Source organism: Arthrobacter sp. JZ12 (assembly GCF_035189165.1).
GTDB lineage: Bacteria > Actinomycetota > Actinomycetes > Actinomycetales > Micrococcaceae > Arthrobacter_D.
Genome location: NZ_CP045246.1, coordinates 454,328 through 683,690, shown reverse-complemented (window position 1 = coordinate 683,690; position 229,363 = coordinate 454,328). Strand labels below are relative to the sequence as shown.

Sequence of the window (229,363 nt, the reverse complement as noted above, 5' to 3'; positions counted from 1 at the left end):
GAGTATACCTATGTACGGTTGAGTCATGGATTCGTGGCAGATTGCGATTATCACGACAGCAACAGGTGGGGCGTTCGCAATTATTGGTAGCTGGCTAGGCAGCAAGTGGGGGAAGAAGACAGAGCACGACCAATGGCTTCGGAACGAGAAAAAGCAAGTTTATGTATCCTCGCTCAGAGCGCTCGACGAGCTTCGCTTGTTCCTTCTAGATGTGAGGGCAGGCCTCGCTAGTAAGTCATCCCTTGAGCAAAGCGACTACATCCCGACATTCTCGCTTCTGGCACCCAAGAACGTGGCCGAGCGATATGAGGCGTATGAAGTCGCCCTCACGGTCATGCTGAACTCCGCCACTCCCGCATCTTCAGGAGAAGAGGTCACGGACGAGGAATGGAAACAGATCGATCAAGAGGTACTTGAAGCCCGCCACTACTTCGTACAGACGGTTCGAGGGAACCTGCGGTCTAAATAATCGTCGATAGCCGTCCGTGAGCATTTGAGATTTGAACAAGTCTCACAAACGTCCAAGCGTTTGCGGCTGTCCTGTGGCGGAGCTACATCCACGAGGAACTGAGTATCGCTTGTCGGCATCGAATAGCACGCTTAGCGCTCCGCCGGCACCAACGCCTCGATCAGATCCACCAGCGCATCCACCCCACGCGACGCCTTGATCGCCTCCCCGATTCGTTCCGCCGCCTCCCGGTAGGAACTGTCGGCGAGAACCGTACGCACCGCCTTCGCGACGTCATCGGGCTTGGGACGATTGGTGCGCAGATTGATTCCTGTGCTCGACCCCGCAACACGGGCACAGACCTCCGTCTTCTCCTCGGTCTGGCCGGCGACCACCAGCGGCACGCCGTGGCGCAACGCGAACTGCACTCCCCCGTATCCGCCGTTGGCAACGAGCACGTCGGTCTTGGGCAGCAACTGGTCGTAGGGGAGGTAGGAGGAGACGCGCACGTTGGCGGGCAGCGGTCCGGTGAGCGTAGACTCCGGTCGGCCGCCGGTTGACACGACCACGAGCACATCCTCATTCGCGAGCCCGTCGATAGTGGGGCGGACGAGGTCGTCGAAGTCCTGGTTGGCGACGGTGACTTGGGTGACGTGGACGACGGGGCGGCCGGCGTCGAGCTCGCCCCACCACTCGGGCAGCGCAACCTCGGTGGACTCCCTGCCGCCGCCCTGCGAAACCGGACCGACGAAGTGCACGGTATCTGGAAGGTCGGAGCGCGGGTACTCGAACTCGGGCGTGAACTGGGCAAGGAGGTCAGCCCGGCGTGGCCAGTCCATGAAGAAGCCGGGGTGGTCCTTGTGTTAACGCCAACCGAAAATAGGGCCAGGTTGCCGACTGAAAATGGGGCCACGCGTTGTTCTATTGTGCCTGAAGCTATGTTCGTGTCTTGTTCCGGAGGCGATAGCTGCTGCCGGTGAGGTTCAGGACTTCTGCGTGGTGAACGATCCGGTCAATCATCGCCGAGGCAATTGTCGCGTCGCTGAAAACTTCTCCCCATCTGCTGAAGGCGAGGTTGCTGGTAAGCACCAGGGAGGCGTGTTCATAGCGGGATGAGACTAGCTGGAAGAACAGGTTGGCTGAGTCCTGATCGAAGGGGATGTAGCCGACCTCGTCAACGATGAGCAGCTTGCATCGGCGTAGCTTGGCCAGCTCCTGGGGCAGGCGGCCGCGGTCGTGGGCTTCGGCCAGTCTCGATACCCACCCGGTTGCGGTGTCGAACAGGACCCGATGCCCGGCGCGCGCGGCGCGTATCCCGATCCCGACCGCCAGGTGGGTTTTCCCGGTGCCGGGTGGGCCGAGCAGGACCACGTTCTTGGCTTCTTCCAGGAAAACTCCGGTGCCCAGGTGCGCGACGAGGTTCCTGTCCGCGGCAGGCTGATGGTCGAAGTTGAACTCTTCGAGCAGCTTGTGTCCGGGGAACTTCGCGGCCCTGATCCGTAGTGCGGCTCCGGAAGCTTCGCGTTCGGCGACCTCGCGGGAAAGCACAGCAGCGAGGTATTCCTCATGTGACCAGCCTGCCTCCCGAGCCTGGTCACCAAGGGATCGGTAGCCATCAGCGATCCGCGGTGCGCGCAGTGCGCGGGCGTAGTACTCGATGTCTTTCAGAACGACGTTCACCGTCCTGCCCCGGAGAGCTCGCGGGCGTCGTCGGGGATGGCGACGCCGAACAGCTCGTCATAGATGGACAGGTCCCGTTCCTCTACCACCGTGGACCGTCCGGCCTTGACTCTGCGATGGATCCGGCGGAGGGAGGCGGCTTCGTCTACGTGACCGGGGTCGGTGAATATCTGGTGTCTGGCCCACCGCCGCTCGTGTCTGGACAGCAACCGGCCGTCTGCGCTCACGGTCACCGTCTCCAGGTCTGCTTCGATGTTCACGATCCGCCCGATCGCTCCCGGGTCCACGGAATAATCGTTGGAGAAGACCCGCACGTAGTAGTCCCGTGGCAGCCGGACGCTGCTGCGGAAGGCTAACTCTGGCGCCACCGGAGTCAACGGCCGCATCGCATCCCGGTCTCGGACGAAGAGCTCGGCCGGGCGTCCGTGCCGGGTCCGGGAGTACCGGGCGTTCGCCCGCGGCAGCCAGTCAGCGAGCTGGTCATTGAAATCCGGCGGGGACGCGAAAGTCCGACCGGGCATGAAGCCCTGCCGGAAGTAATGGTTCATCCGCTCCACGATGCCCTTGGATTCCGGATCCCGTGGCGGCAACTGCCGGATCGCAGCCCAGCACGCCGGCGAACGCCGCCGCCGGCTCCGTCAACCTGCCCTGGCCGATCCCCGACTCGTTGTCCCAGACCAGCTACATAGGCACTGCACCGGCCTCCTGCAGGAATGACCACATCCCGCCCAACAGATCAAAAGTCGTGCGGGTCGGCAGCATCCTGGCCTGGATATAACCGGAGAACGCGCTCGTCATCACCAACACCGGAGGCTTGTCATCCTGCCCGTGCCCCAGCGGCAGCGGCTCATGGGGAAACCATAAATCGCACTGCATCGCCTGACCCGGTTCATGGACCAACCAGTCCACCGGATCCGCAGGCATATATTCCGGCCGAAGGCCACGAACTTTGTCCCGGAACAAGGATGCAGAGCCCGTCCAGCCGACGCGTTCAGCCAACACCGAGGCCGGCATCGTCGGCGTTCGAACCAACAAGGCCCGCACCTGCGCCGCGTAAGCATCAAAGCTCTACCTGCAGGCTTCCGCTCATACTTCAGCGGCCGCTCCGCCTCCAACGCCCGGTCCACCGTCCCCCGGGAAACACCGAGCTGTTTAGCCAACTCCCTCTTGGAGATCTTCTCCGTCGCGTATTGGTGGCGTATCTGCGCCCAAACATCCAATGTGATCACCTTCCATAATGGTCAGTGGCCTCATTTTCAGTTGGCGTTATTGGCCCTATTTTCGGTTGGCGTCAACACTCCCTCGGGACCACAGGGCAGCAGCTGGTGACAGCTGCACCCAAAAGCCTGCGGATCTTCACGACGGCCACGGGCAAGCGGCGGGCACAGTCTGAGGCATTCCGCACCGTGCAGCGGTTAGCGCGCGTGGCCGACATTGAGGGAGAAATCAGCCCGCACAGTCTCCGGCACACGTTCGCAACCATGGCCCTGGATGCGGGAGCCGCTTCGCATGATCCGCACGACAGTATGGGCCACGCTGACCCGCGCACAACGCGCCGATACGACCGAGCACGAAACGAGCTGGCGAGATTCGCCGGGTGCGATGTTACTCATGCACTTGGCTAATGAGACAGGACGTCTACTAGCTATCAAGCCGCTGCATGATGCGCGCCCACATAGCGAGATGAGAGCTCGCCTCCTCTAGCCGCCGCTTCACTTTCACTGGTGCCTGAAGCGCTTCCGAAGCCTCACCGAATGCCATGTAATCGCTCGATAGCTGATCGATTACGTTGCTGGTGGGCAGGTTCACCCAAGAAGTGATTTCGTCGGCACGCGCGCGAACGGAGTGTCGCATTAGCCCGTGGTAATCCAAAGCTGACGGAGAATTACCGGCGCATTCTTCACACTCACATCTCACAAGATCGGGAAATTGACGCCACACGATCTCTGCGAGATCAACCGCCACATATCGATGCAACCGGGGAACGTAATATCTGGCCGGTGGCGCACCAGACGAAGGCAGCTCGATCCACTCGCGATGCTCACCGAAGCCGATCCCGTGTGAAGCGCCAGTGAGACCGTGACGGGACAGTAGGACCGCTAAGAACCCGCCGTACAATGCAAATACTCTCTGCCCACGAGACGATGCCTGCTGGAGTGCAACACCATATTCAAGAAGGTCCTGTTCAGATGTTGACCGGAATTCCTCTAAGCCACTGACCCAGGCTACGAGCTCTTCATCCTGTACCCCTGCCGCGAGCTGCCCCCAAAGCAAAGGACTATCCGCTGCGAGAACCCTACGGAGCTTATTTTCGATCCCCTTCACGCGGCCATAAACCTGAGAATGCTTCCATATCGCTTCCGAAACCTCGGACCAACCGTCGTTCAGGCTTCCAACCATCGCGTATGGAGGGAGTACGTAGGCGGGGTCCTGGCGGTCATCCGGAAACACGACCTCGTTCAACCGGGCGGCATATTTGTTGAACGTCTTGGTTTGAACGTCCTCAAAGCCCACGTTGAAGTCGATCCAGCGCTCCGCGATCAGTCTGAGGGCGGCGTCGTCTAAATCGCCTGCGGTCAGCTGAGTATCTCGATCTACAAGTGCCGGAACGCCCAATACCTCAGCGAGCATCACATGCGACTTCTTAGGTCGGGCTAGTCGATTCTGAAAGAGCGGGAAACGGGAGTCGATGACATACGGGTCCTTGGACCGCGCGGACAGCGAAAGTACGAAGCCCTTGGTACCTTCAGCTTGAAACGCAGCTATCGTTCCTGGTACGACGAGCCCGTCGAAGGAGTCGGAGAGATCACGCACAGTAGTTTGGTCTGTGGATCCATAGCTCAAGTAGTGCTGGTACCTTCTAAACAATCGGGTCCCCAACTTCCCTTAGACGTTTCTGGGCACGAGCCCGCGACCGAGTGTCAAAATCTGGAGTACCAGGACGCCTGAGCACAGTAGGCGAGTCTTGCGCGACCACTATTATGCCGATACCAAATCGTACTGCTTCGTCCACGTTGGACTGCCTAGGTTGCCCGCCGAGAACAACCCAGGAGCGATCGAAAGTTCTTTTGTTGTAGAGCGCCTGTTCTAAAGCTCGCGAAAAGCCCCCAAGTTTCAGCTCGTAGGATGAGAGGACGCCGGAGCGGGTAAGGGTCGCAAGATCAACTCTTCGCCCGTTCAGCGGAAACTCACGCATCACAATGCTGTCAGGGCGAACCCATCGAAGAGCACGCAACCACTCGACCAACGGTGGCATCATTTTCGACTCGCCACTAGTAATGAAAGTCTCATCTTGAGGAGCGAAAGCGATCATGAGGTGTTTCCCTCCGTGAAGTCCTCGACCGGGTTGGCGTCCTCTATCCCTGCTTGTATTCGAGTTTCCAAGTGGGCGTAGGCAAGATAGGCAAAGAGAGTTACCGCCGCACAGACCGCTGTCAGCACTAACGAGAATCTCCAAAACATCGCGTGCTGAAATGCAAGATAATAGGCCGCAGTGGTTGTCGCAATCAGTAGCGTCATAATGCTGGTCGAGTATTTCAATAAGCTGCAAATGTTCAGCAGGTGGCGATACTGTTTGCGGATGTGGTGGCGCTCTCGGAGGAGTCGGACGCTAGTAGCTGCCGGCTGCTCGACCCGCGACGGATCCATGATCAACGCTAGGGGATCAAACGTCACGTCGTCATGAGGGAGAATTTCGACGATCGCATCCCTCAGCACCCTCAAAGACTGAAAAACTCGTTCTGTTAGACCTTCAAAAGCTAGATCAACGTCATCTCTGAGTCTTTTAACAGTACTGCCCCGCAGGTGTACGGCTTTGATTGCGCCGCCTAAGCATGCAAGGAAAAGAACGAGCGCGACTCCACTGAGGATACTTATATCTGGCTGCGGATCCGTCTGAGCGGCCTGAGCAAAGGTGTGGCCATCGATCACCCGTTTGTCCCCATTATATCGTCGCGGATGACAGACTTCGTTGTGTACTTTTCGTACTTGGAATAAACATAACGAATCAGTTGCCGCAAAGGTAAAAAAGCAAAGCGTTCTTTCAAAGCAGCGATCTCAGATAGCGAATCTTGATCGAGCTCTTGTCTAAGCGCATTGTAGTAGCGCCAACCGCGCTCAGTCAGTTTGAAATCCCGCGTAGCGTAAGGATCTCCTCTAAGACCAATGGTCTCTCTTTGCTCCCAGGTGTCGGAGGTATCTTCAGCAAGGCGTGACGAATCCTCAATAAGCTGAGCGGCAGCCAACGTATCGACCGCCTGATATATCTTCTGTGAGAACGGCCCAAAGTTGTATGCCTCAAAGTCCGCGCTCTCATCGAGCCACTCCTTGCTCGAAGTTTCCCTTTCGAGTAGGAAAATTAGCTTCTCAAGCCGAGTGATGCCCTGGATCTGTCCACTAGCGCCGTGCTTCGCAGGGGTTCCGAGCAGGAGCACGATGGCGTCGTCTATCTCGATGAGGTTGCCCACGATGGTTCTTCCTTACTTCAATCCGCTACCTGCGCGATGCGTTCGTCTCTGACGCTCCAGCACTCTTTAGATTGTATGTAGTGCGGTTCCGGCTGCCCGTCATCTGTGCGGCGCGCTGCGCACGTTAAGACTACTCCTGACGTCCGTTCTCTGCTCTGGACCGGACTTCTGCACGCATAGAGCGCATCACTTTCCGATACGGCCCTCGTGAGCATGAAGGTCGTTGAGTAGAGGGGCTTTCCGCTCGATGTTCGTCTTCAGATGGAGCGGGCTTGCCAGGGGAACGCGCTTCTCAAACTGTTTGTAGGACTTCTGGTTGCAATCACCTCCCCAAATCGGCTCCGGCGGCTCGGTCATGCTCGCGTTGACGCAGGGTTTTAGGGCAGTTTTGTTCTCACCGAGGGTGCTGTAAGCAAGTAACGGCTGCGCTAAGTCTCTACGTTGGTGCTCGATCTCAACTCACACTCGACTCAGATAGGACGGTAGATGATGAGGGATTTTGAGGGGCAACGAGCGCGATACTTGGTGCGCCCAAGAAAGTTTCAGGCCGTTGGATCAGTTGAATCTAGCTCACCCAACGGCCTTGCCCGGTGCCCTCGATAGAATTCGAACTTACGACCCTCTGCTCCGGAGATAGAAGACAGATCGAGTCACAGCTGGGTTGGACCTCGAAAAATCACGAGTAGTTGCATTGTCACGTACACACGCTTCTTCAACGGCAGCGCGCTCGGATGTAGCCAGAGCCGCCAACGACAGCTTCGGTTGCTTCGGTTCCCAGCAGACGCTCGCGCCGCCTACTCCATGATGCGAGTCACGATTCTCCGGACTAGTTTTCACGTCCTGACTCTGAGCGGCTGGCTGTCCATGCCTCTCAGAGCCCTCACCCATTCTCTCGATGGGTCTCGCTGGCCCAGCTTGGGTTGCGCCAAGAGCGCTCTTCTCCATCAGTTCAAACTACGCCGCTCGAGTTGCGGATGACCCCTCGTCCCTTCTCGAAAGCGATCGATTCGGCCGGGTTGATCACCGCGCGACCGCCGATGCCGTGGCGAAGACGTCAGCCGGCATCGCGCGGTGCAGCTTCCAGGTAATCGCGATGGGCTTCTCCCCAGAATGCTGAACGTAGTCGATCAAACCTAAACATGTGTAGGGCACTGTCAGGCCGCTCTCGTCCTTCGCAGTGTCTCGGATGAAGAGCAACACCTGAGAGCCCCGCGACTTGTGCTTCAAATAGCGCTGCCCCGTGGGGCTAGTTGTAGCCGTGGCATTTTGCGACTCCCAGTGAAAGAGGTCAGGACCGATGGCGTAGTCCTTGTACATGGTGGTCGCTGAGTGATTCTGCTCATCCTTGTTGAGCGTGACGAAGAAGACGTCGGTTGACGTTGTGGGACACCAGGCAACGCCCTCACGGTGCTGCACGTTCTTACCCGTTTCCAGGGAGCCATATTCCAGCGCTGCCAGGACTTCCTCACGCCGGTAGGTCGCATGGGATAGCAGAGGAACGTGCCGCAGTCCGGCGCCGAGCCCCTTCGCCGCGTGCTTCGAGTCAGTGACGCCCAGTTCGACGAGTTGCCGGATTTCGTCGCACACAAAGCGGAACCGACGGAGGTGGTCCAGTCCGTCGTCGTATGTTTGGAAGCCGCCGCCATCGCTCCAGAGCGTATAGAACAGCATCCGGGCGAAGGTCTTCTCGCGTGATCCAAGCTCTTCATACCGCGGAGCGCTTTCGCTGACGAGCATCGTGTACGCGTCGGCTCGTTCTGGGTCGTCGACGTGAAGCAGCCGCACCATGCGCAGCAGGAGTTGTTTCTCCTGCGCGAGATCCGCCAGACCTCCGGCGATGGCGGCCTCCCCAGGAGAGAGCCCCTCGATCATGCCAGCCTGGCGTAGGTACCCGGTCCAGGAATCCCGCGTCGAGCGGTAAATGGTCTTCAGGTCGTTGCCAGATCGCTCGAGGTACTCGGCCAGTACCGTTTCGCCATAGGAGGCGATGTCACGCACGAGTTCGGCACGGTTGAACCGCAACTGAGCCCGGATGTTATCCAGCACGACTCGCTGCGCCACCCGGTCGAGAACGATCTGGGAACCGGACGGCAGGAACGGGAACTCGTCGTCGACCGCTTTCTCCAGCTGCTTCCGACCGAATCCTGTGAGCGCTCGATACCGCAGGTCGAAGCGGAACTCGCGGCGCTGCTGCCCGATGAAGTCCAGCGCTGTGAGGACCGATTTCTCCTCAGCGCGTCGCAGCCCGCGGCCAAGCTGCTGAAGGAAAATCGTTGCGCTCTGAGTTGGGCGGAGCATGAGAATCGTGTCTACTTCGGGCAGGTCGAGACCTTCGTTGAAGAGGTCGACGGTAAAGATGCAGTTGATCTTGCGGTCTCGTAGCTGTGTGAGCGCAAGCGCGCGTTCGTCGTCGTCCGTTCCACCGTGCAGGGCTATCGACGCGATACCTGCACGGTTGAAAACCTCGGCCATGTAGTGGGCGTGCTGGACGGAGACGCAGAAGCCGAGGGCACGCATCTGGTCGGTTCCGGTGATTTTGTCCCTGAGCTCGCGGATGACCTTAGCGGCGCGGGCGTCGTTGCCGGTGTAAAGGCGGTCGAGCTGGGCGAGATCGTAGTTGCCTCGCTTCCACTCCACCTGGCTGAGGTCGACGTCGTCGGACACACCGAAGTAGTGGAAGGGCACCAGGAGGTCAGCGTCGAGGGCATCCCAGAGTCGGAGTTCGCTCGCCGTACGACCGTCGAAGAACTGGTCGGCTACGTTGACGCCGTCGCCTCGCTCAGGTGTCGCCGTGAGGCCGAGTAATTGTTGAGGCTTCAGATGCTCAATGAGGCTGCGGTAGGTGGGCGCCATAGCGTGGTGAAACTCGTCAATGACGACGATGTCGAACATGTGGGGTTCGAGCTGCTGAATGCCTCTGGCACTGAGTGCCTGGACCGACGCGAAGACCTGCTTCCACTGTGTCGGCTTGTTGTCGCCGACGTAGAGCTCGCCGAAAGCGCCGTCTTGCATCACGTTGCGGTAGGTGCGCATGGATTGGCGCAGGATTTCTTGGCGGTGCGCAACGAAGAGCAGGGTGATGTTTCGGCCTGCGGCTTCGCTGAGACGTTTGTAGTCAAGGGCGGCGATGACCGTCTTGCCAGTTCCGGTGGCGGCGACGAGTAGGTTGCGAGTGTGGCCTTTGAGCCGTTCGGCCTCGAGCGCTTCGAGCATTTCCTCCTGGTGGAGGTACGGCTGGACCTCCAGTCCGGTGACGCCATCCGGAGCTATGGTGCGTTTGCCACCGTTTCGTTCGAGGGCTGCGTCAAGTTTGTCGCCGTCGCGCTCGGGATCATAGCTCTGGAACGCTCGCTGCTCCCAGTAACTGTCGAAGGTGACCTCGAACTTCTTCAGCAGTGTGGGCGTGGCGATATTGGAGAGCCTGACGTTCCACTCGAGCCCGTCGAGGAGCGCGGCTTTGCTGAGATTTGAGCTTCCGACGTAGGCGGTGTCGAAGCCTGTGTCCCTTCTGAATAGCCACGCTTTGGCGTGGAGGCGGGTGGCCTGAGTTTCGTAGCTAATCTTTACCTCTGCCCCGTAGCGGGTGACGAGTTCGTCAATGGCACGGCGTTCAGTGGCGCCCATGTAGGTGGTGGTGATGACTCGGAGCCTTGCCCCGCGTTCGTGAAGCCTTTCAAGGGCGGGGTGCAGCATGCGCAGTCCGGTCCAGCGGACGAAGGCGCAGAGCAGATCGACTGTGTTGGCCGAGTCCATCTCTGTCCTGATTTCTGCTGCGAGGTTGGGTTCATCCTTGCTGTTGGTAAGGAGTGCCGACTCACTGAGGCGCGTGGTGGGTCGTTTGACGCTGCGGCGTCGTAGGTTCTCAGGCCGGTGAAGTCCGAGGAGTTCTTGTGGCCCGACGGAAATAGCGGCCGGGCGGCTGAGGTGTCTCAAGATGCTGTTAGCAATCTGGACGCGCGCCTCGGGGGCGGCTTCCGCCAGGGCATGTCTCACGGCTTCGGCTATGTGGCGCGAGAGGATGTCAGGCGCGTTCCTCTCATCGACCTGCTCGAACGAAGCGTGCAGTTCGGGGGTCGCCGCCAACTGCCTGGCGATTGCGTCAGTTTTCAAGAGCTCATACAGCCCCTCGGGCAGCTGCGGCGCTGCCCCTTCCCCATTGGTTTGGCTCACCTGACCAGGGTAAAGGTTGCGACACCGATTCGCGGTGTCAATTCCAGGGCATAGACCATATTCTGACGGCATGACTATCCGTATCGATTTACTTCACAATGACGACGTTGAGTCTGCTGGGAGTCTGATGCGATGGCCTTCCCACAACTACTACTCGACAGGCGGTAAGTTTGACTCATGTCGACAGACTGCTATAAGTCTCCAACTGACCGTAACGCTGGCCACTTCACCGACAAAACGAAGCTTGAGTTAGCTTCACGTTCCGCGGGATTTTGCAATAATCCCAGTTGCAACCGCCTACTTCGTGCCTACCGAGTAGAGGGAGACGTCGGAGATCTGAAATTGGGCCAGGCTGCCCATATCGAGGGAAACTCACATGGGTCCGAGCGTCATATTTGTGGAATGCCTGCTGACAAACGAAAACATATCGACAACGGTATCTTTCTGTGTGGTAGTTGCCATGACATGATCGACAAGCGTGGAAGCTACGCCGATGAGAGTGGTGTCAGTGTTGAGACACTCCGCGAGTGGCGCTCGAATCATTATCGAATCGTCGACGACGCGCTGAACGGGGCCTATGACCTTTTCAGCTTAGCCCGGCGTCAGACAAAACAGTCCGTTGATGCTCGCATGCTCATCGAGGAAATGAATAAGCATGCAGCGTTCTTCGCCCCTGTGTATGACGAAGACTGGACTCATGTAATCAGCTCGTTCAAGCGCTTCAGGTCGACAATAGGAACGCTCCTAGTCACGACCCTTCCGGATGATCCTATCTACTCAGCCTGTTGCGAGATCGACGCGGCTCTGCGCTTATTCATGAATAGAATAAAGACGAAGAACGGACAGGCCGTAGATGAGCTGGACGCTCAAACATGCCTTCTCGGTGTCCGAATAGCCATCAAGCCCCATATAAGGCAACTTTCTCGGATTGCTGGCAGGAGTGTGCCCGCCAATCTGGCATAGCGGAGTTGAATGATTCAGACGGTTCCGAAACTAACGGCACTTTTGGGCTCTCGCCTTGTGTTTCAGCACCTTTGCGCGAGCACTGGTGTGAAGTTGCTCAGCAGACAGTCCGTCCCGGTTGAGCGGTACCCTAGATTGCAATAGCAGCGAGTATTCCACTCCTGACAGGTCCTCGGCCCTCCTTGTAACCGGGGAGGACATCGATAAGTTGTTTGTCATCCAAGATGTCAGCGTTGCCTCGTCTGCTGCTATCAAACCATGGTTGGTTGCACTACCGAACCATTCAGCCTGCATGCCCATCAGTCCAGCCAACGAGCGTCTGAACGTAGAGCCTTGTGTCTTAAGTTTGTGATGCTTTGCTCGAGTACGCAGGTTTGTTCCCTTGCCGACATACACGAAATTCACCAGCCCTGATCGGTTTCAACGGCACTGGCCAGTTGAATGTGTCTGGCAGGACGCCCGTCAGATACCACTTGTAGACCCCAGGCATGTTGCGAGTGGCCCCCCAAGCCTTCTCGCAAGGATGTACGTCGCTCCACCGCAACTCGTTCATACGAGAACAATACGATCAGGCTTCGACATCAGATCAAGGTAAACGCAACATGTGCTGAACCTTTCAACCTGGGTACCTCCGAACCGGTCAATCAATATCTGCATTCGGCTTGAATAAAATGACAACAAGAAACGTGACGCTACTAGTAGCACCTTGAATGCTTTCCCAAAACCGTTTCGCGACGGCGCCCTGCCACGCGCTCACCAATGCCACCTCTCGCAGAACCCCACGATTCCAGCACCGCCCGAACATCCGCCCGCCGCTCAGAAGCCACAGCGATCCGGTACGCGTCCTCCATCACGTCGTCGATCAGCACCCGCTGTCCCGTAGACGCCGACCGCACCGCCGCCTCCACCATGGCCAGGCTCAACACGTTCGAGTGCACTTCCCCCGACGGCACCTCCCCGGACCGCAACGCGGACACAAATTCGCCCAGCGCCCCGGCAATCTCCTCCTCATGCGACACCGGCGGAACAACAGCGGCCCCGGACAGCAGCTCGGCAACCGGCTCCCCCGCCCCGTCCCACGCTGCCGTCCCGCCGGCACCGTTCACCCGCCAGGACCCGTTCCAGGACGTCTCCAACCCGTCCGCACACCAACTCCCCGTATACACGTACCGGATGCCGCCACTCATCTGGAACACCGCGGTAGCGGCAGCAGCACCGTCGTACCAGCTCCACGACGGATTGAACTCTTCGCAGTACACCGACACCGGATCCTGATCCAGCAGGAACCGCACCGCATCGAACTGGTGGATTGCCATGTCCACCAGCAGCACATGCGCCATCTCTTCCCGGAACCCGCCGAAGTGCGGTGCCTTGAAGAACTCGGTGGTTACCACGCCGATGTCGCCCAGCTGACCGGTCAGCGCCTTCAGCTGCGTCAGGCCCTGGAAGTACCGGCGGGACTGGCTGATCATCAGCAGCTGCCCGCTCACCTCCGCCGCAGCCGCCAGCGACAGACCCTCCGCCACGGTCGGTGCCACCGGCTTCTCACAGAGCACCGGCAGGCCGGCGAACATGGCCTCCACATTCACCGGATGATGCGCCGCCGGCACCGTCACATTCACCACGGCGTGCGCACCGGTCGCCGCCGCAACCTCGGACACCGAGGTGCCCAACGCGACGTCCCGCAACCCGAACTCCTCGACCGCGGCCTGCGCGGCACCCAGGTTGAGGTCCACCAGGCCCACCACTTCGACGTCGTCGTTCGCTTGCAGGGTACGGATCCAGGCCTTGCCCATGCCACCGGCACCCACCTGCACCACGCGCAGCGGGGTGGCTTCAACGGTCTTGAAGGTGATCAATTGTGCATCGCTCCCTGGTAGCCGTGACCGGTGTAGAAGTCCTCGGTTTCGTAGCGCAGCAGCACCGGGTCGGTGCGCTCGGGCCGCAGCGTTCGGGCCCACTCCACACCGTTGGCGATCACGCGGCGCACGTCCTTGTGGTGGTAGACCGGGTAGTCCTGATCGCCCGGGCTGAAGAAGAAGATCTTCCCGAAGCCGCGTTTGAACGTGCAGCCGCTGCGGAACACCTCTCCGCCGCTGAAGGTGCTGAGGAAGATCAGCTCATCCGGTGCAGGAATGTCGAAGAACTCCCCGTACATCTCCTGCTCCGGAATGATGAACGGGTGCGGGATGCCCTGCGCGATCGGGTGCGCCGGGTTCACGGTCCACACGATCTCGCGGTCACGCTCGGACCGCCATCGCAGCGTGCACGAGGTGCCCATCAGCTTCCCGAAGATCTTCGACCAGTGGCCCGAGTGCAGCACCAACAGCCCCATCCCCGCCAGCACGTGCCGGTGCACGCGTTCGACGACGTCGTCCGCCACCTCGCCATGTGCGGCGTGGCCCCACCACACCAGCACGTCGGTGTTGTCCAGGACGTCCTCGGTGAGGCCGTGCTCGGGATCGTCGAGGGTGGCGGTGCTGACCACGGCCCGGGCGCCGAGGTTCTCCTCGATGCCCTCGCGGATGGTGTTGTGCATGCCGTCGGGGTAAATGTCGCGGACCTTCTGCTGAACCTGCTCGTGGCGGTTTTCGCCCCAGACCAGGACGCGCAGGGGTTCGGTGTAAGTCATGGGAGTGTTCCTAACGTTGGGATGGCTTTTACTTGACGGCCCCGCCGGTGGCACCGGCCGCAATGTATTTCTGGGCCAGGATCAGCAGCGCGATCGCCGGCAGTGAGGACAGGACGGCGGTGGCCATGACGGCGCTCCAGTTGGACACCTGCGTGCCCAGGTACTGGTAGATGCCCAGGGTCACCGGCCGCACCTCCTCGGTGGTGGTGAGGGTCAGCGCGAACAGGAAGTCGCTCCAGGAGAACAGGAACGCGAACAGCCCCGCGGTGATCAGCGAGTTCCGGCTGATCGGTAGCACAATCGACACGAACGCCCGAACCAGGCCCGCGCCGTCGACCCTTGCAGCCTCCACAATGGAGGCGGGAATGCCGATCATGAACGCCCGCATGATGAGGATGACAAACGGGATGGCGTGCGTGGCATCGGCGAGGATCAGGCCTGGGATGCTGTTGAGCAGCCCGAGGTCGTTGTACGCCGCGTACAGCGCATTCGCGATCACGATTCCCGGGATCATTTGCGAGATCAGGATCGCCAGCAGCGCGATGTTCACCCAGCGGAAACGGAACTGCGCCAGCGCATAGGCCGCCGGCGCCGCGACGGCGAGGCTAAACACCACGGTGCCCAGCGAGACGATCAGGCTGGTCACGAGGTTGGGCCCCTGCTCCGAGATGGCACGGGCGTACCCGTCGAAGCTCGGGTTCACCGGGAAGAAGCTCGCGGTCAGCGTGTTGCCCGAGGGCTGCAGCGACGCGTTCACCATCCAGTAGACGGGGAACAGCATCACGGCCAGGAACAGCACACCCAGCGCCGTGTAGACGGCGGCCTGGCTGCGTTGCCTGCCCACGTTGCGTTGGGTTGGAACGCGTACGACGGCGGTATCCACAGTAGTCACGGCTCTCCCCTTACTCGTCGACTGCGCGCCGGTTGGCGCGGAGGTAGATGACGGCGAACACGAGCGAGATCAGGATCAGGATGTTGCTGAACGCTGCACCCACCCCGAACTCGAAGTTAATGAACGACTCCTGGTAGGACCGGATGGACAGCGTCTGCGTGGCATTCGCCGGCCCGCCGTTGGTCAGGCCCAGGATGATGTCCAGCACCTTGATGGTGTAGACGACGCCCAGCACTAGCACCACGCTGATCACCGGCTTCAGGTTGGGCAGCGTGATGTTCCAGAACGCCTTCCAGCCGGTGGCGCCGTCGAGAGCTCCCGCTTCATACAGTTCGTCCGGGATGTCCTGCAGACCTCCGTAGAGGATGGTCACGTTGAACGGGATGCCCACCCAGATGTTCACCAGTACGACGGCGAGCAGAGCCACCGACGGGCTGGTCAGCCACGGCACGGCGTCGATGCCGAACGTGCCGAGGAACCGGTTCAGAATGCCCGAGTCCTGGTCGAGGATGGACCGCCAGGTGGCGCTCGAGACGATCAGCGGAAGCAGCCACGGCAGCAGGAGCATCGAGCGCAGGAAGTTGCTGAGCGGGAAACGCCGCTTGAAGAAACACGCCAGCGCCAGCCCGATCACGAACTGCCCGACGATTGACCCGACCGTGAACAGCGCCGTGTTGGTCATCGCCGGCCAGAACAGGCTGCTGTTGAACACCGTCCGGTAGTTCTCCAGGCCCACCCACGGAGCCTCGCCCGTGAAGAAGGTCTTGGTGGTGTACTCCTGCAGGCTCATCGTGACGTTCTTGACCACCGGGTAGCCGAAGAACAACAGGATGTAGAGCGCTGCCGGGGCCACGAAGAGCAGCCGCACTATTCCCTCGCGGGAGAGCCGCCGCCGGGCCCGGGCGGGAGGCGGGGCCTCCGCGGAGGAGGCCGCCGCCGTCGTCGTCGTTGGTGCTGTGTCTATCTGCGACATGGCAACTATCCCGCCGAGGCCTGCTCGAAGGCTTCCTCGGCCGAGGCCTTGCCGGTCAGGGCGAGCTGGATGGCGTTGTAGATGACGGTGGCGGCTTCGGGCCATTCCTCGCCGAGCTGGCCTGTGCGCGAGCGGGCGTTGGCCACCTGCTCGGTGAAGGACTCCATCTCGGGGACCGCGGCGACGTACTCTTCGGCGAGCGCGGTCTTGGTGGGAACGGTGTAGCGCGCTTCGGCGAGGGCAAGCTGGTTCTCGTCATTGCTCATGCAGGTCACGAACTCGGCGGCCTTGGCCTGCTTCGCGTCGTCGCCGGTGACCGGGACGGTCCAGACTTCGCCGCCGAGCGGTGCGATGGAGGTCTGGCCCTCCTCGTTGACGGGGATCTGCACGGAGTCCCACTTGATGTTGGCGTCTTCCTGCAGGGCCGGGATCTGCCACGGGCCGTTGACCATCATGGCTGCCTTGCCGGCCATGAACTGGTCCTTTACGTCCGCCTGCGACCAGTTGATCACCGAGCTCGACGCCGACCCGCTGTCCACGAGGTCCTTCCAGAGCGCCAGGCCCTCGGCGACCTCGGGGCTGGTCAAGTCGGTCTCGTCGCCGCCGTTGGACCACATGAACGGCAGGAACTGCCAGCTGCCCTCGTAGGTGGCGATGGCGGAGAACGCGATGCCGTACTGGTCGCCGGAGGTGAGCTGCTCGGCGGCGGCCTTGAGCTCATCCCAGGTCTGCGGTGGCTCGATGCCGGCTTCCTCGAGCAGGGTGGTGTTGTAGAAGATGCCGAGCGTATTGGCGGTCGGGGCCAGGCCGTAGACCTCGCCCTCATAGGTGGCGGCTTCCAGCATGCCCTTCGCGAAGCCGGAGGTGTCGACGTCGTACTGGCTCAGCGGCGAGAGGCCTCCGGTGGCAGCGATCTCCTGCACGTCCGGGTTGTCGAGCATGAGCACATCCGGCAGCGTCTGCGACGACGCGCGCTGCAGCACCTTCTGGATGAGGTCCTTGCCGGGGATGGTCTCGCGTTCGATGGTGACGTCGAGTTCCGTGGCGCAGCGGTCGATGGCCTCCTGGACCAGCGTCTTGTCCGGCTCGTTGTTGTAGTAGTCGACGACGGTGAGGGACTCGACGTCGCCGCCTGCCTCTGCCGCGCCGCCGCCTCCTCCCCCGCCGCACGCGGTGAGGGTGAGCGGTGCGATGGCGGCCAGGGCGGCGATGGTGCTGAGCTTGCGGTTCATAGGGGCTCCTTTGCCTGTGTTGATCTCGGCTGGGTCTTGCTGTGCTGCAGGGGTTCGATTCCCCTAGGCTCCAGTTGCGGTCTAGCGGACTGTTTCGAACGACGGGATGGACTGCCACTGCGCCTGCTGGGCGGCGCTGGCTTCGACGGCGGCCAGGACTTGTTGGATCTGGAGACCGTCAGCGAACGACGGCGCGGGTGCGGTTCCGTTCGCGATGCCGGTGACGAAGTCGGCGATCTGATGGACGAAGGTGGACTCGTAGCCCAGTCCGTGGCCGGGCGGCCACCAGGCGCCGGCGTAGGGGTGGTCGGATTCGGTGACGAGGATACGGCGGAAGCCCTCACTCGTAGCGGGCTGGGTGTTGTCGTAGAACTCGAGCTCGTTGAGCCGCTCGAAGTCGAAGGCGAAGGCGCCCTTCGACCCGTTGACCTCCAGCCGCAGTGCGTTCTTCCGGCCGGTGGCGAAGCGGGTGGCTTCGAAGGTGGCGAGCGCGCCCTGATCGGTGCGGGCGAGGATGACTGCCGCGTCATCGACGGTGACGTCCCCGCGGGCCGGAGTGCCGCCGTCGTCCTGGGTTGTGGTGGCGCTGAGGCCGGCGGACGACGTCGGCAGCGGCCGGGTGGGAACGAAGGTTTCGGTGAGGGCGCTGACACCGGTGATCGTGTGGCCGGTGATGTGCTGGGCGAGGTCGAGGATGTGGGCGCCGATGTCGCCGAGCGCGCCAGAGCCGGCTTCTTCGCGGTCGAGGCGCCAGACCAGCGGGAAGTTTTCGTCCGTGATCCAGTCCTGCAGGTAGACGGCGCGGATGTGGCGGATGGTGCCGATGCGGCCGTCGTCGACCAGTTGCTTCGCGTAGGCGAGGGCGGGTGTGCGGCGGTAGCTGAAGCCGACCATCGCGTGGGTGCCGTTGGCTGCTGCGCGTTCGGCGGCGTCGGTCATGGCCTGCGCATCCTCAACCGTGCTGGCGAGCGGCTTCTCGCAGAGGACGTGCTTGCCGGCGTTGAGCGCCGCGATGGCGATCGGGGCGTGCAGCTTGCCGGGGGTGCAGATGTCGACGACGTCGATGTCCGGGTCCTCTACGACGGCGCGCCAGTCGGTTTCGACGCGGCCGATGCCGAACTTCTGCGCGAACTCCTGGGCGGCGTCTTCGTTGCGACCGCAGACGACGGCGAGTTCGGGCTTGATGCCGAGGTCGAAGAACCGCGGCGCCGTGGTCCAGGCCTGTGCATGGATGGAGCCCATGAACGAGTAGCCGATGAGGGCGACCTTGAGGGTTTGCGGCACGGGGCAGCTCCTTCCTCGTTGAATGTGCTGGGGGTGTTTGATGCTGTGCTTTCGGCGGTTGAGTAAAACGTTTTACTATTTGGCCTGTAGATGAGTGTGGTGCGTCACATGGGCGCTTGTCAAGGAAAAATTTAAACGCTTTACTGGATGAACGGTGCGGACCCTCCGGATGCGTCCGCCGAACGATTCCCCGGTCTCGAAGGACGGTTTTCATGGCCACCATGCAGGACGTTGCGCGGCTCGCCAACGTGTCCATCGCGACGGTGTCCTTCACCATCAACAACACCAAGCCGGTAGCTCCGGCAACGCGTGCCCGGGTGGAGGCTGCGATGCAGGAGCTGGGGTTCCGGCGGAACATTGTCGGGCGTGCGTTGGCCGGGAAGAAAACCCGGATCATCGCGCTGCTGTTCCCTGCGCTGCAGCACTCCTTCAGCGGCACCGTGGTGGAGTTCTTCACCAGCGGCGCGGCGGCGGCCCGGGAGCAGGGCTACAACCTGGTGCTCTGGCCGATCAGCAACGACGCCGGCCACACCACTGAGCTGACGTCCAGCGGACTGGTGGACGGCGTGATCCTCATGGAGGTCCCGCTCGACGATCCCCGTGTGGAGGAGCTGTTGGTATCCGGGACGCCGTTCACACTGATCGGCCGCACACGGGATCCGCGAGCGCTGACCTACGTGGACATCAACTTCGAGGAGACCCTGGTGGCGGCCGTGCGGCACCTGACGGCACTGGGACATCAGCGGATCACGCTGCTGGATGACGCCGTCGGAAGCCGCGGATTGGACGCCTTCGGTCCGGTCCGACGGTCGCGCGCGAGCTATGAGGCCGAGATGCGCCGGCAGGGTCTTGAGCCGTCAGCCTTCACGTGTGGTGCGGTGCCGGCCGCAGGGAAAGAAGCGGCGGGGGTTTTATTGCGGGACTTTCCGGACACCACCGCCGTCATCATCCAGAACGAACTCGCGGCGACGGGCTTCGTGAACGGGCTGCGGCACGCCGGCGTCGAGATTCCGGGTGATCTGTCGGTGCTGTCGGTTGGGTCGTCGGCGGAGATGGCTGCGATGGCCGACCCGGAGCTGACCGTGCTCTCCTCCCCCTCGACCGAGTTGGGCCGGATGGGCGTGGAGGCACTGATCGACCAACTGGAGGGCCGGGCGTCCGAGCTGCGGCAGGAACTGGTGATGTGCCGACTGGAAGGCGGCCAGTCGACGGGGCCGGCGCCGAGGTAGCACTTCTCCGCGTCGGTTTGGCCGCTGCCGTGGAAGACTGCTGGCATGGAGGCCCCACCCCGCGACCACGACCTCGTCCTCTTCGGTGCGACCGGCTTCGTCGGTGAATTGATCGCCGGATATATTGCAGACCACGCTCCTCCGGACCTGCGCGTGGGGCTCGCCGGAAGATCGAAAGTGAAGCTCGAGGCCGTACGGTCTAGGCTGCCCGCCTCCGCACACGACTGGGCACTCATCGAGGCCGACTCGGACCACCCTGACTCGCTCGCTGCACTGGCCGCAGGCACCAGGGTTCTTTTCACCACGGTGGGCCCCTATGCGAAGTACGGACTGCCCGTCGTCGAGGCCTGTGCCCGCGCCGGCACCCACTACGGGGATCTGACGGGCGAGGTGTCCTTCGTCCGTGAAGCCATCGACCGTTGCGACACGCTGGCAAGAACCACCGGTGCACGGATCGTCCATGCGTGCGGCTACGACTCCCTCCCGTCGGACCTCGCAGTGCTCCTCCTACACCGCGCTGTGGAGGCCGACGGCGCGGGCGGACTGACCGATGTGCAGCTCGTCGCCAGGGCGAAGGGCGGCTTCAGCGGCGGCACCATCGAGTCGATGCGCGGGCAGCTCGATGGCATTCGATCGAACCCTGTGCTGCGATCGCTCGCGTGCGATCCCTACTCCCTCAGTCCGGACAGGACAGCGGAGCCCTCGACCCGGCAGCCGAAGGACCTGGGGTGGGTCGGACGCGCAGATGGCGGCCTGTGGACCGCGCCCTTCATCATGGCGTCAGCGAACACACGGATCGTTCGTCGCAGCAATGCCCTGCAGGGTTGGGCCTATGGCCGGTCTCTGCGGTACGGCGAGGTGATGGGTATTAGGCGCGGGTTCGCCGGCGGAGTCCTCGCCGGAGCGACGGCACTCGGACTAAGGGCATTCGGAGCCACGCTGGCCCTACCACTTACGAGGAAACTGCTGGACCGCGTCCTTCCGTCGCCCGGTACGGGCCCGAGCGAGGCCGCGCGGCGCTCAGGCTGGTTCCGGTCCGAGTTAACTGCTTCCACAGAGAGCGGCCGGCGGTACCGGGCCGTCGTAGCCGGGCCAGGCGACCCGGGATACGCCGCCACCGCCGTAATGGCCGGGGAGGCAGCGCTCTCACTTGCCCTCGACGGCGACCGCCTGCCGTCCGCTGCCGGATCACTGACCCCGGCGACCGCCCTCGGCGAGGTCCAGATCGAGAGGCTGCGCGCGGCAGGCCATACCTACGAAATCACTTCCCTCACCTGACGGACACCGAATAGGACCACAATCCGCCCTGGTGGTTCTCGAAAACTAAAGCTTGTAGAAACGGGCGGCGGGGCGTTCGCCCCACCGCCCGTCTCTGCGGTTACTTGTCTACTTCGTCATTGTCAGTGCTGTTCGGGCTTGCCGTTGCCTGGTCGCACGGTGATCTCGGCCGTAGCGGTTGTTTCGATACCGGCGTGGTTGATCGCGGTGACGTTAAGTTCGAAGCTGCCCTTGAGTCCTTCGGTGGGAAGCTCGTAGCGGCCGTTCACTCCGGTGACCTCTTGTCCATTGAAGGTGACGGTGAGTGAGCGGACACCCGACTCAGCATCTTCTGCTCGAACGTCGACTGCGAGCCCGCGCTTGGCACCTACCTTGGTGTCCTTGAGCTCGGTCACGACTGGTGCTGTCTCGTCGGGTGCCGGGGCGTTCACGTAGGCGATGCTCGGAGCGGGAGGCGTGGTCATTCCCTCGCCGAGGAAGAAGCTCGAGTGAGGGGGCTGGTTGTAGGAGGTGTTCTGCCACGCTACGCCGAGCCGATACACCGGATCGTGCATCAGGGTGCGGATGCGGTGCTCGGTGACATCGGTGGTGGTGAAGATTTTCAGCGACGAGTGGTCGGCGCTGCGGTAGACGAGTTCCTCGCGCCAGTCGCCGAGCAGGTCGGCCTGGAGTGCCGGGTTGCCCTTGGTGCCGTTACCTGTGAGGGTGCCGTCGAGTGTGAGCAGCCGGTCTTCTGTCTTCGACTCCCAGTTCCACTTCGATATGGTCGGCGTCGCGCCAGTGGCGAGTTCGGTCGGGTCGGTGTAGTCGTGATCGGTGATCTCACGCAGCAGGTCCCCGTCCCACCAGGTGAGGAAGTTCGCCGCAGGGATGCTCGTACCAAGGTCCGTGCCATCTGCTGCGCGGAGCGATCCGACCTTTGAGTAGAACTTGTACGTGCCTCCGATTGCCCACGCCTCGTTGCCCTCGTGTGTCGGGTCTATATCGCCCGCCGCGCCGCGGCCGGTGTCACGGGTACCGGGTATCGACCAGAGGATCTCACCGGTAGCCGCGTCGCGCATGGTCGCCGCCCGCTGACCGCTGCTGGACATACTCTCGTGAACTGCGAACACCTCAAGTCCAGCACGCGAGGGGACGTGGTCGGTGAGATGCATCGCGTCACCGTGACCGAGGCCTGTGTTGTAGAGCGGCGTACCGTCATCATCGATTGTCATCGACCCGAAGACGATCTCGTCGGCGCCGTCCGCGTCGACATCCGCGATCGAGAGGTTGTGGTTGCCTTGCCCCGAGAACTGGTTGCCGGCTTTGGTCGAGTCGAACAACCAGCGTTCTTCGATCTTGCCGTCAACGAAGTCGAATGCGGCGATGTAGGTCTTTGTGTAGTACCCACGACTGAAGATCATGGTGGGGTTTTCGCCGTCGAGGTAGGCGGTGCCGGCAAGAAACCGGTCCATTCGGTTGCCGTAAGTGTCGCCCCACGATGACAGCGCTCCACGCGCCGGTACGTAATCGACACTGTCGAGCGCCGCGCCGGTCGCGCCCTCGAAGACGGTCAGGTACTCGGGTCCGGTCAGGATGTAGCCGCTTGTGTTGCGATGATCCGCTGCTGCGTCGCCGATGACCTTGCCGGCACCGTCGACCGTGGCGTCTGCGGTCTTCATTGCAACCTCAGCTCGGCCGTCGCCGTCGTAGTCGAACACCTGGAACTGGGTGTAGTGAGCTCCCGCGCGGATGTTGCGGCCCAGGTCGATCTGCCACAGCCGGGTGCCGTCAAGCTTGTAGGCGTCGAGGTACACGTTGCCTGTATAGCCCGAACGGGAGTTGTCCTTCGCGTTCGTCGGATTCCATTTGAGAACTATCTCGTACTCTCCGTCACCGTCGAGATCGCCGACCGATGCATCGTTGGCTTCGTACTCGTAGGCCTCCCCTGTCGGAGTCGTGCCGCCTGCCGGTCTTTGGAGCGGGATGTCCAAGGACTGATCCCCCCATGGCGTGAACTCGTCAGTGACCGTCACTTCGCGTTGGTCGATCAATGCGGTCACGCGGTAGACCGAAGTTCCGGTCCCTTCCGCATCGAGCAGATTGGTACTGCCTGTGATCGGAGCTTCAGTGATGCGGACACCGTCACGGTAGACGTGGAAACCGGTCGAATCGGCGTCGAGGCCGAGCATGCGCCAACCAACGTAGACTCCACCCTCGGTCGTCACAGCGACCGGGGCTCGGTCGAGGTACTCCACCTGCCGAATCGGCGTGTCTTCGGGCGCCGCAACTGCCGGCATACTCCCAAGCGTTGCCGCAGCGACAGCTGCCGCTGCGGCCGCTCCTAGTGCTCGTCGTGACCTTCGTGGATTGACGAACGAAACCATAACCATCTCCCTTGATGTCCTGATGCATTGGCTAGTCAATAGCTCACATAGCGAGAAAACGCTTTCTTGAACGTTTCATCGTGCTTTGGTCGCAACCGGTTGTCAAGGGCAACAGACAATTTCTGAAGGCCTGCCCGCTTCTCCAAAAGGCAGTACGCTCCGAGGCCTTCTCGGGCATATCAGCCCTGAAATGGCACGATCCAAGCGATCACCGGGACCGAATGGCGCGCAGACTACGCCGCGACACTCGACGCTGTGCCGGACAAATGGGAAGGGGTCGTCAATATCGTTCGCCTGCCGGAGTCGGTAGTTGGTGTCCCAAGGAACCGATGAGGGCTCTACCCTCTTCCCGTATCGTCGCCAAGTCATCGGCGCGCCCGCACAGCACTACAGCAGCATCGGCTACTTCAAGGGGTGAGCCGGGATGAATCTGGCCATCGATACGAAGACTGATCAGAGACTCGACCAGCCGAAACGCCAGCTCCCCGTGATGTTGGAGCCCGCCTGAGGATATCGGGCTGCGGACAGCCGCTGAACCGAAAACCCGGTAGAGCTGCTGCAGTTCCTCGCGATCGGCAAGGAAGCGACTGAAACGCTCACTCCGGACTTCCGGCAGGTGATAGAGGATTCCAACGTTCCATCTGCCGCTGCACAGGTGGGATCCGTCGAACAGAGCTACCGCGTGTAGCCGTGCAGCAGGAGAAACAGCGCCCTGCCCTCGTTCCGGTGACTCACCTACTGCACGCGCGAAGGACAACCCTGCGGCGACCGTGCGGGACAGCAGATCCTCAAGGATGTCGTCCTTCGTCGCGAAGTGGTGGTAGAGCGACGACTGGCGGATCCCGACGGCATCGGCAATGGCACGGGTGGATGTCGTGGCGTAGCCCTGGGTGGTGAAGAGCTCGGCGGCCGCGTCGAGGATCTCTTCGCGGGCGGTTGCTCCGGGTCGGGTCGCCTGGCGCGCACGGGGGCGGCCGGGTCCAGCGAGGGTCATGACCCCATTCTTACAGTCGGGAATCCGCCCGGTTTGGCCGGATTCCCACCCCGCCGAGGCGCGAAACATGCCGGAAACAAGCTCCTCATGTGCCTTTTACGTCTGGGAAACCGCCGCGCGATGTGGCGTTGGAAAACTATCACTTGACCGGTATTGCGCAGGACCTTCGCTCCCTCTCCTGCTCACCACCATCCCATCAGTCCAGCCCCGGAGACCCCCATGACGATTTCCTCCCCGATCCATCAGGACGACGCCGACCTTACGTCCCTCGGCTACCAACCGTCCCTGCACCGCAAGCTCGGCCGGTACGCGTCCTTCGCGGCGGGGTTCTCCTTCGTCTCCATCCTCACCACCATCTTCCAGCTCTTCGCCTTCGGCTATTCGTTCGCCGGGCCGGCGTTCTTCTGGACCTGGCCCATCGTCCTGGTAGGACAACTCCTTGTTGCGCTGAACTTCGCGGAACTGGCTGCCCGTTATCCGCTTTCGGGTGCGGTGTACCAGTGGGCACGGCGCGTGGGTGGGGAAACCGTGGGCTGGTTCGCGGGCTGGTTCATGTCCCTGGCGCAGGTGGTCACCGCCGCTGCAGCAGCCATCGCCCTCCAGGTAGTGCTGCCGCAACTGTGGAGCGGATTCCAACTTGTCGGCGGTGATCCTGCGCTCAACACCGTCACGGGCGCGGCGAACGCCGTCGTTCTCGGTGCCATCCTCCTGGTCGCCACCACCATCATCAATGCCCTCGGCGTCCGCCTGATGGCGCATGTGAATTCGATCGGGGTGACCTGCGAGATCGTCGGAGTGATCGCCGTTGTCCTCGCCCTCCTCACCGCGGCGCAGCGCGGGCCCGACGTCGTCGCCGACACCACTGTGCTGCAGGGGTCGGATCTCGGCGCGGTCGGCGCCTTCCTGGTCTCGGGCCTCATGGCCGCGTACGTGATGGTGGGCTTCAATTCCGCCGGCGAGCTCTCCGAAGAAACCAAGGACCCCCGCCGCACTGCACCGCGCACCATCATCTCGGCCCTCGCGATCTCCGGAATCGGTGGAGCGGCCATGATCATCACCGCACTGATGGCCGCGCCGAGCCTCGACGACGGCCGCCTCGCCACCGAGGGACTCCCCTACGTCCTGACGGCCGTCCTCGGCACCTTCTGGGGCAAGGTCCTGCTCGTTGACGTCGCCATCGCGATCTTCGTCTGCACCCTGGCCATCCAGACCGCCGGCTCGCGCCTGGTCTTCTCGATGGCGCGTGACGGCAAGCTGCCCGCCTCCCGCCTGCTCTCGACAGTTCACCCCCGCCGCGGCACCCCCATCTGGCCGTCGATCGCCATCGGCGCGCTCGCCGTCGGAGTCCTGGCCATCAACGTGGGCAACGCCGCCCTCTTCACCACGCTGACCAGCGTCTGCATCGTCATGGTGTACATCGCGTACCTGATGGTCACCGTGCCGCAGCTGCTCAACCGGCTGCGCGGCGACTGGGACCGAGTAGGGCAGACCATGCCGTCCGGCCTCTTCTCGCTGGGCCGTTGGGGGCTGCCTGTGAACGTGCTCGCCGTCCTCTACGGGGCCGCCATGGTGGTGAACCTCGCCTGGCCCCGCCCGGAGGTCTACGAGCCCACCGGTGAGAACGGAATCCTTCTCTACTCCGCTCCCCTACTGGTCGCCGTCGTATTCCTCGTGGGCCTCTCCGTCCGCAGGCGCACAATGCGGACGCCCTAGCGCCCTTCCCTTCCCCACTGCCCTCACCCGCCGCTCTTACCCACTGCCGCACCACACGACAGGATCGACATGACATCCACCACCGACGCCCCCGCAGGAACGGCCACCACCGCCGGTGCCCGCGCCCACGCCCGCGAACAGCACAGCCGCACCGCAGAGACCATGCGCCACATCCCCGTGTCCACCGCTCCCTCCCGCCTCACAGCAGCCTTGCCCGACGGCGCCGCCGACCGCCTGATCTGGTCCGAAACGCTGGCCTTCGGCCGATACACCACCCTGCCGCTGGCCCGCGGCACCAGCCTTCGGCTCACCGACACCGGCGACGCCTGCGTGCACACCCTCCTGTACCGGGCCGGCGCGCTCCACGAACGCTTCAATGCCGCCGACACCGTCAAGGTGCCCTGGCAGGCCTACCCCGGAACCGGGCACCCGCTCCTGTCCGACGCCGGCCGTGTCCTCGCCACGATCGTCGAGGACACCTCAGGACACCACGACGCCTTGACCGGCGCCACCACCCTGGCCGGGAACACCGCCCGCTACGGAGCCGGAACCGCCCACAGCGCGTCACCGGCCGCCCGCGAACTGCTCACCCTCGGTGCGCTGAAGAACGGCCTCGGCCCACGCGACGTCGCCCCCTCACTCACCCTCTTCAAGGGCATACACGTCGACGACGACGGGAGCATCCGGTTCACGGGAAGCGCCGGCGCGGGCACCCACGTGGACCTGCTGCTGCAGGTGGACGCCGTCGTCGTGCTCGCCAACACCGCCCACCCACTGGACCCGCGCACGGACTTCACCGGCTCCGCCGTCGAGATCACCGCGTGGCGGGCTCGGGAAGAACTCGCCGCACTTGCCGACGGCAGCCTGGTGGGACCGCTGGTCCCCGAACACCTGCAAGCCCTGAACAACACCGAGCACGACCACGCCGCAAGGAGCACCCGATGACCACGACCCTCCCGCAGTCCGTGAGCGATGCCGCCCTCGCTCCCGGCACCGTCATCCTCGACGAGTACGTGGAAGCGCGCGGCCCGTGGTCGGCCGTCGTCGCAGCCGGCGACGTGCTCACCATCGTGGACCTCGACGGCAACCAGGCGGTCGACTGCCTCCTCTACGCCGCCGACGACACCACCGTCCGGTACTCCGCGCCCGTGACCATCGCGCAGCAGCGCTCCATCGTCCTGACCACCGGCTCGGTGCTGCGCGCTGACACCGGCCTCGCGCTCATGACCGTCGTCGCGGACGAAGTAGGCGTCCACGACACCATCGGCGGTGCGTGCTCGCAGGAATCCAACACCCTCCGCTACGGCCAACACACGCGTGAGCAGCACGCCTGCGTGGAGAACTTCCTCATCGAGGGCTCCCGGTGGGGCCTCGGCAAACGGGATCTCGTGTCCAACATCAACTGGTTCATGAACGTGCCGGTCGATCCCGACGGCGCCCTCGGTATCGTCGACGGGCTTTCCGCTCCCGGCAAGCGCGTCGCCCTCCGCGCCGAGGTAGACACCCTCGTCCTCGTCTCCAACTGCCCGCAGGTGAACAATCCCTGCAACGGCTTCAACCCCACTCCCGTCCGCATGATCGTCACACGTCCGGAGGACGCAGCATGAGCCGCTTCGACACCCTGCTGATCGCCAACCGCGGCGAAATCGCCTGCCGCATCATCGAATCCGCACGGAAACTCGGCCTGCGTACCGTCGCCGTGTTCTCCGAGGCTGACCGCGGCGCCCGCCACGTCCGGCTCGCCGACGAGGCTGTGCTTCTGGGTCCCGCCCCGGCGAAGGAGTCTTACCTGCGCGTCGACGCCCTGCTCGCCGCCGCCGCCTCCACCGGAGCCGGAGCCATCCACCCCGGCTACGGCTTCCTGTCCGAGGACGCCGACTTCGCGGAGGCCGTGGAAGCGGCCGGGCTGGTGTTCGTCGGGCCCACCCCTGAACAGCTGCGCATCTTCGGCACCAAGCACACCGCCCGCGACGCCGCCTCCGCCGCCGGCGTTCCCATGATCGCCGGCTCGGGCCTGCTCGACAACGTTGAGGACGCCCTTGCCGCCGCGGGATCCATCGGCTTCCCGCTCATGCTCAAGGCCACCGGCGGTGGCGGCGGCATCGGAATGACCGTGTGCCGCTCGGAGGAGGAACTCGCCGAGGGCTTCCCACGCGTTGCCCGCCTCGCCGCGGCGAGCTTCGGAACCGCCGGCGTCTTCGCTGAGCGTTACGTGGAGAACGCCCGCCACGTGGAAGTCCAGGTTTTCGGCGACGGCGAGGGCCGGGTAGTCAGCCTCGGTGACCGTGACTGCTCCCTGCAGCGCCGGCACCAGAAGGTCCTCGAGGAGGCTCCCGCCCCCGATCTGCCCGATGCACTCCGCGAAGAACTGCACCGCAGCTCACGCGCCCTATGCGCCTCACTGGGCTACCGCTCTGCCGGAACCGTCGAATTCGTCTACGACTCCGCGCGCCAGGAAGCGTCTTTCCTCGAGGTGAACGCGCGCCTGCAGGTTGAGCACCCCGTCACCGAGTCGGTCACCGGCGTCGACCTCGTCGAGTGGATGCTCCGCCTCGCACAGGGCGGGGCGGATGCAGCTGCCGTGCTGGCCGACGTCCCGGACAGCGTGCCTGTCGCCGGCCACGCCGTTGAGGCGCGTGTATACGCCGAGGACCCCGCACGGGATTTCCAGCCCAGCGCAGGTACGATCACCAACGCCGTCTATCCCAAGGCGGATCACGTCCGTGTGGACACCTGGGCCGAAACCGGCAGTGAGGTTTCCACCAACTACGACCCGCTGCTCGCGAAGGTGATTACCTCCGGTGAGAGCCGCGACGAGGCATTCGACCGCCTCGCCGGCGCGCTGACCGGCACGCGCATCGACGGCATCGAGACCAACCTCGGCATGCTCCGCGCCGTCAGCACCCTCGACGTGGTCCGCGAAGCAGCCCACTCCACGAACACCCTGGACAGCATCGGCGATCCGGAACCGCGCATCACGGTCGAACGTCCGGGCCTGCAGACTAGCGTGCAGGACTGGCCGGGCCGCACCGGACTGTGGAAGGTCGGAGTGCCGCCGAGCGGGCCGATGGACGACCTCTCGTTCCGGCTCGGCAACCGCGCCCTCGGCAACGCGGAAGGCGCCCCGGGCCTCGAGTTCACGATGACCGGACCCAGCCTCACGTTCTCGCACGCCACCCGCCTCTGCGTCACCGGCGCCGACGTCCGCGTCACGGTCGACGGTGACGAGGTCCCGCTGTGGGAACCGGTCACCGTTCCGGCAGGCGGAACGCTCGACGTCGGCACGGCGGAGGGCGCGGGCATGCGCGGCTACATCCTGTTCGCCGGCGGCCTCGACCTTCCGCTATACCTCGGCAGTGCCTCCACCTTCACCCTCGGCCAATTCGGTGGACACGCCGGTCGCGTCCTGCGTTCCGGTGACGTGCTCCGCACCGTATCGACGGACAACCAGGCGAACCTGCCCACAGCTGACTCACCGGTACCGGTCGACGCCCGTCCGGCGCTGACCTCCCGGTGGGAACTCACCGTCGTCGAGGGTCCACATGGCGCCCCTGAGTTCTTCCAGCGGGAGGACATCGACGAACTCCTCGCCACCGACTACGAGGTGCACTTCAACTCGGCTCGCACCGGCGTCCGGCTGATCGGGCCCAAGCCCCGGTGGGCACGGAAGGACGGCGGCGAAGCAGGCCTGCACCCCTCCAACATCCACGACACTCCGTACTCCGTGGGCGCACTGGACTTCACCGGTGACACACCGATCCTCCTGGGACCTGACGGCCCCAGCCTGGGCGGCTTCGTGTGCCCGGTTACCGTCGTGACGGCGGACCGCTGGAAGCTCGGGCAGCTCCGCCCGGGCGACTCGGTGCGCTTTGTGCCGGTCGAGGCAGTCCAGGCACCGTCCCTGCGCGACCTTGGCCCCGGCCGCCAACTCATCCTTCCCCGCGCGGCAGAACCTGCGGGCGCCGCGACCAGCCGGCGGGAGAGCGGTCTGCTTCGCCGCGGCGACGGCGATGACGGCGTCCTGGCACGCTCCGCAGAGGAACCCGGCCGCCCCGCCGTCACCTACCGGCGCTCCGGCGACGACAACCTCCTGGTCGAATACGGTGACATGGTCCTGGACCTCGGCCTACGGGCCCGGGTGCATGCCCTGCACCAGGCCGTCGAGCAACTGCGCCTTCCCGGCGTCGTCGACCTCACGCCGGGAATCCGCAGCCTCCAGATCAAGGTGGACCCATCCGTCCTGTCGACCCGCCGTCTGCTGGACGCGGTCCGGGAGATAGAGGCTGCCCTTCCGGCGAGCTCCGAACTGGTGGTTCCCAGCCGGTCCGTCCGGCTGCCGCTGTCCTGGGACGACCCCGCGACACGCGAGGCCATCCAGCGATACATGGCCGGCGTGCGCGACGACGCTCCCTGGTGCCCGTGGAACATCGAGTTCATCCGCCGCATCAACGGGCTGGATTCCGTGAACGACGTCTTCGACACCGTCTTCAACGCCGAATACCTGGTCCTCGGGCTGGGTGACGTCTATCTGGGTGCGCCCGTCGCAACACCGCTCGACCCGCGGCACCGCCTCGTCACGACCAAATACAACCCGGCGCGGACCTGGACGCCGGAGAACGCCGTCGGCATCGGCGGCGCGTACATGTGCATCTACGGCATGGAGGGACCCGGCGGTTACCAGTTCGTGGGACGCACCACCCAGGTATGGTCGCGCTACGCGGACTCGGCTCCTTTCGAGCCCGGCTCCCCCTGGCTGCTGCGGTTCTTCGACCGTATCTCCTGGTACCCGGTCAGCCCCGAAGAGCTCCTGGACCTCCGCGCCGATATGGCCGCGGGCCGGGGACGCGGTGTCGAAATTGAGGAGGGTACGTTCTCGCTCGCCGAGCACGAGCGGTTCCTCGCCGACAACAGCGAGTCCATCGACGAGTTCCGCCTGCAGCAATCGGCCGCCTTCGCCGTCGAGCGTCAGGCCTGGGCAGACGCCGGTGAGTTCGACCGCGCGGAGGCGGCTGCCGCCGTCGTTCCCGCATCCGACGATCTGGTGGTACCCGACGGCGCTTCGCTGGTTTCGGCGCCCTTCGCCGCCAGCGTGTGGAAGGTGGACGTGGAAGTGGGTGATGAGGTGCTCAAGGGCCAGCCCCTCGTCTCGCTGGAGGCCATGAAGATGGAAACCGTAATCACCGCCCCGCACGACGGGCAGGTGCTGCAGGTGCTCCCCCTCGCCGGATCGCAGGTGGTGTCCGGTGAAGCCCTGGTGGTCCTGGGAACGCTGGAGGTCGAAGTGGAACCCGAAGCACGCCAGAAGGAAGAGGTAGCGGTATGAGCAAAGTGGCGACCGATCGCGTACGCGCCGCACTTGCCGGCATCAATGCAGTGGACCGGCCCGAGATCTGGGTTACCCTGCGGACGCCGGAGGAACTCCTCGCCGAAGCCGCGGACGTCGACGCCCGGGTCCGTGACGGGGAGGACCTCCCCCTGGCGGGCTTGCTTCTCGCCGTGAAAAACAACGTCGACGTAGCGGGCATACACACGACGGCTGCCTGCCCCGGATACTCGTATGTTCCGGAACGGGACGCTGAATCAGTGCGGCGACTCCGCGCTGCGGGCGCCGTAGCGCTGGGATCGACCAACCTCGACCAGTTCGCCACCGGACTGGTGGGCACCCGCAGCCCATACGGCGCCGTCCGCGATGCACGCCGCCCGGAGCATATTTCGGGCGGTTCGAGTTCCGGATCGGCCGTCGCTGTGGCGCTTGGCCTGGCTGACATCGCGATCGGGACCGACACCGCCGGCTCCGGACGGATTCCGGCTGGGCTGCAGGGCATCGTGGGCATCAAGCCGACACTGCATGTAGTGTCCACCGACGGCGTCGTTCCCGCCTGCCGCTCCTGGGACACGGTGACCATCCTGGCCCGCGACCTTCCGACGGCGGAACTCGCCATGGGGGTGATGGCAGGCGGTGCACGGGAATGGCCCTCGGATGTGCGCCTCGCGGCGCCGAGCCGGCCGCGCGTCGCCTTTCCAGCCGAACTGCCGGAGCTTTCCCCGGCCTGGGCTGCTGAGTTCGGCCGCCAGGTCGCGCGGCTCGCGGACGCCGGCGTCGACGTCGCGCCGATTCCGATCGACCTGTTCCTCCGAGCCGCCCGGCTACTTTACGACGGGGCCCTTGTCGCGGAGCGGTATGCCGCGGTGGGTGCCTTCGTCGATGCGCAGGCAGCCGAGCGCAACCCCTCGGGCCTGGATCCGACCGTGTCCGGCATCATCAGTCGCGCAGGAGCTCTGTCGGCGCACGAGTACGTCGCCGACACCGAGCGGCTCGCCGAACTGAAGCAGGCGGCGCTCGCGCAGCTCGAGGGATTCGACGCCCTGCTGGTTCCGACCGCTCCGCTGCATCCCCTCATTGCTGAAGTTGCCGTGGACCCTGTCGGCGTCAACTCCCGCATGGGCACCTACACGAACTTCTGCAACCTCTTCGACATGTGCGCTGTCGCAGTGCCCGCAGGCGAGGTGGACGGGGCCCAATTCGGTGTCACAGTGGTGGGACGCACCTTCGACGACGCGGTTGTGGCCGACATCGCTCGCCGGATTGCCTTCACTCCCGCTCCGCCTGCCCTGTTCGCATCGGGCAGTGCCCCGTCACCGGACAGCACCGGTAAGCCCTGGCCGCTGGCCGCCGGGGCTCAGGGAACTCCATTGGTTGTCATGGGTGCACACCGTCGTGGGCAGGTTCTTGCTCCTGACGTGGAAAAACTCGGAGGCTACTGGGACGGTACCGTCCGCACAGCCCCCCGATACAGGATGGTGGCGCTGGACACTCAACCACCCAAACCGGGCGTGTACCGCTGCGACGAGGGTAGGGAGCTCGTCGGTGAACGATGGATCCTGTCCGAAGCAGCTCTGGGCCAGTTCCTGGCCACGCTGCCTGAACCGATGCTGCTCGGGTCGATGCGGCTCAACGATGGAACATCCGCTGTGGGTTTCGCGTGTGATGCAGTGGCCGCATCCAGCAGTCAGGACATCACGCATTACGAGGACTGGCTGGCTGCGCTGTCTGATTCATTGGCAGAACCTGATCAGAAGGACTCGGATCGCGAATACGGCCCGATCCGGAACCTGCTCCTGACCGGGCTTTCCCGCGGCTTCTACTCCGATGCCAAACGCGGTTGAGGCATAGAGATGACAGAGGGGAAGGCGCGCTGGTGGCAGCGACTGTCGAGCGTTTCAATAGTCCGGCAGGAGCCAGACCGCTGCACCGGCGGAAGCACGAACGACGATTGGCAACACTCTTGGTTGCTTCCAGGAGATGCAGTGCTTCCAATGCCGAAACGAGACTGAGGCGCGATAGCGAACGACGCTACTGCACGGCGTCGTGCTTCAGCACCGCATGGACGCCCCAGGTCTCGTTCGCGATCTGGGTGATCCGCAGGTCCACCACCGTACTCGCCAGTGCCAGGGCCCGAGTGCGATCCATACCCAACAGGCTTTGCATCCACGTCAGCATGGCGCTCAGAGCCTCAGCCGTGGCCAGGTTGAGATCCGCGTTGAAACCGAACGTGATCCTCGACGTCGGCGTCACGGCGTGAATCGAGGTCAGCGGCGGCTCGGTGACCAGGTCGAGCACCAGTTCCGAGGTCATTCCGCACTCGATCGCCGTCCCGCCCACCTCGCCGTCGCCCTGCGCAGCGTGCCCGTCACCTACACATAGCAGCGCGCCGGGAACCGTGACCGGCAGGAACAGGGTGGAGCCAGCGGTGAGCTCGCGGCAGTCGATGTTTCCGCCGCCGTCGGCACGGGGCGGAATGGTGGACGCCTGGCCATCCTCGGCCGGCGGAACACCGACGACGCCGAGGAACGGGCTAAGCCGCACCTTCTGTCCCAGGTCGTTGATGGCAATACCGCGCTCGGCATCCACCTCCCACAGCAGCCACTGCGGAACGCCGCCGTCGACGGCGAGCAGCCGGGTGAAGGCATCGTCCTTGCGTCCGGCTACGGTGAAGCCCCAGCTGTCCGGGGTCAGCGAAGCGAAGGTCACCGCCAGCATGTCGCCAGGCTGTGCCCCGGCGACGGCAATCGGTCCGGTGAGGCAGTGCCCCTTCCGGTCGGCGAACATCTGCGGCTGCTCCTCGCCAGGGTAGGTCTGACGCTGCAGGTGACCCACAGCGTCGAGAGACCGGACGCGGACGGTGTCGCCCGGGTTGACCGTGAGCGCTGGTGGAATGTCCTGCGAGAACACCTGGACCGTCGTTTCGGGGCCTGGCTCCAGATGGTAAATTGTCACGGGCACCCCTCGATAGTCGCAAATGCCAGCCTATCCGGGCGACGGGTCCCACAGCGGCAGCCAGTTCCCCCGGCCTTCCTCCCCCGTTCAACCGCGCGTTCCCATCCTGCTGTTTGTTGTTCGGAGCAAGTACCTACCTTCAAGAGGTCACCCACCTTGAAGAAAGGCATCCCCCATGCTCGGGTCTCAACCCCGCCGCCGTGCGCTGTCCAGCGCACTGGCGCTCGCCGTCGTCGTTCCTTTGGCAATCGGCACCACCTCCATCGCAACCGCCGCACCGGAGGCGGAACTTCACAAGGCCAAGCCGGTCAACACGCAGCCGACCGACAACGTCCTCTACCGCCAGAGCTTCAACGACCTGGCTGCGCAGTTGCAGGCGCGGTCAAGCGATCCCGACATCGTGGACGGGACCGTCGGCTTCACCTCCACCGCGCCGAAGGGCTGGAGCGTCGAAAACAGCGAGTCAATGACCGGCGTCGGCGTCGACGAGTGGCGCGGCTGGAACTTCACCACCCGCGAGTTCTGGGTGGACGCCGAGGACCAGATGCGCAACCGGTTCGCCCGGGCGGACAACGTCATCGCGGTCGCTGACTCGGACGAGTTCGCCGACCGCAACAACGCCCCTCACGACTTCAAGACCACCCTGGTTTCCGAGGGCATCAAGGTTGCCGGGCAGTCCGTGGTTCAGCTGAGCTTTGACTCGCACTACCGCGGGTGGGCCGGCCAGTCCGCCACGGTCACCGTCGAGTTCGACGGCTCCGGCGAGCAGACCGAGATCCTCCGGTACGACAGCACCACGGTGACGGACAACTACGACGGGTCGGTACTGAACGCGAACGAGACCGTCGACATCGAGGTGCCCGAGGGTGCCAAGACCGCGACCTTCCGCTGGAACTTCGAAGCGGAGGCGAACAGCTGGTACTGGGCGATCGACTCGGTGTCTGTGCGCGAGGTGTTGCCTGCCGCCGCCATGGACGCTTCAGATGCCACCAGCACGTGGGTGGTCAGCGACATCCAGGGACAGCCCGGCGACCTCGCCCACGCGTTCAAGGACCTGAACGCGGTCCGTCCGGATGCGTCCGGCCTGCTGATGGTCGGCGACATCGTGGCGCACGGCACCGAGGCCCAGTGGAATGACGTTAATAAGGTCATGGACGACGCCGCGCCCATCCTTCCGGGGACGGTCGCCGCTGCCATCGGCAACCACGAGAGCTACACGAGCGAGCCGTTCGAGGTGCTTCGTGACCGCTTCCTGGACTTCGCGGACCGCGACCGGGTGTGGGACGAGTACGTTCTCGAGGGCAACGGCGGCGAGGTGCCGGCCCTGGTGCTCGGGCAGGAGGAGTCGCGGCCACCGGAGGTTCCGATGTCCGCCGAGCAGCTCGAGTGGTTCAAGGAGCGCCTGGCCTACTGGACCAAGCAGGACAAGCAGATCCTGGTGATCTCGCACTTCCCGCTGGGCGATACGGCGTCGGCGTCGTGGATCCCCTGGTACTCCACCCACTACGAGCACAACGATCTGCTCACCGGCATCCTCGGCGACTACCCCAACGCCGTCATGCTCAACGGGCACACCCACTACCCATTCGAGCTCGGCGACTGGGCCGTCCAGCGCCGCACCGACGGCGGACACCCGGACGGCTTCTGGGCCGTGAACACCGGCGCCATCCAGGTCGAGTGGGATGCGCGCGGTGAGAACACCGAGGGCATCAGCGAGATCGTCACCCGCGACATCAACCGCGGCCTGACTATCGACGTCTACGAGGACCGCATGGTCATCGATGCGCGGGACTTCGGCGTTGCCGGTGCCGATGGCACCAACGAAGTGAACGACGTCGTCCGTTCAGTCACGATTCCGAACCCGCTGAAGAAGTAACTTCGCACTGAGGAGGGGTGGCGCCGCTTGGTGCCGCCCGTTCCTTGCGTTTGTGGTGCTTAGTTCATGTGTGACAACGCCCTCTAGCGGTGTATCACGAGAGCTTCATTCGTGCCTCCCATAATGGATCGGTGACACAAACTTGCAGAGTCAAGTGATTCTTCAACTTTGTTGATATAACTGACTCCGGCATAAGCCGAGTCCGAGAAACCAGCAGCCGGGCCTGGGGAAAAACACTGCAGTTACCCCATGCCCCGCGCAGGTTCCCAACACCACCAACGTACGAAAAATGGGGCACCAATGAAGAAGAGCATTACGCTGCTGACCGTCGTAGCAGCAGTTGGACTTTCCGCACTGACCGCAAGCCCGGCAAACGCGCTGAGCTTCAAGAACTGCACTGAGGCCAACGCTGCGGGCTACTACAACATCCCCGCTGGCGCGCCGGGCTACAGCCTGGATCTCGATCGCGGCGGTGACGGCGTCGCTTGCGAGGATTCCAGCAAGCCCATCGGCACGGCACCGGCTCCCGCACCGAAGCCCGCGCCTGCACCGAAGCCGGCTACTGAGGTTGCACCCGCTCCCGTAGTTGTTGGCCCGGCCGCGTTCCCGAACTGCGCAGCTGCAGCAGCTGCCGGCCAGTTCAACATCCCCGCTGGCGCGCCCGGCTACGGCGAGCACCTCGACCGTGACAAGGATGGGGTGGCATGCGAGCGCAACGGCGAGGACGGTGCAACAGGCACCGAATCCACGAACAACAACAACGTCAACCAGATCCCGGTCATGCCGGTGGGTGGCGCAGACACAGGTGTTGCGCAGGACACTGACAACGGTGCCGAACTGCTGGCCCTCGGTGGCCTGGTTGCTGCTGCTGCAGCCGGAACGTTCGTCGTTCGTCGCCGCCAGGCATAGTCGGATCGGGAATCCCGCTTCACATGACTAGCTCTACCTTTGACCGCCGCAGGGGCTTCTACGCCTCTGCGGCGGTCGCCGTGCTCCTTCTTACTGGCTGCGGCGGTGGCGGCCAGTCGGCGGAGAATGCGGCTGCACTGCCGACAGCCGCACAGGTCCAGACAAGCTCACCCGAGCCTGCACCGAGCGAGACACCGTCCGTCACGACGGAGGTAATGGCGGCCTCTGAGCCGATATCCGTTCACATACCATCGACCGGCACGGAGTCCGAGCTGCTCAGCTTGGGCCTGCGTGAGAACGGGACCCTCGAAGTACCGCCGGACGGGCCGGGGGCGCCCGCGTCCTGGTTCAACGGGTCTCCCACTCCGGGGGAGCTTGGCCCGGCCGTGCTCCTTGGGCACGTGAACGCAACCGACGGCGGACCGGGAGTCTTCGCCGATCTCCGCGCCCTCGGGCCGGGGGACCTGATCGAGGTCGCCCGCGCAGACGGCACGACAGCGGTGTTCGTCTTCGACCGCGGCGAGCAGTACTCGAAGGATGCCTTCCCGACCGAGAAGGTCTATGGGAACACGGAAGAGTCCGAACTCAGACTCATCACCTGCGACGGCTACGACCCTGCAACCGGCAACTTCGACGACAACTACGTGGTCTACGCGAAGCTCGTCTCTTAGTGCGACTTATGTGATCCCGAAGGAGCAAGACTTTGCTTGCAGGCAAAGTCATGCTCCTTTCGGCGTCGCGCCGGAACTGTCAGAGCCCGCTGTTATGTTGAAATTGACAGAAATCAGGGGGCGTCATGACCGTACACACAGCTGTCCATACAGCGGCCTCAACGGGCGAAGCGCTGTGTGAACTCACCGCTCGCATTACGGCGGCTCAGACGGCGAATCCGCTTGCGCCGATCACCATCATCGTGCCCTCCCACGCCTCCGGCCTGGACGTCACCCGCTACCTCGGACGCACGCTGAACAACGGAGCCGGCAGCGTCGGCGTCCGCGCCTACACACTCAAGGACCTCGCGACCGAACTCGTCGCGTCCGACATCTCACTCGCTCACCGCTCGCCGCTTCCACCCCCCGTCCGACAGGCAGCGATCAGCAAGGTCCTTGCAGAAGCCCCCGGCGACTTCGAGCAGGTTGCCACCCAACCGGCAACCGCCCGCGCCATCACCCGCACCGCACCGCTGCTGGAATCGATCCATCCCAAGCACGACGCCGCCCTTCCGGACCTCGTGCGCGAAGTCCTCCGAATCCACCGCACCGCCATGGAGACTCTCGGTGACCGCTGGTACACCGACCACCACCTGTTCAAGCGAGCCGGCCGAATCGTTCAGACTCCAGCCACACGACGACGGCTGGGTACACTCATCGGCTTCATGCTCGGCACCCAGAACCAGCCCGCCGTCGCCGCCTTCCGCCGCCAGCTCGAAACAGCAGGCCTCACCCACGTCCAGGCCGCCGGCACCTTCGACGAGCACACCGAGGTTCTTACTGCCTCCGACGCCGACGACGAGGTCCGCACCATCGTGCGCCTCGTCATCGACCAGCTGCGCTCCGGAGTTCCCGGTCACCGCATCGGCGTCTTCCACTCCACCGCACACCCCTACCGCGCCCTGCTCACCCAGCGACTCGCCCAAGCCGGCATCACGTTCGTAGGACCCTCAGCCGAGCGCCTCAGCGACGCGCCGCTGGCACGCGGCCTCCTCCAACTGCTCACGCTGGACCCGGCCGAACCGGATGTCCGCACCATCCTCAACGTCCTCGCCGAAGGCACCCTTGTCTGGCGCGACCACGACCTGCCGAACAGCGCCGTCTGCGAGCGCCTGCACGTCAACCCTCCTTCCAACCATCCAGCTGATCACGACGGCGACACCCATGCCAGCGAGCGGCACACCCAACGCCTGGAACAGCTCGCCCTGTTCGAGGACTTCGTCAGTACCCTCGCCGCCGCCGTCGGCCGCGTTCTCGCAGCGGCATCTTGGCAGGTTGCTGAGGCGGCGCTTAGCGAACTCCTCACCGAGTTCATGGGCCGCCGCGGCGATACCGAACCGCCCGCCAAAGCAATTACGCGCGCTGCGCTCCAAGAGATCGTCACTCGATTGGGCTCGCTCGACGGGATCGGCCCGAATCCCAACCCGCTCCTGATCCGCAGCACCGTCGAGGACAGTATCCAGGCGAAGGCGGGATGGACCGGCAAGAGCGGCACCGGCGTCGTCGTCGGCAATTATGCCGACGCCGTCGGACGCGACCTTGACCAGGTGTTCCTCATCGGCGCCGCAGAAGGGCTGGCGCCCGCCCGCATCCGGGAGAATCCCCTGCTCCCCGACACCGTCGCCGAGGTAGTCGGCGGGGACCTCCTGACCGTCGAGCAGCGGGCCGAAGCCGCGCACCAGCAGTTCCTGTCCGCTCTCGCTGCAGGTACCGCACGAACCATCATCAGTCCGCGCGGTGACCTGCGCGGCTCCGGTGACCAACTGCTGTCCCGCTGGATCACCACGAAACCGCAGATCGAACTGCGGTCGTTCGCGCACGGCATCGAGCATGGTGCTCCTACGAAACGAGACGGCGAGAAGCCGGTGGCGGCCACCGAACAGGAGTGGCGGCTGCGCTTCCTGCTGACCGCTGAGGACAGGACCGCGGCGCTCGCTCACGACACCGTCCTGCAGCGCGCCGTTGCCGCAACCCGCGACCGGCGTACCGGTGCCTTCACCCGTTTCAATGGAAACATCGGCGCCCACGCGGGGCGCATCATCGAGGAGTCGAAGGCGCTCTCCCCCACCCGTCTGGAGGACTGGGTGCTGAGCCCCTTCAGCTTCTTCCTCAGGCACGTGCTGAAGGTCGACATCTTCGAGGACGTCGAGCTCGAGGTCCAGATCAATCCCATGCAGCGCGGCAACCTGATGCATAAGGTGCTCGAGGACTACGTCCGGGAGATCACCGAGCAGGACCAGTCGCGGAATGTGGACCGGCTCATCGAACTGGCCGACGCCGCATTCGAGGAGTTCGCCAATCCGCTCTGGCTGAAGCACGTCTGGGACCAGAACCAGGCACGCATGCGGCAAGACTTTCACCGTCTCTTCCGTGACGACGAGGATGCAGCCTCGGAGGGCTGGCAGTACGCCGCCGCCGAGGCACCGTTCGGCATGGACGAGGAGACCGCCGCCGTCGAACTTGAACTCGAGGACGGCACAGTCCTGCGGTTCCGCGGCAAGGTGGACCGTATTGACCGGCACTCGGATGGCCGGGTGCGAGTAGTGGACTACAAGACCGGCAAGACCGACAAGTTCAAGGACCTGAACAAACACCCCACCGCCTACGGCACGAAGTTCCAGCTGCCCGTCTACGGCCTCTTCGCCCGCTCCCTTGCCGAGAACGCCGACGACGACGTCAGCGCCGCCTACTGGTTCACCTCCCGAGCGGGTGGTTTCGAGAAGATCGGCTACAAGGTCACCGACGAGGTGATCGAACAGTTGCGGCAGGATGCCGGGCTCATCATCTCCGCGATTCGAAACGGAGTCTTCCCGCCCAAGCCGGAGCCGACCAAACACATCACCCGCGACCGAACTGCGGTCACGTTCACCTCGCTCGCCGGCCAACTGGGAATGGACCAGCACTGGGTGGAACTCCAGAAGCAACCCGAACTCAAGCCCTACGCCAAGCTGCTGAAGGTGGAGAAATGACGCAGGAAACCCTTCAACTTCACGATCAGGCCGACCGTGCGCTGATCGAAGCGGACCTCGAAACCAACGTTTTCGTCGAGGCGGGCGCCGGCAGCGGCAAGACCCACGAACTGGTCGAACGCATCTGCACGATGGTCCTGACCGGCGGCCTCGAGCTGAAGAACATTGCCGCGATCACGTTCACCGAGAAGGCCGCCGGCGAGCTGCGCGACCGGGTGCGCCGAAAGCTCAAGGACAGCGACCCGTCCGAGGCTCGGGACCGCGCCCTAGGCCAACTCGACACCGCCCCCATCGGCACCATCCATTCCTTCGCCGCCCGGATCATCAGCGAGCATCCCATCGAAGCCGGTGTCCCACCGCTCATCACCGTCGTCGACGAACTGCGCTCCCAGATCGCCTTCACCCGCCGGTGGGAAGCCATCCGCCACGAATTGTTTCAGGACGAAACACTCGATCAAGCGCTCCGCGTGCTCCTCGCCGTCGGCGGTTCCCTGAACCATCTCGAGACGGTTGCCTCCGCACTCGACGCCAACTGGGACCGATTGGAAAGCCATCCGCCCCAGCGCCGACCCATCCCGGCGATCGACCTCGGTCCGCTCCTTCGCCAGACAGCAGACGTCCTGGAACACACTCGGCACTGCACCAACGCGGATGACATATTGCTAGTTGCCATCGAGAAGATGCGTTCCTGGCATGGGCGCCTCGAAAACGCGAGCACCGGCGAACTCGCGCTCGTGCTGGAGATCCTCGACGACATCCCGCCCACGCCGAAGCAGGGCAAAAAGGGAAACTGGGCGATCGATATCGCCGAGGTACGCGACGCCTGTGCAAAGCTCGGCGAAACCGCAGCAGAACTGCGCAAGAGCTTCGTCGCCCCGGCTGTGGACACCATCGCTGCCGCCATGGCCGAGCGACTTGTCGACGCCGCCCGCGAACGCCAGCGCAGCGGCGAACTGGAATACAACGACCTGCTCATCCACGCGCGCGACCTGCTGGTCGGCACGGACGAACGCACCGCCGTCGTACACCGCGCCCTGCACAAGCGGTACCGGTGCATCATGCTCGACGAATTCCAGGACACCGATCCCGTCCAGGCGGAAATCGCCACCCGCATCGCTGCGGAGGACGTCTGCGGCATTGACGGGTGGGAGGACCTGGAGATCCCCGCCGGAAGGCTGTTCACGGTGGGCGACCCGAAGCAGTCCATCTATCGGTTCCGCCGCGCCGACATCGCCACTTACCTGGCGACCGAACGCCGGTTCCGGGACTCCTCGCATTCCCGCATAGCGTCGCTGCGCACCAATTTCCGCTCCACAGCGCCGCTGCTCGACTGGATCAACACCACCTTCGGTCAGCTCATCCAGGAGGACGGCAATCTTCAACCGTCCTACCAGCCACTGACTCCAGACCCCAAGCGGCCGATCTGGGACGAGTCGCACGGTCCGGCGGTGTCGATTATCGGTCGCGACGGCGCGGTGCCCGATGAGTCGGGCAAGGTGTCCGCCGAGGCAATGCGGAAACAGGAAGCCCAGGACGTCGCCGCCGCCATCCTGCTGGCGTCGGGTCGGGCCGGGACCCCCGCGTGGCAGAAGCAGGCCAAGCGCTCGGACGACCCGACCAAGAGCTTCGAAAACACAGACCTGCGGCTCAGGGACATCACCATCCTGCTGCCCACCCGCACCGCGCTGGCCGCGCTTGAGGACGCGCTCGACGACGCCGGCATCGAGTACCGCGCGGAAGCCTCCTCGCTGGTCTACTCAACGCAGGAAGTGAACGACCTGCTGCTGGCGCTCAAGGCGATCGCCAACACTGCTGACGAGGCCGCACTGGTGCTTTGCCTGCGCTCGGCGCCCTTCGCGTGCGGTGATGACGAGCTCTTCGAGTGGAAGTCTTCAGGCGGGTCGTGGAATCTCTTCGCGCCGCCGCCGGAAGGGCTTGAGAATTCCCCCGTCGCGCACGGTATGACCTATCTGTCGGAGCTGTGCCGGCAGATCAGCGTCCATACCCCGGCGGAGCTGATGGACCGGCTGGTCACCGAGCGCCGAATGATGGAAACGGCCATCGCCTCACCGCGCTACCGCGACGTGTGGCGGCGGCTCCGCTTCGTCATCGACCAGGCCCGCGCCTGGTCGGAAGCAACGCACGGAAGCCTCCGTGACTACCTCGTATGGGCCGGAACTCAGCAGGAAGAAAACACCCGCGTGCGGGAGTCGGTGGTGCCGGAAACCGACGTCGACGCCGTCCGCATCATGACTATCCACGCCTCCAAGGGCCTGGAGTTCCCGATGGTCATCGTGGCGGGGACCGGGTCCAGCCCGCGGACATCGAGCGACGCCGCCCTCTGGGATGACGATGGAACCCTGCAGGTCTCGCTCAAGGAAGGCATCACCTCGGCGGGCTATGGTGCCGCCAAGCCAGTCGAGAAGCTTTTCGATGACGCGGAGAAGCGCCGCCTGCTCTACGTCGCCTGCACACGAGCCGAAAGCCACCTCGTCGTCTCGCACTACGTGAATCGGCAGAACAGCCTGGGACAGCTGCTCAAAGACACGGACGACCCGGCGATCCCATCGCTCGTACTTCCCTCGAACGTTGCGCCCGGCGAAAAGCGGCAGACCACCGTTGAGCGCGTCGAGTCCTGGGAGGACTGGGACCGGCAGCGAGTTCGTTGGCAGGAACAGTCGGCGATCGCCTCGACGGCGTCGGTCACCTCCATCGCGAAGGGAGCTGGGTCCGCAGCGGACGGGGACTCCGGGGAAGAGCAGTTGCGCTTCATAGCGCTCGACGACGAAACCCTCCCCTCGCCTGCCCCCGTTGATGCCGAGCGTGGAGCCGAATTCGGCACCGCACTGCACCGCGTGATGGAGCTCAGCGACCTGCAGGAGTCGGCGGACGTGGAAGCCATCGCGGACAGCGTCGCCCGCCTCGCCCACGGCGTCACCCCAAAGGCACTGGCCGCGCGGGCAAGGGCGGCCCTGGCCAGCGAACCCGTGCGCCGTGCAGCGGAGCGTGAGCATTGGCTTGAGCTTCCCGTCGTCGCGCCGTCCGATGGAGTGACTGTCGAGGGCGTCATCGACCTGATGTACCGGGAGGACGACGGGTCGCTGATCATCGCCGACTTCAAGACGGACAGCGAACCGACCGAGGAGACCGTTGCCGCATACTGGCGGCAGCTGTCCACCTACGCGGACATGATTCAGCGCATCACCGGACAGACCGTCAGCAAGCTGGCTCTGATCTTCTGCCGTGATGCGGGCGCTGAAGTGATGTACCGGGTCGCGCGGTAATGCGCTGCATCCCGGAACAGCCCGACTTCACCGATGCCCAGTCCGCCGAGCGAGCCGTCTGGCTGAAGCTGCGCGCCGCCCTGCCTGACGACGTCGTGCTTGCCCACTCGGTTCAGGTGCGCCATGGCAGGGCCGAGCACGAGATCGACATCCTGGTGCTATGGCCCGGCATCGGGCTGGCGGTGATAGAGGTGAAGGGCGGCCTGGTAGGCGTCGACCGCGGACAGTGGTGGCAATCCGGCGGCAAGGAAGGGCGGCATCCGATCCAGAGTCCCATCGCCCAGTCGCAAAGCTCGATGCACGCGTTCCGCGCCTGGATCGAGGACCAGATCGGCAGCCGCCTGACCAGCCGCTTCGCCTACCTTGCGTGCTTCCCCTACACCGATGTGGACCGGGACTGGGCAATGGCCGGCTGCCCACGCGAACTCATTCTCGACAGGCAGGATCTCCTGTCGCCGGCAGCGGCGATCCGCCACGCCATCGAAACGGAAAGCTCAGGCGCTACGTCGCTCGCGCCGTCGTACCTTGAACGCATCGCCCGGCGACTGGAGGCCACCTATGAACCAGCCGCGGGCATGCCTGGCGCCGAGATCGAGGACGAGCAGGACCTCCTGACCGAACGCCAGGAAACGCTGCTGAAGGCCACCCGGGATATTCCGCGCATCCGGTTCACCGGTGGTGCCGGCAGCGGCAAGACCTGGCTCGCCCTCGCGAAGGCACGGCAGCTCTGCCGACAAGGCAAGCGGGTGGGCCTCTTCTGCTACAACAAGGGGCTCGGGCAGTACCTGCAGAATGAAGTCAAGAACTGGCGTTCGGCTCGGCCCGTGTTCACCGGCGAGTTCCACGAGTACGTCCGCTCGCTCGGGATCCCGGACGGTGCAGGTCAGGAGTACTTCGACGAGGACATGCCCCGCATGCTTAAGGAACTCGCGTCCGACCTGCCGCCGGACGAGAAGTTTGACGCAGTCATAATTGACGAAGCACAGGACTTTGCGCCGCTGTGGTGGGAAGCGCTCCTCGCCTGCACCAGGGATCCCGAGCGTTCCGAGGTCTACGCCTTCATGGACGACGGCCAGGACGTGTACCGGCGCTGGGGAGGAACGACGGCGGATGTCGCCAACGGCCCGGCCGCCGCTTTGGTGCCCATCCACGTGGACGAAAACCTGCGCAACACCCGGCGCATCGCCGACACCTTCAAGGGCTTCGCCGGGGAACACTTCACGCCGAGGGCAGGTACCGGGCTGCCCGTGCGCCACGTCGAGTGTGCAACGGAGGACGCGCTCGACGTCGCCGGTGACTGTATCGACGCCCTCATCGTGGAGGGCTGGGCGAACAACCAGATCGCACTGCTCACCACCTGCCACCGCCACCCCGTGCACCAGGACTATTTCGACGACGACAACATCGAGCAGTACTGGCAGGACTTCCACGCCAACGAGGGCGAGTTCTACGGCCACGTCCTCGGCTTCAAAGGGCTCGAGCGCTCGGTGGTGATCCTCTGCGTCGACGGCTTCAAGGAAATGGACCGCGCCCAGGAGCACCTCTACGTGGGCCTATCGCGGGCGCGGAGCCTGCTCGTCGTCGTCGGCGATCCGGACCTTCTCGCCGAAGCCGGCGGCAGAGAACTCGAGCGGGCACTTGCACGCGCCGAGAAGTGGCAGCCCCATGGCCAGTGAAGCTGACGTCCGACGGATGTGTCTCGCACTGCCTGGCGTCGTCGAGCGTCCGAGTTGGGGCCAACCCGCCTGGTTCGCCAAGACACTGATGGCCCGCATCTGGGAACCGGGCGTACTGACGGTCAAGACCACAGAACGCGAGGCCCTGGCCGGCACCGATCCGGAGACGTACTTCTGGACCCCACACCACGAACGGTCACCACAACTGCTCCTCGTGCGGATGGAACGCATCGACGAGCAGGATCTCAGTGAGCTGCTCGAGGATTCCTTCTTCCTGGTAGGTGGGCGGCCGGCCAACACGTAGTCGCGCTAGGTCAGCGCTTCGCTCATCCTCGATACCGGCAAGCACGTCATTGCCCCATAAGCTGAAGCCATGGAATTCCTGCGCAACCTGCTCCTTGTCCTGCACTTCGTTGGCCTCGCCGCCATCCTCGGCGGCGTCATCGCCCAGATCCGCAGCATGCGAACCAGCCGCGCAGTCGTCACCCCCGGCATCATGCACGGCAGCTGGCTGCAGCTCATCACCGGACTCGGCCTGGTCGGCGTCATCGAAGCAGCCGACCTCGGCGAAGTGGACAACATCAAGATCGGCGTCAAGCTCATCGTGATGATCGCCGTCGTGGTCCTCGCCTTCATCAACCGCAAGAAGGACGCCGTCCCCTCAGCCATCCTCGGCACCATCGGCGGGCTGACCCTGCTCAACATCATCATCGCCGTCTTCTGGCGGTAAACCTACCCACAAAGGTTCAACCACAGGCCCGCCTGAGGCCGAAGAAAAACGCCCTACCCAAACCCTCGAGCCACGCGTAAGGTAGTCCGGAAAGCGCTATCCATAGGAAAGGTTTCCCGTGCACCAGGCGCAGCCCTCACCGGCGCTCGCAACACCTCATAACCCGCCGGCAGGACAACGCCACCGAGTGCTCCTCATCGTCGCGGCCCTGGCCATGCTCCAGGTCATCTGGCCGCTCACCATGGACCTTTACCTGCCCGCCTTCCCGGCGATCCGAACCGAGTTCGGCGTCCCTGAGTCAGCCGTCCAGCTCACGCTGACCGCCGCCTTCATCGGCATGGGTTTCGGCCAACTGGCCTCGGGACCGGTGTCCGACGCCGTCGGACGCGCCCGCCCACTCGCGGCGATGATCGTGGTCTACTGCGTAGCAACGACGTCGTGCGCCCTCGCCCCGTCGATGGAATGGCTCATCGCCAGCCGGGCATTCCAGGGAATGGGCTCGGCGGCGTGTGCGGTCATCGCCCTCGCGATCGTCCGCGACCTCTACACGGGCGAGAAGCTATTGGTCTTCCTCGCACGTCTGGCCATCGCGTCGGGCGTCTTCGTGGTCATCTCCCCCGCCCTTGGCGCCCAACTGCTGGAGCTCGTAGGATGGCGCGGACTCTTCTGGGTCCTGCTGGCCTACGGTCTGGTGCTGCTGTGCGTTGCAGGCGTCATCCTGCTCCGCAACGAAACCAATACCCCAGAGCGCCGACTCCAGCGAAAGGGCGTCCGGCTGCGCGACGACTACCGGGGCCTCGCTGCCGACCGTCAATTCCGGTCCGTAGCGCTGGCCGGCGGGCTGCTGTTCTCCGCGATGATGTCCTTCATGGCCGGCAGCGCCTTTCTGCTACAGGAAGTCTTCGGCCTCAGCCCCACCGGCTACGCGCTGCTGTTCGGAGCGCAGGGTGCGCTGATGGTCATCGGATCTCAGATGGGTGCTTTCCTTGCCCGACGTGCATCTCCTGTCCTCGTGGTCCGAGTCGGGGCGATCGCCCTCACAGCGGCCGCGACCCTGCTGCTGCTGAGCGTCGGTCTCGCCCCGCAACTCGGCGTCTGGGGACTGATGGGACCAATCATGGGCTTCACGACGTCGTTCGGCCTCCTCACTCCCGCGCTGCAGGCCACCGCCCTCGAACACCACGGCCTCCGTGCCGGCACCGCCGCCTCCGTCATGGGCGCATCCAACATGACCGGCGCAGCGGTCATCGCTCCACTCACCGGAGCGTTCGGTCTCGCTTCCCCGGTGCCCACCGCCGTCGTCATGTTGATGTGTGCCGCCGGAGCGGCCGTACTGCTGCTGACCGGCGTGCCCAACAGGAGCGCGACGAAGGCCTGCTAACACGCGACGAACGAAAAGCGGCGGCACCCAAGGGTGCCGCCGCCGTCGTAATCCCGCCGACAATCCCGCCGCAGTTACTCAGCGATGTAGAACAGGCGCTTGTTCACGAATTCGTCCATGCCCAGCGGTCCGAGCTCGCGGCCGAAGCCGGAACGCTTCACACCGCCGAAGGGCAGGTCCGCACCTTCGCCGACGCCGTTGACGTTGGCCATGCCGACGTTCAGCCGCAGCGCCAAAGCCCGGGCGCGCTCCTCATCGGTGCTGAAGACCGCGCCGCCGAGGCCGTAGGGGGTGTCATTGGCGAGCTCCAGGGCTTCCTCGTCGGAGGAGACCTTGTAAACCACGGCCACCGGACCGAAGAGCTCCTCATGCCAGGCACGCATCTCCGGGGTGACACCGGTGAGGACCGCAGGGGCGAGGTACGCAGTGTCGCCCTCGGAAAGCTCGCCGCCGGCGTGCAGGGTGGCACCCTTGTTGACGGCGTCGCGCAGTTGTTCGTACAGGGACTCCGCCGCCCCGCGGGAGGAGAGCGGAGCGAACGTGCCCGGCGCCTCCTCGGCGGGGTTCCCGGGCTTGAGGTCCCGGGCCTGCTCGGCAAGCGCAGCAACGAACTCGTCGTAGATGTCCTCCATGACGATCATGCGCTTGTTGGAGTTGCAGGCCTGGCCGGTGTTCTCGATGCGGGTTGCCCACGCGTCGGCTGCGGAAGCCTTCACATCGGCGCTGTCCAGCACCACATAGGGATCCGAACCGCCGAGTTCCAGCACCGCCTTCTTCAGGTTCTTGCCCGCGATGGCGCCAACGGCCGCACCGGCCCGCTCGGAACCGGTGAGGGACACGCCCTGGATGCGCGGATCAGCGATGATGTCGGCGATCTGGTCGTGCGTCGCGAACACGTTGACGTACGCACCCTCGGGCAGGCCGGCGTCCTTCATGATCTGCTCGATGGCGAGCGCCGAACGCGGGCAACTCTCTGCGTGCTTGAGGATGATGGTGTTACCCAGCACCAGGTTGGGAGCCGCGAACCGGGCCACCTGGTAGTAGGGGTAGTTCCACGGCATGATGCCCAGCAGCGCACCCACGGGACGCTTCTGGATGACGGCCTTGCCGCCGCCGATGGGTTTGATCGGCTGGTCAGCCGCAAGCTGCGGACCCTCGCTGGCGAAGTAGTTGAAGATGTCGGTGCAGAACTCGGCCTCACCCTTGGCCTCGGACAGCGGCTTGCCCATTTCGGTAGTGATGATGGCGGCAAGTTCGTCGGCGCGCTCGGTGAACAGTTCGCCGATCCGGGTCACGACCTGTGCTCGCTCCTCGATCGGCACCTCCTGCCAGGCCTGGAATGCTCCGTGGGCTGCGGCCAGTGCGGCCTCGATCTGCTCGTCCGTTGCGGTGGGGAACTCCTCCTCCACCTGGCCGGTCGCGGGGTTCACTACCCGGTACGACGGCGGGTTACCGGAACCAGCGGTAGCTTGCGTCTGAGCTTCAGCAGTCATTGCTCACAGTCCTCTGCATCGATTGGAATGGTCTTGTGCAGGCCAGATTATCCTCGCCATACCAGCGTCAGGTATGGACGACTGCACTGGCTGAGACCATAGTTTCATGCATCTGAATACCTTCGGGTCGAGTAGGGGCCGCCCTGTACTGCTGCTGCACGGCGGCGGAGTTGCCGGTTGGATGTGGAACGCGCTGGCCAAAGCGCTCCAGGCCGAGCATCTGGTCCTGGTGCCGGACCTTCCCGGTCACGGCGAAAGCGCCGGTGAGCCCTATCGGTCCCACGAGCACACGGTCACGGAACTCGCCCGGATGGTGACGGAGGCAGCTGTGGGGCCGGCCGCCGTCGTCGGCTTCTCACTCGGTGCGCAACTGACGGTCAAGCTTGCGTCCGAGCATCCGGAACTGGTGGACCGTGTTGTGGTGGTCAGCGCCCAGGCCAGACCGATGCCGTTCACCGACCTCACACTCCGGTCACTCGCGGTCGCTTCACCGCTGGCCCGCAGGCGGTGGTTTGCGCGGCTGCAGGCGCGGGAGCTGTTTGTCCCGCAGGAACTCATGAAGCACTACATTGCCACGAGCGTGGGCATTTCCCGGGAGACAATGGTTTCCTCTGTGGGTGACAACCTGCGCTTCGGGATCCCCGCCGGCTGGTCCGAGTTCCCGGGGCGGGCACTGATCCTCGCGGGCCAACGCGAACGCAAACTGATGCGGCAATCGGCCGCCACACTGCACGCTGCCCTACCCGGGAGCGAGCTCGAGATAGTCCCGGAGTGCGGACACGGCATTCCCTTTCAGAGGCCGGAGTGGTTTCACACCCGGGTAACCGCCTTGCTGGACGCCTGAACCCTACTCGCCAGTACACCGGCACCGATTGACTGCGCACTGTGACGCGTGCCATATTTGATCGTGCCGTTCGCAACTTGAACGACACGATATCTTCCCGCTCGACGCCGCCCAGAAGGTCCTGCGTACCGAGCTGTGGCCGCCTTAGGCCACTCCTTGCTCGTCAGAAAGAGAACAACGTTGTCTCTGCCCCTGGAACTGCCGGATTCGAGGCAGACCGCGCAACCGCGACTTCCTAACCCCGCACCCCGGCGCAAAAGCGGCCTCAGGCTCGGCGTAGCGCTCCCCGCCTTCGGGATTATGGGCCTCCTGCTGTTCTTCGCCTTCGTTTTTCCCGACGCATCAGCTGACGCTCTCGCGGCCGCACGAGTAGGGGTGATTGATTCGCTCGGCTGGTACTACGTGCTGGCTGTAGCGCTCTTCGCAATCTTTGCCCTGTGGGTCGGCTTCAGCCGCTTCGGCACCATCCGGCTGGGCCGGGACGGTGAAGCACCGCAGTTCTCGACGGGCTCATGGATCTCACTGCTCTTCGCTTCGGGCATGGGTATCGGCCTGGTGTTTTGGGGAGTCGCGGAGCCGCTGAACCACTACGCCTCCCCGCGCCCGGGTACCGCTGATGTCCCTGCGGCAATGGCGCAGGACGCTCTCACCCGCACCTTCCTCCACTGGGGAATCCACGCCTGGAGCGTGTACGCCGTCGTCGGACTGGCTGTTGCCTACGCGATCCACCGCAAGGGCCGCCCCATCTCCCTGCGCTGGACGCTGGAACCACTGCTGGGCCGGCGGGTCAAGGGCAAGTGGGGCGACGCGATCGACGTCATCGCACTGGTGGGAACGGTCTTCGGTATCGCCACCTCGCTGGGTTTCGGGGTTCTGCAGATCTCGTCGGGACTGGACTCAGCCAACATCGCCCAGGCCACCGAGTCGACCCAGATCGGGCTTGTCTTCTGTCTGATGACCGTTGCGCTCGTCTCGGTCCTGTCCGGCGTCGAGCGCGGCATGAAGTGGCTCTCCAACGGCAATCTGATCCTCGCCGGTGTGATCCTGCTCTTTGTGCTCTTCACCGGTCCCACACTCTTTGTCCTGCGGACTTTCGTTCACACGACAGGAAACTATTTCCAGAACATCATCAGCATGAGCACGCAAACCCTGGCGTTCGACGGCGCTGCCGGGGCCGACTGGCAGGCCACCTGGACCACGTTCTACTGGGGATGGTGGATCGCGTGGGCACCCTTTGTAGGTGTCTTCATCGCCCAGATATCCCGCGGCAGGACTGTGCGCGAATTCGCCCTCGGCGTGCTGCTGGTGCCTGCTGGCATCGCCCTGCTGTGGTTCTCCGTCATGGGCGGAACAGCACTCCACCGGGAGATGTTCGGTGAAGGCGGACTCATCGAGGAGAACGGCAGCGTCAACTCGGCGAATGCACTCTTCGGCATGCTCGACGCGCTGCCCGGCGGGCCCGCCCTCACGGTCGGCGCCATCGTGCTGATCTCGGCCTTCTTCATCACCTCGGCCAACTCCGCAGCCGTGGTGATGAGCGTCATCAGCACCGGCGGCGGGCAGGAATCTCCACGCTGGGTCCGCGCATTCTGGGTGGCCCTGATCGCGGTGATCGGCACCGCCCTGCTGCTGGTCGGAACCGACGGGCTGCGCACCATCCAGACGGCCGCCATCCTGATCTCGGTGCCCTTCAGCCTGATCATGCTGCTGATGTGCGCCTCGACGTGGAAAGCTTTCCGCGACGAGTTCCGACCGCAGATCAACCCGCCGGAGCCGGTCGCGGTTGAACTGGCGGCATCAGCCGAGCAGCCGGCCGATCAGGACCCGAACTAGATAAAAACCGAGCTAGACCGTCATCCCGCTGGGGAACGCGCTGGACATCGCCGCAGCGAAGAACATCACCCACGCGACGATCACCAGGATGCCGAGGATCCCAAGAATGATCGAGACCCAACCCAACATCCGTCCGCCCGCTGCCGGCTCCCCCATGCGCTCGGCCTTGTTCGCGTTGCTGATCGCCAGCGGACCGAAGACGAACCAGAGGAAGAACATCCCGATCACGCCGTAGGCGATCGACATCTGCGCCGCCCGCTTGCCCTCGTAATCAGATCCGGTCGCACCGCGGGACGAACCGGGAGACGACGAGCGCGCGAAGGGCTGCTCGCTCGGGTACGGGGCACGATACTGGCTGGAGTAACTCGACATGGTGTTCCTTCTGAGAAAAGGTGGATAGTCCGGGATCCTGTTGGTGAGTTACCGCCGATGCACCCGTAATGCTGCACATCATATCCATCCCAAGCATTCGGCTCACAGAAGGTTCGATGGGGGCTTTCAGCCGTGCCCCTGCACACGAATCCTAGAGGCGGAATCGGGTAGCAGAGAGGCTGGCGAGGTGGCGCGACGCGGCTTCCCCGGTGGCCAGCTCGGCGATCAGCTTGCCCGTCGGCGGAGCCAGGCTCACGCCCAGCATCGCATGCCCGGTGGCGATGAGAACCTCGGGCCGCTTGCGTGAGGCGCCGATAATGGGAAGACCGTCCGGGGTCATGGGGCGAAGTCCGGTCCACGGTTGCGGTGGTGTGACCGCCGGAGGCCAGTCCTTAAAGTAACGGGGAAGGCTCTTGATGAGACCGTGGGCACGGACGGCACTGATTCGCTCGTCGATGCCGCCGAAGCCCATGGTTCCGGCGATGCGCACTTTGGTGTTCAACGGCGTGACTGCGACCTTGGCCTCAGCCAGGTACATGGGGCACTTCGGAGCATTGCCTTCCAGCGGCAGGTCGTAGCCGTACCCCTTGCCTGCAACAAGTGAGACTCGATCACCAATGCCTGCGAGGATGCCGTTCGTCCAGACGCCGGCCGCAACCACGATCCGATCAGCCTTAAGAGTCTCCCTTCCGACCAGAACCTCGGTCTTGCCGTGGTCACCGATGCGCAACGTAGCCCCGGAACCGGCCCTGATTTCGACGCCGTTCCGTCGGCATGCGCCCGCCAACCCGGATGTGAGGGTTGCGGGGTCGATGGACCGGTCACCGAGGGTCTGGAGTCCACCGGCGAGGCCCTCGCTCACGTTCGGGAATTCAGCAGCAAGGTCTTTGTCAGCAAGGGCCCGCCACTGGAAACCGGGAATGTACTCCTCCATGGTCTTGAGTTCCACCGCGTGCTTTTCCAGATTGCCCGCATGGGTGTACAGCATGGTCAATGGATCGCTGTGCGATTCGAAGGAGACTCCGTCCGCTGCCAGATCGTCGAAGAGCTGCAGCGTCTCACTGCTCAAATGGGCAAGAACCTTCAGCCCCGCCTCAAAGCGCTCCGTGGTGCAGTTGCGCAGCATCTCGAGCATGAAACCAACGAAGCGCGGGCTGAGGTTCGGCGTGACGTACAACGGGCTGTCGCGCCGCATCATCCACTTCAACGCCTGCGGCAGCATACCGGGGGCGGGCACCGGCACCGACATACTCGGCACAATCCACCCGGCATTGTGCGCTGACGCTTTGGACCCGGGCTCGGAAGCATCCAGCACCGTCACCGCGGCGCCGGCTTCCCGGAGATAGTAGGCGGCAGACAATCCGATTGCTCCGGCGCCGATTACGATGGTTCTCAATGATCTCAAGTCCTCTTGTCAGGGTGGCAAAGCAACACTTCCGGCGCGGGGAACAAGCCCGGCAGCGCGGGCTGCCGGGCCTTTCAAGGTGCCGGTTCCTACGGAATCAGGCGCGGTTCGCCCACCTCAGCAGAGCTGGCCGGCAAGCCGTTGGCTTCCAGAATCTCAACGAGCTGCCCGGACTCACGCATCTCCTCGATCGTGGTATCGAGCGCCTCACCGAGCTCCGCATTGTCCTTGGTGTAGGGGAATCCCGTCTGCGCCGGTTCCACCGTCGCCTGAACCTGGGGGTCCGGCTCCACCGTGGTCACCTTGAAACCCGAATCCTCGGGGAAGTTGAAGAGGGCCGTTCCGTAGGCGTCTACTCCGACGTCGATACGTCCGGACTCGAGGTCCTGCTTCAACTCCACGCTGGACGGATACACCTTCAGATCACCCCCGAGCATGGTCCTGAGGTCCTCCACCCACAGGTATCCATCAACGGTACCGACGCTCTTGCCCGCCAGATCCTGCACCTGCGTGATGCCGTCCGGCGAGATTACACCGAACTCGTCCAGGTAGATGGGCGCAGTCAGGTTGACGATTTCGCTTCGTGCCTCGGTGCGGTACCAGTCACCGACGGTGAGATCGATACGGTTGTTCTGGACCGAAGGAACGGCGGCGCTGTAAGCCAGTGGTACCGGCTTCACTTCGAGGCAGTTCGCGGCCGCGAACTCCTTGATGATGTCGACGTCGGCACCTGCCGGCTGCCCGTCTTCGGTGTAGCTGTAGGGCGGAATTTCCGTGATGCCGACGGTCAGCTGGCCCTCCTCGATGGTCGAGAACTGGTGCTTGGGCTCGCAGTCGCTGGCAACGGTCGATTCGGCTTCCCTGGCACACGCTGTGGCCGAGGCCGACAGGGCCAGCGCCAGGACGGCAACTGATACATTCCGTGCTGTGTTTTTCATGACGAGTTCCTAGGGTTTGTGGAGGGTGAAGGTTACTGAGAGTGATGTAGAGCCACGAGCGTCAGTGCACATGGGCCAGATGGCGTGACATGCGCTTTTCCATGCCGCCCACGAGCCACGACGCCGGGATGGTGATCACGGCGTACATGAGGCCGGCAAGTGAAAGGACGCTTAGGTAGTTGAACGTTGAGGAGCCGATGGAGTAGGCCTGGCTCAGGAGCTCCGGCACGGCGATGGTGAAGGTCAGGGAAGTCGCCTGGAAGATGATGATCGCGAAACCCATCAACGCCGGCAAAGCGATACGCAGACCCTGAGGAAGGACGACAAAGCGGAGGGTGTCCCGCGGGGATACGCCCAGCGTCTCGCACGCCTCGGTCTCGCCGGCGGGAACCGCCTGGAGTCCGGCTCGTAGGATCTCGCTGGTGTACGCCGCCGTCGTCAAAGCAAGCGCAACGCACGCCGACACGAAGGATGAGAGCGTGATCCCCGCACTGGGTAGCCCGAAGTAGAAGAGCTGCAGCACCACCAGGGCGGGTGCGCCTCGCCCAATTTCCACCACAGCGATGGAGATGATCCGAACCGCCCGGAGCCGGCTGCTCGTAAGCAGGGCAAGGACAAGGCCGAGCGGCAGGCCCGCAATCAGACTGATGGCTGTGATCTGCAGGCTGAGCAGAAGTCCGTTCAGCAGCGTCGGGAACCAGGCGGACCAGTCAGTGAGGAAGCTCATCGGGACACCTTCTTTCGGAGGGCGGAGTCAACCCTGCGGGCAAGGAGCGCCAGCGGAATGCTCAGTGCCAGGTAGACGAGGGCGGCGAAGATGTAGACGGTCAGCCCGCCCTCGTTCGAACGTGCATCCTGGGTGGTCAGGAATACGATCTCTGTAACGCCGATAGTGGAGGCAATCGAGGAATCCTTGATCAAGCTGATCCCATAAGATGTCATGGACGGAACGGAAACCCTGAACGCCTGCGGTCCGATAATGCGGCTGAAAATGGGCCACCGGCCGACGCCCAGGGCGCTTCCCGCTTCCCACTGCCCGCTGTGCACGGCGGAGATTCCTCCGCGGTAGATTTCCGCTATATAGGCGGCGGAGATAAGGCCAAGCCCGACGACGGCGGCGCTGATTGCGTCGAATTGGAACGCCCCGATGCTCACACCGAAATAGATAACGAAGAGCCAAACCACCGCGGGGATGCCGCGGAGGAGATCGACGAGCGCCCGGCAGACAAACTGGATCACAATCTGGCGGGAGCGCAGTCCGAGAACCAGTGGGATGCCCCCGATTGCTCCGATGAGCAGAGAGGAGAAAGTGATTAGCAGCGTGAGCGGAACACCCAGCAGAACGGCCTGCAGATGTTCCATGCCTACCGTCCCACCACGGCGCGCAGGAAAAGTTTGGTGCGGGGATGCTCGGGCTCGGACATGATCTTGTGCGGATCACCCTGTTCGATGATGGCTCCATCAGCCATGACGACCAGTCGATCGGAAACGTCCCGTGCGAAGGCCATCTCGTGTGTGACGACGATCATGGTCATACCCTCTTTGGCAAGCTCCTTCATCACAGCCAGCACCTCAAGCCCCACCTCCGGGTCAAGGGCGGAAGTGGGCTCATCAAACAGCATCACTTCCGGGTCCATTGCCAACGCCCGGGCGATGGCAATTCGCTGCTGCTGGCCGCCCGAACACCGTGCCGGGTAGGAATCCGCGAAGTCCGCAAGGCCGACTCGATCAAGTAGCGCCATGGAGCGCTCGTCAGCCTCCGCCTTGCTGCGCTTCAGCACCCGTTGCTGGGCGAAGGACACATTCTGCAGGACTGACATATGCGGAAAGAGATTGAAGTGCTGAAAAACCATTCCGGCTTTTCGCCGCAGTGACTCGATCTCCTTCGCAGAGGTCTTCCTTCCCGCGGAGATTGTCTTTCCGCCGATCGTGATCTCACCCTGGTCCGGACGTTCGAGCATGTTGATGCACCGTAGAAGCGTGCTCTTGCCGGCACCGCTGGGCCCGATCATGGCAGTTACTTCTCCAAGGGGGACATCCAGGTCGACGGACTGAAAGACCACCTTGTCGCCATAGCTCTTTGAAACTCCCCTGAGGCTAACCATCTGCGTTGGCAGGGTGGAGATTGCCATTGAAACTCCTCTGATCGGGATCCGCCACGGTGTGACGTACATCTCTTGCCGAAGAGCATAGCACCAAATGCGGTGTGATACCTTACTGAGCATAATTTTGCTTCGGCCCTTCAATGCTGTGCTGAGTGCCGTACGCTGAAACCGGGTATAGATTCCGGCATGCCAATAGGAGGACTCGGTGGGCACAGCACTCACATGGAACGACTCTCAGGATGAAGCCGTTGCGACGCAGAGCTTCCGAGAGCAGGCAGTCCGCATCATCCGCTCCCAGATCGTCTCCGGACGCCTCGAACCCGGCTCCATGCACTCCATCGGGGCTATCGCCGAGAAGTTGAATGTTTCAATCACCCCTGTGCGGGAGGCTCTGCGCGACCTGGCCAAAGAGGGCTTGATAGAGATGAAGCGCAACCGGGGGTTCCTGGTCCGCCAACCCTCGAACAAGGAACTCGACGACATTGTGCAGATTCGCTCCATGATCGAGGTCTCGTCCGTCCGGGAAATTACCGAGCGATCCTTGATCACCGATTTCACTACGGTTCGGCAGCTCTGCCGCCGCACTGATGCCTATGCTGCCGCAGGACAGTGGGAAGAATTCATCGAAGCCGACCGTGAGTTCCACCTCACGATCCTTAGCGCTCTCAACAACTCCAAGCTCCTAGAAGTTGTCGGCTCCCTGCGCGACCAGAGCCGCCTGCTCGGCCTGAACCACCTCGCCGGCACTGAACTGTTCCTTGAATCAACAAAGGAACATTCACTCCTCCTCGACGCAATGGAGGCCGGCGACGCCGGTCGCGCTGAAGAGATCATGGCCAGCCATATGCGCCACGTTCGGGGGATCTGGGCGGGGCTTGACGAGCCGTCGGACCAGTAACCCGGCCTTTCCACTAGCGGCTATGTCCCTTCACGGCCATTCAATGAGCCGGGCACGTGTCGCGCCTTGCGGGAACCACTAGCGTCGCGGAACTCTTGGCTCTATCTTTGGGTGTAATACCTTACCGTCGATACCGGGGAAGATACCCGACTCTACGATCGAACGGTTCCCACATGAATTGCGGTACCCATCGTGCAACTCGAGTTCATTACCGAACCTGTCATCCTCCAACTCCTCACCCCGGCGAGGGCCACGGCCGCCATCACAGACGCGCTGGTCAGCGGACTGGATCCGGCCAGCGACACCGCGCGAGGCGTCCTTCCCCTGTCTGCCGGGCAGTTCCTCATCATGCCGGCTGAAGCCGCCTCGCATGCCGGAGTCAAGGTCGCCACAGTTGCGCCCGACAATCCAAACCGGGGTCTGGCCAGGATCCAGGCGCTCTACCTGCTGTTCGACGCTGCTACCCTCACGCCGCAGGCGGTCCTGGATGGAACCGCACTCACGACTCTCCGCACGCCGGCCGTGTCAATCGCCGCAATCCTGCCGGTGCTTACCCAGCGTTCCACCCCGCTGAAGCTTGCCGTCTTCGGAGCCGGCCAGCAGGGCGTTGGGCATGTGGAGACCATCTCCGGAGTGATGGAGGGGCAGCGGAAAATCGACAGCGTTACCTACATCGTGCGCAATCCCCAGCGCGTCAACGTACCACCGTCGGCGGCAGGCGAGGTGGTCGCGCTGGGGTCGCCGGCCGCAGCATCGGCAGTTGCTGCTGCCGACGTCGTTGTGTGTGCCACCTCCGCGAGCGAACCGCTGTTCGACTCGGACGTCCTTCGACCGGATGCCATCGTCGTCGCGGTGGGTTCCCACGAACCCCACGTCCGCGAAGTGGATGCAGCGCTCTGCGGCCGCGCCCAGGTGGTCGTGGAAGACGTCTCCGCAGCCTTGCGGGAATCCGGAGACGTCATCCTGGCCATTGAGGAAGGCACGCTGGACCAAGCGGACCTTATTCCCATGAAGGAAGTGGTCCGCGGGAACATCGCACTGGACCCTCAGCGCCTGGTCCTGTTCAAGAGTTCGGGCATGTCATGGGAGGACCTCGTCATTGCGAGGGCGGTAGTGCAGGCGGCGGAGAGCAACATCCTCACGCAGCAACGCTGAACCGGCCTTCGGACCCGACCACCGACTCACGTGGGGGCATCAAGACCGAGCGCCGCCGCCTCTTCCTTCAGGGCTTGCCGGATCGCCGCGATGGCCGGCTCACCGGCGCTGGAGCGGCGTGCGGCCGTGAAGATGGTGCGGTGTGGCCGCCCGTCCAACGCCACCAGACGAGAACGCTGTTCCCGCTGGCTCCACACCAGTTGCGGCAGCAGCGCCACGGCGTTGCCGGACTCGACCAGACGAACGTGCGTCTGCAAATCCGCACTTTCGAAGCGCACATCCGGCTCGAAACCGGCCAGGCGGCACAACTGCTCCGCCCAGTGCCTGGAGGCGGCTCCGTGCGGCTCCATAACCCAGGGCAGTCCGGCCGCGTCCTGCAACTGGTGAACGTGGTGAAAGTCCTCCGGTGCCGCCGTTAGATCGGTCGGCACCACGAGCTGTACCTCGTCACGCGTCAGCAGGTCACGGTCCAGGCTTTCGTAATGTGGCGCAGCGTGTCCGGGGTACTGCTCCGCCACCACAAGGTCGAAGTTACGTGCCCAGGTCTCATGCAGCGCTGTCTCCGGTTCATGCTGAACCATCTTCACCTGCACGAGCGGATGCGTCTCCCGCAGGGCGCGCAGCATGTTCGGTATGAGGGCCAGCGCTGCTGTCTGGAAAACAGCCAGTCGGACCGTGCCCGAAACCACCGGCCGGGTAACCGCCAGGGCCGCTTCGGCGCGCTCAAGACCATCAAGGAGTTCCTCAGCATGCTCCACGAGAACCAGTGCGTGCGCAGTGAGCTGCAAGCGCCGCCCACTCTTCCGGAACAGGGTCACCCTTGCCTCCCGTTCGAGCAGGGAAAGCTGCTGGGAAACGGAAGAAGGGCTATAGCGAAGCGCCGCCGCGACCTCGGCTATAGTGCCGCGGATGCTGAGCTCCCGCAGGAGCCTCAGCCTGTGAATATCGAGCATGCCAACCATTCGATTTTTCCGAAGCTTAACTTTCGGAAAACGTTGCTTTTCCTAAAAATGACGCAGCCCCATACTGAAAGTCAAGCCACTCGCAGACCGCCGAAGACGACGGCTTGCGCGACGCCCCCGGTTCATCGAATCGGGATGGCTCCCTCCCCATAAGAACAGCCTGACTTTGCCTGCTCGGCAGGGTCGACGCTTACCCCCACCCACCCTCACTCGGCCCTGCGCCGAGACCCATTTCGAGGAGTACCACCATATGACCGCTGTAACCGGGACCAGCACCGACCTGGTCCGCCCAGGCGACCTTGCAGAGGAAGCCATCGCCCTGGTCCGGCGCTGGCTGGCTGAGGGAGCCAAGGTCCCCGTAGACGCGGCTGCCACCCAATTGGCCGGCGTCCTGAAGGACCCCCAGGGTCTGGATTTCACCGTCGGATTTGTCGACGGCGTCATCCGGCCCGAGGATAAGGCCGTCGCAGCACGCAACCTCAAAGTCCTGGCACCGAAGGTTCCGTCCTTCCTGCCCTGGTACATGAAGTCGGCGGTTGCTGTCGGCGGCTACATGGCTCCGGTGCTTCCCGGCGTCGTCATCCCGGTTGCCCGGAAGGTGCTGCGCGAGATGGTGGGCCACCTCATCGTCGACGCGACCGACACCAAACTCGGCCGCTCCATCGCCAGGATCCGGAAGGACGGCATCCGGCTCAACGTCAACCTGCTCGGCGAAGCCATCCTCGGTGAAGGGGAGGCATCGCGCCGGCTCGAAGGCACCCGAAAACTCCTGGCCCGACCCGACGTCGACTACGTCTCCATCAAAGTCTCCTCCACGGTTGCACCACACAACCACTGGGCCTTCGACGAGGCCGTCACGCACATTGTGGAGCGGCTCGCCCCGCTCTACGAGCTCGCCGTGTCATCCACTCCCCGGAAGTTCATCAACCTGGACATGGAGGAGTACAAGGACCTCGATCTGACCATCGCAGTGTTCACCCGCCTGCTCGACCTGCCGCAGTTCCGTGAGCTCGAGGCCGGAATCGTGCTGCAGGCTTACCTTCCCGATGCACTGGGGGCCATGATCGGGCTCCAGGACTGGGCGGCAGCCCGTGTCGCGGCCGGCGGTGCGCCCATCAAGGTGCGCGTGGTCAAGGGCGCCAACCTGCCGATGGAACAGGTCGACGCCGACATCCACGGCTGGCCGCTTGCGACGTGGGGTTCGAAGCAGGATTCGGACACCTCCTACAAGGCCGTGATCGACTATTCGCTTACCCCTGAGCGCACCCGTAACGTGCGTATCGGTGTCGCCGGGCACAACCTGTTCGACATCGCGCTGGCCCACCTGCTGGGCAAGGCCCGAGGCATCACCGCGGGCATCGAGTATGAAATGCTCCTCGGCATGGCAACCGGGCAGGCCGAAGCCGTCAAGCGCGACGTCGGTTCGCTGCTGCTCTATACGCCGGTGGTGCACCCGCGCGAGTTCGACGTCGCGATCGCCTACCTGATCCGCCGCCTCGAAGAGGGCGCAAGCTCCGAAAACTTCATGTCCGCCGTGTTCGAGCTGGACAAGAACGAAGCCCTGTTCGAGCGCGAGAAGCAGCGTTTCCTCGCATCGCTCCACGCCCTGACGGACACCGTGCCCGGGCCGAACAGGGTTCAGGACCGGACCCGCTTCGACGCGGAGGCGGCCTTGATTGAAGAGCTGCACCGGGCAGACCTCGGCGATGGCGGCTCAGGCTACGGCGGCCCCACTGTCAGTTTCGAAAACACGCCGGACACGGACCCCGATCTCCCCGGCAACCGCGCCTGGGGCAGGGCGATCCTCGACCGGGTTCCCTCCTCGACCCTCGGACAGGAAACAGCCCAGGCATTTGAGCTCCACACCTCCGAACAACTCAAGGCAACCGTCAGGACGGCCGTCGAGTCCGGTACGGCCTGGGGCTCCCTGACAGGAGCGGAGCGGGCCGCAGTACTGCACCGCGCAGGCGTCAGGCTGGAGGCGCGCCGTGCCCAGCTGCTAGAAGTCATGGCATCCGAATGCGGCAAGACGCTCGACCAGGGCGACCCCGAAGTTTCAGAGGCAATCGACTTCGCCCACTACTACGCCGAACTGGCCAAGGAACTGGACGCAGTCGACGGCGCACAGTTCGTCCCCTCGAAACTCACCGTGGTCACTCCCCCGTGGAACTTCCCGGTCGCCATCCCTGCCGGCTCGGTCCTCGCGGCCCTCGCCGCGGGCTCCGCCGTCATCATCAAGCCCGCACGGCAGGCACGCCGCAGCGGTGCCGTGATGGTTGAAGCACTCTGGGAGGCCCTGGATGAGGCCGGGATCGACCGCAGCGTGCTGCAGTACGTCCAGCTGGCCAAGCGGGAACTGGGAACGGAACTGGTCTCCGATCCGGCAGTGGACCGGCTCATCCTGACCGGCGGCTACGAAACGGCCGAGCTGTTCCGCTCCTTCCGCAAGGACCTGCCCCTGCTGGCCGAAACCAGTGGCAAGAACGCCATCATCGTGACCCCGAGCGCCGACCTGGATCTTGCCGCGCGCGATGTAGTGCAGTCGGCCTTCGGGCACGCCGGCCAGAAGTGCTCGGCAGCCTCGCTGGTCATCCTCGTGGGGTCCGTTGCCACGTCACGACGCTTCAACCAGCAGCTCGTCGACGCCGCACGCTCCCTCAAGGTCGGCTACCCCGTTGACCCGCAGACCCAGATGGGCCCGATCATTGAACCGGCCAACGGGAAGCTGCTCGGCGGCCTGACCGAACTCGGCGCCGGAGAGTCCTGGGTACTCGAACCCCGCAAACTGGACGACAGCGGGAAGCTGTGGAGCCCCGGAATCCGCACGGGCGTGCAGCGCGGCAGCGAATACCACAAGACCGAGTACTTCGGACCGATCCTTGGCGTCATGACCGCCGCCTCGCTCGAGGAAGCCGTCGGGATCGTCAATGACATCGACTATGGGCTCACCTCGGGCCTGCATTCCCTCGACCCCGTCGAGCTGAAGTACTGGCTCGAGAACGTCCAGGCCGGCAACCTCTACATCAACCGCGGAATCACCGGAGCCATCGTGCGCCGTCAGCCCTTCGGCGGCTGGAAGAAGTCAGCAGTCGGCGCCGGCACCAAGGCCGGCGGGCCGAACTACCTCGTAGGCCTCGGCGAATGGCAGGATGCGCCCCTGAAGGTGACCGCCGGCGTCGGACTGGGTGACCCGGCACGCCGCATGATGGCGGCCGCAGAGGAAACCGGCACGGGCATCATCCCTACTGCCGACCTGGCCTGGCTGGAATCTGCGCTGACATCCGATGCGGACGCTTGGCACGCCGAGTTCGGCGTCGCTCGGGATGTGTCCGGACTGCAGGCCGAGCGCAACGTCTTCCGTTACCGGCCGCTGCCGGTAACGATACGGTACGAGGCCGCTACCTCCGGGCATGGTGTCGCTGAACTGCTCCGCGTAGTCTCGGCCGGCATCACCGCCTGGAATGGAAGTCCGGCTGCGAATTCGCTGACGGTCAGCACCCCTGAGAAGCTGGCCGCTCCAATCACCCGGGCACTGCGGGAATACGGGGTGTTGGTCGAGGTGGAGAACGCGGACGCCTGGACTGCACGCGTGAACCGCTACGCGGCCAGGACCGGACCGGAGTCCGGCGTACGCATCCGCCTCGTCGGCGCCCCCGTCTCCACCACCTCAGAAGCCGCCAACGGCAAGCCGGACGTCGCCCTCTACGCGAACGACGTCGTCGCGGCCGGCCGCGTGGAACTGCTCACCTTCCTGCAGGAACAGGCAGTGTCCATCACCGCCCACCGGTTCGGCACACCGAACCACCTCTCCCAGGGACTCATCTAACCGAAACGTACCGGCAGGGCGCGTCAGGCAACAGCACTGGCGTAGCCCTGCCGGGCGGGCCCGCCGCGCCGTCCACCCCACGGTGCGGGCGGACCAGTCCACCGTCCAGCGCCTCAACCCAACCTCTCCACCATGGGATCCACGCACACCAGGGGTACCACCATGAGAAAACGCATTTCCCACACCGAATCTCCCCGCATCTACCGCGCAAGCCGCGCACGCACCGGCGAACATTGTCCGCTGGACGGCTGGTGGTCGCCGGACGGCGGACAGAAAGGCGAACAGTTCATCGCGAAGGGCAACATGATGCCTGCAGAGAACGGCAAGCCCATCACCTGGAAGCTCATCGCAGCGGAGCAACGTTCGCGCAGACCGAAGTACCCGCTTCCGGCACCGGGAGGCTTCCTTGACAACTTCTAGCCCCGCCCGAACCGCCCAATCAAACAGCCGCCCATCCCCGTGCGAAGAGGACTGCCTCTTCTGCGACGGCCCGGAAACCGACTGACAACCAACACATCCCGGCAATCCAGCACAACCATGAGAAAGAAGAGAAGTGACAACGAAGTCGGCTTCACTCGCAACATCGCCCACCGTTCTTCCACCGGCCCCCACCAGATCCGCAGGGCACATCATCGTTGATTCGCTGGTCGCCCACGGCGTCAAGCGCACATACGTGGTTCCGGGCGAGAGCTTCCTCGAAGTCCTTGACGGTCTCCACGATTCGCCCATCGACACGGTCGTTTGCAGGCATGAGGGCGGTGCCGCCTACATGGCCGAGGCTGACGGCAAGATGAAGCAACTGCCCGGAGTTGCCATGGTCACGCGCGGCCCGGGTGCCGCCAACGCGCACGTCGGGCTGCACACCGCCTGGCAGGACTCCACGCCCCTGGTCCTGTTCGTCGGCCTTATCCCCTTTGCACACCGCGACCGCGAAGCTTTCCAGGAATTCGACATCAAAGGCTGGTTCGACACCGGCGCCAAGCGCGTCATGGTGCTCGACCGCGCCGAACGAGCCTCCGAAATCGTCGCCGAAGCCATGTTCTCAGCGATGAGCGGCCGGCCGGGACCCGTCGTCGTCGGCCTCCCCGAGGACGTGATCCGAGAGCACATCGACCCGGAACTCCACCCGGCCATACGCATCGCCTCCGGTGGCATGAGCGCAGCCGATGCCGAGGCCCTCGCTAGCGCTTTGGCTGCGGCGTCGAAGCCGTTGTTCGTCACGGGCGGCAACGACTGGACGCAGGCCGGAGCGTACGAGTTAACCGGCTGGCTCGAAAAGCACCATCTTCCGGCGGCCGCAGAATGGCGGACCCAGGGCACCGTCCCCTTTGACTCCCCTTCCTACGTAGGCCCGATTGGTTACGGCCGGCCACGACCCACCTACGACCTCCTTGAGGAAACCGACCTCCTCGTCTTCGTGGGAACGGTGCCGGGCGATGTCATCACCAACGGCTTCGTCTGCCGGCAGGATTGGAACAAGAGAAACTTCCTGGTCAGCATGGACCCGTCCCTACGCGGTCGCTCCGGCCCGGTCTCATGGCAGATCCTGGCCAAGCCGGACGTCTTCGTCCGTGACCTCGTCACGCTTAGCCTGCCGGTGAAAGAGGAGTGGAAGGCCTGGACTTCCCGGATGCGCGGCGAGCAGGAGAAGTTTGCCGCGCTGCCCACGCTCCCTCCCGCCGGCGGCCCGGCGCGCATGGACTCACTGATGGCCGCCCTCGTTCCAACCCTGCCCGAAGACGCCATGGTCACCTTCGGCGCCGGTGAACACACCAACTGGGCGCACCGATACTTCCCAACCCGTCGCTACGCCTCGATGATCAGTGCCCGCAACGGCTCCATGGGTTACTCGGTGCCCTCGGCCATCGCAGCATCCCTCGACTCCCCAGGGCGGCGTGTCGTCACCATTGCCGGGGACGGAGAGTTCCTGATGAACGGGCAGGAACTCGCCACGGCCGCCCAGTACGGGGCAACACCTCTGGTGGTGGTCATGGACAACCAGGAATACGGAACTATCCGCAGCCACCAGGAGCGCCACTATCCGCACCGCGTCTCAGGCACCCAACTCAAGAACCCGGACTTCGCCCTCATGGCACGGGCGTTCGGCGGGTTCGGCGTGCGCGTTGAAAGGGATGAGGACATTCCGGACGCGCTCTCAGCGGCCCTAGCTGCCATTGACGAAGACCACGTTTTCGCACTCATCCACCTCATCGTTGAACAGCGGGTGAAGGCGTATTGAGTCTGCAGAACCGGCAACGCCGGTAAGATTTCTCTCGCTGATACTGCACCTTTGAGGAAGAGAATCGATGTCCGGGCGACTGAATGAATACGGCCAACCGATCGGGCAGCCGCTACCCGAGTGGACCTCTCGTCCCGCGCCGGAACGAACCATCTTTGAGGGCGAATTCTGTCGACTTGAACCTCTGGACGCCGACTCTCATGCGGCAGACCTCTACTCCGCCTACTCCCTTGCTACCGATGACCGGGACTGGACGTATCTGCCGTCCGGTCCCTTCGATAGCCCTGGGAGTCATCGACACTACGTGTCCTCCAGCACACAGGCTGACGACCCCCTGCACTACGCGGTCATCGATCTGGGTACCGGCAGGGCGGTGGGAACCCTTGCGCTGATGCGGCAGGATCAGTCGAACGGCGTGATTGAAGTAGGACACGTGACGTTCTCACCTGCGCTGAAGAGAACCCCGCTGTCCACCGAAGCTCATTACCTGTTGATGTCCTACATTTTCGACGAGCTTGGTTATCGTCGCTACGAATGGAAATGCGACAGCCTCAATGACCCCTCCCGGAAGGCGGCAGAGCGGCTCGGCTTCACCTTCGAAGGAATCTTCCGACAGGCGACGGTCTACAAGGGTCGGAGCCGGGACACCGCCTGGTATTCCGTCATCGACTCCGAATGGCCCGAACTAAAAAGGGCGTTTCAGGCCTGGCTCGCACCCGGCAACTTCGACGAGGGGGGCCACCAGCGGCAGTCTCTGGCGAGCCTGCGCCGACGTGGTTGATCAGGCAGCAACACTACGCACGATGCGGTTCGGAGCGGCCCTCCTCGGCGTCCTGCTCATCGCCGTGAACCTGCGGGTGGGCTTCGTCATCGCCGGCCCGGTGATCCCCGACATCAGCGCCGAGTTCCGCTGGTCCGCGAGCACCGCGGGGCTGCTGACGGGGCTTCCCCTGATCTCGTTCGCTGTCTTCTCCCCGATGGCTCCGGGGCTCGCACGTCGGTTCGGCCTTGACCGCGCACTGGTCATGGCGCTCCTGCTCATTGCAGTAGGAATTCTCGGCCGTTCCATCCCGGTGGAAGCCGCCGTGTGGATCGGTACCGTGCTCATCGGAACCGGCATCGCCTTCCTGAATGTCCTGCTCCCTTCGCTGGTCAAGAGGGACCTTCCTCTGCGGGTCGGTTCGGTGACCGGCCTCTATACCGCCGCCCAGGGGGCCGTCGCCGCTGCCGGTGCCGCCGTCGTCGTACCCCTCGCGAATGCCAGCGCCTACGGCTGGCGGCTCGCGCTGGGGATCTGGGCGGGGCTGGCGCTGATCGCGTTGGCCATCCTGCTTCCAAAGCTTCGGTCCCGCAATCGCGTTGCAGCGACAGTCGACGGGCCTGCCGGGAGGCTGCGTTCCCCATGGAAGTCGGCGCTGGGCTGGCAGGTGACGCTTTTCATGGGGCTGCAGTCGCTTGCGTTCTTCGTTCTGATCGCGTGGCTGCCCAGCATCGAGCGTGAGCTGGGTATCCCTGCGGAAACCACTGGCCTGCACACCTCCGTGTTCCTGATGGTCGGCGTGCTGGCCAGCCTGGTCGCCGGCACGGTGATGCAGCACGCGTCGGATCAGCGGCCGATTGCTCTTGGCAGCAGCGTGCTCGCATTCCTCGCCTACGCGGGCCTCGCTATCGCACCGCAGCTCACCCTGCTGTGGGTGGTGGTGGGAGCCGTGGGCTGCGGAAGTCTCATCGTCATCGCGCTGTCACTGTTCAGCCTCCGCACCGGGAACCACGAGCAGGCCGCCTCGCTCTCCGGAATGGCACAGTCCGTAGGGTACGGGATCGCGGCGGTGGGCCCGGTGGTGTTCGGCGCCCTCCGCGACCTCACCGGCAGCTGGACATTCCCCCTCAGTGCCGCGGCCGCGCTCATGCTCGCCCTGTGCGCAACGGCCGTACTCTCCGCGCGTAACCGGCTGATCGGCTGACACCACCGCTCGACAGCGGCTTCCTCCTGAGACAGGCTAGGTTAGCCGGATCTACCACCTCACGAGAGAGGCAGCACATGGCGGAACATTCCGACGGCGCCATCCGCGGCATCCTGTTCGACGTCGACGGCACCCTGGTCGACACCAACTACCTCCACACGCTCGCCTGGTGGCAGGCCTTCCGCCGCTTCGGCCACGACGTGCCCATGGCCTCCATCCACCGAACCATCGGTATGGGCGGCAGCACCCTGATTGAGCACCTCATCGGCGAAGACCGCGACACCGACCAGGACGAGACCCTGAAGGACACCCACGGCGCGCTCTTCTCCGCCCAGTGGCCTGCCCTTCGCGCGTTCGACGGCGCCGCCGACCTGCTGCGGCACAGCGCGCAGCAGGGACTCGCCGTCGTACTGGCCACCTCCGCTTCGGAGGAGGAACTGCGCGTGCTACGCCAGGTGATCGACGCCGACGACGCCATCACCGGCGCGACCAACGCCACCGACACGGGCATCAGCAAACCCGCGCCCGACATCCTCGAGGCGGCAATGAAGGTCGCCGACCTGACACCCCAGGACACGCTCTTCATCGGCGATGCGGTCTGGGACGTGATTGCGGCCAACAAGCTGGGCATCCCCACCATCTGCGTGACGACCGGCGGCACCAGCGAGGCCGAGCTCCGCGAAGCCGGCGCCGTCGAGGTGTATAAAGACGTTCGGACGCTCCTCAACGCCGCCGCGGCCGGGAAGCTCCACGGCCTTCAGCACCGTTCGGAAGGGAACAACCGGTGACCGACTACGCCTACGCACTCGGGCTTGATCAGTACCGCACCTACCTGGACAAGGACTTCGGGCGCATGCTCGAGCTCACCCGTTCGGCACAGAACGACGGCGCGCTCTCATCCCGTGTGCCCTCCTGCCCCGGGTGGGACATCGAGGAACTGGTTCGCCACACCGCGCTGCTCTACCTGCAGAAGGCGGAGGTGGTTCGGACGGGCGTGAAGCCGACCGGGCGGTGGATTCCGGAGGACGTCCTCGCCCTTGATCCTGCCGCCCAGCTGGAGCTCGGTTACAGCCGCCTGACCGGCGAGTTCGATTCGCACCAGCCCTCCGATCCCGCCGAATCCTGGATGCCCGACGACCAGACCGTGAGCTTCTGGATCCGCCGCCTGACCCACGAAACCGCAATTCACCGCTACGACCTTGAGACCGCGGTCGACGACGTGCACCCCATCGACCGCGAACTCGCAATCGACGGCATCGACGAGGTACTCACCGTCATGTTCCAGCGTGGACGATCGGCCCGCGGCTCCGAACCCAACCCGGAGGGCATCACCGGAAGCGTGGTCCTGGAAAGCGGCGGACAACGCTGGTTCGTGGGACTGCTCCCGCACGACATCGAGGTTGCCACCGAGGCCGGCGACGAACCCGACGCTGTTGTCAGCGGCGACCCCTCCGAGGTTCTGCTGTGGCTGTGGGGCCGGGGTGCTCTTCCGGCGGACATGGTTCAGCAGCCCGCCGCAGCAGAATTACGACGGCGCGTGGCCGCCACCACCTGATCCCCTCCCTAGGAAGGTCATCGATGAAGATCACCGGAGCAGTCCTCGAAGAGATCGGCCGCGAGCGGCCGTACGCGCAGTCCCGCCCGATCACGGTGGGCGAGGTGGACCTCGACCCGCCCGGTCCCGGCGAGATTTTGGTCCGCATCGAGGCCGCCGGTCTGTGCCATTCGGACCTGTCGGTGGTGGACGGCAACCGCGTTCGTCCTGTTCCCATGCTGCTGGGGCACGAGGCGGCGGGCCGTGTGGAGCAGTTGGGGGACGACGTCGTCGGGCTGGCAGAGGGCGACCGCGTGGTGATGGCCTTCCTGCCGCGCTGTGGCGAGTGTAAGAACTGCCACACCGACGGCAAGCTCCCCTGCTCGGTTGGCTCGGCCAGCAACAATGCCGGTGTGCTGCTCGGCGACGCACAACGGCTGCACCGCGACGGCCAGGACATCAAGCACCACCTTGGGGTGTCGGGGTTCGCGACGCACGCGGTGGTCAACGCCAAGTCGGTGGTGAAGGTCGACGACGACGTCCCGCCCGCGATCGCGGCGGTGCTCGGTTGCGCCGTGCTCACCGGAGGCGGCGCCGTTCTCAACACGGGGCAGCCGCAGGAGGGCGACGCCGTCGTCGTGGTGGGGCTGGGCGGCGTCGGGATGGCAGCGCTCATCACTGCGCTGTCGGTGGGCAACGGCGATGTAATCGGCGTCGATGCCGTCCCCGAGAAGCTGGAAGCCGCGAGGGAACTGGGCGCCACCGCCGTCTATACGCCGCAGGAGGCGCTGGACAACGGGCTCAAGGCGCCGGTGGTGATCGAGGCGGCCGGCAACGCCCGGGCCTTCGAGACCGCAGTGCAGCTTACCGACGTCGGCGGTGTCACCGTGACTGTCGGTCTTCCGGCGCCCGACGCGCGTGCGTCCATAGCGCCGCTGGGAATCACCGCCGAGGCCCGCACGATTGTGGGCAGCTACCTCGGTTCGGCCGTGCCGCAGCGGGACATCCCCAAGTACGCGCAGCTGTGGAGGGAAGGCAAGCTGCCGGTCGAGAGCCTGATCTCCTCGCACATCCGGCTCGAGGACATCAATGAGGCAATGGACCAACTCGCCGACGGCAAGGCCATCCGACAGGTCATCCTTTTCGGGGAGTCATGAACCGTCACGTGCGGCCGGGCTGTCCTAGACTAAGCGTGCTTCTTACCCCCACAGATGAAGGAGCACGGCCCTGATACGCACGATCAGCTACAACCTCCGGGAGCATACGGCGAGCGGAGAACTGGAAGCCCTCGTCCGGGATTACGACGTGGACCTGCTCTGCCTGCAGGAATGCGATGCGTCGGACCTGCCCGACGTCGTCGGCGGCCTTCAGATGGCAACCGCCACCAAGGAGAACCGGCTGGGCCTGGCGATGTATTACCGGCGCGACCGGTTCGACATGGTGCGGGCGGACGCGTTCTCGCTCAAGAAGTCGCTGCACGACCGGGTGCTTACGCCGGCCCATGAGCGGCTCATCGGCGTGAAGTTCCTTGACTTGGAAAGCGACCACACGCTGGTGGCCGGATCCTTCCACGCTGCTCCGCTGACGGCGTCGAACTCGCTGCGGCGGCACCAGATCAATGCGGCGCACATCGAACTGCTGGGAATGGGCAAGAGCATCGCCACCCTGATGGTCGGGGATTTCAACTACCCGTTCTTCACGCAGAAGCTCAGCGAGCGGATGAACGACGCCGGCTACGACCTCTCGCTGAGCGACCGCTCCACCTACACGCGCGGCATGTTCTTCCGCGGGCACTTCGACTTCGCCACGTCGCGCGGACTCGACATCAAGAAGGTGGAGACCCTGCCGCAGGGAGCCTCGGACCATCTGCCGATCCTTGTGCTCGCCGACTATCGCGACGGCGACGCAAGTGAACACGGCAAGGGGCACGACGCCGCTCCAAAAGTCACGGAGTAGCGGCGCCTTCTGCGCGCTCGGCGAGCGCTGCGTCGGCGAGCGCTTACTTGCCGAGCGGCTCCCCGGCCAGCTACTTGGTCAGCGAGACTGACGGGAAGTTCTTCCACTCCCGGTGGAAGCGGTGCTCGGCTTTCAGCGCCGTAGCCTCCTCGAGCGCGTGGAGACGGCCGTAGGTGAAGCCGTTCTCGCCCTCTGTGGCGGCTGCTGCGCCGAGCCGGCGCAGAAGCTCCCTGGTCACGATGGTGTCCTGGTGATCGCCCAGAACTTTCTGGACTCCGTGGGCGGCCTCAACCAGCCGTGAGGCCTTCTTCTTGCTCACCGGGGCTGCAGCTTCGGCGGCGAATCGCAGGCGTTTGGCGTCCTTGCGCGCTTGGTGAAGGGCTGGGTGGTCACCGATGCCGGCAGGGTTGCCCTTCGCCCTCTTCGCAGCCTTGTGCAGGCGCTTGACCTCGCGGTCCAGGAGCTCGGGGATGACCGCGCCTGCCGGTTTCCGGGCGAGGTCGGACAGCGAGGCCTCCTTCAGGAGAGCCTCGAGTGTCTCGACCAGATGGAGATATCGGGTGCTTCCCAGCGCCCCAAGAACCCGGGCGTGGGCCTTCTTGTAGGTGGTGACGAGTTCGATGTCGATGGTGCGTGCGACCGATCCCAGGACCAGTTCGTCCGGTTGCTCCGCGACCAGTGCGCCGAGGCGTTCGCGCATCACCTCGGCGTCGCGGGCTTCCCCGAGAATGCCGGCAAGCAGTTTCAGTTCGCCCCTCAGGAAGCTGACCGTTTCCGGATCAGCCAGCAGCTTGCGATACGTCGCCAGTGCTGAGCGCATCTTCCTGGTGGCGACGCGCATCTTGTGGATGGCGCCCTCCTCGTTCAGCCGCACGCGCGGATCCTGTTCCAGCAGTGCATGAACCTGCTCTTCGAGGTAGGCGAGCAGCACCTCTCCGGCCGGCGATTTAGCCTTCAGCTTCGCGGGCTTCTGTCCCTTCGGAAGATGCGCATCAAGCAGCTTGGCGGCCTTGGACCGGTGGGCGGCAGGCACGACGCCGGCGTCGGCCATCAATGCCTGGCTTGCCTCAAGCAGGTCCCGTGACCCGTCGACAAGCTCCACCTCCCACTCACGCCAGTTCTGGCTGCTCTGTTCGAGATTGTCCTGTGCGGGCAGGAGAGTTTCGGCGCTGACGACGTCGTCGCTCACCTCGGCCAGCACACCGCCGTCGTCAGCCAGTAGCGTGCGCACGGTGCGGGCCGTGCGGAGCCGGGCCACGACGTCGAGCGCCTGATCCCGGACGTGCACCCGAACCAGGCGCAGCAGTGAAGCCGGCACGCCGGCGTCGGACGATTTGAGGGGCTCGTGGTACTCGTGGCGGGCACCGTCGACCGGTGCGAGTTTGAGGTGCCAGCCCTCGTCGCTTCCGCCGGTGCGCCGGCGCAGGGTGATACCGCGGGAGGTCAGGCGGAGGTCGCCGGTGTCGAAGTACTCTGCCTCGAGCTGGTGCTCCACGGGCTGGGTGACCCGAGCGACGCCGGGGAGGGTTTCCAGGGCGGGCAGCACTGTACTGCTGTCAACGTCGAACTTCTGCTCAATCTCAACCAAGTGTTTGGGAGGCATAGGGGAATCCTAGGTGGATCGCCGGTAGGTGTCACCGCGGACTGCGAGACACAGCGCTGCCCCCGCTCCGGAAGGAAGCGGGGGCAGCGCCGAAGTTATGGCACGAGGGGTTACACGACCTCGAGCGCCTCCGCGATGGGTGTCTCGCCGCTGTTGAACTGGATGAACTTGCCCACCGTGCGTGGGTTGCCCAGCGCCACGGCGGCCACCTGCGCCACGTCCTCCCGCGGCACGGAGTTCTGCTGCGGCTCGCCGGAGACCTCGATCGTGCCCTTACCGGGATCGGTAGTCAGCGCTCCTGGGCCGAGGATTGTCCAGGCGAGATCGGTGCCGCGAAGATATTCATCGGCCGCCGCCTTGGCTTCCGCGTAGTGGAAGAAGCTATTGCTCTCGGGAACCCCGTGATCCCTCCGGGCGCCGATGTAGGACACCATCACGTACCGATCGACGCCGGCTTCCCTCGCAGCGTCCATGGACCGGATTGCCGCATCCCGGTCGATCGCGTAAGTATCCTCCGGGCTGCTGCCCGCCGCGCCGGCGGACCAGACCACCGAATCATGGCCGCGAACGACGTCGGCCAACTCACCGCTCGACAGCTTCGTTACGTCCGCGACGACGGGCTGAGCACCCGTTGCCTTCACGTCCTCCTGGTGATCCGGGTTCCGGACGATCGAACTCACCTCATGACCGGCCCCGGTGAGGATCCGGGAGAGATGCAGTGCCACCTTTCCGTGGCCTCCGATGATTGCAACGCGTGACATGCCGTTCCTTTCGTTTGGGTCTCCTGTTCGGCGCAACACCTCGGTCCCGTCCGACATTCCGACGTCGGGCGTTCCCGGAACATGACGTGGCACACGCCGCGGACGCACCCACGCAGCTTTTCGGCAAGATTCGCGCAGTTGAAGCGAATCAACCTCCTCCGTCGAAGAAGCTATTCCTGGCAGTCGCTGCGATCGAAGAAAGAGCAAGCATGGGGGTACTGGACCGTGAGTGGTTCCATAGGGAGGACGAGCCGTCGTCACGGCGGCCCAAGTCATCAGGAGTGCCGGCAAGACCCTCACCGGCCGACGGTTCACCTGGCGGGCTGAGACGATCCGCCTCGGGTCGTGTCCCGCAGTGGGCGCTGGAGGAAGCTCTCAATGAACAGTTGCGTGCCTATGCAGCAGATAACGACGGACGACGACGGCGGAAGACACCGCGCCGCCGTCGTCCGCGGTCTTCTGCTTCCAAGCTGAGGGTACGTACCGCGGCGCTCATCGCACTGGTCGCCGTGCTCTACCTCGCGCCGTCGGTTCTACAGCGCGAAATCCTCCCGGATCTCACACCGCACTTGCCATGGTCGAATGTTCCGCCACGTGGTGTCGAAGCGTCCTCTACACCCCTCGGCGCTCCTCCACCCTCCACTGGTTCCTCCCAGTACGCGTTGTATTCCTTTGAAGGCGTGAACCAGGACGTGGTGGCCTATGACCCGTGCCGCCCTGTCCACTACGTGATCCGGCCTGACTTCGCCCCTGCGGGTTCGGAGGGACTCGTGCAGGAGGCAGTCGCCGAAGTAGCCGCAGCCACCGGGCTGACCTTCGTCTTCGACGGCCCAACCGTAGAAGGGCCGAGCCCTGAGGTGAGGGATCCCTACCAGCCCGAACTGTATGGCGAGCGGTGGGCCCCGATCCTGATCACCTGGACGAGCCCGACGGAAGTGCCGGAGCTGACCGGCGCCATCGCCGGCCTCGGCGGCAGCGAAATCGCCCAGCGGCCAGGCAAGCCGATCGTGCTCGTAGCCGGCCAGACGATGCTGGACGCTCCCGATTTAGCGAACATCCTGTCGCACCCGGGCGGACGTGATCAGGTCCGGGCAGTGATCGTGCACGAGCTGGCGCACGTCCTGGGCCTGGACCATGTGAACGATCCGACCCAGTTGATGCATGAGTCGAGCCCCGTGATCGAACTGGCCGATGGCGACCGCGCGGGACTGGCGCGTCTCGGAGCCGGACCTTGCGTGCCTGAGCTGTAGCTGCGTCCGGCTCGTTTCCGACCGGCGGGATCTTCGTCAAGCCTTGACGTCAAATCGCCTCATGGACACAGTGGGCCCATGACTTCCCCGGAACGCGATCCTGACTCCCCCAACGGCCCTGCCCACCTGCAGCATCCGCGCTTCGCACGGGCCTATGCCCGCGCCGTGGAGGGGATGGACGGCAGGGGCGCTGCAGCGCATCGCCGCGAGCTGCTGCAGAGACTGAGCGGTAGTGTCGTCGAGATCGGTGCCGGCAACGGAGCAAACTTTGCCCACTACCCCAGCACGGTCACCAGCGTGCTCGCGATTGAACCGGACGACCATCTGAGGCCCCTGGCACAGCAGCAAGCACAAGTAGCACCGGTGCCGGTGAGGGTTGTCACCGGCACCGCCGAAACGATCCCAGCACCTGACGCGAGCGCCGACGCCGTCGTTGTCAGCCTGGTCCTGTGCAGCGTTCCCGACCAGGCCGCCGCGCTGGCCGAAGGGCGAAGGGTGCTGAAGTCGGGTGGGATCCTTGCCTTCTACGAGCACGTCCGGTCCAACTCTGCCGTCCTCGCCGCCGCGCAGGACCTCCTGACGCCCCTTTGGCAACGCGCCGCAGGTGGGTGCCATCCCAACCGCGACACCCTGCGGGCGATAACGGAAGCCGGCTTCGAGGTGCAGGACAACCGCCGCTTCGACTTTTCGGTCCAGCCACTGGTTCCAGCCACTGCCCACATCCTTGGCCACGCCGTCTCCCCCGGCGCCGGTTCCCGGACTGATTCGACCGGTGACCCCAGCCTGAGGATTGATAAGCGAGCTTAGTTGTTGCTAGAATCACAGAAGCTTGAGCAACGGGCGCTTCCTCACGGACTCTCGGGAACCGCCATGGATCACAAGCTTCGCATTCTGGTTCGGCTGGACATCGATCGCAATTCCGCCGTTCTTGCAGTCAATGGGTGTCTCACGATTGAGAGCTATAGGGCTCTGCTTCCGGTGATCCGGCGAGCCAGCGCTTTGATCGACGGTCTCGCCGTGAAAGTCGACCTGACGAACGCCTTGCACGTAGATCCAGCCGCTGCAGAAGCCCTATCGAATGCACTGGATGGCGAGTACCAGCACCATGATGTAGGCGCTGTCACCCTTCAGTTTCCGCAGGTATACCCGGAATGCGGGCTGCTCGCCCAGCTTCCTTCCCTTCCTGTGTGCGGAGCAGTCAGAAGCCAGAAGCGCGCCGCACCGCGGGCAGCCCGTTTGGCAGCAGCCGGACGAACTTTGCCGCGGCACTGACCTCCGGCCCCGCGCAGTGTCGAGGTGCACTGCGTCTTAAAACGAGATGCCCCGGCACCTCCCCCCACGGAGGCACCGGGGCACACTCGTCGGACTGCTAGCTTGCAGCCACTTCCTCATCCACCGAGGCGGTGGAACGACGGCGGTACATCAGCAGCAGTGCGCCGGCCAGCGCGAGCAGGAGGCCCACGCCGGCAGCCACCAGCACGTTGGCGCCGGTGTCGGCAAGGTTGCCGCCAGTGCCGGGAACGACGTCGTTGGTGCTGTCATCGCCGTTGTCGCCCGGGCTGCCGGTGGCCGCAGCGACCACGGTGATGGTTGCGGTAATCGGCTCGTAGCCGGCCGCCGAGACCTCAAGCGCGTGCTCACCGAGTTCGAAGTCGGCAGGGATCTCGACGGCGAACGTCGTCACACCGTCGGTGTCAGCCGCCGGGATGCCCTCAATGACGACCGGCTCGGAGAACAGGGTCGCAGCGATCTGCTGGCCGGGTTCCAGGCCGGACACAGTGGCCTGAACCGTTCCGCCCTGCTCGACGGTGGTCTTGTCGAGTTCGAGGACAGCACCCCAGGCTCCGTCTTCCACCTCTGATGCGATGACCGCACGTCCCAGCGGAGCCGGGCTGACAGTTTCGAAGGTCTCGAAGAACTCGACGGCGGCAACCAGGTCGATCTGCCCGGAGTCGGCGCGGTTGGTGCCGTCAGCGAGCGTGAAGAAGTTGTCGCCGCCGGCTGCCAGGAAGGAGTTGGCCGCAACGCGGAAGACGTCGTCGTCCGCGATAGGTTCTCCGTTGTAGCTCATCGAGAGGATGTGCTCGCCGCGGGCCGCTGCGGGATCGTACGTGTAGCTGAAGCCCTCGGAGATGCCGAGATGCAGCTTGGCGCGTGACGAACCCTCCGGCTGCCACTGCTCCTCCAGAACCTGCTTCAGCTGTGCGCCGGTGAGGTCCATGGTGAAGAGCGTGTTGCCGAACGGCTGGGTGCTGGCAACGTCCTTGTAGGTGACAGTGCCGTCTTCGCCGTACAGCAGGTCTGCGCGCAGCCCGCCCGGGTTCATGAGGGCGATCTGGGCGGGCTCGCCGGCGAAGTTCTCATTCGACGTTGCCCACAGCTGCATGTCCGCCACCAGGTTGCCCAGCGAGGACTCGACGCCGCGATCAGAACCGTTCTCGCCCCCGCGGGTGATGTCAGCGGTGATGGAGCCGATGACCTCGGCGCCCACAACCTCGGCCTGCTCGGAAGCCTCGTCAACGATCGCGGCTACCTCCGGGTCAGCCGGGTACAGCGGCACGTCTTCCTCGCCCTCCTCGCGGGTCAGGGGAAGCAGGTCCGACTGGATGGCGACAACGGACTTGTCCTCGCGGTTCACGGTGATCCGCAGCTGGTCAAGCGTGGTTCCGTACTGGTGCGCCATCATGACCGGACGCTCCAGGCCTGGAGCCCAACCCTCAACCGGGAAGGAGCAGTCGTAGGCGAGGTGGGTGTGGCCGGAGATGATCGCGTCAATCGCCGGGGACGCACCGCGAACGAGCTCGCCGTACTTAGAGTTCTCGGATCCAATGGCTTCGCAGTTGGTGGTCTCGGAACCGTCGTGGGAGAGCAGGACGATGACGTCGGCTTCGCCGTTCGCCTCGTCGCCGTCCTGGAGCTCGCCGGCAACACGGTTGGCTGCTTCAAGTGCACTGCCGAATTCGAGGCCGGCAATGCCGTCCGGGGACACCAACGACGGCGTCTGCTCGGTTACGGTGCCGATGAAACCGACACGCACGCCGTCGACCTCCTGAACGTAGTACTCGTCCAGTGCGGGCTCGCCGGTAGCGGCGTCGTACACGTTGGCGCCGAGACCGAACTGGCCGCCGCCGTACTGCGGAAGCACGCGGTCGATCAGGTCCTCGAACCCGCGGTCGAACTCGTGGTTACCGACGGCGGAAACGTCGAGCCCTGCTTCACGCAGCGCGTCGATGGTCGGAGCGTCGTCCTGGGAGAACGAGGTAAAGGTGGAGGCGCCGATGTTGTCGCCTGCCGAGACAAACAGGGTGTTCGGGTTCTCTTCGCGCAGCTGGGCGACAGCTCCGGACAGAACAGCGGCACCGGCTTCTGCACCATTGGCCTCGATTCGGCCGTGGAAGTCGTTGATGCCCAGAACCTGGACCGTGGTGGTCTTGGTCTCAACATCGAACAGCGTGGCGGTTCCGGAAACCTCGTTGCCGACGGCGATCATCGGCTTGCCGCTCGGGGAATCCTGAGCCGGGATAAAGGTCAGGCCTTCGGGACCGAGGTCACCGGCAGCAGACAAATCTCCGCCGTCTTCGAGTGACTCCGCGAAGTTGCGGTTGTTCAGGTAGGTCTCGAAGGTGCTGTTGGCGGGATCGGTGATGTCGAATACCGCGATGCCGCCGACGCGCTCGAAACCGATGAATGCGTAGGTGCGTCCATTGATTTCGCCGATGGTCAGGTTCTCCGGCTCCGGACCCTTGTCGTCAGTGCGTCCTTCGAGGTTGGACTCCGAGTGGTTGGAGTTGAAGAACCCGGGGATGACGGCAGAGGTGATTTGCTCGAAGGCGTCGCCTGAGTCGAAGACCTGCGTCCCGTCCGTTGACCAGATGGAGAAGGAACGGCCGCCGAAGGCGTAGAGCTCCTCGTAGCATTCGCCGGCGGCGTTCAGGCCGGAGGCGGTTGAGACGTTCAGGCGGCCGAGCTCGGCATCACCGGTGAGTCCGGCGAGCGGACTGGTCTCACAGATGGGAGCGAGCCCCTCTTCCTGGCCGAGGTCCTTCACGCGGGCGGGCTCAACATAGGTGCCCCATTCGCGGGCATCGCCCTCGTTCGCGGTGACCAGATAGGTCTCGCCGCCGGCGGTGTAGGCGTTGATGCCGTCCGGCATGTACAGGCCGTTGAGCCCTTCAACGGTGCGGATGTTGACGGTCGGCGCGCCCTCGGGGTCGCGGTCGGAAGTGTCCAGTCCGTTGCCGGGCAGGCCGTGGTCCTTGGCGCCAAGCGGCCAGATGTTGGTGACTGTTGCTGTTGCGAGGTCAACCACGGCAACAGCGTTGGCTTCCTGCAGCGCGGCGTAGGCGGTGCCGCCGTCGAGCGCGATGTATTCCGGCTCCAGGCCGCGGGAAACGGGCTTGTCTGCTCCGTCGATGCCCGCGAAGATGCGTACTCCCTCAGGGAGGTTTCCGCCCTCGAAACCGTTGAAGGTCGCGGTCTTCACCGCCTCCTGTGCGGGGGCAGCCAGTGTCTCCGGCAGGGTCACGACACTGATGGAGCCTTCGGGGTCGACGGTGTAGTCGTCGTTCGGCTCGCCCTCATTGGCGACGACGGCGTAGGCGCCGTCCTCCGAGATCGTCACCATGTCGGGGAGGGCGCCAACCGCTACTGAGCCCAACGGTGCTGGCGCGTCTGCGGTGGCGTCGAAGAAGACCAGCTTGCCGGCGTCGGTCTTGGTTTGTGCCTCGAGGGCAATCACGCCCAGTCCGTCGGGCCGGATCGCAACCGAGTTGGCAACGCCACCTTCGCTGTCAGTGATGCTGAACAGGAAGGCAGGATTGGTCGGGTCCGAGACGTCGAGAACGTCGAGAACGTCGACCGCGGCGTTCTCAGCGTTCACGACAAACAGGCGCTGCGACGCTGCGTGATGGGCAACGATCTCAGCGGCTGATGCGTCTGCGATCTTGGACTCGTAGGTACCAACCGGCTTGAGCGTCAGTTCCGCGTTCTCCGACGAGTAACTGATCGGTTCGGGAACGATCGCGGCACTTACTGGCGCTGCAACAAGGCATGCTCCGGTGACGGCCAGCGCTGCAGTTGTTGCTGCAGCACGGAAAATTGGGCGCGGACGGCGCCTGAAAAAGGACATGCAGATTCTCCCCAGAAAAAGGTGACAGAGCGAGTGCCTTCCCTGTTTAGGAAGCGAAGGTGACTCGAAGGTTAACGGAAGGTGCTTTCCCGGTTGCTCCGGGCGGTCCGTTCGGAGCGCCTCTTTACCAGACCGTGACGTTTAGGTTATGGGGCCGCCGGTGGATCCAGGCCCGTCAGGGCGATTGCCAACCCGTATGCCGCACCCATCACCAGAAGTTCACCGGCGGCAAGGCGCAGGAAGGCTGCTCCGCCAAAAGCCTCGGACGCCAACCGGCGTCGGTGCAACACGCCGAACACGATCAGGATCCCCAACGCGAGCACCTTCAGCAACAGCACAGCGCCGTACAGCGTGCCCGGAAGCTGCGCCACATCCGATACGCCGAACAGCGCACTCGCCACCCCGCTGACTGTAACTATCAACGCACAGATCAGCGCGATTCTGCTGAACCTTCGAACAGCTGGCTCCAGCGGGGAACCACCGGCGAGCGCCAGCCAGCCTAGACCAGCCAGCCCGCCCACCCAGAGCGATGCGGCGCCGATGTGGGAGGTCAGTGTGAACATCACGAGACTGTGCCCGGTTTCGGACGCACCGTGCCCGCCCAACCCGAGGGTTGCCGTGCCGGCAACTGCAAGAAAGAGCGCCATCCTCAACGCCGTTTCGGTCTGCGCCAGCCCGGCCACCACGGCACTGACCGCCATCAATCCACACAGCGCGAGCAGGGCCCTGCCCGAGGCAAGCTCGCGCAGGAACAACCCGAAGTCTCCAAGACCACCCTCAGTGAGCGCCGGCTCCCCCACGATGTCGGCATAGGTCCAGAAGAGCAGCACTACACCGACGACGACGGCGCCAATCCCGACCGTGCTTCCCTGCCGGCCCAGCCGCACGGCTGGGTGGGACAATTCCTCATCCAGAGCGTCGCGCGGCAGGAGCACCCCTGCGCACAGCAGGGCGATCGTGCCCAGGCTGACGAGATAAAGCAGGGCCCGGACCAGCGGCAGGGTTCGAGCGAACAGATCCGGTGTGCCGCCGTCGTCGGTTATTGCAAGGAGCACCAGCGGCACCGCTGCCATCACCAGGGCCGCCGCGCAGAGCGGAAGCAGGAAACCCAGCCGCTCCGGGCGCGTTCCCTCCACTGCAGGAGGGGCGAAACGGCGGAAGCGGACCATGCTGTCCTTCCATTTAGCTGGCTTTTGAACCCGACAGTGCGATCGTATGCCCCGGGGACGACAAAATCCCGAAATCAGCAAAGGGCCCCGTCGCACCCCCACGCGCGACGGAGCCCTTCGGCCATAGTCAGCTCATCCGGTGACTGCGGTCAGCTCGTTCGGAGTCTGCTCCAGTTCACCGGTGCCGGTGATTTCCCCGGTTTCGATGTCAACTGCATGGATGGTGTTCGTTGACGGTTCGGTGATGTAGGCGGTGTGGTCATGAACGAAGATTGTGGGGCGCGGCTGCTGCCACTCCAGCGGCTCTTCCCAGGGGTCGATGACGGGGAAACTGTCGGTCACCTCTGCGGTTTCGGGGTCGATGACGTGCAATGCCCCGTCCGTTCCGAGGATCAGTCCTTCACCGTGGGCGCCACGGGCCAGTGACCGGAAACTGTAGCTAGCGCCCAGGTCTACGAGGGTGAGCTTTTTGGTTTCGGTGTTGATCAGCGAGATCTGCTCCGGGCGCTCCAGCTCGGCGTCGGGATCCTGCTTGTAGTCTCCGAGGGTGATGACGGATTCCTCCGACCCTGCCTGATTCCCGATGCGGCCGTACTCAGTGGGGCTGTCGAGTTTGGTGATCTCACCGTCGCTGTAGATGAGGACGCCGGTTTCACAACCTATGACCACTGCCTCGCCTGCCGCCGTTGCTTCCCCGTGCACGCCGGGGCAATCTTCATTGCGGGCGATTTCCTCGCCGTTTTCGTCGAACACCACGATGCCGGGGCGCTCCTCGTCGTTGCCGAGCGTCTGGACCAGTTCCCCGTTGGAAAGTTCGACGGCGACGCCATGGTGAGCCTCTTCCGACGCGTAGGTTTCAACCTCAGGCTGCCCTTCCGCCAGGTCGCTTGATTCGAAGACTACGATCTCCCCGGTTCCGTCACTGAAGAGAATGGTCTTGCCGTCGTGCCGCACCACGTGTCCCGGCTTCTCAGTGGGGAAGACGATGTCGGTCATCGCCGGGTCCTGGGCGTAGGAGGTTCCATCAGCCGTCCACACTCCGGTGTCCAGCACCTCGAAGCCCTTTGCCGTGGAGAGGATGACGTGGCGGCCGTCGCCCGCGGGGTTGATGCGGTTGAAGCCCTCCAGCGGGAAGTCGCCGAGCACCTCGAAGGTCTCGCCGTCGAGGACCTGGACGCCGCCGTCGTAGGTGGTGACGACGCGCGGTGTGGCCTCAGCGACGGTCTCGGCGGTCGAGGCAGGGCTGGCAGGGCCCTCCGCGGCGTTCTCTCCGGCGGCGGTTCCGCAGCCAGTCAGCACAAGGCCGGAGACGGCAAAGGCCGTCAGCAGGCGCACGGGTTTATTGCGATAGTGCATGAGTGTTCCTTCCACAGGGTGGTGGTGATGAGTACTAACTGGATGCTGCTAAGAGAGTGCGGCCGTGATGCGTTCCGTGTTGGCGCGCATCATCCCGAGGTAGGTGCCGGCGTCGGACCCTTCCGCCCCGAGGGATTCGGTGAAGAGCGGAACCACGGCGATGTCCGTGCCGGCTTCGGCGGCCAGCACTTCGGCGAGTCGCTCCGGCTGGGAAGAATCGGCGAAGATTGCGACGACGCCGGCTTCGTGGATTTTCCCGGTCAGGTCATCGAGGTCCGATGAACTTGGCGATGCGAGCGTGGTTCCGCTGGGAATGACTGCGCCGATCACGTCAAAGCCGAAGCGCTGGGCGAGGTAGCCGAAGACGTGGTGGTTGGTGATGAGCTTCCGCTTGTCCGCCGGGATCGCCGAGAAGCTTTCCTCCATCGAGGTCTCGAGCTCGCTCAGTTGTGTCACGTAGTCCGCCGTTTGAGAGCGCACCGCCTCCTCGTCCACTCCTCCGACGTTCGCAACGATTCCCTCAGCCAGCGCAACGGAAGCTTCGGCAACTCGCGCCGGGTCCGTCCAGAAGTGGGGATCGTCAGCGCCCTGGATGCCGTCGTCGTCCTCGTAGCTGAAGGTGATCGGCTCAATGGCGTCCATTGCGGCGAGCGTGGGAACGCCGTCGTTCGCGGCCGTCTCCACGTGGTTGAGGACGCCCTCCTCCAGGCCGGCGCCGTTATGGATGATCAGGTCGGCGTTCTCGATCTGCGCGGCCTGCCGGGCCGAGATCCCGAAGGAGTGCGGGTCGGCGTTGGATTCCATGAGTACGACGACGTCCGCCTGGTCGCCGACCAGGTTGCGGGTGATGTCGCCCAGGATGTTGGTGGTCACGACGACGGTGGGCGAGTCGGCGGCGACGGCCGAGCAGCCAGTCAGTGAGGCTCCCAGGATGAGTGCGGCTGCTGTTGCGCGCGTGCGCAGACCAGCCCTCACAGTCCTGTCTCCAGCATCAGGTCGGCGGCCGGAACCTCGAAAGTGCGAGCCACGCGCAGGTTGTCGGCGTAGTCCACCTCGTGGACCTTCGACGCCGCGGGATCACTGACGTAGGCACGGGAGGTGTCGATTCTCAGTTGCGGTGGGTTTCCTTCTTCGGCCGGTTCCAGCAGGGCTGTCTGCGCGAGCAGTTCGCCCGTCTCCGGGTCCAGGCTCAGAAGGGAACCGTCGACGCCGACTGCCAGCACGCGCTGCTCGTCGCCGACAGCCGACGCGGAGATTGCAGGGACGGGAGTCTTCAGGAGCGTCCACCTCCGGTCCGAGACGTTGAGGTGCCAGACGCCCGCGTCGCCGGCGGTTCCTGCCAGCTCGTTGGAGCCGGGGCGGTGTTCAAGCGCTGTGGCCGGCTCGGCGGAGTTGTTCGTCGGGTTCTCAGTCGGGTAAGGGATGTGTTCGGCGGAGAATTCGCCGTCGTCCTCGGTGATCAGAAGGGCACCGTCAGTGCAGGCGAAGACCACTCCTACCCGGGTTTTTGCGTGGCTGGACAGACCGGGGCAGCTCTGCGCAGGGAGGACGGTCTCGTCGTCGGCGGTGCGGACTTCCACGCCGTTCGCCGCTGAGGTCGCGGTGGTCCCGTCCGCGGGGACGCTTGCCAGGAAATGGTCCTGGTACGGAACAACGAGGCCGTCGTGCGGCGTGGTGGTGATGCGGCCTTTTTCGGTGATTTCGCCGGCGTCGAGGTCCTCATGGGTGTAGAGGGAAGCGTAGCCTTCGGAGTCGGAGAAGACCGCCACTTGCTTGCCGTCCCCGGCAACGGTTCCGGCGCCGGGCAGTTCGATGGTGCCGACGGAGCCGGGCTCGGCGCTGTAGTAGTGGTCATGGTCGCCGTGCTCGACAGTCCACGCGCCGGTGTCGAACACTTCCACCGCATCGCCGGTGGTGAGGAAGGCGTAGCGGCCGTCCTGGGCAACATCGTTCACGGCACCGAAAGTGCCGGCGTCGACGGTCTCGTCGTCCAGCAACGACATCAGTTGTGCCTCCCCGTTCTTCCGGTTCAGGGTGAACAGGCCTTTTTGCGGTTCCGCGTTTTCCTGCGCTCCGGCGATGTAGCCGTGAGGGGTTGCTTCAGCGGAAGCTTCGCTTCCGGCGTCGGACGTGGCTGTCCCACCGCACGCGGTGAGGAACAGCGGAAGGCTGGCCAGAAGGATTGGGGCTTTAGGCAGAGTGCGGCGCACGTGAGACTGGTTCCGTTTCTAGGTGGGGTGCTGGGGACGGGGATGACGACGTCGGCCGCGCCTTTCCGGCGACGGCTGCGGCAATCGCCGAGAGGAAGTAGGACAGGGCAGCGACAAGGGCGATCGTGGCGCCGGCGGCAGTGCCCGCGTACCAGGAGATCCACAGGCCGGCCACGACGCTTGCCACACCGATAGCCGAGCCGAGCACCATGACGGTGCGGACGGAGCGGGCCCAGACCAGTGCGGCTGCGGGTGGCGCGATCAGGAGCCCGAAGACGAGAAGGGTGCCCACCACCTGGAACGAAGCCGCCACCGCGAGTGTGATCAGGCACAGGAGCACGAAGTGTGCCGCGCGCGGACGCAGGCCCAGGCTCGCGGCCTTTTGCTGGTTGAAGGCGGCGGCCGTGAATGCCCGGTGAAAGACCGCGGCGGCGGCAAGCACTACCGAGCCGACGGCGGCCAGCACCAGAATGTCGTCCGTTCCGACGGCGAGTACGTCACCGAACAGCGTCCCGGCCAGATCCACGGCGAAGCCTTCGGAGGCGGACACGATGATCACGCCCAAGGACAGCATGATCACGAAGAGCAGCCCGATCCCCGTGTCCTGGGAGACGCGCTTGTTCCGGCTGATCGCAGAGACGCCCGCTGCTGTGGCGGCTGCGCTGACTGCCGCGCCGATGATGAGGTTGCCGCCGAGGAGGGAAGCGATCGCTATTCCGGGAAGCAGTCCGTGAGCCATTGCGTCGCCGAGGAACGCCATGCCGCGAACCACCACCCAGGTGCCCACAACAGCGCAGAAGATGGCGGCCAGCGAACCGCCGATGACGGCTCGCTGGACGAAGGATGCGCTGAGGGGTTCAAGTAACCATTCCATCGGGAACGACTATATATTGTTAATGACAATCATTCGCAACTGTGGTTTTGAAGAAGGGTGAGCAGTGTCCTCTGTTCTGGTGAGCGGTGCGGTCTATTCGTATGGCGGGCGGCCCGCGGTGCAGGACATCTCGCTGGTGTTCCAACCCGGCATCCATACGGTTTTGACCGGAGCCAATGGGTCAGGTAAGTCCACGCTGCTTGCCCTGGCAGCGGGAGTTGTGAAGCCGCACTCGGGTACCGTCACGGTCACGTCGGGCCACCGACCAGCCTTCGTCATTCAGCACACCAGGACCTCCGAGTCCTTGCCGTGCACCGTTCAGCAGGCTGTGGAGATGGGGCGGTGGGCTCATCGGCGTTCGTTGTTGCCGCTTCGCCCCCATGACAGAACTATGGTGCAGGCGGCAATGGAACGGATGGGAATTGCCGACCTTCGTCGGCGGCAGTTGGTCGAACTCTCGGGAGGTCAGCGGCAGCGGACGCTCATTGCTCAGGGACTGGCACAAGAGGCAGACATTCTCATCCTCGATGAGCCCACCGCCGGTTTGGACAAGTCAGCGCACCAACTCATTCGCGCAGCTGTAGACCAGGAGTTGGCGCGTGGGGTCACGGTGATCGAGTCCAGCCACTCCCCCGAAGACATCGAGCGTGCAGACCGCGTCATCACGCTCGATTCCGGGCGCGTCATCTCGGATACAGGCCCCTCCCACACCCTGGATCGCCTGCCGGGAAGCACAATCGGGACTACCCTAGCTTCGTGACCGTAGTTATAGACCATGCCACCGCGAACGACTCCGGCGCTCTCGCCACGCTCGCCGGCATCACCTTCCCGCTCGCCTGCCCTCCAACCTCGCACCCGGAGGACATCCAGCACTTCATTTCGACGGAGCTTTCCGAGGAACGCTTCACGCAGCACATTGCGGATCCGGACAAAATCCTGCTGTGCCTGCGTGAGGACGGACATCTGCTGGCGTGGAGCATGCTGGTGAAGGGACTGCCGAAGGATGAGCAGGTCAGGTCCAGCCTCTCCATCTTTCCCACCGTCGAGCTGAGCAAGTTCTATGTGCACCCGTCGCATCACGGGCAGGGGTCGTCGTCGCGCCTGATGGAAGCGTCCCTGGAGGTCGCTGCGGCCGGAACCGAGGCCCAGGGCATCTGGCTGGGCACGAACGACCGTAACGCGCGGGCCATCAGGTTCTACGAGAAGCACGGGTTCACCCGGGTCGGGGCCAAGACCTTCCAGTTGGGGCGCAACGTCGAGACGGACTTCGTGCTGGAGCGGTCGCTGGCGTAGCGGGTGGATCTGCCTGTAGTGCCGTCGCGATGGATGTGGAGAAACAGTGTCGCACTACTCCTCCACATTGCCCCGATTCCCTAGGGACTAGTACACGCCTTCGATAAAATTTCGGTATGGCTGCCGGGGTGCTCACGTTGGACGGGAAGGATGTCTCCTTCCTAACAGAGGTGCATGCCGATCTGCTGTCCCACGTTCAGAAGTTCGAAGCCGACTACCTTGGGCTGGATGGCGCCAAGGTCGCGGACGCGCTGGTTGAGATCGAGAAGGTCTCGAAGATTGTCGAGCACCTCCAGGTGGTTGCTGCCAGGGCCGTTGAGGACCACGGGCTTGCAACCAATAATCAGCAGGACTCCTACCGAAGTACAGCGGACTACCTTCGGGCGAAAATCGGTGTCAGTCGCAGCGAGGCCAACCGCCGACTCCGGCTTGGGAAGGACCTGTTGCCCGAAGTTCCTGGGCCGGGTGCTTCAGTTGAGGCGCCGATGCCTGTGCTCGGTGCTGCCGCATCTGCTGGTGAGGTCAGCGGGCGGGCGGTCACCATCATTCGCAACGCCATGGATAAGGTACGCACCGTTGCCACTCCCCAGCAATTGAAGGCGATGGAAGAGCATCTGACACTCCAGGCAATCGAATCGGATGAAGATGTGCTTCGGGCACTGGCCCGTCGCTGGGAAAACGTGCTGGATCAGGACGGGCAGGAGCCAACGGACAAGATTTTGAAGGCCCGGCAGGGTGTGTTCCTGCGCGGCCGACGACACGGGCTGCATTTCCTGGAGATTGGTGCCACTGACGAGCAGTTCGAGCACCTCATAACCGCGATGAACACGGCCACCAACCCGCGCGTGCACGGTGGCGATGACGCCAACGGGCTCGCGGCTACGGCCGAGGTGAGCGCCGATTCAGCGAGCGAAGCGGCAATAGACGGCGACGGCGACGGCGGACATAGCCCTGATCGCCCCACCCGCGCGCAGGGGCTGCTCGACGGCCTCGTCACGGCTTGTCGTGTTGCCCTGGCCGGCGATGGACTTCCAGCAACCGGAGGACACCGCCCTCAGGTCATGGTGACGATCAACTATCGCGACCTGCTCAGCGACCTTGGCCATGATGGTCACTCTGTCTTCGCCCAGCAGCTGAGCGCTTCGAGCATTCGCAAGATCGCCTGCGACGCCGACATCCTTCCCCTTGTTCTTGGCGGTAGGGGACAGATTCTGGACATAGGGCGATCACAACGGCTCTTTCCACCCCATATGCGCCGGGCACTCGTCGCGAGGGACAAGGGTTGCGCCTTTCCGGACTGCACCATCCCGGCGACCTGGTGCGAGGCCCACCACATTGTTCCTTGGTCAGCGGGCGGAACCACCAACGTGAGGGACGGGGTACTCCTGTGTTTGCGCCATCATCACGTGATCCACGAGGGAAACTGGTCGATTACCTCCATTCACGGAATGCCCTGGTTCCGGCCGCCGAAGTATCGGGACCCGTCGCAGCGATTGCGCCGAAATCGATACTGGCAGGTTGAGGAAGCCGTCCATGATGCATTGGCGTCCTGACGTTGGCACGCCTAGCGTTCCGTCGTCGGTACCCCGGTGCCTTCTGGGGAGGCCAGTGCATCGGGCAGAGCGCTACGTAGTCTTGGCGCGAAGGTGGAGCCGCTCTCCCTGTCGTCCGAACAGGCTGAGGAACTCGACGGCATTTCGGTCCGCCTTGCCGAACCAGTGCGGAACCCTTGTATCGAATTCCACTGCTTCGCCCGCTGGAAGTACCAGGTCAAGCTCGCCCAACACCATCCGAAGGTTCCCGTTGAGCACGTAGAGCCACTCGTACCCCTCGTGAACCTTCAGGTCCGGCTCTTCGAGCGGCATATCGGCATGCAGCACATGCTTGTACGCCTGGATGCCTCCCGGCTTTCGGGTCAACGGAACAACTGTTCCTCGTTGAGACTCGATCGGCCGGAGATGGACCCGCGGATCACCCGTTGTAGGCGCGCCAACCAGTTCGTCGAGCGGTACCTGATGGGCCTGCGCCAACGGCAAAAGGAGCTCAAGGTTCGGTTTCCGCTGGCCCGACTCCAGCCGCGACAGCGTGCTCACCGAGATGCCCGTGGACTCCGCGAGGGACTGCAACGTCACATCGCGCTTCACCCGCAGAGCCCTCAATCGGGGTCCGACTGCCGCCAACGCTTCACTGATGTCTTCCGCCATGCCTACCATTTTGCCAGTTCAGCAATGTTACTTGCCACTTCCAGAGTGCGGTCGCATGCTGGATCCATGACCAACGAACCCAACTCCTACGACGTCGTCGTTCTTGGCGGCGGAGCCGCCGGCCTAAGTGCCGCTTTGATGCTGGGGCGCACCCGACGAAGTGTCGCCGTCGTCGATGCCGGCAACCCGCGCAACGCCCCCGCTTACGGCGTACACGGCTTCCTTTCCAGGGAAGGAATGAGCCCCTTTGAGCTGGTCTCAGTGGGGCGGACTGAAGTCGAATCCTACGGCGGCGAGATCATCCAGGGAACAGCCGTCGCTACCGCACGCACGAATGATCCCTACTACCGGTTCCAGACCGAGCTCGACGACGGCACTGTCCTGCGCTCCCGTCGCCTCCTTCTAACCACCGGACTCACCGACCAGCTCCCGGACATTCCCGGACTGCGCGAACAGTGGGGCACCGGCGTTCTGCACTGTCCGTTCTGCCACGGGTGGGAAGTACGCGACCGGCACATCGGCATCCTGGGAGCCGGCGCAAAGTCCGTGCATCAGGCGTTGCTCTTCCGTCAGTGGAGCAACAGCATCACCCTCTTCCTCAACGATGCGACTGAACCCACCGACGAGGAATTGGAGCAGCTGGCCGCCCGAGGCGTGAACATCGTCGATGGTTCAGTTGCGCGGGTGCTCTCCGAGAACGACGGCGACGGCCTCCGCGGCGTGGAGCTCGCCAGCGGCGAGGTGGTGCCGGTTGAGGCACTGGTCGTTGCGCCGAGGTTCGTTGCGAACACGGAAATCTTCGCGGGCCTGGGGCTGACTCCCGTCCAGCATCCGATGGGCGTCGGCGAACATCTGGCCGTTGACGAGATGGGCGCTACCGAGGTCGACGGCGTCTGGGCCGCGGGAAACGTGGCGAACCTGATGCTGCAGGTGCTGCCTGCGGCGGCGTCGGGAACAATGGCTGCCATCGCAATCAACAACTCGCTCATGGCAGACGAACTGGAGCAGGACCTGGAGGCCTACCGCGCGAGCCGCGCAACCAGCACGATAGGAGCGGAGGTTTCCTGATGCATACACACAATCACCACCACGACGGCCCTCGAGTGTTCGATGAGTCGTTCTGGAACGCCCGCTACAGCGAAAAGCAGCGGATCTGGAGCGGCCGCCCTAATCCACAGCTCGTCGCCGAAGCGGAAGCATTGGCCCCTGGAACCGCTCTCGACGTCGGATGCGGCGAGGGCGCCGATGCACTGTGGCTTGCTGCGCGCGGATGGCGGGTAACCGGCGTCGACATCTCCACTGTTGCGCTGGCACGCGCAGCAGAGCACGAAGCTGAATTGTCCGCCACGAACAACGCCGCCGCCCCCACGGTGAGCTGGGAACACCGCGACCTGACCCGCGACGAACCGCCCGCCGGGTTCTTTGACCTGGTGACAGCGCAGTACCTGCACCTGCCCACCGACCAGCGCGAGCCCCTTTTCCGGGCGCTGGCCCGCGCCGTCGCTCCGGGCGGCACGCTGCTGATCGTCGGCCACGACCCGTCTGACCTCAACGGTGAGGCACCGCGCCCTCAACTGCCGGACCTCTACTTCACCCCGGAAGACATTGCGGCACTGCTCGACGACGAAAGTCCGGGCAGTTGGGAGCACCAGGTCCGTCAGACCCGCCCGCGGGAAGCGAGCGGGCCCGACGGCGCCACGCTGGCAGTGGCCGACGCCGTCTACCGCGGGCGCCGCCTGAGTTGAACTTCCGGCGGGTGACTAGGCCGTGACAATCCGTTCCATGTCGTCGAAGAACCCTTTGTAACCGACCACAGTCATTTCCTTTTGCTGCTCCGTGAAGTCGGGAGCATGCTGTACGAGTGTCATTTCTGTGCCGCCGTCGACCTCGGCAAAAGTGACAACGAGGGGTGCTCCCGGGTCCTCGCCCGGCTGGTCGGTCATAGTGAGCGCAAGCCGCTCAGGAGGTACCACCTCAGTGAACTCGCCCTCCCAGTTGATGGTTCCGCCGTCGGGCAGTTCCATCACTGCACGCCAGCTTCCGCCGGGACGGGCATCGAGCACCACCGACTCCTGCGGAACGGTTACCTGGGAGCTCCCAAACCAGACGGCAAAGTCCTCGGGATTGGTCCAGGCGGCAAAGACGCGTTCCCGCGGAGCCGCAAAGGTGCGGATGACGGTGATTTGGTCGAACATGCGGGTTCCCTTCGATGGATAGGTTCGGCCGGCCTGCGGGAGCAATCTGCTAGGCGCGGCCCTTGAGGATGAAGTACCAGTACAGCCGGATGAAACCGTAACGCTCGACCCACCACGTCAGGCGCTTTTCCCGTGCAAGCCCCTTCCATCCCGGGACGGAGGGCTTCGGCGTGCGGGTGTCATCGTACTCGGCCAGGACCACTGTATGGCGAGTCACCGTGAAGGGACAGGCCCCGTAGCCGTTGTACTCCTGACCTGGCTTGCCGCCTCCCAGCACTGCCTTCAGGTTCTTCGCCAGGACCTTGGTCTGCTTGCGCAGCGCTGCTCCCGATTTCGAATTCGCTGTTCCAGCCGCATCACCGAGCGACCAGACTGTGGGATAGGTGATGTGGCGCAGAGTTTTCTTGTCCACGGCCACGAAGCCGTCGTCGTTGGCCAGGCCCGTCTCCCGCAGCCAGTCGGGAGCGGACTGGGGCGGTGTCGCATGAAGGACGTCGTACGGAATGTGTTCGTCTGTGCCTTGAGCGGTGTTCCTCAGTGTGGCGACCCGGTTCTCGGCGTCGACCGATGCCAGCTCCGTTGTGCACCGCAACTCGACGCCGTACTCGGCGATCTTTCGGTTCAGTTCCTCGTCGATGATTCCGACGCCGTAGATCGTCTCGGTGGGCACGGCAAGGATCACGCGGATATCGTCGAGCACACCCTGCGAGCGCCAGTAGTCACAGGCCAGGTACATCGGCTTCTGCGCGGCACCACCACAGGTGATGGGACCGTCCGGCACCGTGAAAATTGCGGTTCCCGAGCGAAGGCTGCTGAGCAGCCGCCACGCTTTCACAGCGAGATCCAGACTGTAGTTCGTAGCAGCGTAGGGAGAATCGAAGGCGTCCTTGAGGCCCGGGATCTGGTCCCAGTTCTTTTGGATGCCAGGGCAGACCACCAGGTGTTCGTACGTGGCCTGACGGCCCGATGCGAGCGTGACTACCTTGCGTTCCGGATCAATTGCGGTTGCGGCGTCCTTGACCCAGGTCACCCCTTTCGGCATCACGGATGCCTGGGATCGGACCGCTGATTCCGCCTTCGCTGTGCCACCCGCGATATGCGAGAAGAACGGTTGGTACAGATGCTGTTCGGTCGGATCGACGATGGCGATTCCCTTGACGCGGTAGCGTTTGAGCCGCGCTGCCAGGGAGATCCCTGCGTTACCTCCACCGATGATGAGCACCTGATGGTGCTCCGGTTGCTGGTGGTCCGGCTGCTGCTTGTAGTCGTTGCTTTCTGCCATCAGTTGACGGTCAGTTCGCCCATGCGGTTCCAGCCGGTGGCCGAAATCTGCTCGCTGATGATCTGCGGCGTCTCCACGAGCGCCTGCGGCATGTCCTCCATGGCCTTGCGGAAATGGTCGCTGTTCACGTGGGCACCCGCGGCGTCGTCCTGGAAGGCTTCGACCAGCACAAACTCGTTGGGGTCATCGACACTGCGGGACCAGTCGAACCACAGGTTGCCCGGTTCTGCACGAGTGGCCTCGGTGAACTCGCGGGTGAGCTCGATCCAGCGGTCGCTCCACTCCGGCTTTACCTTGAACTTGACGACGATGAAAATCATGACAGTGCCTTTCGAATAAGTGTCGGCTTCGTTCCTTGCCCATGCTAAGCGGAGCGCTTCAAGCCAGAACCTCTGCGAGCTCGATCAGCGTGCCCACCTCGTGGTCAGGTTTCTCGAAGTAGGCCGGGTAGGCAGCACCGGACCGATTGATCCATGCGGTGCGCAGGCCCGCCCGACTTGCACCATGGATGTCCCAGGGATGAACTGCAACCAGCAGCAGCTCTCCCGGCCGCTGGCCGAGCTTCGAAGCGGCGTACTCGTAGGCATCCCCGGCCGGCTTCCACCGAACAGCCTCAGCAACGCTCAGCAGCTCGCTGAAACGTCCGCGGATTCCAGCCCGCTCAATCAAAGCATCGGCCACCGAGCTCGCACCGTTGCTCAAGGTGATAAGTTCCGCAAGGTCTGCGAGCGCTTCCACCCCGGGAACGACGTCGTCGTGTACTGACAGAGACATCAGGGCCTGCATGATGCCTTCTACCGCCCCTTCGTGGTTCCCGTTTCCGAGCACTTCGACGCAGAGACGCTGGAGGCTGTCGGTCGCTAGGTCCGCGAAGGCGGGATTGTCGTTGGTCACGGTCAGGGCAAAGCCGTCCCGCAGTATTCCGCCGAACCAAACCCGGGCGTACAGCTCCGGCAAACCCGCAGACTCAAACGCGCCTCCAAGCGGGCCCAGGTTGGACAACGTCTCATTAACGTCGAAAACGATGGTTCTTGGCAGATGGGCCATCGACCCACCATCGCAGATCAGCTGCAGCCGAGCAACGGAGCCTTGGACGATCACGCGGTTCAGCGGCTTCGGACAGCTACTGCCCACCGGTTGTGCAACCGGAGGGCAGTAGCTGTAAGAACTGGGACTTAGTTCGCGAAGACGTCCAGGAGCCGCGGACCGACCCACAGGGCAACGGAATCGCCGCCGTTGTTGAGAACCGAAGCGGTGCGTCCGTTGTAGTAGGCCTCGGCAGAGTTGGTTCCCGGACCGGTGTAGACACGCAGCTCAGCGCCGGGTGACAGGACATAGCCCTCCCCGACCGTCAGGATGTTGTTGGCAGCATCGCGGATCACTGCACCGCTGACGTCCACACTGGCGCTTGAGGTGTTGCGCAACACCACGTGCTCACCCTTTTCGGGCTGCACATCGTCGCCCGCCGGATTGTTCACCGAGTCGGCGATTTCGACGCCGGCACCCGGGAACACCGGCTGGCCCTGCAGGTAGCGCTGGTTCTGGATCGGGAAGTCAGTGGTGACGGCGTCGACCCCGAGGTCCAGCGAGTACTGGACTGCCTCGGGCGAATTGACGGTGTAGACACCGAGCACCAGCCCGGCAGCCTTGACGTCCTCGACGTTCTGCGCCGTGAGGGTCCGGTAGTTGGTGCCCACCGAGTCCGCAAAAGTTGCCCAGGTCTCGACGACCGCCCGCGGAGGAACCACACTGCTGAGCTGCTGTAGCTCGACTTCCGGCGCGATCGCCGCAAAACGACGGTTCGAAAGCTCATCAAAGCCGAGCACCTGAATTTTGTCGGCTTCAACCAACCGGCTCCACTTCGGATCGTTGCGCAGTTCGTCGGCCACAACCTGTTCGATTCCCGGCGAGTTCACTGGCGACTTGATCTCGATGTACACCCCTGTCTTCACGGTCGCAACCTCTGCGGCGTCGTCAAGGTGCGGGATGCGCTCGCCCTCATACTTCTCACTGAAGTAGGAGCCGGCGTCGAGCTGCTGCAGTTCGGCCCAGGTGAATGAGGTGATCGGCTCGTTTTCACGGCCCGGGAAAACCTCCGCAACGTTGGTGGTGCGTGCCGGGGTGCTGTCATGGAAGAGGAACGGAACGCCGTCGGCGCTCAGCTGCACATCGATCTCGAAGAAGTCGGCACCGGATGCACGTCCATCCTTGAACGCTGCAACGGTGTTTTCCGGAGCGGTTCCTGCAGCGCCACGGTGACCGATGAGGATGGGCGCGTCACCCTGCTGGTCAGCCGGAGCCGCGTGTGCAACGGCGGTTGTTGCGGACGCAAGAGTAAGTCCAGCCACCGCTGCTGCGATGGTCCTGGTGAGGTGATGAGCCATAGGTCAGTCCCTTTCGGAAGATGGAAGCGATTTCCCCCGGCGTCAAGGCTTCACGCTGCCGGCATCCTTTGGGGCAACACCATGTGAACGGCGGGTGAAAGTCACCCGACACTGGACGCATTAGGAGCGGCCGTACCGCTCCACGAAGTTGCGGAGAATTTGAGTGGGCCAGCTCACCGCGACGGACTTGGCCCTCGCAATAACTTCGTCCGCCTGGTCGGCTTCAAAGTAGCCGGCATGGCGATAGATCCTGATGCGTTCGACCAGCGCTTCGACGTCCAGCTCGGGATGAAATTGGGTGGCGTACAGATTTTGCTTCACCCGGAACATCTGCACGGGACATGTCGACGACGAAGCAAGCAACACCGCGCTTCGCGGCAATGTTGTGCATGCTTCCTTGTGCCCCACAAAAGCCTGGAACCGCGAAGGCAGGCCTGCGAGCACGGGGTCGGATACGCCGTCGGAAGTCACCTTGATCTCAACCGCACCGATTGGTTCAGCATAGGTGCGCCCAATTACGGCTCCCTGATGCCGACCGAGCGTCCCGACTCCATAGCAGGCGCCCAGGAACGGGAAGTCCGCCTCAGCAACCTCATCAAGCAACGCACCAAGCTCCTGCTCAACCCGACGTTGGACGGGCGACTTCGATTCTTCGGGATCGGAGGAGTTGAACGGACTGCCTCCCAGGAAGATTCCCGAATAGTCCTCAAGGCGAATTGCGGGCAGCGGCTCCTGCTCCACCCTGATCCTGTGCAGGGCCGACGGCGCCAGGCCGGTGAAGCGCAGGAGGCTGCGATATTCGCCGTCGGCTGCCACGTCCTCGGCTCGGGTGCCCAGAAGCAGGAATGGTCGCACGGTTTGATCGTACTGCTAGCGGAGAAGCCGGCAGACCCCTCGCCAAATGCTAAGCATGCTGATAGAAATTAAGGACGCCGTTCGACGTTGATCTCGCTCACGGCATCACCAAGTCTTAAGGAGAGCATCATGGCAGGAAACTTGTTGGCGCGGTCCCTACACGATCTCAGCGCTGCGGCTTGGTTCGGCGGTACCCTCATGGGCGCCGTCGGCCTCAATGGCGCAGCAGCGGCGGCTAAGGACCCGACCGAGCGCACACGCCTGTCCACCGCGGGGTGGGCTCGCTGGACACCGGTCCAGATTGCGGCATTCGGTGCACACGCCATCGGTGGCATCGGGCTGATTGCGGGCAACAAGGCGCGCCTCGCGGGCCAGGGCGGAGCCGCAGCTAATACGGTCGTGAAGTCGGCCATCACTGTGATCGGCATGGCCGCATCCCTGTACTCGGGCATGCTGGGCAAGAAGGTCGGCGAACTTAGCCAGCACGGCGGCGAAGGCGCAACCGAGCCCAAGCCCGGCGCTCCCGAAGAGCTCGCCAAGGCGCAGAAGCAACTGAAGGCACTTCAGTGGGTCCTTCCGGTGATCAGCGGCACCGTCATCGTTCTCGGCGCACAGCAGGGCGAACAGCAGCGTCCCAAGAACGCCCTGTTTGGCGGCCTTTTCGACCGCTAGACACCCTTGAAGCCAGGCCCGTCGTTCCCCCACGGCGGGCCTCTTCCTTTCCACCGCGGCTTCACCAGGCGAGCCGCATGACACGTGAGAAACCTGAAGGAGAAACATGGGCCAGCCAGCGCAACAGCAGGATGTTCCGGGCGTTCAGTCCGCAATGAAACCCACACCCGACTGCGGAGAGCAGAGCTACCGCGGAAGCGGCAAGCTCACCGGCAAAGCGGCGGTTATCACCGGCGGCGACAGCGGGATCGGACGCGCAGTCGCCATCGCTTTCGCGCGGGAGGGCGCTGACGTCCTGATTTCTTATCTCAACGAGGACGAGGACGCACAGGAAACAGCCCGCTACATCGAGGAAGCCGGACGCAAAGCGGTCCTGGTCCCGGGAGACCTTTCCGAGGCGCAGCACTGCCGAAGCATCATCGACCGTGCCGTTCAGGAGTTCGGCAAGGTGGACGTACTCGTCAGCAATGCCGCCTACCAGATGAGCCATGAGTCCCTGGACGAAATCACCGACGAGGAGTGGGAGTACACGTTCAAGGTGAACGTGTCGGCCATGTTCCACCTCGTGAAGGCCGCCCTGCCGCACATGGCGCCCGGCTCGTCCATCATCGGCAGTTCTTCGGTCAACTCCGACATGCCCAGCCCCGCACTGGCGCCTTACGCAGCCACCAAGGCTGCGATCGCGAACTTCTCGGCGAGCCTCGCCCAGATGCTCGGCGAGAAGGGCATCCGCGTGAACAGCGTTGCCCCGGGACCGATCTGGACGCCGCTGATTCCGGCCACAATGCCGGAGGAGAAGGTTGAACAGTTCGGCGACGACACTCCCCTCGGGCGGGCCGGCCAGCCTGCCGAGCTGGCACCCGCCTACGTGCTGCTGGCGTCCGACGACGGCAGCTACATGTCCGGTGCCAGAATCGCCGTGACCGGCGGCCGCCCGATCCTCTAACCGACCTGTTGAGTGGGCAGGACCCCCTTAAGCCCTCGGTAAAAGGGCGCGTCCTGCCCACTCGTCGTGACGGAGAATTGATAGATGGAGTTCAACCGGCTGCTTCAGATCCGGCGCATCTACGCCCAGCCCGCCGCCCTTGAGCTGCCCCGCGGCAAGGAGATCGTGGAGCGGTGGCCTGAGGCCGACGTCGTACTGGTTGAGAACCACTGGAACATTCCGGAAGTGCACGGCGATGAGACCAATGTCCCGCGCTGGTCGCGGATCAAGACCGAAGCCCTTGTTCTGGGCGTCAAGAAGGCGCTGACCGTCAAGCCCAACGGCCGTTCTGCAGACTTCATCGCCCCTTCCACTGCCAACGGCTGCGCCATGGCCTGTGCCTACTGCTACGTTCCCCGTCACAAGGGGTACAGCAACCCTGTAACGGTGTTCGCGAACATTGACCAGATTGCGGGCACCCTGGAACGGCACGCGACGCGGCAGGGAATGAAGCTCGAGCCGAACCAGTGCGACCCGAACCTTTGGGTGTATGACATCGGGGAGAACAGCGACTGCTCCGTCGATGCGCTCATCAGCGACAACGTGGAGGATCTTGTTCACCTGTTCCGCGAACTGCCTACCGCCAAGCTCTCCTTTGCCACGAAGTACGTAAATCCCGCAATGCTCGCCTGGGACCATGGCGGACACACCCGGATCCGTTTCTCCCTGATGCCCGCCGACCTCGCAAAATCCATTGACGTTCGCACCTCACCGGTGGCGGAGCGGATGAAGGCCATAAACGACTTCGTCGAAGCCGGCTACGAGGTGCACGTGAACTTCTCCCCCGTCATAGTGACGGACACCTGGCTCAGCGACTGGGGGCAGTTGCTACGCCAGCTCGACGACGTACTCAGCCCTGCCGCCAAATCCCAGTTGGCCGCGGAGGTCATTTTCCTGACCCACAACGAGCGGCTGCACGAGGTCAACCTGGGCTGGCACCCGCAAGCTGAAAAGGTCCTTTGGCGGCCCGAATTGCAGGAAGCCAAGGTTTCCTCAAACGGGTTCACGAACGTGCGGTACCGCTCCGGCACCAAGGGGAAATACGTCCGCCAGCTCACCGCCCTCATCGAGGAAATAGCGCCCTACTGCAGAATCCGGTACGCGTTCTGAGGGTTCCGGGAAGGTGTGCCGGGTGCGCGGGATCGGCCCGGGCTGGCCCGGGTTCAGACTGCTAGCGCCAGCGCTTCATTTGCGGCGCATGCTGCGTCCTGCCGAACGCGAGGACGTGTCAGCATGGCAATCGCTTGGGTCGCGGTAGGCCGAAGGGCGGGATCCATTGCGGTCATGGCGTGAATCAAGTCATGCCAGTGAGCCGGCAGTCCGTCCGGGATCCAGGGCGGGCGCTGTGTGCGGGCAACGAGCGATTCAATGGCGGGCAGGTTGAAGGCGCGGTAGCCCGTAAGGCATTCCAGTATCACCAGCCCAAGCGAGTAAATGTCACTCGCCGGACCCACCCCGCTGCCCCGTGCCTGTTCCGGACTCATGTACAGCACAGTGCCGCGCGCGGACGCCTTGTCATCGCAACCTGGTTCCCGTTCCGCCGTCCCGAAGTCAACCAACTTTGGCTGCGGGGAAGGCGTACCCGCGGCAGTAAACGGAATAACGATGTTCGACGGCTTAATGTCGCGGTGCACTATGCCCTCTGCATGAATGACAACAAGCGCTCGAAGCAGCCCGTAGGCCCAAGCCGTCACGTCTACGTTGTGCGGGGTTCCCGTGCGCAGAACGTCCCGCAGGTTCTGTCCGGACACTAGTTCCTGGACCAGATAGGCCCGCACGCCGTCACCGCAATCAGCGACGCCGGAAGCTAGCATCTTCGCTATATAGGGAGACTCAACGGATGCCTGGAAAGCCGACTCGCGGTCGAACGATCGGTCTCCTGTCCTGGCGATCTTTACAGCAACACTGCTGAAGTTCTCCAGATCAGTGGCAGACCACAGGGTGCCGGCCGAGCCCGAACCGATCTGCTTTACCAGCTCCCATCGGCCGGCGATAACTCTCCCATCGTGATCTGAGACGGCACCTCCGCTAGTCATGGACTGCGGCACCGGAACGCGCAGCCCAAAGCATGGTGGCCACTTCTTCCTTGGTCAGTCCTGCAGCGCGCGCGATCACGTCCATCCCGCAGCCGTTTGCCGCAGCCTGCTCGATGGCAGTGGCGAGCGTGCTTTGTGCGCGGTCCAACTCCCACTCGAGCGATTCGACTGCTCCCGCCGCAGCGACAATCCGATCCGCATGGGAGCCGCTGGGGAGGCCTGCGCCCAGCCCGTTATCCTGCCAGGTAGGGTCGAATGAAACGGGAGCCGGATCGCCGTAGACCGCAGCGTTCGCCGCGAACGATGGGTGAGCAACTGTGGTCATCGAATCCTCCGAGTAGATAGCCGGCTTAGTAACTAGCTGAACTAGTTATATCCGACCTTAGCTTGTGGTGTCCACGACAAACCAGCGGAAATTCTTGCGAGATCTTGAACTTTCCGTTCAAGCTATATGAGTTTCTTTACCTTGGCTAGGTGGCCTAGCAAGTAGGCAATCTATAGACTGACTGGATGGAAACGGCGTTGGACACGGAAGGCGCGGGCTACTGGTATATCGAGCAGGATCATCCGGGCAGCGTTGACGTACTCAACGCACTGCGCCAGTACCGCGCAGCTGAATCAGAGATGCGTCGTCGAACCCGCGACTCGATGGGAATGAATGAATCTGATCTCCTCGCGATCAGATACGTCATGCGGGCTCATGAAGCCGGCCAGAGCATCAGCCCCAAAGACCTCTCAAGGCTGCTGAACATCTCAACTGCTTCCACTACCGGGCTCATTGACCGCCTTGTCGCCAGCGGTCATTTGACGCGCCGCCCTCACCCAAAGGACCGCCGCTCGGTGGAAATCCTCCCAACCAGCAACGCCGACCATGAGGTACGAGAAACCCTGGGTGAGATGCACAAACGCATGATCGAGGTGGCAGATGCCCTCGATTCCACAGAGGCGAGAATCATCACCCGTTTCCTGCAGCGCATGACGTGGGCGGTCGAACAGCACGACCATCCTTAGATGCGAGAAAAGCAAGGACACAAAATGACGGCGACGGGAAGAGACAACACTATGGATATTGCGCAGTGGTCTACGAACCGACTGCTGAACACAGCCGCGCGCCTCAGCGCCAACCGGGAGAATGAACGACTACGCCGGTTGGGCACCACCCACGCAGGCCTCCTCACCCTGAAGGTTCTGGGACGAAGGAACTCCATCAACCAGGTGGAGTTGGCGCGCGAACTGCATGTTCAGGCGCAGACGATCGGAAAGCTTTTGGAACGGCTGGAAAATCGCGGCCTGATCGAGCGCACCAAGAGCGCCGACGACCGCCGCGTCTTCTTCGTAAGCCTTACCCCCGCCGGAGAGCATATCCTTAAGCGCGCCCAGGCAATGGAGGAAGAACAGGGTTCCAACCACGAGGCGTCCGATGCCATCCTGCGCAGGGAATTAATCGCCCACATTCGGGATCTCGGCGGGTCCCCGGGGAGTCGAGAGAGCCGGCCGAACCTCCGAACGGTCGATCACGGCGCTACTGACAATAACGATGTGACGGAACAGGATCTGACCGAGCAGAACCTGACTGCCGGCTGATACTGCACCCGCGCTAGCGGCAACAATCCGGGTGGATCAGGACCCGGTCTATCAGGCGACCTGTCCGTGACCGGAGTGCAAGGCGTTGACCTCCAGGGCAGCCAGGAGAGTACGTGCCTCAAACAGTCGCATATCCAGTTCCTCCAGGTCGCGCACCGCTGCCGAGATAAGACGCTGCGAGTGCTCTGGGTCCTTGCTGCTCTCACACGCACGCTGAACGTCCAGAAGCGTCCGGGCAAGTTCCGCACGCACGCGCTCGAGGTCCTGTACCCGGTCGAAAGATTCCCGCCATTCCTCGGTGACCGTTACCCCGGACACCCGAACGGGCTGCAAAGTTGTAGATTGAAGCACCCGTAAATGATAAGCATGCTTGCTTCCACTGAACAAATGGGCCTGTAAGGGCATAACCGAGATGCAGCCGGGCTCGCAAAAGGGTCTCCAGCTGGTTGTACCCGATCCCGATTCTGCCCGGGCCCACTCGGTGAATAACGGAGTTGAAGCCAGTGAGGTGGATGACCAGCCGTGAGGCCGTTTTGTCCACTTCGCCGATCCCGACGGAAACACCTGGTCTTTGCAGCAGCTTCCTGATCGAACATCGTAGGGCTGAGCCCGGTCCACGAATACCCGGGGCGTCATCCCACCTGGACCGGCGGACCCGCGATAAGCAGTGCGGCGAAGACAACGCTCACGCCGACGATTGCCACCAGCGCAGCGGGCAAGGGGTTCCGCAAAACCCAGGCCTGCAGTTCCTCAACCGGCCCGCTTGGTTGCTCCCTCCCGGCAAGAAGCCGCCAGCCGCCGTCGAGCTTTCCCCGACGCTCCAGCCACCAGTCAAAAAGGACAGTCGCAAAGGGCACCACACCCGCAACGAGGCCAACCAGGCCCGTACTTACACTCCATCGCTGGTTGACCCAAACAAAGGAGGTGCTGACCAGATACAGCAGGAAGACAAAGCCGTGCAGCGCACCGCCAATGGAAACAAGGACATCGGTAGTCTGCGCCACATACTTCAAGTACATGCCGGCCAACAACAGCGCCCACGTTCCGGCCTCCGCCACGGCAACGCTGCGGAAGAGGACACGAGGGGTCATGGGAGTCTCCTTGTAGGAAGTGGCGGTCCTTCCAATTATCGCAGGATGGACCAGCGGTTCAGCGCCGCTCGTCCACGCGGTCCCAGAACACCTCGGCACCAACCACCCTGGCTCCGCCGGACGGTTCATGAAGGCTGAGCCTGCCGTCATGCATCAGGTGGCTGACCTCGGCACCGTGAACAAGTACCAGGACGTCGGCGACAATGCGCCTGTGGCACCGCCACCACACACTCTCACTGCACATGATTGCGGTCTGCTGCTCCTCCACGACTCTGATGAGCTCCCCCAGCGCTGCCCCGAATTCAGGGGTTCGGGTGTGCGCGGCGTAGGCGCGGAACTGCTCCACCCGCCACCACGGATCCTGGTCCGGCTCCCCGGAAGTACGACGACGCCCACCCAGTCCCTCCAACCAGACATAGTCAATTCCCTCCTCCGGCAACCACGCGGCAAGGGCTTCCCCGCGGGTGTCCTGGTTCCGGCGACTCCCCGGGTATCTTCGAATGTCCACCAGCACCTCGACGGCCGCAGTCCGCAGGAGCGTGCCGAACTGCTCGCGGCCGGCAGTGCCGTGACCAACGGTGAAAAGGTGCACGAGTCCAGTCTGTCAGTAGCGCGTGAGAGCATGAATTCATGCCCGAAAGCTCCTATCCAATGATTGATGTCGCCGACATCATCCGGATGGTGGGAGGTGCTGCCTTCCAGCGCGGACAGGTCTATGCTCGCGATGACCTTGTTCAGGGCCTCTCCTTCGAACCGGATTCACGCATGCTCTCCGCACGGGTCCTCGGGAGCTCACCTGCGCCGTACCGCACCCAGCTGTACCTGGTCCAGAAGGGCGACGGGCGCTACCACCTCAGGGACAGCGCCTGTTCCTGCCCTATCGCGATGGACTGCAAGCACGTCGCCGCTGTCGCCCTCCGCTCCAATATTGAGAACCTTCGCACCAGTCAGGAACTCACCGCGCCCAAGCCTCCTGCCGGTCCCGCCGGGTGGCAGGAGTCGCTCACCGGACTGCTGTCGGCACGGGAGCACGACGACGGCGCCCTCACCGAGGTGCCGCCCACCGCCATGGGGCTGCAGTTCGACATGCGGCCGGTAACCGGCCCCGCAGGGCACCACCGGCGCGGATACCAGGGCTTCAAGCTCGGAGTCCGGCCAGTAATCCGAAATTCAAAGGGCAACTGGGTCAAGAACAACCTCGCCTGGGGAAACATCAGCTACCAGACCTACGGGCTCAGACTGGACCCTGACCAGCATCGCTGGTTCGCCCAGTTCCCCGCCCTTCACCGCGGCACCGGAGTGAGTTATTTCGGCAACAATGACTCCTGGCTCCACCTCGACGACTTCAGCAACCCGCTGCTCTGGCAACTGCTCGCCGAGGCCCGGCGGCTTGGCATCGCGTTCGTGGGATCGAAGAAGAGCGTCCGCGTCCACCTCGCAGGCCAGGCGGTTCTTCTTCTGGACGCCACAACGGAAGATGGAGAGGTTCATCTCTGTCCTGCCATCAATATCGACGGCGAGAACCACAGCCCGCAGACGGCCCATCTGATCGGCAACCACGGGATCTACACCGTCTCGGGGGACGACGTGATCACCCTCGCCCCCACTACCCGGAAGCTGACGGAGCAGAATCGCGAGCTGATCGAACGCACGCGCCCGGTCCGCATTCCGGAGGCGGAGAAGCAGGAGTTCCTCACAGGGTTCTATCCGCGGCTGATCCAGTCGATCGACGTCGTCAGCAGTGACGGCTCAGTGACGTTCCCCGAGATCCTGCCACCCACGCTCGTCCTCACGGCCACCTACACCGGGGAGCAGCTGGAGCTCCATTGGGACTGGGCCTACCTCACCGGTGGGACCGAAACCCGCAGACCGCTCAAGGACTCGAACGACGACGGCGCGTACCGTGATGCAGCCGCGGAAGCCGCTGCCTTGCAGGCAGCACGGGATGCATTGGGCGGCCGACTGGTCAAGGACCGCGTCCTCACCGACATGGAAATGGTGGATTTCACCGAAGGCGTGCTGCCGCGCCTCGAACAGGCCGAGGGCGTACGCGTGGACGTGGTCGGCAACAAACCCACCTTCACGGAACTCACCGAAACGCCGCAGCTGGTCATCTCCACGGTGGACACCGAAGACCGTGACTGGTTCGACCTGGGAGTGCTTGTCACCGTCGAAGGCCGCAAAGTGCCCTTCGACCACATCTTCACCGCATTGGCCAAGGGCATCAACCGCATAAAGCTGGTGGACAACAGCTATCTTTCCCTCAAGCAGCCCATCTTCGACCAACTTCGCCAACTCATCGATGAAGCGCAGGCGCTGAACGAGTGGGAAACCGGTCTGCGGATAAACCGCTACCAGGCAACCCTCTGGGCGGAGTTCGAGGATCTGGCGGAGGAGACGGAACAGGCACAGGCCTGGCGCACGGCTGTGCAGGGCCTGCTCAGCCTCACCGAGCTGACGCCGGTTCAGCTGCCGTCCGGGTTACAGGCATCCCTGCGGCCTTACCAGGTAGACGGATTCAACTGGCTGGCATTCCTCTGGTCGCACGGGCTTGGCGGCGTTCTGGCCGACGACATGGGTCTCGGCAAGACCCTGCAGACGCTGGCGCTACTCGTTCATGCAAAGGAACAGGGCGAAACCAGGCCCTTCCTCGTGGTTGCGCCCACCTCTGTTGTCCCCAACTGGGTCGCCGAAGCAGGAAAGTTCGCACCCGGCCTTCGGGTTACCGGTATCACCGACACCCAGGCCAAGAGCGGTGTGCCGCTGAAGGAGCAGGTGGAGGGCGCCGACGTCGTCATTACCTCCTACACACTGTTCCGGCTGGACAACGCCGCCTACGGCGGTCAGGACTGGGCCGGCCTCATCCTCGATGAGGCGCAGTTCGTGAAGAACCATGCCGCCAAAATCCACCGTTGCGCAAAGGAGCTGCCGGCCCCGTTTAAGCTGGCCATCACGGGAACGCCGATGGAGAACAACCTCATGGAGCTGTGGGCGATGTTCAGCATCACCGCGCCCGGCCTGTTCCCGTCGTCGCGCGCTTTCACGGAGGAATACCGCACACCCATCGAAAAGCAGGGAAACACGGAGCGTCTGCAGCGGCTCCGCCGTCGGATCCGCCCGCTGATGATGCGCCGCACCAAGGAGTCGGTGGCAGCGGACCTGCCGCCCAAGCAGGAGCAGGTACTGGCGGTGGACCTGCATCCCCGCCACCGGAAGATCTACCAGACCCACCTGCAGCGTGAGCGCCAGAAACTGCTGGGCCTGATCGAGGATCTGGACCGCAACCGGATGATCGTCTTCCGCTCGCTGACCCTGCTGCGCATGCTCAGTCTCGACGCGTCACTGGTTGAACCGGAATATGAGGGCGTCCCGTCGGCCAAGCTGGACGTGTTGTTTGAGCAGTTGGAGGATGTTCTGGCCGAAGGCCACCGGGCGCTGATCTTCAGCCAGTTCACGTCCTACCTGAAACGTGCTGCCGCGCGCCTGGATCAGCAGGGCATTCAATACGCCTACCTGGACGGATCCACCCGGAAACGTGCAGAAGTAATTGATTCGTTCAAGAACGGGCCGGCACCGGTCTTCCTCATCAGCCTCAAGGCGGGCGGCTTCGGGTTGAACCTGACCGAAGCCGACTACTGCTTCCTGCTGGACCCGTGGTGGAATCCGGCTAGCGAATCCCAGGCCGTGGACCGCACCCACCGCATCGGCCAGACCCGGAACGTGATGGTCTACCGTATGGTCTCCTCGGACACCATCGAGGAAAAGGTCATGAAACTGAAGGAGCAGAAGGCAAAGCTGTTCAGCTCCGTGATGGACGACGACGCCGTGTTCAGTTCCGCGCTCACCGCGGACGACATCAAGGAACTGCTGGCCGGCTAGAGCCGCCCGGCTCCGTGCCGGTGGGTCCAGTGTTCGGTCACCACACCCGATTCGAGCCGGACGCCGCGGGTACACACGTCCGCCGCGAACGACGAGTCATGCGTAGCCGTCAGAACAGCACCGCCGTTGTCCAGATGGCTTCGCAGCACCCGCGCCAGTACCTCTCGGCCTGCCAGGTCCAGTCCCACCGTGGGTTCATCCAACACCCAAAGGCTTGGTCCTGTAGCCAGGATCGAAGCCAACGCTACGAAGCGACGCTGCGTGAAACCAAGATCATGGGGATGCACCTCCGCACGGTCCAGAAGCCCCACGGCGGCGAGCGCGGTAGAGGCCCGCTGCTCAGCCTTCCGTGCGGACAGTCCGGCCGCCCGCGGACCGTAGGCCACCTCTTTGAGGACCGTTCGTTCGAAGAGCTGCTGGTCGGTGTCCTGGAACAGGTAGCCCACAGTGGAGGCAAGACGGCCGGTCGGTATTCCGCTGATTTCGCGGCCGATGAGGCGTATCGACCCGGACCCGGGGCGAAGCAGTCCGTTGACATGCTGCAGGAGCGTAGACTTCCCCGACCCGTTAGGGCCGAGCACGGCAACCGCCTCACCCGGATAGACCCTCAAATCCCGGACCGCGAGCGCCGGCACACTGTCATAGCTGAAGTCGAGACCGCTGATCTCCAATACCGGCCTGCCCTGCGCCTCTGTTCCCTGGCCCGCGGGCCCCACCGCAAGGACGAACGCCGTCTGGGCCGATTCCCTTCCGACTCCGTGCCGGGCAGCTTCCGCCAGGGAAATTTCCTGCGGCACTGGATGCTCATCGGCTACCGTTCCACCTGCGAGGATCAACACACGGTCAACGGATGCCAGATCGGCGGGCAGCATTGGCTCGAACTGCACGACGGCGGTTCCCTCACCCGTGATCCTGCCGATCAGCTCCTCGATGTCCCTTCGACCCGCAGCGTCGAGACCCTTGAACGGTTCGTCCAGGACCAGCAGCGCCGGATCGGAGACGACGGCTGCTGCCATGCAGACGCGTTGCAGTTCCCCTCCGGACAGGCGGCGCGGATCCCGGTCGAGCAGGCCTGAGAGTCCCACCCTGTCCGCAACCGCGCTGACCATCGATTGCAGCTGCGGGACCGGTACGCCCTGGTTGGACGGTCCGAACGCGATTTCCTCCGCCACTGTGGAGCAGATCAACGACAGCTGCGCCTGCGCACGCTGCCCCACATAGCCGACCTGTGCTGCCCAACCCGCGGCATTGATGCGGGGATCGGCAGGGCTGCCCTCAAAGACCAACCGTTCTCCCGCGATACTGACTGACCCGACGAACCGCTGCCCCTGGCCCGGGTCGTACTGCCCTGCCAGGAGGCGCGCCAAGGTGCTTTTACCGGAGCCTGATGCCCCGGCCACCAGAACACGTTCCCCCGCAGACAGGGTGAGGTTGAGATCAGCCAGCGCGGCTCCGTCGTCGTCATAGGCAAAGCTGCGCACGTCGAGCGTCATCATGCCGGCCTCCCGAGCAGCCACCAGGCACTGAAGAGAACGGCGGCGGCCAGCATCACCCAGCGGACAGTCCGTTGGGTGGGTGTGTCCGTGGTTGCCAGGTAGCTGGTTCGCGGACTTTGCGCTGCGAAACCGCGTGCTTCCAGGGCTCGCGACCGCTCGGCTGCATCCATCAGCAACCCGGCGATGAGCGGCCGCCCCACCATAACCAGCCCGCGCAGCCTTGACGCCGGGTTGCGCGTCACCACGAGTCCACGGGCCTGCTGAGCGCGTGTGATTTCGGCGGCCCGCGCGGAGATCATCGGTGCCAGACCAAGCGCAGAACCAAGGACAAACACGAGCTTTCGGTTCCAGCCGCGATGGGTAAGGGTCGACAAGAGCTCGGACGCGTCCAGGCAAAGCGCTGCGGTCAGAAGCAAGCCGGCGAACGCTGCCGCGCGGGTTGCCATGGTGAGGGCGAACTGCAGGCCCTCGGACGTGACCGCCGCCGGTCCGACCTCCAGCAGCACGGTGTGTCCCTCGGGGAAGAACAGCCCGTGCAGCAGCAGGAGGAAAAGCAGCATCGGCCCCACCAGCGCAGCGAAGACGACGGCGATACGACCGGCGCGTCCCGACGTCGCCGCAGCCGGCACTGCCACCAGCAGGAGAACCGCGAGCGAGAACCGCCAGTCATCTATCACCAGCACTAGCACCACAAGCAGCGCGGCAACCGTCAGCTCGGTCAGCGGGTTGAAGATCCGACGGCGGACCCTCACCTGCCTACTTCTTTCCCGGCGCGCTTCCCGACCCTGGGTGCGCCGAAGCCCGATCCGCCGTCGTCGTTGCCGGTGCTGTCCGGCTAAGCAGGACGCGGTGACTGCGCACAAAGGCGAAGGAGTTACGGGTGCGGCGCGGCAGCGCGTACACGATCAGTGCGACGACGGTGAACACAATCAACTTGTCGATGGTGTCCGAGGTCAAACCCTGCTTGGTAGCTGCGACGATCAGTGTGTCTCCCATGGCGCGGAAGGCTGCGACGATCGCATTGGTTCCGACTGTGCCAGCCGCTCCGAACATGAAAGCGGCAACCGGCGCAGCGATGAGCCCACCCACAACTCCGGTCAGCAGACCCGCCACCGGGACCAGGTACAGCCGGCGGAACATACCCCAACGCGCGGCGACACCGGCCAGCACTCCAATGACTGCGGACCCGGCGGCGAAGGGCAGAGCGAACGGGTTGAACAGTCCCCAGAGAGCGTTGCTGAGTGCTCCGGTGGCGGCACCCGCAGCGGGCCCGGCCAGGACTGCCACCAGCACCGTTCCGAGCGCGTCGAGGTAGATCGGCAGGCCGAGGCTTCCGGCGAGCTGCCCAAAGGAGACGTTCAGCGCGATGCCAAGCGGCATGAGCACCACGGCCTGCGTATTGAGGCCGGGCAGGATACCGGCGACCAGCAGTGCTCCGCCGGCCAGGAATCCCAACAGGGTGATCAGCCCAGCGCCGCTGCCTGCTCCATCGGCTACCTGAACGGGTTGGACCAGCACCAACCACACGTAGGTGGCAGCGATGAGTGCGCCTCCGGCGGCTATAAGGAGCGGGCGTGACGACGGGGCAGCGGATTCGGCCGGCAGCGTCAGGGAGGAATTCATGAGCAGTCCTAGAGCGAGATGAGTTGCATGGAAGCACCTCATGTCACCTCGGCGCAGGTCGACGGAATCCGCCAACGGCTCCCAAGTGTACCGGGCGATTGAACCGAGGCCGTGTTCAGGACTGACGTCGACGAGCCAGGGCCGCTATCCGCTCGATCATCAGTTCGAACACCGCGTCCGGATCATTGTCTGTGATTACACGGGCATTGGGCGGAAGCTTCCGGAAGCCAGCGAAGTCACCAACAGTCTGCGCAAAAGTCAGCGCCGATTCCGTCTCCACGTCCACGTGCGCGTTGCGGGCCGTGAACTGCGCTTCTCCGGTGGCGACCATCGCTGCGAACACGTCGTGCAGGTGGGCAATATAGCCCTGGTCGTAGAGTCGATGAAACTCCATGTAGAAACGCAGGGCGTCGGACAGGAATGCGATCACCGGGTTGGGTGAGGTGCTGCGCAGCCCGTCGTCGTCATGGGTGGACAGCAGTTCCTCCGGCGCTCCCGCCGCCGTTGCCAATCTCTCCAAGTGTTCCGGTCGGCACTCAATCCGCTCGGTCGACTCCAGGGCGCAGATGATCGGAAGCTTGTCCTCCGGCACGCCGTTGTACGCGGCATAGACCTCACGGGCGGCGTGCGGATCAACGTGGGTATTCCATTCGGCAACCGGTGTGGTGTTGCCCTGGTAATTGAAGGAACCACCCATAATTACCAGACCCTTGAGCAGATGCGGCAGGTCCGGCTCCTTCCGCATGGCCAGCGCTAGGTTGGTGAGCGGCCCGGTGACGAGGCCAACGATCTCACCGGGATTCTGTCGCGCTGCCTCGATCCAGAGGTCGACGCCGGACCGGCCGGAAAGCGGCCGCTGCGCCTGCGGCAGCACGGCGTAGCCAAGTCCCTGGTCGCCGTGAGTGTCTTCGGTTGTGACCAGGGGAATCTCGAGCGGAGTTTCACGACCGATGGCCACCTCAACATCGGTGACGCCGGCCAGGTCAAGGACAGCGAGGGTGTTTGCCGCCACCTGCAGCGCCGAAACGTTACCGGCTGTACAGGTAATTCCCTCGAGATGTACGTCCGGCGCCGCCGCGAGATAGAGGAGGGCAACGGCGTCGTCAATTCCGGTATCGACGTCGAGCAGCAGGCGGGTGGAGGTAGCTGTCATAGCCTTCACGGTAGCAATTTGACCGTCGCGGTTCAGTGGCCGGACGTGGAGCCGTTGCAATCAAGCGAGCGATAAAGGAGATGCCGCCGGCCGCACGAATGGGGGAAAGCGTGCGGCCGGCGGCACCGGCGCGCCGATTGGGGGGAACCGGCGCATAACAAATGTACAGATAAACCCGGCAATTGCGAAGCGACTCGCCGTTGCAACGCCGCGAAAAGTCGGACGACGATGCGAGAACTAGGCAGTGAGCTTGGTCTTCTGCGCAACGGTTTTGGTCGAGCCAGCCTTCTGAATAACAGGAGTAGCACGTTCCTTGCGGGTACCGTCCATCACCGGCCCCGTTCCAGCAATCTCCCGAATTGCGTCGATCCCCTCGACAGCAGCCTGCTTGGTGGGGAAGTACGCAGACACAGCCACGAGTTCTCCGTCCCCTGACATCATCTTCAGCCGGTACCCATGATCATGGGCGTCAACCAGCTTGAAATAACCCGACACGCTCCCTACCTCCCTGTAAGTACGCCTCAACATTCCCATGTTAGTAAGCCGACTTGTAATTGGTTAGTCATCGCTTGTCACAATTCGGCGTCGGGCGCTCAGAAGTTCAAGTTCAGGACGTCCCGCAACGAACCTTTCCACGGCGTCGAGGACCTGGACCACGTGGATTCTGTCGGCAGCAACAAGGCCCACTCCAACGGTCCCCCTGCGGTGCAGGTCCTGGTCTCCGACCTCGGCAACAGACACGTCGAAGCGGCGCCTCACCTCGGCAATGAGCGGTCGGACAACCGACCGCTTGCCCTTCAGCGAGTGAACGTCGCCGAGGAGCAGATCGAACTCGATGAAGCCCACCCACACGTGCGCTCACCGCCCGCGGGCAGCGAGGCGCGCCACCAACGACGACGGCGCATTCCTCGCGATGAATGCCAGCACCTTGTAGCGCCGGCTCGGGATGGAGACCGCCTTTCCGGCGTCGAGATCCTTCAGCCCTTCACCCACGACTTCGGCGGCATTCAACCACATCCAGCGCGGCACAGACGACTTGTCCATACCCATGCGGTCGTGGAACTCCGTGTGGACAAATCCGGGGCAAAGAGCCATGACGACGACGCCGCGGTCCGCGTACGCGAAGTTCGCCCACCTGCTGAAGTTGATCATCGCTGCCTTCAGCGCTCCATAGGTGCTGCGAGGCGTAAAGCCGGCAACACTGGCGACGTTCACGATCCTGCCGGCACCGCGCGCCAGCATCCCCTGGAGAGCAGCGTGGCTCAGGGCGAGGGGCACCGTGAGATGGATCGCCGCATGGTTGAGTTCGTCCTCGAGCGCGTTGGCCTCGAAAGACTTGGGAAGCCCGTAGCCGGCATTATTGACGAGCATCGACACGGGATCTGTCCCAGCCCGAAGCCGGTCGAGAACCCGCCTCACGTCGTCGTCGTTGTGAAGGTCGGCGGCCAGGACCTCCACCGGGACGCCCCACCGGTTCCGGATGCCGGACGCCTTCTCCTCCAACCGGACAGCGTTTCGTGCGACGAGGATCAGCCCCCGTCCCTGCGCCGCCAACTGGTCGGCGAACTCCGCGCCGAGCCCCGCCGTCGCTCCTGTGACCATCGCCCTGTCAGCCATTGTTTTCCCTTATCAGGCACATATTCCAGCAGTAAAATGAAGGTGCTGGTTGAGCGCGGTTTGCGCTTGTCCAACTGCGGTGCGAGCGACGCGCCTTCGCAAGACGCCTCGCGGCACAGCGAAGAGTCATATTCACACATTAGGAGGGGAGATGACTACCGCATCACACCACGCACATGACTTCCATGTCACGCGCGACCACGTTCGCAGTGCCGCGATGGGGATGGGTGTAGTTTTCCTGCTGGTGGGGATTCTCGGGCTCATCCCGGGCATCACCACACAATATGACGGCATGGCGTTCGCCGCCGGATCAGAAGCGATGCTGCTCGGTGTTTTCCAAGTCTCCGTACTGCTCAACCTGGTTTACATGGCCATGGGGGCAGTAGGCGTCTGGATGAGCCGTGCTCTTCTTGAAGCTCGGAACTTCCTGATCGGAAGCGGCGTGGTCCTGCTTGTCATATGGCTGTACGGGATCATTGTTGGAGATTCCACCGCCAACATCCTGTCCACGAATGCCTCCACCAACTGGCTGAACCTCATCCTCGGCATCATCGCCGCGGGACTGGGACTCGCCTACATGATGCGGCACCGGGAAAGCCGAGCCCTCTAGGGCCTGCGGCCTACAGGTACAAGGGGCTGACCGTCGGGCCGGCCCCTTTCCCTTGCCTCTCCCCTGTCCCTCCCCTAGGACCTGATCAGCAGATCGTGCTCGAGGCCCAGGAATCGGCCATAACGGGCTGCAGCTTCCTCCAACGCGCTGCGCTCGGCTTGCGTCAACTCGCGGTAGCTCGTGAGCTCGAAACGCACACGGCTGTTGAGCATGCGATTCACCCGGCCGATCATCTGCCCGTCAACCAGCGCCATCCCGATCCCCGCCTCACGTCCGCCCGGCACCAGCCCGTCGGCGTCGATCACCATCCGGCTCTCCTGGTAGCCGCGGTACATCTCGTCGAGAATCTGCAGCAGGTGCGCGGCCGGCTCCCGGGATCCGAAGGGAGCCGAACCTCGGCTGTGCCAGTAGGTGCGGCCGTCGTGAACGAAGGCCTCCAACTGCTCCCGAGCGGACTCGATCCCTTTGCGGACGTCGCCGAGCGGCAGCGTAGCCCAGTACGCCAGGTCCTGCTCCGTCGCCGGCCCATGACCCGTGAAGTAGCGGAGCGCAAGCTGGCCCAACGCCTCATCGCGGTGTAGGCGCCGAACGGCCGGGACCCTGTCGGCGAACAGCGCGTAGGTGTGCTTCCCGTTGACGGGTTGTCCGCTGCAGATCAACTGGTTCAGTTCGGCGTACGCCAGCAGCAGCATCAGGGCATGGCGGTCCACCGACATGCCCCGCTCGTTGAACGCGCCTGCAAGATCATCACGGTCCCGGTGAGCCCTGTCCGAAAGCGCCTCAACGACGACGGCGACCGCGCGGTCCATGCTCGCCACACTCCAGCCAATCTGATCGGTGAGCTGCCGGAAGAGTGTGGGCAGCACACGTGGCGCGGTGAGATCGAGCAGCCAGCCGACGTCGTCGGCTTTCACATAGTGCCAGGTGGGCCGGAGGACATGCGTCCGCACCAACTCGCCGGTCTCGAGCAGGCCCGTGATCTCGGTGGCAGCGGGGTTGGCCGTGCGGCAGGCCACCGCCCACTCGGATTGCCGGGGATTCTCGGCCTGCACCGCGAGCAGGTGGTCCAGCACCGACATGGCAGAGGCCGCGTGGGGAGCGGACAGATACTGGTTCTGCAACCTCCAGCGGGCAATCTCCCGAGCAGTCATCACGTTCGGATTCTAGAGCGCGGGGCTTCTGCCGGAGCCGGTAGCACTCGTATTTTGTACGACTGAAATTTTTATGAAACCGGTGCCCCCAGGACAGCTGCCGCCCTAGACTGACCGCGGGGGCATCCGGCGGGGATGAAACTCCGCTCGCAGCTCCCGGGAGGGCGTTCGACGACGAACGTCAGTCAACTTGAAAGGGATCACCATGTCAGGAAACAGGGCGGTGGCCTACAAGGGCCCCGGCAAGGTCGAGGTCATCGATACCGACTACCCCACTTTCGAGCTCAAAGACGGCCCAGGCGTCAATCCTGCCAACGTCGGCAGGAAGGTCAACCACGGCGTCATCCTCAAGACAGTTGCAACAAACATCTGCGGATCCGACCAGCACATGGTTCGCGGACGCACAACCGCACCGTCGGACCTGGTGCTTGGGCACGAGATCACCGGCGAAGTGGTCGAGGTTGGAAGCGATGTCGAATTCATCAAGAAGGGCGACATCTGCTCGGTGCCGTTCAACATCTCCTGCGGTCGCTGCCGCAACTGTAAGGAGCGCAAGACCGGCATCTGCCTGAACGTAAACCCCGACCGTCCGGGCAGCGCCTACGGCTACGTGGACATGGGCGGCTGGGTAGGGGGCCAGGCAGAATACGTACTGGTTCCCTACGCAGACTGGAACCTTCTGAAGTTCCCGGACCGTGATCAGGCCCTTGAGAAGATCCTCGATCTTGCCATGCTCTCGGACATCTTCCCCACCGGCTTCCACGGCGCCTACACAGCCGGCGTCGGCGTCGGCAGCACGGTCTATGTGGCCGGTGCAGGACCGGTGGGCCTCGCCGCGGCGGTTTCCGCACAGCTGCTGGGCGCCGCCGTCGTTATTGTGGGCGACCTCAACGAGGGACGACTGGCGCAGGCGCGCAGTTTCGGCTGCGAAACTGTCGACGTTTCCAAGGGCGACCCGAAGGACCAGATTGAGCAGATCCTGGGCGTCCCGGAGGTCGATTGCGGCGTGGACGCCGTAGGTTTCGAGGCTCGGGGACACGGCAAGGACGCATCACACGAGGCGCCGGCCACCGTGCTGAACTCGCTGATGTCGATCACCGCCGCAGGCGGCGCGCTGGGCATCCCCGGGCTCTACGTGACGGGTGATCCGGGCGGAATCGATGAGGCCGCAAAGGTGGGCTCGCTATCGATCTCGCTGGGCACCGGTTGGGCCAAGTCGCTGTCCTTCACCACTGGCCAGTGCCCGGTGATGAAGTACAACCGCCAACTGATGATGGCGATCCTGCACGACAAGGTGCAGATCGCCAAGGCTGTGAATGCCAAGCCCATTCCGCTGGATCAGGCGCCGCAGGGCTACGAGGAATTCGACGCGGGCGCAGCCACCAAGTACGTGCTGAACCCGAACGGCTACATCGCGAACTAGCCGGCTCACATCGCGCGTTGAAACGGCAGGACACACCCACTAATAACCACTCAAAAGGGGTGTGTCCTGCCAGTTCAAGGGGTTCCGCGCTCTGAGATCCCGCTCAGAGGTGCTTGAAGAGCGCCGGACCCAGGTAGGGCGCAACCAGTTCTTTCTGGCCGGCAGTGACACGCTGTAGCGAGCCCGTTTCGCCGTCCACGAATGCGAGTACCGTCTGCGCCTTCACGCAGACCTGGTCCGTCAGAGGATCATGGATGCGGTAGGCGATGGTCAGGCTCGCCGCGCTAACCGCAGCGATCCATACCTCCACTTTCAGCGGCACGTTCCGGTAGTCGAGCGTGGCGGTGTACTTCACCCTGTGCTCAACCACGAGCGCCTGCACCCCGGATGGAACCGAGGAAAATAGCGCGACGGGCGGATCCTGCCCGGGCGCACCCGTCCCACCCGGCGGGCCGAAAGCGAAGATGCGCGCTTCCTCGAGTATGCGGACCACCTGGACATTGTTGATGTGCCCATAGGCGTCCATATCTCCCCATCTCATAGGGATTTCACAGGTGATCGTCTGGTGCGCATCCATGCTTATGTTCTACAGTGGTCGGCGGGGTTTCACCCAGTCGTTTGCTTATCCTGCACGACTGTTATTTCGTCAAGCACCGAATCATCTCGATTTGGCAACGATTCGAAAACCCTCTACGGTGGGAAGGAACCCACTTCGGGTAATCCCACAAAGCGGAGCTTTTCCATCCGCCACATAATGCCCGGTGCTGCCCTCCACCGCACGTTGCTCGTCCGGCAGACACCACGACCAGACCACTGATCAGTCAAGGGTGAGCAACGGCGCAGAGATGTCCGGGGACGGAACGAGTGCAGGTGGCCTTTTGGAGCATCGGAACCTCATGAAGAACCAGAAACTCAGCCTTAACGTGCGCCGCGGACTTGCAGCTACCGCCCTCGTCGGTGTCGGTATCGGCGCCTCCGCGGGTGCAGCAAACGCTGCTCCTGCCAGCACCTGGGACGCCCTTGCTCAGTGCGAGAGCGGCGGCGACTGGGGCATCAACACTGGTAACGGCTTCTCCGGCGGCCTGCAGTTCACCCCGCAGACCTGGGCCGGCTTCGGCGGCCAGGGCGCTCCTCAGGACGCCAGCCGCGCCGAGCAGATCGCAGTTGCTGAGCGTGTACTCGCCGGACAGGGCTGGGGCGCATGGCCCGCCTGCTCGGCCAAGCTCGGTCTGACCGCCGGTGCCAACCCCACCCCGATCCCCGCCGCTCCGGCACCTGCCCCTGTTCAGGTCCAGTCGCAGCAGATCGAGGTTCAGGCTCCTGCCCCCGTTGCCCAGGCTCCGGTTGCACAGGCTCCTGTCGTTGAGGCACCTGTTGTTGAGGCGCCCGCCGCTCCTGCAGTTCAGGTTTCGGGCGAGACCTACACCATCCAGTCGGGCGACACCCTCAGCACCATCGCCCAGAAGTTGGGCATTGAGGGCGGCTGGCAGGCTCTGTACCAGGCCAACGCCGACCACCTCATCCATGCCGACCTCATCTTCACCGGCGACGTTCTGCAGCTGCCTGCCTAAGGCGCATTCCAAGCAGTTACAGAAGAACCCCGCAACGCTCAGCGTTGCGGGGTTCTTCTGTTTGCTAGCTTTTCGGCACCAGACCTGCCGCACGAAGCGCTTCCGCCATCGCGCTGTTAGCGGGAGCGGTCCCTTGCCTGCCGGATTTCCCGTCAGCGCCTGACTTCCTGTTCCCCCCGGCGCCACCGGATCTGCCGTTGCCGCCACCGCCTGAAGTACGACGACGGTCGGCACCACCGCGCCCGCCTCCAGCGGGCTTCCCGCTGCCCTCGCCCGGACGGGCTGGACGTGCGTCGTCATTCAGGCGCAGGCTGAGGGAGATCCGCTTACGGTCTGGGTCGGCCTCCAGCACCTTGACCTTCACCACCTGGCCGGACTTCACGATCTCGTGTGGATCGCTCACGAACCGGTCGGCCATGGCGGAGACGTGCACCAGTCCGTCCTGATGCACTCCAACATCCACGAAGGCGCCGAACGCGGCCACGTTGGTAACCACGCCGTCGATGATCATGCCCGGGCGCAGATCCGAAATCTTCTCCACGTCGGCGAAGGTGGCGGTCACGAATTCCGGGCGCGGGTCCCGTCCGGGCTTCTCCAGTTCGGCGAGGATGTCCCGCAGGGTGGGCAGGCCGACGGAACCATCCACATAGTCGGTGAGATTCAGCGACCGGAGCGAGCCGCCGGCGTCGTTCACCATGCGCCGCGCTACCGGATAGGCCTCCGGATGCACGCTCGAGGCGTCCAGGGGTTCCGCCCCGCCCTGAATGCGCAGGAACCCGGCACATTGCTCGAAGGCCTTCGCGCCGAGCCTGGGCACCTTGAGCAGGTCGGTCCGCCGGGCGAAGGGCCCGTTGGCGTCGCGGTGGGCCACGATGTTCTCACTGAGCAGCTGGCCTACGCCCGCCACCCTCGTCAGCAGCGACGGCGAGGCAGTATTGACGTCAACGCCCACCGCATTCACACAGTCTTCGATCACCGCGTCAAGCGAGCGTTCGAGCTTGGTGGGACTGACGTCGTGTTGGTACTGCCCGACGCCGATGGACTTGGGATCGATCTTCACCAGTTCCGCCAGCGGATCCTGCAGGCGGCGGGCAATCGAGACCGCACCCCTCAGCGACACGTCAAGGCCGGGGAGCTCCGCGGAGGCAAGCGCGGAGGCCGAGTACACCGAAGCGCCGGCTTCGGACACCACAAGTTTGTGCAGCGTGCGCCCCGACATCAGCGAGACCAGTTCGGCAGCGAGCTTGTCCGTCTCGCGGGAGGCCGTTCCGTTGCCGATCGCGATCAGCTCCACATTGTGCGTGGTGACCATGCGCGACAGGGTGGCGAGCGCTTCATCCCACTTCTTTGCCGGCGCATGCGGGTAGATGGTGGCTGTCTCGAGCACCTTTCCTGTCCCGTCCACCACGGCGACCTTGACACCGGTGCGCAGCCCCGGGTCCAGCCCGATCGTAGTGCGGCTTCCGGCGGGCGCAGCCAGCAGGACATCCCGGAGGTTCGCTGCAAAGACACGGACCGCCTCAGTCTCGGCTTCCATGAACAGCCGCACCCGGATGTCGATGGAAAGCTTGGCGAGCAGACGCCGCCAGGCCTGCTGGACGGTCTGCATGAGCCAGGCGTCAGCAGGACGTCCCTGATCTGCAACTCCGAGGAAGGCTGCCACCGAGTTCTCATACCCGCGACGCGCACGCAGCGCGGCGTCCTCGTCGCCTGTTTCCCCCTCGGACAGGGTCAGCGCAAGCACGCCCTCCTTCTCGCCGCGGAGCAGGGCCAGTACGCGATGGGAAGGCATCCCGGCCGGAGCCTGCTCAAAGTCAAAGTAATCCGCGAACTTCTGGCCTTCGGCTTCCTTGCCGGCAACCACCTGCGAGCGCAGGCGCCCGTGCTTCCACAGCCGCTCACGCAGTTCGGCGAGGAGGTCCGCGTCCAGCCCCGGCCGCTCGACGAGCAGCGCCCGCGCTCCGGCCAGCGCCTCCTCGGCGGTGGGAACGGCGTCGTTCACGTAGCCCGCGGCCTCTGCGGCGGGGTCAAGGGACGGATCGGCAAGCAGAGCGTCGGCAAGCGGTTCGAGCCCTGCTTCCCGCGCAATCTGCGCCTTGGTGCGCCGCTTGCTCTTGTAGGGCAGGTAGATGTCTTCCAGCCGCGCCTTGGTGATTGCACCGACGACGGCGGCGCGAAGTTCCTCGGTGAGCTTGCCCTGCGACTCAATCGCCTCCAGAACCGCGGCCTTGCGGTCCTCCAACTCCCGCAGGTACCGGAGGCGTTCCTCGAGTTCGCGCAGCTGCGCATCATCGAGGGTGCCGGTGACTTCCTTCCGGTAGCGGGCGATGAAGGGGACGGTAGAGCCGCCGTCGAGCAGTTCTACGGCCGCTTTGACCTGCCAGGTCTGGACGCCGAGCTCTTCGGCGATCTGCTCATAGATTGCTTGAGGGATGGAAACAGGTGAACTCACGCCTGCAATTGTGACACCCGCGTACGACATCGGCAGAACCGGAAGCCTCGGTGGGGGGGAGGACTAGGCACAGCCTTCACGCTCGAGCTTGATGACCAGCGGGTGGGTGCCCGTGAACTCCCGGCCACCGGTCGAGTAGGCGACGGTGACGCCTTGGGCAGTGCCGGCGTCTGCGTCGTCCGCGATGGAAACGCGGACCACGAGGTTGACGTAGTCGTGGGTTCCGATGGCATAGCCCGCAGCCGGAACCGGCTCAGTCGGCCCGGCCTTGGCCGGGACCTCCGCAGTAACCGGCGCCGCCGACGATCCGTGCGCTTCGTGACCTGCGCCGCCGTCGTCGTCGTGGGCTTTGTGGTGGCCCTCGCGGTTCGCCGGTGACACCTCCGCGCTCTTCAGGGTGAGCCCTGCGGAATCCTCGAGGGTGACGTCGTCGAGCGTGAAGGTTTCGAGAGCTTCGTTGTGAAGGAGCACGGTGAACTCCTGGAAGCCGATGTCCGGCTGTGTGTAGCAGAGGGTGGCGCCGTTGTCCGCGAGGTTGAGCGGGTCCTCTCCGATGTCCGGCTGAGCCTGGGTGTCCGAGGAGCTCTGCTGGAGGCTGCCCTGCTGGATACGAGGGGAATTCACGTCCAACGGGTTCTCCTCCACAGGCGCGCACCCGCATGCAGTCAGCACCATCAGGACCGCACTGCCGGCCAGGGCAGTTGATCGAAGCCCCATGATTATCCACCCTTCTGCTGTTTCCCTGTGTTCGGGGCTCCAACGAATCCGGATGGGTTTGTTCGTACAGCACGTTCTACGGTGGTGGCGTCAGACTCTCAGCAGATACTAAGCCTGCTTCATATTGTGTTGGGTTATCCCCTCACCTAAGAATGAACTATGACAGTGCTGATGAGGTCCCTTGAAACCGCCGTCCCGACCACGGTCATGATCCAGCCCCAGGTACGGGACGTTTTTGCGGCGCAGCCCGGCCTCAACCGGCTCGGCCAGCGCCTGGTCACCGCCGCATTCGACTCTTCGGGCATCGACACCCGGTACACAGCGGTGGAAGAGCTGACCCTTGAGCGCCACAGCGAGTCGCCGCTGTTCTTCGACTCGGCAACCAGAACCATCCTGAGCCCGGGCACCAAGGCCCGCAACGAGGTGTACGCGGAGGAGAGCACCAAGCTGTTCATCGAGGCAGCACAGAAGGCTCTGGATACCGCTAAGGGCGTTTCTCCCGAGGACATCACCCACGTCGTCACAGTCTCCTGCACCGGCTTCTTCAACCCCGGCCCCGACTACAAGATTGTGCGGGCACTCGGGCTCAGCCCGTCCGCCCAGCGGTTCCACCTCGGCTTCATGGGCTGTTACGCCGCCTTCCCGGCGCTGCGTGCGGCCAAGTCCTTCTGCGACGCCGACCCGAAGGCGGTTGTCCTGGTGGTCAGCGCCGAGCTTTGCTCGCTCCATGTGCGATCCTCCAACAACCCGGACACGATCGTCGGTACGTCGCTCTTCGCCGACGGTGCCGCCGCCGCGGTGATCAGCTCCCGCACAGATCTTCCGCAACCACAGGGCAGCATGCTGAGTTTGGACTTCTTCGAAACCACACTGACTCCGGTGGGCGAGGAATCGATGGCGTGGAACATCGGCGACGAAGGCTTCGAGATGGTGCTCGGAACCTATGTGCCGCACATCATCGACGACCACATCGTCGGAGCGCTTGCACCCCTGATCGAACGGGACGAGTCGCTGATCGGGTTGGAGTACAGGGACATTGAGCACTGGGCAATCCACCCGGGCGGCCGGAGCATCCTCGACAAGGTGCAGGCGAAGCTGAAGCTGAGCGACGATCAGCTCATTCCCGCCCGCGAAACCCTCCGCAACTACGGCAACATGAGCAGCGCCACCGTGATGTTCGTCCTCAAGCACATCCTGGAGCAGCCCTCGGCGGAGACAGACGAGCGCATCTGCTCGATGGCGTTCGGCCCCGGCCTCACAGTCGAAACAGCACTGCTGACCAAGACGGCCGCCTGACCGGTGTTTTTGACGCACCGCGACACAGCCGCCGTCGAGGAAATGGACAGGCCCGACTGCGACCCCGCACGACTGGACCGTACCTACCAGCAGTTCAACCTGGTGAACCGCTGCGTCGCCGGCTGGCAGCTCACCTGGGCGCGCTACATCCGGCCGGTCCTGTCGACGACGCGCACTAACACCCTGCTCGACATCGGTTCCGGCGGCGGCGACGTGCCGCGCGCCTTTGTCCGCTGGGCCCGGCGCGACGGCTTCCGGCTGGAGATCACAGCCATCGACCCCGATGAGCGCGCTCATGCTTTCGCCAGCAGCCAGCGGACGACGCCGGGACTCTCCTTCCGACGCGCCTACAGTTCCGAACTGGTCACCGAGGGAGCAACGTTCGACGTCGTTACCTCCAACCACGTGCTCCACCACCTGACGCCCGGCGAACTGGGCGGACTGCTGCATGATTCGGAACAGCTCGGCACGCGCCTTGCCCTGCACAGCGACCTGCACCGCACCCGGCTGGGGTTCGCGCTGTTCTCAGTGGGAACGCTGCCGTTGCGCGGTTCCTACATCCGCGGCGACGGACTGACCTCCATTCGCCGCAGCTACGTCGCGAACGAGCTGCGCGCCGTCGTACCTCCGGGTTGGCGGGTGGAGCGACAGATTCCCTTCCGCAACCTGTTGGTGCACCGTGCCTGACGTAGTGGTGGTGGGTGGCGGCCCAGTGGGAATTTTCGCGGCGATCCTGCTCGCTCAGGAGGGCGTGGACGTGCAGGTACTGGAGCGACGCACCGCCCGCAGTTCCCATTCGCGCGCCATCGGCATCCACCCTCCGGCCCTTGCGGCACTGGAGCAGGCGGAAGTTGCAGATCGACTGATCGCAGAAGGCGTGAAGATCCCCGGCGGCGTGGCGCGCAGCCGTGGGCGGACGGTAGCGGAGCTCTCATTCGCGAGCCTGCCCGGTAGGCACCCGTTCGTCCTTGCGATACCGCAGGAACAGACCGAACGCATCCTGTCCGGACGCCTTGCCGAACTGGCACCCGACGCACTCCGGCGCGGCGAGACCGTGGAGGCGATTCACGACGTCGGAACGCAGGTGCTCACGGTAACGAGCGGCGGCACGCACCGTTCACGGTTGGTGATCGGCGCCGACGGTGCCCGCAGCACCGTCCGCGACGCGGCCGGCATCCGGGCAGGGATCCGCCCCTACCGGGATGCGTACGTAATGGGCGATTTCCCGGACAACACCGGCGACGGCAGCACTGCAGCGCTCTACCTGGAACCGGACGGAATTGTGGAGTCTTTTCCGCTGCCGGGTTCGGTGCGCCGCTGGGTGGTGCGCATGCCCTCGCTCGTGGATTCGCCGTCGGCCCAGACGGTCGCGGGGCTGGTCCGCGAGCGCACGGGAATTCCGGTGGACACCCGGAACAACACGATGCTCAGCTCCTTCGCGGTGCGCCGGCGGATTGCGGAACGGTTTGTCCAGGGACGCATTGCCCTGATCGGCGATGCCGCGCACGAGGTATCCCCCATCGGCGGGCAGGGCATGAACCTGGGCTGGCTTGATGCGGCCCAGCTGATGCCGCTCGTTGTCGCGTCACTGGGCGGCGCGGACGTCGGACTCGGACTGCGGCGATTCAACAGCGAACGCCGGCAGGCGGCGATGACGGCCGCCCGCCAGGCACACATCAACATGCTGCTGGGGCGGCCACTGCCGCCTCCCGTTCTCACTGCACGGAACCGGGTGATGGGACGTATCGCCGCGGTGCGGTCGGTGCACGACGCCGTCGCCCGCACCTTCACGATGCACTGACAATCTCCGGCCGCTGGAGGCTCCCGCCGAAGGCTAAACCTACCGCCCCTGAACCTGCGCGAGCAGTTCCTCGAAGGGCAGGGAGGTTTCGGGGCCGCGGGGGCGGCGCGCCGTCGTTGTACCTGCAAGCATGCCGGCAAGTTCACGAGCTGCGCGGCTGGTCCGCTGGTCGAGCGCGGGAGCGCCGGTTGATCCGGCACCCCAGTCCTCGGGTCCGGCGAAGACGCCGGTCGAGACGACCCGGGCGCGCAGGTAGCTGAAGAGCGGGCGCATTGCGTGATCCAGCATGAGCGAGTGGCGGATGCTGCCTCCGGTCGCGGCAATCAGGACGGGCATGCCGTCAAGGGCGGTATTGTCCAGGACGTCGAAGAAGGACTTGAACAGGCCGCTGTAGGAGCCGGAGAAGACAGGACTGACGACGATGAGCGCATCAGCGTCGGCAACAGTCTGGAGCGCGTCGGCGAGCGCGGGCGGGGCGAAGCCGGTAACCATGTTGTTGGCAATGTCGACGGCGAGGTTGCGCAGTTCGATGATGGTGGTGTCGGCCTGGATTCCCGCTTCATGGAGCTCGCGGCGCGCGGCCTCGGCAAGCTGGTCGGCGAGCATCCTGCTCGACGACGGCGTACCCATCCCACCTGATACCACTACTACACGGCGCGTTTCCATGGCCGGTCCTCCAATTCAGGATCCCAACGCATTGATTCATGCGTTTGCATCTAGTTGAACCGTACCGGCTCCGGATTCATTCCCGCTACTTTTTGTCGAGTGCGCTTTCCTTGTGCGCCGCCTGCTTGCCGGTCTTTTCACTCTCGACGATGTAGTAGGGCTCATCCTTCGAGGCGTTGAACTTTTGACCGTCGAACGTGAACTCCTTGTCTTTCTTCTCGACGACCTTGCCGTGAGTCTTGCCCTGGGAGGTGTTCCAGCTGACCTTTGTTCCCTTGCTGAATGACATCTGACCAGCCTTTCATCCGCCCGCGTTTCGCACCACCCCTGCCGGCTCAGGTCATGTTCCGTGAATCGATACAGGGCCGGGCGGCCACGCCCCTAGACTGAGACGCGGATCACCCCCAGAAGGAGACTGCGATGAGCACTGCGCCCGATACCCGACTGGCTCCCACTCCCCCGATGGGCTGGAACAGCTGGGACTGCTTCGGCAGCTCCGTCACCGAAGAGGAAGTGGTGGCCAACGCCGAGTTCATGGCCGAACATCTCCTCCCCTACGGCTGGGATACCGTCGTCGTGGATATCCAGTGGTACGAGGCGAACGCCGAGGACACCCGGTATCCGGAAGTTTCCGAACCGGTGCTCGATGAGTGGGGCCGACAGCTGCCCGCCGTCAGCAGGTTCCCTTCGGCGTCCGGTGGAAAGGGCTTCGCACCGCTGGCCGAGCGCATCCACAGCCTCGGACTGAAGTTCGGCGTCCACATGATGCGGGGCATCCCCCGCAAGGCGGTCGAGCTGGATCTGCCGATCAAGGGCACGACGACGACGGCCGGCCAGGTGGCCGACCGCACCGACACCTGCGAGTGGAATAGCGACAACTACGGGCTCGACATGCGCCGCCCGGGCGCCCAGGAGTACTACGACTCGCAGCTGGAACTGTTCGCTGAGTGGGGCGTTGATTTCGTGAAACTCGACGACGTACTCATGCCTCCTGTCAAGACGGCCGAAATCGCGGGCTACCACCGCAGCATCGCGAAGACCGGGCGGGACATCGTGCTGAGTCTTTCGCCGGGACGTAGGCTCTCCTCCGCCTATGCCGAATTCTTCGCTGCACATTCCGAGATGTGGCGGATCTCGGATGACCTGTGGGACGACTGGTCGGCGCTGCGGGAGATGTTCCAGCGGACCGCGAGATGGGCTCCCCGACAGCGGCCGGGTGCGTGGGCGGATGCGGACATGCTGCCGCTCGGGCGGATCGGAATCCGGGCGCACGTGGGCACTGCACGCCACTCCCGGCTCAGCCTGGAAGAGCAGCGGACCATGATGTCGCTCTGGGTGCTCGCCCGCTCCCCTTTGATGATCGGCGGGCATCTTCCGGAGTCACTTCCGGAGACAGTAGACCTCTTCCGCAACCGCGAGGTCATCGAGATCCTTGAGCGCACGGAGGGCAATCGGGAGATCATCCGCGATGACAACTTCGTGGTGTGGGAGGCCTCGCACTGCGAGGGCACCGCCGAGTACCGGGGCATCTTCTGGCTTGGTGACGAGGACTCTCCGGCCGTGCGCACGTATTTGGCCGATCTCGGCCTGGCCGACTACACCTCGGGACGGGATCTGTGGAGCGGGGAGACTGTCGACGTCGTCGACGGCGCCGTGGCGCTGGACCTGCCCGCGCATGGGGTGCGGCTGCTCGCCTTCGAGTGAGGTTGTCGTCATCCCTCGCCTCAGCAGGAATCGCAGGAATGGGTCTTCGGCGCAGGTGAGTGCACCCTGAAGCGGGTATCCGTCATTTCACGAGCGCTGTAACCTTTTCCGCCCGGCGAGCAACTACCGAGGCATGACTGCATCTGGTTCTTCACAACTCTTCACATACAGCAAGCTCGACAAGAGCAGTTTCGATGCGATCGCCGAGGACTATGCCGACGTCGTCATTCCACTCGAGCAGACGCCGTACTGGGCTGACTTCGAGCACGCGCTCGGGCGTCGCCATCTAGGGATCTGGGCATATCGGGACTCCGCCGGCGAGCTGATCGCCACGGCTAGCTTCGTCCAAGTCACCCGCAGGCTGAGGCACTCCGTGGTGGCCGTGAACGGGCCCGTCTGGTACACAGAGCGCGCTCCTGAAACAGAGCGTGTGCTCTTGCAAACTGTTCGTGCGCAATTCCGCGAGCCGGGCCCGACCGGCCCCCTCTACGCTCGCATGCAGGTGGCCACCCTTCAATCCCCGGCTACCCAGCCGATCGAGTACGGGTGGTACGAACGCGAGATCCTCGTCGACCTCACTCCTGACGAGAATGACCTCCTCAAGAGTCTTGGATCAAACGCCCGCAACAGGATCGCGCGCGCGGAACGCAACGGCGTGGAGGTGCGGCAGATCCCCCGGGAACGATGGACGGACGTGTTCGCCACCCAGTTGTTCCCGATTATGCGCGAAACAGCCAACCGCGGAGGCTTCCATTCGTTCGATTCGGCTTACTACGAGACGTTCCTTGCCGTACTGGGCGGCCATGTGCGGCTCATGGTCGCCTACAAGGATGACGTTCCGCTGAGCTGGTTGATCACCACTGAGTACAGGGGGAATTCGATGTACTACTTTGCGGGCAGCACGTATCAGGCTCGATCAACCTTCGCTCCATATCTGCTCCTGTGGGAGGCCTTCAAGGTGCTCAAGGCGGCCGGAAATACCGCCTGCGGGTTGACCGGGATCGAGAGCGAGAATTATCCGAGCCTGGCGAACGTGACTGCCTTCAAAAAGAACTTTTCGAAAAACGTCGTGGTGGTACCGACCACCTACGATGTTCCTCTCTCCCGGTCCCGCTATGCATTTTTGACGAAGTTGTTGAAGGCAAGGCGGGGCGCCCTACTTTCAGCACGCGAAAACCGCCGCTCAAAGCTGCCGGCGGAAGCCGGTGTTGTGGGCAGGGTCACCGCGAAGGGGTGGCGTGGTAGCTATCAGCCCTTCTTCAAGTCCTGGGCGAGCATCACGATGATGCCGCTCGGGCCGCGCACATAGGTGAGTTTGTAGACATCGCCGTAGGTTGCCACCCCGCGCAGGGGATGGCAACCGTGCCGCGCGGCGACCTTCAGTGCCTCGTCGATGCTGTCGACGGAGAACGCGACACGGTGCATACCGATCTCGTTGGGTCGCGTGGGTTCGGTCTCGATCACGTCGGGATGGATGTACTCGAAGAGTTCCAGGCGACCATTGCCGTCCGGGGTCTGCAGCAAGGCAATTCTGGCGTGGTTGCCATCGAGCCCGACAGCGGTGTCGGCCCACTCTCCGCTGACCGTGTCGCGCCCGAGAACGGTGAGCCCGAGATCGGTGAAGAAGGCGATCGCAGCTTCCAGATCGCGGACTGCGATGCCGACATTCTCGAACTTGATGGGCATGCGCACACGCTACCAATCAGCCCGACCCGGAAGAAGTGGTAGCTCTCAGCTCGTCAGGTTCAGCCAGCTGGAATCCAGACCCGCATGCCGCCCGCTCCCCTGTTGCCCCACCGGAAATACGGCACCAGGTCCACGTCGAAGGCACTTCCCGACTCCGGTACCGCCGTGCCGGCCACCGGATAAGGATCCGACGACGACGGCGGCGCAGCGGCCGCTGAAACCGTCACCCGGGGAACGCTCAAGTCGCCGGGAACGACCGCGTCCACCGCACCGGTGATCGGCGCCTCCGACGCCCGAACCACCACATCCTCGATCACGACACCGTCCGGCAGGTCGGCCTGCTCCAACGCATAAACGATGGGGCCACGCGTAACGGCCAGGCACCCGCGGGAGGCATCGATGTGTGGGTGCGGTGCATGAAACTGAGCGGGCATATCGAGGACCAACTCAACCACTGACCCGACATCGCTCAGACGAAGGTAGCCGCCCTCATGCGTCACCTGCCGCTCCGCTCCGTCGAAGAGCAAGGTGTAGCCCTTAGCCCAGCCGGGCACCCGGAGCGACAGTGACGGCAGGGAACCGGACACCTCAACCCGAACGCGGCCATCGAACGGATACCCCGTAGTCACGGCGACCGTTGCGTTGGGGAGCCGGATGTCGGCGGATTCAAAGAGATGAAGCTGGAGGCCGCCGTCGTCGTCGGTTGTTGCCGTATAGGAGTGCAGCGACGAGAGCAGGCGTGCAAGGTTCGGCGGGCAGCAGGCGCAGTCATACCAGGGCACGCGGCCTGCTGGTGCCTGCTCATGTTCGCCGTCCCGCTCGGTCCTTACCTGCAGCGGGTTGGAGTAGAAGTACCCCGTACCGGTTGCAGACGTCGAACCGGCGACTCCGTTGTACAGCGCCCGCTCCAGTTCGTCCGCGAAACGGGACTCACCGGTGATCAGGAGCATGCGCCAGTTGAACTGGACACTCGAGATGGCCGCGCAGGTTTCGGAGTAGGCGCGGTCCGGCGGGAGCTCGAAAGGATCGCCGAACGCCTCGTCCCGATGGCGCGATCCGAGGCCGCCCGTGATGTACATCTTGCGGAAGTGGACATCGGACCAGATGCGATTCAGCGCGGCAAGAAGCTCCTCGTCGCCGTCCTCGGTGTACAGGTCCGCAACGCCCGCGGCCAGGTACAGCTGGCGGACAACATGCCCGGTGGCCCCCGGAACCTCGCGCACCGGCAAGTGATCCTGGAAGTACTGGTAGCCGAAGCGGTCCTCCCCCACGCTGTGCCGGCCGCGCTCGTCCACCATCCGCCGCGCCAGGTCCAGCCAACGGGTCTCGCCCGTGTGGCGGTACAGCTCCATGAGCGCGGTCTCGATTTCGGGGTGCCCGCAGACCGGAGGCCGCCCGCCGGATGGGAACGTGCGCTCGACGAGCTCGGCGAAACGCACGCCGATCTCCAGCAGATCGGTACGTCCGGCAGTCCGGGCCCAGGCAATGCCCGCCTGCAGCAGGTGGCCCAGGCAGTACAGTTCATGACCCCACCGCAGGTCGGAAAACTGCCGCTCCGGGGTCTGCGCGTAAAAGGAATTCAGGTAGCCGTCGTCCTGCTGCGCGCTCTTCAGCAGCGCCACGGTCTCATCGACGAAGGGCAGGAACTCCGATACGTCGCTTCGGCCTGCCTCCCAGCCAAGTGCCTCGAGCACCTTGTAGATGTCGGAGTCGGCGAAGTGGAAACCCCGAAACTTACCACCCTCGCCGTCCTTCAAATCGGCTGCGGCACGCATGTTCGGAAGCGCCCCCGAAGACTCCAGCTGCTCAACGCAGTGCCGCAGGCTCGCCTCACGGTTGGTCCGCTGCCAGGTACCCAGCATGCCGCCCTCGGCGAAGGTCACCGCCTCGAAGCTGAGCGGGCTGTAGGTGAGCCGGTCTCGGGTTCGCGGCGCGGTGGGCGTAGCGGTGGGCGTTGCGGTAGCGGTTGCAGTAGTGGAGTCGGGATTCACGATCTGTTCCTATTCCCAGCGCGCCGTGGGCCAGCCGTCGTCCCAGGTCAGTGGGACGAGGCCTAGGCGGAACGCGCCGTCGAGTGCTTCGTCGTAGTAGTGGAAAGCCAGCAGGTCGCCGGACACGGACTGCCCGCCCGGCCCCACGCGGGGTCCTTCCGTGGAAAGCAGTGGCGTCCCGCCGTCGTCGAGCATGGACACGCCGTCCCGGTCGAGGTACGGGCCCTCGATCGTCCTGGACCGGCCGACCGCCATGTTGTAGGTACTTTCCAGCCCCTGACAGCAGAAGTCCTTCGAGACGAAGAGATAGTAGTAGCCGTCGCGGGCCAGCACGTAGGGGGCCTCGATGGCGTTCGGCGGCAGCCCGCGGTCGGCGATGAGCACCGGCTCCGCCGCCGGGTCGGCGAGCTGCCCGGACGGCCACTCAAGTTCCACCAGCTGGAGCCCTCCCCAGAAAGAGCCGAAGCTCATCCAAGGCGTGCCGTTCTGGTCCTCCACGATGCCGGCGTCGATCGCGTTGAAGTTCCTTCCCTCCGAGGAAATCACTTCGCCCTGGTCGACCCACTCGTACTCGGGGTCCTCCGGGTCCAGCGTGGTGTTGGTCGCCAGGCCGATCACCGAGTCGTTGCTGCCGAACGTCGACGCCGAGTAGTAGAGGTACCAGGTTCCGTTCTTCTCGTAGAGCTCAGGCGCCCACAGATTGTCGACGCCGGGAACAGCTTCCTCGAGCCAGGCCGGCTTTTCCTGCCACACCTCACCCGCGTACTCCCAGTGCTCGCCGTCGTCCGAGCGGCGGATCTGGATGTTCCCGTCGCCAACCTGCCCGTCGCCCGTGGAGTAGACGAACCAGTTCCCGCTCGTGTTGCCGGGGGCCGATGCGGCGACGAGTGCCGGGTCGTGGGTGAAGTAGTCCCCGCTGAGGGTCAACTCCCCCTTCGGCGCGGCGCAGCCCGCCATCCCCAGTGCCAGGGCAGCAAGGGTGGCGGGCAGCGCTACAGCCCGGGACTGTGGGCGAAACACTAACCGAGCGCGATCGCCGACCAGGACACGGGAGGCAGCGTAACGGTGAGGACACCGTCGTCGAGCACGGCGCCCTGAAGCTCCTTCAGGCCCACGCGGTTCTGGTCCTGGAGGGTGTTCTTCGCGTAGACATCCTCGTCGTGCAGGGTGACGGCCTCAGTGATGATTTCGGCACCGAGCTGGCTGACGTCAATCGAGATGTCGATAGCTTCGGTCTGGCTGCGGTTCACGAGGAACAGTGCAGAGTTGCCTGCATCAACTGTGGCTACGGCGTCCACCAGGGGGGCATCCCCGTAAACCTTCGTCGAATAGGTTCCGGCGTCGATCTGCGGACGGAGGACCTCTCCCTTGGCCAGACGCGAGGTCACGGAGAAGGGGAAGAAGGTGGTCTGGCGCCAGGTGTCGCCGCCGGGCTCGGTCATGATCGGGGCGATGACGTTGACCAGCTGCGCGAGCGACGCCGACGCCACGCGGTCGTGGTTCTTCAGCAGCGTGATGAGCAGGTTGCCGAAGACCACCGCGTCAGCGACGGAGTACGTGTCCTCCAGCTGGCGGGGTGCCACGCGCCATTCGTCGTTGACCTCGTCGGAGGCCTGGTGCTCGTCGAGGTACCAAATGTTCCACTCGTCGAAGGAGAGCTTGATGGTCTTGGTCTTCTTGAGCTTGTGCTTCACGTGGTCGGCGGTGGCCACCACGGTCTCGATGAAGTACTGCATGTCCAGCGACGACGCCAGGTAGGAACCCAGGTCTCCGTTGCGCTCCTGGTAGTAGGCATGGCAGGAGATGTAGTCCACGTAGTCATAGCTCTGCTCGAGGACAACCCGCTCCCACTCGCCGAAAGTCGGCATGGAGGAACCGGAGGAGCCGCAGACCACGAGTTCGAGATCCTTGTCGGCGGTCTTCATGGCGGCCGCGGTGCGGGCTGCGATCTTGCCGTAGTCCTCCGCAGACATGTGGCCGATCTGCCACGGGCCGTCCATCTCGTTGCCCAGGCACCACATGCGGATGTTGTAGGGCTCCTTGGCGCCGTTGGCGATGCGCTGGTCACTGAGCGCAGTACCGGACGGGTGGTTCGCGTACTCGAGCAGGTCAAGCGCCGCGTCGATACCGCGGGTGCCCAGGTTGACGGCCATCATGAGCTCGGAGCCGGTGAGCTTGCACCAGCGGGCGAACTCCTCGAGGCCCACCTGGTTGGTCTCGATCGAGTGCCAGGCCAGGTCGCGGCGGACGGGACGCTGGTCGCGGGGACCGACGCCGTCTTCCCAGCGGTAGCCCGAAACGAAGTTGCCGCCGGGGTAGCGGATGGTGGTGGATCCGAGTTCCTTCACGAGTTCGATGACGTCCATGCGGAAGCCGTCCTCGTTGGCTGTGGGGTGCCCGGGCTCGTAGATGCCGTCATAGACGCAGCGTCCAAGGTGCTCAACGAAGGATCCGAAGATGCGGCGGCTGATCGGGGCAACAACGGCAGAGCGGTCGATGCGGATGGTGGTCGGAGCGATGACGGGCAGGTCGCTGTCGACGGAAGCGGGCGACGTCGCATCGCGCGAAGTAGTGGTGGTCACGAGGGTGTTCCTTATCTATCAGTGGGAAAGCAATCGGCAGAGAGGGAAGAACTAGGTGGCGGGAGTCAGCTGGCTCGACCTCCCGGCGGGTTGGCGGCGCTCGGGCGCGCCGTCGTCGTTCGGGGCAAGGGTTTCCAGCCGGTGCCCGACCAGGAGGCCCGATACCAGCAGCGGCAGGGACGCTCCCACCAGCGGCAGCAGGGCGTTCACGCTGCCCAGCAGGACCGCAACACCGGCCATCGACACCAGCCAGCTGAGCGTCATCAGCGGCGACGCGAGCGGGAGTACCAGCGCAAAGCGCCAGGTCCGCAGCACCGAATCCCGGTAGCGGGAGCAGATGACGACGGCGGCAGCCGCTGACACTGCCACCGCGCCGGAGACGACGACGGCGACCGCGCTGAGCGCGAGCTGTGCGGTCCCTGCTGCGGGATCAAGCGCCATCCCGGCGTTCAGCGCAGCCAGCAGGCCGGCAACGAGGAACAGGCTTCCCACCTTGTTCGCGTGGAGGAACGAGGCCCGGTAGGCGGTGATGAAGTCGCGGACAAGACGGTCCCCGGAGTCTCCGGCCCGCAGCCGGGCGAGGAGAACCGTGGTGGCGACAGCGCTCGGGAAGATCCCGAACACGACCAGTCCAGCCAGGGTGCCGGTCAGGAACAGCAGGTTCAGGAACACCAGTTGCATGCCGAACCGCAGCCACTCCATGACGCGTGCTGCCCAGCCGAGGTTGGTGTCGGTCATGGTCAGGCTCCCTGGGTTCCGGCGTACACCACGCCGTCGCTGTCGATACCGCTGAAGGACAGGGCGGTGCGGTTGCGCGAGAAGTCCCACGAACCGAAGACCACGGCATCGAGCTCCACGCCGCCAACGGTGAGGCGCACCTGCCGCGGCTCGCCCGCCGTGGTGACGGAGCCGTCGTCGTGCACGTCCACCGGCCGGGCCGGGGCGATGTCGGTGGAAGCGGGATCGAAGCGGACTACCCGCCAGGTGCCGCCCAGGGGCACGGGCTCCGGCAGGGTTTCCCGCTCGGGGCCCGCGTACGGCTGGGGCGAGACGACCGGCCAGCCGCCCGCCGTCGTGAAGACCCGCCGCAGCTGCACGATGTGCTGGGTGGGATCCTCGGCGAAGCGGACGTGGTGGACCATGTACTGGCCGGCCTGGTCGCCGTCGTCGACCGTAAGGATCGAGTTGTGGCCCGGGGCCAGCCAGGCCGTGTCGCCGTCGAAGCCGTAGCTGCCGAGGATCTTGGTACCCACCGTGTGCGGAACAGCGTCGACGTCGGTCAGGTCGGCGCCGTTCGCGTCGCGGTAGGGGCCGGTGACCTCGTCGGCCAGAGCCACGCGGACGTTGTAGGTGTTGAACAGCGAGTCGTAGGAAACGAAGAGAGCGTAGCGGTCATCCTCGGGGCGGTAGACCACGTAGGCGCCCTCGATCGCGCGGTCGACCTTGGTGTGCCGGCGGGCGATGCACGTTCCGAGATCACCCTCGGTCAACGCCAGGCCTGAACCGGCGTCGAGCCGCAGCGTGTGGATCCCGGAGAAGAACGATCCGTAGGTCAGCCACGGGTCACCCTTCCGGTCGAAGACGACGGCGGCGTCGATCGCGTTTTGCGTGTCCTGCCCGGCCAGGGTGCGGACCACCAAGCCGCGCTCGGTCCAGGGACCGGCGGGACTGTCTGCAACCGCAAGGCCGATGGCCGACGTGCTGGATCCGAAGGTCGACGCCGAGTAGTACATGTGCCACGTCGGCTTCCCTTCCGGGGAGGGCCAGCGGACGACGTCGGGAGCCCACAGGCCGCGGGCACCGCTCCACTCACGCGCGGCCGACGGAACTCCGTCCAGGGCGGTGCCCACGTAGGTCCAGTCCACCAGGTTGGGAGAGGAACGGACGTGCACACCGGCGGGAATGTCCTCGGAGTTGGCAACCGCGTCCGTGGAGAACATGTAGTAGGTGCCGTCGTCGTCCCTTACTACCGTGGGATCATGCGCGTGGCGGGCGCCCCAGGTTTCGGAGCCGGCGGTAGGAGCTGGCTGGAGGCTGCTGATGAGAGTCATAAGCTGTGCCTCCTAGCCCTTCGATCCGGTGAGCGCGATGGACTCGATGATCTGGCGCTGGAAGACAATGAACACAATGAGCACCGGAAGCAGCGCCACGAACGAGGCGGCCATGATCAGCGGGTAGTCGGTCTGGATGGCGTACTGGGCGTTGAAGTTCGCGATCACCAGCTGCAGGGTCTGCACCTCGGGCGAGTTCAGGTAGATGATCGGGGCCAGGTAGTCGTTCCACACCGCCATGAACCACAGGATGAACTGAGCAGCGATGGCGGGCTTGATGACCGGGAAGATCAGGCGGAAGAAGATCTGCAGGAAGGATGCGCCGTCGATCCTGGCCGCCTCGATGATGGAATCCGGAACCGATGAAAGGTACTGGCGCAGGAAGAAGATCATGATGATGTTGCCGAAGATAAAGGGGACGATCAGCGGCAGGAGCGTATCCACCCAGCCGATCGAGGCGAACATGGTGAACTGCGGGATCATCAGCGTGGGGAACGGAACCATCAGGGCGGCGAGCTGGCTGAGGAACAGCACATTCTTGTACGGCATGCGCATCTTGGCGAAGGCAAACGCTGCCAGCGCCGAGAAGAGCGTGCCCACAACGGTCACGGTGCACGCGATGATCAGGCTGTTCTGGATGCCGCTGAGCAGCGGGCCCGCCGTCCAGATCCGGACGTAGTTATCCCAGACGAACGGGTCGGGAATCCACTGCGGCGGAAGGGAGAAGACACCTTCTCGGGTCTTCAGCGAGGTCGAGAAGGTCCAGAGCAGCGGCGCGATCATGATGACCGCACCGAGCGACAGGATGACGGTCACGAGGATGTTGCCGAGCCGGTGCCGCTTCTCTGCGACCGACGGCGGATTGGCGGCATCTGCAGGAGCGGACGCGGGACGTGTGGACCGTCGTCCGGGCAGTCCGGATTCCGGCTTGAGCGGCGGCGGGGAAGGAAGAACGCGTTGGGAGGACATGGTGACCTGCCTCAGTCAATCGAGAACTGGTTGCGGCGGTTGAGCCGGAACTGGATGAAGGTAATGAGGAACACCATGAGGCCGAGGACCACAGACATCGCTGATGCGTATCCCATCTGCAGGTTGTCGAAGGCCTTCTGCCAGATGTACCAAACGATGGTGGCGGAGGAGAACTCCGGGCCGCCCGTGGGGGTCATGATGTCGATTTCGACGAAGACCTGGGAGCCCGCGATGACGCTGGTCACCACCAGGAAGAACGTCACCGGACGAACCATCGGAACGGTGATGTGGCGGAACTGTTGCCAGGCGCCGGCGCCGTCGAGAGCCGCAGCTTCATAGAGGTGGCGGGGCACCGACTGCAACGCTGCCAAATAGAGGAGCATCGAGAATCCAAGGCCCTTCCAGATGGCCATGATGATCAGCGCCGGCTTCACCATGTTGGCGTCCTGAAGCCAGTTCGGCCCATCGATGCCCACCAGAGCCAGTGTCTGGTTGATTAGGCCGAAGTCTCCGTTGAACGCCCACTGCCAGAGGATTGCCACGGCGGCGATGGACGAGATAACGGGAACGTAGTAGACGGTGCGGAAGAACGTGGAACCACGCATCTTCCGGTTCATCGCCAGGGCCAGCGCAAGGGAGATCACGAGGCCGATCGGAATGCCGATCATGAGGTAGAACGTGTTGTACATCGCCTCCAGGAAGTAGGGATCCTGGAACATCGCGATGTAGTTGTCCAGGCCGCTGAAGACGGGAGCGGTTAGCCCGTTCCAGTCGGTGAAGGAGGCGTAGATCGAGAACAACATCGGGTAGAGCGTGAAGAGCAGAAACCCGATGACCGGAAGGGCAACGAACGCCAGCGCAGTCAGGTGCTCCTGCCGGTGGAGCCGGGGTCGGCGCGTGGAAGTGGACATCTGAAATCCTCGTTGATTCAAGAGCGGTTATGGGCGCCTGGCGTTGCCTGGCTGGAAGGGGGTGCCGCGGCCGGCTCGTCCTCGGCCGCGGCACCCTGTCTGGGTCAGCTTGCAGGCGGTCGGCTCCTAGCCGCCGATCCCTGCCTGCTGGTTCGCCGCATCGAGGAACTGCTGCATCTTCGGCTGCGCTTCCTTGACGTACTCGGCGGCGGTCTTCTTGCCGTCCAGCACCGGCTGGATATTGGTGAAGAACTCGTCGTACCACTCGGCGTTGTAGGTCAATTCGCTCGGGAGCGGACGGCCGTACTCGCGGACAACCTGGAGGAACTCAGCCTTGTTAGCAGGTTTGGTGCTCTCATCAGCGGCCCACTCCTCAGCCTTGTCTTCGAGGTTGGGGATCTGTACGCCCGCATCCGTCAGCGTCTGCTGTGCTTCCTCATTCGCGGAGAGGTAGGTGGCCAGCTTGGCTGCTTCCTCGGGGAGCTTGCTGGCGTTGGACACCGCAATGCCCAGGGTTCCGGTGTAGGTGGCAGGCTCACCGGTTGCACCGACCGGGTACGGAATCAGGTCGTACTCGAAGGGCAGGGTTTCGTAGGTGGAGAGGTCCCACGGGCCGACAGGGAAGAAACCGATCTCGCCCTTCATCCAGCGCTGGTAGGTATCCAGGGTCTGCGCTTCACCGGCTGACGGAGTGACCTTCTCGACATTCTGCAGGTCAGCGAACCACTGCAGCGCTTCGGTGAATTCGGGAGTGTCGATGGTGACCTTGGTGCGGTCCTCGTTCAACCAGTCGCCGCCGTTGGACCAGACGAACGCCGGCAGGTTCCAGGTCACATTGAGGCCGGTACCCCACTGATCCAGCTTGCCGTCGCCGTTGGTGTCCTTGGTGAGCTGCTTGGCAACCTCGACGAACTCCTCCATGGTGTAGGGCTTCTCGGGATCCGGCAGCGGAATTCCGGCTTCCTCGAACATCGTCTTGTTGTAGCCGAAGGAGAACGGGCCAACGTCCTTGGGAAGTGCGTAGATGGCACCCTGGCCGCTGAGTTCGCCGTCGAACCGGTAGCTGTCAACCCCGTAATCCCAGATGTTGTCCAGGTCGATGTTTTCCGCATTCTCGACATGCTCCGTGATGTCCTTGATGATGCCGTTCTTCACGTAGGCCTGGACCTCGCCGGGGCTGATGTAGAAGACATCCGGGATCTGGCGACCGGAGATGGCGGCCTTGAGCTTGGTACTGTATTGATCGGCGGTGGTCTGGATCATCTCGACCTCCACCCCGTTGTCCTTCTCGAACTGGGCCACAGCCTGTTCGTAGGCCTTCTTGTCGTCGGGCCCGCCACGGTACATGAACGTGAGGGTGTTATCGCCGTCGTTGCTGCCGGCTCCGGCGGCGCATCCGCTGAGGAGCAGGCCTGCCGCAGCAGCAGCCGCGATGGTCTTGGCGATGGAACGTGACTTCATCATCACGTGGTCCTTCCGGTTAGTGGTTGTAGACGGCCGCTGGAGGAGGAGGTGGGGGCCGGAGTTACAACGTTGATTACAACGTTGCAAAAGAGAATGGCATAGATCACATTCGAGCGTCAACACCCCCGAGCGAAATATTTCGACGGGGCCTGTGGAGTGCTCCCCCCGCCCGCCAGGAATCGTCGGCGATAGCCGAAACGCCAACCGTTGGCATTCTTCCGCTAACGGTTGGCCGTTGCCCTATCGCCGCACCCACTCCCTTGACGGCCTCCGTGATGCGTGCGATATTTCAACGTTGTAAAGCGTAAGCAGCACCTTCCCCGAATGCCTCTCCAAGGAAAGGACCGTGATGACGACGTCACGATCACCCCTGAGCCTTCTCCGTAACCGCCTGCCTAAAGCAACCGCCGCCGTTGGAATCAGCCTCGGCCTGATCTTCACGGGCACTGCAACAGCTCCGGCTGTCCAGGCGAACGCAACCCAAAACTCCTCCGGCACCTGGACAGCCCAGGGCACCCCCTTCACCCAGGACCTTCCCGGCGGCAAGTCCGTGGTCGGTGAGACCTCCCCCATCCATGACCCGGCCCTCATCATCGACGACGACGGCACCTGGTACGTCTACTCCACCGGCCTGATCAACCGCGAGAACGGTGGAACCATTCAGATCTGGTCCTCGCACGACGAGGGCACCACCTGGGAGTACACCGGTACCGTCTGGGATCAGATTCCCGCCTGGATCGACGAGCACTTCTCCGACGGTGAGCTCCCCGGAAACCTCTGGGCACCGGAAATCTACGAGCATGACGGCACCTACTACCTGTACTACTCGGCCTCCCGGTTCGGCGGCAGCAACTCCCTGACGGCGCTGGCTACGAACACCACGCTTGACCCGAATGATCCGGACTACGAGTGGGTCGACCAGGGCCTCGTCGTCTCCTCCCCCGCCACTGGACTGGACCCCAATAACCCGGGCAAGACGTTCAACGCCATCGACGCCGGCATCGTCGAGGGCGAGGACGGCAAGCCCTACATGGCCATCGGCTCCTTCTGGTACGGCATCTTCCTGGTGCCGATTGAGTGGCCGAGCGGCAAGCCCGTGGAGAACTGGCAGTCACAGACCGTGAACATTGCCGACCGCTTCATGCCGGGCAACCCCATTGAGGCTCCCTACATCACGAAGATGGGCGACTACTACTACCTCTTTGTCTCCTTCGATTCCTGCTGCCGGGGCGGTGATTCCACCTACAAGATCGCGGTGGGCCGCTCGAAGTCGGTCAAGGGCCCGTACCTGGACAAGGACGGCCGCGACATGTTCGGAGGCGGCGGAACCGTGGTCCTGGGTGACCACGGCGCGGTCAAGGGTCCGGGCGGGCAGTCGGTCTTCGGCGACTACCTCGCCTTCCACTATTACGACGGCGCCAACGAGGACATTCCGTTCTTCCCTACCCTCGGCCTGCAGAAGATCAATTGGGTTGACGGCTGGCCCGAGTTCAACCAGACGGTCAACCTGCCCGAGGTGACGATCGCACCTGAGGCGGACTCCGCCGTCGTCGGCGGGAAGGCTACCTTCCGAGCAGAGGCGACGGGCACACCCGCCCCGGTGGCAGAGTGGGAGATCTCGTCCGACGACGGCGCCACCTGGCAGCGCGTCGCGGAACAACCGCGCACCCTGAACTCGGGAGACGGCGCACGCCGCTCCGAGCTGACCCTCAAGCACCTGAGTGCCGATCAGGACGGGCTGCTGGTGCGGGCTGTGTTCTCGAACGCGCACGGCAGCACCGAAATCGAGCCGGTTGCCCTCGAAGTGAGGGCACCGGGCAACCGCTGACGCGGCGTCGAAGTTATATCCTGCCGGTGGGACACGTTGAAGCGTGTCCCACCGGCAGCTCGCAATTGCTTACACAAGACAGTTACACGAAAAGGACACAGCATGGCAGCGACCCTGCACGATGTGGCCCAGGTGGCCGGGGTCTCGTTCAAGACGGTGTCCAATGTCATCAACCACCACCCCAACGTCCGGCCCTCAACGCGTGAACGCGTGGAGCAGGCCATCGCTCAGCTGGGCTACCGGCCCAATCTCACGGCGCGGAGCCTGCGATCAGGACAGACCGGCGCGATCACCCTAGCCGTGCCGCAACTCCGGCTCCCCTACTTCGCTGAACTGGCCGACGCCGTACTCACCGCGGCCTCCGCCCGGGGGCTGGTGGTGCTCATCGAGCAGACCAGCGGTGAACGCGACGTCGAACTTGAAGTGCTTCGGAGCCCACGCCTTCGCATGTCGGACGGGCTGATTTTCAGCCCGCTGGGACTCGGCGAGGAGGACGCTGCACTGGTTAAGGCTGAAGTGCCCATGGTCCTGCTCGGTGAACGAATCTTCTCCAGCAGCAGCGACCACGTCACCATGCAGAACATCGAAGGCGCCCGCGCAGCCACCGAGCACCTGCTGGACATCGGGCGACGCCGCATAGCGGTGGTCGGAGCGCACGAGGGTGAGGTCATCGGTTCGGCCGCCTTCCGCCTCCAGGGCTACCAGGAAGCGCTCGCCGCGCGGGGCATGGAGTACGACGACGCGCTCGTCGCCTACGTCGGCACCTGGCACCGAGCCGACGGTGCCGAGGCGATGCACCGCCTGCTGGACAGCGGCGTGGAGTTCGACGCCGTCTTCGGCCTCAATGACACCCTGGCGCAGGGTGCCATGCGCGTCCTGCAGGAAGCTGGTCTGCGCATCCCGGGCGACGTCGCCGTCATCGGATTCGATGACCTGGAGGAAACCCGTTACTCCATTCCCACCCTGAGCAGCGTGAATCCCGGACGCGAGGAGATTGCCGAAACCGCGATCCGGGTGCTCATGGAGCGCATCAAGGGCACCGCGAATCCGGAGCCGCGCGAACTGGTTACGCAGTTCAAGGTCATGGCGCGGGAGTCGACGGAACCTGCGCTTAACGCGTAGGACTCAGCCGCTCCACCATAGCCGCCGCCGGCTCCGGGCGTGCCGAGGCGAAACCGGTGCCCGCCCACAGATGCGCGATGTCGGCGTCGCCCGCGGTAATCGCCGCAGCCCGCAGAGGCGCCGTCACGTAGTGCAGGTGTGGGTAGCCGGCCGGCGCGTCCGCGTGCTCCCGTATGAACCTGTTTGTCAGGCCCCGGGCGAAGCGGCCGGTGTAGGCGCGCGTGAGGCTGGTCTCTGCGAACCGCCCGTCCGTGAGCGCGGCCCGGTGCAGCGGGTTGGTGCCCGCTTCGTCGGCCGTCAGCAGGAGGGTGCCCACCTGGACCGCGTCAGCGCCGAGGCCGAGGAGACGTACGACGTCGTCCGGTCCGGACACTCCCCCACCCGCCGCGAGCGGGACAGCGGTCTGCGAGCGAATTTCGGTAAGCGTGTCGGCGAGCGGCCGATCGGTGGGTATTGTCCGCTGGTCGAACGCGCCGCGGTGGCCGCCGGCGTCGGGCCCCTGGACAGCCAGCGCCCGCGCTCCTGCGGCAACCGCCTGCTGCGCCTCTTCCCCCGTAGTGACGGTGACCATCGGCAGGATGCCGGCCTGCGCCAGTGTCGCGAGCACGCGGCTTTCTGGGCAGCCGAAGGTGAAGGACACAACCTCGGGCCGGGCATCGAGGACCAGTTCGAGCTTGGCGTGCCAGCCGTCGTCGTCGTTCCGGGCAGCGCCTACCTCCACGCCCAGCGCTGACGCTTCAGCACGCAGCGAGTTCGAGTAGCGCGCAACGTCTTCCGGATCCGGTTCAAGTGAGTCGGGCACAAAGAGGTTCACGCCGACGGGCCCGGCGGTGAGCTCGCGCACCCTGCCCAGTTGATCCTCGAGGTTCCCGGGCGACCGGTATCCCGCCGCCAGGAAGCCCAACCCTCCTGCGTCGGTCACCGCAGCTGCCAGCTCCGGAGTTGAAGGGCCTCCCGCCATCGGCGCTCCAATGATGGGTCGGTCCAGTTCGCGCAGATCAAACACGGGCATCCTCGATGGTTGGGACGTAGGACTTGCCCCTAACCTACAGGTGCGTCGGTGCGAAAAGCTTCAGCAGCGTCTCCACCACGACGACGTTGGGACCCTCGGCGGCGAAACCCTCCTCCAGCGCCTGCCGCACATCCTGCGGCTCGACGCGGACGGCCGGCACGCCGAACGACTCGGCGAGCTTCACGAAGTCCGGTCGCGCCAGCTCCGTAGCGGTCGCCTTGCCGAACGCGCCCTCCATGTATTCGCGCAGGATGCCGTAGCCGCCGTCGTCGACAATCAGCCAGGTGACTGGAAGATTGTGCTGCCGGGCAGTGGCCAGTTCCGAGATGGAGTACATGGCAGAGCCATCGCCGGACACGGCCAGCACGCGCGCGGGCAGGCCCTTCGAAGCCAGGCCGACGGCACCACCGATGGCGCCGGGGAAACCGTAGCCGAGGCCACCGGCACCCTGGGCGGAGTGGAACTGACCGTCGCGGGAGTCCCAGCAGCTCCAGCCCCAGTACGCGGCGATGGTCATGTCCCAGAAGGTCTGCATGTCGTCCGGAACGGCGGCGCGGATGTCGGCCATGAAGCGGCGTTCCTTGCCCAGGTCCTGCGCGTCGAGCCGGGCCTGAACCTTGGCGAGGGTGTCTGCGACGAGCTTGCGCGGGTCGTAATTGCCAGTGCGGCGCTCGACCGGCTGCAACGCCGCATCGAGCGCGGCGAGTGCCTGGCCGGCGTCGGCACGGATGCCGAGCGCTGGCCGGTTGGATTCCAGGACGCGGGGTTCGGCGTCGATCTGGATGATCCGGCCGCGAGGCTCGAGGGTGAAGTAGTTCGACGTCACTTCACCGAGCGAGGAACCGATCACCAGCAGGACGTCGGCGTCCTCGAGGACCTCGGTGACGTAGCGGTCCTCCACCCACGACTGCAGCGACAGCTCATGGTTCCAGGGGAAAGCGCCGTTGCCGCCGGGCGTGCAGAGCACGGGAGCGTCGAGCTTCTCAGCCAGGGACAGCAGCTCCTTCTCGGCCTTGCCGCGACGGGTGCCTCCCCCGGCCACAATCACCGGACGCCGGGCTTCTGACAGCCACTTCACCGCTTCCCGCACCAGTTCCACCCGGGGCGGATTGTCGAACGGCTCAGCGAGCGCGTCCTCCACCCGCGGCACGACGACGGGGTCCAGCAGCACGTTCTGCGGAACCTCCACCCAGACGGGTCCCTGGGGGGAGGACACCGCTTCCGTCCACGCGTCCTGGATGGCTGAAGGGATGCCCGAAGCGTGCTGGATCAGCCGCTGGCTTTTGGTGACGTTGGCGGCCGACGCCTTCTGGTCATCGAGCTGGTGGAGCATGCCCTTCCGCCGTGCGCCCAGGCCCTCGAGCGGAATCTGGCTTGCGATGACGATCATCGGGACACCGGTGGCGTAGGCCTCCTGGAGGCCGGCGAGCGAGGTGAGCGCCCCGGGTCCTGTGGAGAGGAAGAGGACGCCGACCTCTCCGGTGGCGCGGGAAAATCCGTCGGCGGCGAAGGCTGAGTTGTTTTCGACCCGGCTTGAGACGAACTGCAGGCTGGAGCGGGAGAGAGCGTCAAAGAGCCCGAGGGCGTGCTGGCCTGGGATGCCGAAGACGGTGGTCGCACCCAGTGCGGTCAGCGTTTCTATGACGAGGTCTCCGCCGTTGCGCTGGCCCGAGACCGGCTGCGGAGGAACGGTCGCGTCGCTTTCAACGGACTGCATCAGCGCTCTTTCCGGTTGAGAATTCAGTCGAGATTTCATAGGCCATCAGACTCACCAGATCGTAGGCCACATGCGAGGCCGCCACGCCGGTGAGCTCGGCATGATCGTAGGCGGGAGCAACTTCCACGACGTCGGCACCGATCATGTTCAGGCCGCGCAGGCCGCGGAGGATCTCGAGCAGCTCCCGGCTGGTGAGTCCGCCGGCTTCGGGAGTGCCGGTGCCCGGTGCGTGCGCGGGATCGAGGACATCGATGTCGATGGAGACGTACAACGGCCGGTTGCCGATCCTGTCGCGGAGCCGCGCAACGGTCTCGTCCACGCCATGCCGGAACACATCCGAGGAGGTGTGGATGCCGAAGCCGAACCGCCGGTCGTCCTCAAGATCCTTCACGCCGTACAGCGGCCCCCGCGTGCCGACGTGCGAGATGGCCTCCGTGTCCAGGATCCCTTCCTCCACAGCCCTGCGGAACGGAGTGCCGTGCGTGTACTCGGCGCCGAAGTAGGTATCCCAGGTATCAAGGTGGGCATCGAAGTGCAGCAGCGCGACGGGTGCCCCGGCCCGCTCCGAAGCCGCGCGCAGCAGAGGCAGGGCAATCGTGTGGTCACCGCCGAGCGTGACCAGGCGGGCGCCGTCGTGCGTTAGATCCAGGGCATTCTGCTGGATGGTGTCCAAGGCTTCATGGATGTTGAAGGGATTTACGGCCATGTCTCCGGCGTCGGCCACCTGGACCCGCTCGAAGGGCGAGATGTCCAGCGCCGGATTGTACGGGCGCAGGAGCCGGGACGCCTCGCGGACATGGTTGGCCCCGAAGCGGGCGCCGGGCCGGTAGGAGACGCCTGAATCGAAGGGCACACCGACGACGGCGATGTCCGCCCTCGGCACCTGATCCAGCCGCGGGAGGCGCGCGAAGGTGGCCGCTCCGGCGAAGCGCGGAATGCGGGCCGAGTCGATCGGGCCCAGCTTGTCGCCGGCTGTTACGCGCAGCTCTTCCATGAGTCTCCTTCAGCGACCGGTGCACACGCACAGTCGTTTCCTTATAGGAATCAAGTGTTTTCAAAACGCTACTTCTGGGTGGGGTCCCCGTCAAGGCGGAAGGCACCCGGGCCAGTCTGCTCAACTTCTCCTGGCCGAACTGCGCAGCAGGCTCGACGCCGGGTGTCTGCAGCAGCACAATAGTGGCCACAACGCGCTAGAAAGCGGGCAAACCGGGACACTCGCCCGTTATGCAACTCTTCAGGAGGGCGGAATGCCGTACCTCAAGGACGCAAGAGTCGACGCCTACCTGGCTTCGCTGGCGGAGTGGCAGCGGGACATTGCCGCCGAAGTGCGTGACCTGGTGCACGCGGCTGATCCGGAGGTCGAGGAGACCATCAAGCGGACGGTGCAGCCCTACTTCGTGCTGAGGGGGAACATCTGTGCCTTCCTCACGACGAAAGACCATCTGAACGTCTTCCTGTACGACGGCGCGATAGTGCCTGATCCGGAAGGCATCATCACAGGAGGCCACGACAACAAGACCGCCCGAACCGTTGCTTTTTACGAGGGAGATTCCGTGAATGCCCCGGCGCTGCTGACCATGTTTCGGCAGATATCGCCAACAACCGCGCCGGAGGCTGGCGCAAGCTGAAACAGGAGAACAGCTAGGACCGTGGAAGCAGCGGCTTCTCTGCCCGGGCCTTGATCTGTTGCACCGCCCAGGAATTGCCATCCGGATCATCGAAGCCGAAGAAGGTGCCGCCGTCGCGCTCGTCGAGGACGTTGATGTCACTGACTTCCACCCCGCGGCCCTGCAGCTCCTCGCGGGCGGCGTTGACGTCCGACACCACCAACTGCAGTCCCTTCAGGGTGCCGGGCTGCATCGCATTCATGCCCGGACCGTTGCCGAACACTATCGAGCAGCCCGACCCGCGCGGAGTCAGCTGCGTGAAGTGCATGCCACCGGCGTCGGTCTCGAAATCCTGCGCGAAACCCACCTTGTCACGGTAGAACTCGATCGACCGGGCTATGTCACTCACCGGCACAATCACAACTTCCAGGGTCCAGTCCACGGGTGCTCCTGACGTTTGGGAATCCGCGCTCAGGCTACCGTGACTGCACAATCCGCGTATAGCCCATCGGCTCGCCAATTGGAAGATCCATACGGCAAGCAAAGCAGGCTTATGGCCTACTCTTGTTCCAAGCAACCCGCCGAACATGAAGGAGGTGCAGCGTGGCCACAGCGATCGAATCCCACCGGAAGAGACGGCAGAAACGCCCCGGCTGGATCAAGGAACCGTTCAACAGTGAGGCGAGGGCGGGATACCTGTTCATCCTGCCCTGGGTGATCGGCTTCCTGGTCTTCACGCTCGGCGCCATGATCTACAGCCTCGTCATCTCCTTCACCAATTACGACCTCTCCACCGACACCGCCACACCCGTGGGTATTCGGAACTACGAGCTGCTGCTGGAGGACCCGAAGGTCCTGACCTCCCTCGGCAACACCCTGTACTACGCCGTCCTTTCGGTGCCGCTCGAGATCTGCTTCGCCCTGCTGCTCGCCTACCTCCTGCATCGGATTCCCGACCGTGGCGCAGGCATCTTCCGCATCATCTACTACCTGCCGAAGATGACGCCGTCCGTGGCCGCAGCGTCCATCTTCCTGCTGCTCCTCAACGGCAACTCAGGCGCCATCAACACCTTCCTCGGCTGGTTCGGCATTGACGGGCCGCAGTGGCTTATCGACCCCGACTGGATGAAACCGTCCATCATCATCATCGGCCTGTGGAGCGTCAGCGGAACCATGCTGATCCTGCTGGCCGCGTTGAAGAACGTTCCGCAGGACCTTTACGAGGCAGCAGCGCTCGACGGCGCCGGCTCGGTCCGACAGTTCTTCTCCGTGACCCTGCCCATGATCTCCAATGCGCTGTTCTTCTGCACGATCGTCCTGACCATCGCGGCGCTGCAGGTGTTCGACCAGGCGTTCCTGCTCTTCTACCGCGACACCCAGAGCGGGTCGCCGGACGCCGCCCTCTTCGTCGGCGTGTACCTGTTCCAGCAGGCCTTCCAGCAGTTCAACATGGGATTCGCCGCCGCCATCGCGTGGCTTCTCTTCGTCATCATCCTCCTGATCACGATCTTCCAGGTCCGCTTCGGCAACAAGTTCGTCTACTACGAGGGGGGACGGTAAGCATGGCATCGGTCATCAATTCACAGCCGCAGGCGGTCGTCGAATCAGACCCGAGAAGGAAGTCCGCGGCCAATCCCACCCCGTCCTTTCCCTGGTACAAGCCGCGCAGCGTCGTCGGTCGGATAATCCTCTGGGCTCTCCTGCTCGGCTTTTCAGCCCTCTTCCTTTACCCGTTCGTCTGGCTGCTCGCCGCGAGTTTCAAGCCGCGGCAGGACGTCTTCGACAACCGGCTCATCCCCGACGTCTGGGTGTTCGACAACTACGTGGAGGTCTGGCAGCAACTGCCCCTGCTCTCCTGGATGTCCAACAGCATCATCATTGCGCTGCTCGCGGCGGGCCTGGTGACGTTCTCCAGTTCGCTCGTCGCATTCGGGTTCGCCTACTTCCGCTTCCCGTTCCGGAATTTGCTGTTCGGGCTGGTGCTGGGAACGATGATGCTGCCCGGCGCCGTCACCATGATTCCCACTTACCTGATCTGGAAGGAACTCGGCTTCCTGGGCACCACGGTTCCGCTGTGGGGCGCGAACCTGTTCGGCTCAGCGTTCTACATCTTCCTGCAGCGGCAGTTTTTCCTCGGGCTCCCGCGGGATATCTTCGAGGCGGCCCGCATTGACGGCTGCAGCTACTTCGGCCTGTTCTGGCGGATAGCGATGCCGCTGTCCATTCCGTCCTTCATCATCGTGTTCATCTTCGAGTTTCAGGCCAGCTGGAACAACCTGCAGGCTCCCCTGATCTACCTGAACTTCGGCGACCCGTCCGAATTCACCGTCCCGCTCGGCATCTCCTACGCCATGTCGCTGTTCAGTCCCACCTCGGGCGGCCAGGCGGATTACCAGTACGTCATGACAGCCGCCCTGCTGGTCACGCTGCCGATGCTGATCCTCTTCGCCTTCGGCCAGCGCTACTTCATCGAGGGGCTCGCGGGCCAGGGCCGCAAGGGCTGATCCCACCCGCGTTGAGTTGGCAGGACACACCCCTTATGCAGCGTCATACGGGATGTGTCCTGCGAAATGAACGCAAAGAAGGAGGGTGGGACCCGTGTGGGTCCCACCCTCCTTTCGCGCGCGGCGCTGGACGCGTACGACGACGCGCGCGTTACTGGGCGCCGGCGGTCGCCTGCTCGTACACCAGCATGGCCGCAGCCTGTGCGTCTCCCAGCGCTTCCTCCACTGTCTTGTCTCCGGACATGGCTGGGGCCATGGCGTTCTGGAGCTCGGTCTGGATCTCCAGGCCGGCCGGGGAGGATCCAAGCGGTACACCGTTCTCCAGCGCCTGGTAGTAGGAGTCGATCAGTTGATCGAAGCCCTCATTGCCGGTGGGCTGGAGGTACTCGTCCCGGATCATCTGGTCCGCGGTCTTAGAGCCTGTGAAGATACCGGTGAACATCCCGCCCTCTTCGAGCCCCTGCACGCGGGCTTCTGCCGCCGCCATCCACGCCTCGTCGGAGGTGTTGGAGACCGCCCACTTGCAGGCCGCGGCCTTGTTCTTGGCACCGGTCGGGATGACGTAGGACTGGCCGCCCGCCACAGCGATCGGGTCGCCGTCCTGGTTCCGCAGCGGTGTCCCGGACACCTCAAGCTGGTCCGCGAAATCCGACAGGACATTCGGGTACCACTGGGCGTACAGTCCGGCGCCCACCTGATCGGCCACGAACTGGTTGTTCTCGCCGAAGAAATCCCAGGTCTGGCTGAAGCTGTAGGCGGGTTCGTATCCGCCCTGGGCGTCGTAGATGGACTTGAGCCACGTCAGTGCTTCCACGTTGGCGGGGTCGTCAAGGGTGGGCTTGCCTGTCTCGTCCATGATCCTGCCGCCGAAGGCCGCGAACCAGACCGGTGCCTGCGAGGGCATCTGCGGATCGAAACCGAGACGGGTGGGTGTGTCGCCGTCCGCCGCGTACATGGACTCGGCTGCGGCAAGGACGCCGTCCGGGTTGGAGGTGTCCAGATCCTCAACAGTGACGCCGGCTTCTTCCATGACCCGGTTGTTGGTGATGATCGCCCAGGGCTGCCAGAACTGCGGAATGCCGTACATCTGGTCGTTGTAGGTCACATCCTGCAGGACGGCGGGATAGTAGTGTTCTTCGGCGTTCACGTTGTGCGTCGTGAAGCACTGGTCGACCGGTTCGATGAGTCCGCGGGCTGCGTAGGTGGCAACGTACTGGCGGTCCATGACCACCAGGTCGGGAAGGCTTCCGCTCGCGGCCTGCGCCGCGAAGCGCTGCGGATCGAAGTTGCCCTCGTTGATCTGGACCTCGACGCCGTCCTCCTCGAGGGCTGCCGTGGCGAAGTCAGCGCGGGAAGTGGCAACCTCGTCACCGAGGGTGAAGCCGCCGGTGGTCATGGTTCCCGAAAGCGCTGCCCCGTAGTCAACCTCTTCACCGTTGTCGGGAGTTCCTCCGCCGCCTCCGCCGCATGCAGTGGCCGTCAGTGCGATGGTAGTAGCCGCCGCAAACGCTGCGGCGGTCCGAGAAGTCTTCATTGCTTCAGTCCCTTCACAAACTAGCGCGCCATCGTCGGCGCGGGCGGATCTGTGAGGCAGCGAAGTCGGGGGCGCAGGCGCCGCCGACCGCGAATTCTGGTCACAGGGCCGCGGTCCGGTCTGGACCGCCGTCGTTCGTCAGTATTCCATAAGCCGACTTGGTATCCCGGTAAGGCAGGAATCAGCCGCGTGAGGCCGCCGGAACCAGTGTCCAGAGGACTACTGCTTCCTGGTCCGTGGGATTGATCCAGGTGTGCGGTTCGCGTCCCGGGAAGGTGATGGTGTCACCGGCCTCAAGCTCGTAGCGCTCGTTGGAGAAGATCAGTTCGAAGCGTCCGGCGATGATGTGCAGGGTCTCCACCTCGCAATCGACTGAATAGAGGTCCTGCTCGCCCCGGCCGTTCGGCTCGATGACGGCACGGATCATCTGGAGCCGCCGCTCGGAACGTGCGGTCAGCAGGCGTTCGTTGATTCCCTCGCCGCCCAGGCTCACCTTCGGGGCTTCGTCGAGCCTGGTCACATGCGTTTCCGGAGCCGTGAAAAGATCACCGATCGAGATGGACAGCACCTGGCACAGCGTTACCAGGGATGCCACCGACGGCGATGTCAGGTCACGCTCCACCCGGCTGAGAAACCCCTTGGTGAGCCCGGTCGAATCGGCAACCTGCTCGATGGTCATACGCTGGGCCTGCCGCGCGGACCGGATGCGCGAACCGATCGCGACCGGCGCGTTGCTCGGTTCTACTGGCAAAGCCTTCAACGTCCGGTCCTTCCGCTGCAGGGTCCAAGCGCATGGGAGGCCTCAGACGTGGGTGCCCCCGGATCGCGCGACTCCAGCCTACGTGGTTTCCTTCACCGTCAGCTGGTGCGCGTCGCCGCCTGTTTCCGGCGTCGGCTCGGCATCAACGGGCTTCGGTTCGTCCTCATGCCAGGCCTTGATTGCAGCCCAGACGACGGCGGCAACCGGCACTGCCAGGATGGCGCCGGTGATACCGGCCAGGATGGTTCCGGCGGTCAGGGCGAGGAGGATCACCAGCGCGTGGATGTTCAGGGAGCGTCCCATCACAACGGGCTGAAGGAAGTTGCCCTCGAGCTGGTTCACCACCACGACGACGATGATCACCATCAGTGCCACGAAGGGACCGTTGGCGACCAGCGCCACGAGTGCGGCAAGTCCGCCGGCGACGAAGGCTCCGACCAGCGGAACAAAGGAACCGATGAACACGATCACGGCAAGAGGGATAGCAAGGGGAACACCGAGGATCAGCAGTGCGATACCGATGAACACAGAGTCCACGAGGGCAATGATTGCGGTCCCGCGGACGTAGCCGCCGAGAACCGCAAGGCTCCGGTGCCCCATCCGCTGTGCCCGGCGCAGCCGCTCGCCCCGGAATCCGCGCAGCAGGAAGCTCCAGATCCGGTCGCCGTCCTTCAGGAAGAAGAAGAGGATGACCAGCATCAGCACGGCACCGGTGAGGAATTCCCCTGCCGCGGTGACGCCGGTGAGGGCAGTGGTTCCAACGGCCGAGCTTGTTGCGAAATCGATGATGGACTGCCGGGCTTCCTCAATCTGTCCCTGGTCGATCGGTATGGGACCCGTTCGGATGAAGTCGTCGATCTGCCCGAAGCCCTCGTTGGCGCGCTGAATCAGCTCGTCAAGCTGGCTTCGCACCGCGACCACGATCAAGGTGACCACCGCGCCGAGCACCACCAGCAGCAGGAGGAAGGACGACGCCGTCGCAAGGGCACTCGGCCAGCCCCGGCGGCGCAGCATATTGACGAGCGGCCCGATGGCGGCAGCAAGGATCAGAGCCAGCAACAGCGGGATGACCACCAGCCGGATCTGGATAAGCCCAAAAATAGACACCACAATCACTGTGATGAGAAGGAGCAGTTGGGCGCTGCGGATGCTGGCGCGGCCGAGGCCGTCCCGCCAGGGACTCGATTGGCTCTGTTCTGGGCTGATATCGCGTCGGTATTCCACCGGCTCTTCTTCCTCGCGGTTCGTAGGGGGCATGCTGTTGCAGGGCACACTGAGAAGGACATGCGCTGTCGGAAGGGGATCCCTTCCTACCCTACGCGGAGCACCGCACCGGCCGGAACATGCCTAGACCATGCTTGGAACACACCTACAGCGGCAGGAACAGGACTGTGTAGATGCCCAGTCCGCCCAGGACGAACACCACAGCAGAGGTACAGAGAACAGCGAAGACATCGGCCTTGACCTGGCCGCGCGACACTCCCGCAACGCTCCGCGCATACCTCACGCGTTGGCTGACATAGATCCCCATTGCTGCGGCGAGCGCCGTCAGCACCAGGATCCCTGCGAACCACCCGTGGGTCGGCACCCAGCGCAGGAACAGCAGGCTGGCCGCCACCATCGCAGTCATCGTTCGCCCCCATGCCAGCGACGTCCGTTCGGGCTGCAGGCCCGGATCCCGGGTGACTACGGACATGTCAGCTCAGCCGCAGAAGTACAAAAACAATGACGACGGCGGCCGCGACTGCGCCGCCGATGGCCAGCAACGGAGCGAGGAACGGCAGCGGCAGCGGCGTTCCGTGGCGCATCGCGCGTTCCACATTGAGCCACCGGAAGCAGGCAACGGACGCGATGATCATGGCAAGCAGCAGCAGGAGGACGGCCAGGGTGGCACGCATCTCGGGAACAAAGATGTCCGTGGTGAAGGCCTCCACGGCGATCCCGCCCGCCATCAATGCCAGGGAGGTACGGATCCAGGCCAGGAACGTGCGCTCGTTCGCCAGCGTGAACCGGGGATCCGGCTCGCTTCCCCCGCGCAGCAGCCGCGCTGCGAGTCCGCGTCGGCCGTTTTCGTTCGTACTGGGTGAGCTGTCCACCGACTCATCGTAGCCAGTACAGCGCCTGGTGGGTTCCCGAAGGCAGGCTTTGTCCGGCTGCGCCGGTGGAAGCGGGTAGCATGGGTATCTGCGAAGGGGAGTAGTTCCGGAGTCCTGGACTCCGAGGCCTGTCGACATACTGGCTATCGCTGATGATGCCCGGCAATCCACCGCGTTGCGGCGAACGAGACCTTCGGCCATGGATTCGTTAATGGCCGGAGCTCTCCAGTTGCCCTGGCCCCCCTAGGAATGAGGAGCCGGCTGTGACCCCCCAGGCAACCCGGACACCCGCCGACATCAAGCGCTGGCGGCAGTACCTGGCCGATGAGCGCGCAGAGGCAGCGACCTACCGCTACCTGGCGCGCAAACGAACCGGCGAGGAGCAGGAGATCCTGCTGGCGCTGGCCCAGGCGGAGGCCCGCCACGAACAGCACTGGCTCCGCCTGCTGGGCGACGACGTCGGCAAGCCCCTTCACCCCTCGCTGCGCAATGTGGTCCTCGGCTTTCTCGCCCGCCGCTTCGGATCCGTGTTCGTTCTCGCGCTGGCACAGCGCGCAGAGGCTCGCTCCCCATATGCCGACGATCCTTCCGCCACCAACGCGATGGCCGCCGATGAGCAGATTCACGAGGAAGTCGTGCGTGGACTGGCCACCCGGGGCCGCAACCGGCTCTCCGGCAATTTCCGCGCCGCGGTATTCGGTGCCAATGACGGCCTGGTGAGCAACCTCGCCCTCGTGATGGGCATCGGTGCGACCGGCGTCTCCAGCGCATTCGTCCTGTTCAGCGGCCTCGCGGGCCTGCTGGCCGGCGCCCTGTCCATGGGTGCCGGTGAGTATGTTTCCGTGCGCTCGCAGCGCGAGTTGCTGGCGGCGTCGCGCCCCACACAGGTCACTCTTACTGCTGCCAAGGAACTGGACATCGACGCGAACGAGCTGGTGCTGGTGTACCGGGCGCGTGGCATGTCGCTGGAGGCGGCAGAACACCGGGCGGCTGAACGGATGGGCCAGTTCAGCTGTGACTGCGATCCCAGCCTGTCGCTGCACCCGGAACGTGAAGAGCAGCAGGACGAGCACGAGACAGTGGGAACCGGGATGGGCGCCGCGGCGGCAAGCTTCTGCTTCTTCGCCTCGGGCGCGATCATCCCCGTTTTGCCCTACCTGTTCGGGTTGACGGGAGTGACCGCCGTCATCGTTGCGTGCACGCTCGTGGGTCTGGCGCTCTTGGCGACCGGCGCCGTCGTCGGGCTTCTCTCCGGCGCCTCCCCGCTCAAGCGGGCCCTGCGGCAACTCGCCATCGGACTGGGTGCTGCTGCGGCAACCTACCTGCTCGGACTGGCGTTCGGCGTGTCCGTGGCCTAGTGCTTGTCCGCGAGGACCACTGACGGCGCATCGGTTGAACGGTCCGGGATGGTGGTGGGAGATTCAAGGTGCACCGCGCCGGACGGCAGGATCCCGGCGCCCCCGTACCGCTCCATCACGCGCCACTGCGCAGCTACGTCTTCGCCGGCATGCTCGGTTGGGAGCTGCTCCCAGAAGTCGAAGCCTCCGCACTCCGTCAGTACTTCCCGGTTGAACAGCACGCATGCGCCTACCCAGGCAACCTTGTAGAGACGCCAGCCGCCTTCCGGAACATCCAGGGCGGCTGCCGCGTGGACCAGGTTTGCGGCGTTGTGCAGCGTCCAACGCTCAAAACCGGGAGCACCCGGGCGAATGCGCTCGGGCTCTACTGGGCCGTCCCACAGTTCAAGCGGCTGAAGCTCGTGTTCCCGGTAGTCGTCCAGGTAGGAAAGGCCCTGCACCGCCGCGCCGACAAAGCCGCACCCGGATGACGCGAGCGCCTCGTGCATGCGCGCCAGCATGCCCGGCTCCAGCCAGACATCGTTGTCCAGGAAGAGGACCTCCGGCGCAGCGGACAACTCCAGCAGGAACTGACGCTGCTGTGCAAGCCCCCGCCGTGGCACGTTCCGCTCCAGTCGAACCGGACGCCCCTGGGCACGCAGAAGCCGCACCATTGCTTGCACGGCCGGCTCCTGCCAGACCGGTTCCCCGCTCTGGTCGCTCAGGATCACCGCAAAGTCCGGGCCGTCCTGGGCAGCGAGCCCCGAGAGCGTGACAGCCAGTTCCGCGGGTCGCCCGAAGGAAGGAATGAGGACCTCGAGTTCCGGCCGGTCCTCCCCGTGCCCGTGCGCATGCCCCCACTCCCCCGACCAACGACGGCTCACTGCACACCCGTAGGAGCGGACGGCGGAGCAGCGGGTGAACCAACGGCCGAGTCAACCACTGACTCGACTGTCGAGTGGGCAGTCGAATTGGCTGTCGACTCAACAGGGAGCGTCCGGATCTTTTCGACCACGGCGGTGGTGGAACGCTCCGGCACGTAGTCCAGGATGCGCACCGTTCCACCGCAGCGCTCCACAACGGGCGCCTCGGCAAGCATCTGCGAGGAGTAGTCACCGCCCTTGGCGTAGATGTCGGGCCGGAGCGCCTCGATCAACGGCACCGGAGTATCCGTGTCGAACGCAGTCACGTAATCAACGCAGCTCAGCGCCGCGATCACGCCTGCCCGGTCGGCCAGCGGGTTGATCGGGCGATCCGGGCCCTTGAGCCTGCGGACCGAATCGTCACCATTCAGAGCGACCACGAGCACGTCCCCCAACTGCTTCGCCTGCGTCAGGTACCGGGTATGCCCGCGGTGCAGCACGTCGAAACAGCCGTTCGTGAGCACAATCCGGCGGCCCTGTTCCCGTTCACCCGCCACCCGGCGCAACAGCTCGTCGAGCGGCAGGATCGCCGAGGACAGGCCTCCGAGATACTCGGTGAGGTCCGCCGTCGAGCAGACCGAGGTCCCGGGCCTACCAACCACCACGTCGGCAGCTGCCTGGGCTAGGTCCAGCGACGTCGTCATGGGCATGCCGGCTGCGCGCGCCGCGGTCAGGCAGGCAACGAAGGTGTCGCCCGCGCCTGATGCCTGCTTCTCCGAGGCAGGACGCGCCCAGGTGCGGTGGGCCTGTCCCTCCTTCGACAGCAGGACGGTTCCATCCCTGTCCAGCGTGACGACGACGGCGGCCGCCCTGGTGGCCTCGAACAGCTCACCCCGCCGTTCGGTGACCAACTCCTCGCGACCGCTGGTGCCCGCCGGGAAGGTGGCCCCGAGCAGCCGCGCTGTCTCCTGCGCGTTAGGCGTAACGATCGCGGGCTCCAGTTCGGACCACGGCCGGGGGTCGTGGGCATCGACCACCACCAGCGTGCTTCCGGCATAGGCCGTGAGGGCCCGCATTACGGCCGGCCCCAGGGCGCCGGTGCCATAGTCACAGACCACGACGGCGGCGCTACCAGCTACCGCGTCCGGCACCGCGGCCGCCAGTTCGGCGATGCACTCATCGCTCGGTATCCCGGCCTGGTCGTCGATGCGGAGCATCACCTGGTCAGCGCCGATGATGCGGTTTTTGGTTGTCGTCTGAATCGCCGCAGTAGACAACAAGCCGGTGGTGTCGACGCCGGCGTCGTCAAGCAGTGCGCGGAGGCGGGATCCGGCGTCGTCCATGCCCACCAGGCCCACCAGGCGCACCCGCGCGCCGAGGGCAGCGAGGTTCATCGCGGTGTTCGCTGCACCCCCAGGCGCATAGTCCCTGCGCTGGAGGTCCACAACGGGCGCCGGCGCTTCCCGGCAGAAGCGTTCAATGCTTCCGCTCCACCACCCGTCGAGGATGACGTCGCCCACCACTGTGATCACCGGTGCCGCCGCTGCCAGTTCCGCTGGAACCCACTCGGCCAGGCCGCGGACGTTCTTCAGTACGCTCATGGCTGCGTCGGCTTCCCGGGTGCCTCGATGTGTACCACTTTGACGGTGCTGAATTCGTCCAGGAGCTCGGGGCCATAGCCAAAGCCCTGTCCGCTGTCTCCGCGTGGCTCGGCAGACCCTCCGGGTGCGCCTCCGAACACCGCGTTGACCTTGACCGTGCCTACCTTCAGCCTTGCCACAGCCTTTTGTGCGTTTTCGATGTTGGCGGTGAGGACGTTGGCGGCAAGGCCGTACCTGCCGGATGCGGCACGTTCAAGTCCTTCGTCGAAGCTGGAAACTCGCATGACCGGGGCTACCGGCCCAAAGGTTTCCTCATTCATCACGTCCATCTGATCGCTGCAGTTCAACAGGACGGTGGCCGGGTAATAGGCTCCGGGTCCTTCGGGGACCACACCGCCTTCAATGGGTTCAGCCCCCATTCCGATTGCGCTCGACACCTGCCGGTGCACCTCGTCCCGCATCCGCCGGTCAACCAACGGTGCAAGCGCGCCCGGGGCATTCCGGCGTCGGGCTTCCTCGGCGAGCGCAGCGCAGAAGCGGTCTGCTATGTCCTCGTGGACGTAGATGCGCTCAACAGCCGTGCAAATTTGGCCGACATTGCTGAACGCGCCGATTGCTGCCTGCTCCGCGGCCCAGGCCGGGTCCACGTCGGCATCAACCAGCAGCGGATCGTTCCCGCCGTTCTCCCGGATGACGTGTGCGCCGGTGAGCACCGCCGCCCGTGCGATCCTTGCACCGCTGGCGCTCGAACCGACATGCGCGTAAACGTCTATGCCGTCCTCCATGGTGATCATGCCGCCCACCTCGGGACCACCTGTGAGGGTGGTGAGAACCCCCGCAGGGAAGCAGGGTGAGAGCAGATCCCCGAGCAGCTGCCCAAGGTGGGGACACCGTTCGCTCGGCTTGTGGATGACGGTGTTACCTGTCACGAGTGCCGCGCCCAGCAGGCCGGCAGCCACCGCAACGGGGTCGTTCCAGGGTGTCAGCAGGGCGGCCACCCCCCTGGGTTGGGACACTGTGTAATCCGTGGCCAACGGTGATCCGCACAGGCTGTGCCCGCGGTGCAGGGGTCCCAGCTCTGCGTACTGCTCCAGCGTTGCCGCTCCGGCCTCGATTCCGGCAAGCGCTTCCTCGACGGGCCGGCCGGTTTCCCTGGCATTCAGTTCGGCGAGCCGGTCTGCACCGTCGCGCAGGGCACCGGCCGCGGCCCTCACCATGCCGGCGCGCTCGGCAGGAGCCATAGCCTCCCATTCGGGCTGGACCGAACGGGCCAATTGCACGGCAAGGGCTACCTGCTCGCGGGTAGCCGACTCCAAGGTTCCCACCTCGCTGCTGTTCCGCGGGTCGACGATGGTGATGGAGGTTTCGGCGTCGAGGGCTGTGCCCGTAGTCATCGTCCGGGACTCGCTCGTCATGGGCGCTCCTTCATCTGTGGCTGAGGCATTGTGCCCGGAGAGTACCCATGAGGGCCGGGCTTCACACAGGTTTGCCCGGCCCGTTGAAAATTCCTACGGCAACGCCGTGGACGGACCGGCCGCCGCACCCGTGACCGGTTCGTTCCTGAGGCTGCCGGGGTCCGGCGCCGGGCGGACCTGAATACGGCTGCCGACGGTCCGGACCTCGAAGGCCCGCTGCGGACGCGTAGCCGGTCCCCGATCCACCACTCCGTCGGTCAACCGGAAGCGGCTGCCATGCCAGGGGCAGACCACGCAGCCGTTCTCGATCTCTCCCTCGTGCAGGGGCCCGCCCCGGTGGCTGCAGCGATCGGACAGAGCCCGCACCTCGCCGGCGTGTCGGACCAGGAGGACCGCGACGCCGCCGATGTCGACGCACACCGGCTTCTCCGTGACATCGTCGACGTCGGCAACGTCGGTCCAGTCCGACGGTGCCACTTCGAAGGCAGTGGTGTCAGTACCCACGCCACGTGCGTAGGCCAGGTGCCCGCCAAGCCAACCGGAAGCACCTACGGTTGCCATGCCGATGGCCGTCGTGAGGAACCCGAGCCGACGCGCGCCGGCTGACCGCGCCGCCACGCTGGCGGTGAACAGGCCGAGGGCCGCGACGTTCAATCCCGCGTGAACGAGCCCGACGCGCCGCTCCGCCCCCTGCGTGTCCGCCCAGTCGCTAAGGCCGGTCATCGCCGTCGGCAGCGCGCTCAGGTTCCCCAGCACCAGGAGCCGCTGTGCCGCAGCGTCTCCGGAGGTCCCGTCCGAGTTCCCGGCGATGTCCAGGAAGAACGCGGAGGCCCAGGAACCCAGCGGAAGCAGCACGATGATCGGATGTGCCGGATGGCCCGTGCCGGTACCGGAAAGGAGGTTCTTGACAGGACCGGGTGGCAGCAGCTTTCCCACAACGTCTGCGATGGCATTTGCGGGTCCATCGAGGATTTCTGCCCGTTCCACGCGACCTATAACGTTCTCAACCAGGTTGTTTATGGTGGCCATGACCATGGCGGTTGCTCCTTCCGGACTGTGCGGACAGCAGATGATTCGACGCTAGCCCAGCTACTCCCCAAGCGGAAGTAGTAAGCAGACTTATTTTGATTCCGGCAGCAGCACATCGCCCGCCGCGGAACCTGCCTTCGCACGGGCCACGTCGTCGACAATCAGCTCCGCGTTCACTGCCACCGCAACGCGATACGCATCCCCCGCGGCGACGATCACCTGGGCTGCAGGATCAGCTGCATTGCCAACGGCCCACACCCCGTCTACGCCGGTCCGGCCGTGCTCATCGGTACTGAGGCACCCGTTCTCGGAGGTGCTGCAGTCCGCCAGCTCGACGATCGACGCATCCACCGTAGCCGCGGGCTCATAGAACAGGGCTTCACAGGGATGCAGTTCCCCGTTGTCCAGGCGAACGCTCGAGAGGGAATCCCTTCCTGAAACGAGCGCCTCCACACGGCCCGCCACTACTTTCACCCCAAGTGCCCCAAGGGAAGACCGGGCATCCTCATCCAGATCCTCCATGTCGTGCGTGAAGAGCGTGACGTTGTCGGAAAATTGCCGGACCAGCAGTGCCTGCTGCACGGAGGATCCGGCAGTCCCTAGGACCGCAAGTACACGGTCCCGCAGCTCCCAGCCGTGACAGTAGGGGCATTGGAAGAAATCCCTACCCCACCGCTCGTCCGCGCCCTCCACGTCGGGAAGCACGTCGCGCAATCCCGACGCCAGGATGACCTGCCGTGCGGTCAGGACACGTCCGTCCTCCAGAATGACACTGCGGTCAGCCCGCACCTTTTCGGCCGTGCCCTGGATGAGTTCGACGCCGTACCCCGCCACCTCCTCCCGCGCCCGGTCCAGCAACCGGGCCGGCGACACGCCGTCACGCGTGAGGTAACCATGGACATGAGTCGCGCGCTCATTGCGTGGCCTGCCGGCGTCGACGACGGCGACGCGGCGCCGGGCGCGCCCCAACAGGAGGGCGGCACTCAGGCCCGCTGCGCCGCCGCCGACAATGACGACGTCGTACTCTTCAGTTGCGTTCACCGGCCGCCTTCCCGGCCGGCACCCAGGAAGGCAGCGTCACGTGGATACGTCATTCTCGATGTCCTCAGCAAGATCGTCGACCTTCTCCGGGCGCAGGTGGACTCCCGCCTCGTCGAGCCGTTCCTCCAGCACGTGGGTGACGTCGTCCTCCACGTGACCGAGCCGGATTTCGGACCGGACGTCCTCGGCGATTTCCTCGATGGTCTCCTCCTGCGATTCCTCCAGCAGACTGGGGTCAGGGCCGACTGGATCTTCGTTGGCGTCAGCGGCGGTCATGCGTCTTCCCTCCCCGGGTTTTCCAGCCGGAAGAAGGTGGACTGGTTCCCGTCGCTCCGGTTCTCCTGGTAGATGAAGTTGAGCTGCCGCTCGTCGAACGTCTTGAACCATTCGTCCCAACTGACGTGCTCCAGATTGCTGTTGCCCTTGTCGCCGTCGTCGCCGCCGAAGTCGAACCGGAGCACGCCGAGGTGGTCATCGTGCTCGGTGCCGCTGACGGTCGCCGGGACGCCGCCGCGCTCCTCCGCCCACTGCTTGATGACTTCGTGGTGCGTTGTGACGAGGCTGCGCCCTTCACGCTCCGGCTCCTCGTCCGGCGAGGTGACCTCCTGCGAATACTTCAGCGACTTCGAGGTTTCGGGGCCGGTGCGGATCTGACCGCCGTCGGGGCCTGCGCCCACGTCTTCGCCGGAGTCGTTGTCGCTTGAGCCCTCGTCTCCGGAGGAAGACGACGCATCATCCGTGCCGCTGGAGCGCGCCTGGACGATCGCCTCCACCAACTCGTCCTTCTTCATTGTGGAGACCGAGCCGACACCCGCGTCACGCGCCGCATCACGCAATTCGTCGACCTTCATCTCCCGGAGCTCCGTCTCACTGATCTCCGGGGTATCGGGGGTCTGATTGCCGGGTTTGTTAGCCATGGAATGTGCTCCTGTTCAATCAGCGGGGCTGGGCAGGGTTTGTCGGATCACCTTGGGAAGGCGGATTCACGGGCGGACCGGAAGTAGCAGGTGTTACGGGAGATCCACCCGCAGCCGACGACTTCTCGGGGGTGTCCGGGACAGCCGTGCCGCTGGGCTCCGCGCCATTGCGCAACGCTTCGAGCCGGTTCTCGAGGATCTGGACTACCGGGAGACGGTCACCATGGGCCCGTTCGTAGTCGAGCAGCGCCGCTACCCCCGACTCATCGAGCCCGGTAATCCTCGTGGGAAGAGTTCCCAGTGGCAGGTGGTCGTAGTCCGGCAGCGGAAGGTCTTCGTGGCGTGGTGAGTCATTCTGAGTCATTTCTTCATCACTCCTAAGGCTCAGTGGTTTCCTCGGTGGGCTCTGCCTCACCGGTTGAGTCATTCTCAAGTTCGTCCTCGCCAACCGAGTTGTCCTTGAGATCGTCATCGACACCAACGTTCTCGTCCTGCTCAGTTTCTTCGCCCTGTTCGGTTTGCTCCGGGAAATCCGATGGGCCGGGATCGTCACAACCTGATAGCAACACAGCGCTGATACCGGCCGCGGCGGCGATCGCCCATGCTTTGCGTCTCGTCATGATCAGTCTCCTTCCTTCGCGTGCATGCCGGACAGTTAGCCCGCATAGATAAACAGTATGCTTACTGTTTTCCGCTGTCGATGCTTGCATCGACTGTTTTAGTAAGCCTGCTGGTAATTTACGATGAGGGAAAACGGCAGGATCAGGACGAAGGAGTTCGAAATGGCAGGCAGGTTTGAACTGTATTTTGACGAGCAGAAGCAGTTCCGGTTTCGGCTCACCGGAGATGACGGTGCCACCCTCATGACGAGTGAGGCCTACGATGACAAGGACACCGCTGTAGCCGGCATCGACGGCATCCGCAGTTGCGCTTCAACCGCCTTCATCCGGGACTTGACGGACGGCGACGACCATTCAGAGTAGCTTCGACACCAGGGGTGGGAATTGACCAATAGTCTCGCAGGACCTCAGCAAGCTGCAGCACTGGGTACCGGAGTAGGGCCCGTTCTGGAGAAGTTCGGGAACGTTGAGCGGGTTGCCGTCCTGCGCGGGGGAGGTTTGGGTGACCTGTTGTTCGCCTACCCCGCGCTGAGTGCACTGGCCGCCGCCTACCCGGACGCTTCGATCACCCTGCTCGGGTTGCCGATGCACGCCGAGTTGCTGCGTGATCGTCCCGGCCCGGTCTCCGATGTGGAGATCCTTCCCTATGCCTCCGGGGTGCGGCCTGGGCAGGAAGACGGCAAGGCCACGGCAGACTTCTTCGCCGCCATGCGTTCCCGCCGCTTCGACCTGGCGGTCCAGGTTCACGGAGGAGGTCGAAACTCCAATCCCTTCCTGCTCAATCTCGGTGCCAGGCACACCGTGGGCACCAGGACGCCGGACGCGGTGCACCTCGAGCGAACCCTGCCGTATATCTACTACCAGAACGAATTCCTCCGCGCCCTGGAGGTGGTTGGGCTCGCCGGCGCCGCCCCAGTATCGCTGGAACCGCGGCTTGCAGTGACCGAGGAGGAAACCACTGCCGGTCACCGGATCACAGGCGCGGAATCCGCGCCACTAGTGGTGATCCACCCCGGCGCCACAGACCCCCGACGTCGGTGGCCCACGTCGTCGTTCGCGGAGATAGCCGCGCAGGCAGCCCGGGACGGCAGCCGGGTGATCATCGTAGGGGACGACGGCGACGCTTCCCTTGCCGATGAAATCGTCCGGCTCGCCCAACCGGCAGCGGGCGCAGCCGCGAAACGAATCCGGTCACTGGCCGGGCAGTTGACGCTGCGGGAACTGCCCGGAGTGCTCTCGGTGGCCACCGTCGTCGTCGGAAATGACAGCGGGCCAAGGCACCTGGCGCAGGCAGTCGGCACGCCCACGGTGGGCATCTACTGGATCGGCAACAGCATCAACGCAGGTGCGATGGGACGCATGCTGCACCGCGTGCATCTGTCGTGGACAACGCAGTGTCCGGTCTGCGGCGTGGATGTGACGCAAGTGGGCTGGACCGCCGAACGGTGCGAGCACGATGACTCCTTCGTCCAGCAGGTCCAGCCCGGAGAGGTTTACGAAGATCTGCGGGAGCTTACGGCCACGAGCCTTCTTCTTCGTGGCAGATAAGCATCTGCCGGACCTCACAGCCCTTCGGCTGTGAGAGGGCGAAGATGATCGCGTCCGCCACGCGGGCCGGATCATTGAGCCGCGAGTTGTCCTGCGGCTTGTACTTTTCGTCGCGGTCGTCGAAGAAGCGGGTCTGCATACCGCCCGGGATCATGCAGGTTACGCCCACTTCGCCCGCCATCTCGGCAGCCAGGGCATGGCTGAAGCCCACCACGCCGAACTTGGATGCACAGTAGGCGGTGGCGTCGGCGACCGCCCGGATGCCCAGCGTCGAGGCGATGGTGACAACGCGGCCGTGGTTCTCCTTGAGATACGGCAGGGCGGCCCGCACGGTCGAAACGGTTCCGGTGAGGTTGACCGCCAGGACCTTCTCCCACTCGGACGCGTCAACGTCTTCCAGCCGGCCGCAGCGGTCGATCCCTGCTGCGGTTACGATGGCGTCCAATCCATCGAGGGTCTGCGCAGCCTCCTGCACGGCGGCCGTCACGGCCTCGCGGTCGGCGACGTCGACTTCGAACGCCTTCACCCCCGAAGCTCCGCTGATGTCCCTGTCAAGCACAACGGGGGTTCCGCCGGCTTCCAGGACCCGCGCCACAATGGCGGCGCCCAGTCCCGAGGATCCCCCGGTGACCAGCACGCGGCCAGGGTTGAAGGTGGTGTTGAGTGCGGTGTTAGACATTGCGTCCTTTCGATGTTGCAGGTTACCCAACCTCGGCGAGTGCCGCGGCCAGGGAGGTAGTTGATCGGGCTGGAATATAGGGGACGGTGACCGTTTGCCCGCCCCAGGAGCGCAGGAGGGCCGTTTCGGGCAGTTCAGCGGCTGAGTAGTCGCCGCCCTTGACCCAGATGTCGGGCCGCAGGGCGGAGAGTGCTTCCTCTGGTGTGTCCTCGCCGAAGATGAGGACCGCGTCCACGCATTCGAGGGCCGAGAGCAGTTCTGCGCGATCGTCCTCGCCCATGATGGGCCGTTGGGGGCCTTTCAGCCGACGGACGGACTCGTCCGAGTTCAGGCACACGATGAGGCAGTCACCCAGGCGGCGGGCTGCGGAAAGCGTGCGGGCATGGCCTGCGTGAAGCAGGTCGAAGCATCCGCCGGTTGCCACCACGGTTCCGCCCGCTTCCCGGGTTTCCCGCGCCACGCGGAGGGCGTCCGACGACGGCCCCCGCAGCGGAGTCGGTTCAGGACCGGCCCCGAGCGCCGAGACACCGCCTTTGGCAAGGAATTCGGCAGCACGTTCGACAGCGGCGAGGGCTGCATCCTCCAGCTTCGCCCCGGAACCAAGTTGAACGGCCAGGGTGGCGCAGAACCTGTCGCCCGCGCCGCAGGGGTCCGCTGCTTCAACCGCCGGAGCGGGAACAAGGTGCGGCAGCCCGGCGCTCTGGTTTTGCCGGTGGATGAGCGCGCCCCTGTCCCCCATCGTGACGATCACAGCCCGGCTTCCCCAGCGTTGTTCAAGGACAACAGCGGCATCGGAGGCAGCACGGACAGTATCGGGCCGGGCGCCCAGGTCCGCTGCCTTCATAGCCTCGCTGAGGTTGGGGGTGACGACGGCGACCCCGCGAATCGGGTCTGCCCCGGACGGATGCGGGTCCCACACGATCGGTGTGCGGACTGCGATGCGTTCCAGGAGCACCCGTAGTTCCTCATTGGCCGCAAGGCCACGGCCGTAGTCCGACACCAGTACGACGTCGGCGCCCTCCACAGCGTGCAGCATTTCCCGGGTCACTCGGGGCACCGGCGCCTGGCCGCATCCCTCGTCGATACGGACAACGGCCTGGCTGCCCGCACGGATACGGGTCTTCACGGGCGTTGGTGCTCCGGAATTCCCGGCCACCAGGGAGATACCCTCGAGTTCGGCGCGAAGCAGCGACGCGGCGTCGTCATCCGAAAGCACGGTAACCAGGTCGAGCTGGAAGCCCTGGCGGCTGTTCTGGGCCTCTTGGGCTAGCATGCGGGCCACGAGCCCGGCCCCGCCTGCGCGGCGGCGGGTCTGTGCGACGTCGACTACCGGCACGGGCGCATCCGGGGTAAGCCGGCTCGCTTCCCCAGCAAGGTCAACGTCCAGCAGCACATCCCCAACGACAACGATCCTCATGATCCCCCCTCCGTCCGTCGGCACCGTGCCACTTCGGCATCAAAGGCCCGGCAGATGGCATGAAGGGCTATCAGGTGGCCCTCCTGGGCATTGGCGGACCGCGCATCGACGGCTACATGGTCATCGCACAGGTCGGCCAGCGGGTTCGGCCCGGGGCCCGTGAGCGCCCAACTGGTCACTCCGATCTTCCGGGCAGCCTCGACCGCGCGAAGCAGGTTGGGACTGCTCCCGCTGGTGCTCAGGAGCAGAAGGATGTCCCCGGCCCTGCCGTGGCCCTGCACCTGGCGGGCAAACATGTTCTCGTAGCCGTAGTCATTGGCTATGGCGGTCACCGACGAGGATTCCGCGTGGAGGGAGATGGCCGAGAAGGGTTCGCGGTCGCCGTCGAACCTGCCCACCAGTTCAGCGGTCAGGTGCTGGGCTTCGGCCGCTGATCCGCCGTTGCCGGCTGCCAGCAGGCGCTGACCGGCCATGAGGCGGCCTGCCAGGTCAACGCCCCACTCGGCCAAGTGGCCGGCGGAAGCCATCAGCGATTCGACGGCAGGCAGCACATGCTGCAGGTGGTTGACCACCGCGTCGATGGCACCCGGGGTGCCGGAGCGCTGTCCGGTATCAAGGGCGCGCGGGACGGCGACGAGGGACTGCCTACGGTCTGGCCGCACTGTGGCAAGGTATTCGGCGCTCATCGCGCGCTCCTTCCGGTGGTCTGCAGTTGGGCGGAGGACGTTGCAGACGGCTGCACCGTCCGTCCTGCACGGTGGCGGCCGCGGGTGCGACCGCCCTTGTTCAGGGTCAGCTGGTAGGCCTTCTCGGTCTCTGCGGCGATGCGGTCCCAGGAGTAGCGTGCGTGAACGCGGGCAAGGCCGGCCTGACCGAGACCGCGCGCAGCTTCCGGGTCCTGCACGATGCGGGCGATGGCCGAAGCCAGCGCGTCCGGGTCGCGAGGCGGAACGTGGAGGCCGGTCTGGCCGTCCACTACGGTGTCGATCAACCCGCCGACTGCGGCTGCGATGACCGGAACTCCGCAGGCCATTGCTTCCAGCGGGACGATGCCGAACGGCTCGTACCAGGGCGCGCACACCACTGCGTCCGCACTTCGCAGCAGCTCCGGCATCTTTTCCCGTGGAACCTGGCCGCCAAGAATCACACGGTCTGCGATGCCGAGTTCGGCGGCGAGCGCGAGCAGCCTCCGCGCTTCGGGATCCTCCTCAACCCGCTGCGCATCTCCGCCGCCGCCGGCGATCACAAGTTCGACGTCGTCGATGCCCTGATCGGCGAGGATATGCAGCGCGCGGATCACCAAGTCCACACCCTTGCGCGGAACGAGCCGGCCTACGGAGAGGATGCGGTGGGCCCTGCCGCGCGCGGAGGCGGGCCCTTCCGCGCCGAACAGCGCGAGGTCCACACCGCAGGGCGCAACTGAAACCCGTGTGCCGTCCACGCCCATGGCCTTCAACTCGAAGACCTCGTCGGAGCAGGTCGCGATCACACGGTCGGCCTGGCGTCCCACGCTTGGTTCGAGCCATTCACGCTCACGCGGGCTGGTGTCCTGAGCGCCCTGGTGGCGCCGCTTCACTGTTCCGAGTGCATGGAAGGTCTGCACCATGGGGATCAGGTAGCCCCGGTCCTCGCGTCGGGCGGCGTCCAGTGCAGCCAGGCCCGACATCCAAAAGTGTCCGTGGACCAGGTCCGGCGGGTAGGCTCCCCAATCCGCGGCGATCCCGTCCGCGAACTCCCCCATATAGGGCAGAAGACTGTCCTTGGGAACTGCCTCGGGCGGACCGGCGTCAATGTGCACAACTTCCAGACCTGGGCCCACCCGCACCCGGTCCGGCAGTTCCGTGCTGTCCCGTCGGGTGTAGACAGTGATGCTGTGCCCTCGCCGTGCAAGGGCCGTAGAGAGCGCAGCAACGTGTACGTTTTGCCCACCGGCATCCACACCGCCAAGCGCCGCAAGCGGACTTGCGTGCTCCGACACCATCGAAATCCTCAATGTGGTCTCCTTTCAGAAACGGCAAGGACGCGGGATTGCCCGACGGCCCCTCGTGAGGCCTCTGCCAGAACCTGGTCCCAGGCCGCCAGGAATTTGCTGAGCCCGTAGCGTTCCAGCGCGGTTTGCCGGGCAATCTCTCCCCGGGCGCGCGCTTCCACGGGATCCTTCACCAGGCGCCGTACGGCCTCCCGCAATTCGGCGACGCTGGTGGAGATTGCTCCCGCCTCCGGCGGGACTGCGCGCGCTGCCTCGGTGGTGGCCAGCACGACGACGGGCATGCCCAGGTGCATCGCTTCCAGGAGGGAGAGTCCCAGGGAGGTCCAGCGCAGTGGGTGGATGTAGAGGCGGCGACGGGCGAGCTCGGTGTGAAGCGCCGTCGTCGGAAGGTCACCGACAACCGACATCTCATCCGGGCCCAGGCCGAGCGCGTCGGGCAACTCGGCTGTTCCCATGCCGAAGACGTCGAGCGGCGCCTCGCGTGCGAAGTCCGGCAAGAGGTCCGTGCCGGTCACCCTCCCTCGCCTGACCGGTTCATTGACCACGACGGCGGCACGTTCCAGCTCACCCGCATAAAGGTGGCCCGGATCCACGATGCCGTGCTCGATCACAGAAGTCGGCGCCATGCCGTTGTCCCAGAAGAGATGGTTGAAGTGGGTGACGTGGACGATGGGGATGTCAGCCTGCCCGGCCAGGGGATGCAGGGAACCCGGGACGTCGCCCTTGGGGGTGTTGTGTTCCAGGAACACCGCGGGGATGTCCACCCCTGGGCGGCGCCCCAGCAAGCGTTCGCACTCGTCGATTTCCTCGAGCCGCTGCAGGACGACGACGTCGGGCTGCTCTTCGCGCAGGTCCCCGGGAGCTACCTCCCGGACGGAATGTGGCCAGTCCCGCCCGGCCCTGCCGAGTCCCCACGGTCCGCCTTCTTCAGTGGTGGGCAGCAGGTACTCGTGCCGGCCCCGTACAAACGCATCCGTCCACCCACCGTGGACATGCCAGAGCAGTATCCTCATACATTCCTCGTTTCTCTTCTGCCTGCCAGGGATGGAACACCCGACATCAGCCGCATGACTGCGGCGAAGGCTTCCTCGGGACTGACGTCCGCCAGGCACGGATGTCCGCGTACCGGACACTCCCTCGCCCGGGTCAGCTTGCAGGGAGCGTTCTGGTCGCCCAGCAGTTCGAGCGGGACCCGGTAGGGCGCCCAGCGCACCGCTGGAACAACCGGCGAAAACAGGCTCACCACCGGCGCGCCCACAGCGGCGGCCAGGTGGGCAGGGCCGGTATTGCCCACGACGACGACGGACGCCCCCGCAAGCACGCCCGCCATGGTCGAAAGATCAGTACGTCCACCCAGGTCGATCCCATCCGGACCGGCAACGGTGGCGGTGAGGTCCCGCTCGCCCTTCCCGCCGGTCACGACAACGCGATAGCCCGCTCCGGTCAGCAGTTCGGCGAGCGCTGCATGGTGGAGCGGCGGCCAAGCCCGGGCCGGAACCGCTGCTCCGGGGTGCAGGACCACATAGGGGCCCTTGCCTACCAACTCCGTCACGTCCGGCACATCCTGCACCCGGAGCCGACCGTCGTCGTCGTCGGGCAGGAGGTAACCGCCGGCGGCAGCGATCTGCAGCGCGCGTTCGGGCTCGGGCTGGTCCTCCGGAAAGTCCTCGCCGGGCTTCAGGCGGACGTCGAGGAGGCTGCCGGCGTAGTCGACGGATGCGCCGGTGATTCGCTGAACGCCTGCCAGGCGCAGGAGCAGGGCAAGGGGCAGCGGGGACTGGTGGAAAGAGGTGAGGATGACGGCCTCGGTAATTCCGGCGTCGAGCACCATTTCATGCAGCTCGCGAGTGATCTCACCGGTGACCTGGGGAGCCGGTGCGGTGATCCACGGACAGTTCCAGACCATCACGTCCCGGACTCCCGGCAGCAGCCGGGCGCCGGGTGCGCCCTGGGGTCCGCACAACATCACGACACCGTCGGCGGTGCCGGCCGCGACTGCACGGACGGCGGGACCTGACAGCAGGACATCCCCCACGCTGTCCAGTCGCGCAACGAGGGTTCGGCCGGTCATGCCGGGCTCCCAAGCAGGCCGATAGCCGCAGCCAGGTCAGGGGCAACCAGCGGCGCAGCGTCGATCTCCTCCTGGCGCGTCACGTCCGTGGGAACGAGCACGCCGGTAGCCCCGGCCGCGCGGGCGGCTTCCACGTCAGAGCCGATGTCGCCGATGAAGGCGACCTCGGAGGGGTGCAGCCCCAGTTTTTCGCAGGCCTTCAGGATCATTCCGGGAGCCGGTTTGCGGCAGGCACAACCGTCTTCCGGTCCGTGCGGGCACATCTCCCACACATCGAACGGACCGAGCAGCTCCTCGACCCGCTGGTTGACGGCGTCAACCTGCTCATGGGTGAGCAGCCCACGCGCGATTCCTGACTGGTTGGTCAACACGCCCACCGGAATGCCTTCCGCGCGCAGGCCCTGCAGCACGTCGTGGGCGCCGGGCATCGCCAGGACCTTCCCGGGATCACCGTTGTAGGGAACATCGATCACGATGGTTCCGTCCCGGTCAAGGAGAACAGCTTTGGGCTTGCGTCTCATACAGGCACTGTTCCCTCGGAGAAGCGAACCTAAACACTTCTCACCGGAGAAGTTCTCGAAGGACTTCCCGCTACCTGCATCTGGGTGGGCCCATGAGGCTGGGCCATCGCCGTTCTGGCAGGATGAGTTCATGTTGCCCCAGACACTTGAGGAAGCACTGGAACCGGACGGACGTCCCGAGGTCCTGGCGTTGCGAGCGCTCAAACTCGGTGACCTGCTGGTCGCCGTACCGGCACTCCGCGGACTGCGCAGGGCTTTCCCTGACCACCGAATCCTCTACGCGGCGCAGTCCTGGTTGGAGCCGATCGTGAAACTGACGGGCGCCGTGGACGCACTCCTGCCCACCCACGGGTTGGATGTCCCGATTGCGCTCCGCCCCGGTCGGGTGGATGTCGCGGTCAATCTCCACGGAAACGGTGTGGAGAGCAGGGGCCGTCTTGAAGCACTGCAGGCAGCGCGCAGAATCGGGCACGAGGCCCCCGGCTGGACAGGACCGGCGTGGGAAGACGGCGTCCACGAGCGGCACCGGTGGGCGCGTCTTTTGCGCGGGCACGGAATCGACGCGGACCCGCTCGATTACCGCCTGCTGACACCGACGATCGAGAGTCCTGCACCAGGCGCCGTCGTTCTCCACGTTGGTGCGGCCTACGGCAGCCGGCTGTGGCCCGTGGACCGGTTCGCCGCCGTCGCGCGCGTCCTGACCCGCGCCGGGCACCGGGTGCTGCTCACCGGCAGCACAGGTGAACGCCCACGCGCCGTCGCAGTGGCGGAGGCCGCCGGGATTCGGGACGAGCAGATCGTGGCTGGGAAGTTAGGGCTGCTGGAGTTTGCGGCACTGATCTCGACTGCGGCGCTTGTGATATCAGCGGACACCGGCGCAGCCCATCTGGCCTCTGCCTACGCCAGGCCGTCGGTGGTCCTGTTCGGTCCCGCTCCCGTGGCCGAATGGGGGCCGCCGGAGGGGCCGCACATCGTTCTCACGGACGAGTCGGTGCGACTGGGTGAAACCTTCACCAACGAACCGGATCCGGCGTTGCTGGCCGTCACGGCCGACGACGTCCTGCGTGCTGCGGCTGAACTCGGGATTTCGTGAGCTTGGGATTTCGTGAGGGCCTAAATTCTTGAGGGAACGCACTTCCGGCGCCGCTAGGCGATCTGGGCGGCTGCCTTGCGCTGGTTCAGGCGGAGGGCAGCGTCCGGAGTGCGTGCGCTGGTGACGCCCTCGTCGGGCCGCTCCAGCAGGCGCTTCTGTAGCTTCACGAGCGTGCGTGCCAGCAGCCGCGACACCTGCATCTGGGTCATACCGAGGCGGCGCCCGATGCGGTCCTGCGTCTCCTCCTGGAAGTAGCGGCGGTAAAGCAGTTCCCTCTCCTTGCCGGACAGTTCGCGGATTGCGGCGCGGAGTTCCATGACATCGTCGCTGCGTGAGTACTGGTCTTCGGAGGCAGAGAGAGCCTCGATCCACCCGGCGCCGTCCGCCGAGGTGTCCAGTGAATCTGGCCGCTGGCTTCCGCCGCACTGGAGGGCTTCCGCAACAAGGTCGGGAGCCTCGTCAAGGTGTTCGGCAAGTTCCCGCAGGGAGGGTTCCCTGCCCAACTGCTGCGCAAGCTCCGGCTCCGCCCGGCCCGCGGCGGACTTCAGGTCCTGAAGCTCGCGGGGCGGGCGGATCATCCAGCAGCAATCGCGCAGGTAGCGCTTGACTTCACCGCGAATAGTGGGGACGGCATAGGCGGCAAAGTCGATACCCAGCTCCGGGTCGAACCGCTGAGCCGCCTTGAGCAACCCGAGGTAGGCAACCTGGCGCACATCCGCGGCGTCGCTCGAAAATACTGCGAACCCCGAGCAATCCCCTCGGCAATATGCAGGTGTTCGAGCGCGATGTCCTCCTGCACGGCCTGCCGCAGCATGCCTCTGCGACTGCGGCTCACGGGCAGCTCACTGGTACTGATGGCCTGCTCGCGAGCAGCTGTGCGCATGCTTTCACCTCTTGTCTCAGCCCTGGGGAAGTTCTCCTTCAGAAGAACATAAGCAGACTGAGTAAAGCAACGCGTTTATAGAATTGTTATCTAAAAAATCTTCTCATCGTTTCTCCGCTGCGGTATTGACTACTTCTCCTTCAACCCGTAGTGGGTCGCCGCCGTCGACCGCCTGCGCAGGCTGCGCGCCCTCGATCACTGTGGATAGTGGCTTCTCGTGCACGAAGCACAGCAGGATCGCGGCAATGACTCCTAGCGGAACCATGTAGAGGAAAAGAGGGGTGAGCGCATCGTTGTATGACTCGATGATGGCCAGGTGGATCGCCTCAGGGAAGGACCGGACCACCTCTGGGGTGAGCGAATTGGCACCGGCTTCGACCGCCCCACCGGCAGGGAGTCGTTCCGACAGCAGTTCCGCCACCCTCGAGGTGAACAGGCTGCCGACAACTGCGGACCCCAGCGTGGCGCCGATCTGCCGGAAGTAATTGTTCGAGGCGGTCGCCGTTCCCACCATCCGGTTGGGGAAGGTGTTCTGCACGATGAGCACCAGGATCTGCATGCTGAGGCCAAGGCCGGCACCCATGATGGCGATGTAGATGCAGGTCAGCCACACCGGCGTCGTCGGTTCCAGCCCGGAGAGCAACAGGAGGGCCACACTTACGATCAATGAGCCGGCGATAGGCATCCACTTGTACCGGCCGGTCCTGCTGACCACCACCCCGGAGCCCGTGGAGACGAGGATGAGGGCACCCATCATCGGAATCATGAGAAGGCCAGCGTTCGTGGCGCTCGCTCCCGTGACCATCTGCAGGTACGTGGGCAGGTAGCCGATCGCGCCGAACATGGTTACGCCGATCATCAGGCCGCCCACCGTGGTGAGCACGAAATTCCGTTCCCGGAACAGGTTGAGCGGCAGGATCGGCTCCGCGGCCCGGCGCTCTGCAGTGACGAACAGACCACCGGTGACAACGGCCGCGGCGGCCAGCGCGAGAATCTGGGGCGAAAGCCAGGGGTACTCGGTTCCACCCCACGTACCCACGAGGACCAGTGACGTTGTGGCGAGGGCAAGGAGGATCATCCCCGCCACATCGATGCGAGGACGAACGCGCTCCCGCGAGGGCAGATGAAGGAAGAACAGCACCACAACGATCGCTAGCACGCCCAGGGGCATGTTGATCCAGAACATCCAGCGCCATCCCGGACCCTCCGTGAACCAGCCTCCCAGCAGCGGCCCCGCCACCGAAGCAAAGGCGAAGACCCCGCCCATGGCCCCCATGTACTTTCCCCGCTCACGTGCGGGTACGACGTCGGCAATGATCGCCTGGGAAAGGATCATCAGCCCGCCTCCGCCCAGGCCCTGCACCGCCCTGCCCGCGATAAGCCACTCCATGTTCGGCGCCAGCGCGCCGACGACCGAGCCGGCCATGAAGATGGCGATCGCCAGCAGCAGCAGGCTCTTGCGCCCCATGAGGTCGCCGAGCTTGCCGTAGATGGGCATAACGATCGTGGCCGACAGGATGTATCCGGTTATTACCCACAGCATCTGGTCGACGCCGTTCAGTTCGCCGACGATGGTCGGCAGCGCCGTGCTGAGGATCATCTGGTTGAGCGCAGCCAGGAGCATGGAGAGCATAAGGCCGACAAAGAGCAGGAGCATGCCCGACTCCTTGCGTTGAACAGTTGGTGTCATCGGATTTCCTCAAGTACTTCCTGGAGCAGCGCGGTGGCGCCGTCGAGTGCGCGAAGCTGGTTGTCAATGGTGGGTGAGTCTGCGGCCTGCTGCAGGGCGTAGCGCATCGGGGCTCCGGCCACGAGAACGATCATGCGGGCAACGTCTGCAGCTGAGTTGCGGCTGAGCGCGGCCTGCCATCTCGCGGAACCAGTGAGCGCGCCGGCAACAACATCCCGGACCAGATGTTCGACCTGCAGGAAGTGGGCGAAGCGGCGCTGCCGCAACAGCGGGTAGGCGGCCAGCACTTCGGCCCTGCGGCTTGCGTCCGGGTCGCCGCCTTCGGTCGAGTGCACGCCGGCGATGAGGAGCTTGGAAACCTGCTCGAGCAGGTCATGGTCAACGGAGAATTCGGCGAGCAGCCCCTCGTCGATACGAGGATCCTGCAGCCCCAGAATGGCGTCTTCCTTTGTGCCGAAGTAGTTGAAGAAGGTGCGCTGCGAGACGCCGGCTTCGGTGGCGATCTGTTCAACGGTCACCGACTCAGGCCCCTTGTCGAGCGCCAGTCGGGCGGCAGCATCGTGCAGAGCGGACCATGTTTCGGATCGCTTGCGTGCCCGTAGGGAGGTTAGTTGACTCACCGAACCATTATGGCCCAGAGGGATAATTTTGCACAACTGCAAACTTGCAGGGCTGCAACAACCCTCAGGAAGTGCAGCTTGAAAACCTTCTTTCAACAGCAGACAGGGTCGCTCCTTAAGCGGATACTGATGTTGTCGGCACGTTTGAGGAGGGTGGCAAATGAAGGCATCAGTCGGCGACCACATCCTCGTCCATGGCGCACACGTGGATGACGCAGAGCGCGAGGGCGAGGTACTGGAAATTCGTGGCGAGGGCGGCGCGCCGCCCTATCTTGTCCGCTGGTCCAATGGCTCCCAGGGACTGGTCTTTCCCGGGCCGGGCGCCGAGATCCGCTCAGCTCCCTGACGCCGCAGCGCGGGCCCCTGCGGGGGCCCGCGGCAGGCACAAGAGGTACCTGCACAGAAGACGACGACGGCGGCCGTCACCTTCGCTGGGGAAGGTGACGGCCGCCGTCGTACCGGTATAAGAAGGGGTAACCCTTAGAGCGCTTCGTAGACCTCGCGCAGCAGGCGGGCGGTCTCGGACGGGGTCTTCCCGACCTTGACGCCGGCGGCCTCGAGGGCTTCCTTCTTGGCCTGCGCGGTGCCGGCCGAACCGGACACGATTGCCCCGGCGTGGCCCATGGTCTTGCCTTCGGGAGCAGTGAAGCCCGCAACGTAGCCGACAACCGGCTTGGTCACGTTTGCCTTGATGAACTCGGCTGCGCGCTCCTCGGCGTCGCCGCCGATTTCGCCGATCATGACAATCGCCTTGGTCTCCGGATCCGCTTCGAACGCCTCGAGGGCATCGATGTGGGTGGTGCCGATGATCGGGTCACCGCCGATGCCGATGGCGGTGGAGAAGCCAAGGTCACGCAGTTCGTACATCATCTGGTAGGTCAGGGTGCCGGACTTGGAGACCAGGCCCACGCCACCCTTGCCGGTGATGTTCGCCGGGGTGATGCCCACCAGTGCCTCGTCCGGGGTGATGATGCCGGGGCAGTTCGGGCCGATAAGGCGCGTGATCTGCTTGCCGTTCTCGTCCACGCGGGACTTCGCCAGCGCCCAGAACTCTGCCGAGTCCTGTACCGGGACGCCCTCGGTGATGATCACTACAAGGCCGATGCCGGCGTCGATTGCCTCGACGACCGCGTCCTTGGTGAATGCCGGGGGCACGAAGACGATTGATACGTCGGCGCCGGTCTCGGCGATGGCTTCCTTGACGGTTCCGAAGACGGGCAGCGTCACGTCACCGTGGGTGACGGTGGTGCCGGCCTTGCGTGCATTGACGCCGCCGACAACCTGCGTGCCGGCCTTGAGCATCAGCGCGGTGTGCTTGGTGCCCTCGCCGCCGGTGATGCCCTGGACGATCACCTTGGAGTCTTTGTTCAGAAAGATAGACATGTGAAGTTCCTTATTCCTGGTCGCGACGGAGGTCAGCGAGCGGCGTTAGCCAGCTCGGCGGCCTTGTCAGCGCCTTCGTCCATGGTGTCGGCGAGGGTGACCATCGGGTGGTTTGCCTCGGCGAGGATGCGGCGGCCCTCTTCGACGTTGTTGCCGTCAAGGCGCACAACGAGGGGCTTGTTCTCCTTGTCGCCAAGGATTTCGAGGGCCTTGACGATGCCGTTGGCCACTGCGTCACAGGCGGTGATGCCACCGAAGACGTTAACGAAGACGCTCTTGACCTGAGCGTCGTTGAGGATGACGTCCAGGCCGGCCGCCATCACCTCGGCGGATGCTCCGCCACCGATGTCGAGGAAGTTGGCGGGCTTCACGTCGCCGTGCTTCTCGCCGGCGTAGGCAACGACGTCGAGCGTGGACATGACGAGGCCCGCACCGTTTCCGATGATGCCTACTTCGCCGTCCAGCTTGACGTAGTTGAGGTCGTTTTCCTTGGCCTTGGCCTCGAGGGGATCGGTTTCATCCTTGTCCTCAAGCTCGGCGTGGCCCTTCTGGCGGAACTCAGCGTTCTCGTCGAGGGTGACCTTGCCGTCCAGCGCGAGGATGTCGCCGGCACCGGTCTTGACCAGCGGGTTGACCTCAACGAGGGTGGCGTCTTCCTTCTTGAATACGTCCCAGAGCTTCAGGATGGTGTTTGCCACACCTTCGCGCAGCTCAGGGGCAAAGCCTGCGGCTTCGATGATCTCGTCAGCCTTGGCGCGGTCGATTCCGACGGCGGGATCCACTGCGATCCGGGCGAGTGCTTCGGGCCGCTCAACAGCGAGCTGCTCGATTTCCATGCCGCCCTCGACGGAGCACATGGCCAGGTAATTGCGGTTCGCCCGGTCGAGCAGCACCGAGAAGTAGTACTCCTCAGCGATATCCGCGCCCTGGGCAATCATCACCTTGTGGACTGTGTGGCCCTTGATATCCATGCCGAGAATCGCGGACGCGTGCTCGTAAGCCTCATCCGGAGTCTTGGCTACCTTCACGCCGCCGGCCTTGCCGCGGCCGCCAACCTTGACCTGCGCCTTTACGACGACGACACCGCCGATTTTCTCGGCTGCTGCTTTTGCTTCTTCCGGGGTCTGCGCCACGATACCGGCCAGCACGGGAACGCCGTGAGCCTCGAACAGATCGCGCGCCTGATATTCAAACAGGTCCACTTATCTAGTGTCCTTCTACGTCGAAGTAGGTTTACACAGGGAACTCTAGCCCCTTGGCTCGGAACGCCTTTTCCAGATTAGCGGTTTCGTGAGTAAGCACACAGTTCTATGAGTTGTAGAAAAGTAACCGTTTCCGCTAGCGTTCCTGCGCGCCCTCGGGAGTCAGGTTTTCGAACGCATCGGCGGAGACAAGAAACCCGGCTCCGGACTGCTCCTCCAAGCAGATGACGCCCTCGTTTCCGCGGCCGCACCGGAAGCCGTTCAGCTCTACCGCTGTCCCCTCCTCCAACACCGGCAGGCGGCTGAGCGGGCTCCCGTCACTGCCTGAGCCCGGCGCCAGTTGGGCCTCCATCAGTGTCATGCCGATCCTGCAGCTGCCGTATGAGGCACCTCCGGCGGTGAGCAGCACTGTCCCACCCCTGAAACCGAGCCCGGTGCCATGGCAATCGTCGGTGACTTCGACCGGCTCCGGGTACCTCACAAGCTCGCAGTAGACGGCGGGAACCTCCAGCAGCGTGTCATCACGGGTGCCACCCGAAAGCAACTGGTCCACCGGAGAGGAAATAATGCCTCCCTGCTCGGTGGTGAGAACGCAATAGGTGTTCCGGTCTTCAGTTAGGAACGCGAGCACGTCCTCGCCGAAGCTCTGCATTGTGTTTTCTGGCGCGGCCGCCATGGCCGCCAGTTCCTCCTGCGGAGACAGCTCCGGCTGGGGAGGAGGAACCGGATTGGTCACAGGAACCTGGACACACCCACTCAGGACTCCTGTTGCCAGGACAGCCAGGCCGGCGACGACGGCGCGCGGCCACGTTCCTGCCCCCTCCCCCATGGTTCTGTGCATGCGACCGCTAGCTCACCTTGGTCAACGGCGCATAGCGCAGGAGCAGCCGTTTCTCACCGATGTCGAAGCGCACCTTGGCGACGGTTTTGTCTCCGCCGCCCTCCACCGCGAGCACGGTGCCGTTGCCGAAGGTGGTGTGGTTCACCTTGTCTCCTGCAGAGACCGCGATGACTTCCTTCTGGGGCTGCACTCTGCCTGCAGCAGCCTTCCCGGGCAGGCCACGTCCGGACTCATTGCCCTCGGCTGCGCCAGCGCCCCAGTATGAGCCGCTGAACCGTGGGCCGCTGATACTCTGCCCGCCGCCCCACGCGGGGCGCGCGGTGCCTTCCCGCTTCCAGGAGATCAGCTCCTCCGGCACTTCGGCCACAAACTGGCTGGCCGGATTGTACTGGCTCTGGCCCCAAAGACTTCGAACCTCGGACCGCGTGATGTACAGGCGTTTCCTCGCACGAGTCAGTCCCACGTAGGCCAACCGCCGCTCCTCAGCCAACTCCGCGGGGTCCGTTGCCGACCGCTGATGCGGGAAAATGCCCTGCTCCATACCGGTCAGGAAGACCACCGGAAACTCGAGCCCCTTGGCGGTGTGCAGTGTCATCAGGGTGACGACTCCCTGCCTGCGGGCCTCCGCAACGGCCTTCTCGACGTCCTCGCCCGCGCCCGCCGGCGCGTCCGGGATCTGGTCGGCATCGGCAACAAGGGAAACCTGCTCCAGGAAGTCACTCAGGGTTCCCTCCGGGTTTTCCATCTCGAACTCGCGGACCACAGCGACCAGTTCGGCGAGGTTCTCCACGCGCGACTCGTCCTGCGGATCGCTGCTGGTGCGCAGCTGGGCAAGATAACCGGTCTGCTCAAGCACCGCCTCAAGGGCTGCCGAGGCTCCGGATCCCGCAGCGACTTCCGCCAGGTCGTCGATCAACTTCACGAATGAGGTGACCGCGTTGACCGACCGGGTAGCCATGCCCGGCGCCTCATCGGCGCGGCGAAGGGCTTCCATGAAGCTCACGCGGTCCCGCTCGGCGAGCGCTGCGATAGCGTACTCGGCGCGGTCCCCAATTCCGCGCTTGGGTTCGTTGAGGATCCTGCGGAGGTTGACGACGTCGTCCTGGTTCACCAGCACCCGAAGGTAGGCGAGGGCGTCCTTAATCTCCTTGCGCTCGTAGAAGCGGGTGCCTCCGACCACCTTGTAGGGCAGTCCGACGCGCATGAGGATTTCCTCAATCGAGCGGGACTGGGCGTTGGTCCGGTAGAAGATGGCGACGTCGCCCGGCCGCAGGTTCTCCTCGTCCTGGAGCCGGTCGATCTCGTCCGCGATGAACCGGGCTTCCTCGTGCTCGTTCTCCCCGACGTAGCCGATGATTTTCTCGCCGTCGCCCTCTGCAGTCCACAGCCGCTTCTCAGGGCGGTTGGGGTTGCGCGAAATGACGGCGTTGGCCGCGTTGAGGATGTTCTGGGTTGAGCGGTAGTTCTGCTCAAGGAGGATGGTCCGTGCATTCGGGTAGTCCTTCTCGAACTCGACGATGTTGCGGACATCGGCCCCGCGGAAGGCGTAGATGGACTGGTCGGAGTCGCCCACGACGGTCAGCTCTGCCGGTTCCTCAACTGTTTCGCCCTGAACCCCAACGATCTCCCGTACCAGCGCGTACTGGGCGTGGTTGGTGTCCTGGTATTCGTCCACGAGCACGTGCCGGAAGCGCCGGCGATAGTAGTCGGCAACGCCGGGGAAGGCCCGGAACATGAAGACCGTCTGCGCAATGAGATCGTCGAAGTCCATGGCGTTGGCCTGGCGCAGGCGCTGCGCGTAGCCCTTGTAGACCTCGGCGACGGCCTGCTCGAACGGGTCCGAGTAATTAGCGGTTGACGCGTAGGTCTCTTCGTCGATCAACTCATTCTTCAGCGCCGAAATCTTGTGCTGGATGGCCTTGGGCGCAAAGCGCTTCGGGTCCAGGTCCAGCCCCTTGGCGACCAGGGTGATGAGGCGCAGCGTGTCGGCGGCATCGTAGATCGAGAAGTTGGAATTCAGTCCGATGGACGCAGCTTCCCTGCGCAGGATCCGCACGCACGAGGAGTGGAAAGTGGAAATCCACATGCGCTTGGCCACGCCGCCGACAAGCCCCTCGATGCGCTCACGCATCTCGGCTGCGGCCTTGTTGGTGAAGGTGATCGCCAGGATCTGGCCGGCGTGCGACCGTCCCGTTGCCATCAGGTAGGCAATGCGGTGGCTGAGCACCCGTGTCTTGCCGGAGCCGGCACCGGCGACGATGAGCAGCGGTGACCCGCTGTGCTTTACGGCCTCCTCCTGCTGCGGGTTCAGCCCCCGCAACAACTCCTGGGCGCGCGCTTCGTCGACATGGCCACCGTTGCCGGAGTGCTCACCCGTTTCCGGCAGGGACGACGGCGGCGCGCTGCGCCTGCCTGCCGCAGGTGTGTTGAGGTGGGGGTCGAAAAGCAAATCCATGGTGCCTTTAAGTTTAGGCGCTGGCACGGACAGAACCTGTCCGTGGGTGCCCGTGCCGGTGATGAGGCCCGCTGAGGTCCCTACGGCGAGCGCCGTCTAGCATTGAAGCATGGGCAAAACGAAGGCGCAGATCGCCCGAAAGCACGGACCGGCTGCGGCCGGAATCACACCGACCGCCGACAACCCGGGCGCCACCCGGGAAGCCGCACCACGGCATAATGGCAATCTCATCCTCATCCCCGCGATGGCGGCGGCGCTGTTCCTGTTCGCTTACTTCCATCTGCTGACGTTGTCGCAGATGACCCAGCTGTCCGGCGGCCTGCCAATGCCGGACTCGCTGATCGGAGGCTACGACGCCCCTTACATCAAGAACCTGGCTGCAGCGATGGACTCCGATGCCCTCGGCCAGCTGAGCTACCTGCATAAGACTGCCGGCATGCTCTTCCCGCTGATCTTCGGGCTGGCGTGGCTCCTGCTGGTTCAGTTGAATGTGTCCCGCCGCTGGCTGCGCTGGGTTCTCTGGCTTCCGGTCCTGCTGTTCGTGGTCGTCGATCTGTGGGAGAACGTGGCCATCGACGCCATGCTTGCCGCGCCCGACGCCGGTTCGGTTGCCCTCGCGTCGGTCCTGACCGTGGGACGCTGGGTGCTCTTCGCGGTGTCCTGCGTCGCAGGACTTCTCGCGGTCCTTCTCCCGGCAGGATTCGGGCAGGCATGCGGTCCGATGAAGCGGGGGCGCGGGCTTAACGCTAGACTTCTACGGTCCCGCCCTCGTAGCTCAGGGGATAGAGCACGGCTCTCCTAAAGCCGGTGTCGTTGGTTCGAATCCAATCGAGGGCACTCAGGAACAGGCACGTAACTCACACGTCGTCGTTCCACATGGGTACACCTGCCCATATCGCTCCCGGTGAAGCTCAGCTAGCTTTGCAGCATGGGGAAAATTTCTGCAGTTCCGGCGCCGTCGCGCGCCATCAGGGTCTCGCCAACGGCATGGGCGCTTGCGCTCGATGCCGCCGCCCGCCAATCCGGGCCGCTAACCGCCAGTCCACCTAACTATTCACCGTCATCAACTGCTCGGATTTTGGAGAATCTGGACTCGGCTGAACGCGCCGGAGCGTGGGCCGAACTACAGAATCTCGGTGTGGCTGAGCGTGACCGCCTCGTGCCAGCGTGGAGCGAGGCGCTACAAACGGCTGTCAGGCCCGTAACTTTGCTTCGACTGTCAGCCGCTTATCTCGGAATGGGTTGCAACAGCGACTTCAGCATCGCCGGCGGGCAGGGTATCGCCGTACTGCGCCGAAGCACCATAGAACCCGACGGCGACGGCGGCTTCCGCACCATCTCCCATGAGCCTGCGCTGGAAATCGCCCTTTTCGATGTGGCGCACATCTGGGGCGCCATCGCGCCTGTCCTGCCGCCGCTGGACGAACTGCGGCAGGACGCGGCGAACCATAGCGGAACGGCGGAGGCCGGCATTGTGAGGATCCCCCTCACTCCTGCCGAGGCGGCAGCGGTGCCGGAGGAAGCAATCCTCGCCGCGTCGATGACCACTCGATCCGGAGAGAGCCGCCAGGTGTGGGCCGGCCGTTGGTCCGTCAGCAGGGGCACGCTGTATTCGGTCCGAACAGCCGACGGCGCCGCCATCCTGACCCCGCAGAACCCGGGACACGTGGCTCGGGAGATCACCTTTGCTCTCGCCGGCGCCTACGAATTCGCGGCCGGCGGATCCCTGAGCGCATGAGCCAGATCCTCGGCATGGACCCTGGCCAGGTCCGGCAACTGGCCCAATCACTGCAATCCACCGCTGACCGCCTCGACCTCCTGGCCATGGAGGTGAGCGGGCGGATTTCCGTTCTCCCCTGGCGCGGCGGGGACGCTGACGCGTTCCGCTCCGACTGGTCCGCACGGCAACGCCCCGCGTTGGCCACTATTGCGGATTGCCTGCGGCAGGCAGCGGTCAATGCAGCGGAGAATGCTGACGCCCAGGACCTGACCAGTTCCGCCGACTCGCTGGGCTCCGGCGCGGCGGGCGGAGCCGGTAGCACAGGAGTACCGCATCAGAGCGCCGAAGGGAACGACGGCGGCTGGCTGACAGATGGCTGGGATTGGGCCGCGGGCGGGGTCGACTGGGTTACGGAGGCCACAGACGACGCGGCGGATTGGTTCGCGGACCGGTACGAGCTGGGCTACGGCAACATCCTCGCTTCCTATCGGGAGGCCTACACCGCGATGGACCGGCTTGAGACGCTGGCCGATGGTCCTCCGCCTACGCTTATGGAACTCGCCGCGAGCAGGATCCTGGTTGCCGGTGAGCTCATCGACGCAGGACTCACAACCGTCTCGTTGGGGCGGTGGGCGCCGTCGTTCCTCGACGATGGGACCGCTTGGGCCGGTGAGCCGATCCCGGTGAGCGTGTCCCAGGTCGGAACAGATCCTGCCGCAAACGGACATTCTGACAGCTTGCTACCAGTCGACCTTCGCTCAATCGCCCTGAACACGTCCGTCGCGTACTCCGATGGTGACGTCGGCTCTACGCCGGACGGGAGCGTGAGGGTCACGCGTGTGGAAAGTCCGGCCGGGCCCTCCTACATCGTCAGCATTCCGGGGACCCAGGAGTGGAGCCCGTTCACCTCCGGAATGCCGGCCGACTTGACCGGCAACTTCGTTACCGCTTCCGGCCAGATGTCCACCGCGTCGGAAGCCGTGGCCTTGGCCATGGCGCAGGTTGGAATTGAGCCCGGCGCGCCGGTTATGCTGTCCGGCCACTCCCAGGGCGGAATGATCGCTGCCGCCCTCGCTGCCGATCCTGCGTTCATGGCTCAATACAACGTCACCAACGTCATGGCCTACGGATCGCCCATTGACACCACAGCGGTTCCGCCGGGAGTGGACGTCATCTCGTTCGCTCACCAGAACGACGTCGTACCGCAACTTGATTTCGGCGGGCAGCGGATCGACGGCACGGCCACCACGCCTATGGGTGTGCAGGTAACCCTGCCCGACCCACCTGCTGCTCGCGACTTGCTGGGCAAACACGATCACAACGCCTACGCTGTCTCGATTGCTGACGCAGAGGGGGACCCTGCAGGGGCAGCCGCCCAGTATGCGCGGAATGCCTCCACTCAGCGCTTCCTTTCCGGGGATCCCCGGCAGGTAGAGTCCTTTGTGGTCCCGATCGAGAGGCGTCCGTGAGAATCCTACGGCGTATGTGCGCTGTCCTACTGCTCAGTGTCGTGCTCGTCGGCTGCTTCCCGTCTAATCCGGAAGAGAAATACTGGGAGGCTATCGCTGCGGTCGACGGCGTTGAGGACGTGGGCGTCGAATGGAACAGGAATGGGGTGGGTGACAGCACCCGCATCACAGTCTCGACATCGACGAATGACCAAGCCGAGCTACGGGATATCCTCGACCGGAGCCTCCGTGCCTTCATCGAGACCACAGAGCAAGGAGAGGAGACCACCCTCAGCTACCGCGTTCTGTCGCAGGACCAGACCATCGCTCTCGACCCGGCAGACCTCGGCGTAGTGCTGTATACGCTGACCGACATCCGCCGCTACTACGGCTTGGAGTAGCGGATGCAAACAAGGATTCTTCGCATCGGTCAGCTACTACTTGTCTGCCTACTCCTCGTCGGCTGCTTCCCGTCCAACCCCGAGGCGAATGTACCGGGAGGCTATCGCGGCATTCGACGGTGTCGAGACCGTGAGCGTTGAATGGCACAGGAATGGTGTGGGCGACAGCACTACGCCGAGTGACCTCGGCGTAGTGCTGCGAACACTGGGTGAGATCCGCCGCTACTAGGGCCTGGAATAGCGCTCCCGAACACGAGTTTGCCGCGATGCCGATCAGGCAGTTCACTTGGAGGATGTCCCTGCTCCTGACGCGCCGCATCACACAACTCTTCGTCGGTGTCTTCCTCTACGGCATCTCGATCGCCATGATGGTCCGAGCCGGGCTGGGCGTATCGCCATGGGATGTCCTGGGGCAGGGCGTGTCGCTGCAAACCGGCATTCCATTCGGTATCACTACCGCGCTGATCGGTCTGGTAGTGCTGCTTCTCTGGATCCCCATCCGACAGAAACCGGGCGTCGGCACGGTCTGCAACGCACTGCTCGTTGGTCCGAGCGCGGAAGTGGGGCTGGCGGTCATCCCGGAGCAGGACGTGCTGTGGCTTCAGATACTGCTCTTCACCGGCGGCCTCCTGCTTCTCGCCGTCGCCACTGGTCTGTATATCGGCGCCCGCATGGGTCCGGGCCCCCGCGACGGGCTGATGACAGGCCTCAGCCGGCAACGGGGCTGGCCCATCTGGGTGGTGCGCACCTCAATCGAAGTGACGGTCCTGGCGATCGGCTGGATCCTCGGCGGCACCGTAGGCGTAGGGACCGTGGCGTTCGCGTTGCTGATCGGTCCCCTGGTGAACTACACGCTGCCGGTGCTGCGCGTCCCTGAAGCTCCCAAGGAACCCCACCTCGACGGCGACGCAGAGCCGGCTGGCACCGCGAACTGACCGAACACATCAGCGCCTCCCCACGCGCCCGCTGGCACAAAACCACGCGCCTACTCAGCGCCCGATCCGGACGCACTCAGCGCCTCGGCCGACTCGTCCGGAGCTACCGCCTTCTGCACCGCGAACTGGGTCCGGTGCAACTCGGCGTACCGGCCGCCCCGTTCCAGCAGTTCCGCGTGCGTGCCCCGTTCTGCGATCCGCCCCTCCTCGATCACCAGGATCTGGTCGGCGCTGCGGATCGTGGAGAGACGGTGGGCGATGACCAGCGCTGTTCGTCCCTCGAGCGCCTCCGTCAGCGCAGCCTGAACCGCAGCCTCCGACGTCGAGTCAAGCGCCGCCGTCGCCTCATCGAGGATCACCACGCGGGGTTGGGCCAGCAGGAGCCGCGCGATGGTCATGCGCTGCCGCTCCCCGCCCGAGAGCCGGTACCCACGCTCACCCACCATGGTGTCCAGCTGGTCCGGCAGCGACCGTACCAGCGGCTCCAACCTGGCGCGGCGCAGGGCATCCCACACCTCGTCATCCGAGGCACCCGGCCGCGCGAGGCGCAGGTTGGAGGCGATCGTTTCATGGAAGAGATGGCCGTCCTGGGTGACCATGCCCAACGTGTGGCGCAGCGACTCGAAGGTGACGTCGCGAATGTCCACTCCCCCGATACGGACCGCACCGGAGTCGACGTCGTACAGCCGGGCCAGCAACTGCGCGATGGTGGACTTGCCCGCGCCGGAGGTTCCCACCAGCGCCACAGTTTCACCGGGTTCAATCCGGAAGCTGATGCCGTGCAGCACTTCCTCCCCGCCGCGGGTATCCAGCGTTGCCACTTCCTCGAGCGATGCGAGGGAAACCCGGTCCGCGGACGGGTAACCGAACCGGACGTCGTCGAACTCCACCCCGACGGGGCCCGCAGGGATGGCAACGGCGTCGGGCTTTTGCTTGATCAGCGGATCCAGGTCCAGAACCTCGAAGACGCGCTCGAAGCTCACCAGTGCGCTCATGATCTCCACCCTGGCGTTGGCCAGTGAGGTGAGGGGCGCGTAGAGCCGGGTCAGCAGCAGGGCGAGCGTTACCACCTCGCCCGTCTCCAACGCTCCCCCAAGTGCGAGGGCGCCGCCGAGTCCGTACACCAGCGCCAGTGCGAGCGCGGACACCAGCATCAGGGCAGAGAAGAAAACGTACTGCAGCATTGCGGTGCGTACACCGATGTTCCGAACACGTGCTGCACGGGACCGGAACTCTTCGGACTCCTCGTCCGGTCGGCCGAACAGCTTCACCAGGGTGGCACCGGGAGCCGAGAACCTCTCGGTCATCTGGGTGCTCATGGTTGAGTTGTAGTCGGCTGCTTCGCGCCGCAGCGCCGCCAGCCGGCTGCCCATGCGCCGTGCCGGCAGCAGGAAGATCGGCAGCATGATGATCGCCAGGACAGTAACGAGCACAGACGTGCTGAGCATGACGATCAGCGTCAGGATCAGCGCCACCAGGTTGCTCACCACACCGGACAGCGTGCCGCTGAAGGCCTGCTGGGCACCGATGACGTCGTTGTTGAGACGGCTGACCAACGCTCCGGTGCGAGTGCGGGTGAAGAAGGCGATCGGCATCTTCTGCACGTGGTCAAAGACCGCGGTGCGCAGATCCAGGATCACGCCCTCGCCGATGCGGGCGGAGTACCAGCGGGTCAGCAGACCGACGCCGGTATCCGCCACCGCGACGAGCGCAATGATCACCGCCAGCCACACAACCGTCTGTGCAGACTCACCGGCGATGATTGCGTCTACAACCCGACCAGCCAGCACAGGGGTGGCAACCGCAAGGAACGCCGAGCCCACCGAGAGCGCGATGAAGAGCACCAGCTTGAAGCGGTACGGTACGGCGAATGAGAGGATGCGCTTCAGCGTCTCCCTCGAGAACTTGTTGTTTCCGCTTTTGGCCGAAGAGATCCGGTACAGGGAACTCCAGGCCGCGCCTTCCATGCTCATGGATCGCCTCCCGCTTGTGGAATTCAAGCTTAAGACCCGCCACGGACGCTTTGGGCGTCCGCGCCGGTATGGTGCTCCTCGATTGAGTCCCCGTCGCGGGAAGCGCCGAGTGCCTCAGTAACAAGGGGCAGCACCTCGGTGCCGAGCAATTCGATCGACTCAAGCACCTGGGCCTGCGGGACGGAAGAGAAATCAAGCTGCAGGATGTGGCGGTCGTGCCCCATCGCGGCGTGCGTGAGGACGATCTTCTCGGCCACTTCCTCGGGCGTACCCACATACAGTGCGCCTGACCGCGCCGCCTGCATGTTGTAGCTGACTCCGCTTGGCATGGGGAAGCCACGTTCCGCGGAGATTCGCTTCATGGTGTCCATCCAGTACGGACGGAAAGTTTCCTTGGCGTCATTGCGCAGGACCAGCCCCACGCCGCTGACCCCGACGCGGGGTGAGAGACCGGACGCGCCGTTGAACTCGCTGCGGTACAGCGCCGCGTGCTGGGCAAAGTTGTTGACTGCGCCGCCCAGCAGCGCATAGATCACCGGCCTGCCCAGTCGGGCGGCGCGGACTGACGACGACGGCGTTCCACCTGTCGCGATCCAGATGTCCAGATTGCCCTTGGATGGCCTGGGAAGAATGAGCGCGTCGTCCAGCGGCGGCCGGAACCGTCCGGACCAAGTAATCCGTTCTTCGGCGTCGAGTCGCAGCAGGAGGTCGATCTTCTCCTCGTACAGCTCGTCGTAGTCCTCGAGGGCAGCCCCGAACAGCGGATAGGACTCGATGAAGGACCCGCGTCCGGCGGTAAGTTCAGATCGTCCGCCGGAGAGAAGGTCAAGGGTGGCGAACTGCTGGTACACGCGCACCGGGTCCTCCGTGCTGAGGACGGTTACCGCCGATCCCACGTGGATCGACCGCGTCTGGGCCGCTGCAGCCGCAAGCACGGGCACCACCGACGAGACCGCATAGTCCGGCCGATGGTGCTCCCCGACCCCGAAGTAGTGCAGGCCCACCTCATCGGCCAGGCGCGCACGCTCCAGCAGGTCCGCCATCCGCTGTTCGGGTGACACCCGCTCGCCGGTGACGGGGTTGGGGTGGATGTCGCCGAAGCTGAAGATGCCCAATTCCATACTGTTGTGCAACCGGCACCGTAGTACCCCTATTCCGGGATCGTCCGGCCCGGCACTCCTGGCTTTGTCTGGGCGGTTCCCGCGTCGATCCGATGGGAATGGGTGTAGCAGTTGAGGCTCTGTCCGCGGCTGAAACCTACGAGCGTGATGCCCGCTTCCTCTGCCAGGTCGGCAGCCAACGACGACGGCGCACTCACGGCCGCGAGTACCGGAATCCCGGCGAGGTGTGCCTTCTGCACCAGTTCGAAGGAGGCACGCCCGGAAACCTGGAGGATCATTCCGCGCAGCGGAAGCAGGCCGGAGCGCAGCGCCCAGCCGACCACCTTGTCCACGGCATTGTGTCGACCAACGTCTTCGCGCAGGCAGAGCAGTTCACCGTTCCGGGAGAACAGGCCGGCGGCGTGCACGCCTCCCGTGCGGTCAAAGAGCTTCTGGCTGCTTCGCAGCCGCTCCGGCAGGGAGGCGAGGATCGAGAGATCCACCGTGCCGCCGTCGTCGTGCACGTTGAAGCGGGCAGACTTCCGAACCGCGTCGATGGAAGCCGTTCCACAGATTCCGCAGGAACTGGAGGTGTAGACATGCCGCTCAAGGGAGGCATCAGGCAGGGGAACGTCCGGCCGGAGCTGCGCCTCGACGACGTTGAAGGTCTGGCGGCCCTCCTCGTCGACGCCCGCGCAGTAGCGGAGGCTCACGATCTCACCAGGCTGGCTCACGACACCCTCGGAGACCAGGAAGCCTGCGACCAGGTCAAAGTCCTCGCCCGGGGTGCGCATGGTTACCGAGAATGAGGAGCCACCCAAACGGATCTCTAGCGGTTCCTCACCGGCCAGCCTGTCTTCCCGACGGCTGACCGGGCCGTCCAACCGATACCGCGTTATCCTCCGCCGGTCCATCACTCGCGTCATTGAACTGCCTCCCGCATCCACATCGAGCCTAATGGACCGTGATTGCGTGAAGCCAGCAGTTCACCCCTCCCGCCCGGAAGAGGCGTGATAGACAATGGAACAGGCGGCAGCTCAGTGCCGGGAACCTCAAGGGAAGGCAAGGACGATGACTCGTTCGAATCCGCACGTCGAGGAAGTTGACGAGAACGATCTCGACGTCGACAAGCCAAAAGATTGGGCAGCAGGCGTGCCCGGCGTCTACCACTCAATGCAGCCCGCGCTGAAGCATATGGGCGTGGAACGAAGCGCCCGAACCCTGCTCCACATGAACCAGAAGCAGGGCTTTGACTGCATGAGCTGCGCCTGGCCCGATCCCTCTGACCACCGCAGCACCTTCGAATACTGCGAGAACGGTGCGAAGGCCGTTACCTGGGAGGCCACCCCGGTCACGATCTCCTCCGATTTCTGGGCGGAGCACCCGGTCAGCGAGCTGCGGGAACGCTCCGAGTACTGGCTCGGAATGCAGGGGCGGCTCACCGAACCCGTCTACAAGGCAGCCGGCGACGACCACTACCGGCCCATCGGCTGGGACCAGGCGTTCAGCATCATTTCCGGGAAGCTCAAGAGCCTTGCCTCGCCCAATGAGGCTGCCTTCTACACCAGCGGGCGGGCCTCGAACGAAGCGGCCTTCATCTACCAGCTGTTTGTCCGCGGATTCGGAACCAACAACCTGCCTGACTGCTCGAATATGTGCCACGAGTCCTCGGGCGTTGCCATGGGACAGACCATCGGGATCGGCAAGGCCACCGTTACCTACAACGACTACCTGAAGGCCGACCTGCTCATCGTCATCGGGCAGAACCCGGGCACAAACCATCCGCGCATGTTGAGCGCGCTGGAGAAGCAGAAGGAGAACGGGGGCTCCATCGTTGCCGTCAACCCCCTGCCCGAGGCTGGTCTGCGCCGGTTCAAGAACCCGCAGAAACCAAAGGGCATCGTCGGGCGGGGCACCGATCTGGCCGATCAGTTCCTGCAGATACGCAGTGGCGGCGACATGGCCCTCCTGCAGGCCGTTTCCAAGCGGGTGCTCGAAGCTGAGGACCGGAACCCAGGAACAGTGCTGGACCACGAGTTCCTCGACCAGTACTGCGAAGGCCTCGACGAACTCCGGCAGCATCTGGCGGAGCTGGATGAGCAGGAGGTACTGAGGCTTACAGGTCTTCGCTCCGAGGAGATTGACGAGCTTGCCGAGCGGTACATCAAGGCAAAGAGCGTCATTATCACCTGGGCCATGGGCGTCACCCAGCAACGGAACGGCGTGGGCACCATCAAGGAGATGATCAACCTCCTCTTGCTCCGCGGGAACATCGGCAGGCCGGGTGCCGGCGCCTCACCGATCCGCGGGCACTCCAATGTGCAGGGCGACCGGACCATGGGAATCTGGGAGCAGATGCCCCCGGCCTTCCTCGAAGCCCTTGGCAAGGAGTTCTCGTTCGAGCCCCCGATCGAGCATGGTGCGGACGCGGTGGAGACCGTTCGCCGGATGCGCGACGGTGAAATCAAGTTCTTCCTCGCACTCGGCGGCAACTTCGTCGCAGCCATGTCTGATACAGCCGCGACCGAAGCTGCAATGCAGAACCTTGAGATGAATGTCCAAATCTCGACGAAGCTGAATCGATCCCACACAGTTGTCGGCGGGGAAGCCCTAATCCTTCCCACGCTTGGCCGCACCGAAATCGACATGCAGGCGACCGGGCCGCAGTTCGTCTCGGTCGAGGACACGGTGTCTGCGGTTCACTCCTCGCAGGGCAGGGTTGAGCCTGTAGCGCCGGGGCTTCTCTCCGAGATCGCCATTGTCAGCCGTCTGGCAAAGGCCACGCTGGGAACCAAGGTCGCTGCCGACTGGACAGGCTTCGAGGACGATTACGACCGCATCCGTGACCACATCTCGCACGTGGTGAGCGGCTGCCATGACTACAACCGGCGAATCCGGGAAAAAGACGGATTCCTGCTGGCCAACGGGCCCCGGGACTCGCGCACCTTCAGTACCCCCACCGGAAAGGCCCAGCTGACCGTCAACGAGCTGGATCCGATCGAGTGCCCGCCGGGACGGCTGATCCTGCAGACCATGCGCTCCCACGACCAGTTCAACACCACGATCTACGGGTACAACGACCGCTACCGTGGCATCAAAAAGGGGCGCCACGTCATCTTCATCAACCCGGAGGATCTCAAGGAGCTGGGCTTCAACGACGGCGACCTGGTTGACGTCCACGGCGAATATACGGACGGAAAGGACCGCGTCCTGCGCAAGTTCCGGGCAGTGTCCTACCCGACCGCGCGGGGGTGCGCCGCGGCCTACTACCCGGAAGGAAACGCGCTGGTTCCCCTGGACGACACCGTCAAGGGAAGCAACACCCCCGTTTCAAAGGGTGTAATTATCCGGTTGGAACCCGCTGCTGAGGGCCCGGCCGGAGGCAGCAGCGAGGAGAACAAGCGGAAGGACATGCCCGCGACGGTCTAGCAATTGGAGGGTCGGGTTCTGCCTGGGCAGAACCCGACCCTTCATTTAGCTGACCCTCCGGTTAGCCCGACTCCGGTCAGCTGAACCAGGGCAGGGAGAGGGCACGCACTTTCTCATCCGGCTGGCAACCCTGCTCGGGAACTATGAGCACACCGTCCGCTTCCGCCAGGCCGCGAAGCATGCCTGAGCGGTAGTGGGTGGTAGGCATCGCGCGATCCTGTTCATTGCGATACGGCACCAGCCGGGTGCGGCCGGGCAACGGTTCAAACGGCTCGCCGGCGAGCGCACAACCGGGTTTGGGGAGCGTCGCCCCGCGCAATCCGGCAAGCAGCGGCACCCCCACAGTGAAGAGCGCCATCATTGCGGCCAGGGGATTACCGGGCAGGCCCACGAAGAACCGTCCGTCGGGCAGCCGCGCGAGCAGGGTCGGGTGGCCGGGGCGCATCGCGATGCCGTCGATGATCAGGTCTGCTTCCAGGACCGTCAGCGCGCGGCGGATGTGATCGGCGTCGGAAGCACCGGTGCCCCCCGTGCTGATCAATACATCGCTGGACGCCCGTGCAAGCGACATCTCGTCGAGGGCCTCCGCGCTGATGGCGGCGACGACGTCGTCAAGGTCATCACGCGCCCGCGCTACGGTGTCCACGTGGCCGCCCAGCATGGTTACGAGGCCCGGCAACTGCGGCCCGAACGTGTCCCGGACCAGGCCCGGCTCGGGCAGGCCGGCTTCGATCACTTCGTCCCCGGTCAGCAGCAGTGAGACGCGCGGCGCGCGGAGCACAGGCAGCGTGTCGTATCCGCAGACGGCGGCCAGCGCGATCTGTGCCGGATTGAGGACTGCACCTGCTGGGATGGTTTCGGTGCCCTCTGCCGCTTCCTCGCCTGCCGGGCGGATGTGCTCGTCCTGGCGGGGCTCGTCGTCGCGCGCGCGTTCGTTCCTGGTCAGGACGCCGTCGCGCACCGCGCCGTGCTCCGTCCGCAGGATTCCCGTCGCGTTGGGCGGAACTACACCGCCGGTGAGGATGAACGTTGCCTGGCCCGGCTCCAGTGCGGCGTAACCGGACTTCTTGTGTTCGTGTGCCCGGTGCCAGGGGCTTTCATCCTCCTGTACAGGAGTGACCAGGGTCCACGGCGGCTCCCCGCACACAGCCCACCCGTCCATGGCGGATGAGGCATAGTGCGGGATGGGCTGCAGCGCCACGGCCGGTTCGGCCAGAGTTTGCCCGAGCGCGTCCGCAAGGTTCACCGTTTGGGGAGGCTTCGGCGTGGCGGCTTCGAATGCCAGCTTCCTCGCGTCGTCCCAACTGACGTTGCGCTGCGATTCGCTCACTGGCCGCTCCGATCCCCATTAACCGCCGGGCAGGCTTCCCCCGCCGCGGAAAGGGCTGAGCGCATCGCCGTCGAGCTGTCGGCATGTCCGGCGCCAACAGCCATTCCTGCCGCGTAACCGGCTATGAACGTGGTCAGTGGCGCTGCCGGACGAACAATGGAATGGGCAGCCTTTCCGGCCAGGGCAAGAACAGCGTCAACATCGACTTCCGTGCCCGTCAGTTCGAACATCTCCAGGAGCTGTTCGCTCCATCGCCTCAGCAGGCGATCCCGATCCTCCATGATGTGAACCTTTCGCTAGATGCCCGCGTCCGGCCCTTCGACACCAAGTTTCTGTGCGTCTGCCCACGTGTCTACATCGTGGGTGGAACCAGCGGGAACGTCGACTGCAGTCCATTGCACCCTAGCAAGGAGGGCGCGCATAGACAGATTCCTTACTTCTTCCCCGCCCACCGCGGCGGCCAGGTCATCCCAGCGGTAGAGTGCGGCCAGCGGTTGCTCGCGGCCGCCGTCGTTGGCCAGAACTGACGTTTCAGTTCGGAGCGCCTCAGCAAACAGCACCGGGAGCGCGTCGGCCACGAAGGGCATGTCGCAGGCCAGGACCAGCGTCCAGCAAGCAGGGTGGTCCCGTAACCTTGCGACGGCGGCAGCCACCGCCGCCGCCGGCCCGCCGAAGGCCGGCTCCTCGCGGACCAGTTCAGCCCGGGCGGGCAGTTCCGGCTCATTAGCGCCGACGACGACGAGGCGCCGCGCCTCACGTGCGGCCTCACATGTATGTGCCAGCAAGGTTCTTCCGGCGAAGGTGAGGCCCGATTTCGCGACTCCCCCAAGGCGAGATGACCTACCGCCGGTGAGGATGACGGCGTCGAAAGCAACAGCGGCGCCAGCCGGCCCGCGGGCGGCGCTGCTCACGCCGCCGTGTCAGCGGGCAGGAACGCCGTCCACTGCGGTGACGGCTTTTCCAGTTCGCGGATCTGCCATGAAGTACCGCGCGGCGGTTTCGGCACGACCCGCAGGGACCAGCCGAGGGAAGCGAGGGTCTTGTCGCCCTTGGCGTTGTTACAGCGCAGGCAACACGCAACCAGGTTCTCCCAGCTGTCCTCTCCTCCACGGGAGCGTGGTGTTACGTGGTCGATGGTTGAGGCAGTCTTTCCGCAGTAGGCACAGAGGTGGTTGTCCCGGCGAAGGACACCCCGCCGGGTTGCTACGACGTTGTTGCGGTACGGGATCTTCACGTATCTGTTCAGCAGGATCACGGACGGGCGCGAGAGCACTTCGTTGGGTCCCACTACCGGGTCATCCCCTTCGGCCACCACGCTGGCCTTCCCTGTCAATACCAGCACAAGTGCCCGGCGGAAGGTCACCACCGCCAGTGGTTCATATCCAGCATTCAGAACGAGAGTGCGCATGCACATTCCTCTTTGCCGTCCGTAGCCGAGATTCGCGGAATCCCTGACGCCCCTGCAGCTACAGCGAAGGTACTTCGGATTGACATTGCAAGAGTAAGCCGTGGGAGCAAGGATCCGTCAATCGAAACGCAAAAGCCCCCTGCCGTATGACAGGGGGCTTTACGCATTCTGATGAACGCCGGAGCTAGCCGCCGACGCGGATGTACACGCCGCCGGATCCCAGTTCGGCCGGAGCGATGACCGTCTGGTTCCCGTTGAATCCGCCGTGGACTGCCTGTCCACCGCCGATGTAGACGGCAATGTGGGCTGCGCCCATGCCGCCGTCGGCGTAGTAGATGAGGTCACCGGGGATGGCTTCGGCAGCGCTGACCGTCCGGCCAAGGGAGAGGTAGCCTGCAGGCCAGCCGTGGAAGTTGATTCCCGCAGCTGCCAGAGCGTTGCTTGCGAGTCGGGTGCAGTCCTGGGTTACACCGAGCTGGGCCTTGGCTGCTGCGGCGATCGTAGCGGCAACACCCGAGGAGGCCTCAGGGACCTCCGGAGCCTTGGTCTCGGTGACAGCTGCTGTAGCGGCCACCGGCGCTGCTTCAACCTCGAGCGCAACTGCAGGCTCGGCAACAGGAGCAGCTTCCACAGGAGCTACCTCAACGGTCTCTGCCTGCGGCTGAACCTCGGGGGCTGCTACAACCGGGGCCGCAATCGCCTTCACGGCGGTCTTGTTGAAGGAAATCTCGGCATCTGCGGGAGCCTGAACGGGAGCCGCAGGCAGCTGGACCTCGAGCGTGGTGGTGATGGTGTTGCGCTCGGCGGGCAACTCCACTGCATTTGCTGCAACACCGCTGGTGAGAACCAGGCCGGACGCTGCCGCGATAACAGCTGCCTGACGCCCGACACCGCCGGCGTTGTCGCTTACTGCGCGTGCGATGGTTGAAAGGTGGGCTGAACGCTGAACCTCGGCGCGGTGGCGCGCGATGGCACGGGTCTGGGAAGTCATGTGAGGATTCGCTCCAGGTAGGTCTGTCTTAGCTAACGCGGACAAAGCTTGCGCCGGGCAGGTCGGACAGGCTGTGAAGGCCGGTGTTCATGCCGTTCAAGCCGCCGCTGATGACCTGGCCGTTGCCGACGTAGATGGCAACGTGGCCAGCGGTGATGACGAGGTCTCCGGGAGCGGGAGTGGATACAACCGATCCGAAAGCGTAAAAGTCGCCGGGAGCGATGTCGCCGACGGTCTTGCCGATGGAGCGCAGGGCCTTCTCGACCATGGCGGTGCAGTCCTGGGCGACACCGATCTGGGAGTAGGCAGAGCCGACGAGTGCTGCGCCTACACCGCTGGCGGTGGGGGCCTTGACCGGCTCGGGGGCCTCGGCGGCGGGAGCGGCCTCGGCGGCGGGAGCGGCCTCAACCTCTACTGCGGCCGCAACTTCGACGACAGGCTCAGCGGCGGGTTCCTCAACTGCCACTTCCTGGGCGGTCTGGACGGCAACCTCGGGTGCAACCTCTACGGGCTCGGCGGCAACCGGTGCCTCCACCGTTGCTACGGCTGTCCGCTCGAAGGAAACGGTCGCGTCGGCGGCGGCGCTGACGGTGGCCGGCTGGACGGCGGTGCTGAGGGTCTTGACGGCCTGTGCCGAACGCTGTGCGTCTGCTGCGCCGTGGGCCGGAAGGCCGGCGGTGAGCACCAGGCCGGATGCTGCAACGATGACCGCTGCCTGACGCCCTACGGAACCTGCGTTCGAAGATACAGCCTTGGAAATTGCTGCGAGCGAGCTTGTATGAGCCGGAACCGCGCGGTGGCGACCCAGGGCAGAGCTATTTGACACGTTAAGTTGCCTCTCCCTACGCCTGCGAGGTGAGCTGTCGGATTCGGATGGGAGTCACCCGGCCGCGAATCGTGGGAGATTCAGCGACTTAACCCCAAGGACTTCCGTAAAGGAGGCCCAAAATTGGTTCCCCCGCCCCTGCCATGCGAATTTGTTGCGAACGGACCTCACGCAGTGGCAGAGCTAGGCGATCTGCGCGAGAGTGCCAAACCCCCTGCGATTTGGCACGAGTTGTACGGTACATCAGTTTTTTTGCAATGTCACATTCCGGTCACGGAACGGTGTGTTCATGGTTACGAACAAGCTGTGAACGGTCACAGCCAAGCGAGCGGATCGACGTTCTTGCCGTCAACCAGGACCTCGAAATGTAGGTGGCAGCCAGTGGATGCACCGGTAGATCCGACCCTGGCGATAGCCTCTCCGCGCTCCACAACCTGGCCTTCAGCCACGTCAATGGACGCGAGGTGGTTGTAGGTGGTCTCGAGGCCGTTTGCGTGCTTCACAACTACCCGGTTGCCGCCACCGTAGGGGTGCCAGCCGACGAAGGTAACCGTACCGGCCGCCGCTGCCTTCACAGCGGTTCCGCAGGCCTCGCTCATGTCCTGACCGGTGTGCATCTCACCGGCACCGGTAATCGGGCTTACACGGTTCCCGAAGGGTGAAGTCATGACCACCTTGTCCAACGGCGCGGCAAGCGAGCCCTTTGACTCTGCCGTGACCACCTTGCCGCCGGAAGCGGAGACGATATCGGCAAGCTTGGCGTCCGGATCGAACCGGCCGTGCAGGGCAGCGCGATCGAACGAGATATCGGCGCCCTCAGCAGCCTGAACCGGCTGAAGGACTTCCTGCTCGGCTTCGACGGGCGCAGCTACCGCCTGAGCCTGCGACGGGACCACAGCGGCCGTCGTGGGCAATGCCACCGTCAACACCATGCCTGATGCGGCGGCGGCAATCGCCACTTTCTGACTCAGGCCGGTGAAGGAATGGTCGTTCCGCGCGATGGCGGCCCGACGGCGTCGTTCGCTGCGCTGCCCATCCCGAGGGCGGACCGATGAGGCAACGGTCGTAGCGCCGTCGCGGGCAGCACGCCGGGACACCGGGATCGCAGCGGCAACGGGCGCAGGCGCGGCAGCAGCCGCAGGAGGCGCGACTACAGCAGGCGGAGCAACTGCAGCACAAGCTGCAGTGGGCGCTGCTGCCGGCGGTGCCGGAATGGTGACAGCCGGGGAAGGCGAAGGCTGCGCTTGAAGCGCAACAGACTGTGCAAGCCGCTGGGCCCGCTCCCGCCTGTGGGCGTCGCGTGGCCGCACTTCAGCGACCGGGGTGTCGGCACGGCGGCGCCCCGAAACAGTACTAGACAAAGAGACCCTCTCTCATTTCATGCCTGCGAAGTTAGCTGTCGGATTCGAGTATGAGAAAACTCGGTTCGGAACCCGCGCGATGGCTGCTCCCGAACTTCACCCCAAGGTCATGGCTGGCCATGACCGGTTGTGGGTCCTCCGCCCCTGTCCATACTGTTCAACACTGGGCTCGCTGACAGGGTTAGGCGTGCGAACCAGGTAACGCTGAAGTATCAGCGCCAGTGTTCAACTATAACCGGATCCGCTCAAAAGTAATCATTTCGTAACCCTGCTGTGGATATCCTGCGTCCAATCTGCAGGGCAGGCAGACATTTACGCGGAATGTTGAACTGCCACAAAGACGTGGGATGCCACCTCGGGCGGCAACTCAAGCGCACCTTCCACGCCCGGAACGCGCACCGAGACGTAGTCACCAACCGCCTGCAGGGCCAGCGTGGCACCGGGACGCAGTCCCCCTTCATCCAGCTGGGTCAGCAGCTCGGGATCCACCTGAATGGGTTCAGCCAGCCGCACCAGCGTGACCGTTGACTCTGGAGAGTAGGCCTGCATGGCTTCGGTGAGGGTGCTGGTGCCCGGCGCAGAATCCTCGGGCGGCGTACCGCCGATTGCTTCCAGTCCAGGGATTGGATTGCCGTACGGAGACTGGGTGGGCTGCCCCAGCAGTTCGTACAGGCGCCTCTCGACCCGCTCACTCATCACGTGTTCCCAGCGGCATGCTTCGTCGTGCACGTAGGCCCAATCGAGGCCGATTACGTCAGACAGGAGCCGCTCGGCCAGGCGATGCTTGCGCATCACTTCGACGGCCCGCCGCCGGCCGAGCTCCGTAAGCTCCAGGTGCCGGTCCCCCGTGACCACAACGAGACCGTCCCGTTCCATCCGCCCAACGGTCTGGGAGACGGTGGGCCCTGAGTGCCGAAGCCGCTCCGCGATGCGCGCCCGCAGCGCGACGATGTTCTCCTCTTCCAGTTCAAGGATGGTCCGCAGATACATCTCGGTTGTATCGATGAGGTCCGTCATGCGGGGTTCAGCTCCTTGGCACTGGTGCGGGTTGAGCGTCGGTGCGGCGGCCGCCTGCTATAAGGGTGGGCCGTCGTCGTCATCCCTACGCCCCACAAGGTTAACCCATCCCGGCAGTAGCACCGGGCAGAGGGATTGCCTGCTGGTTGTGCACCGGTCACAATGCGACGCCTACCCAGCGCGCTGGGGCAGAATGGTTTTCGAACCCACCGCCGTACACCGTCCTGGAGTATTGATGAGCACTTCGACCGACATTCGCATTCCCACCGACCTGCTTCCCAAAGATGGACGGTTCGGCGCCGGCCCGTCGAAGGTCCGGGCAGAGCAGCTGGAGGCGCTGACCCAGGCCGGCAGCGCACTTTTGGGCACTTCCCACCGCCAGGCTCCGGTCAAGAACCTCGTCGGGTCGGTACGGTCGGGTCTGCTCGACTTCTTCCAGCCTCCCGAAGGCTACGAGGTTGTCCTGGGCGTGGGCGGCTCCACCGCTTTCTGGGATGTGGCCTCGTTCGGCCTGGTCCAGGAGCGCGCGCAGCACCTTTCTTTCGGGGAATTCGGTTCCAAATTTGCGGCGGCGACCTCGAAGGCTCCATTCCTCGGTGAGTCAACGGTTATCAAGTCGGAGCCCGGCACCCGTCCGGTCGCCACGGCCGAGTCGGGCGTCGACTTCTACGCCTGGCCCCAGAATGAGACCTCAACCGGCGTCGCCGCCCCCGTTGAGCGGGTGGCGGGAGCCGACGACGGCGCCCTCGTAGCCATCGACGCCACCTCTGCTGCCGGCGGGCTCCATGTCGATGTCTCCCAAGCTGACATCTATTACTTCGCACCCCAGAAGAACTTCGCTTCCGACGGCGGACTATGGCTTGGCTTGTTCTCTCCGGCAGCGCTCGAGCGCGCTGCCGCGGTCAAGGCCTCCAAGCGCTGGATCCCGGACTTCCTCGACCTGCAGACTGCGATCGACAATTCGCGCCTTAACCAGACGTACAACACCCCCGCACTTGCAACACTGGTCACCCTGAACGCCCAGATCGAGTGGCTGAACAGCAACGGCGGCCTGCAGTTCGCAGCAGAGCGTACGGCCGATTCCGCCGGACGCGTCTACAGCTGGGCCGAGGGATCCGCCGTCGCTACTCCCTTTGTCAAGGACGCCGCCGACCGCTCCAATGTCATCGCCACGATCGACTTCGATGAGAGCGTCGACGCCGCAGCAGTTGCCAAGACGCTCCGGGCTAACGGCATTGTCGACGTCGAGCCCTACCGGAAGCTGGGGCGCAACCAGCTGCGCATCGCCACGTTCGTGGCCATCGAGCCCGAGGATGTCTCGGCTCTGCTGCAGTGCATCGACTACGTGGTGGAGCGCTCCTAGCCGTTCCTCTGCTAGCTGTTCCTCTGTGAGACATCCCGCGCCGTGGCTGCCAGGGTCAGCCTGAGCCGCCGCGGCGCGGAACGCTCGAGCCTCAAGGTCACGTGGTGCGACCGCCAGATCCAGGCCAGTCCGGCGACGGCGGCAACAAGGCCCGACGCCGCTGCGACGGCCAGGCCCCACCGCGGCCCATACGCGTTGGTCACCCAGCCGACGATCGGCGCCCCGATCGGAGTGCCGCCGAGGAAGATGGCGAAGTAGAGGGCCATGACCCTACCTCGCATCTCTTGCGCGGTCGTGGTCTGGACGTAAGCATTAGCGCTGGTCATGAGGGTCAGGGCGAACAGCCCCACCGGCACCAGGGCCAGGCCGAAAAGCCAGACGGACGGCGCCAGCGCCGCCAGGATACAGACCGCTCCGAAGGCGCCGGCGGCACCGAACACGAATCTCAGGCGGGGCCGTTCCCGGCGGGCCGAGAGGAGCGCGCCGGTAACGGAGCCGACAGCCATGATGGAGGACAGGGTGCCGAAAATGCCGGCCCCGGTGTTGAATTCGGTACGGGCCATCGCCGCGATATACACCGCAAAATTAAGGCCGAATGTCCCCACGACGAAGACGGCGAACATCACCATCATGAGGTCCGGTCGGCCGCGCACGTAGCTGAAGCCGGCCCGGATGCGTCCACGCCCGGGAGCGGAGCGCTCAAGAATGCGCAGTTCACTACGCCTCAGGACGCCAAGGACGGAGATCATGGCCCCGAAGGTCACGGCGTTGATCAGGAACACCCAGCCCGGACCCACTGCCGCTGTCAGGAGGCCGGCCACCGCCGGACCGATCATGCGCGCTCCGTTGAAGGAGGCGCTGTTGAGCGCCACCGCGTTCGGCAGGAATTCGTCCCGGACCAGTTCGGAGGCGAACGCCTGGCGCGCCGGCGCATCGATCGCTGACACCACCCCCAGCGCCAGCGCAAAGGCGTACACATGCCAGAGTTCGGCCAGCCCGAACACCACCAGGAGCCCCAGCCCAAGGCCGAGGGCAGCCATCACGGACTGCGTCGCGATCAGCAGCCTCCGGCGATCGACGGAATCAGCAATCAGCCCCGCCAACGGAGCAATGAACAGCTGGGGCCCGAGCTGCAGCGCCATCACAACGCCCATGGCCGCGGCGTTCTGGTCCGTGAGGATGTCGTAGACCAGCCAGTCCTGGGCAGTTCGCTGCATCCAGGTGCCGATGTTGGAGATAAGTGCCCCGATGAACCAGAGCCGATAGTTGTGGACGTGCAGGGAGCGGAACATGCCCATCAGGCCGCCATCCTTCCTGCACTACGCCACACATCAGGCAACCGGGGAGTCGCCTCCGGAAGTGCTTGTGAAACCTTCGTCGACCGAGTCACCGCTGCTATTGACGACGTCGGTCCCTCCTTCTTCCAGCCCAGGAGAAGGCGCCGCGTCAACCACGTCACTCCCCTCCTCAGCCGGGTAGTCGCGAGCAATGTCCTGCTCAGAGGAATCCTCGCGAGCTGCATCCACCTGTGTGGGACCTTCGGTAGCTGCGTCTTCCTGCACGGTGTCTTCAGGGCGCACGCGCTCCGCCCACGGAACCCAGTCGGGGGCAAGCAGGGAGTCGGCGGAGGGCAGAAGCCCAACCTCGCACACCGTGGCTTCCTTCCCGCGAGGAACCCTCGCGAGAGTTGCGAACCACTGCCACCCTGCATAACCAGGCACACTCGCGGCGAAACGATGGGTCACCAGGCGGTCAGCTTCCGGAACAGCACCCAGGTGGTCTCCCACCTCCGCCTCCCGGGCAATCTCCAGCACGCCCTTGCGGGCGACGTCGACAGCCGCCGCAAGGACCGCGTCGGGCTTTGAGGGCTTGCGGGGTGCCCGACGGCGCACGAGGGCAACCGCGGACGCGTCCGGTACCTGGGCAGCGATCATCTCCACGGCGGATGATTCAGCTGCCTGCACGTCCGTTGCCGGCGACTCAGTCGCCGGGGATTCGGTTACCGGGGATTCGGGTGCCGGGGATTCGGTTGCCGGGGATTCCGACATGGACTAGACGTCCAGGTCGTCCGCGACGGCGCGCAGCACTGCTGCAACCTTGGCCGAGTGCGCCTTGTCGGGGTAACGCCCGCGTCGCAGGCCGTTCGATACGTCGTCCAGGAGACGGATGAGGTCTTCGGTAATGACCGCCATGTCTTCGGCCTTCTTCCGCGTAGCTTTCACAACCGAAGGCTGCGCGTCGAGAATACGGGCCGAGAGCGCCTGCAGGCCCTTGCGGCCGTCGGCGACGCCGAACTCCAGCCGGGTGCCCACCTTCACCTCGGTTACTCCGGCCGGCAGTGCGGAGGCATGCAGGAATACTTCCTTGCCGTCATCCGTCGCCAGAAAGCCGAAGCCCTTCTCAGAGTCGAACCACTTGACCTTGCCGATAGGCACGTAATTACCTCGTTCTCGAAACTGCGAGTGCGCGCGCGGGCCATACCGCACCGGCCATGATTGGCCAGCGAACCGACGGCCAATCATGAACCTGACTTGAAATGCTGCGCACAGGGAAAAGTCTGCCCTAATAGGATACCCGCGAACCGGGCGCCGATGGCTCCGGCAGCGTGCTTGTACGCTAGAAGCATCATGACGCAGCTTCCCCATCCCCTTCCCGACGGCGAGAACACCCATGCTCCGGCGCCTGGCCAGGTGCAGGCCCAACGGCTCCGACAAGTGCTGTTGATTGCCGCCGTCGTGCTTGCGGTGGTGGGCCTGCTGTCCCTGTTGGCGGTGCTTGTGTCCGCTTGGATGGGTGCTGAACCGTGGCCTGGATTTGTTACGGCTGCCTACTTCTTCCTACCGCTGGGCTTCCTCCTGATGCTCCTTAACGTGGTGCTCAGTGTGATCCTTCGAGGACGGAACTGACCGGCGCTACTGACCGGCACGGCTACCGGCGCAGCTGACCGGCGCAAGCGCAACCACCCTTCCACCAGCGCCCAGAGGGGCGTGCGAGTAACGTTAATTCGGTGTCAGCTATCCGCGCCCTAGCCGAGGATCTGGCCTCCCGGAGCGACGCCGAGCTCAGGAGGCTGCTAGCCGCGCGCCCTGACCTTGTGCTTCCTCCGGTGCCTGACTTCGCGGCCCTGGCCGCCCGCGCCTCCACCCGGGTGAGTGTCCAGCGGGCTTTGGAATCCCTCACCGCCCCGCAGTTGATGGTTCTTGAAACGGTGGTTGTTGCCACCGATCCGGACGCGCCGGACGGAAGCACCGCAACCACTCTCAAGAAGGACATCGCGCAGGCCACTGCCGCCGCAATCGAACCGTACCTCGAGGAGTTGCACGCGCTGGCCCTGCTCCGGAGCGGGCCGTTGGTGAGGAGCCGCCGCTCGTATTTCCCGCTCGAGGCGGTGGCTGATGCGCTCGGCCCATATCCGGCGGGCCTGGGGCGACCGCTCACGGCTTTGGCCCGGCAGTACCCCGATTACGGGGAGCGCCTCCTGACCGGACTCGAGGTCCTGCGGGCCTCCGGCCTCCCCATCCCGGAAACGGCGTCAGCAGCAGAAGCCGCACAGGTACTGACCGATCAGCTGGAGGATCTGTGGCCTGCAGTCGCCGAATCAGCACCGGAGAAGGCACTGGCCCTGCTGCACAAGCTTGCGGGTTCGCCCGTCGGGTCCGCCCCCGTCGCTTCCTCAGGAGCCTCGACGCCCATCTCCTGGCTGCTCGAACGCGGCCTGCTGATCCGCCTGGACGCCAATCACGTGGAGCTTCCGCGGGAAGTTGGTCGCGCCGCCCGCGGGAACGTGGTGGTCCGGTCGCTGCCCGTCACTCCCCCCGCTCCGCAGTTGGACGGCGTCCGCACAACCCTGCGGGACAACGCAGCCTACGGTGCGCTTGCTGAGACGCTCCGGCTGGTTACGGAACTCCTGACCGTGATCGCCGCCGGGCCGGTCACCACGCTGCGGACCGGCGGAGTGGGGGTGCGCGAGGTGCGGCGCCTCGCCGATGAACTCCGCGTTGAGCGGGAACAGGTCGTCTGGCTCCTGGAGCTGGTAGCGCTTGCCCGGCTGATCGTGCTGGATCCCGACAGTTCCCGCTGGATGGCTGCCGACGCCGCCTGGCCCACTCACGAACGCGACGAACAATGGCTCCGCCTGGTGCACGCCTGGCTTGATGCCGAACGCGCTCCCGCCCTGGTGGGCGGTCAGCTCCGCACCGGCAGCACCATTAACGCGCTGTCGTCGGAGGCGACCCGAACTGACGCGCCGGCGGTCCGCCGTCGCACCCTCGCCGCGGCACTCGCCCTGACCACGGCCGGGTCGGAGGCCGGGTCGGCCGTGGGGTACGACGACGGCCGCGCCGCCGTCCTCGACGTTCCCCCCGTGCTCGAACGCCTGTGCTGGGAACGACCGAGGCTGCGCCGCCGCTTCTCCCGACTGGTCCCGGGGATCCTTACCGAGATGGGACATCTGGGACTGTTGGGTTCCGGGGCCCTCACCGAGCTCGGCGCTGCAGTCGCCGAGGAGCGGTTCGACGACGCCGTTGCCCGGCTTCGCGAGGCCCTCCCCGAACCGCTCACGCACTTCATGCTGCAGGCCGACCTGACCGCTGTGGCTCCCGGATACCTCGAACCCCGGGTTGCCCGCGAACTGGCCCTCCTGGCCACCGCGGAGGGACAGGGCCCGGCAGCGGTCTACAGGTTCTCGGCTACTTCCGTGCGCCGTGCGCTGGATGAGGGCCAGGACGCGGCCACCATCGTGGCCTTCCTTGAGAAGCACTCGGCAACCGGCGTCCCCCAACCGCTGCGCTACCTCGTTGAGGACACCGCGTCCCGGTACGGCTCACTGCGCGTTGGGTCGGCCTTCAGTTACGTCCGGAGCGACGACGACGCCGCACTTACCTCGCTGCTTGCCGATCCTGCCGCTTCGGTGCTGGGACTGGTGCGGCTCGCCCCGACGGTGGTGGTGGCGCAGGCGACGCCGGCAGAGCTGTCCGCGGCGCTCCGCGAGCTCGGCTACGCCCCTGCCCTGGAAGGCGGGGCGGCACCCAGCCTGGCGCTTCGTGTGCCGGCCGCGCCTCGTGCACCCGGCGGTGCGTCGTCGTCGTCGTTATCATCGCCGGGGGCAAGGACCAATCCGTGGATCCTCACGGAAGAGGACCTCGAATCGCAGCTGAACGTTCTCCGTGGAAGCGGCAGGCCCGGAGCAGCGTCGGGCACCGAGAGCGAGCCGTTGATCGGCCTCGAAACCCTCCGGACCGCTATCCGGACCAAGCAGGCCGTCAGGCTCGCGTTCGCCGACAGCGCCGGGAATTCCAGCCGCCAGGTGTTTGTTCCATTGTCGGTTCATGGGGGACGAGTGCGGGTGTTCGACCCGGAGAAGGAAACCGAGCGCGTGATCTCCGTGCATCGGATCATGGAAGTGGAAACTGTGGAAGGGGCTTCGACAGATGCCTAACGGGCCGCTGATCGTCCAGAGCGACAAGACGATCCTCCTTGAGGTGGACCATGAGCAGGCCACCGAGGCGCGGCATGCCATCGCGGCCTTCGCCGAACTCGAACGCGCGCCGGAGCACGTCCATAGTTACCGGCTGACCCCGCTCGGGCTGTGGAACGCGCGGGCCGCAGGCCTCGACGCCGAGCAGGTCCTGGATACGCTGCTGAAGTACTCGCGCTTCCCCGTTCCGCATGCCCTCCTCATCGACATCGAGGAGACCATGTCGCGGTACGGGCGCCTGCGGCTCGAGAAGGACGAACAGCACGGACTGGTTTTGAGGACCAACGATTACCCGGTCCTTGAGGAGGTGCTGCATGCGAAGAAGATCGAGCCGCTGCTGGGTCCGCGTGTCGACGGGGAGACCGTCGTCGTCCATTCCTCGCAGCGCGGGCAGCTGAAGCAGCTGCTCCTGAAACTGGGGTGGCCGGCCGAGGACCTCGCCGGCTACGTGGACGGCACGCCGCACCCCATCCTCCTTCAGGAAGAAGGCTGGTCGCTCCGCCCGTACCAAAAGGTGGCGACGGAGAACTTCTGGGCGGGAGGGTCCGGCGTCGTCGTGCTTCCGTGCGGTGCGGGCAAGACGCTGGTGGGCGCCGCTGCGATGGCAACCAGCTCCACCACCACGCTCATTTTCGTGACCAACACCGTGTCTGCGCGGCAGTGGAAGGACGAACTGCTGAAGCGGACCTCGCTCACCGAGGACGAAATCGGGGAGTATTCGGGTTCGGTGAAGGAAGTCCGGCCCGTCACGATCGCCACCTACCAGGTGCTGACGCTGCGCCGCGGCGGGCTTTACCCGCACCTGGAGCTGCTTGACGCCAACGACTGGGGGCTGATCGTCTACGACGAGGTCCATCTGCTGCCGGCGCCCATTTTCCGGATGACGGCGGATCTCCAGGCCCGTCGGCGCCTCGGCCTGACTGCCACCCTGGTGCGTGAGGACGGCCGCGAAGGCGAGGTCTTTTCCCTCATCGGCCCCAAGCGCTACGACGCCCCATGGAAGGACATCGAGGCACAGGGCTACATCGCCCCGGCCGACTGCGTGGAGGTCCGCGTGGACCTCCCCCGCGACGAGCGGGTTGCGTATGCCATGGCCGACGACGGCGACAAGTACCGCCTGTGTGCAACCTCTGAAACCAAGACGGCAGTGGTGGAAAAGCTTATTGCTTCACACCAAGGAGAGCAACTGCTGGTCATCGGGCAGTACATCGACCAACTCGACGAGATCGCCGAGCGGCTTGATGCCCCGGTCATCAAGGGGGAAACCTCGGTCAAGGAACGCCAGAGGCTCTTCGACTCCTTCCGCGCCGGCGAGATACCCACCCTCGTGGTGTCGAAGGTTGCCAACTTCTCGATCGACCTGCCGGAAGCCTCCGTCGCCGTCCAGGTGTCCGGGTCCTTCGGGTCGCGGCAGGAGGAGGCCCAGAGGCTCGGGCGGCTGCTCCGTCCCAAGGGTGACGGACGGGCCGCGCGCTTCTACACCGTCGTTGCCCGCGACACCCTCGACCAGGACTTCGCAGCCAAGCGGCAGCGGTTCCTGGCCGAGCAGGGGTACGCGTACACGATCATGGACGCCGCCGATATCCCGCAAAGCTGAGGCGACCGCTCCCTGCAGACGTTCAGAAAACTCCCAGATTCGGAGAGCAGACTGAAGACCGTGAATAAACCCGCACCTGAAGCAAAACTGCTGGTCGTAGACGACGAACCGAACATCCGGGAACTGCTCTCCACCTCGCTGCGCTTCGCAGGATTCGATGTCGTGGCGGCCGCCAACGGTCGCGACGCCCTCGCGGCCGCCGAAACACACAACCCGGACCTCGCGGTCCTGGATGTGATGCTGCCCGACATGGACGGCTTCACCGTGACGCGCAAGCTCCGCGCCTCCGGCCGGCACTTCCCCGTGGTCTTCCTGACGGCTCGGGATGACACCGACGACAAAGTCACCGGCCTCACTGTCGGTGGTGACGACTACGTGACTAAGCCCTTCAGCCTGGACGAAGTGGTGGCGCGCATCCGCGCAGTGCTCCGCCGCACCCAACCCACGGACGACGACGGCGCCGTCATCCGCGTTGACGACCTGGAACTGGACGACGACGCTCACGAGGTCCGGCGTGGTTCCCAGGTCATCGATCTCTCCCCCACCGAGTTCAAGCTGCTGCGCTACCTCATGATGAACCCCAACCGGGTGCTGTCGAAGGCGCAGATCCTCGACCATGTCTGGGAGTACGACTTCAACGGAGACGCGTCCATCGTCGAGTCCTACATCTCCTACCTGCGCCGCAAGATCGACCGGAATCCTGATGCGCCCGCACTCATCCAGACCAAGCGCGGCGTCGGTTACCTGCTGCGCACCGCGGACAAGCGCTAGCTTCCCCTGACGTACCCGCTGTGATCCGCCGCTGGAAATCCGCCTCACTCCGCACGCAACTGATCGCGATCACCACCCTGCTCATGGTGTTCCTTGTCGCGGTTACCGGCATTGTCACCATCTCGCTGCTTCGCACCAGCCTGATCACGCAGCTGGACCGTGACATCGAGGCGAACGCCCAAACCGTGACAGACAGCATCGTCACCATGGGCAGCGAACCGAGGGGGAACCTCTTCCGTTTCTACGGTGTGTGGCTCGACTCTGAGGGGAACGAGGTACGCTCCACGCACTCTCCCGCCCTGTCGGAAGTTCCGGAACTGCCGGTGCTTGACCACGAGGCGGTGTCCAGGCTGGAAAGCCGCGGATTCACGGTCAGCGGCACAAGGGGCGAAAGCGAGTGGCGGGTCCGGACCTTCAGCCTCAGCGAGCAGAACAACTCGGTGGTGGTCGCCGCTCCTATGGCAACCGTGAACGAGGCGGTCGAGTCAGCCGGCCGGATTACCTTCACCGTCGGACTGTTTTCGATCGCCGCGGCATCCCTCGTCGCCTACCTTGCGGTGACACGCCAGTTCCGTCCACTGAGCCGGGTTGAGCGCACCGCTGCAGCGATTGCCGCGGGTGATCTTTCACGCCGTGTCGAGGTGGAGCGGCCCGCCACGGAAATCGGCCGGCTATCGCGCTCCCTCAATGCCATGCTCGCGCACATCGAGTCGGCGTTTGCCGCTCGCATGGATTCGGAGCGGAAAATGCGCAGGTTCGTCGCTGACGCTTCGCATGAGCTTCGCACGCCACTGGTGACGATCCGTGGGTTTTCCGAGCTGTATCGGCACGGCGCCCTCCAGAACGAGGAGGATGTGCGCGCTGCGATGGGACGCATCGAGAGCGAAGCCAAGCGGATGGGGCAGCTGGTTGAAGACCTCCTCACCCTCGCCCGGATCGATGAACAGCGGCCGCTGGAGTCCCAGCCGCTGGACCTGCTGGTTCTGGGCAACGACGCGGCCACTGATGCACGCGCGATCGCACCCGACCGCACCATCCGGGTGATAGGGCTCGACGGCGGTCCCGCCCGGCACGCGCCGACAATCGGTGATGAAGCGCGCCTGCGCCAGGTGGTAGCCAACCTTATGACCAATGCCCTGCGCTACACGCCGGAAGGATCTCCAATCGAGGTTGCGGTAGGGGTTGCACCGGTCATTCACGGCCGTAGCGATTCCGTCATCGAAGTGCGCGACCACGGTCCCGGCATCTCGGAGGAAGACGCAGCCCGGGTTTTCGAACGCTTCTATCGGGCGGATTCGTCCCGCCACCGGGAAACCGGTGGAACAGGGCTCGGCCTCGCCATCGTGGCGGCGCTGGTTGCCCAGCACGACGGCACAGTTCGGCTGGAAGAGACCCCCGGCGGCGGCGCCACACTCTCCATCCGGTTGCCGTACGACGCCGGACACGCCTCGACGGACGACGACTGAACTTTCACGGCGGAGGTTGTAGGTCCCACTTCCCCTGGCGACCGGTCCTCCTCCACATCAAACCGACCCAAGGCGGGTTTTGCACATTCCGTCCCCCTCCCCCGCGTGCGTTTTCCTGCACGGTTAGCGTCGGAGACTCAGGCACCCACGGGAGGAAACCATGACCTATTTCCACGTTGACACTGATTCACTCGCCGCCAAGAGCGCAGACGTCCAGAACACGGTTGCCCGCCTGCAGGCGGAGGTGAACGCCATGCAGGCCGGGCTTCGCTCGCTGGAGTCGGAGTGGCAGGGCCAGGCATCCACCAACTTCCAGCAACTTGTCACCGACTGGCGCGCAACGCAGGCGAAGGTCGAGGAATCCCTCGTGAGCATCAATCAGGCTCTGAGCGTCGCCACCGACCAATACACCCAGGCAGAGCTCAACAACGCCCGCATGTTCATGCACTAACCGCACCCCCAACGGAGCGTCAACCAGAAAGGCGAAAGGCCGGCCACCCTCTTGAGGTGACCGGCCTTTACGCGTACTGATTCAGCGCGAAGCGGGGGAGCTTAGAAGCCGCCCATACCGCCCATGCCGCCCATCTCGTCGCCGCCGCCGGCGGGAGCAGCCTTCTCAGGCTTGTCCGCGACAACTGCTTCGGTGGTGAGGAACAGGCCTGCGATGGAAGCCGCGTTCTGCAGTGCGGAGCGGGTCACCTTCACGGGGTCGTTCACGCCGGCAGCGAGGAGGTCCTCGTAGTCACCGGTTGCGGCGTTGAGGCCGTGGCCGGCGGACAGGCCCCGAACCTTCTCGATGACAACGCCGGGCTCAAGGCCTGCGTTGAAGGCGATCTGCTTGAGCGGAGCGTCGATGGCAATGCGAACGATGTTTGCACCGGTTGCCTCGTCGCCTTCCAGGCTCAGGTTGGCGAACGCCTTGGCGCCGGCCTGGATCAGGGCAACGCCGCCACCGGCGACGATGCCTTCCTCAACGGCAGCCTTCGCGTTGCGGACTGCGTCCTCGATGCGGTGCTTGCGCTCCTTGAGCTCAACCTCGGTGGCTGCGCCGGCCTTGATGACTGCAACGCCACCGGCCAGCTTGGCCAGGCGCTCCTGCAGCTTCTCGCGGTCGTAGTCGGAGTCGGAGTTCTCGATCTCGGAACGGATCTGCGCGACGCGGCCTGCGATCTCCTCGGCGTTGCCGGCACCCTCGACGATGGTGGTCTCGTCCTTGGTGACAACAACCTTGCGTGCCTGACCCAGCAGGTCGAGGGTTGCGTTCTCCAGCTTGAGGCCGACCTCTTCGGCGATGACCTGGCCACCGGTGAGGATGGCGATGTCAGCCAACTGAGCCTTGCGGCGGTCGCCGAATCCGGGAGCCTTCACGGCCACGGACTTGAAGGTGCCGCGGATCTTGTTGACAACCAGGGTGGCCAGGGCCTCGCCCTCGATGTCCTCGGCGATGATCAGCAGCGGCTTGCCGGACTGCATGACCTTCTCGAGAACTGCAACGAGGTCCTTCACGTTGGAGATCTTCGAGTTGACGATCAGGATGTAGGGGTCCTCGAGGACAGTTTCCTGGCGCTCTGCGTCAGTGACGAAGTAGCCGGAGATGTAGCCCTTGTCGAAGCGCATACCCTCGGTGAGCTCGAGCTCCAGGCCAAAGGTGTTGGACTCCTCGACGGTGATGACGCCTTCCTTGCCCACCTTGTCGAGGGCTTCAGCGATGAGGTCACCGATCTGCTGGTCACCGGCAGAAATCGAAGCGGTTGCTGCGATCTCTTCCTTGGTCTCAATCTCCTTGGCGGAGGCAAGCAGCTCGGAGGTAACGGCGTCGACTGCCTTCTCGATGCCGCGCTTCAGGCTCAGCGGGTCAGCGCCGGCTGCAACGTTGCGCAGGCCTTCCTTCACGAGGGCCTGGGCGAGGACGGTGGCGGTGGTGGTTCCGTCGCCAGCCACGTCGTCCGTCTTCTTGGCAACTTCCTTGACCAGCTCGGCGCCGATCTTCTCGTACGGATCGTCGAGCTCGATCTCCTTGGCGATGGAAACGCCGTCGTTGGTGATCGTGGGAGCGCCCCACTTCTTCTCAAGAACAACGTTGCGACCGCGGGGGCCGAGCGTAACCTTGACTGCGTCAGCGAGGGTGTTCAACCCGCGCTCGAGGCCGCGGCGTGCCTCTTCATTAAAAGCAATGATCTTGGCCATAACGGCTTTGGTCCTTTCGGGACGGTCATGCGTATCAGCTGCTACCGGCCTGTGATGCCCGCGACGGACGGGCCCACCCGGAAAGAATCCTTTACTTCCCTGACGAGCCCTCACCACAGAGGTTGCCTGGTTCACTCGCCTGTGATGGCTTTAGCAGTCATCACGCCTGAGTGCTAACTCAATAATTAGCACTCACACCGTGGGAGTGCAAGCTGTTCGCCCCGCGAAAAACAACGACGGCGCGCTGCCCGGGAAGGCAACGCGCCGTCGTCGTTCGCTAAAGAGTGGGCCGGCTCAGGATGCGAGCCGCACGGACTCAGCCTGCGGCCCCTTCTGACCTTCTCCGATCTCGAATTCAACGCGCTGACCCTCATCGAGTGCGCGATAGCCGTCCATCTGGATCGCGGACCAGTGCACAAAGACATCTGCTCCACCTTCATCAACCGTGATGAAGCCGTATCCCTTTTCAGCGTTGAACCATTTCACGGTTCCCTGCGCCATGTTGTTCTCCCACTGTGTAGATCCCCCGCCGCTGATGATGGCAGGGCTGAGATACATCTAATCCCACTTCTCCAAAGCAGTGACGCAGAACACAGGGAATGTTATTGATCTTTAACCCGAGCGGAGCGAGCCGAGCCCTGATCGCCGATTGATCGCGGTTACTGGAAGCCGGGCCCGACCACTGCGGTGACGCCGCCAGCAAGCCCGGCGTTGCCCTGCACGGTGGGAATGCCGAGCACTGCCGCCAGTGCCTCGGCTGTTGCGCGCTGTTCCTCGCCGTTGTACAGCACGATGGAGCCCTGCAGCTGCTGGCCCGACCAGTTCCCGATCTGGCCGACAGTCCAGCCGTCGGACTGGAGGCGCCCGGCGGCCGTGCCGGCCAGGCCGCTTACTGTTGTTGCGTTGAGTACCGTGACGGGCTGGGAACGGTCGACGACGGCGGCAGCCTCCGTCGGCTCGGGCTCGGGCGAAGGCTCCTCGCTGGGCTCCTCCGACGGCACGGCGTCAACTTCGGCGGTTCCGTCTTCGGAAGGTTCAGCGCTGGGCTCCTGCTGTTCTTCCGGTTCCTTGGATGCCGACTCCCCAACAGGGTCTGCCTCCGCGGCTTCCGCGGTCTCCTCAGCCGTTACCGGCGCCGTGGGGATAACGGCGGTTCCGGCGCTTACCTCGCTCGCCTGGCCGATGCCGAGGCGCGGGAAAAGGAAGTAGGCGGCAAGACCCACGGCAAGCACCAGCAGGCCCGCCACAATCTTGAACACCAGACCGCCGGTCCGCGGTGGAACAATCCGCTCCCGATGAACTCCCTGGCGTGCGGCGGATTCGGGTACCCGGTCAAACTCGTCGCGGGGATATTGGGTCATGGAGGGGAAATCCTTGGCTCGTGTGGTGCTGGGCTCAGACGTCGACGCCGAGCCGGCGCGCTGAACGCGCGCGCTGGCGGGTTGTTCGTAGTCTACGCAATCTCTTCACCAGCATCGGATCGTGCGCGAGTGCCGCTTCGGTGTCGATCAGCGCATTCAGGATCTGGTAATAATGCGTTGCTGAAAGGTCGAACAGCTCACGGATCGCCTGTTCCTTGGCGCCGCTGTATTTCCACCACTGGCGTTCGAGTTCCAGCATGCGCTGCTCCCGCTCGCTGAGCCCGGAGCTGCCGGTGTCGGCGGTGCCACCTCCGCTCACCTGCTCCGTTACCTCTGCACGCGCAGCGGATCCATCAAAAACCACGACACACCGCCCAATTTCCTGTATCCTGCCGATTCCTCCGTCCATGGTAGACGGCAAATCACACCGTTGTCATTTGCTGGTTTTTCCCGTCGAGTTGGCAGGATTGAGGGATGAATGACGCCGTCGCCCACCCCGCGCTCTTCGGGATCAACGCCGCAGAATCCGGCAGTAACACTCCTCCGGCGGCCGCGGAGCTTCCCTTCGCACCGCCTGCGATGCTCGAGGACGTGATGGCCCCGGATTGGGCAGCCGCGCTGCGGCACGTCCAGCCCCACGTCCACGAGCTGGCACGGGTGCTGGCCGCCGAGCAGCGCGACGGCGTCGAACTGCTGCCCGGCCCACAGCACATCCTCCGAGTCTTCAGCCAGCCCATGAGTCGCGTGAAGGTGCTCATTGTCGGCCAGGATCCCTATCCCACCCCGGGTCACGCCGTCGGGCTGTCCTTTTCGGTGTCCCGGCAGACCAAGCTGCCGCGGAGCCTGGTCAACATCTATCGGGAGCTCGCTTCCGATTTGCAGGCCTCACCTCCTACGCACGGAGACTTGTCGGGCTGGGCAGAAGAAGGGGTTTTCCTGTTGAACCGCGTGCTCACGGTGCGCGCCGGGGTGACGGGATCCCATCGGAAGATCGGCTGGGAAGCCGTCACCGATGCCGCCGTCCGTGCCCTCGTAGCCCGCGGGCAACCGCTCGTCGCGGTCTTGTGGGGACGCGACGCTGCGCAGCTCAAACCGCTGCTGGGAGCCACGCCACTGATCGAGTCCGCCCATCCAAGCCCACTGTCGGCGTCTCGCGGCTTCTTCGGCTCCCGCCCCTTCAGCCGGGCCAACGAACTGCTGGTCGAGCAGGGCGCTGAGCCAGTGGACTGGCTCAGCAACTGATTCCGATCAACGACGGCGGTTCCGTCGCCTTTCGTTGCTGCTGAGCTTTCGTGTGAAGGGCCTGGCCAGATTGTCGCCGAGGACAACCCCGCCGGCGATGGCCAGGATGATTGTCAGCGCGTTGAACAGCCCAACCGCTCCCGCACCGGACACATCGCCCTCGATGGTGAGGTCGTACATGGATCGGAAGACGGTGAGCCCCGGGTAAAGGAACATAACCGCCGGGACGGCAACCACCAGCTGCGGCGCTCCCATGCGCAGGGCAACCACACGTGCGAGCATACCGATCAGCACTGCAGCAATCGCCGGCGCAAGCCGATAACCGACGCCCAGGTACACGACCAGCGAGTACAGCAGGAAGCCTGCCGTTCCTATGAGCGCCGTGGGAACGATCAGCGGAATGTCTGTCTGCTCGGCGATACAGATCATGGCAACAGCTATGAACACGAGCACCGCGACGACCGGCAGCGGGTACAGGGAGCCCTCCGACGTCGTAACGTCCAGCTCCGGAACTCCGAGGAAACTGCCAAATACAAGCGCGACGGCGATGCCCGACACCAACCCGGCGAAAACCAGGAAGGCGGACAGGAAACGCCCTGCCGCAGTGACGGGGAACCCGTTGATCGCATCCTGCGTGGCGGAGACCAGTCGGCCTGTAGGGAGCAACAGCAGGATGCCGCCAACCACAACCAGCGCCGGTGAGATTGGCGCATTCAGCCACCACATGAGCATCGCGATCAGGGTCACCAGCCCTGAGGCTGTGGCGGTGGTGAAGAACTCCGGAACCCGCCAGCGGCCCAGCTGGCGCAACAGCAGGTCGACCGCGATGCAACTGACAAAAGCGATCAGCGACCCGAGGGGGCCGCCGCCGATGAAGCCCACGATTGCCGCTGCGAAGATGCCGAATGACGCGGTTACCATCCAGCGTGGAAAGGGCTTGGGTTTGCGTGTGATCTCGTCGAGCCGGCGGATCGCTTCGGACCGGTCGACGCCACCGGCAACGATGTCGGTCACCAACTGGTGAACCCGGGTGAGGCCGGCGTAGTTATTGGTCCAGGACCTCACCACCCGCAGAACCGTTGTGGGTGTCTGGTCCTTGCCCGAGTAGTTGATGATTACCGACTGGTTGGTGATGTCCACCTCGATGTTCTCGAGCCCGAAAGCTGCGGTCACGGCGATGATGCTCGTCTCCACTTCCAGCGCACCGGCGCCGAAACGGAACATGGTCTCGGCGAGGTTGAGGGCAAAGTCCAACGTGCGGCGGGCGCTGACGTCAGGACCACCGACCTGGATCGTGGGATTCGCATAGGGGCTTCCCGCGAGTCGCTCCATCAGGTTCATGGCCTGCGTCGGCGGCGCTTCTCCCTGGACGAGCCGCCGCAGCATTTTGCGCGCTGCAACCTGGGAGCGGTCGGGGCGGGCAGCCTGCGGCGTGATCGGCAGCGCATCGGTAGGGCTGCTTGGGGTCGTGTGCCCGGCCCCGCCGGTCCTTCGGGAGATCTTCGTCCGCGCCTTGCCCGGCGTCGTCGTCCTTGGCACAACCGGCAACGGCTGTGCATTGGGGGAAGGGTTGATTTCCGGGCTCCGGCGCTTGTCTGCACCGGTGTTGTCTGCCACTTCGTGCCCCTTACTTCCTGTCGCGCGTGTTCTTCGCTCTACGCTCCGCTTTAGTAGAACGGCTGGTGCGTCCGCCGCCAATACAGCTGACGCATGACCCGCTCACCGATCTTCTGCCAAGCACGGTACTTCATGGGATTAAGCACCATGTCATAGCAGCCCACGAAGTCCGTGACGGTCTTGGTGAAACTGGTTTTGAACAGGCCCAGGCCATGATGCTGGTGTGTCTTGTCCTTGAGCTGATCGCTCGGCGGCGTGCCGCAGAAGTCGTACTCCACGATGCCGAACTCGGACTTCAGGTCGTTGATCGCCACCCATTGCAGGAGGTGGGAATCCCCGTACTGCGACCGCCCAGGCTTGGAACCGCCGTCCTTGTACGTTCCCTTGCGCCCGTAGTTGATGACAAAGGCACCGACGGAAGGCTCGCCGTCCTCGTGCACGAAGTACAGCCGGCCCTGTCCCGCCGCGACGAAGTTGGACCAGAACCGTTGGTAGTAGTCGAAGGAACGCAGCCGGGCAGCCGACCGGTCCTCGATGTGCGCCATCAAGCGGTACATCGTCCGGAAATTCTCGTCGGTGGGCTCCATGCGCTGCACGGTGACGCCTTCGCGTTCCGCACGCCGCACCGCGTTGCGTCCGCGGGAGTGCAGGTTGCGCAGCAGTTGATTGGGTTCCGGCGTGGTGTCCAGGATTGCCGTGTGGTCGTTCGGCTGCAGGTTGAACGCCTTCTCCAGCCCCGCACGGCGGAAGAGTGCGCGGACCTCCTCGCCGTCGACGATGTCCGGCTCAATCTTCACCGCGAAGACGGGAATTTTCGACTCTCGGATGAAGGCCCGGCACGCGGACAGGACTTCAGGAACGTCCTCGGGAGTTGCAACGTCTGGGCCCTTGATCAGGTACCAGAGCGACCCGAGCAGCGGCACCTTCTTCTCAAGGACCAGGTTGTAGGTCGTGTATTCCGGTGACTCGAACACCAGGAAGAGCGGCTTCCAGCCGTGGTGGGACTTGACCTCCGCGAACGCCGCGGACTGAAGCAGATTGCCGCCTTTCGGGTTGGCGGTGACCAGCGCATCCCAGTTCTTGCGTTCTTCCTCGGTGGCAAATCGCGCGGTAAAGGTACCCATTGTCCTCAATCACAGCTGGTCGGCAGGCGTCGATTCAGTCTAGCCGTTCGTTCTGATCACCTACGGCAGACCCCTGTACCGGCGATCATCAGCATGGATAGCATCGAACGCATGGAATTCAGATACCTCGGCAACAGCGGGCTCAAAATCTCGGAAATCACCTACGGAAACTGGTTGACGCACGGCTCCCAAGTGGAGAACGACGTCGCCACGCAGTGCGTCCGTGCAGCACTCGACGCCGGAATCAGCACCTTCGACACGGCGGATGTCTACGCCAACACCGCGGCTGAGACAGTCCTGGGCGAAGCGCTGAAGGGTGAACGGCGCCAGTCACTCGAAATCTTCACGAAGGTTTGGGGCGCCACCGGCCCCAAGGGCCATAACGACGCCGGCCTGTCCCGCAAGCACATCATGGAGTCGATCGACGGTTCCCTGCAGCGCCTGCAGACCGACTACGTGGACCTCTATCAGGCCCACCGGTACGACCACGAAACTCCCCTGGAAGAGACCATGCAGGCCTTCGCCGACGTCGTACGCCACGGCAAGGCCCTCTACATCGGTGTCAGCGAATGGACGGCCGAGCAGTTGCGCGCCGGGCACGCGCTGGCGAAGGACCTCGGCTTCCAGCTCATCTCCAACCAGCCCCAGTATTCGATGCTCTGGCGGGTCATCGAGGAGAAGGTGGTTCCGACGTCTGAGGAACTGGGCATCTCGCAGATCGTTTGGTCCCCCGTGGCGCAGGGTGTACTTACCGGAAAGTACAAGCCGGGACAGGCGCCGCAACAGGGATCACGCGCGGCGGATGAAAAGGGCGGCGCTGACATGATCAAGCGCTGGATGTCGGATGAAGTGCTCACGGGGGTGCAAAAGCTCCAGCCGATCGCGGATGAGGCGGGATTGAGCATGGCCCAGCTCGCCATCGCCTGGACGCTGCAGAATCCAAATGTCGCTTCCGCGATCATCGGCGCCTCCCGGCCTGAGCAGGTGCAGTCCAACGTCGCAGCCGCCGGTGTGACGCTGGAACCTGTGGTTATGAAGCGGATTGACGAGGTCATCGGGCACCTCGCGGAGACCGATCCGGCGAAGACCACCTCGCCCGAGAAGCGGCCCGCGTGAGGATCGCTGTCACAGGGTCGAGCGGCAAGCTCGGCCGGAGCGTTGTCACGGGGCTGCGCGAGGCAGGGCACGAGGTGCTCGGCCTGGACCTCCGCGGCGAGCGCGGCCCCGATTTCCTTTCTATCGACCTCACAAACTACGGCGATGTTGCGGATGCCTTCCACGGTGTGGACGAACGGCATTCCGGGTTTGACGCCGTCGTGCACCTGGCAGCGATTCCTGCGCCGGGCCTGCAGGCTGACGCGGCGACCTTCCGCAACAACATGAATGCCACCTACAACGTCTTCCAGGCGAGCAGGCGGGCAGGCATCAAGCGCATTGTTCATGCCTCCAGCGAGACGGTTCTCGGGCTGCCCTTCGACGAGGATCCTCCCTATATTCCGGTGGACGAGGAGTACGACGCACGCCCCGAGAGCACGTATTCCATGGTGAAGCACCTCGAGGAGCAGATGGCCATCCAGCTCACCCGGTGGGATCCGGAGTTGAGCATCACCGCGCTGCGGTTCAGCAATGTGATGGATCCGGCTGACTACGCTGACTTCCCGTCCTTCGACGCGGACCCGATGTTGCGGAAGTGGAACCTGTGGGGCTACATCGATGGCCGGGACGGGGCGCAGGCGGTCCTCTGCGCCCTCGAGCACGCTTCGAAGGGGTTCGACCGGTTCATCATCGCCGCGGCCGACACGGTCATGAGCCGATCCAGTGCATCGCTTGCCGCCAAGGTATTTCCCGCCGTCGAACTGGTGAAGGAGGTCGGTGAACACGAGACCCTCCTGTCCATCGACAAGGCCCGGCGCCTACTGGGCTTCGAACCGCACCACAGTTGGAGGGATTCCGTGTGACCGATGGGAGGGAGTTCGCCAGACTCCCTCCCATCGACTGGCCTCCGCCCTTAATGATCAGTAGGCTTACTGAATCGGGTGCCACCCCGAGATAATCGTCGAAAGGATCGGTCATGACTGAGAATCTTCCCGATGAGGAACTGCACGTCGTAGGCGAGGAACCGGACGCTGCCAACCAATCGATAGCACCAGAAGCCCTCGATCCCGTGCAGGATGGACAGCCGGACGACTATCCGACGGCAGCAGAGAATGATCCGGACAACTGGGAACAGGATCCCCTACTCCAGGACGAACCCGGTATCGGCACCGGCGCGGACGCCGACGACCAGAGCCTTCGGGACGAGACCGAGGAAGAGCGCTTCCGGTACGGGAACGAGCAAATTCCTCCCGAGGAACCGACCATCGGAGAGGCGGCAGCCGACGTCGATTTCGGCGAGCCGATGGATGATGAGGAAGCCGACGCGAGCGATGACCCGGCCAACTTCGGTGGCTCTCCGCTCAGCCAGTTCGATCCCGAGGACCTCGACCGCTGATAGCCACCGGCATCCTAGACTGGAACCGTGAAAAAGGTTCCAGCCCTTCTCGTGTCCCTCTGCCTTGCCGGCGCGCTGGCCGGGTGCAGCCAGGTTGAAGAAATTGCCGGTGACGCCGCGTCGCAAGCGGCCGGCGCGGCCGCAGATGAAGTCCGGGCTCAGGTGTGCCGGCTGGTGAGCGATGGCGTCAGCGCGGAAGACCGGGAGATCCTCGGCGGGCTGGTCGATGCCGCTGAGACTGCGGGACTTCCAGCCGAGATCGTCGATCCGCTTCGTGACATTGCGGCCGCCGGTGACGAGGTGCCTGAGGAAGCGGTCAGCCAGCTGGATGAGGCGTGCCGGCCGTCGTAGGCGTCACATATCGCGATTCGATGTCGAATATCCATCAAGTGTTCAAATGAGCTGTTCGTAGCAGTACCTTGTTGCTATGAGAAGCGGCTCCGCCCGAGTCGTGCGTGATGCGACTGCTTATCAGGACGCGGTTGCGCGGTCCGTCAGGGCGGCGTGTGCCCGATGGGTGGCCATCGAGGTTGAATTCGGGCTGTTGAGCGCGGCGGACGTCGATGCCCTTTTAGGGCCGCACTATCCGCCGGCGGGGTGCCTGGCGGCCGAGCGTCGCATCCTTGGCGTGGCCACAAAGGCCGGCCGGGTGCTCTACCCGGGTTTCCAGTTCGATATGGCGGCCCACGCCGTCCGTCCGATCATTGCCGAAGTGGCACAAATTGCTCTGGACGCAGGCTGGAAGGACCGGCACATTCTTCAGTGGTTCGTCGTCGCGAACGGTGAGTTGCACGGTGATCGGCCGGTTGACTATCTGGATGATCCGGTGAGATTGCTTGCCGCCGTGCACGCAGATTTGGAGTCAGTCTGGTGAGGGAAGCCCTCCTCGGTCTGCTAGCTGTGCTGTTTATCGCCGCCTGTGGTGCAGCGACCGCTCCGGGCGACGGTTCCGGTACAGTTTCCCCGCCTCCCGCTTCCGGGGAGATGATTGGGCAGGGCACGGTTTTGTCGGTCGGCGAGGAGCCGCCCGTATTCTGCCTCGGCCCGGTCATGGAGTCCTTTCCTCCGCAGTGCTCGGGGCCGAAGATCATTGGTTGGGACTGGTCCGGCGTCGACCAGTCGACTAGTGCGTCGGAGGTGATGTAGGGGACCTATGCGGTCCAGGGAACCTGGGACGGCACAGCCTTTACCATGACACAGCCGCCTGTCCCACTCTCGCTCTATGATCCGCCGGCCACCTTTGATCCGCGCCTGGATAAGGAGAACCCGGGCAGTAGCACCGAAGAGGAGCTGCTTGCCCTGCAGGAGCAGCTCCATCAGGATGCAGGTACTGAAATACTCACCTCCTGGATCGAGAACGGCTATCTGTTTGTCACGGTGGTGTACGACGACGGCACTCTTCAGGACATCTATGACGCGGACTTTGGGCCCGGCCTGATTGCCGTCCAATCGGCCCTGCGGCCGGTCAGCTGAGAGCTGATTGCGGACTCGCCAAAGACGCCCCACGGAAATGTCGGAGGGCAGCAGTACCTTGGACGCATGAACATTTCAGACCACACTTCCAGCGGTCCAGCGGCCAGCGGTACACAGCCCCCTGCCCGGCATCCTGAGCGTGGGCGCCGCTACTCCATCGAGGAGCTGCGCGACCTCGCGGATCAGGGCGATGCCTGGGCCATTTGTCAGGTGGATCAGTGGGAAAACGAGTTCGCGAACGAGTACGCGGGAACCCTGTCGGAACGGTGCACCGATCCCTCCTGCGAGGGCTACGGGGAGCCGGTGGACACATGCTGCGGGGAGGACGGCGCACCTCTGGACATCGACCACGGTGGTTGGGGCCACAGCGTTGAATGGGTCCGTGCTGCCTGAACCGGGAAGCATTAGAGATTGGTCTTAGTTGCTCCTGAAGCAAGCGTATCCACTTCGAGAAAGGGAGCCTCATGACCATCGTCGTTACCGGAGCAACAGGAGAACTTGGACGTCACGTTGTCCGGCATTTGCTTGCCAGGGGCGTCAAGCCTGCAGAGATAATCGCGGGCGGGCGTAACGAGGAGGTGCTCGAGACACTCTCGGCACTCGGCGTCCTCACCGCAAGGATCGACTACTCAGACCCATCAACCCTGGATGCTGCTTTCGCCGGAGCCGATAAGGTCTTGCTCATCTCCGGAAGCGAGGTAGGCAAGCGCGTTCTTCAGCACAAGGCGGTGATTGACGCCGCCCGCAAGGTTGGCGCCGGTCTGGTTTACACCAGCGCGCCCAAGGCCTCAACGTCATCACTTATCCTCGCACCCGATCACAAGGCGACAGAGGAGATGCTCGAGCAGTCGGGCCTCTCGTACACCGTCCTGCGGAACAACTGGTACTTCGAGAACTACAACAACACAATCCTTCAGGCCGCACAGACGGGGAGCATCCTGACAAGCGCCGGTGATGGTCGCGTGGCAAGCGCCACCAGAAGTGAGTACGCCGAGGCTGCTGCGGTCGCGCTGCTTTCGGATCAGTTTGCGGGCGACGTGCTGGAGCTCGGCGGGGACCATGCCTGGGACATGCGCGAACTTGCAGACGCAGTCGAAGCCGCGTCTGGCCGGGAAGTCGGCGTCGACAACGTCTCTAGCGACGAGCACGTTGCCGCGCTGCAGGGTTTCGGTCTCGATGAGGGAACTGCCGGGTTCGTGGCCGCGCTCGATGCGAACATTGCTGACGGATTGCTCGCCGACACCGACGGCTCCCTCGCCCGGCTGATAGGACGCCCCACAACGTCCCTCAAGGACTATGTCCAGGAGCTAATCGGCAAGTGATCTGTTCCGGGTGCAGCGCCTCATCATGGCGCTGCACCCGCCGGGATCAGCTGAATTTGGTTTGCAGTTAAGGTTGCGGCCAACTGGCCTTGATAGGTTCCGCGGATGGATGCACTTCTGCCCGAGACCCTGACGATGGCCATCGACGACCTGTCCGACCGCCAGGGATACGACGAGAACTTCCTTGGCATACCCCTGCCGTTGCCGTCCCTGCAATATTTCGAGACAACGGTCCTGCCGTACACCAACTTCTCCATCGTGATGCGGCCGGACAAGCGGCTGGCCGCAGTCACTGCACTCGGTATTGACGGTTCGCAGCTGATGGAGCTTGGACGCGAAGGAATCGACTGGAGGCTGGACCCCCGCCTCCCGGAGGACCACCAGACCGGTGAACGCGTCTACGCGCGTAATGGCATTGACAGGGGGCATCTGGTTCGACGGGCATCGGCGGTATGGGGCGGCACCCGGGACCAGGCAGCACAGGCAAATGCCGACACCTTCTTCTACACCAACGCGGCACCCCAGGCAGCCCGCTTCAATCAGAGCCTGGAGCTATGGCTCGGCCTCGAGACGTACCTGTTGGAGAACGCCGCTGATCACGGGCGCCGCCTAACCGTGTTCACTGGGCCAATCTTCAGTGAACAGGACCCCCTCTACAGGGGAACCGAAATTCCGCTGCGTTACTTCAAAATCGCGGCATTCCTTGTGGAAGGTCAGCTCGGCGCCACGGGCTATGTCGTGGATCAGACACCTCAGCTGGGTGAACTTCCTGACGTCCCTCCGCCCGGAGCGCTGGATGAGGCACCTCCCTTGAGACCTTTCCGCACGTTCCAGGTACCGGTCAGAGACATTGAAGCCTTGACGGGCCTCAACCTCGGACAGCTCGTTGCGGCAGACCGCATGCCGATTGCAACCGCCCTGCCCACTGCAACGATCACCTCAGCCTGGCGGCAGCTGTCCAGCCCGGAGTGCCTTGACCTCGATTTCGACTTGCAGAGCTGACCCTTAGGCCGCCGTCCGGAGTCAGCCGGGCGGGGTCCGTTGCAAGGAGGCGAACGAGGACCCCGCCCGGTGAGAACTCTCGCCAGGTCTTGGCGGCTGCTCCCGCATGAAGAATGTCGGTTGAAGCTTGCTGATTCCTTGTGGTCATGACTGAAGAACAGATCTACGCCGGATCAGTAAGGTGCCGGGCTGACGATCTCGCCGTCTTCGATGGTCACAGTGGTTCCCGGCGCAAGCGAGGAACAGTAATCCGAGTCCGACCGCAAACTGTAGCGGTATTCGGCCCTGCCGGGAGTCGTGACCAGTACGTCACAGATCTTGTTCATTTCGGTATCGACCACAGTGGCGGTACCGCTATACCCGCGTTGCTCGCCGGTGAGGAAAAATCCGACGACGACGGCGATCACCGCGAGCGCGACCGCAGACAGTACCGACCAACGGATTACCGGTCCCGCTGCCCTGCGAAGCCGGCTTCCGGTGTTGCCGATTTCAGCCACGATCACGCTCCCCTTTTCTGACATGGTTCTGACAGGACAAAACCCCTCCTGATAGGTGTTTCACCTGATCAGAAGGGGTTTAGTGGAGCCCCCTGCCGGATTCGAACCGGCGACCCCCTGTTTACAAGACAGGTGCTCTGGCCAACTGAGCTAAGGAGGCGAACTGGCCGAGCCAGCGTGCGCAGTCGTCGTCCAGCTACAAGCCGTAGTCACGACGGCGACGCTACACAAGGTTAGCCCAGCGTCGCCGCTGCCGGGAAATTAGGCAGCGGCGACGCGTCAGTTCTTGGCGTCGATCTTCTCCTGGGTGAACGTTACGAAGTCGCTGACTGCGTCGGTGACCTGCTCACCGTCAACGAAGACCGTCGGCGTGCCGTTGATGCCGTACGCGGCCGCCGCATCGGTGCTGTATTTCACCCAGGGACGGAAGGTTCCTCCCTCGAGGCAACCGGAGATGTCGCCGGCTCCGGCCTGCTCGGCCTTGTCCGCGAGTTCTTCATCGCTCAGTTCACCGTTCTGGAAGTTGCCGAACAGAGCGGCTGAGAAGTCCCAGTAGGACTCGGGCGAAGAGTCCGCCACACATGCCAGGGCCGACGCGCTCCGCGAGGAGTACCGCGTCTGCGAGTTGCCGTCCAGGAAGGCGAGGTTGCGGTATTCGAAGGTGATCGCCCCCTCGTCGAGCCAGGTTTTGATCTGCTCGCCGTGGGTCTGCTCGAAGTTCGCGCAGTGCACGCAGTTGACGTCGACGTAGGCAACCACCTGCACCGGTTCGTCCGCAGCAGACGCCTGGATTCCGGGCGGCGGGTCTGCCGGGCTGGGGTCTTCCTCTGGCAAGCTTGCGATGTCCACCTCGCCGGCGTCGGCGGCCGCGAGTTCGGTGCTGGAGGTGAGGGTGATGCCACCGTTCTCGTTGCCGTGCGCAGGTGCGGGACCGGCGTCGGGAATCTGGCCGCGGATGTTCCCGGCAATAATCAAACCGATGATCACGAGGATGGCGATGACCGCCGCGACCACACCCCACTTGATGAGGAACGACGCGCGCTGCTCACGGCGCTTCCGTTCCTCCATGACTTGCCGGGCTTGTTCTCGTGCCTCCACTTTGCGTTGTGCCTTGGTGGGTCGGGGCGTGCTCGGCGTCATTCTTCCTCATCGCTAGTTACGTATGGATACTTCGCGATTTTATGGGACGTGGCTGGGAATTCCCCGACCGCAAGCGCCCCTTGCGACCGGCTAGAGTCGTAAGTAAGGCTACTAACGTCAGGGAGACCGCATGCAATCGGGTGACACATCGTTCGGTGAGTTTGAATTCATAGTCGTTTCCAACCGGCTGCCGGTTGACCGCGTGAACGACGACGACGGCAACGGCACCTGGCGGCGGTCACCTGGCGGCCTGGTCACCGCCCTCGCACCCGTGATGGAGAAGGCAGACGGCGCCTGGGTAGGCTGGCACGGAGCTGCCGACGAGACCCTGAAGTCCTTCGACCACGAGAACATGAGGCTCGTCCCCGTCCCACTGAGCGCAACAGATGTTGAGGACTACTACGAGGGCTTCTCCAACGCGACCCTCTGGCCGCTGTACCACGACGTCATCGCGCCGCCGGAGTTCCACCGTCACTGGTGGGAGTCCTACACGCGCGTCAATGAGCGCTTCGCCGAGGCCACCGCCGCCGTTGCAGCGGAAGGTGCAACAGTGTGGGTCCAGGACTACCAGTTGCAGCTCGTGCCCAAACTGCTGCGCAAGGCACGTCCCGACCTGAAGATCGGCTTTTTCAACCACATTCCCTTCCCACCGCTGGAAATCTACGCGCAACTCCCTTGGCGGCGGCAGGTCATCGAGGGGCTCCTCGGGGCCGACCTGATCGGTTTCCAGCGCCCCAGCGATGCAAGCAACTTCCTTCGCTGCGTTCGGCGTTTCCTCGGCCTGTCGATCCGGCAGCAGCAGGTGCAGGTGAAGGGAGAGGACGGCGCCCCTGACTACGTTTCGCGGGCGGAGGCCTTCCCCATCTCCATCGATGTGCAGCGGATCGTGGACCTTGCGCACCGTCCTGACATCATCGAGCGGTCCAAGGAGATCCGCCGCGAGCTGGGCAACCCCAAGCACATCCTGCTCGGCGTTGACCGGCTCGACTACACCAAGGGCATCGGCCACAGACTCAAGGCCTACGAGGAACTCCTGGCCGACGGCCTGGTCCAGGTGGAGGACGCCGCGCTAATCCAGGTCGCCAGCCCCAGCCGCGAACGGGTTGAACAGTACCGCCTGCTGCGTGAGGAGATCGAGGGCGCCGTCGGACGCATCAACGGCACGTACGACACCATCGCCAACACCGCCATCCGCTACCTCCACCACAGCTATCCCGTGGAGGAGATGGTTGCGCTCTACCTCGCTGCCGACGTCATGCTCGTGACGGCCCTTCGCGATGGCATGAACCTGGTGGCCAAGGAGTACGTCGCCGCTCGTACGGGCAACCGGGGCGCATTGGTCCTGAGCGAGTTCGCCGGCGCCGCCGACACGCTGCGCCAGGCGATTCTGGTCAACCCCCACGACATCGACGGGCTCAAGTCCGCGATCCGATCCGCCCTGGAGATGACTCCAGCGGAAGCGACCCGCCGCATGCGCATCATGCGCCGGCAGGTGCTGCAGAACGACGTCGAACGCTGGTCCAAGGCGTTCCTTGCCGAACTGCAGAACGGAACCAGGGAGGAAGCCCTTGTCTGAGCATCTGGACGCAGAACTGCTGTCCGCGCTCGCCACTGCAGCAGCCACCGACCACTTGCTGGTCGCGCTGGACTTTGACGGCACAATGTCGCCGCTCGTTGACCGCGCGGAAGACGCACGTGCCCTGCCGGGATCTGCTGCTGCCCTCCGCGAGCTGGCGCAGCTTCCGCGCACGACGACGGCGCTCATCTCGGGACGCGCATTGGACAGCCTGCGGCTCGTCGCCTCACCGGAACCGGAAACCCTGCTCATCGGCAGCCATGGGGCTGAAACGTGGACCGGCCCGGACGGTGCTCCCCTGACGCTCACCCCGTCTCAGGTTGAAATTCTCGAACGTGCAACGGATGCGGTGCAGAAGGTGGTGGACGCCCACCCGGGCACCCTCCTGGAACTGAAACCGGCCGGCGTCGTTCTTCACACAAGGACCGCGGACAGCCCAACGGCCGAGGCGGCCACCACCGCTGCACTCACCGCACTCTCAGAGCTCGACGGTGTCCACCTGAGCAATGGGAAGAACGTACTCGAGCTCTCGGTGGTGCAGGCAGACAAGGGGCGGGGGCTGCAGTCGCTGCGCGAACTGACGGGCGCGACGGCGGTGGTGTTTGCTGGTGACGACGTCACCGATGAGCACGCACTCAAAACGCTGACACCGCCGGACGTCGGGATCAAGGTCGGCGACGGTGACACCGCTGCACACTTCAGGATTACGGCGCCCGAGGAACTTGTACATGTCCTTCGAGAGCTCGTCACGCTAAGAAGTGCTGGCGTATCCGCCTGAGTTCATGCCATACTCTCTTCTTGTGACCCAGTTCACGCTCGGTCGACTTCGGCCGCAACGCGACTGAGTCGATTCAAAACTGAAGAGATATTCCATTCACAACGGATCGTCGGGCACGTACCTGCCCGTGAAAAGGATAAGAAAAAAATGGCAACGGTAACGTTTGACCAGGCTACTCGCCTGTACCCGGGCACCGACAAGCCCGCCGTAGACAAGCTCAACATCGAGATCGCAGACGGCGAATTCCTCGTTCTCGTAGGACCCTCCGGTTGTGGAAAGTCCACCTCCCTCCGGATGCTCGCAGGTCTCGAAGATGTCAACTCCGGGCGAATCCTCATCGGCGACCGCGACGTTACCGACGTTCCCCCCAAGGACCGCGACATCGCGATGGTTTTCCAGAACTACGCGCTGTACCCGCACATGTCCGTCGCCGACAATATGGGCTTCGCCCTGAAGATCGCCGGCGTCTCCAAGGAAGAGCGCGCGCAGCGTGTCCGCGAAGCAGCAAAGCTGCTCGACCTCGAGCAGTACCTCGACCGCAAGCCGAAGGCCCTCTCCGGTGGTCAGCGCCAGCGTGTCGCCATGGGCCGCGCAATCGTCCGTAACCCGCAGGTCTTCCTCATGGACGAACCGTTGTCCAACCTGGACGCCAAGCTACGGGTCCAGACCCGCACCCAGATCGCCTCGCTCACCCGCCGCCTCGGCGTCACCACCGTGTACGTCACCCACGACCAGGTCGAGGCTATGACGATGGGCGACCGCGTCGCGGTTCTCAAGGACGGCATCCTTCAGCAGGTCGACACCCCCCGCAACCTCTACGAGCGTCCGCAGAACGTCTTCGTTGCAGGCTTCATCGGCTCCCCCGCCATGAACCTGCTCGAGCTGCCCACCTCCGAGGCCGGCGTGAAGTTCGGCGACACCACCTACCCCGTCCCCCGCGAGGTGCTCAGCTCCGCACATGGTGCCACAGTGACCCTGGGTGTCCGTCCCGAGGATCTTGCGCTGGCTCCCGCCGGTGAAGGCCTGCAGGTGGAGGTCGACGTCGTCGAGGAGCTCGGCGCGGACGCTTACCTCTACGGGCACACCACGCTCGACGGACGGGAGCACGACATCGTGGCACGCGTCGACGGTCGCCGCCCTCCGATGAAGGGCGACACCGTTTACGTCCGCCCGGAGAAGGGCCACGTGCACCTCTTCGACACCAAGGACGGACTCCGCCTGGCGGACCACGTGTAACACTGGCGCCGGCTAGCGCTTAGGTACTCATCCAGGGCGGTGGCCCCTGTCGGTTGACGGTAAGATCAACCGCCAGGGGCCACCGTCGTCGTATAGGACAAACCACCCATGACTGATTCGACCCAAGCCAATTGGCACGATGAACCCACGGACTACAACCAGCCCGGCAAGTTGCCCCGGTCCGGAAGCGCTCTGGGCGAAAGTGCCTTGGGGTCCCTGAATATCACCGCCGCGGCAACTGACCCCGAGCTCCTCGATCTGCCCTGGCACCTGGCCCTGGAGGAGTGGCCGGCCGAGTATCTCGCTGCCCTTCCGCGCGGTATATCCCGGCATATCGTGAGGTTCGCCCACCTCGGCGGCTCCGTGATCGCCGTGAAGGAAACCGGCGAACACATCGCACGGCATGAGTACCACATGTTGCGTAAGCTTCAGCGCCTGGACGTTCCCTGCGTGGAGCCCGTTGCGGTCATCACCGGCCGAAAGTCCCTGGACGGCGAGGATCTCGATCCTGTCCTGGTGACCCGGCACCTGAAGTTCTCCATGCCGTACCGTGCACTTTTCTCACAGATGCTCCGCAAGGACACCCTGACCCGTCTGATCGACGCGCAGGCCCTTCTGCTGGTGCGGCTGCACCTCATTGGGTTCTACTGGGGCGACGTCTCGCTCTCCAACACGCTCTTCCGCCGCGATGCCGGCGCTTTCGCTGCTTATCTCGTGGACGCCGAAACCGGAGAGCTCTACCCGGAGCTCTCGAACGGGCAGCGCGAGTACGACCTCGAGATCGCTCGTGTGAACATCGCCGGTGAACTGATGGACCTCTCGGAAGGCGGCCTCATCGAGGAGAAGGTGGATCCCCTCGCCACCAGTGAGCTGATCATGGACAGCTATCGCAGACTGTGGGCAGAGCTCACCGAGCAGGAGTCGTTTGAGCTTGGCGAGCGGTGGCGGGTGAACGCCCGTATCCGTCGGCTCAACGAGCTTGGTTTCGACGTCGAAGAGTACGCGATCAAGACTGTCTCGGAAACATCGCAGATCCAGTTGCAGCCCAAGGTGGTCGACGCAGGGCATCACAGCCGCCGCCTCATCCGCCTCACCGGCATTGACGCCCAGGAGAACCAGGCCCGGCGCCTCCTGAACGATATGGACGCTTACAGGGCCGACAACACGCCCGGTCTCGACGAGGAAATCAGTGCGCACCAGTGGGTTGCCCACGTTTTCGAACCGATCGTCCGGGCGGTCCCCCGTGAGCTGGGCGGGAAGCTGGAGCCGGCGGAAGTGGTGCACGAGGTGCTTGAACACCGCTGGTACATGTCTGAGAAACAGGACCGCAACGTGCCGCTGGCGGAAGCTGTTCAGTCCTACCTCGATTCGGTTCTACGGCACCGACGTGATGAAGCGGCGATCATGCTGACTGCGGACACAAAGACGCTCGACATTATTAGCGGCGGCTCTCAGGCGGAGGACTAGATCCTCCCGCTGAAACCGGCAGAACACGAAAGCGTCCGCGGTCACCAGGCATGTAGCCCGGTAACCGCGGACGCTTTTCCTTATGCGGTGTTTCCGATTACGGAATTACCTGGCCGCAGTCGATCGGCTGTCCCTGGAACTCGTGTACGCCAGGACCGGCAGTCTCGCAGAACTGGAGCACTTCCTGAGTGAACGGGACAAGCGCAATAATTCCGATGATGGCAATGATTCCTGTGATCACGCCGATGGCCCCGATGATGATTCCCGCCAGTGCGAATCCATTGCCCATACCGGCCTTGCGCGATTTCACCATTGCGATGATCGAGATGATCAATCCGACGATGGAGATCGGCCAGATGATGGAACAAATCAGGCCGACAATCCCGAGCGTCTTGCCTGGGTTCTCAGCAGGCTGACCGTATCCGGCTGGTGTTGCGTAAGGCGATCCGTACGGCGAGCCCTGCGACTGTCCGTATCCGGCCGGCTGCTGGCCGTAGGGCTGCCCGTAGCCGGAGGACTGTCCGTAAGGCTGGTTGGAGGGCTGATCGGAGGACTGTCCGTACTGTGGTCCGGAGGACTGCCCGTACGGCTGGTTCGACGACGTCGGCTGCTGCCACTGCTGCCCCGCCGGATAACGGGACGGGTCATCCTGACCGCTTTGCGAGCCTGGCTGGCCGTTGCTGTTGTCTGACACGTCGTCTCCCCATTCTTCAGGTTTTCGCCATCATCGATGCGATGGCACTAATTGCGCTTAGTCTATCTCTCGAGCCTGCCGGGCACCGGGATCACCGCTGCAGGCTCTGCCCTATCCACCCATGAAGCGCTGATAGCGCTGCAGAGCCTGATCCCAGTCAGGGGCTGCAGCGAATTGCTCCTGTCCGGCAGTCCCTGCGCTCCAGCTGTCGTGAACCACCCGTACACGAGTTCCCGCGGACTCTGAAGTGAATGACACCGTAACGCGAGTGGAGGAATGAGGTTTACCGTCGAGGTGCCAGGTCAGCGTCAACACTGAATCATCTTCCGTCGGCACCAACGTTGCCCACAGGGCGGTCCTCCCCTCGGGGTCTTCCTCGAAGAGTTCACCGCCGGTGAATTCGGGATGCGTACCTTCACCGAACTTGGTCTGCTCCGCAGGCCACCAAAGGTGAATCCCGTCGGTGAAGCCGGCGAAGGCGTGCGCGGCGCTATGAGGGACTACTACCTCGGAGCTGATCACCTTGGGCAGTGCCGTCTCTGTTCGGTCAATAGAGTGCTCTGCATGGGAGAAGATGCTGTCCATGATGTGACCTTAGTGTGTTGGTGGTGTGGTGGTTAAAGCGGAAAGGGCCTCACCATCATGGTGAGGCCCTTGCCTGTAAATGTTGTCCGGCGGTGTCCTACTCTCCCACACTCTCTCGGGTGCAGTACCATCGGCGCTGTGGGTCTTAGCTTCCGGGTTCG

Annotated in this window: 215 protein-coding genes, 2 tRNA genes, 1 rRNA gene and 2 riboswitches (1 of these 220 only partly in view); of the genes, 92 read left to right on the top strand and 126 right to left on the bottom strand. The window is 64.4% G+C overall.

What is annotated here, in order from left to right:
• The first annotated feature begins 25 nt into the window (after positions 1–25).
• Positions 26–469 carry a hypothetical protein gene (locus GC088_RS03270; RefSeq protein ID WP_323960481.1) on the top strand — a complete coding sequence of 148 codons (444 nt, stop codon included), beginning with the start codon at positions 26–28 and terminating at the stop codon, positions 467–469.
• A 131-nt stretch (positions 470–600) separates the two neighbouring features.
• Here GC088_RS03270 and GC088_RS03265 read toward each other — a convergent pair whose 3' ends face one another.
• From GC088_RS03265 to GC088_RS03250, 4 genes are all read right to left on the bottom strand, one after another.
• A complete protein-coding gene (locus GC088_RS03265) occupies positions 601–1,287 on the bottom strand; it encodes a glycosyltransferase (protein WP_323960480.1) in 687 nt (228 codons plus the stop codon).
• Between the two features lie 97 nt (positions 1,288–1,384).
• Entirely contained in the window at positions 1,385–2,128 is a 744-nt protein-coding gene (gene istB / locus GC088_RS03260; RefSeq protein ID WP_323960479.1) for an IS21-like element helper ATPase IstB, read from the bottom strand.
• Entirely contained in the window at positions 2,125–2,676 is a 552-nt protein-coding gene (locus GC088_RS03255) for a Mu transposase domain-containing protein (protein ID WP_323960478.1), read from the bottom strand. The genes istB and GC088_RS03255 overlap by 4 nt, the downstream gene beginning before the upstream one ends.
• A 133-nt stretch (positions 2,677–2,809) precedes the next feature.
• Entirely contained in the window at positions 2,810–3,163 is a 354-nt protein-coding gene (locus GC088_RS03250; protein ID WP_323960477.1) for a hypothetical protein, read from the bottom strand.
• A gap of 209 nt (positions 3,164–3,372) precedes the next feature.
• Here GC088_RS03250 and GC088_RS15450 point away from each other — a divergent pair, with 209 nt between their 5' ends.
• Complete coding sequence (locus GC088_RS15450; protein WP_416377491.1) at positions 3,373–3,753, top strand: tyrosine-type recombinase/integrase; 381 nt, start codon at positions 3,373–3,375, stop codon at positions 3,751–3,753.
• Between the two features lie 16 nt (positions 3,754–3,769).
• Here GC088_RS15450 and GC088_RS03245 read toward each other — a convergent pair whose 3' ends face one another.
• The 4 genes from GC088_RS03245 to GC088_RS03230 all read right to left on the bottom strand — a co-directional run bounded on the left by GC088_RS03245 (position 3,770) and on the right by GC088_RS03230 (position 10,728).
• On the bottom strand, positions 3,770–4,942 hold the full coding sequence (locus GC088_RS03245) for a hypothetical protein (RefSeq protein WP_323960476.1): 1,173 nt from the start codon (positions 4,940–4,942) through the stop codon (positions 3,770–3,772).
• Positions 4,943–5,437: 495 nt separating this feature from the next.
• Complete coding sequence (locus tag GC088_RS03240; protein ID WP_323960475.1) at positions 5,438–6,058, bottom strand: hypothetical protein; 621 nt, start codon at positions 6,056–6,058, stop codon at positions 5,438–5,440.
• Positions 6,055–6,594, bottom strand: coding sequence for a hypothetical protein (locus GC088_RS03235; protein WP_323960474.1), 540 nt, complete (start codon positions 6,592–6,594; stop codon positions 6,055–6,057). The genes GC088_RS03240 and GC088_RS03235 overlap by 4 nt, the downstream gene beginning before the upstream one ends.
• A gap of 1,020 nt (positions 6,595–7,614) precedes the next feature.
• Positions 7,615–10,728 carry a DEAD/DEAH box helicase gene (locus tag GC088_RS03230; RefSeq protein ID WP_323961894.1) on the bottom strand — a complete coding sequence of 1,038 codons (3,114 nt, stop codon included), beginning with the start codon at positions 10,726–10,728 and terminating at the stop codon, positions 7,615–7,617.
• 438 nt (positions 10,729–11,166) lie between these two features.
• Between GC088_RS03230 and GC088_RS03225 the strand changes: the two genes are divergently transcribed.
• The gene (locus GC088_RS03225; protein ID WP_323960473.1) at positions 11,167–11,727 is read left to right on the top strand and encodes a hypothetical protein; all 561 of its coding nucleotides are present in this window, start codon (positions 11,167–11,169) and stop codon (positions 11,725–11,727) included.
• A 30-nt stretch (positions 11,728–11,757) separates the two neighbouring features.
• On the opposite strand, the gene GC088_RS15445 is transcribed toward GC088_RS03225, so the two are convergent.
• The 7 genes from GC088_RS15445 to GC088_RS03195 form a co-directional block, all read right to left on the bottom strand.
• Positions 11,758–12,123 (bottom strand): GIY-YIG nuclease family protein, encoded by a 366-nt coding sequence (locus tag GC088_RS15445; RefSeq protein ID WP_416377509.1) that lies wholly within the window; start codon positions 12,121–12,123, stop codon positions 11,758–11,760.
• A 299-nt stretch (positions 12,124–12,422) separates the two neighbouring features.
• Entirely contained in the window at positions 12,423–13,523 is a 1,101-nt protein-coding gene (locus GC088_RS03220) for a Gfo/Idh/MocA family protein (RefSeq protein WP_416377508.1), read from the bottom strand.
• A 59-nt stretch (positions 13,524–13,582) separates the two neighbouring features.
• Complete coding sequence (locus GC088_RS03215) at positions 13,583–14,359, bottom strand: ThuA domain-containing protein (protein WP_323960471.1); 777 nt, start codon at positions 14,357–14,359, stop codon at positions 13,583–13,585.
• Positions 14,360–14,387: 28 nt separating this feature from the next.
• Positions 14,388–15,140, bottom strand: a complete 753-nt coding sequence (locus GC088_RS03210) for a carbohydrate ABC transporter permease (protein WP_323961893.1) — start codon at positions 15,138–15,140, stop codon at positions 14,388–14,390.
• A gap of 121 nt (positions 15,141–15,261) precedes the next feature.
• Positions 15,262–16,224 carry a carbohydrate ABC transporter permease gene (locus GC088_RS03205; RefSeq protein ID WP_323960470.1) on the bottom strand — a complete coding sequence of 321 codons (963 nt, stop codon included), beginning with the start codon at positions 16,222–16,224 and terminating at the stop codon, positions 15,262–15,264.
• A gap of 5 nt (positions 16,225–16,229) precedes the next feature.
• The gene (locus GC088_RS03200) at positions 16,230–17,456 is read right to left on the bottom strand and encodes a sugar ABC transporter substrate-binding protein (protein ID WP_323960469.1); all 1,227 of its coding nucleotides are present in this window, start codon (positions 17,454–17,456) and stop codon (positions 16,230–16,232) included.
• Between the two features lie 81 nt (positions 17,457–17,537).
• The gene (locus GC088_RS03195; protein WP_416377507.1) at positions 17,538–18,698 is read right to left on the bottom strand and encodes a Gfo/Idh/MocA family protein; all 1,161 of its coding nucleotides are present in this window, start codon (positions 18,696–18,698) and stop codon (positions 17,538–17,540) included.
• Positions 18,699–18,952: 254 nt separating this feature from the next.
• Here GC088_RS03195 and GC088_RS03190 point away from each other — a divergent pair, with 254 nt between their 5' ends.
• Both GC088_RS03190 and GC088_RS03185 read left to right on the top strand, forming a co-directional pair.
• Positions 18,953–19,969: a LacI family DNA-binding transcriptional regulator gene (locus GC088_RS03190; RefSeq protein ID WP_323960467.1), complete on the top strand. Its 1,017-nt coding sequence runs from the start codon at positions 18,953–18,955 to the stop codon at positions 19,967–19,969.
• A gap of 45 nt (positions 19,970–20,014) precedes the next feature.
• Entirely contained in the window at positions 20,015–21,247 is a 1,233-nt protein-coding gene (locus GC088_RS03185; RefSeq protein ID WP_323960466.1) for a saccharopine dehydrogenase family protein, read from the top strand.
• Between the two features lie 122 nt (positions 21,248–21,369).
• Here the strand turns inward: GC088_RS03185 and GC088_RS03180 are convergent, their stop codons facing one another.
• Positions 21,370–23,619, bottom strand: a complete 2,250-nt coding sequence (locus GC088_RS03180; RefSeq protein ID WP_416377490.1) for a rhamnogalacturonan lyase — start codon at positions 23,617–23,619, stop codon at positions 21,370–21,372.
• A 274-nt stretch (positions 23,620–23,893) separates the two neighbouring features.
• Positions 23,894–24,607: a TetR/AcrR family transcriptional regulator gene (locus GC088_RS03175; protein ID WP_323960464.1), complete on the bottom strand. Its 714-nt coding sequence runs from the start codon at positions 24,605–24,607 to the stop codon at positions 23,894–23,896.
• Between the two features lie 219 nt (positions 24,608–24,826).
• Between GC088_RS03175 and GC088_RS03170 the strand changes: the two genes are divergently transcribed.
• The 5 genes from GC088_RS03170 (at position 24,827) to atzF (ending at position 33,487) form a co-directional block, all read left to right on the top strand.
• Positions 24,827–26,320 (top strand): amino acid permease, encoded by a 1,494-nt coding sequence (locus tag GC088_RS03170; protein ID WP_323960463.1) that lies wholly within the window; start codon positions 24,827–24,829, stop codon positions 26,318–26,320.
• Positions 26,321–26,389: 69 nt separating this feature from the next.
• On the top strand, positions 26,390–27,265 hold the full coding sequence (locus tag GC088_RS03165) for an urea amidolyase associated protein UAAP1 (RefSeq protein WP_323960462.1): 876 nt from the start codon (positions 26,390–26,392) through the stop codon (positions 27,263–27,265).
• Positions 27,262–27,927, top strand: coding sequence for an urea amidolyase associated protein UAAP2 (locus GC088_RS03160; RefSeq protein WP_323960461.1), 666 nt, complete (start codon positions 27,262–27,264; stop codon positions 27,925–27,927). Before GC088_RS03165 ends, GC088_RS03160 begins: the two co-directional genes overlap by 4 nt.
• Positions 27,924–31,643 carry an urea carboxylase gene (gene uca, locus GC088_RS03155; RefSeq protein ID WP_323960460.1) on the top strand — a complete coding sequence of 1,240 codons (3,720 nt, stop codon included), beginning with the start codon at positions 27,924–27,926 and terminating at the stop codon, positions 31,641–31,643. The genes GC088_RS03160 and uca overlap by 4 nt, the downstream gene beginning before the upstream one ends.
• Positions 31,640–33,487 carry an allophanate hydrolase gene (gene atzF / locus GC088_RS03150; protein ID WP_323960459.1) on the top strand — a complete coding sequence of 616 codons (1,848 nt, stop codon included), beginning with the start codon at positions 31,640–31,642 and terminating at the stop codon, positions 33,485–33,487. The genes uca and atzF overlap by 4 nt, the downstream gene beginning before the upstream one ends.
• A gap of 187 nt (positions 33,488–33,674) precedes the next feature.
• On the opposite strand, the gene GC088_RS03145 is transcribed toward atzF, so the two are convergent.
• Entirely contained in the window at positions 33,675–34,598 is a 924-nt protein-coding gene (locus GC088_RS03145; RefSeq protein WP_323960458.1) for an acetamidase/formamidase family protein, read from the bottom strand.
• Positions 34,599–34,773: 175 nt separating this feature from the next.
• Between GC088_RS03145 and GC088_RS03140 the strand changes: the two genes are divergently transcribed.
• From GC088_RS03140 to GC088_RS03100, 9 genes are all read left to right on the top strand, one after another.
• The gene (locus GC088_RS03140) at positions 34,774–36,474 is read left to right on the top strand and encodes a metallophosphoesterase family protein (RefSeq protein WP_323960457.1); all 1,701 of its coding nucleotides are present in this window, start codon (positions 34,774–34,776) and stop codon (positions 36,472–36,474) included.
• Positions 36,475–36,774: 300 nt separating this feature from the next.
• Complete coding sequence (locus tag GC088_RS03135; RefSeq protein ID WP_323960456.1) at positions 36,775–37,383, top strand: excalibur calcium-binding domain-containing protein; 609 nt, start codon at positions 36,775–36,777, stop codon at positions 37,381–37,383.
• 23 nt (positions 37,384–37,406) lie between these two features.
• Positions 37,407–38,054 (top strand): class F sortase, encoded by a 648-nt coding sequence (locus GC088_RS03130; protein WP_323960455.1) that lies wholly within the window; start codon positions 37,407–37,409, stop codon positions 38,052–38,054.
• A gap of 125 nt (positions 38,055–38,179) precedes the next feature.
• Positions 38,180–41,062: a PD-(D/E)XK nuclease family protein gene (locus GC088_RS03125; protein ID WP_323960454.1), complete on the top strand. Its 2,883-nt coding sequence runs from the start codon at positions 38,180–38,182 to the stop codon at positions 41,060–41,062.
• The gene (locus GC088_RS03120; protein ID WP_323960453.1) at positions 41,059–44,346 is read left to right on the top strand and encodes a UvrD-helicase domain-containing protein; all 3,288 of its coding nucleotides are present in this window, start codon (positions 41,059–41,061) and stop codon (positions 44,344–44,346) included. Before GC088_RS03125 ends, GC088_RS03120 begins: the two co-directional genes overlap by 4 nt.
• Positions 44,346–46,022: a nuclease-related domain-containing DEAD/DEAH box helicase gene (locus GC088_RS03115; protein ID WP_323960452.1), complete on the top strand. Its 1,677-nt coding sequence runs from the start codon at positions 44,346–44,348 to the stop codon at positions 46,020–46,022. The genes GC088_RS03120 and GC088_RS03115 overlap by 1 nt, the downstream gene beginning before the upstream one ends.
• Entirely contained in the window at positions 46,012–46,326 is a 315-nt protein-coding gene (locus GC088_RS03110) for an MmcQ/YjbR family DNA-binding protein (protein WP_323960451.1), read from the top strand. Before GC088_RS03115 ends, GC088_RS03110 begins: the two co-directional genes overlap by 11 nt.
• A 69-nt stretch (positions 46,327–46,395) precedes the next feature.
• Positions 46,396–46,752, top strand: a complete 357-nt coding sequence (locus tag GC088_RS03105) for a hypothetical protein (RefSeq protein WP_323960450.1) — start codon at positions 46,396–46,398, stop codon at positions 46,750–46,752.
• Positions 46,753–46,870: 118 nt separating this feature from the next.
• Positions 46,871–48,133: a multidrug effflux MFS transporter gene (locus GC088_RS03100; protein WP_323960449.1), complete on the top strand. Its 1,263-nt coding sequence runs from the start codon at positions 46,871–46,873 to the stop codon at positions 48,131–48,133.
• 74 nt (positions 48,134–48,207) lie between these two features.
• Here the strand turns inward: GC088_RS03100 and GC088_RS03095 are convergent, their stop codons facing one another.
• Positions 48,208–49,626 (bottom strand): NAD-dependent succinate-semialdehyde dehydrogenase, encoded by a 1,419-nt coding sequence (locus GC088_RS03095; RefSeq protein WP_323960448.1) that lies wholly within the window; start codon positions 49,624–49,626, stop codon positions 48,208–48,210.
• 106 nt (positions 49,627–49,732) lie between these two features.
• Here GC088_RS03095 and GC088_RS03090 point away from each other — a divergent pair, with 106 nt between their 5' ends.
• Together GC088_RS03090 and GC088_RS03085 are read left to right on the top strand one after the other, a co-directional pair.
• Positions 49,733–50,470: an alpha/beta fold hydrolase gene (locus tag GC088_RS03090; RefSeq protein WP_323960447.1), complete on the top strand. Its 738-nt coding sequence runs from the start codon at positions 49,733–49,735 to the stop codon at positions 50,468–50,470.
• Between the two features lie 180 nt (positions 50,471–50,650).
• Complete coding sequence (locus tag GC088_RS03085) at positions 50,651–52,303, top strand: BCCT family transporter (RefSeq protein WP_323960446.1); 1,653 nt, start codon at positions 50,651–50,653, stop codon at positions 52,301–52,303.
• 12 nt (positions 52,304–52,315) lie between these two features.
• Here the strand turns inward: GC088_RS03085 and GC088_RS03080 are convergent, their stop codons facing one another.
• The 6 genes from GC088_RS03080 to GC088_RS03055 all read right to left on the bottom strand — a co-directional run bounded on the left by GC088_RS03080 (position 52,316) and on the right by GC088_RS03055 (position 57,150).
• Positions 52,316–52,675, bottom strand: a complete 360-nt coding sequence (locus GC088_RS03080; RefSeq protein ID WP_323960445.1) for a hypothetical protein — start codon at positions 52,673–52,675, stop codon at positions 52,316–52,318.
• A gap of 151 nt (positions 52,676–52,826) precedes the next feature.
• The gene (locus GC088_RS03075; protein WP_323960444.1) at positions 52,827–54,071 is read right to left on the bottom strand and encodes an NAD(P)/FAD-dependent oxidoreductase; all 1,245 of its coding nucleotides are present in this window, start codon (positions 54,069–54,071) and stop codon (positions 52,827–52,829) included.
• Positions 54,072–54,169: 98 nt separating this feature from the next.
• Positions 54,170–55,018 (bottom strand): substrate-binding periplasmic protein, encoded by an 849-nt coding sequence (locus GC088_RS03070; RefSeq protein ID WP_323960443.1) that lies wholly within the window; start codon positions 55,016–55,018, stop codon positions 54,170–54,172.
• Between the two features lie 61 nt (positions 55,019–55,079).
• On the bottom strand, positions 55,080–55,745 hold the full coding sequence (locus GC088_RS03065; protein WP_323960442.1) for an amino acid ABC transporter permease: 666 nt from the start codon (positions 55,743–55,745) through the stop codon (positions 55,080–55,082).
• Positions 55,742–56,380, bottom strand: a complete 639-nt coding sequence (locus GC088_RS03060) for an amino acid ABC transporter permease (protein ID WP_323960441.1) — start codon at positions 56,378–56,380, stop codon at positions 55,742–55,744. Before GC088_RS03060 ends, GC088_RS03065 begins: the two co-directional genes overlap by 4 nt.
• Before the next feature lie 2 nt (positions 56,381–56,382).
• The gene (locus tag GC088_RS03055; RefSeq protein WP_323960440.1) at positions 56,383–57,150 is read right to left on the bottom strand and encodes an amino acid ABC transporter ATP-binding protein; all 768 of its coding nucleotides are present in this window, start codon (positions 57,148–57,150) and stop codon (positions 56,383–56,385) included.
• A gap of 178 nt (positions 57,151–57,328) precedes the next feature.
• Between GC088_RS03055 and GC088_RS03050 the strand changes: the two genes are divergently transcribed.
• Together GC088_RS03050 and GC088_RS03045 are read left to right on the top strand one after the other, a co-directional pair.
• On the top strand, positions 57,329–58,021 hold the full coding sequence (locus GC088_RS03050; RefSeq protein WP_323960439.1) for a GntR family transcriptional regulator: 693 nt from the start codon (positions 57,329–57,331) through the stop codon (positions 58,019–58,021).
• Between the two features lie 192 nt (positions 58,022–58,213).
• Positions 58,214–59,176, top strand: a complete 963-nt coding sequence (locus GC088_RS03045; protein ID WP_323960438.1) for an ornithine cyclodeaminase family protein — start codon at positions 58,214–58,216, stop codon at positions 59,174–59,176.
• 26 nt (positions 59,177–59,202) lie between these two features.
• On the opposite strand, the gene GC088_RS03040 is transcribed toward GC088_RS03045, so the two are convergent.
• Positions 59,203–60,129, bottom strand: coding sequence for a LysR family transcriptional regulator (locus GC088_RS03040; protein ID WP_323960437.1), 927 nt, complete (start codon positions 60,127–60,129; stop codon positions 59,203–59,205).
• Between the two features lie 259 nt (positions 60,130–60,388).
• Between GC088_RS03040 and GC088_RS03035 the strand changes: the two genes are divergently transcribed.
• From GC088_RS03035 to GC088_RS02995, 9 genes are all read left to right on the top strand, one after another.
• Positions 60,389–63,964 (top strand): proline dehydrogenase family protein, encoded by a 3,576-nt coding sequence (locus tag GC088_RS03035; protein WP_323960436.1) that lies wholly within the window; start codon positions 60,389–60,391, stop codon positions 63,962–63,964.
• Positions 63,965–64,126: 162 nt separating this feature from the next.
• Positions 64,127–64,384 (top strand): hypothetical protein, encoded by a 258-nt coding sequence (locus GC088_RS03030; protein ID WP_323960435.1) that lies wholly within the window; start codon positions 64,127–64,129, stop codon positions 64,382–64,384.
• Positions 64,385–64,517: 133 nt separating this feature from the next.
• On the top strand, positions 64,518–66,203 hold the full coding sequence (locus GC088_RS03025; RefSeq protein WP_323960434.1) for a thiamine pyrophosphate-dependent enzyme: 1,686 nt from the start codon (positions 64,518–64,520) through the stop codon (positions 66,201–66,203).
• 67 nt (positions 66,204–66,270) lie between these two features.
• A complete protein-coding gene (locus tag GC088_RS03020) occupies positions 66,271–66,984 on the top strand; it encodes a GNAT family N-acetyltransferase (RefSeq protein ID WP_323960433.1) in 714 nt (237 codons plus the stop codon).
• 22 nt (positions 66,985–67,006) lie between these two features.
• Entirely contained in the window at positions 67,007–68,167 is a 1,161-nt protein-coding gene (locus GC088_RS03015; protein WP_323960432.1) for an MFS transporter, read from the top strand.
• Positions 68,168–68,244: 77 nt separating this feature from the next.
• The gene (locus tag GC088_RS03010; RefSeq protein ID WP_323960431.1) at positions 68,245–68,955 is read left to right on the top strand and encodes an HAD family hydrolase; all 711 of its coding nucleotides are present in this window, start codon (positions 68,245–68,247) and stop codon (positions 68,953–68,955) included.
• Positions 68,952–69,722: a maleylpyruvate isomerase family mycothiol-dependent enzyme gene (locus tag GC088_RS03005; RefSeq protein ID WP_323960430.1), complete on the top strand. Its 771-nt coding sequence runs from the start codon at positions 68,952–68,954 to the stop codon at positions 69,720–69,722. Before GC088_RS03010 ends, GC088_RS03005 begins: the two co-directional genes overlap by 4 nt.
• 23 nt (positions 69,723–69,745) lie before the next feature.
• Positions 69,746–70,858, top strand: coding sequence for an alcohol dehydrogenase catalytic domain-containing protein (locus GC088_RS03000; RefSeq protein ID WP_323960429.1), 1,113 nt, complete (start codon positions 69,746–69,748; stop codon positions 70,856–70,858).
• A 73-nt stretch (positions 70,859–70,931) separates the two neighbouring features.
• Complete coding sequence (locus tag GC088_RS02995; protein ID WP_323961892.1) at positions 70,932–71,657, top strand: endonuclease/exonuclease/phosphatase family protein; 726 nt, start codon at positions 70,932–70,934, stop codon at positions 71,655–71,657.
• A gap of 70 nt (positions 71,658–71,727) precedes the next feature.
• Here GC088_RS02995 and GC088_RS02990 read toward each other — a convergent pair whose 3' ends face one another.
• Positions 71,728–73,260, bottom strand: coding sequence for a CYTH and CHAD domain-containing protein (locus GC088_RS02990; protein ID WP_323960428.1), 1,533 nt, complete (start codon positions 73,258–73,260; stop codon positions 71,728–71,730).
• A gap of 110 nt (positions 73,261–73,370) precedes the next feature.
• A complete protein-coding gene (locus GC088_RS02985) occupies positions 73,371–74,021 on the bottom strand; it encodes an SDR family oxidoreductase (RefSeq protein ID WP_323960427.1) in 651 nt (216 codons plus the stop codon).
• Positions 74,022–74,230: 209 nt separating this feature from the next.
• Between GC088_RS02985 and GC088_RS02980 the strand changes: the two genes are divergently transcribed.
• The gene (locus tag GC088_RS02980) at positions 74,231–75,271 is read left to right on the top strand and encodes a matrixin family metalloprotease (RefSeq protein ID WP_323960426.1); all 1,041 of its coding nucleotides are present in this window, start codon (positions 74,231–74,233) and stop codon (positions 75,269–75,271) included.
• A gap of 78 nt (positions 75,272–75,349) precedes the next feature.
• Complete coding sequence (locus GC088_RS02975; protein ID WP_323960425.1) at positions 75,350–76,078, top strand: class I SAM-dependent methyltransferase; 729 nt, start codon at positions 75,350–75,352, stop codon at positions 76,076–76,078.
• A gap of 562 nt (positions 76,079–76,640) precedes the next feature.
• Here the strand turns inward: GC088_RS02975 and GC088_RS02970 are convergent.
• From GC088_RS02970 to aztB, 6 genes are all read right to left on the bottom strand, one after another.
• Positions 76,641–80,399: a choice-of-anchor I family protein gene (locus tag GC088_RS02970; protein ID WP_323960424.1), complete on the bottom strand. Its 3,759-nt coding sequence runs from the start codon at positions 80,397–80,399 to the stop codon at positions 76,641–76,643.
• A 146-nt stretch (positions 80,400–80,545) separates the two neighbouring features.
• Positions 80,546–81,568 (bottom strand): CopD family protein, encoded by a 1,023-nt coding sequence (locus GC088_RS02965; RefSeq protein ID WP_323960423.1) that lies wholly within the window; start codon positions 81,566–81,568, stop codon positions 80,546–80,548.
• 132 nt (positions 81,569–81,700) lie between these two features.
• Positions 81,701–82,924 (bottom strand): zinc metallochaperone AztD, encoded by a 1,224-nt coding sequence (gene aztD / locus GC088_RS02960; protein WP_323960422.1) that lies wholly within the window; start codon positions 82,922–82,924, stop codon positions 81,701–81,703.
• 48 nt (positions 82,925–82,972) lie between these two features.
• Entirely contained in the window at positions 82,973–83,899 is a 927-nt protein-coding gene (gene aztC / locus GC088_RS02955; RefSeq protein WP_323960421.1) for a zinc ABC transporter substrate-binding protein AztC, read from the bottom strand.
• Positions 83,896–85,134 carry a hypothetical protein gene (locus GC088_RS02950; RefSeq protein WP_323960420.1) on the bottom strand — a complete coding sequence of 413 codons (1,239 nt, stop codon included), beginning with the start codon at positions 85,132–85,134 and terminating at the stop codon, positions 83,896–83,898. Before GC088_RS02950 ends, aztC begins: the two co-directional genes overlap by 4 nt.
• Complete coding sequence (gene aztB / locus GC088_RS02945; RefSeq protein ID WP_323960419.1) at positions 85,115–86,008, bottom strand: zinc ABC transporter permease AztB; 894 nt, start codon at positions 86,006–86,008, stop codon at positions 85,115–85,117. The genes GC088_RS02950 and aztB overlap by 20 nt, the downstream gene beginning before the upstream one ends.
• A gap of 64 nt (positions 86,009–86,072) precedes the next feature.
• Between aztB and aztA the strand changes: the two genes are divergently transcribed.
• The 3 genes from aztA (at position 86,073) to GC088_RS02930 (ending at position 88,854) form a co-directional block, all read left to right on the top strand.
• A complete protein-coding gene (gene aztA, locus GC088_RS02940; RefSeq protein ID WP_323960418.1) occupies positions 86,073–86,768 on the top strand; it encodes a zinc ABC transporter ATP-binding protein AztA in 696 nt (231 codons plus the stop codon).
• The gene (locus GC088_RS02935; RefSeq protein WP_323960417.1) at positions 86,765–87,301 is read left to right on the top strand and encodes a GNAT family N-acetyltransferase; all 537 of its coding nucleotides are present in this window, start codon (positions 86,765–86,767) and stop codon (positions 87,299–87,301) included. The genes aztA and GC088_RS02935 overlap by 4 nt, the downstream gene beginning before the upstream one ends.
• A gap of 116 nt (positions 87,302–87,417) precedes the next feature.
• The gene (locus GC088_RS02930) at positions 87,418–88,854 is read left to right on the top strand and encodes an HNH endonuclease signature motif containing protein (protein WP_323960416.1); all 1,437 of its coding nucleotides are present in this window, start codon (positions 87,418–87,420) and stop codon (positions 88,852–88,854) included.
• Positions 88,855–88,926: 72 nt separating this feature from the next.
• On the opposite strand, the gene GC088_RS02925 is transcribed toward GC088_RS02930, so the two are convergent.
• Entirely contained in the window at positions 88,927–89,505 is a 579-nt protein-coding gene (locus GC088_RS02925) for a helix-turn-helix domain-containing protein (RefSeq protein ID WP_323960415.1), read from the bottom strand.
• A 66-nt stretch (positions 89,506–89,571) separates the two neighbouring features.
• Between GC088_RS02925 and GC088_RS02920 the strand changes: the two genes are divergently transcribed.
• Entirely contained in the window at positions 89,572–90,573 is a 1,002-nt protein-coding gene (locus tag GC088_RS02920) for an NAD(P)/FAD-dependent oxidoreductase (protein ID WP_323960414.1), read from the top strand.
• Complete coding sequence (locus GC088_RS02915) at positions 90,573–91,250, top strand: class I SAM-dependent methyltransferase (RefSeq protein ID WP_323960413.1); 678 nt, start codon at positions 90,573–90,575, stop codon at positions 91,248–91,250. Before GC088_RS02920 ends, GC088_RS02915 begins: the two co-directional genes overlap by 1 nt.
• A 15-nt stretch (positions 91,251–91,265) precedes the next feature.
• Here GC088_RS02915 and GC088_RS02910 read toward each other — a convergent pair whose 3' ends face one another.
• The 6 genes from GC088_RS02910 to GC088_RS02885 all read right to left on the bottom strand — a co-directional run bounded on the left by GC088_RS02910 (position 91,266) and on the right by GC088_RS02885 (position 96,221).
• Entirely contained in the window at positions 91,266–91,700 is a 435-nt protein-coding gene (locus tag GC088_RS02910; protein ID WP_323960412.1) for an SRPBCC family protein, read from the bottom strand.
• 49 nt (positions 91,701–91,749) lie between these two features.
• Positions 91,750–92,982, bottom strand: a complete 1,233-nt coding sequence (locus tag GC088_RS02905; RefSeq protein ID WP_323960411.1) for an NAD(P)/FAD-dependent oxidoreductase — start codon at positions 92,980–92,982, stop codon at positions 91,750–91,752.
• A complete protein-coding gene (locus tag GC088_RS02900) occupies positions 92,982–93,302 on the bottom strand; it encodes a putative quinol monooxygenase (RefSeq protein WP_323960410.1) in 321 nt (106 codons plus the stop codon). Before GC088_RS02900 ends, GC088_RS02905 begins: the two co-directional genes overlap by 1 nt.
• A 58-nt stretch (positions 93,303–93,360) precedes the next feature.
• On the bottom strand, positions 93,361–94,029 hold the full coding sequence (locus tag GC088_RS02895) for a haloacid dehalogenase type II (RefSeq protein WP_323960409.1): 669 nt from the start codon (positions 94,027–94,029) through the stop codon (positions 93,361–93,363).
• Positions 94,030–94,157: 128 nt separating this feature from the next.
• Positions 94,158–95,366 carry a glycerophosphodiester phosphodiesterase family protein gene (locus GC088_RS02890; protein ID WP_323960408.1) on the bottom strand — a complete coding sequence of 403 codons (1,209 nt, stop codon included), beginning with the start codon at positions 95,364–95,366 and terminating at the stop codon, positions 94,158–94,160.
• A gap of 120 nt (positions 95,367–95,486) precedes the next feature.
• Complete coding sequence (locus GC088_RS02885; protein WP_323960407.1) at positions 95,487–96,221, bottom strand: glutamine amidotransferase; 735 nt, start codon at positions 96,219–96,221, stop codon at positions 95,487–95,489.
• Positions 96,222–96,350: 129 nt separating this feature from the next.
• Between GC088_RS02885 and GC088_RS02880 the strand changes: the two genes are divergently transcribed.
• From GC088_RS02880 to GC088_RS02870, 3 genes are all read left to right on the top strand, one after another.
• Positions 96,351–96,893 carry a hypothetical protein gene (locus tag GC088_RS02880; RefSeq protein WP_323960406.1) on the top strand — a complete coding sequence of 181 codons (543 nt, stop codon included), beginning with the start codon at positions 96,351–96,353 and terminating at the stop codon, positions 96,891–96,893.
• 106 nt (positions 96,894–96,999) lie between these two features.
• Positions 97,000–97,839, top strand: coding sequence for a glucose 1-dehydrogenase (locus tag GC088_RS02875; RefSeq protein ID WP_323960405.1), 840 nt, complete (start codon positions 97,000–97,002; stop codon positions 97,837–97,839).
• Between the two features lie 84 nt (positions 97,840–97,923).
• Positions 97,924–98,988 (top strand): spore photoproduct lyase family protein, encoded by a 1,065-nt coding sequence (locus GC088_RS02870; RefSeq protein WP_323960404.1) that lies wholly within the window; start codon positions 97,924–97,926, stop codon positions 98,986–98,988.
• Positions 98,989–99,041: 53 nt separating this feature from the next.
• On the opposite strand, the gene GC088_RS02865 is transcribed toward GC088_RS02870, so the two are convergent.
• Together GC088_RS02865 and GC088_RS02860 are read right to left on the bottom strand one after the other, a co-directional pair.
• A complete protein-coding gene (locus tag GC088_RS02865) occupies positions 99,042–99,914 on the bottom strand; it encodes a serine/threonine-protein kinase (protein WP_323960403.1) in 873 nt (290 codons plus the stop codon).
• On the bottom strand, positions 99,907–100,239 hold the full coding sequence (locus GC088_RS02860; protein ID WP_323960402.1) for a hypothetical protein: 333 nt from the start codon (positions 100,237–100,239) through the stop codon (positions 99,907–99,909). The genes GC088_RS02865 and GC088_RS02860 overlap by 8 nt, the downstream gene beginning before the upstream one ends.
• Positions 100,240–100,424: 185 nt before the next feature.
• On the opposite strand from GC088_RS02860, the gene GC088_RS02855 reads away from it, so the two are divergent.
• Positions 100,425–100,925, top strand: a complete 501-nt coding sequence (locus tag GC088_RS02855) for a MarR family winged helix-turn-helix transcriptional regulator (protein WP_323960401.1) — start codon at positions 100,425–100,427, stop codon at positions 100,923–100,925.
• 24 nt (positions 100,926–100,949) lie between these two features.
• The gene (locus GC088_RS02850; protein WP_323960400.1) at positions 100,950–101,498 is read left to right on the top strand and encodes a MarR family winged helix-turn-helix transcriptional regulator; all 549 of its coding nucleotides are present in this window, start codon (positions 100,950–100,952) and stop codon (positions 101,496–101,498) included.
• 51 nt (positions 101,499–101,549) lie between these two features.
• Here the strand turns inward: GC088_RS02850 and GC088_RS02845 are convergent, their stop codons facing one another.
• From GC088_RS02845 to GC088_RS02835, 3 genes are all read right to left on the bottom strand, one after another.
• Positions 101,550–101,849: a hypothetical protein gene (locus GC088_RS02845; RefSeq protein ID WP_323960399.1), complete on the bottom strand. Its 300-nt coding sequence runs from the start codon at positions 101,847–101,849 to the stop codon at positions 101,550–101,552.
• 281 nt (positions 101,850–102,130) lie between these two features.
• Complete coding sequence (locus GC088_RS02840) at positions 102,131–102,589, bottom strand: DUF3817 domain-containing protein (protein WP_323960398.1); 459 nt, start codon at positions 102,587–102,589, stop codon at positions 102,131–102,133.
• A gap of 58 nt (positions 102,590–102,647) precedes the next feature.
• Positions 102,648–103,181, bottom strand: coding sequence for a DUF488 domain-containing protein (locus GC088_RS02835; RefSeq protein WP_323960397.1), 534 nt, complete (start codon positions 103,179–103,181; stop codon positions 102,648–102,650).
• 38 nt (positions 103,182–103,219) lie between these two features.
• Between GC088_RS02835 and GC088_RS02830 the strand changes: the two genes are divergently transcribed.
• Positions 103,220–106,468, top strand: coding sequence for a DEAD/DEAH box helicase (locus GC088_RS02830; RefSeq protein ID WP_323960396.1), 3,249 nt, complete (start codon positions 103,220–103,222; stop codon positions 106,466–106,468).
• On the opposite strand, the gene GC088_RS02825 is transcribed toward GC088_RS02830, so the two are convergent.
• The 7 genes from GC088_RS02825 to GC088_RS02795 form a co-directional block, all read right to left on the bottom strand.
• A complete protein-coding gene (locus GC088_RS02825) occupies positions 106,465–107,964 on the bottom strand; it encodes an ABC transporter ATP-binding protein (protein WP_323960395.1) in 1,500 nt (499 codons plus the stop codon). The two genes, GC088_RS02830 and GC088_RS02825, sit on opposite strands and share 4 nt — an antisense overlap.
• The gene (locus GC088_RS02820; protein ID WP_323960394.1) at positions 107,961–108,716 is read right to left on the bottom strand and encodes an energy-coupling factor transporter transmembrane component T; all 756 of its coding nucleotides are present in this window, start codon (positions 108,714–108,716) and stop codon (positions 107,961–107,963) included. Before GC088_RS02820 ends, GC088_RS02825 begins: the two co-directional genes overlap by 4 nt.
• Positions 108,717–108,720: 4 nt before the next feature.
• Positions 108,721–109,587, bottom strand: a complete 867-nt coding sequence (locus GC088_RS02815; RefSeq protein ID WP_323960393.1) for an ECF transporter S component — start codon at positions 109,585–109,587, stop codon at positions 108,721–108,723.
• 115 nt (positions 109,588–109,702) lie between these two features.
• On the bottom strand, positions 109,703–110,740 hold the full coding sequence (locus GC088_RS02810) for a nucleoside hydrolase (RefSeq protein WP_323960392.1): 1,038 nt from the start codon (positions 110,738–110,740) through the stop codon (positions 109,703–109,705).
• A gap of 237 nt (positions 110,741–110,977) precedes the next feature.
• Positions 110,978–111,235 (bottom strand): YegP family protein, encoded by a 258-nt coding sequence (locus GC088_RS02805; RefSeq protein ID WP_323960391.1) that lies wholly within the window; start codon positions 111,233–111,235, stop codon positions 110,978–110,980.
• Between the two features lie 63 nt (positions 111,236–111,298).
• Positions 111,299–111,592, bottom strand: coding sequence for a DUF503 domain-containing protein (locus tag GC088_RS02800; RefSeq protein ID WP_323960390.1), 294 nt, complete (start codon positions 111,590–111,592; stop codon positions 111,299–111,301).
• A 6-nt stretch (positions 111,593–111,598) separates the two neighbouring features.
• Entirely contained in the window at positions 111,599–112,357 is a 759-nt protein-coding gene (locus GC088_RS02795; protein WP_323960389.1) for an SDR family NAD(P)-dependent oxidoreductase, read from the bottom strand.
• Positions 112,358–112,508: 151 nt separating this feature from the next.
• Here GC088_RS02795 and GC088_RS02790 point away from each other — a divergent pair, with 151 nt between their 5' ends.
• Positions 112,509–112,967, top strand: coding sequence for a DUF4383 domain-containing protein (locus GC088_RS02790; protein WP_323960388.1), 459 nt, complete (start codon positions 112,509–112,511; stop codon positions 112,965–112,967).
• Positions 112,968–113,041: 74 nt separating this feature from the next.
• Here the strand turns inward: GC088_RS02790 and GC088_RS02785 are convergent, their stop codons facing one another.
• Positions 113,042–114,118, bottom strand: a complete 1,077-nt coding sequence (locus tag GC088_RS02785; RefSeq protein WP_323961891.1) for a winged helix DNA-binding domain-containing protein — start codon at positions 114,116–114,118, stop codon at positions 113,042–113,044.
• A 205-nt stretch (positions 114,119–114,323) separates the two neighbouring features.
• On the opposite strand from GC088_RS02785, the gene fdhA reads away from it, so the two are divergent.
• On the top strand, positions 114,324–115,541 hold the full coding sequence (gene fdhA / locus GC088_RS02780) for a formaldehyde dehydrogenase, glutathione-independent (RefSeq protein WP_323960387.1): 1,218 nt from the start codon (positions 114,324–114,326) through the stop codon (positions 115,539–115,541).
• Between the two features lie 103 nt (positions 115,542–115,644).
• On the opposite strand, the gene GC088_RS02775 is transcribed toward fdhA, so the two are convergent.
• Positions 115,645–116,118 (bottom strand): acyl-CoA thioesterase, encoded by a 474-nt coding sequence (locus GC088_RS02775; RefSeq protein ID WP_323960386.1) that lies wholly within the window; start codon positions 116,116–116,118, stop codon positions 115,645–115,647.
• 319 nt (positions 116,119–116,437) lie between these two features.
• Between GC088_RS02775 and GC088_RS02770 the strand changes: the two genes are divergently transcribed.
• Positions 116,438–117,112: a transglycosylase family protein gene (locus GC088_RS02770; protein WP_323960385.1), complete on the top strand. Its 675-nt coding sequence runs from the start codon at positions 116,438–116,440 to the stop codon at positions 117,110–117,112.
• Between the two features lie 64 nt (positions 117,113–117,176).
• Here the strand turns inward: GC088_RS02770 and GC088_RS02765 are convergent, their stop codons facing one another.
• Together GC088_RS02765 and GC088_RS02760 are read right to left on the bottom strand one after the other, a co-directional pair.
• Positions 117,177–119,594: a Tex family protein gene (locus tag GC088_RS02765; RefSeq protein WP_416377489.1), complete on the bottom strand. Its 2,418-nt coding sequence runs from the start codon at positions 119,592–119,594 to the stop codon at positions 117,177–117,179.
• A gap of 33 nt (positions 119,595–119,627) precedes the next feature.
• On the bottom strand, positions 119,628–120,281 hold the full coding sequence (locus GC088_RS02760; protein WP_323960383.1) for a hypothetical protein: 654 nt from the start codon (positions 120,279–120,281) through the stop codon (positions 119,628–119,630).
• A 159-nt stretch (positions 120,282–120,440) separates the two neighbouring features.
• Between GC088_RS02760 and GC088_RS02755 the strand changes: the two genes are divergently transcribed.
• The 3 genes from GC088_RS02755 to GC088_RS02745 are packed head-to-tail and all read left to right on the top strand — an operon-like array spanning position 120,441 to position 123,378.
• On the top strand, positions 120,441–121,577 hold the full coding sequence (locus GC088_RS02755; RefSeq protein WP_323960382.1) for a type III polyketide synthase: 1,137 nt from the start codon (positions 120,441–120,443) through the stop codon (positions 121,575–121,577).
• Positions 121,578–121,580: 3 nt separating this feature from the next.
• The gene (locus GC088_RS02750; RefSeq protein WP_323960381.1) at positions 121,581–122,264 is read left to right on the top strand and encodes a class I SAM-dependent methyltransferase; all 684 of its coding nucleotides are present in this window, start codon (positions 121,581–121,583) and stop codon (positions 122,262–122,264) included.
• Positions 122,257–123,378 (top strand): FAD-dependent oxidoreductase, encoded by a 1,122-nt coding sequence (locus GC088_RS02745; protein WP_323960380.1) that lies wholly within the window; start codon positions 122,257–122,259, stop codon positions 123,376–123,378. Before GC088_RS02750 ends, GC088_RS02745 begins: the two co-directional genes overlap by 8 nt.
• Positions 123,379–123,417: 39 nt before the next feature.
• Here the strand turns inward: GC088_RS02745 and GC088_RS02740 are convergent, their stop codons facing one another.
• Entirely contained in the window at positions 123,418–124,044 is a 627-nt protein-coding gene (locus tag GC088_RS02740) for an FMN reductase (RefSeq protein WP_323960379.1), read from the bottom strand.
• Positions 124,045–124,129: 85 nt separating this feature from the next.
• Positions 124,130–124,333 carry a hypervirulence associated TUDOR domain-containing protein gene (locus tag GC088_RS02735; RefSeq protein WP_323960378.1) on the bottom strand — a complete coding sequence of 68 codons (204 nt, stop codon included), beginning with the start codon at positions 124,331–124,333 and terminating at the stop codon, positions 124,130–124,132.
• Positions 124,334–124,464: 131 nt separating this feature from the next.
• Between GC088_RS02735 and GC088_RS02730 the strand changes: the two genes are divergently transcribed.
• Positions 124,465–125,748, top strand: coding sequence for an alpha-galactosidase (locus GC088_RS02730; RefSeq protein WP_323960377.1), 1,284 nt, complete (start codon positions 124,465–124,467; stop codon positions 125,746–125,748).
• A 133-nt stretch (positions 125,749–125,881) separates the two neighbouring features.
• The gene (locus GC088_RS02725) at positions 125,882–127,057 is read left to right on the top strand and encodes a lipid II:glycine glycyltransferase FemX (protein ID WP_323960376.1); all 1,176 of its coding nucleotides are present in this window, start codon (positions 125,882–125,884) and stop codon (positions 127,055–127,057) included.
• On the opposite strand, the gene GC088_RS02720 is transcribed toward GC088_RS02725, so the two are convergent.
• The 9 genes from GC088_RS02720 to GC088_RS02680 all read right to left on the bottom strand — a co-directional run bounded on the left by GC088_RS02720 (position 126,997) and on the right by GC088_RS02680 (position 137,402).
• The gene (locus GC088_RS02720) at positions 126,997–127,434 is read right to left on the bottom strand and encodes a VOC family protein (RefSeq protein ID WP_323960375.1); all 438 of its coding nucleotides are present in this window, start codon (positions 127,432–127,434) and stop codon (positions 126,997–126,999) included. The genes GC088_RS02725 and GC088_RS02720 overlap by 61 nt on opposite strands.
• A gap of 59 nt (positions 127,435–127,493) precedes the next feature.
• A complete protein-coding gene (locus tag GC088_RS02715) occupies positions 127,494–129,425 on the bottom strand; it encodes a glycoside hydrolase family 127 protein (protein WP_323960374.1) in 1,932 nt (643 codons plus the stop codon).
• Between the two features lie 9 nt (positions 129,426–129,434).
• Positions 129,435–130,445 carry an arabinan endo-1,5-alpha-L-arabinosidase gene (locus tag GC088_RS02710; RefSeq protein WP_323960373.1) on the bottom strand — a complete coding sequence of 337 codons (1,011 nt, stop codon included), beginning with the start codon at positions 130,443–130,445 and terminating at the stop codon, positions 129,435–129,437.
• The gene (locus GC088_RS02705; RefSeq protein ID WP_323961890.1) at positions 130,445–131,944 is read right to left on the bottom strand and encodes an arabinosylfuranosidase ArfA; all 1,500 of its coding nucleotides are present in this window, start codon (positions 131,942–131,944) and stop codon (positions 130,445–130,447) included. The genes GC088_RS02710 and GC088_RS02705 overlap by 1 nt, the downstream gene beginning before the upstream one ends.
• A 114-nt stretch (positions 131,945–132,058) precedes the next feature.
• Entirely contained in the window at positions 132,059–132,745 is a 687-nt protein-coding gene (locus GC088_RS02700; protein WP_323960372.1) for a YesL family protein, read from the bottom strand.
• A gap of 2 nt (positions 132,746–132,747) precedes the next feature.
• Complete coding sequence (locus GC088_RS02695; RefSeq protein WP_323960371.1) at positions 132,748–134,058, bottom strand: arabinan endo-1,5-alpha-L-arabinosidase; 1,311 nt, start codon at positions 134,056–134,058, stop codon at positions 132,748–132,750.
• 12 nt (positions 134,059–134,070) lie between these two features.
• On the bottom strand, positions 134,071–135,027 hold the full coding sequence (locus tag GC088_RS02690; RefSeq protein ID WP_323960370.1) for a carbohydrate ABC transporter permease: 957 nt from the start codon (positions 135,025–135,027) through the stop codon (positions 134,071–134,073).
• Between the two features lie 11 nt (positions 135,028–135,038).
• Entirely contained in the window at positions 135,039–135,938 is a 900-nt protein-coding gene (locus tag GC088_RS02685) for a carbohydrate ABC transporter permease (RefSeq protein ID WP_323960368.1), read from the bottom strand.
• Positions 135,939–136,064: 126 nt separating this feature from the next.
• Positions 136,065–137,402 (bottom strand): ABC transporter substrate-binding protein, encoded by a 1,338-nt coding sequence (locus GC088_RS02680; RefSeq protein WP_323960367.1) that lies wholly within the window; start codon positions 137,400–137,402, stop codon positions 136,065–136,067.
• 349 nt (positions 137,403–137,751) lie between these two features.
• Between GC088_RS02680 and GC088_RS02675 the strand changes: the two genes are divergently transcribed.
• Together GC088_RS02675 and GC088_RS02670 are read left to right on the top strand one after the other, a co-directional pair.
• Complete coding sequence (locus GC088_RS02675; protein WP_323960366.1) at positions 137,752–139,230, top strand: arabinan endo-1,5-alpha-L-arabinosidase; 1,479 nt, start codon at positions 137,752–137,754, stop codon at positions 139,228–139,230.
• Positions 139,231–139,332: 102 nt separating this feature from the next.
• The gene (locus GC088_RS02670) at positions 139,333–140,352 is read left to right on the top strand and encodes a LacI family DNA-binding transcriptional regulator (protein WP_323960364.1); all 1,020 of its coding nucleotides are present in this window, start codon (positions 139,333–139,335) and stop codon (positions 140,350–140,352) included.
• Here GC088_RS02670 and GC088_RS02665 read toward each other — a convergent pair.
• Genes GC088_RS02665 through speB form a run of 3 tightly spaced genes read right to left on the bottom strand, consistent with a single transcriptional unit; the run spans position 140,342 to position 144,075 of the window.
• Positions 140,342–141,364, bottom strand: coding sequence for a nitronate monooxygenase (locus GC088_RS02665; protein ID WP_323960363.1), 1,023 nt, complete (start codon positions 141,362–141,364; stop codon positions 140,342–140,344). The two genes, GC088_RS02670 and GC088_RS02665, sit on opposite strands and share 11 nt — an antisense overlap.
• A 34-nt stretch (positions 141,365–141,398) precedes the next feature.
• Entirely contained in the window at positions 141,399–143,081 is a 1,683-nt protein-coding gene (locus GC088_RS02660; protein WP_323960362.1) for a thiamine pyrophosphate-binding protein, read from the bottom strand.
• Positions 143,068–144,075 (bottom strand): agmatinase, encoded by a 1,008-nt coding sequence (gene speB / locus GC088_RS02655; RefSeq protein WP_323960361.1) that lies wholly within the window; start codon positions 144,073–144,075, stop codon positions 143,068–143,070. The genes GC088_RS02660 and speB overlap by 14 nt, the downstream gene beginning before the upstream one ends.
• A gap of 253 nt (positions 144,076–144,328) precedes the next feature.
• Between speB and GC088_RS02650 the strand changes: the two genes are divergently transcribed.
• Complete coding sequence (locus tag GC088_RS02650) at positions 144,329–144,709, top strand: DUF1801 domain-containing protein (RefSeq protein ID WP_323960360.1); 381 nt, start codon at positions 144,329–144,331, stop codon at positions 144,707–144,709.
• A gap of 13 nt (positions 144,710–144,722) precedes the next feature.
• On the opposite strand, the gene GC088_RS02645 is transcribed toward GC088_RS02650, so the two are convergent.
• Complete coding sequence (locus tag GC088_RS02645; RefSeq protein ID WP_323960359.1) at positions 144,723–145,130, bottom strand: VOC family protein; 408 nt, start codon at positions 145,128–145,130, stop codon at positions 144,723–144,725.
• Between the two features lie 215 nt (positions 145,131–145,345).
• On the opposite strand from GC088_RS02645, the gene GC088_RS02640 reads away from it, so the two are divergent.
• Both GC088_RS02640 and GC088_RS02635 read left to right on the top strand, forming a co-directional pair.
• Positions 145,346–146,248, top strand: coding sequence for a carbohydrate ABC transporter permease (locus tag GC088_RS02640; protein ID WP_323961889.1), 903 nt, complete (start codon positions 145,346–145,348; stop codon positions 146,246–146,248).
• Between the two features lie 2 nt (positions 146,249–146,250).
• The gene (locus GC088_RS02635; RefSeq protein WP_323960358.1) at positions 146,251–147,192 is read left to right on the top strand and encodes a carbohydrate ABC transporter permease; all 942 of its coding nucleotides are present in this window, start codon (positions 146,251–146,253) and stop codon (positions 147,190–147,192) included.
• A 151-nt stretch (positions 147,193–147,343) separates the two neighbouring features.
• Here GC088_RS02635 and GC088_RS02630 read toward each other — a convergent pair whose 3' ends face one another.
• The 5 genes from GC088_RS02630 to GC088_RS02610 all read right to left on the bottom strand — a co-directional run bounded on the left by GC088_RS02630 (position 147,344) and on the right by GC088_RS02610 (position 151,582).
• Positions 147,344–148,726: an extracellular solute-binding protein gene (locus GC088_RS02630; protein WP_323960357.1), complete on the bottom strand. Its 1,383-nt coding sequence runs from the start codon at positions 148,724–148,726 to the stop codon at positions 147,344–147,346.
• Between the two features lie 181 nt (positions 148,727–148,907).
• Entirely contained in the window at positions 148,908–149,486 is a 579-nt protein-coding gene (locus tag GC088_RS02625) for a cupin domain-containing protein (RefSeq protein ID WP_323960356.1), read from the bottom strand.
• Positions 149,487–149,564: 78 nt separating this feature from the next.
• On the bottom strand, positions 149,565–150,743 hold the full coding sequence (locus tag GC088_RS02620; protein WP_323960355.1) for an AI-2E family transporter: 1,179 nt from the start codon (positions 150,741–150,743) through the stop codon (positions 149,565–149,567).
• Between the two features lie 112 nt (positions 150,744–150,855).
• Positions 150,856–151,182: a DUF202 domain-containing protein gene (locus tag GC088_RS02615; protein ID WP_323960354.1), complete on the bottom strand. Its 327-nt coding sequence runs from the start codon at positions 151,180–151,182 to the stop codon at positions 150,856–150,858.
• 1 nt (position 151,183) lies between these two features.
• The gene (locus tag GC088_RS02610; RefSeq protein WP_323960353.1) at positions 151,184–151,582 is read right to left on the bottom strand and encodes a YidH family protein; all 399 of its coding nucleotides are present in this window, start codon (positions 151,580–151,582) and stop codon (positions 151,184–151,186) included.
• 263 nt (positions 151,583–151,845) lie between these two features.
• On the opposite strand from GC088_RS02610, the gene GC088_RS02605 reads away from it, so the two are divergent.
• On the top strand, positions 151,846–152,940 hold the full coding sequence (locus tag GC088_RS02605) for a VIT1/CCC1 transporter family protein (protein ID WP_323960352.1): 1,095 nt from the start codon (positions 151,846–151,848) through the stop codon (positions 152,938–152,940).
• Here GC088_RS02605 and GC088_RS02600 read toward each other — a convergent pair.
• From GC088_RS02600 to GC088_RS02560, 9 genes are all read right to left on the bottom strand, one after another.
• A complete protein-coding gene (locus GC088_RS02600; RefSeq protein ID WP_323960351.1) occupies positions 152,937–153,803 on the bottom strand; it encodes a glycosyltransferase in 867 nt (288 codons plus the stop codon). The two genes, GC088_RS02605 and GC088_RS02600, sit on opposite strands and share 4 nt — an antisense overlap.
• Positions 153,800–155,383 (bottom strand): D-glycero-beta-D-manno-heptose 1-phosphate adenylyltransferase, encoded by a 1,584-nt coding sequence (gene rfaE2 / locus GC088_RS02595; RefSeq protein ID WP_323960350.1) that lies wholly within the window; start codon positions 155,381–155,383, stop codon positions 153,800–153,802. Before rfaE2 ends, GC088_RS02600 begins: the two co-directional genes overlap by 4 nt.
• The gene (locus tag GC088_RS02590; RefSeq protein WP_323960349.1) at positions 155,380–156,798 is read right to left on the bottom strand and encodes an aldehyde dehydrogenase family protein; all 1,419 of its coding nucleotides are present in this window, start codon (positions 156,796–156,798) and stop codon (positions 155,380–155,382) included. Before GC088_RS02590 ends, rfaE2 begins: the two co-directional genes overlap by 4 nt.
• A gap of 93 nt (positions 156,799–156,891) precedes the next feature.
• Entirely contained in the window at positions 156,892–157,827 is a 936-nt protein-coding gene (locus GC088_RS02585; protein ID WP_323960348.1) for a Rieske (2Fe-2S) protein, read from the bottom strand.
• A 90-nt stretch (positions 157,828–157,917) separates the two neighbouring features.
• Entirely contained in the window at positions 157,918–158,868 is a 951-nt protein-coding gene (locus GC088_RS02580; RefSeq protein ID WP_323960347.1) for an NAD(P)/FAD-dependent oxidoreductase, read from the bottom strand.
• Between the two features lie 36 nt (positions 158,869–158,904).
• Positions 158,905–159,144, bottom strand: a complete 240-nt coding sequence (locus GC088_RS02575; RefSeq protein ID WP_323960346.1) for a hypothetical protein — start codon at positions 159,142–159,144, stop codon at positions 158,905–158,907.
• Positions 159,141–159,785, bottom strand: a complete 645-nt coding sequence (locus GC088_RS02570) for a Rho termination factor N-terminal domain-containing protein (protein ID WP_323960345.1) — start codon at positions 159,783–159,785, stop codon at positions 159,141–159,143. The genes GC088_RS02575 and GC088_RS02570 overlap by 4 nt, the downstream gene beginning before the upstream one ends.
• Positions 159,786–159,804: 19 nt before the next feature.
• Positions 159,805–160,149, bottom strand: coding sequence for a DUF8129 domain-containing protein (locus GC088_RS02565; protein ID WP_323960344.1), 345 nt, complete (start codon positions 160,147–160,149; stop codon positions 159,805–159,807).
• 13 nt (positions 160,150–160,162) lie between these two features.
• Positions 160,163–160,405: a hypothetical protein gene (locus tag GC088_RS02560; protein WP_323960343.1), complete on the bottom strand. Its 243-nt coding sequence runs from the start codon at positions 160,403–160,405 to the stop codon at positions 160,163–160,165.
• Positions 160,406–160,567: 162 nt separating this feature from the next.
• Here GC088_RS02560 and GC088_RS02555 point away from each other — a divergent pair, with 162 nt between their 5' ends.
• The gene (locus GC088_RS02555; RefSeq protein WP_323960342.1) at positions 160,568–160,768 is read left to right on the top strand and encodes a YegP family protein; all 201 of its coding nucleotides are present in this window, start codon (positions 160,568–160,570) and stop codon (positions 160,766–160,768) included.
• 21 nt (positions 160,769–160,789) lie between these two features.
• The gene (locus GC088_RS02550) at positions 160,790–161,953 is read left to right on the top strand and encodes a glycosyltransferase family 9 protein (protein ID WP_323960341.1); all 1,164 of its coding nucleotides are present in this window, start codon (positions 160,790–160,792) and stop codon (positions 161,951–161,953) included.
• Here the strand turns inward: GC088_RS02550 and GC088_RS02545 are convergent.
• The 7 genes from GC088_RS02545 to GC088_RS02515 are packed head-to-tail and all read right to left on the bottom strand — an operon-like array spanning position 161,919 to position 168,631.
• The gene (locus GC088_RS02545) at positions 161,919–162,632 is read right to left on the bottom strand and encodes an SDR family oxidoreductase (RefSeq protein ID WP_323960340.1); all 714 of its coding nucleotides are present in this window, start codon (positions 162,630–162,632) and stop codon (positions 161,919–161,921) included. The two genes, GC088_RS02550 and GC088_RS02545, sit on opposite strands and share 35 nt — an antisense overlap.
• 22 nt (positions 162,633–162,654) lie before the next feature.
• Positions 162,655–164,049 (bottom strand): PfkB family carbohydrate kinase, encoded by a 1,395-nt coding sequence (locus tag GC088_RS02540; RefSeq protein WP_323960339.1) that lies wholly within the window; start codon positions 164,047–164,049, stop codon positions 162,655–162,657.
• Complete coding sequence (locus GC088_RS02535) at positions 164,046–164,735, bottom strand: D-sedoheptulose-7-phosphate isomerase (RefSeq protein WP_323960338.1); 690 nt, start codon at positions 164,733–164,735, stop codon at positions 164,046–164,048. The genes GC088_RS02540 and GC088_RS02535 overlap by 4 nt, the downstream gene beginning before the upstream one ends.
• On the bottom strand, positions 164,732–166,042 hold the full coding sequence (locus tag GC088_RS02530) for a glycosyltransferase (protein ID WP_323960337.1): 1,311 nt from the start codon (positions 166,040–166,042) through the stop codon (positions 164,732–164,734). The genes GC088_RS02535 and GC088_RS02530 overlap by 4 nt, the downstream gene beginning before the upstream one ends.
• Complete coding sequence (locus GC088_RS02525; protein WP_323960336.1) at positions 166,039–167,052, bottom strand: glycosyltransferase; 1,014 nt, start codon at positions 167,050–167,052, stop codon at positions 166,039–166,041. The genes GC088_RS02530 and GC088_RS02525 overlap by 4 nt, the downstream gene beginning before the upstream one ends.
• Positions 167,049–168,110, bottom strand: a complete 1,062-nt coding sequence (locus GC088_RS02520) for a glycosyltransferase family 9 protein (protein ID WP_323960335.1) — start codon at positions 168,108–168,110, stop codon at positions 167,049–167,051. Before GC088_RS02520 ends, GC088_RS02525 begins: the two co-directional genes overlap by 4 nt.
• Positions 168,107–168,631 (bottom strand): D-glycero-alpha-D-manno-heptose-1,7-bisphosphate 7-phosphatase, encoded by a 525-nt coding sequence (locus tag GC088_RS02515; protein ID WP_323960334.1) that lies wholly within the window; start codon positions 168,629–168,631, stop codon positions 168,107–168,109. Before GC088_RS02515 ends, GC088_RS02520 begins: the two co-directional genes overlap by 4 nt.
• Positions 168,632–168,761: 130 nt before the next feature.
• Between GC088_RS02515 and GC088_RS02510 the strand changes: the two genes are divergently transcribed.
• Positions 168,762–169,724, top strand: coding sequence for a glycosyltransferase family 9 protein (locus GC088_RS02510; RefSeq protein WP_323960333.1), 963 nt, complete (start codon positions 168,762–168,764; stop codon positions 169,722–169,724).
• A gap of 53 nt (positions 169,725–169,777) precedes the next feature.
• Here GC088_RS02510 and GC088_RS02505 read toward each other — a convergent pair whose 3' ends face one another.
• The 3 genes from GC088_RS02505 to GC088_RS02495 form a co-directional block, all read right to left on the bottom strand.
• The gene (locus tag GC088_RS02505; protein WP_323960332.1) at positions 169,778–170,437 is read right to left on the bottom strand and encodes a sigma-70 family RNA polymerase sigma factor; all 660 of its coding nucleotides are present in this window, start codon (positions 170,435–170,437) and stop codon (positions 169,778–169,780) included.
• A 273-nt stretch (positions 170,438–170,710) separates the two neighbouring features.
• Complete coding sequence (locus GC088_RS02500) at positions 170,711–172,297, bottom strand: MDR family MFS transporter (RefSeq protein WP_323960331.1); 1,587 nt, start codon at positions 172,295–172,297, stop codon at positions 170,711–170,713.
• The gene (locus GC088_RS02495; RefSeq protein WP_323960330.1) at positions 172,294–172,917 is read right to left on the bottom strand and encodes a TetR/AcrR family transcriptional regulator; all 624 of its coding nucleotides are present in this window, start codon (positions 172,915–172,917) and stop codon (positions 172,294–172,296) included. The genes GC088_RS02500 and GC088_RS02495 overlap by 4 nt, the downstream gene beginning before the upstream one ends.
• A gap of 160 nt (positions 172,918–173,077) precedes the next feature.
• Between GC088_RS02495 and GC088_RS02490 the strand changes: the two genes are divergently transcribed.
• On the top strand, positions 173,078–173,263 hold the full coding sequence (locus GC088_RS02490; protein ID WP_323960329.1) for a DUF1918 domain-containing protein: 186 nt from the start codon (positions 173,078–173,080) through the stop codon (positions 173,261–173,263).
• Between the two features lie 134 nt (positions 173,264–173,397).
• Here GC088_RS02490 and sucD read toward each other — a convergent pair whose 3' ends face one another.
• The 4 genes from sucD to pcrA all read right to left on the bottom strand — a co-directional run bounded on the left by sucD (position 173,398) and on the right by pcrA (position 178,798).
• The gene (sucD, locus tag GC088_RS02485; RefSeq protein WP_323960328.1) at positions 173,398–174,300 is read right to left on the bottom strand and encodes a succinate--CoA ligase subunit alpha; all 903 of its coding nucleotides are present in this window, start codon (positions 174,298–174,300) and stop codon (positions 173,398–173,400) included.
• A 32-nt stretch (positions 174,301–174,332) separates the two neighbouring features.
• Positions 174,333–175,502, bottom strand: coding sequence for an ADP-forming succinate--CoA ligase subunit beta (gene sucC, locus GC088_RS02480; RefSeq protein ID WP_323960327.1), 1,170 nt, complete (start codon positions 175,500–175,502; stop codon positions 174,333–174,335).
• Positions 175,503–175,638: 136 nt separating this feature from the next.
• Positions 175,639–176,343: a hypothetical protein gene (locus tag GC088_RS02475; protein ID WP_323960326.1), complete on the bottom strand. Its 705-nt coding sequence runs from the start codon at positions 176,341–176,343 to the stop codon at positions 175,639–175,641.
• Between the two features lie 7 nt (positions 176,344–176,350).
• Positions 176,351–178,798, bottom strand: a complete 2,448-nt coding sequence (pcrA, locus tag GC088_RS02470; RefSeq protein WP_323960325.1) for a DNA helicase PcrA — start codon at positions 178,796–178,798, stop codon at positions 176,351–176,353.
• A gap of 764 nt (positions 178,799–179,562) precedes the next feature.
• On the opposite strand from pcrA, the gene GC088_RS02465 reads away from it, so the two are divergent.
• The 6 genes from GC088_RS02465 to GC088_RS02440 all read left to right on the top strand — a co-directional run bounded on the left by GC088_RS02465 (position 179,563) and on the right by GC088_RS02440 (position 183,302).
• Positions 179,563–179,635, top strand: a tRNA-Arg gene (locus GC088_RS02465).
• 400 nt (positions 179,636–180,035) lie between these two features.
• Positions 180,036–180,536, top strand: a complete 501-nt coding sequence (locus tag GC088_RS02460) for a hypothetical protein (protein ID WP_323960324.1) — start codon at positions 180,036–180,038, stop codon at positions 180,534–180,536.
• Positions 180,533–181,987, top strand: a complete 1,455-nt coding sequence (locus tag GC088_RS02455) for a WXG100 family type VII secretion target (RefSeq protein WP_323960323.1) — start codon at positions 180,533–180,535, stop codon at positions 181,985–181,987. Before GC088_RS02460 ends, GC088_RS02455 begins: the two co-directional genes overlap by 4 nt.
• 14 nt (positions 181,988–182,001) lie before the next feature.
• Positions 182,002–182,367, top strand: coding sequence for a hypothetical protein (locus GC088_RS02450; protein WP_323960322.1), 366 nt, complete (start codon positions 182,002–182,004; stop codon positions 182,365–182,367).
• 88 nt (positions 182,368–182,455) lie between these two features.
• Entirely contained in the window at positions 182,456–182,596 is a 141-nt protein-coding gene (locus tag GC088_RS02445; RefSeq protein WP_323960321.1) for a hypothetical protein, read from the top strand.
• A gap of 64 nt (positions 182,597–182,660) precedes the next feature.
• The gene (locus GC088_RS02440; protein ID WP_323960320.1) at positions 182,661–183,302 is read left to right on the top strand and encodes a membrane protein YczE; all 642 of its coding nucleotides are present in this window, start codon (positions 182,661–182,663) and stop codon (positions 183,300–183,302) included.
• A 50-nt stretch (positions 183,303–183,352) separates the two neighbouring features.
• Here the strand turns inward: GC088_RS02440 and GC088_RS02435 are convergent, their stop codons facing one another.
• Genes GC088_RS02435 through fdhD form a run of 3 tightly spaced genes read right to left on the bottom strand, consistent with a single transcriptional unit; the run spans position 183,353 to position 187,301 of the window.
• Positions 183,353–185,275: an ABC transporter ATP-binding protein gene (locus GC088_RS02435; RefSeq protein ID WP_323960319.1), complete on the bottom strand. Its 1,923-nt coding sequence runs from the start codon at positions 185,273–185,275 to the stop codon at positions 183,353–183,355.
• 29 nt (positions 185,276–185,304) lie between these two features.
• The gene (locus GC088_RS02430) at positions 185,305–186,396 is read right to left on the bottom strand and encodes an LLM class flavin-dependent oxidoreductase (RefSeq protein ID WP_323960318.1); all 1,092 of its coding nucleotides are present in this window, start codon (positions 186,394–186,396) and stop codon (positions 185,305–185,307) included.
• A gap of 29 nt (positions 186,397–186,425) precedes the next feature.
• Positions 186,426–187,301, bottom strand: a complete 876-nt coding sequence (gene fdhD, locus GC088_RS02425) for a formate dehydrogenase accessory sulfurtransferase FdhD (RefSeq protein ID WP_323960317.1) — start codon at positions 187,299–187,301, stop codon at positions 186,426–186,428.
• Positions 187,302–187,446: 145 nt separating this feature from the next.
• Between fdhD and GC088_RS02420 the strand changes: the two genes are divergently transcribed.
• A complete protein-coding gene (locus GC088_RS02420) occupies positions 187,447–189,804 on the top strand; it encodes an FdhF/YdeP family oxidoreductase (RefSeq protein WP_323960316.1) in 2,358 nt (785 codons plus the stop codon).
• 76 nt (positions 189,805–189,880) lie between these two features.
• On the opposite strand, the gene GC088_RS02415 is transcribed toward GC088_RS02420, so the two are convergent.
• The 8 genes from GC088_RS02415 to GC088_RS02380 all read right to left on the bottom strand — a co-directional run bounded on the left by GC088_RS02415 (position 189,881) and on the right by GC088_RS02380 (position 196,737).
• On the bottom strand, positions 189,881–191,134 hold the full coding sequence (locus tag GC088_RS02415) for a molybdopterin molybdotransferase MoeA (protein WP_323960315.1): 1,254 nt from the start codon (positions 191,132–191,134) through the stop codon (positions 189,881–189,883).
• Entirely contained in the window at positions 191,131–191,415 is a 285-nt protein-coding gene (locus GC088_RS02410; RefSeq protein ID WP_323960314.1) for a DUF6457 domain-containing protein, read from the bottom strand. The genes GC088_RS02415 and GC088_RS02410 overlap by 4 nt, the downstream gene beginning before the upstream one ends.
• A 15-nt stretch (positions 191,416–191,430) precedes the next feature.
• Positions 191,431–192,045, bottom strand: a complete 615-nt coding sequence (gene mobA, locus GC088_RS02405) for a molybdenum cofactor guanylyltransferase (RefSeq protein ID WP_323960313.1) — start codon at positions 192,043–192,045, stop codon at positions 191,431–191,433.
• Positions 192,042–192,542 (bottom strand): HNH endonuclease, encoded by a 501-nt coding sequence (locus GC088_RS02400; protein WP_323960312.1) that lies wholly within the window; start codon positions 192,540–192,542, stop codon positions 192,042–192,044. The genes mobA and GC088_RS02400 overlap by 4 nt, the downstream gene beginning before the upstream one ends.
• Positions 192,543–192,726: 184 nt before the next feature.
• Positions 192,727–193,533, bottom strand: a complete 807-nt coding sequence (locus tag GC088_RS02395; RefSeq protein ID WP_323960311.1) for an NlpC/P60 family protein — start codon at positions 193,531–193,533, stop codon at positions 192,727–192,729.
• A gap of 28 nt (positions 193,534–193,561) precedes the next feature.
• Positions 193,562–194,359: an NlpC/P60 family protein gene (locus GC088_RS02390; protein WP_323960310.1), complete on the bottom strand. Its 798-nt coding sequence runs from the start codon at positions 194,357–194,359 to the stop codon at positions 193,562–193,564.
• 5 nt (positions 194,360–194,364) lie between these two features.
• A riboswitch (cyclic di-AMP (ydaO/yuaA leader) is annotated at positions 194,365–194,526 on the bottom strand.
• A 147-nt stretch (positions 194,527–194,673) separates the two neighbouring features.
• Positions 194,674–195,720, bottom strand: a complete 1,047-nt coding sequence (locus GC088_RS02385) for a M23 family metallopeptidase (protein WP_323960309.1) — start codon at positions 195,718–195,720, stop codon at positions 194,674–194,676.
• A gap of 4 nt (positions 195,721–195,724) precedes the next feature.
• Positions 195,725–195,918: riboswitch (cyclic di-AMP (ydaO/yuaA leader) on the bottom strand.
• 114 nt (positions 195,919–196,032) lie between these two features.
• On the bottom strand, positions 196,033–196,737 hold the full coding sequence (locus GC088_RS02380) for an iron-dependent transcriptional repressor DtxR (protein ID WP_323960308.1): 705 nt from the start codon (positions 196,735–196,737) through the stop codon (positions 196,033–196,035).
• Between the two features lie 235 nt (positions 196,738–196,972).
• Between GC088_RS02380 and serC the strand changes: the two genes are divergently transcribed.
• Positions 196,973–198,100, top strand: coding sequence for a phosphoserine transaminase (gene serC, locus GC088_RS02375; RefSeq protein ID WP_323960307.1), 1,128 nt, complete (start codon positions 196,973–196,975; stop codon positions 198,098–198,100).
• An 11-nt stretch (positions 198,101–198,111) separates the two neighbouring features.
• Here the strand turns inward: serC and GC088_RS02370 are convergent, their stop codons facing one another.
• The 3 genes from GC088_RS02370 to GC088_RS02360 are packed head-to-tail and all read right to left on the bottom strand — an operon-like array spanning position 198,112 to position 200,535.
• Positions 198,112–199,398 (bottom strand): MFS transporter, encoded by a 1,287-nt coding sequence (locus GC088_RS02370; protein ID WP_323960306.1) that lies wholly within the window; start codon positions 199,396–199,398, stop codon positions 198,112–198,114.
• A gap of 33 nt (positions 199,399–199,431) precedes the next feature.
• Positions 199,432–200,148 (bottom strand): DUF3027 domain-containing protein, encoded by a 717-nt coding sequence (locus GC088_RS02365; protein ID WP_323960305.1) that lies wholly within the window; start codon positions 200,146–200,148, stop codon positions 199,432–199,434.
• A 3-nt stretch (positions 200,149–200,151) separates the two neighbouring features.
• Entirely contained in the window at positions 200,152–200,535 is a 384-nt protein-coding gene (locus GC088_RS02360) for a cold-shock protein (protein WP_323960304.1), read from the bottom strand.
• Positions 200,536–200,727: 192 nt separating this feature from the next.
• Between GC088_RS02360 and GC088_RS02355 the strand changes: the two genes are divergently transcribed.
• The 6 genes from GC088_RS02355 (at position 200,728) to GC088_RS02330 (ending at position 207,861) form a co-directional block, all read left to right on the top strand.
• Positions 200,728–201,006: a hypothetical protein gene (locus GC088_RS02355; RefSeq protein WP_323960303.1), complete on the top strand. Its 279-nt coding sequence runs from the start codon at positions 200,728–200,730 to the stop codon at positions 201,004–201,006.
• Positions 201,007–201,107: 101 nt separating this feature from the next.
• Positions 201,108–203,537: a helicase-associated domain-containing protein gene (locus GC088_RS02350; protein ID WP_323960302.1), complete on the top strand. Its 2,430-nt coding sequence runs from the start codon at positions 201,108–201,110 to the stop codon at positions 203,535–203,537.
• Positions 203,530–205,173, top strand: coding sequence for a DNA repair helicase XPB (locus GC088_RS02345; RefSeq protein ID WP_323960301.1), 1,644 nt, complete (start codon positions 203,530–203,532; stop codon positions 205,171–205,173). Before GC088_RS02350 ends, GC088_RS02345 begins: the two co-directional genes overlap by 8 nt.
• A 60-nt stretch (positions 205,174–205,233) precedes the next feature.
• Complete coding sequence (locus GC088_RS02340) at positions 205,234–205,944, top strand: response regulator transcription factor (protein WP_323960300.1); 711 nt, start codon at positions 205,234–205,236, stop codon at positions 205,942–205,944.
• Between the two features lie 20 nt (positions 205,945–205,964).
• On the top strand, positions 205,965–207,410 hold the full coding sequence (locus tag GC088_RS02335) for a sensor histidine kinase (protein ID WP_323960299.1): 1,446 nt from the start codon (positions 205,965–205,967) through the stop codon (positions 207,408–207,410).
• Between the two features lie 160 nt (positions 207,411–207,570).
• Complete coding sequence (locus tag GC088_RS02330) at positions 207,571–207,861, top strand: WXG100 family type VII secretion target (protein WP_323960298.1); 291 nt, start codon at positions 207,571–207,573, stop codon at positions 207,859–207,861.
• A 101-nt stretch (positions 207,862–207,962) separates the two neighbouring features.
• Here GC088_RS02330 and groL read toward each other — a convergent pair whose 3' ends face one another.
• The 4 genes from groL to GC088_RS02310 all read right to left on the bottom strand — a co-directional run bounded on the left by groL (position 207,963) and on the right by GC088_RS02310 (position 211,277).
• Positions 207,963–209,597 (bottom strand): chaperonin GroEL, encoded by a 1,635-nt coding sequence (gene groL, locus GC088_RS02325; RefSeq protein WP_323960297.1) that lies wholly within the window; start codon positions 209,595–209,597, stop codon positions 207,963–207,965.
• A gap of 294 nt (positions 209,598–209,891) precedes the next feature.
• Positions 209,892–210,098 (bottom strand): cold-shock protein, encoded by a 207-nt coding sequence (locus tag GC088_RS02320; protein ID WP_323961888.1) that lies wholly within the window; start codon positions 210,096–210,098, stop codon positions 209,892–209,894.
• Between the two features lie 158 nt (positions 210,099–210,256).
• Positions 210,257–210,958 carry a LytR C-terminal domain-containing protein gene (locus GC088_RS02315; RefSeq protein ID WP_323960296.1) on the bottom strand — a complete coding sequence of 234 codons (702 nt, stop codon included), beginning with the start codon at positions 210,956–210,958 and terminating at the stop codon, positions 210,257–210,259.
• 34 nt (positions 210,959–210,992) lie between these two features.
• Positions 210,993–211,277 carry a DUF3263 domain-containing protein gene (locus GC088_RS02310; RefSeq protein WP_323961887.1) on the bottom strand — a complete coding sequence of 95 codons (285 nt, stop codon included), beginning with the start codon at positions 211,275–211,277 and terminating at the stop codon, positions 210,993–210,995.
• 155 nt (positions 211,278–211,432) lie between these two features.
• Between GC088_RS02310 and GC088_RS02305 the strand changes: the two genes are divergently transcribed.
• Complete coding sequence (locus GC088_RS02305; RefSeq protein ID WP_416377488.1) at positions 211,433–212,200, top strand: uracil-DNA glycosylase; 768 nt, start codon at positions 211,433–211,435, stop codon at positions 212,198–212,200.
• A gap of 6 nt (positions 212,201–212,206) precedes the next feature.
• On the opposite strand, the gene GC088_RS02300 is transcribed toward GC088_RS02305, so the two are convergent.
• Positions 212,207–213,817: a threonine/serine exporter family protein gene (locus GC088_RS02300; protein WP_416377487.1), complete on the bottom strand. Its 1,611-nt coding sequence runs from the start codon at positions 213,815–213,817 to the stop codon at positions 212,207–212,209.
• Between the two features lie 50 nt (positions 213,818–213,867).
• On the bottom strand, positions 213,868–214,941 hold the full coding sequence (locus GC088_RS02295; RefSeq protein WP_323960295.1) for a lipid II:glycine glycyltransferase FemX: 1,074 nt from the start codon (positions 214,939–214,941) through the stop codon (positions 213,868–213,870).
• A gap of 111 nt (positions 214,942–215,052) precedes the next feature.
• Here GC088_RS02295 and GC088_RS02290 point away from each other — a divergent pair, with 111 nt between their 5' ends.
• The 10 genes from GC088_RS02290 (at position 215,053) to GC088_RS02245 (ending at position 221,229) form a co-directional block, all read left to right on the top strand.
• Positions 215,053–216,057 carry an aldo/keto reductase family protein gene (locus GC088_RS02290; protein WP_323960293.1) on the top strand — a complete coding sequence of 335 codons (1,005 nt, stop codon included), beginning with the start codon at positions 215,053–215,055 and terminating at the stop codon, positions 216,055–216,057.
• A complete protein-coding gene (locus GC088_RS02285; RefSeq protein ID WP_323960292.1) occupies positions 216,054–216,899 on the top strand; it encodes an NAD-dependent epimerase/dehydratase family protein in 846 nt (281 codons plus the stop codon). The genes GC088_RS02290 and GC088_RS02285 overlap by 4 nt, the downstream gene beginning before the upstream one ends.
• Before the next feature lie 113 nt (positions 216,900–217,012).
• On the top strand, positions 217,013–217,432 hold the full coding sequence (locus GC088_RS02280) for a hypothetical protein (protein ID WP_323960291.1): 420 nt from the start codon (positions 217,013–217,015) through the stop codon (positions 217,430–217,432).
• Positions 217,433–217,459: 27 nt separating this feature from the next.
• A complete protein-coding gene (locus GC088_RS02275; RefSeq protein WP_323960290.1) occupies positions 217,460–217,783 on the top strand; it encodes a hypothetical protein in 324 nt (107 codons plus the stop codon).
• Positions 217,784–217,859: 76 nt separating this feature from the next.
• Positions 217,860–218,306, top strand: a complete 447-nt coding sequence (locus GC088_RS02270) for a hypothetical protein (RefSeq protein WP_323960289.1) — start codon at positions 217,860–217,862, stop codon at positions 218,304–218,306.
• Entirely contained in the window at positions 218,303–218,578 is a 276-nt protein-coding gene (locus GC088_RS02265; RefSeq protein ID WP_323960288.1) for a hypothetical protein, read from the top strand. The genes GC088_RS02270 and GC088_RS02265 overlap by 4 nt, the downstream gene beginning before the upstream one ends.
• A 45-nt stretch (positions 218,579–218,623) precedes the next feature.
• Entirely contained in the window at positions 218,624–218,905 is a 282-nt protein-coding gene (locus GC088_RS02260; protein ID WP_323960287.1) for a hypothetical protein, read from the top strand.
• Between the two features lie 66 nt (positions 218,906–218,971).
• Complete coding sequence (locus tag GC088_RS02255) at positions 218,972–219,298, top strand: hypothetical protein (RefSeq protein WP_323960286.1); 327 nt, start codon at positions 218,972–218,974, stop codon at positions 219,296–219,298.
• A gap of 71 nt (positions 219,299–219,369) precedes the next feature.
• Positions 219,370–220,227, top strand: coding sequence for an SDR family oxidoreductase (locus tag GC088_RS02250; RefSeq protein ID WP_323960285.1), 858 nt, complete (start codon positions 219,370–219,372; stop codon positions 220,225–220,227).
• A gap of 105 nt (positions 220,228–220,332) precedes the next feature.
• Entirely contained in the window at positions 220,333–221,229 is an 897-nt protein-coding gene (locus GC088_RS02245) for a DNA/RNA non-specific endonuclease (protein WP_323960284.1), read from the top strand.
• 173 nt (positions 221,230–221,402) lie between these two features.
• Here GC088_RS02245 and GC088_RS02240 read toward each other — a convergent pair whose 3' ends face one another.
• The 3 genes from GC088_RS02240 to GC088_RS02230 all read right to left on the bottom strand — a co-directional run bounded on the left by GC088_RS02240 (position 221,403) and on the right by GC088_RS02230 (position 222,866).
• Positions 221,403–221,726: a hypothetical protein gene (locus GC088_RS02240; RefSeq protein ID WP_323960283.1), complete on the bottom strand. Its 324-nt coding sequence runs from the start codon at positions 221,724–221,726 to the stop codon at positions 221,403–221,405.
• A gap of 83 nt (positions 221,727–221,809) precedes the next feature.
• Positions 221,810–221,886 (bottom strand) — tRNA-Thr (locus GC088_RS02235).
• Positions 221,887–222,005: 119 nt separating this feature from the next.
• Positions 222,006–222,866, bottom strand: coding sequence for a DsbA family protein (locus GC088_RS02230; protein WP_323960282.1), 861 nt, complete (start codon positions 222,864–222,866; stop codon positions 222,006–222,008).
• 130 nt (positions 222,867–222,996) lie between these two features.
• Here GC088_RS02230 and otsA point away from each other — a divergent pair, with 130 nt between their 5' ends.
• The 4 genes from otsA (at position 222,997) to GC088_RS02210 (ending at position 227,923) form a co-directional block, all read left to right on the top strand.
• Positions 222,997–224,442: an alpha,alpha-trehalose-phosphate synthase (UDP-forming) gene (otsA, locus tag GC088_RS02225; RefSeq protein ID WP_323960281.1), complete on the top strand. Its 1,446-nt coding sequence runs from the start codon at positions 222,997–222,999 to the stop codon at positions 224,440–224,442.
• Positions 224,435–225,220 carry a trehalose-phosphatase gene (gene otsB, locus GC088_RS02220; RefSeq protein ID WP_323960280.1) on the top strand — a complete coding sequence of 262 codons (786 nt, stop codon included), beginning with the start codon at positions 224,435–224,437 and terminating at the stop codon, positions 225,218–225,220. The genes otsA and otsB overlap by 8 nt, the downstream gene beginning before the upstream one ends.
• Before the next feature lie 147 nt (positions 225,221–225,367).
• Entirely contained in the window at positions 225,368–226,456 is a 1,089-nt protein-coding gene (locus tag GC088_RS02215) for an ABC transporter ATP-binding protein (protein WP_323960279.1), read from the top strand.
• 108 nt (positions 226,457–226,564) lie between these two features.
• Positions 226,565–227,923 carry a DUF4032 domain-containing protein gene (locus GC088_RS02210; protein ID WP_323960278.1) on the top strand — a complete coding sequence of 453 codons (1,359 nt, stop codon included), beginning with the start codon at positions 226,565–226,567 and terminating at the stop codon, positions 227,921–227,923.
• A gap of 97 nt (positions 227,924–228,020) precedes the next feature.
• On the opposite strand, the gene GC088_RS02205 is transcribed toward GC088_RS02210, so the two are convergent.
• From GC088_RS02205 to rrf, 3 genes are all read right to left on the bottom strand, one after another.
• On the bottom strand, positions 228,021–228,617 hold the full coding sequence (locus GC088_RS02205) for a hypothetical protein (protein WP_323960277.1): 597 nt from the start codon (positions 228,615–228,617) through the stop codon (positions 228,021–228,023).
• A gap of 111 nt (positions 228,618–228,728) precedes the next feature.
• Positions 228,729–229,202, bottom strand: coding sequence for an SRPBCC domain-containing protein (locus GC088_RS02200; RefSeq protein ID WP_323960276.1), 474 nt, complete (start codon positions 229,200–229,202; stop codon positions 228,729–228,731).
• 84 nt (positions 229,203–229,286) lie between these two features.
• Positions 229,287–229,363 (bottom strand): 5S ribosomal RNA (gene rrf / locus GC088_RS02195) (it continues 40 nt past the right edge of the window).

Excerpts from the sequence above, each read along its gene's own strand:
- GC088_RS03270 (WP_323960481.1), top strand. The coding sequence starts at position 26 with ATGGATTCGTGGCAGATTGCGATTATCACGACAGCAACAGGTGGGGCG.
- GC088_RS03265 (WP_323960480.1), bottom strand. The coding sequence starts at position 1,287 with ATGGACTGGCCACGCCGGGCTGACCTCCTTGCCCAGTTCACGCCCGAG.
- GC088_RS03255 (WP_323960478.1), bottom strand. The coding sequence starts at position 2,676 with ATGAACCATTACTTCCGGCAGGGCTTCATGCCCGGTCGGACTTTCGCG.
- GC088_RS03225 (WP_323960473.1), top strand. The coding sequence starts at position 11,167 with ATGCCTGCTGACAAACGAAAACATATCGACAACGGTATCTTTCTGTGT.
- GC088_RS03220 (WP_416377508.1), bottom strand. The coding sequence starts at position 13,523 with ATGGGCAAGGCCTGGATCCGTACCCTGCAAGCGAACGACGACGTCGAA.
- GC088_RS03215 (WP_323960471.1), bottom strand. The coding sequence starts at position 14,359 with ATGACTTACACCGAACCCCTGCGCGTCCTGGTCTGGGGCGAAAACCGC.
- GC088_RS03210 (WP_323961893.1), bottom strand. The coding sequence starts at position 15,140 with ATGCTGTTCCCCGTCTACTGGATGGTGAACGCGTCGCTGCAGCCCTCG.
- GC088_RS03205 (WP_323960470.1), bottom strand. The coding sequence starts at position 16,224 with ATGTCGCAGATAGACACAGCACCAACGACGACGACGGCGGCGGCCTCC.
- GC088_RS03200 (WP_323960469.1), bottom strand. The coding sequence starts at position 17,456 with ATGAACCGCAAGCTCAGCACCATCGCCGCCCTGGCCGCCATCGCACCG.
- GC088_RS03195 (WP_416377507.1), bottom strand. The coding sequence starts at position 18,698 with ATGGGCTCCATCCATGCACAGGCCTGGACCACGGCGCCGCGGTTCTTC.
- GC088_RS03190 (WP_323960467.1), top strand. The coding sequence starts at position 18,953 with ATGGCCACCATGCAGGACGTTGCGCGGCTCGCCAACGTGTCCATCGCG.
- GC088_RS03185 (WP_323960466.1), top strand. The coding sequence starts at position 20,015 with ATGGAGGCCCCACCCCGCGACCACGACCTCGTCCTCTTCGGTGCGACC.
- GC088_RS03180 (WP_416377490.1), bottom strand. The coding sequence starts at position 23,619 with ATGGTTATGGTTTCGTTCGTCAATCCACGAAGGTCACGACGAGCACTA.
- GC088_RS03175 (WP_323960464.1), bottom strand. The coding sequence starts at position 24,607 with ATGACCCTCGCTGGACCCGGCCGCCCCCGTGCGCGCCAGGCGACCCGA.
- GC088_RS03170 (WP_323960463.1), top strand. The coding sequence starts at position 24,827 with ATGACGATTTCCTCCCCGATCCATCAGGACGACGCCGACCTTACGTCC.
- GC088_RS03165 (WP_323960462.1), top strand. The coding sequence starts at position 26,390 with ATGACATCCACCACCGACGCCCCCGCAGGAACGGCCACCACCGCCGGT.
- GC088_RS03160 (WP_323960461.1), top strand. The coding sequence starts at position 27,262 with ATGACCACGACCCTCCCGCAGTCCGTGAGCGATGCCGCCCTCGCTCCC.
- uca (WP_323960460.1), top strand. The coding sequence starts at position 27,924 with ATGAGCCGCTTCGACACCCTGCTGATCGCCAACCGCGGCGAAATCGCC.
- atzF (WP_323960459.1), top strand. The coding sequence starts at position 31,640 with ATGAGCAAAGTGGCGACCGATCGCGTACGCGCCGCACTTGCCGGCATC.
- GC088_RS03140 (WP_323960457.1), top strand. The coding sequence starts at position 34,774 with ATGCTCGGGTCTCAACCCCGCCGCCGTGCGCTGTCCAGCGCACTGGCG.
- GC088_RS03135 (WP_323960456.1), top strand. The coding sequence starts at position 36,775 with ATGAAGAAGAGCATTACGCTGCTGACCGTCGTAGCAGCAGTTGGACTT.
- GC088_RS03130 (WP_323960455.1), top strand. The coding sequence starts at position 37,407 with ATGACTAGCTCTACCTTTGACCGCCGCAGGGGCTTCTACGCCTCTGCG.
- GC088_RS03125 (WP_323960454.1), top strand. The coding sequence starts at position 38,180 with ATGACCGTACACACAGCTGTCCATACAGCGGCCTCAACGGGCGAAGCG.
- GC088_RS03120 (WP_323960453.1), top strand. The coding sequence starts at position 41,059 with ATGACGCAGGAAACCCTTCAACTTCACGATCAGGCCGACCGTGCGCTG.
- GC088_RS03115 (WP_323960452.1), top strand. The coding sequence starts at position 44,346 with ATGCGCTGCATCCCGGAACAGCCCGACTTCACCGATGCCCAGTCCGCC.
- GC088_RS03110 (WP_323960451.1), top strand. The coding sequence starts at position 46,012 with ATGGCCAGTGAAGCTGACGTCCGACGGATGTGTCTCGCACTGCCTGGC.
- GC088_RS03105 (WP_323960450.1), top strand. The coding sequence starts at position 46,396 with ATGGAATTCCTGCGCAACCTGCTCCTTGTCCTGCACTTCGTTGGCCTC.
- GC088_RS03095 (WP_323960448.1), bottom strand. The coding sequence starts at position 49,626 with ATGACTGCTGAAGCTCAGACGCAAGCTACCGCTGGTTCCGGTAACCCG.
- GC088_RS03090 (WP_323960447.1), top strand. The coding sequence starts at position 49,733 with ATGCATCTGAATACCTTCGGGTCGAGTAGGGGCCGCCCTGTACTGCTG.
- GC088_RS03080 (WP_323960445.1), bottom strand. The coding sequence starts at position 52,675 with ATGTCGAGTTACTCCAGCCAGTATCGTGCCCCGTACCCGAGCGAGCAG.
- GC088_RS03070 (WP_323960443.1), bottom strand. The coding sequence starts at position 55,018 with ATGAAAAACACAGCACGGAATGTATCAGTTGCCGTCCTGGCGCTGGCC.
- GC088_RS03065 (WP_323960442.1), bottom strand. The coding sequence starts at position 55,745 with ATGAGCTTCCTCACTGACTGGTCCGCCTGGTTCCCGACGCTGCTGAAC.
- GC088_RS03060 (WP_323960441.1), bottom strand. The coding sequence starts at position 56,380 with ATGGAACATCTGCAGGCCGTTCTGCTGGGTGTTCCGCTCACGCTGCTA.
- GC088_RS03055 (WP_323960440.1), bottom strand. The coding sequence starts at position 57,150 with ATGGCAATCTCCACCCTGCCAACGCAGATGGTTAGCCTCAGGGGAGTT.
- GC088_RS03040 (WP_323960437.1), bottom strand. The coding sequence starts at position 60,129 with ATGCTCGATATTCACAGGCTGAGGCTCCTGCGGGAGCTCAGCATCCGC.
- GC088_RS03035 (WP_323960436.1), top strand. The coding sequence starts at position 60,389 with ATGACCGCTGTAACCGGGACCAGCACCGACCTGGTCCGCCCAGGCGAC.
- GC088_RS03030 (WP_323960435.1), top strand. The coding sequence starts at position 64,127 with ATGAGAAAACGCATTTCCCACACCGAATCTCCCCGCATCTACCGCGCA.
- GC088_RS03020 (WP_323960433.1), top strand. The coding sequence starts at position 66,271 with ATGTCCGGGCGACTGAATGAATACGGCCAACCGATCGGGCAGCCGCTA.
- GC088_RS03015 (WP_323960432.1), top strand. The coding sequence starts at position 67,007 with ATGCGGTTCGGAGCGGCCCTCCTCGGCGTCCTGCTCATCGCCGTGAAC.
- GC088_RS03010 (WP_323960431.1), top strand. The coding sequence starts at position 68,245 with ATGGCGGAACATTCCGACGGCGCCATCCGCGGCATCCTGTTCGACGTC.
- GC088_RS03000 (WP_323960429.1), top strand. The coding sequence starts at position 69,746 with ATGAAGATCACCGGAGCAGTCCTCGAAGAGATCGGCCGCGAGCGGCCG.
- GC088_RS02990 (WP_323960428.1), bottom strand. The coding sequence starts at position 73,260 with ATGCCTCCCAAACACTTGGTTGAGATTGAGCAGAAGTTCGACGTTGAC.
- GC088_RS02985 (WP_323960427.1), bottom strand. The coding sequence starts at position 74,021 with ATGTCACGCGTTGCAATCATCGGAGGCCACGGAAAGGTGGCACTGCAT.
- GC088_RS02980 (WP_323960426.1), top strand. The coding sequence starts at position 74,231 with ATGGGGGTACTGGACCGTGAGTGGTTCCATAGGGAGGACGAGCCGTCG.
- GC088_RS02975 (WP_323960425.1), top strand. The coding sequence starts at position 75,350 with ATGACTTCCCCGGAACGCGATCCTGACTCCCCCAACGGCCCTGCCCAC.
- GC088_RS02970 (WP_323960424.1), bottom strand. The coding sequence starts at position 80,399 with ATGTCCTTTTTCAGGCGCCGTCCGCGCCCAATTTTCCGTGCTGCAGCA.
- GC088_RS02965 (WP_323960423.1), bottom strand. The coding sequence starts at position 81,568 with ATGGTCCGCTTCCGCCGTTTCGCCCCTCCTGCAGTGGAGGGAACGCGC.
- aztD (WP_323960422.1), bottom strand. The coding sequence starts at position 82,924 with ATGCACTATCGCAATAAACCCGTGCGCCTGCTGACGGCCTTTGCCGTC.
- aztB (WP_323960419.1), bottom strand. The coding sequence starts at position 86,008 with ATGGAATGGTTACTTGAACCCCTCAGCGCATCCTTCGTCCAGCGAGCC.
- GC088_RS02930 (WP_323960416.1), top strand. The coding sequence starts at position 87,418 with ATGGCTGCCGGGGTGCTCACGTTGGACGGGAAGGATGTCTCCTTCCTA.
- GC088_RS02925 (WP_323960415.1), bottom strand. The coding sequence starts at position 89,505 with ATGGCGGAAGACATCAGTGAAGCGTTGGCGGCAGTCGGACCCCGATTG.
- GC088_RS02920 (WP_323960414.1), top strand. The coding sequence starts at position 89,572 with ATGACCAACGAACCCAACTCCTACGACGTCGTCGTTCTTGGCGGCGGA.
- GC088_RS02915 (WP_323960413.1), top strand. The coding sequence starts at position 90,573 with ATGCATACACACAATCACCACCACGACGGCCCTCGAGTGTTCGATGAG.
- GC088_RS02910 (WP_323960412.1), bottom strand. The coding sequence starts at position 91,700 with ATGTTCGACCAAATCACCGTCATCCGCACCTTTGCGGCTCCGCGGGAA.
- GC088_RS02905 (WP_323960411.1), bottom strand. The coding sequence starts at position 92,982 with ATGGCAGAAAGCAACGACTACAAGCAGCAGCCGGACCACCAGCAACCG.
- GC088_RS02900 (WP_323960410.1), bottom strand. The coding sequence starts at position 93,302 with ATGATTTTCATCGTCGTCAAGTTCAAGGTAAAGCCGGAGTGGAGCGAC.
- GC088_RS02895 (WP_323960409.1), bottom strand. The coding sequence starts at position 94,029 with ATGGCCCATCTGCCAAGAACCATCGTTTTCGACGTTAATGAGACGTTG.
- GC088_RS02890 (WP_323960408.1), bottom strand. The coding sequence starts at position 95,366 with ATGGCTCATCACCTCACCAGGACCATCGCAGCAGCGGTGGCTGGACTT.
- GC088_RS02880 (WP_323960406.1), top strand. The coding sequence starts at position 96,351 with ATGGCAGGAAACTTGTTGGCGCGGTCCCTACACGATCTCAGCGCTGCG.
- GC088_RS02875 (WP_323960405.1), top strand. The coding sequence starts at position 97,000 with ATGGGCCAGCCAGCGCAACAGCAGGATGTTCCGGGCGTTCAGTCCGCA.
- GC088_RS02870 (WP_323960404.1), top strand. The coding sequence starts at position 97,924 with ATGGAGTTCAACCGGCTGCTTCAGATCCGGCGCATCTACGCCCAGCCC.
- GC088_RS02865 (WP_323960403.1), bottom strand. The coding sequence starts at position 99,914 with ATGACTAGCGGAGGTGCCGTCTCAGATCACGATGGGAGAGTTATCGCC.
- GC088_RS02860 (WP_323960402.1), bottom strand. The coding sequence starts at position 100,239 with ATGACCACAGTTGCTCACCCATCGTTCGCGGCGAACGCTGCGGTCTAC.
- GC088_RS02855 (WP_323960401.1), top strand. The coding sequence starts at position 100,425 with ATGGAAACGGCGTTGGACACGGAAGGCGCGGGCTACTGGTATATCGAG.
- GC088_RS02850 (WP_323960400.1), top strand. The coding sequence starts at position 100,950 with ATGACGGCGACGGGAAGAGACAACACTATGGATATTGCGCAGTGGTCT.
- GC088_RS02840 (WP_323960398.1), bottom strand. The coding sequence starts at position 102,589 with ATGACCCCTCGTGTCCTCTTCCGCAGCGTTGCCGTGGCGGAGGCCGGA.
- GC088_RS02830 (WP_323960396.1), top strand. The coding sequence starts at position 103,220 with ATGCCCGAAAGCTCCTATCCAATGATTGATGTCGCCGACATCATCCGG.
- GC088_RS02825 (WP_323960395.1), bottom strand. The coding sequence starts at position 107,964 with ATGATGACGCTCGACGTGCGCAGCTTTGCCTATGACGACGACGGAGCC.
- GC088_RS02815 (WP_323960393.1), bottom strand. The coding sequence starts at position 109,587 with ATGAATTCCTCCCTGACGCTGCCGGCCGAATCCGCTGCCCCGTCGTCA.
- GC088_RS02810 (WP_323960392.1), bottom strand. The coding sequence starts at position 110,740 with ATGACAGCTACCTCCACCCGCCTGCTGCTCGACGTCGATACCGGAATT.
- GC088_RS02795 (WP_323960389.1), bottom strand. The coding sequence starts at position 112,357 with ATGGCTGACAGGGCGATGGTCACAGGAGCGACGGCGGGGCTCGGCGCG.
- GC088_RS02790 (WP_323960388.1), top strand. The coding sequence starts at position 112,509 with ATGACTACCGCATCACACCACGCACATGACTTCCATGTCACGCGCGAC.
- GC088_RS02785 (WP_323961891.1), bottom strand. The coding sequence starts at position 114,118 with ATGACTGCTCGGGAGATTGCCCGCTGGAGGTTGCAGAACCAGTATCTG.
- fdhA (WP_323960387.1), top strand. The coding sequence starts at position 114,324 with ATGTCAGGAAACAGGGCGGTGGCCTACAAGGGCCCCGGCAAGGTCGAG.
- GC088_RS02775 (WP_323960386.1), bottom strand. The coding sequence starts at position 116,118 with ATGGATGCGCACCAGACGATCACCTGTGAAATCCCTATGAGATGGGGA.
- GC088_RS02770 (WP_323960385.1), top strand. The coding sequence starts at position 116,438 with ATGAAGAACCAGAAACTCAGCCTTAACGTGCGCCGCGGACTTGCAGCT.
- GC088_RS02765 (WP_416377489.1), bottom strand. The coding sequence starts at position 119,594 with ATGTCGTACGCGGGTGTCACAATTGCAGGCGTGAGTTCACCTGTTTCC.
- GC088_RS02760 (WP_323960383.1), bottom strand. The coding sequence starts at position 120,281 with ATGGGGCTTCGATCAACTGCCCTGGCCGGCAGTGCGGTCCTGATGGTG.
- GC088_RS02755 (WP_323960382.1), top strand. The coding sequence starts at position 120,441 with ATGACAGTGCTGATGAGGTCCCTTGAAACCGCCGTCCCGACCACGGTC.
- GC088_RS02740 (WP_323960379.1), bottom strand. The coding sequence starts at position 124,044 with ATGGAAACGCGCCGTGTAGTAGTGGTATCAGGTGGGATGGGTACGCCG.
- GC088_RS02735 (WP_323960378.1), bottom strand. The coding sequence starts at position 124,333 with ATGTCATTCAGCAAGGGAACAAAGGTCAGCTGGAACACCTCCCAGGGC.
- GC088_RS02730 (WP_323960377.1), top strand. The coding sequence starts at position 124,465 with ATGAGCACTGCGCCCGATACCCGACTGGCTCCCACTCCCCCGATGGGC.
- GC088_RS02725 (WP_323960376.1), top strand. The coding sequence starts at position 125,882 with ATGACTGCATCTGGTTCTTCACAACTCTTCACATACAGCAAGCTCGAC.
- GC088_RS02720 (WP_323960375.1), bottom strand. The coding sequence starts at position 127,434 with ATGCCCATCAAGTTCGAGAATGTCGGCATCGCAGTCCGCGATCTGGAA.
- GC088_RS02700 (WP_323960372.1), bottom strand. The coding sequence starts at position 132,745 with ATGACCGACACCAACCTCGGCTGGGCAGCACGCGTCATGGAGTGGCTG.
- GC088_RS02695 (WP_323960371.1), bottom strand. The coding sequence starts at position 134,058 with ATGACTCTCATCAGCAGCCTCCAGCCAGCTCCTACCGCCGGCTCCGAA.
- GC088_RS02690 (WP_323960370.1), bottom strand. The coding sequence starts at position 135,027 with ATGTCCTCCCAACGCGTTCTTCCTTCCCCGCCGCCGCTCAAGCCGGAA.
- GC088_RS02685 (WP_323960368.1), bottom strand. The coding sequence starts at position 135,938 with ATGTCCACTTCCACGCGCCGACCCCGGCTCCACCGGCAGGAGCACCTG.
- GC088_RS02680 (WP_323960367.1), bottom strand. The coding sequence starts at position 137,402 with ATGATGAAGTCACGTTCCATCGCCAAGACCATCGCGGCTGCTGCTGCG.
- GC088_RS02675 (WP_323960366.1), top strand. The coding sequence starts at position 137,752 with ATGACGACGTCACGATCACCCCTGAGCCTTCTCCGTAACCGCCTGCCT.
- GC088_RS02670 (WP_323960364.1), top strand. The coding sequence starts at position 139,333 with ATGGCAGCGACCCTGCACGATGTGGCCCAGGTGGCCGGGGTCTCGTTC.
- GC088_RS02665 (WP_323960363.1), bottom strand. The coding sequence starts at position 141,364 with ATGCCCGTGTTTGATCTGCGCGAACTGGACCGACCCATCATTGGAGCG.
- GC088_RS02660 (WP_323960362.1), bottom strand. The coding sequence starts at position 143,081 with ATGCAGTCCGTTGAAAGCGACGCGACCGTTCCTCCGCAGCCGGTCTCG.
- speB (WP_323960361.1), bottom strand. The coding sequence starts at position 144,075 with ATGGAAGAGCTGCGCGTAACAGCCGGCGACAAGCTGGGCCCGATCGAC.
- GC088_RS02650 (WP_323960360.1), top strand. The coding sequence starts at position 144,329 with ATGCCGTACCTCAAGGACGCAAGAGTCGACGCCTACCTGGCTTCGCTG.
- GC088_RS02635 (WP_323960358.1), top strand. The coding sequence starts at position 146,251 with ATGGCATCGGTCATCAATTCACAGCCGCAGGCGGTCGTCGAATCAGAC.
- GC088_RS02630 (WP_323960357.1), bottom strand. The coding sequence starts at position 148,726 with ATGAAGACTTCTCGGACCGCCGCAGCGTTTGCGGCGGCTACTACCATC.
- GC088_RS02620 (WP_323960355.1), bottom strand. The coding sequence starts at position 150,743 with ATGCCCCCTACGAACCGCGAGGAAGAAGAGCCGGTGGAATACCGACGC.
- GC088_RS02615 (WP_323960354.1), bottom strand. The coding sequence starts at position 151,182 with ATGTCCGTAGTCACCCGGGATCCGGGCCTGCAGCCCGAACGGACGTCG.
- rfaE2 (WP_323960350.1), bottom strand. The coding sequence starts at position 155,383 with ATGAGCGTACTGAAGAACGTCCGCGGCCTGGCCGAGTGGGTTCCAGCG.
- GC088_RS02590 (WP_323960349.1), bottom strand. The coding sequence starts at position 156,798 with ATGACGAGCGAGTCCCGGACGATGACTACGGGCACAGCCCTCGACGCC.
- GC088_RS02585 (WP_323960348.1), bottom strand. The coding sequence starts at position 157,827 with ATGGCCACCATAAACAACCTGGTTGAGAACGTTATAGGTCGCGTGGAA.
- GC088_RS02575 (WP_323960346.1), bottom strand. The coding sequence starts at position 159,144 with ATGACCGCCGCTGACGCCAACGAAGATCCAGTCGGCCCTGACCCCAGT.
- GC088_RS02570 (WP_323960345.1), bottom strand. The coding sequence starts at position 159,785 with ATGGCTAACAAACCCGGCAATCAGACCCCCGATACCCCGGAGATCAGT.
- GC088_RS02565 (WP_323960344.1), bottom strand. The coding sequence starts at position 160,149 with ATGACTCAGAATGACTCACCACGCCACGAAGACCTTCCGCTGCCGGAC.
- GC088_RS02560 (WP_323960343.1), bottom strand. The coding sequence starts at position 160,405 with ATGACGAGACGCAAAGCATGGGCGATCGCCGCCGCGGCCGGTATCAGC.
- GC088_RS02555 (WP_323960342.1), top strand. The coding sequence starts at position 160,568 with ATGGCAGGCAGGTTTGAACTGTATTTTGACGAGCAGAAGCAGTTCCGG.
- GC088_RS02545 (WP_323960340.1), bottom strand. The coding sequence starts at position 162,632 with ATGTCTAACACCGCACTCAACACCACCTTCAACCCTGGCCGCGTGCTG.
- GC088_RS02540 (WP_323960339.1), bottom strand. The coding sequence starts at position 164,049 with ATGAGGATCGTTGTCGTTGGGGATGTGCTGCTGGACGTTGACCTTGCT.
- GC088_RS02535 (WP_323960338.1), bottom strand. The coding sequence starts at position 164,735 with ATGAGCGCCGAATACCTTGCCACAGTGCGGCCAGACCGTAGGCAGTCC.
- GC088_RS02525 (WP_323960336.1), bottom strand. The coding sequence starts at position 167,052 with ATGAGGATACTGCTCTGGCATGTCCACGGTGGGTGGACGGATGCGTTT.
- GC088_RS02520 (WP_323960335.1), bottom strand. The coding sequence starts at position 168,110 with ATGACCGGCCGAACCCTCGTTGCGCGACTGGACAGCGTGGGGGATGTC.
- GC088_RS02515 (WP_323960334.1), bottom strand. The coding sequence starts at position 168,631 with ATGAGACGCAAGCCCAAAGCTGTTCTCCTTGACCGGGACGGAACCATC.
- GC088_RS02510 (WP_323960333.1), top strand. The coding sequence starts at position 168,762 with ATGTTGCCCCAGACACTTGAGGAAGCACTGGAACCGGACGGACGTCCC.
- GC088_RS02500 (WP_323960331.1), bottom strand. The coding sequence starts at position 172,297 with ATGACACCAACTGTTCAACGCAAGGAGTCGGGCATGCTCCTGCTCTTT.
- GC088_RS02490 (WP_323960329.1), top strand. The coding sequence starts at position 173,078 with ATGAAGGCATCAGTCGGCGACCACATCCTCGTCCATGGCGCACACGTG.
- sucD (WP_323960328.1), bottom strand. The coding sequence starts at position 174,300 with ATGTCTATCTTTCTGAACAAAGACTCCAAGGTGATCGTCCAGGGCATC.
- GC088_RS02475 (WP_323960326.1), bottom strand. The coding sequence starts at position 176,343 with ATGCACAGAACCATGGGGGAGGGGGCAGGAACGTGGCCGCGCGCCGTC.
- pcrA (WP_323960325.1), bottom strand. The coding sequence starts at position 178,798 with ATGGATTTGCTTTTCGACCCCCACCTCAACACACCTGCGGCAGGCAGG.
- GC088_RS02460 (WP_323960324.1), top strand. The coding sequence starts at position 180,036 with ATGGGTTGCAACAGCGACTTCAGCATCGCCGGCGGGCAGGGTATCGCC.
- GC088_RS02455 (WP_323960323.1), top strand. The coding sequence starts at position 180,533 with ATGAGCCAGATCCTCGGCATGGACCCTGGCCAGGTCCGGCAACTGGCC.
- GC088_RS02450 (WP_323960322.1), top strand. The coding sequence starts at position 182,002 with ATGTGCGCTGTCCTACTGCTCAGTGTCGTGCTCGTCGGCTGCTTCCCG.
- GC088_RS02445 (WP_323960321.1), top strand. The coding sequence starts at position 182,456 with ATGTACCGGGAGGCTATCGCGGCATTCGACGGTGTCGAGACCGTGAGC.
- GC088_RS02440 (WP_323960320.1), top strand. The coding sequence starts at position 182,661 with ATGTCCCTGCTCCTGACGCGCCGCATCACACAACTCTTCGTCGGTGTC.
- GC088_RS02435 (WP_323960319.1), bottom strand. The coding sequence starts at position 185,275 with ATGAGCATGGAAGGCGCGGCCTGGAGTTCCCTGTACCGGATCTCTTCG.
- GC088_RS02430 (WP_323960318.1), bottom strand. The coding sequence starts at position 186,396 with ATGGAATTGGGCATCTTCAGCTTCGGCGACATCCACCCCAACCCCGTC.
- fdhD (WP_323960317.1), bottom strand. The coding sequence starts at position 187,301 with ATGACGCGAGTGATGGACCGGCGGAGGATAACGCGGTATCGGTTGGAC.
- GC088_RS02420 (WP_323960316.1), top strand. The coding sequence starts at position 187,447 with ATGACTCGTTCGAATCCGCACGTCGAGGAAGTTGACGAGAACGATCTC.
- GC088_RS02410 (WP_323960314.1), bottom strand. The coding sequence starts at position 191,415 with ATGGAGGATCGGGATCGCCTGCTGAGGCGATGGAGCGAACAGCTCCTG.
- GC088_RS02400 (WP_323960312.1), bottom strand. The coding sequence starts at position 192,542 with ATGCGCACTCTCGTTCTGAATGCTGGATATGAACCACTGGCGGTGGTG.
- GC088_RS02395 (WP_323960311.1), bottom strand. The coding sequence starts at position 193,533 with ATGACTTCCCAGACCCGTGCCATCGCGCGCCACCGCGCCGAGGTTCAG.
- GC088_RS02380 (WP_323960308.1), bottom strand. The coding sequence starts at position 196,737 with ATGACGGACCTCATCGATACAACCGAGATGTATCTGCGGACCATCCTT.
- serC (WP_323960307.1), top strand. The coding sequence starts at position 196,973 with ATGAGCACTTCGACCGACATTCGCATTCCCACCGACCTGCTTCCCAAA.
- GC088_RS02370 (WP_323960306.1), bottom strand. The coding sequence starts at position 199,398 with ATGGGCATGTTCCGCTCCCTGCACGTCCACAACTATCGGCTCTGGTTC.
- GC088_RS02365 (WP_323960305.1), bottom strand. The coding sequence starts at position 200,148 with ATGTCGGAATCCCCGGCAACCGAATCCCCGGCACCCGAATCCCCGGTA.
- GC088_RS02355 (WP_323960303.1), top strand. The coding sequence starts at position 200,728 with ATGACGCAGCTTCCCCATCCCCTTCCCGACGGCGAGAACACCCATGCT.
- GC088_RS02345 (WP_323960301.1), top strand. The coding sequence starts at position 203,530 with ATGCCTAACGGGCCGCTGATCGTCCAGAGCGACAAGACGATCCTCCTT.
- GC088_RS02330 (WP_323960298.1), top strand. The coding sequence starts at position 207,571 with ATGACCTATTTCCACGTTGACACTGATTCACTCGCCGCCAAGAGCGCA.
- groL (WP_323960297.1), bottom strand. The coding sequence starts at position 209,597 with ATGGCCAAGATCATTGCTTTTAATGAAGAGGCACGCCGCGGCCTCGAG.
- GC088_RS02320 (WP_323961888.1), bottom strand. The coding sequence starts at position 210,098 with ATGGCGCAGGGAACCGTGAAATGGTTCAACGCTGAAAAGGGATACGGC.
- GC088_RS02315 (WP_323960296.1), bottom strand. The coding sequence starts at position 210,958 with ATGACCCAATATCCCCGCGACGAGTTTGACCGGGTACCCGAATCCGCC.
- GC088_RS02305 (WP_416377488.1), top strand. The coding sequence starts at position 211,433 with ATGAATGACGCCGTCGCCCACCCCGCGCTCTTCGGGATCAACGCCGCA.
- GC088_RS02295 (WP_323960295.1), bottom strand. The coding sequence starts at position 214,941 with ATGGGTACCTTTACCGCGCGATTTGCCACCGAGGAAGAACGCAAGAAC.
- GC088_RS02290 (WP_323960293.1), top strand. The coding sequence starts at position 215,053 with ATGGAATTCAGATACCTCGGCAACAGCGGGCTCAAAATCTCGGAAATC.
- GC088_RS02280 (WP_323960291.1), top strand. The coding sequence starts at position 217,013 with ATGACTGAGAATCTTCCCGATGAGGAACTGCACGTCGTAGGCGAGGAA.
- GC088_RS02270 (WP_323960289.1), top strand. The coding sequence starts at position 217,860 with ATGAGAAGCGGCTCCGCCCGAGTCGTGCGTGATGCGACTGCTTATCAG.
- GC088_RS02260 (WP_323960287.1), top strand. The coding sequence starts at position 218,624 with ATGACACAGCCGCCTGTCCCACTCTCGCTCTATGATCCGCCGGCCACC.
- GC088_RS02255 (WP_323960286.1), top strand. The coding sequence starts at position 218,972 with ATGAACATTTCAGACCACACTTCCAGCGGTCCAGCGGCCAGCGGTACA.
- GC088_RS02250 (WP_323960285.1), top strand. The coding sequence starts at position 219,370 with ATGACCATCGTCGTTACCGGAGCAACAGGAGAACTTGGACGTCACGTT.
- GC088_RS02245 (WP_323960284.1), top strand. The coding sequence starts at position 220,333 with ATGGATGCACTTCTGCCCGAGACCCTGACGATGGCCATCGACGACCTG.
- GC088_RS02230 (WP_323960282.1), bottom strand. The coding sequence starts at position 222,866 with ATGACGCCGAGCACGCCCCGACCCACCAAGGCACAACGCAAAGTGGAG.
- otsA (WP_323960281.1), top strand. The coding sequence starts at position 222,997 with ATGCAATCGGGTGACACATCGTTCGGTGAGTTTGAATTCATAGTCGTT.
- GC088_RS02215 (WP_323960279.1), top strand. The coding sequence starts at position 225,368 with ATGGCAACGGTAACGTTTGACCAGGCTACTCGCCTGTACCCGGGCACC.
- GC088_RS02210 (WP_323960278.1), top strand. The coding sequence starts at position 226,565 with ATGACTGATTCGACCCAAGCCAATTGGCACGATGAACCCACGGACTAC.
- GC088_RS02200 (WP_323960276.1), bottom strand. The coding sequence starts at position 229,202 with ATGGACAGCATCTTCTCCCATGCAGAGCACTCTATTGACCGAACAGAG.